The organism is Robiginitalea insularis (genome assembly GCF_052497835.1).
Map to the genome: position 1 here is coordinate 2317035 of NZ_CP199296.1, position 229598 is coordinate 2546632.

The window sequence follows — 229598 nt, forward strand, 5'->3', positions numbered from 1 at the left end:
CCCAATGTCCTGAGGGACCAGCTCTATTTTATCAATACGCTCATCAAATGCCGTCTCTATTGTGGCATTAAAGGATTTGTCCTTGGCCCTAAGGCCATGATAGGCGAGGCGCAGGTATTCATCTGCCAGTACGTTAATATCTGTGGGTTCTTTTTTGCCATCCCCGCTGCGACTGTGTTGCAGCATCCCCCGTACGATCCCGTCGGCCCGCTGCCCATGATGCACTATTTTCTCCAGGTTCTGGATCAGGTCTGCAGTAATGGTTTTTACTTCCTCCATATCACCCCTGGCAAGTTCTTCCTGTAGTTCTTCCAGCAGTTCTTTGCTCACTTCTGAAAAATTATTGACAAAATTCAATGGGTTTTTGATCTCATGGGCGATCCCGGCAGTGAGTTCTCCCAGGCTGGCCATTTTTTCAGACTGAACGAGCTGGTTTTGGGTGGCCTTCAGGTCGGCCAGGGTTTTCTCCAATTGGTTAAAATCCTCGTAGCGCGCATAGGCTACCGAAAACGCATTGGCAAGGGATTGGACCAGCTCCATTTGATCAGTATCCAGCTGAACCTGACTGCCTACATAGAGCATCCCCTGATTAAAAGGCAGCATGTGAAGTACGAGGTGTTCAGGGGCATCCTTCCCGGACTGGTAGCGTTCCTGGTTATCGACCAACCCGTGCTCAGTAAGTTGTCGGGAAAAATCCAGAAATCCCTGCCGGTCCCATTCAGTGCAGAATACTTCCTGCATCTGCCAGCTTTTTACCATCTCGTCAAACACAGGAATAACTCCGAACCCGATTTGCCAGGCAGCCAGGGATTCGCCTTCGGGGTTCGAAAGGAATGAAAGGATTTTTTTTTCTTTTTCATTGACGATAAAGACCCCGCAACGGAAAAACGGCACGCCCAGAGTGGTTAGTTCGTTCCAGACAAGAGGGGTTATGCGTTTTAAGTCTGCTGCCGAACGCATGCTGGAGATCTCCCCCCGAATCCGTTCAATAGAGGCCTGTTTAAGGGCCTCCCCGGCGCGTTCCTCAGCTTTTTGTAAATCCAGGTAACGGGTGTAGGTTTGCCCGAAGACGGTTGCAAAGCGTTCCAGGATACGGATGATTTCGTCTGGCAGTGGAGATTCCGTAAAGGTGAATAAAAACCCGTCTGCGAAAGGAATACTGCGGTGATTCACGATTTCCGGAAGCTTGTCCAGATCGAATTCCGCAGGATAGTCGGGTGCCTCAGTGAGGTTGCGGAAATAGTCTATTAGGTCTTCCCCTTCAAGTTTATATGTAAAAAAAGGATCCGCCTGATCCCAGGCACGTTTCGCTCCCACCAGCAAGGGATGCGTTGTCATATCCAGCGACCCCTTGTGCAGAATGGTTTTGGAAGTCTCCGGGATGGATGCCGTCCAGACTTCCATGAGATCAGACTGGCTTAGGATGCCGATGCCTGCCCGCATGGATTTGTCTAATCCCAGCCCCAGCAGCTCTTCAAAAAAGGTGATAACCGTATTGGCAATGTCATCGGTGTTGTGCATGGCCATTGTCTTGGCCCGAATACGCTCCAGAGCTGCTTCAATCTGGGATTCCCTTGCCTGTGCCTCAGCTTTCTGCAAATCCAGAAAGCGGATGTAGGTTTGTTCGAAAACCTTGGCGATACGCTTGAAAATTTCATAATTTTCGGGATAGGAACAGGTAGATACAAAGACAAAAAAACCATGTAAAAAATAGGCAAAATGATAATACAGGCATTGCGGTAGCTCATTCGGTTTAAAAAATTGCAATTTGCTGTGCACCCCGTGCATATTATCGAAATGTTCCTTTACCTGCTCTCCGCAAATCTTTGTTTCGATTAATTCTTCACCATCCTTCCATCCTTTATACATGAGCCTGGTAAGCGGGTCCTTTTCATGGTCCACAACTATTTTTGGCATCTGCCCTACTGTTGGGTCGCCAATCCAGGCTTCACTTATGGGCTTTTCCGGATTTACTATGTGGATTCCCACTGCAAACACCTTTACTTGTAAACCATCGATTTGTTTGAGTAACAAGGCGTTGAGGTCTGTTAGCTCCTTGCTGTGGTGCATGGCCATAGATCGGGCCCGTACCCGTTCCAGGGCCGCTTCGATCTGGGCTTCCCGTGCTTGTTTTTCAGCTTTTTGAAGATCGAGAAAGCGGGTGTAAGCCTGTTCAAAAACCCTCCCCATACGCTTTAAAACATCGTTGTCCTGTTCTGAGAATGGCTTTCCGTGGTGATTGATGATAAAGATGCTGGTGTGTTTGAAGACGGCACAGGAACGGGTGTATCCGCCGGGTCTGCCCAGAATTTCCTTCTTCTGGGCGGAAGGTGTATTCTTGTAGGGAGGGTTTTTGAAAAGTTCCTCGAAAAAAGCCTTTTTCTCTTTTTGGGTAAAAGATTCAGTGAAAAAACCGGGCCCTTTCTTAATTCCTTTTAGTATTTCCGTGTAAATGGGCATATCTAAAAAGGGAATGTGTACTCTTTCGATATAATCGGCAGCACCTCCGGCGCCCCAACAAAGGAGCTCCCTATCAATGTCTTCGTTTACTGTAATGAAGGCCCCTCCTGATATATCCAGTTGCAGACTCAGGAATTGATCGTAAACGGTTTTGATCACCTCCTGCAATTCGGAACTGTTGTGCATGGCCAGGGAACGCCCCCTTACCTTTTCAAGTGCTGCTTCGATCTGAGCCTCCCGGGCCCGTTCTTCAGCATTCTGCAAATCCAGGAAACGCTGGTAAAGCCTGCTGAACTCAGTGGTAAAGCGCATCAGGATATCAGCCTCTTCGGGTGTGGACTCCCTGATCTGGTTCAAGCCTAAAAAGCCGAATTTACAATAAGCCTGCGTAGTGTACAGGCCGTTGGGGAAGTCCCGGGGAGCTACTTTTTCCCCTTCCGGCAGCTTTGAGAAGATACCGTCGAAGAGCTCCCAGATAGCCTCCAGGCCTTCCGGGGGAAATTCGATGCGTGTTATAGGGTCCGGGTCCTTGTCCGCGGATTTGATGTCATCGGAAATATGCTTCCAGTGCTCGGAGGCATCCAGGGAAATTTTTTCTTCCGCGATAATACGCTCCCCGTTCCGTCCCGTCATCCGATAGGTAAAGGCGTTTTCCTCCGGATGGAGCAGGGTAAGGTGCGTCCAGACCGTATCTACGCCCAGTAAGTTCAATTGCTGGAAGATAACGGAAAGCACTTCTGTGAGCTCGGTGGATTCCTGCATGGCCATCGCCCTGGCCCGTATGCGTTCCATGGAAGCTTCTATTTGTGCTTCCCGAGCCTGGGCTTCTGCTTTCTGCAGGTCCAGAAACCGCACATAGGTTTGCTCAAAAACCTGGCTAAACCGAAATAACAATTCCCGGGTTTCTGCCGAAACCGGCTCCGGAGCGGAAACCAGCAACAAACCGTGTTTAAAATAAGCTGCTGTATGAAACCGTTGGTCCCGCACCAGCTCCGGTTCAAAAGGCAGACCGATCTCCTCCTGTAAATATTTGAGCCATTGCCGCAGCTCTTTTCCTTTTTGCCGGAGCTCAAAGTGTTTTTTGCCTTCTTTCCAGGCCTTATATAATTTGGAGATGGTGGTGGGTTCTTCAATACTCCCCGTAAAAAGTTGGTTTATTTGCTGCCCGCCCTGCTGGGTAGACCACCATTCAATAATCCCTTCATCTTCACGGACAATCCCGATATTCAGGCGTTCCGGGGTAGCCCCAAGCCCCTCAATCTGCTGGAAAAGCTCTGCAGCCACTTCGCTGAGTTCATCACTCCGGTGCATGGCCATGGTACGGGCCCGCACCCGCTCCAGGGCCAGCTGGATTTCAGATTCCCGTGCCTGTGCCTCGGCCTTTTTCAGGTCCATAAATCGGATATACGCCTGTTCGAAAGCCCGGGTAAACCGGATGAGAATGGATTCGGCCTCCCCGCTCAGGGATTCTCCAGAAATAATGGAAAGGTATCCATGGCTGAAATTGAAGCAGTAGAAATAGGTGGGATCCGGGAAGTCGGAGGTCATTTGCCTTATCCGCTCTGATCCCAGGGTGGGCATGGCAAATGACATATGGGCTTTAAGTTCCTGTCCGCCCACCTTCTGGCAAAAGGCCGGTTCCCCTATTTTCCAGGCCTGGTATCTGTCATCCAGTACTTTGTCTCCCCGAAGCGGCAGGAAGTAGCCTTCACCCATGGAACCATCCGTCATGGTAGTCCAACCGGACTGTCGCTGTTCTCCTTCATCAACTTCCACAAAACCGCAATTAAAGAAACCCCGTACCTCCAGTTTATCGAGTTCCTGGAAGAGTACCACCGACAGGTCCAGCAATTCATCACTTTTGTGCATGGCCATAGACCGGGCCCGCACCCGTTCCAGGGCCGCTTCTATCTGGGCTTCCCGGGCCTGGGCTTCTGCCCTTTTTAACTCCAAAAAACGCTGGTAAACCATGCCAAACTCACTGGCAAAACGGCCTACAATAACCTTTTCCTCTTCTGTGGCAGGACGGGTATGGTTCATGCCAATATAGCCAAAGCGGCAGTGGCCCTGTGTAGTAAACAAGCCGTCGGGAAAATCGGATGGATAGATTTTATGCCCTTCCGGAAGTGCAGTCATCACAACATCCATGATTTCCCAGACCGCCGGGAGGATTTCAGGCGGGTATTCAATACAATCCACTGTCTGGTCCCCTCCGTTTTTCCAGTTTTCATAGGAGGCCTTCCAGCTTTCCACCGCTTCAATATCGATGATCTGTTCGGCGAGCACTTTATTGCTGGGGCTGGTCGTGATCCGCAGGCTGAAGGTCTTGTTTTCTTCGTCAAAAAGGGTAAGGTGGGTGAGGGCGGGGTTGATACCCAGAAAATCAAACTGTTCAAAAAGCACGCACAGCACATCCCCCAACTCCTCCGTTCCCTGCATGGCCATGGCCCGGGCACGAATCCGTTCCAAAGCCAGCTGTATTTCGGCTTCCCGCGCCTGAAGCTCGGCCTTCTGCAGGTCCAGGAAGCGGGTATAGGTTTGTTCAAAGACTTTTGCGAAACGTCCTATTATTTCAAGGGATTCCTGTGCAGGGGGCTCATTGGTGGTAATCCCGATACAGCCTTGTGCAAAGAAGACCGAGTTGATATAACGATGTTCTTTTAATTGCGTTTTATCAAATGGGATTCCAACTTCCCGATGCATGTAGCTTATCCATTGCTCCAGCTTTTTTCCGTGCAAATGCTGAACGATATATGGCTTTTTCCCCCAGGCTTCGTAAACTTCCTTTACAACCGGGGACTGGTCTACATGAAACGTAAATTGTTTGTTTACTTCGTAACCCTTTTGATCAGTAACCCAAATATCAAAATTCAGGCCTTCCTTGTTGCCTATAGCGATATTAAACCGCTCCGGGGTATGGACCAGTTTGCTAATCTGTTCAAATAAAACGGCGGCCACTTCACCCAGCTCAGTACTTTTATGCATCGCCATGGTCCGTGCCCGGACCCGTTCCAAAGCAGCCTCGATCTGGGATTCGCGGGCCTGTTTTTCTGCCTTCTCCAAGTCCATAAAGCGGATATAGGCTTGTTCAAAAACCCCGGCAAATCGTTTCAGGATTTCTGCATCCTGTTCCGTGTACGCCTGGTCGGTATAGCGCACTATCTGTATCCCGGAATTTTTTTTAGGGGCAATCAGCGTGGTGAACGCCTCTGAAGACACCATCTTTTTTTTGAGCGCTTTCGGAAATTCCCCATGGGTGAGCAAGCGATCTATGTATTCCTTTTTGACCTTCCCTGAATAGGTCCTTGCGAACAGTTCAGGCCGGTCTCTGAGCATCTTATTGTAATCGCGCTGTACTTTGGTTTCTTCGTTGTAAGGAATACGCAGGGCTTCACCCATTGGTGCCCCGCCAACCCATACATCGTAATCCTGCTTTGCTTCAATTGCCCCGCTCATCCCAACAGCATCCATTTCAATCCCCAGCGCACTTAGCTGCTCGTAAATCGCATTGGCCACCAGTTGCATTTCACTGGTGCTGTGCATGGCCAGGGATTGTGCCCGGACCCTTTCTAGGGCAGCTTCGATTTGTGATTCCCGTGCCTGCTGCTCTGCTTTTTGAATATCCAGAAAACGCGTATAGGCCTGTTCAAAGACCTTGGCAAACCGTTCCATGATGGTTTTATCCTCTTCTGTAGGTTCTTCTACCGTAGTTTTGCTAAGGAAGCCATAGTTGTGGCGCGCCTCGAGGAATTCAAGTCGATTATTCTTGAGCTTTTTCTGTAATATGGTAAAGTAATTTGAATCGGTTATCTGATCGCAAGCCTCCATAAATTGATCCACTTCCGCCATTGTTTTAAGCGACGTATAGGAGAAAGTAGCGCCCGATCTCCAGGATTTAATGGCAGTTTCTTCAAATGGGGCGGTGGGCATCTTAAAATGGGTGGGTTCCTCGTAAATGCCGTCTAATGGCGAGAACCAGATATCAAAATAACCCTCCTCCAAATGAAAAATGTTTATCCAGGCTTGCTCGAAAGGGATATTCAGCTGCTTTAACTCTTCAAAGAGCACCTGTACCACCGACGCGATATCCGCTGTTTTATGCATGGCCATGGACGCAGCCCGGACCCTTTCCAGCGAAGCTTCGATTTGGGCTTCCCGTGCCTGGGCTTCAGCCTTTTGGATATCCAGAAAGCGCTGGTATACCCTGCCAAACTCAGTGGCGAAACGGGTGAGGATATCAATTTCTTCCTCCGTGGGTTTCCGGGTATGGGTATATCCGATATAGCCGAATTTACAGTGCCCCTGCACACTGTAGCCTCCCTCCGGGAAATGCTCGGCCGTTAGGCGTTCTTCTTCGGGCATGGCAGAAAAGGTCTCCTGCATCAGGCTGAACAGCTGGCGGGCGTCCTCCTGCGAATAAAAGAGTAATTCAACATCCTCAGAGTCCCCCCGCTTCCATTTTTCATACAAATCCTGCCAGATTTGCATCCCTTCGATAGCTACTTCCTGCTGGGCCTGAATCCGGTGTCCTGAAGTCCCTGTAGACTGGTAGATGAAGGTATTTTTATCGGGGTTCCACAAGGTCAGCCATACGGTGAGCGGTTTTATCCCCAAAAGATCAAATTGCTGGAAAAGCAGGCTGAGTACTTCGCTTATTTCATCTGAAGACTGCATGGCCATAGAACGGGCCCTGACCCTTTCCAGGGCTGTTTCTATTTCCAATTCCCGCTGTTGGGAAAGTAGTTTGTTTTCATTTTCTGCGAGCAGGTTTTCAGTTTCGCTCAATTGTCCGAGCAATTCCTCCTTTTTTTCAGGGGAAATAGACTTGGAAGCGGATATTACATCCTTAAGTTTATTCAGGTTTGGATTCATGCGAATGGAGCGGTCCTAAATTTAAATCCAACGGATGTTTGCCTGTAATTCATCGGGAATGAAAATTGTGGTGGCTCACCTGAGGTGAAGCTATTCTTGCAGGAAGTTACTAAAAAACCATTGATTGAAACTTAATTTTTAATTCCTGAGGCTCATATAGTTCAGGTACCCTTTTTATATTTGCCCCTTAACCAAGCAAATGACCAGGATATTATTGCTGTCCGATACCCACAGCCACATAGATGAGCGGATACTTACCTATGCAAAGGAAGCTGATGAAATCTGGCATGCCGGGGATATCGGCTCCCTTGAGGTTACCGATGCCCTGCAGCAATTAAATCCACTCAGGGGGGTCTATGGGAATATAGACAATGACAAAATAAGACGGGAATTTCCTTTGGACAACCGCTTCAGCTGCGAGGATGTGGCTGTCTGGATTACGCATATTGGAGGGTATCCGGGGCGCTATCAGAAAAGGGTTCGGGAGGAACTGATCAAAAAGGCACCAAAACTATTTATATGCGGACACTCCCATATCCTGAAAGTACAATATGACAAACGCTTTAATCTCTTACACATGAACCCCGGGGCCTGTGGTATTTCCGGGTTCCACCAAATTCGCACTATGTTGCGTTTTGCGGTTGACGGCAGTGATATCAAGGACCTGGAAGTTATCGAACTAGGGAAAAGGGGGAAGGTCTGAACAGTCCGGAAAGCGAAAAAGATAAGCAGGGGTTAAGTAGAACTTAAGATACACTTAACTTTCCGGCCCGGGGGAAGCCCCCGCCCCCTTACTACAACTTACCCGTTCCCGCTGTAAAAACCAATCAGTTTAGCAAATACCCGCTTCCTTGAAAAAGGCAGGCCAAAGGAGGTCTGATTCATTATCTTTGCACTCCCATACCCAAAGATCTATGCGGTATTTTATGGAATTTTCCTATAACGGGACCAATTATCATGGCTGGCAGCGGCAGCCCAATGCCCTGAGCGTACAACAGGTACTTGAAGAGCGCAGCAGTACCTTGCTGGGTTCCCCTGTAGCCCTTACTGCTGCCGGGCGTACAGATGCCGGGGTGCATGCCCGGAAAATGCTGGCGCATTTTGACCTGGAAGGACCTTTTTCCGAAGACTTTATAGCCCGGCTGAATGCCTTTCTTCCTGCGGATATTGCCGTAAAAAGAGTAGTGCCCGTATCCGATGACGCCCATGCGCGTTTCGATGCGATCAGCCGATCGTATGAATACCACCTGGTGCAGGAGAAAAACCCGTTTGCCCAGGAATCGGCCTGGCATGTTAACCTCCCCCTGGATTTCGATGCCATGAACCGGGCTGCAGCCAGCATGATGACATTTAAAGATTTTAAGGCCTTTTCCAAGGCACATTCGGATGTTAAAACCTATAACTGCGAGATCCGCCGTGCAGAATGGGTAGCCTCCGGGGAGCTGTGGATCTTCCACATCACAGCAGATCGCTTCCTTCGCAATATGGTCCGCGCCATTGTAGGGACCCTGGTAGAGGTGGGGAAAGGCCGTCTGACGGTAGCAGATGTTAAGACTATTATAAAAAGCAGGGATCGGTCCCGGGCGGGGGTTTCTGTACCCGCAAAAGGCCTATATTTGACGGAAATCGTTTATCCGGATCGGATATATCAAAGCAATGGATAAAGACACAGGAAAAGCTTTTGATCTCTTTTTGTTCAGGCGGGTGCTGGCCTACACCAAACCCTATATGCTTACGTTTTACGGAACAGCCCTGGCGGCGATCCTGCTGACGGGTTTTTCGGTTTGGTCGCCTCTGATTCTACGGGATATCATAGACGATGCCATTGCGGGCAAAGACAGGGATTTGCTCTTCAACCTTTCACTGCTGATGCTGGCCGTTTTGGTCGGGCAGGTGGTTTGCCAGTTGCTCTTTACCTACTATGCCAACTGGCTGGGGGAATCTGTTATCAAGGATATGCGGATCAACCTTTTTAAAAAGATGATCGGTTTTCGGATGCAGTATTTCAATAAATCATCCATAGGGGTGCTGGTTACACGTTCAGTGGCCGACCTGCAACGGATAGGGGAGATTTTTTCACAAGGTTTTTTTACCATTGTAGCAGACCTGCTCAAGATGCTGGCAGCATCCTTAATCATGCTGATACTCAACTGGAAACTCGCCCTGATAGTCTTTGCAATCCTTCCGGTTATCCTTTATGCTACCCGTTTGTTCCAGAAAGCGATGAAAGTGGCTTTTACGGAAGTACGGGCCCAGGTTTCGAACCTGAATTCCTTTGTACAGGAACGATTAACGGGGATGAAAATCGTACAGTTGTTTACCCGGGAGGCCATTGAATCTGAAAAATTCAGGAAGATCAATGAAAAGCACCAGAATGCCTGGTTAAAGACAGTCTGGTACAATTCCTTCTTCTTTCCGGTAGCTGAGATTGTAACTTCCATAGCCATCGGACTGGTAGTTTGGTACGGAGGCTTGCAGAATATCGCCAACATCGATCAGGATATAGCGGGAACTATTTTTGCCTTTATCCTTTTTATAGAAATGCTCTTCAGGCCGTTGCGGCAAATCGCAGATAAATTCAATACCCTGCAGATGGGGATGGTAGCTGCGGGCCGGGTATTTAAAATCCTGGATACCGACAGCCGTATAGAGGATACAGGGACCATAGAGGTCGCGCACATGAACGGAGCCATTTCCTTTAAGGACGTGCGTTTTGGTTATGTGGAAGATGAGGAAGTCTTACACGGGATTTCATTTGAGGCGAAGCCAGGGGAAAAAGTGGCCATCGTTGGAGCTACAGGGGCCGGAAAATCCACCATTATTAACCTGTTGAACCGTTTTTACGAAATCCATTCGGGTAGCATCTTTTTGGATGGACATGATTGTAAATCCTACAAACTGGCTTCCCTGCGCAATAATATTGCAGTAGTACTCCAGGATGTCTTTTTGTTTGCAGACACCATTGCCAATAATATTTCCCTGCGTGATCCCAATATAGCCCGGGAAGACATTGAAGAAGCGGCCCGGCAAATTGGCGTCCACGAATTTATATCCAGCCTGCCCGGAGGGTACGAGTACAACGTAAAAGAAAGGGGAAGCATGCTTTCCAGCGGGCAGCGGCAGCTTATTGCCTTTTTAAGGGCCTATATGCGCAACCCCAGTATCCTGGTCCTGGATGAGGCAACCTCTTCAGTGGATACGTATTCCGAACAACTTATCCAACGAGCCAGCGAAAAAGTAACCGAGGGGCGTACTTCCATCATCATCGCTCACCGTCTGGCCACCGTCAAAAAAGCTGATAAGATCCTGGTGATGGAGGCGGGTGAAATTGTGGAAACAGGTACCCATAAATCCCTGCTGGCCAAAAACGGCTATTACAGCAAACTGTACGAGGCCCAATTTATGGCTGAAGAAGTTGCTTAGCGCTATTGCTTTGGCAGAAAATCCTTTATCTCCAAAACCCCGGTCAGGAAAAAAATGATATTCAATACCAGGGACAGCCCAAAATACCCGATTACAAATATGATCCCGTAAATAAAAAAACGCAAAAGCTGCTGCCTGAGTTTCCCTCCGTTAAAACGGGCAAATGCAAAACCCGTGTAGACTACTAGTATTAAAATTCCAAAAAGCGAATAATTCATATAGCTTTCAGGAGATAGCAGCAATAAAATCAGGCTAATTGGAAAAGTAAAAATACTGTACTGTGCCAAAACATAAGTTGCAGCAGTAGTGTACTCGGGCAGGTTAAAATCTTTCTTGTTAAAGACCAGATAGCCTGCCAGGGCCATGATAGGAATGTACAGGATCATAATCAGGGAACTGTATTCCATGGTAACATCCAGTATTTTTCGTCCGGCTTCAGAATCCATCTGCCCACTGAAAAGATCCATCTGAAGTTTGTCTATTTGCTTTTTCATCACAAAGAACAAAATTCCGGAAAGGGCAAAGGAAATGGCCAGGTAGCTCATGGGGTTGACGTACTTCCTGCGGACCCCTTCCACATAAGCCCATAAGACCTGTTGCGGTTTGGTAAAAAGGTCTAAAAAGGTGCGGATAAAGGTGTTGTCCAGGTCGAAGTAATGGTCGTAAAAATCGGAGGTCAGGCCTTTGAAGGTAATTCGTTTCAAAACGATTTTCCCCCCGCAGCCCGGGCAAAAGGCGAAATCTGTTCGCAGGGTGGTATTACAGTTTTTACATTGCATGTTAATTGAGGTCTTTTCGGATCATCCTGCCGAGCTCTTCCATATCCTTGTAGAGTACAAACTCCCCGTTTTTGATATAGGATATCAGGCCGGTTTCCTCGCTTACCACCAGGGCCAGCGCATCCGAACGTTCGGTAATGCCCACTGCCGCGCGGTGCCTTAGCCCGAATCGCTGCGGGATGGAACGCTCCCGGGATACCGGCAGTATTACCCGGGTAGCTACAATGTAATTCCCTTTGATGATGGCCGCTCCATCGTGCAGGGGGCTGTTTTTGTAAAAAATACTTTCGATTATAGGCTGATTTACTTCAATCTCCATGGGGTCGCCCGAGGAGCGGATAAAATCCAGAGAGGTATCCCTTTCGATGACCAGGATGGCCCCTGTTCCGGTTTTACCCATCCGCTCGCAGGCACTCATTACGGCATCCACATCCAGCAGGGTCCCCAGGCCCTCCTGTTTGAGGAATTTAAAGTGTTTGATAAAACGTTTTTTATTCGCAAAGTTCGTGGAGCCGATTACCAGGAGAAATTTTCGAATTTCCTGCTGAAAGACAATGATCAGCGCAATTAAGCCTACCTGCATAAAACCGCCCACCATGCTGCTGGTCATCTGCATATCCAGCAGCTCGGTAAGTTTCCAGAATCCCCAGATGATCACAATCCCGATAAAAATATTGATGGCCACAGTTCCCCTTACCAGGCGGTAGAAGTAAAATAATAACACGGCTACCAGCAGGATGTCTATAAAATCCGTTACCCTGAAATCCAGAAAATTTAAGAAGTCCAATCTGCGCAGCTTTTTGTAAAAGTAGAAAAATTAACAGAACCAGCTTCCATTTACCCTGCATGAAGTTGCTGATGCAGCCGGACGCACTGAACCGCCTCTTTTACGTCGTGGACCCGTAAAATATTGGCACCATTCTGCAGCGCGATCATGTGCAGGGCAGTGGTGCCGTTAAGGGCCTGCCCGGCAGTTATATCAAGGGTTTTGTAAATCATGGATTTCCGGCTGATCCCGGCCAGGATGGGGACCTCCAGGATTTCAAAGGCCCTTAGTTCCCGGAGCAGGACAAAATTTTGTTCCCGGGTCTTGGCAAAACCAAAACCGGGATCGATAATACAATCGGTAATCCCGAGGGCCCGGGCTTCGGACAGGCGCTCTGAAAAATAATAGCGCAGATCGATCAGCAAATTATCGTATTCCGTCTGCCTTGCCATATTTTGAGGCGTTCCCTTCATGTGCATCAGGATATAGGGTATATTCTTGTCAGCTATTAACGGGAGCATCCCGGGATCCCTGAGGCCCCCGCTAATATCATTAACCATCGCGGCCCCGGCCTCGAGGGCCTGCCGGGCAACCTGAGAACGAAAAGTATCTATGGAAATAAGTACTTCCGGGCGAATCTTTACCAGCTTTTCGATTACAGGGAGAACCCGGTCTGCCTCCTCGGATTCCGAAATATCCAAAGCTCCCGGCCGGGAACTGTAGCCGCCTATGTCAATAAAGTCTACCCCTTCCTCCAGCAGGGTCTCAGCCTGTCTGAAAGCCAGGTCCGGAATAGTGTACTGCCCGCCATCGTAGAATGAATCGGGGGTACAGTTCAGAATGCCCATTATTTTGGGGATGCTGAGGTCTATAAGCCTGCCCTTACAACAAATCGTCATAAATCAATACCTTTGGAAGGTTTAATCGGATTGCTCCGAGAAAAAAAGTACTTTTAAGCCCTGTTAAAAGTCGCAGGAAAAGTACATAAATTAAAGCAACCTATGAAGGAAACTTCAAAAGCTTATGATCAGGTAATCGCCCAGTGCCGAAACCTTTTTGGCCGGAAAATGAAGGACTACGGAGCCGCATGGCGCATCCTGAGATTGCCCTCCCTGACAGACCAGATTTTTATCAAAGCCCAGCGGATCCGAAGCCTGCAGGAAAAGCAGGTGCAAAAGGTGGCAGAAGGGCAGGAGGCCGAGTTTATCGGCATCATCAATTATTCTGTGATGGCCCTTATTCAGCTTGAAAAAGGGGTAGTGGAAACACCTGATCTCGATGCAGAAGCAGCTCTGGCACTATTCGATGAACACATTGGCCGGACCAAAGCCCTGATGGAGGCAAAGAATCATGATTACGGGGAAGCCTGGCGGGATATGCGGGTAAGTTCGCTTACCGACCTGATCCTGCAGAAACTGCTTCGCGTAAAACAAATAGAAGACAACCAGGGAAAGACGGAAGTTAGCGAAGGGGTGGATGCCAATTATCAGGACATCATCAATTATGCGGTCTTCGCTATGATCCACCTGGAAGAGAATACCCAACCCGCCATAAAATCCTGATTGCCCATGAAAATCCTCATCTGGTTCCTTCGCCTTTTTGTAGGGATACTTTTTATTATCAGCGGCCTGATCAAATTAAACGACCCGGTCGGTTTTTCCTTTAAGCTGGAGGAATATTTCAGTGCAGCCGTACTGAATATCCCTTTTCTGGAACCCTACGCCCTGGCCATTGCCCTGTTTGTGGTAATCCTGGAAGTAGTACTGGGAGTTGCCCTGCTGGTTGGATTCCGCAGAAGCCTAACCCTGTGGACACTGCTCGGGATGATTGTGTTCTTTACTTTCCTGACTTTCTATTCGGCTTATTTCAATAAGGTAACGGATTGCGGCTGTTTCGGGGACGCTGTTAAACTAACCCCCTGGGAATCCTTTACCAAAGATGTGGTACTACTGGGAGCTATCCTGCTTTTATTCTGGGGTCGTCAACACCTTACTCCTCTGGGTAGCGGGAAGTTCAGGCTGGGCATTACCCTGGCGTCTGTTTTGGCCTGTATCCTTTTTGCAAACCAGGTGCTCAATCATTTGCCATCAATGGATTTCAGGCCGTATCACATTGGTGCCAACATCCCCCGCGGAATGGAAATCCCGGAAGATGCCCCCAAACCGGTTTTTGAATATGACTGGCGCTTTCGTATTAATGGGGAAGAGGAAGTTATTACGACCAATGGGGCCTATCCGGAAGTAGAAGGGGAATTCGTAGGCCTGGACGGGACCCGGGAAATCCAACCCGGTTACGAGCCCCCCATCCATGATTTTACCATTGAGAAAGAGGGAATAGACCTGGCCTCCGGGATCCTGAAGCGAAAAAACCTGCTTATGGTCATTGCCTATGACCTGAACAAAAGCGAACCAAAGGCATTTGAAGACCTCAAAACCATTATAGACTCTGCTACTAGTAAAGGATATTCGGTAATCGGCATGTCTGCCTCTTCTCAGGAACAGACGGAAGCATTAAATCAGCAATACGGCATGTCCTTTCCCTGGTATTTTACGGACCAGACCACCCTGAAGACCATTGTGCGGTCCAACCCGGGGGTGCTGCTCCTGCAGGAAGGGACCATAGTGCAAAAATTGCACTATAACGACCTGGATCAGCTGGAACTCCAAGAACTTCCGGCAGAGGAGCGGTACCTGCAGGCCTTGAAGAAAAACCTTGACAGCATCCTGGAACGGGACCAGTTGTACCGCGGGAACCTCACCCCGGAAAATATGGGTAAACAATATCAGATCGATCAGCAAAACATTGTCTATATCGACTCTATAATCAGTGAATACGGTTATCCCGGCACCAGCTTGGTGGGCCCCAATACGGACCGGGCGGCCTGGTACGTAATCCAGCATTCCGAGCGCATTGATGAATTCCTGCCGCAGATTAAAATAGCAGCCGAAACCGGGGAACTCCCTTTCCGCCTGTATGCCATGATGCTGGACCGATCCCTGATGAACCAAGGGTTGCCACAGCAATACGGCACCCAGGCCATGACCTATTTCTGGAATACCCCGGAAGAAATTAACCTGATCTGGCCAATAGAAGACCATGAAAATGTCAACCAGCGCAGAAAAGCTGCAGGTTTTACCCAGACTATAGAGGAATATGCCGGGGAAATACTGGACGGGGAAGATTACCGTGTTTATACCATGGAAGAACTAAAAGAAATACAAGAACGCCAAAAACAAGCCACACAATGAGAACAAAGATTGTTGCCGGAAACTGGAAAATGAACAAAACGGCCCGGGAGACTGAGATACTGCTGAATGAATTATCCGCTAAATTGCCGGATACGGATGCCGAGGTAATGGTGGCCCCCACCTTTGTCAATCTGGCGGATGCTGTACGCCAACTGGAAAGTTCGGCTATTCAGGTGGTAGCCCAGAATATGCATTTTGCTGACAATGGGGCCTATACAGGGGAAATAGCCGCAGACATGCTGCTGGATATAGAGGTAGATACTGTAATCCTTGGGCATTCCGAAAGAAGGGCTTACTTCCATGAAACGGATGAATTGCTTGCTAAAAAGGTAAAACAGGCCATTGAGAAAAATATGCGGGTCATCTTTTGTTTTGGGGAGGAGCTCAGTGACCGAAAGGCTGGAAAACATTTTGATCTGGTAGCCAAACAATTAAAGAACGGCCTGTTTGATCTTCCCGAGTCTGCCTGGTCGCAAATTGTCCTGGCTTACGAACCTGTATGGGCCATAGGAACGGGGGAGACAGCCAGCCCGGAACAGGCACAGGAAATGCACGCCTATATCCGCAAAATTGTATCAGATGCCTATACAAACGCTATTGCGCAAAAGGTATCCATCCTTTACGGGGGCAGCGTAAAGCCCGGAAATGCGGCCGAAATCTTTTCAAAACCGGATGTAGATGGAGGCCTTATCGGTGGGGCTTCCCTGGTAGGGGATGACTTTATGGCCATTGTTAAAGCCATAGGCTGAGCTGTATGTATATCCGATGTTCCCTGACCCTGAACCCGCCTGATCCGGCTGCTGAGATTTTTATTGCTGCCTTGTCGGAACTGGGATTTGAAAGTTTCGAAGAAACAGACAATGGCCTGAAGGCCTATATTCAGGAGGAACACTGGGATGAAAAGGCTTTTGCAGCCTTGCCTTACCTCAAGCACCCGGACTGGTCTGTGGAATACCAGATAGACAGGGTACCCCTTGAAAACTGGAATGCAGTATGGGAATCCGAATATCAACCCATTACCATTGGGGATCAATGTGTGGTACGGGCTGATTTCCACCCAAAGCCTGACCAATCTGTAGCATATGACCTGGTAATCACCCCAAAAATGAGCTTTGGGACCGGGCATCATCAAACCACCTACCTCATGCTTTCAGCCCTGCTGCAAATGGAAAGCCTTGAAGGAAAAGCAGTTCTGGACATGGGGGCCGGGACCGGTGTTTTGGCCATCCTGGCTGCCAAAAAAGGAGCTTCTCCCGTATTTGCAGTAGATATTGAACCCTGGTGCGTGGAAAACTGCCTTGAAAATGCCCTTGCCAACGAGGTAAAGCTAGCGGAAGTACTACAGGGAGGGGCAGAAAAAATCCAGGATCTTGCCTTTGATATAATCCTGGCGAATATCAATAAAAATATATTGCTGGCTGATCTGCCCAGCTATGCGAAATCACTTAAACCCGGCGGCCTGCTCCTGTTGAGTGGCTTCTACAGTAAAGACATACCCGATCTGGAGCAGACCGCAAATAACTGCGGACTACTAAAGCAGGATACCTCTTTTAAAGAGCAATGGGCCCTTGCTGTTTTTTTAAAGGATACCTGAGAATCCTTTTTCAGAAGCATTGTGTAATAGTATGAATATCTTTGGGTTATAACTTTTTATAAACAAGCTCCACGAGAATAAAATTTTATTATATTCGTAGCAAACCCTCTGTATATGAGTACCAAAGAGCGTTTACTGGAGTCCCTTCAAGTTGAGGAACTGGAAAAGCACCTCAATGAAATAGTCCTCTTTAACGATGAGGTAAATACCTTTGACCATGTGATTCAAACGCTGATCGAGGTATGTGACCACAGTCCGGAACAGGCCGAACAGTGTTCCCTTATTGTGCATCACAATGGGAAATGCACCGTTAAAACAGGAGAGTACGACGACCTGAAGCCGCGCTGTACCCGATTGTTGCAGGCAGGCCTGAGTGCTGAGATCGTTTAGAAGACCATTAGCCTGAATATGCCGTCTGTAGGAGAAATCTTTTGTAATTCTCCGGAATATCTCCAATTTCCTGAGTATCTTCCCAACAACCCTTTCAACTAACGGAATGGGTATAATCGTCTGCCTGTCTCCACTGGCGACAACCGTTTTAAATAGTCATTTATGCCAAATCTCAGAAAGCTGAAACTTAGTTTCAGTCTGCTGCTCATTCTAATGGGCTGCCAGAAAGGGTCCTCAGAAGCCACAGAGGATTTGGCCCCATTAAACCTGGAGGTTTCTGCAAACATAAGTTCGGATGGCTCTGGGCTTGTTACTTTTACGGTCACTGCTCAGAACGCAGAACGTTTTGATTTTTACTTTAGCGACGGAACAACTGCCGTCAGTTACGGAGAACCTGTATTGAAGCAATTTACTACTCCCGGGCGATTCACGTATCAGATCAGGGTGGTTGCTGTTGGTGTGAACGGGCAGTCAATTTCTAAAACCATCCCGGTAACCATAGAAATATCTATGCCCGAACCTCCTTCGGATCCCGAAAATCCTCCTGCCGGAGAAACAGGTGGTTTTGATACTTTGGTGTGGTCAGAAGAGTTTACAGTGCCGGGCCCTCCGGATTCCGCCATCTGGAATTACAACCTGGGAGATGGCTGCCCCAATCTATGTGGCTGGGGTAATGGGGAATCTCAGGTATATACCAGTGATGCTCAAAATGTTGTGGTACAAGAGGGTATTCTCAGGATAAATGCCATCCGAAATGGCAATAGCTTTACTTCAGCTCGAATTACTTCTAAAGGAAAGGCTGAGTTCCGGTACGGGCGGATTGAAATCAGGGCCAAGCTGCCGTCCGGTGGGGGAACCTGGCCGGCATTGTGGATGCTGGGATCGGATATTGATACCAATCCATGGCCGGGCTCCGGGGAAATTGATATAATGGAACATGTTGGTAATAAGCAGGATGTGGTTCAGGGTGCCACCCATGACCCATTGAACTACGGGGGTAATGCCCGCGTAGTCTCTACGGTTGAAGAGGGGGTATCGGAAGATTTTCATGTCTATGGTATCATTTGGGATGAATCTGAAATAACATTTTTCATAGATGATCGCAACTATGGGACCCTGTCGAACGGGAATAACCGTCCTTTCAACAAGCCCTATTACTTTCTGTTGAACATCGCTATGGGCGGTAATCTAGGAGGTGCCATTGATCCGAACTTTACAAGTGCTACTATGGAAGTCGATTACATCAGGGTATATCAATAGCTATTCCCATAAAATTGCTGGATTCTTTCAGAAAATGCTTATTTTTTCACCCGCTTTTAAGGAAGCCTGCCCAGACCAAGGTAGCCACAGTACCAACCCGTAAACCAACCAACCATGCAAACCGAGACTGCAGTAAAGATGAATAAGACCTATACCGTACTGATTAGCCTGATAGTGGCTTTAGGCGGTTTTCTGCTGGGATTTGACAGTGCCGTGATCTCAGGAGCGGTCCGGGGAATTACCGTTTATTTTGAAATGACCGAGTGGATGCTCGGGTTTTCGGTAGGATGTGTCGTTTTTGGCGCAATGGCCGGAAACCTGTTGGCAGGCCCGGTCAGCGACCGTTTTGGAAGAAAAAGTGTACTCATTGTTGTTGCTGCGCTCTTTACGATTTCGGCAACCTGGTCTGCCCTGGCAACGGGTTACGCAGAATTTATAATTGCCCGGATTATCGGAGGGATTGGGATTGGAGGCGCCATCCTCATTGCCCCGGTTTATATCGCTGAAATTGCCCCTCCGAAATTAAGGGGAAGTCTGGTCTCCTTTAACCAGCTGAATATTGTGATCGGGATTTCGGTTGCTTATTTTTCCAATTACTTTCTGGTCAACCTGGGAGAGGACAGCTGGAGGTGGATGCTGGGGGTGGAGGCTATTCCGGCCCTTATTTATTTCCTGGCACTTTTTATTGTTCCTAAAAGCCCGCGCTGGCTGATACAGAAACGCAATAAAGGTGCCCGGGCCCGAGGGATACTGGAAAAAATAGGCGGGCAGCTCTACGCCCAGGCTACAATAGACGAGATTCAGCGCGGGGTGGATAAAAAGGAGCCCAAGGGAAAACTCTCTGATATCCTGAACAGCAAATACGCCACCATCATGATCATTGCGCTGGGAATTGCATTTTTCCAGCAGATTACCGGGATCAATGCTATTTTTTACTACGCCCCAACCATTTTCGAGCAGGCAGGGGGCAGTACGGACTCGTCCTTCCTGCAGGCTATTGTGGTGGGCCTCACCAACCTGGTATTTACCCTGGTAGCCATCTGGCTGATCGACCGCCTGGGGAGAAAGCCCCTGTTGCTATTGGGAACCTCTTGTATGACCATTGCACTGTTGATGGCGACCCTTGCCTTTAATAATGCCACCTACGATTTTAACGAGGCGACCCTGGCCAAAATGAGTAATGAAGAACTGCGTGAAGAACTTACGGACCTTAAAGGAAAGTCTTTTGACGGGCAGGCCGTGCTTTTTGAAGCCGTCAGCAGCCGTCTCAGCCCGGAGCAATTCCTCGATTTCAAGCGAAATGAAATCACCAATTTTATACAAATTAATGCGACCATGGTTTTAATCGCCATCTTGTTGTATGTGGCTTCTTTTGCCATTTCGCTCGGGCCGGTGATGTGGACCCTGATTTCAGAGATATTTCCCAGCAAAATCAAGGGGATTGCTATCTCAGTGGTTGGGTTTTTCAATTCACTGGTGAGCTTTTCCGTTACCCAGGTTTTCCCCTGGGAGCTGTCTAACCTGGGCCCTACCATGACCTTCTTTATCTATGCCGTCTTATCGCTATGCGCCGTGCTTTTTGTCCAGAAATTTGTAATTGAGACCAAGGGCAGGACCCTGGAAGAAGTAGAAGAATTATTAGTCAGAAAATAATACATATGAGTCAGTCAATATACGTATCAAATACAGAGTATCAGCCTAATTCCGCCCCGGTTCAGGGAGAACTTGTCGAAATGGAAGGGGAAACCTTTTACAAGATCAGCAATAGCGATCGGATGCGGCCCTTTTTTATGAGTGTGGTAAGTGACTCCAACCATTGGATGTTTATCTCCAGCAATGGCGGCCTTACCGCGGGGCGAAAAAACAGTGACTTCGCCTTATTTCCGTATTATACGGATGATAAAATAACCGAGTCCGCAGAAATTACAGGTAGTAAAACCATCATCCGCCTGAGCCGGGACCAGAAGGTTTTCCTCTGGGAGCCTTTTTCAGACCATTACAAGGGGATGTACCAGGTAGAGCGAAATCTGTATAAAAATGCTTTTTGTAATAAGATAGTATTCGAGGAAGTCAACAAAGACCTGCAACTAACCTTCAGGTATGAATGGAATTCCAGTAACCTTTACGGTTTTGTCAAGAAGGCTTCTATTGAAAACCATGGAAAAGGAAACGCAGTCATCGAATTGCTGGATGGCCTGCAGAATATTATCCCCTACGGTGTGAATCCGGAAGTCCAGAATTCAAGGAGTAACCTGGTGGATGCCTATAAGAAAAGTGAGCTGGAGGCTAAACAGGGCCTGGGAATCTATGCCCTGAGCGCTATTATTGTGGATAAGGCTGAACCGGCAGAGGCCCTCAAGGCCAATATTGTCTGGTCTCTCGGAATTGAGCAGCCACTTTATTTAATATCCTCCATGCAGCTTGATGCATTCCGAACGGGCCAAATCCTCAGGCAGGAAAGCGACATCCGCGGGGAAAAAGGTGCCTATTTCATCCATTCCCGTATGGAATTGGAAGCAGGAGGAAGAGAACAGTGGATGCTGGTAGCCAACGTAAACCAGGGGCCCACAGATATCGCCCGAATGCTGGATTCCCTTTCTAATCCTTCTGAACTTAAAAAAGAACTGCTGGCAGATATTGACAAGGGTACCGAGCGCCTGGTACATTTAACTGCCTCGGCAGACGGATTACAGTTAACAGCAGACCGCATCCGGACCATGCGTCACTATTCCAACGTGATGTACAATATTATGCGAGGCGGTATTATCGATTCCAACTACCAATTGGAAAAGCGGGATTTCCTGCCCTATCTGAAACAGGCCAATAAGGCTGTATATGAGCAGCAGGTCAGCAAGCTGCAAGCGCTTCCTGAGATATTTGATTTGTTTGCCCTCAGAAAGCTGGCCTCCGGTAGTTCCGATGCTGATTTTATGCGACTGGCCTATGAATACCTCCCCTTAAAATTTAGCCGAAGACATGGAGACCCCAGCCGTCCCTGGAACCGTTTTTCGATCAACACCCAATCTGAAATTGACGGATCAAAAATCCTGGATTACGAAGGGAACTGGCGGGATATTTTCCAGAACTGGGAGGCACTGGCCCACTCGTATCCTGAGTTTATCGACAATATGATCCATAAGTTCCTGAACGCGTCCACTTTTGACGGATATAACCCCTACAGGGTTACCAAATCCGGCATAGACTGGGAGGTGATTGAGCCGGATGATCCCTGGTCTTACATTGGCTATTGGGGAGATCACCAGATTATTTACCTGCTCAAGTTCCTGGAATTTATTGAAGACTACTACCCGGGCCGCTTAATGGACTACTGGGGAGCAGAAATATTTGTTTATGCCAATGTTCCCTACAAGATTAAAACCTATGAGGAGGTACTGCAGAATCCTAAGGATACCATCGATTTTGATCACGAACTGGAAGATGCTATTGTCAAACGAAAGGCTGGTTTGGGTGCAGACGGGGCCCTGATCTGGTCAAAAGATCAGCGTCCTCATCATGTAAACCTGCTAGAAAAATTACTGGCATCCCTGTTGGCCAAAGTATCCAACTTTATCCCGGAAGGCGGGATCTGGCTCAATACCCAACGACCCGAGTGGAATGATGCCAACAATGCCCTGGTGGGCAACGGTGTTTCCATGGTGACGCTTTATTACATGCGCAGGTTCCTGAGTTATTTCAGGGAGATGCTGGATAACTATAAACCGGAATCAGTTCATATTTCCAGCGAGTTAAATGACTTTTTTAACAGTATGTCAGACACCCTGGAATCCCACAAGGGGGTTTTAAAGGGAAAAGTATCCGACAAACAGCGCAAAGCCATTGTGGATGCCCTTGGAAAGGCGGCAAGCAACTATCGCTGGGGTATCTATAAGAATGGTTATTCCGGAGCCAAAGCGGCCGTTTCTTCGGAAAGCCTGATGGGCTTTACCAATACTACCCTGGAATATCTGGACCACACTATAGTGGCCAATGAACGTGCAGATAAGTTGTATCATTCGTATAACCTGATGTCTGTTAAGGGAGACGGTATTCGTATCTCTTACCTGAATGAAATGCTGGAAGGACAGGTTGCGGTGCTCAGTTCGGGTTACCTGCAGCCAGTGGATGCCCTGCAAGTCATGGATGCCTTGCGCAAAAGCGCACTGTACCGGGAAGACCAGTATAGTTATATCCTGTATCCGGATAAAAACCTTCCCCGCTTTGTGGACAAAAATACGGTGCCCGCAAAAGAGGTTAAGGCTTCCGATTTACTCAAAAAATTAGTTGCAGACGGCAACCGGCAGCTGATTGAGCAGGATGTGAACGGGGATTACCACTTTAATGGAAATTTCATCAATGCCGGCTCTGTGAAGGAAACTTTGAAAGGGTTGCCTGACCAATACCAGGATCTTGTGGCCTCCGATAAGGAAAAAGTACTGGATATTTTTGAAGCGGTCTTTGACCACAAATCCTTTACCGGACGTTCGGGTACCTTCTTTGGATATGAAGGACTTGGTTCTATATACTGGCATATGGTGTCAAAACTGCTGCTGGCTGTAGAGGAATGTTGCCTGCAGGCGCTGGACAGTGGGGCTGAAGCTTCAGTTACGAAGAGACTCATTGAACACTACGAACATATCAACAAAGGGATAGGATTTCATAAACCCCCTGCACTCTACGGGGCCTTTCCCACCGATCCTTATTCGCATACCCCTGCCCACAGGGGCGCGCAGCAGCCGGGGATGACCGGGCAGGTCAAGGAAGATATTTTGGCCCGAAGGGAAGAGCTGGGTCTGAGGATTCAGGGGGGATGCCTGCATTTTGGCAAGGGAATTTTCCAGGAAGCCGAATACCTGAAAAATGCTTCTGTATTCAACTATGTTGATTCCGATGGAAAGGAACAACAACTGGATGTTCCGGCGGGATGCCTGGCCTTTACCTATTGCCAGGTTCCGGTTCTCTACTCAAAATCAAACAAGGCTGCTGTGGAACTCCATTTTAATGATGGCTCCGTTAACCGTGTAGAGGGACTCAAGCTGGACACCGCCCAAAGCGATGAAATCTTCAGGAGGACTGGGAAAGTAAAGCAAATAAGGGTATATCTTTAAAAAAGAAGACAAGTAACCCCTTCAGCGGCACAGCGAGTGAAGCTGAAGGGCATTACTGTTTGGTATACACTTCGGCCTGCAAACCGGGAAGGGTTTCCCCAATGGTATTGGTGAGGGTCAGATTGTCTGTATCAATTGACAGTTCGGTGAGAGACACGCCATCTGAGAGCCGCAGCGTATTGTTTTGTAAATCCCAGATTCCCGAACTGTTTCGGGGCAGGTCTTCACAAAAAAACTTAAAAAGCCCACCGGTAATTGTAGTGACAATGACATCATTACCGCTAAAAGACCAGGTGTTATCTTCATTTATCATAAGGGTAGCTGAAATACAGCTAAGTTCATCCAGGATATTATTTGTAGAGGTACCGTCCTCATTAATGTCCTGAGGCGGACTTATCAGCAGAGAGCTCAGGCTCCATGTGCCCGTTACCAGTGCCAGATTTGGGTTGGTTGAAGGCCCGTCATCATTTTTGGAACAGGCCAGGACAAAAATGGCCAACATACAGGCGATCGTTTTTTTCATGGATCTGATTTTAAGAATCTTAGGTCATTTAAAGGTTATGTAAGATAGGGATTTTTAAGTTCTTTTTTACCGGTAAACTTATACGTGATTATCGCTGGCTAGTTTAGTGGTAGCTTTCCGGGGATTGAAAGGGCAGCTGTAACAATATTTCAAATATTACGTCTTTATTATAGTTAGTGAGGGATAAGAATATTTCCTGCAGGCAGTTTTTCTGCCCTTCTGTAACAAGGTTCAAAACAAACTTCTTATAACACCATTCATGGAGTCTGTATATCGCATAACCTTATTATTACTACTTTTTCTTTCAAGCTACTATACCTGCGCCCAGGAAACTGATCCGGACCCTTCCGCACAAATAAAAATCGCCCTGCTCGGAGTCTTCCATTTCGGGGAAACCAGTGATTTGGCCGCTATAAAGGCAGATAGCCTTTTGGGTCAGAAACGGCAGGCTGAAATCCTACAATTGATCCAAAAGCTCAGGGCCTACAACCCGACCAAAATATTACTGGAATACCCAGCGGGACGGGATGATACAATAAACGCTCGCTACGAGCGGTTCCTCAATGGGAACTTCACCCTGCCCGAGAATGAAATTTACCAGCTTGGCTTTCGACTGGCATCCCTTCAGGGCCATGGAAAAGTCTACGGAATTGACTACCGGATGGAGTTGCCCTTTGAGCCGTTAATGCAATATTGCAGGGAATCAGGGAAAGAACAGGAACTGAATGATTTTATAGGCAGCATCCGGGCCTATACAGAACAAGAATCCAGGCTGCTGCAGGGCATGACCCTGAGCGACTATTTTTTAAGGATGAATTCAGATAAGGCAGATATCGCGGCTACCGAAATTTATCTCAGGGATTTATTGGCATTTGGTAATGAGGAGCAGCCCTTGGGCATCAACTTTTCAGCTGCCTGGTATAAGCGCAATTTGACTATCCTGAAGAACATAGCAGACCTCACAAATGCCGGAGACCGTGTGCTGGTTATTATAGGTGCGGCCCACCGTGCTGTACTAAAGGATTATATAAAGGGGCGGTCGGACCTTGATTATGCAGAAATCAGTGCGTTTCTTGCTGATGATTGAACCCTTAATATCAATTTAAACACATGCCGGAATGAACCAAATAACTTCAGAGTAATGAAAAAAAGCCTTATTAGTTTAAACAAACTGGCATTTTTAATGCTAGTGTTGGTTTTATCGGGATGCCGGGAAGAGGCGTCGCCACTAACGGAATCCAAGGTGAAATCCATAGAGGATTATTTCCCCCGGGATCGGGCTGAAGTGTTGGTGGTGGGGTCTTTTCATTTTGATTATCCCGGCCTGGATGCCATGCAAACCCTGGAAGAGGACAAAATAGATGTCCTTAGAGAACCCAAAAAGTCAGAGGTCACAGAATTGGTCGATTATCTGAAAAAATTCAGGCCAAACAAGATTGCCATTGAAGCTTTTCCCGATTGGGGAGCTGTAGCGAAACTTAGAGAATATAAAAATGGGAAGCACCGGGAGAAAAGAGATGAACGCTACCAGCTGGCTATCCGGCTTGCGGCTGAACTGGAAATGGATACCATTTATTCCATTGATGCGCAGGGCTTGTTGAACGACCTCTATGAGATGGACACTACCTATTTCGATGCCCTTGGAAAAGCGTACGATTTCAGAAGTGATGGGCTTTATGATTCGCTTTACACGAAATGGTATGAAGATGACTCCAGGAAAGTAAGCCAAATGCCCCTTATCGACTATTTTTCTGAGATGAACAGCCGCAGATCTCATAAATACGATTATGGATTCTACCTGACCGGCGACTTTAAGCTCGGGGACTACCGGGGCGCAGACATGCTTTCGCTGTACTGGTATAACCGAAACCTGCGAATTTTCAGGAATATCCAGCGAATTACAACCTCCCCCAAAGACCGTATCATGGTTATCTTCGGCAATGGCCATGCAGCTATTCTGAGACAACTCCTGGAGATGTCCCCTGAATTTCATTTTGTCGAATTTGATAGTTTAAAGGAATAGAAACACAATAGGAGCCGACAGCATTATATAAAACGAACATGAAAAATTCATTATATTTCCTATTACTGCTTTTTGGATTGCAGGGATATGCCAGCCCGGCGGACCATATAAAAATGGAACTCCGGTTCAGGGATTCCGTGCTTGAAGTGAAAGCCTGGTATACCACACAGATTCAGGAATCGTCAGATACTGCTGCGTTTTTACTGAACCCTGCTTTCAATATCCTTGAAATCAATAGTGCGAAACTGGACTCTTTTGCCCTGGGCTCCAGGGAAGGGAGGCCATTTCCTTTCTGGAAGCTTCACTTTCGCGATTCCCTTAAACAGGATGAATCCAGGGAAATTTTTTTTCATTACAATTTTGATTTGCGTAAAAACAATCACCTGGATTCGGATTGGATCGAATTGAATGTGGATAAGTTCTGGTTCCCGAAATACGGCGACCTGGACAGGAAACTTACATACGATGTGACCATCCGTGAATTTCCCACTGATTTCGATTTGGTCAGTCATATGGAATCTGAAGTAATCCGTGAGAAGGGTGCAATTCAAATTCGAAGTACCCAACCGATGGACGAAGTCCTAATTCTGGCCGGCAAGCAGATGGAACACCGCCCTTACAGTGATCAAATAACATTTTTTGTGAATCGGGATGTTCCACAGACTGTGATAGAATCTATGGGGGAGAAGGTGAAAAACAGTATAAAGTATCTCAATGAAACTTTCGGAACGCCGGATCCCATCGATTCTTTTAAGGTGGTTATCCGAAATTGTACCAGGGATGAAATTGGCTTTCAGTTTTCCCGGGGTGCCATGATCATTACGGGGACGGACTTTGATGATTACGGGAACCTGTCCCACGAGATCGCCCATTACTGGTGGACCGGGGCTGACTTTATGGAGGAACCCTGGATGAATGAAGCGTTTGCAAATTACTCCATGCTTCTTGTCCTGGAACAGTTCGATAAGGAATCGGCCGAACGCCTGTTGGACCGATATGCCCAACAAGCCAAAGGGGCCGGATCAGTTCGGAGTGCTACGCTTTTTTCCGAAAAGGCGTATCTGACTTATTATGTAAAGGCAACCCTATTGCTCAAACAGTTGGAATCCCGTATTGGAAAAAGTAAATTACAGGAATTGCTGGAATACAGGGTGGCGAAAGGTGTTAAAACCACTGCGGGCTTCCTGGACGCTATTGAAAAGCTGGCAGATAGTGCTGCAAGGGATTATTTTCAAAGCCTCTTACAGGACAAAGGGTAGGCTCCTTTCTGAGCATTGATGACCCATTTTTTCAATTCCTTAAAAAGACAAGAACCACCTTTTTGGGATTGTGGCTTTTGGGGTTCATGCTTTTTTTTAAGTACTTCGTAAAAAATTGTTACATGACCATCTTTGTGGACATGGATGAGGTAATCGCTGATACCTACGGCGAGCACATCCGCAGATACAACCAGAAATTCGGAGCTAATCTGACCCGTGAGCAATGTATGGGAGGGGAGGTCTGGCAGCAGGTCCCGGAACATCGGGATCACCTTTGGCAACACTATTACGAACCCGGATTTTTCAGGAATCTCGAGCCGATTCCTTACAGTCGGGAGGTGCTACAGGCTTTGAGCGGGAAATATGAGGTTTATGTGGCTTCGGCAGCCATGCAGTTTCCCAATTCCCTGATCGAAAAGCATCAGTGGCTGGACGAGCATTTTCCCTTTATTCACTGGCGTAACCGCATCCTTTGCGGAGACAAACATATTTTAAGGGGGGATGTCCTTATTGACGACAGGAGCCACAACCTGCAGGCTTTTCAGGGGCGGAGTATCCTTTTTACCTCTCCTCATAATATCCATACCACTGGGTTCGAAAGGGCGGAAGACTGGCAACAGGTTGGGGACCTGCTCCTGTAAGGCAGGGAACCAAACGGCAGCAAGGAATCTTTCCGGATACTGGGAAGGATAAGATTAAACCGGCTTTAGGCTTACACAACCAATTTTGGTATATATTTAGCCTGGGGAGCCCGGTGCCCCCCTGCCAACCGACCATACATGAAAAATTTCCCGAATGCCTTTATCATCATGCTGGGGGCGATCACCCTGGCATGGGGCCTCACCTTTATTATCCCGCAGGGCACTTTCGAACGCATTACAGACCCTGAAACGGGTATTAGCAGGGTGGTTGACGATTCCTACCGGCTTATTGAGACCGATTCCGTATCGGTAATGGATTTTCTGCTGGCCATCCCGAACGGGCTAATCGGCCGGGCAGATTTAATTGTCCTGATCCTCCTGATAGGGGGTTGTTTTTATGTGATTGAAAAAACAGGGGCCCTGGCACAGGGCCTGGGCAAAATCGTTTCCCTGGTATCGGGGAGGGAAGCAGTAGCGCTTGTTGTAGTTACAGCCATGTTTACAGCGGCCGGGGCAACTATAGGCATGCAGGAAGAAGTAATAGGAATGATGCCGGTCCTCATCTTATTCAGCAGGGCCCTGGGCTACAATACATTTGTGGCAATAGGGGTTAGTTACGGGGCTACTGTTCTGGGCAGCGCTTTCAGCCCTATGAACCCTTTTGCCGTGCTTATTGCCCAGAAGGAGGCAGAACTCCCTTTGCTTTCCGGAAGCGGTTTCCGCTTAGTGGTCCTGTTGATAGCCTTTATAATATATACAGCTTATCTGCTCCGCTATGCCAACAAAAACAGGATAGAGAAGATTGCACTGGATACTCACAATCATAAAATGGATAAAGGAAGTTTCCTTATCCTTAGCCTGCTGGTGGCTACTTTTGGCCTGGTGACATTCGGCCTGCTGCAATGGGATTGGGATATTAATCATTTGTCTGCCTGTTTTTTCTTCCTGGGTCTTACGGCGGGCCTTCTGGGGAAGATGGGTATCAATAAAACCGGGGAAACCTATATTGAAGGCTTTCGGGAGATGATCTTTGCAGGGGTTATTATGGGTTTGGCCTACAGTATTACCCTCATACTTCAAAAAGGAATGGTAATCGACAGTATTATTCAGGGACTTTTTGGTCCGCTTGAAAATTTACCCAGCGGTATTAGCGGAGTGTCTATGTTGCTGGCCCATGCCGTGCTGCACCTGCCTGTACCAAGTTATTCCGGCCAGGCCATTATGACCATGCCCATTCTGGTTCCCTTATCTGACCTGATCGGCCTCTCCCGTCAGGTCTGTGTTCTGGCCTACCAGTACGGGGCCGTACTGATGGACATGGTAGTGCCAACCAACGGTGCCCTGATGGCAGTAATTGCCCTGGGGGGTGTAAGCTATGATAAATGGCTTGGCTTTGTCTGGAAGCCGATTCTGATTCTTATTGGTATTGGGATAGTTGCCATTCTTGTGGCGGCTTATACAGGATTCTGAAAAGCAGCTATTATTTATTTAAGTTTTTCGTTCAAATAAGTTTGTATAGCCGCATCGAGTAGCTTGATTTCTGCTCCCAGTTCCTCCAGATAGATATTATGCGAAAAAAGGTTTTGCTGCATCCCGAAAAGATCCCCGAACAGCTGGCGATCTTTTTTCATACTGATTTCCGCAGCAGATTCAAAGTCCGAGGCTTTTCCGTAATATTTTTGAATGATTTCAGCATTCATCAATTTTGGGGTGATATTGTCAACAAAAATCCGGGTAAGTTGTTTTACCCGTTCCTGGGTCCCATCGTCAAATCCCCGGTCCCTGTAATAGCTGGAAAGCAGGATGCGCAGTGAGTCATCAGTTATAATATCGATACTTTGGGCACCTAACATATTTTCAAAGGCAATCCTGTTGGACTCAAAGACCTGGTATTGTGCCAGTAAGGGCATCCTGGATTCAAAGGTGAGCGCAAAAGCCACTTCGGAACTATCGGAAAAAAACATCTTCAGAGTGGTGTCCAGAACCGAATCCTTTAAGGTATTGAAGGAAAGAACACTTTTTAAAGTTTCCCGGTCCGCCTGAAGGTTACCCTTAATTTCCCTAAGGTACACCAGCTCTTTTTTCTGAAGTTCCCGTTGCGTATTCCAGGTATCTACCTGCAGGGCCAACAGTATCCCGATCATGACCAGTACTACTTCTCCAAGGGCGTAGAAGACATATTTGCGGACAGCCCCGGACCGGAGCAGGCTGTTCCTGATTTTTTTAAAGTATACCAGCATTCAGGTGAAAATAACAAAAAAGATGAAATCATAAGGGTCAAAGGGTGGACCAAGCGTCTACAGGCTATAAGCCTTTTTCAAGTCCTTCCAGTAATTGATCAATCTCCTCCAGGCTGGTGTAATGCAAAAAGGAGATCCGGATGACCCCGGGTTGCCTGGGGATGTCCATATCCATAAGGGGGCGCACCGCATAGAAATCCCCCATCCCCAGCATCAGTTTATGGTCAATGAGGGCTTTGTAAACCTGCTCAACTGGTTTTTTCAGAGGCAGGAAGGACACAATAGGGGCGCGGGTTCCAACCCTGTAACTGCCCAACAGGCGTACATCCTCCCGGGATTTAAAGAAATCCAGCACGGGTTTTAGCAGGCTGCTCTCGTGCTGGTGAAATAGCGTATTGAGCGCTTTGTTCTTTTCGGGTCCTGTAGCTTCTTTTTTAAAGTGGTGGGTGTAAACAGTATCAAAATAATCCAGGATACCCGAAACGGAGGCAATCTGGGCATGGTCCGGCCCGGCGGGGGTAAACATGCTTCGGGTAATCCCCTCCTTAAAGAAGTGGGACTGGTTTTGCATTTTACCCATCAGCGATTTTTTGATAAACATCAGCCCCAGGTGCGGCCCGAAGGTTTTGTAAAGCGAAAAAAGATACACATCTGCCTGTAACTCCTTCAGGTCCGGAAAACCGTGAGGAGCGTACCCAACACCATCAATTACCGTGAGTATTTCCTTTTCACGGGCTCGTTGACAAATTTCCTTAACCGGGTTTACTTCCCCGATAATATTGGAACAATGCGGGAAGGCGAGTAGTCGCGTCCTGGAAGTAATAAGTTGTTCCAGTTGTTCGGGATGTAACAGGCCGGTTTCCGCATCTACATGCCACTCCACCACTTTGATCCCCCTGTCGGCTAATCGGCGCCAGGCACCTGCATTGGCCTCATGGTCCTGGCAGGAAACCACTATTTCATCTCCATCCTGCCACATAGGTCGCATGGCATTGGCCAGTACATATACATTTTGGGTTGTGGAAGGCCCGAAATGGATTTCGCAAGGGTCGGCATTCAGGTATTCGGCCATCCGCTGATAGGAAGTATCCATCTGAGCCCCGGCCTTCTGGGAGGCCGGATACGGATAGTAGGGCTGTACCTTGTTGAGGGTATAAAAATCTGTGAGTTTTTGGATAACCTGCTTGCAGGGGTAGGATCCCCCGGCATTCTCAAAAAAGGCCCATCCGCTCAGGGAAGGCTCTGAAAAGGCTGGAAACTGGGAGCGGATAAAATCCAGGTCGGCTTTCATTAGTTCTATTTTATCAGTTTGATTAATAGGTTTAAATACGGTCTATAAGACAGCAAGGCTGTTACCTGACAAGATAATGATTTCCCATAGATATACGGACTCATAGGCGTCTTACCGAAACGAGTTCAATGGGCGCTTCCCGTCCCCTTAATTGCACTTCGCCAACCGTATTAAAGCTGTGGGTATCAGATTGTGGAAGTGCGTTTGCAAGGGCTTTTGACAGGAGCAGGTCCGTATTAAAATCGTTACAGCTTGCCTGAATCCTGGCGGTTGTATTCAGCACATCCCCGGTAAAAAAGATCTCTTTTTTCAGGGCGCCTATTTCCCCGGTAGTCACTGGCCCGAGGTGCATCCCGGCCTTGAAGGCGGGGAGCAGCCCGTAGTGTTTGGTAAAGTAGGCCTCTTTTGATTTCAGGTGTTGCTTCATTTGATCAAAACACCTGAGGCAATTCTGGTTAGCCAGGCCTTTTGCTTTTTTCCAGCTGATGACCACTTCATCCCCTATGTACTGATACACTTCTCCTTCCCGATTGATAATACTTTCCGACAGACTGTCGTAAAAATCCCGAAGCAATTTAAAATACTGTTCATGCCCCAGCTTTTCTGCGATGGTGGTGGATGATTTCATGTCCAGGAACAAAAAGATGCGGGTTTCTGCTACCGGATTATGATAGCGCCCGCTGAGTAACTTAAGCAAATGGGTATGCCCTATATGGTTGCTCACCTCTGCGTAGAACAGGCTCACCAGCAGGCTGAAAACGATGGATACCATGGTGCTGATAAAGGTCAGGCTAAAAAGAAAATTAACAAGCCGGGCCCGGTTGTCTTCGCTCCAGAAGGGTATCCCCAGTTCAATGCTGGAGGCCAGGGGGAAAAATAGAAGGATGATCCCGAACAGAAACAGAGCATAGAAACCGGTTTTAAAAAGCAGTTTCATCCCCAGGCTTCGGTTTTTAAAAAGGTTCCCTAACCAAAGGATCTCCAGGGCTCCTACCGTAAGCCCTACAAAGGTTACCGCAAGGCTGGCAAAAATAAAAACACTGGGGCTCAGGGTAATCGTTGTTTCCGGATTCAGGTTCTGATTGCCGGTAACGGCAGCCTCCGTAAACAAATTGTACCAGCCCAAAAGCAGCCAGATCAGCCCAAAAGGCAGAATACGGGCCAAGTTTCTTTTAGCTTTAGGGGATAAACTTCTAATCATGAGCTTCGGATAAATCGCAACAAATAAGTACCTTTCTCTTGGAATGAATCAAATAAAAATCAGGCTATTATGCTAAAAATAGGATTAAAAACTAAAAAGTATGCACTCGCAGCCCTGCTCATTGGTTTTACCTTCGTTTTTGCGAAAGGACAGCAGCGCCTGGGCGGGCTGGCGCTCTATACTGTGCGCAATGAAATGGCAAAGGATGCAGAGGGAACGTTAAAAGCTGTGGCTGAGGCCGGATACCGGAATATTGAATCCGCCGGTTACGAAGGTGGATTGTTTTACGGAATGTCCCCGGAGGATTTTAAGTCATTGTTGACAGAATTGAACCTGAACCCGCTTAGCGCCCATCAGGGCAGTGTAACCCTGGAGAATGCAGACCAGATGATGGCCGATGTGAAAGCAGCAGGCTTTGAATATTTTGTTGTGCCCATCCCGCCCATGGGGATGTTTACCTATGATCCAAAAACCAATGCCATGGGGATGACCGGGGGAGCCGAAAAGCTTGCGGAGGTCCTGAATACCCTTGGAAAAAAAGCGTCTGCGGTTGGCCTGAAAATGCTTTACCACAACCATGATTTTGAATTTGTGGAAGATGAAAACGGGGTGGTGGTAATCGATTATTTGCTGCAGAATTGCGATCCGAAATTTGTAAACTTCCAGATGGACCTCTTTTGGGTTACCCGGGCCGGGGCAGACCCTCTCGATTATTTTGAGCGCTACCCGGGCCGCTTTAAAGCCTGGCATGTTAAGGACATGGATAAAGAGGGGCGGTTCGCCCCGGTAGGGAAGGGGACCATCGACTTTGGCAGGATCCTGGAAGCCAAAGAAAAGTCCGGGATGGAATACTATATGGTGGAGCAGGACCGGACTTTTACCATGGAGCCCCTGCAAGCCATTAAGGTGAGCCGTAAGGCCATTGAGGAGATTGGGTTTCAGTAAGTAAAGGTTTAGTCTTTTTTGGGATGCCGATTGTAGATTGCAGGATGGAAGGTTAATTTGAATGTGGGGTGGGGGAGTGGCCCCCCAAATAATAACGAAGAATGAGTTTTGCCTGTTTTTTGTGAAGAACGCTTCTTATCATTCAGACCCTTTTTTTTTTTGCAACCGCTTAATTAATATTCCCATATTTCGATTGCACAAGTTCTTACCTAGTTCTACATTGTTCTACGCTTCAGCATAGTACACCCAAATATGTAAGAGGAAAAATTGTATTTTTAATAGGGTATATCTTCCTCATACATAGTAAATCAAGTAATGAAAGATCCGGAAAATTAAACCTAATCAATGGAGGACAATCAAAGGCTAAGCACGATCGTTTTCGGCGATATAAAAGGGTATACCGCCCTGATGCAGGAAGACGAGGCCAGGGCCATGTCCTTTCTTCAGGTCTTCAAATCCGAATTGGAGGAATGGGTTCCTTCCTTCAGTGGGCAGATTGTACAGTATTTCGGGGACGCCTGCCTGCTTTCTTTTGAAAGTACCAGCCAGGCGGTAAGATGTGTTATTCGGCTTCAGTCTCTTTACCGTGAAAGGCAGCTGCCTGTTCGCTTTGGAATCCACCTTGGCGAGGTAATCTTTACCGAGGACAATGTTTTTGGCGACGGGGTCAATGTCGCCTCCCGGATTGAATCCATGGGAGTTGCGGGAGGTATCCTGGTATCCAAAACGGTAAAGGACCAGTTGGTGAACAAACCTGAATTCTCCCTTAAATCCATGGGGTCTTTCGATTTTAAGAATGTGGAGGAGCCCCTTGAGGTCTTCGCCGTCGCCAATGAGGGAATCGTCGTTCCGAGGAGGGACGAACTGCAGGGAAAGTTTAAACCTCCTGTACCGAAACCGGCAAAATGGACAGTGCTGAAAGCAACAGGCGTCCTCCTGGCTATCATTTTGGCAGTGTGGTATTTCAAACCTGAGGATTCAGTCCTCTCTGAGGAACAGCGCATTAGCAGCCTGGTCGTCCTCCCTTTCGAGAACAAAACCCAGGAGGCTGGACTGGACGCTTTCGGAAATTTGATTTCGGACTGGCTCACCGGACAGCTTATGGAAACCGGGCAGGTCAATATCCTGCGTGCGGAAAACCTTCAGAAGGAATTGGCGGAAGCCGGGATCTCCCCCCTTGATATCCCTGAACGCTTTTCAAACAGTGGGATAGGCATGCTTATAACGGGCCGCTATTACATGGAAGGGGATCAGCTCTACGTACAGCCAAATATTGTCGATACCCGGACAGGATTGGTAGTTTATTCCCCAAAACCGGTTATCGGTCGAGAGGACGGGAAAAGCGACATCCTGGAAGCACTTACCCAGGAAATACTGGGGTTTTGGGAAGTCCGAAATACAGAGCGGTATCGGCAAAAACCGCCGCAGTTTGGCGCCTACAGGGAATACCTTGCTGGAGTAGAAGATTTTAATAAGTATTTTAATGAAGAAATAGATTTGTCGGAGCGCGAAGCGTATCTTCTGAATTCCGAGGTCCATTTCCTGAGGTCAAATGAACTGGACTCAACCTTCCTATCCCCCCTTTTAAAACTTAGTATAACTTATCACAACCTCCAGCGCTATCGCGAAAAGGATTCGATGCACAGGGCCCTTGAAGGCCGGCGCCAAAACTTTACCATATGGGAACAGCATTATTATGACTTCGTACGGGCCAGGTCTTCCCTGGACTGGCTGAGGGCCGGGCAGATTGCCGAAGCCATGTTCCGGATGGACCCCAGTGACGAAGTCTCATTTAGCAGGGCTGAGCAGGGCTATATGAGTGCCAATTATCAACAAAAGGCGATCGATCTTCGACAAAGCTATGATTCCTTGGTCGTTGTGGCGGACACTGATGATCCTCTTCATCCAACCGATTTTGTAGATTTTCCTCTTTTCTTGCTTCGTGAAATGGATTCGGTCTACAACAATTTTCAAAAGTATCCTCTTGTTTTAGAACGTCCATGGAAAAATACTTTATACACCCTGGTCCTGATCCATACCGGGCGATATGAAGAGATTGGGGAAAGGGTCCTTGTCGCACCGGACCAGGGCCTTAACGGGAAGGGTCCGCTTTTGATCAACATTTGCAATACGCTGCTGCTGAAAGGCCAGGACAGCCTGGCCCGGGTTTATGCCGGGCAGTTAAAGGATTATGCTGGAGAGAACAAGGAAGATGGGGAATACCATGTATGGGCGGGAAATGCTGAGATGATCCTGGAGAACTACACGCAGGCGGCGGCCCACCTGGAGTCTTATGTCCAGTCCATAGACCTGGCCGCACCGGGAATGTTTTACAAACAGGACGTGTTGGGGGACTTAGTCGCCTGTTATGCCTATTTGGGGCAAACCGGAAATATAGATCGTACCCGGGAGTTGGTTCCCGAGGGGCCATTAAGGGAAGCTTTAATTGCATATTCCAATGCAAGGGCCCAGGCCATTATGGGTAATGATGACAAGGCTATCGAAATGCTGGCCGCTGCGGTTAGACTGGGATTCCCGTTTCAAGATGAAGGGTTTTATTCCTTTGATCACCATTTCAGGCCTTTATTTGACGACCCAAGGTTCAAAAGTATTGTCGCGCCAAAGGGATAGTCTTTTTCTATTATTCATTAATCGGGGTAGGAGTATGAAGCCCTTCGACTCCGGGGAAATTCAGGTTGGCATCGATTTCATTTTGCGTATAGAGGAAGCGCTGTGGAATATAATGCAAGACCTAATGTTTAAATGTGAGTCTCTATGGGGGTAGTTATTTGGAAAAGAAAAAGTTTGGCCTGGACAGGGAAACAGACCTTTCAAGTTTTTTGAGTTCGATGTAAACATTGGTAAAAATAGATTTCCCAATCTGAAATCCGAAGAATCCAAATCCACAAATGGCTATTAAAAATAGAGAGAGTAGCTAAAGCATGTTTTACATGATTTGATTTTTATGGGTATCTTTTTACTGGGTATTGATAACCGTTAAATCACCAAAGGCTTTCCCCAACTCCTTTATATCATGGTTAAACTCTTCTTTGAAAGCATCCCATTTTTGACTTCCATCCCTGTTGTAGTCTGATAGTTTTTTCTTCAACTGGGCATTCCTTTCCTCTATTTTGGCCAGTTCCTGACGGAATTCATCCCTGTTATCCATGTTTTCTTCGGCAATCTCGAGCTTTATTTCGGCGATCCGCTTTTCATTTGCGGTAATGATTGCGGCAGATTCTTTCTGAAAAACGGCAATGGCATCGGCCAGGTCATCTTGGGCATCCGCAACTTCTTTTTCGGCTTCCTGTACCTTCTCTGCAGAGGTATCCATACTCTTGGCTTCCTCCTTACATCCAATAAGGAGTACGCTGCATACCAGTAAAATGGCAGCCTGGCTTAAAATTTTATTTCTCATGTTCTAGTTTTAGAATTATACGTCAAAGGTCTATCCGAAATACCCTCAAAGGCTTACACAAAGGGCACAATTAGTTACATAATTCACATATTTATCCTGGCAGCCTCGCTTGAGAAGCAAAAGGGTTGTAAAAGGCGTTATAAAGAAGATAATGCATCTGTCGGCTGGGACAGGGAATTAGGCCATACACCCTTAAACCGGGAATTTTGGATCTCTTTCCCTGATTTGGTCCTTGTTGAATTCATACGTTGGAAATGAAGGTGTAATCTGCTTGTGGGATTTTTAGTAACTTAAAGGTCACAATAATGAATCAATAAGCAACTCTCATAGCACCTCCCCGATTTGAAGTACATCTCGATAAACCTTTACCGCAAAATGGTGAATTGCGCTCTGGCCGAGGGAGTCAGTGACAAGGCGTTGAAACAACTGTCTACGCCTCATGATGCACTGGATGGCATTCAGGCGGTCCCGGCCGACCACTTTTTCGAACTCCATGAAATATTAGACAAAGAATTGGGACCCGGTTTTTCCGTTCGGGTCGGGCAGCAAATGAAGATTGAGGATTACGGGGTTTTGGGTCTTTCCTGGCGGACCTGTTCCTGGGCCGGGGAAATCTTCGAACGCAGTGAGCGCTACTTCAAATTGCTTTCCAATACCTATGTCTTTAAAGTTGAGAAAAAAGGAACCTATTCAGTCATACATTTGTTACGGGAACCACACCGGAGGGGTCTGGAGCTTTCCAATGAGGCTACCCTTGCAGCTACTGTTGTTGTATTACAGGCAATGACCGAAACCGATATTTCCCCCACACAGGTTTGCTTTGCTCATAGCCCACCAATGGATTTAAGCAGCTATACCAACGCATTCAGGTGTCCAATACTTTTTAATCAACCCGGTTACTCTATTACTTACCTCACTTCCGACCTGGAAACCCGAACAGCAAAGGCAGACACCAGCATTAATAAATTCCTGATTGAACGTGTGGAGGAAGAAACCCATGGGTTGGTGATTTCGGCCAACCAGGTGGCCATTGATGTTGAGAAACTCGTTCGGGATGCCTTGCCCAGTGGTATTCCCAGTATACACCAGGTCAGTGAACATATGGGGATGAGCAACCGGACACTGGCCAGAAGACTTCGCGAAAATGGGATTACCTTTCGGGACCTTATTCGGAAAACCCAGGAGGGCGTGGCGAGGGACTTATTGCGGAATACCGGACGAAGCATTTCAGAAATTGCCTTCGAAACAGGGTTTTCCGAACAAAGTACTTTCAGCAGGGCTTTTAAGCGCTGGACCGGTTTATCCCCGGTCACCTTCCGGAATTCTTAGGGTTTCCTTCCAATTGGCAGAAACTGCCATAACATTGGCGTAAAGTGCCAAGCAAGCCCTTATAGTTGTCTGTAGTTTTACCAAAAATAAAATCAGGGAACTATGGACTTCTCACTTAAAACAATCATACTTTTTGCTGCTGTTGTGCTCACCGGTCTTTCAGCAGGTTTATTTTATGCCTGGTCGGTATCTGTGATCCCCGGAACCAAAAAATTGGCAGACCTTACCTATCTGGAAACCATGCAATCCATAAACAAGGCCATTTTAAACCCTGGCTTTTTTCTGATTTTTTTCGGAAGCATCATTTTCCTCATTGTGGCTAGTATTTATGAGTTCCATACCGATAAGTTGGTATTTGGGTTGTTGCTGGGGTCGGCTATTACTTATTTGATAGGGACCATCGTCATAACCGGTTTGGGGAACGTCCCCTTAAATGATCAGCTCGACCTATTAAGGCTCGGGGAAATGAGTGCAGACCGTTTGGCTGCATTCAGGGAGTACTACGAATCTAACTGGAATCGATGGCACCTGTACCGGACCATTTTTGCAGTGCTATCCTTCCTGACAACTGTATGCGCCATTCTTGTTCAGATCAAAAAAATAAAACTATAAATAAATCACATTTAAATCATTAGTTATGAAACACAACATTTTAGTTATCGGAGGAACCGGTAAGACGGGCAGCCGCGTAGTGGAACGACTCAATGAATCGGGTCATCATGTCCGAATCGGATCGAGGAATAGTAGCCCTGCTTTTGACTGGGATGACCCATCCACCTATGTGCCTGCCTTAAAAGGAATGGACCGGGCCTATATTGTCTACTATCCGGACCTGGCCGTTCCCGGTGCCAGGGAAGCCATAGAAAAACTGACCGAGGCGGCGCTGAGGGAAGGCCTGGAGAAAGTGGTACTGCTTTCCGGGAAGGGAGAGAAAGAGGCCGAAGCCTGTGAGGAAATCGTAGCAAATTCCGGGCTGAACTATACCCTGGTACGGGCTTCCTGGTTCAACCAGAATTTCAGCGAGGGGGCTTTCCTTGAATTTGTGCTGGCCGGCCAGGTCGCCCTCCCCATGCCAGAGGCGGAGATCCCCTTTGTGGATGCCGATGATATCGCGGATGTTGTTGCCAGGGTACTGGTGGACGATACCTATAATGGACAGACCTTAACGGTAACCGGCCCCCGTAAAATGACCTGGGGGGAAGTAGTGGAAACCATGGCTGCCGGAACCGGCAGGGAGATTAAGTATCTGCCTATTTCGCTGGATGAGTTCAAAGAAGGCATGAAAGCCGCCGGCTTGCCGGACTCCTATGTTTGGTTATTCGGGTATTTATTCAGTGAAGTACTGGGCAACCCGCACAACCAGGAAGTTTCAGCTGATGTGCAGCAGGTATTAGGTCGGAAAGCTACAGACTTTAGAGAATATGTTGAAAAAACGGTTTCAACAGGGGTCTGGAACCAGTCCGTCCAACAGACCCTATAACTTTGTTTTTAAAGCGTAACTTAGGATTTTCATCAAAACACAATAGTTAATTAAATAACATGAACACTTTTTGTAAAGCCTTTCTTCTCTTAATTTTTATGGGATGCATACTCCCTTATCAGGAAGTTAACGCGCAGTATATCTGCAAACCCTGCAATGCATCCTGTGACCTGCTGGCTTTTTCGGAACCGGGCCTTTGTCCCCAATGCGAAATGGGGCTTATAGCCGGTAGCCAGGAAGTTGATGAAGACATTCATTTGAGCAAGGGATCCGGGAATTTTCTGTTTAAAGACAGCCGGGACCCGGCAAAAAGCATCCGTGTATTCTACTATAAACCGAAAAATTTTACGGCAGATTCAGAAATACTGATGGTTATCCCCGGTGCTGGCAGGAACGGGGATGACTACCGGGATTCCTGGATTGAACTATCCGAGAAGTACAGTGTACTGATCCTGTCTCCGTCCTTCAGTGAAATCTTTTACGGTTTTGAGGATTATCACCTGGGAGGGGTTATAAGTAAATCAAATATTATAGGACTCGTAAGCCCCATTGAAGGCACCAACAGGGTCTTAGTGGATGAGGCAAACCTTGAGTTTACAGTGAATCCTGATCCTACTGCCTGGCTCTTCGGTCAGTTTGACCATATCTTTGACACGGCAGTAGCAGCAACGGGAAGCAAGCAGACTACTTATGACCTTTTTGGTCATTCTGCAGGCGGCCATATTCTGCACCGGCTTGCGCTGTTCCACAGCAGCCATAAAATAAACCGTATACTGGCGTCCAATGCCAGTTTCTATACGCTGCCTAATTCTGAATATTCATACCCTTTCGGATTAGCGAAGAGCCCTTTGGAGGGTAAGGATTTAGCTTCTGTATTTGCAAATAAGCTGGTTGTATTTCTGGGCGAGGAGGATAATGCACAGGAAACCGGAGGTACTTTTTTGGTTTCATCAAGCGCAGACGCTCAGGGTAGCCATCGGCTGGAACGCGGAAAATTCTTTTACGAGGAAGCCAAGAAAACAGCGAAGAATCTGGGATTTGATTTTAACTGGAAACTGGTAGTTGTCCCCGGAATAGGGCACAACTATAAAAAAATGGGGGAGGCTGCGGCAAAGTATTTGTACTAAATTGACTGCAGCTTCCCCCATTGTGAAGACTAACATAATTGACAAAAGCTGACCACCCTTGCGGTTCTTTGTCCTATGCTAAACCTTCTTTTATCCGATTAAAGGAGCGATAGCCTTACCTTTTAACGGCTTTGTTTCAGCTCATTGAGAAGGGTTTCAGCCTTTTCCTTTAATAGGTCTTTGGCAATAAGGTCTTCCAATATTTTTTCCGCTTTTTGATTTTCACCTAAAGAACTATAGGTCTGGGCCAGGGCCATTTGAAGGTTTTCATTAAAAAAATAGGGCGAGCTCAGTTCCACCATAGCAATGCCCTTCATCAATTCCTTCTGGTCTTCCTTGGAGGCCAGTATTTTGTAGTACCCCCAAACAGCCATTAATGCCATGTCATAGGACTCGTTGTTCCTTGCCAGTTCCTGTTCTGCCCATGTAATTGATTTCTTGTTGTCCAGAATATCCTGAATGAGGTAAATACTCTTTTCATCTTTATAAAGGGTTCTCTCCACCGGTTCAATACCCAGGGCTTTCACCACTTCTTCGGCAGACCTTGTTGTGGAAAAAGGGTTTTGGCCGGTTATGAATTTACCCGATACGGCTACATTGGAAAGCATAAAATCAGCCTGGCTGAAAACTGCTCCCCTTGCTTCTAATTTATCTTCCAGTTTAAACGGGAATTCTTTCACCCATTTTTTACCAAAGAGCTCTTCCTCAACATTGCAAAACCCGGTAACCTCAATGTCATTGATTATGAAATTGTCACCATCCTTGATATTAACAAAAGCGGCCGGGCCGTGGCATACCGATGAAATTACAGTGCCTTCCCTGCGATATAAAGCCAATATGATGTCCTGTAGGGAAGGGTCGAAAGGCAAATCGAACATGGCGCCTTTGCCTCCGACAACATAAATGGCATCGTAGGCCGAAGGATCCACTGCTGATGTTGAAATGGTATTGTCCAATAAATTCAAAACGTTCTGGTCCTGGAGTACAGCCTGGTTGTATGTCTTTTCTTCATTGAATTGGTCTGCTTCAACTTTTCCTCCCTTCGGACTGGCCACATCTATGTCCAGACTATTTTGCTTAAATATCAGGTAGGCCTGTGAGAACTCATCAAATTCGTATCCCGGCCGTGTCTCCCCTAAATCTTTGCCGTAGCTGCTTACGACCATCAGGATTTTTTTGGAGTTTTTCTCAGTCTGCGAGAGCAGAAAAAGAGGGAAAATGAGTAAAGTGAACAGGGTTGCTTTTTTCATGATGAAATATTAATTGAGTTATGTTTGGGAAGTCGACGAGTCAAAGCAAGGTTTGTTACAAGGTGCCATAATTGACTTGAGACTCAATCAATAGTAGGGACACTATTTAACAATTGAATTCTGCTGATTCTGCCGATGTTCCCACCTGAAAATGCAAACCCTGCACCACCTTAATTGTTGGAATTTGGGATTTGGAATTTGATTTATTGTCAGGAGTACTCGCTACGCTCGTGATCCTGAGGGCGGTCCCTGCTGCAAATACAAAACAAAGTACCTAGCCAACTGCGACTGCAAACTGCCGAAACAGGATTACCTTCCCCCGAAGCGAGCTTTGCTCTGCTTCGGGGTCGGTTTTCCTGGCTACTCCCACCTAAAAATGCAAACCCTGCACCGCCTTAATTGTTGGAATTTGGGATTTGGAATTTGATTTATTGTCAGGAGTACTCGCTACGCTCGTGATCCTGAGGGCGGTCCCTGCTGCAAATACAAAACAAAGTACCTAGCCAACTGCGACTGCAAACTGCCGAAACAGGATTACCTTCCCCCGAAGCGAGCTTTGCTCTGCTTCGGGGTCGGTTTTCCTGGCAATCCCGTAGTCTAAATGAAAAGCTCCCAGCGTGCTGGGTTACTTTTTCTTTCCTTACTTCGGCCTGCAAGCAAGCTTGCGCCTCGTTCGAAAAGAAAAAGCCCGCCTTGCGGGGCGAGCTTTTCATTCTTAAGTGACCACGCCAGGATTCAAACCTGGAACCTTCTGAGCCGTAATCAGATGCGCTATTCAGTTGCGCCACGTGGCCGTTGTGTAATTCCCTTAAAAAGGGATGCAAATATATTTCTTTTTACATTTAGGGCAAAATAACTCCTAGGCTAAATACATGAATTTTAAAAACTATATTCGGGAAGTGCCTGATTTCCCTTCTAAGGGTATTGTTTTCAAAGATATAACTCCATTACTTGAAGATCCTGTTGCTTTCCAAAAGGCAGGGGAGGCCCTGCTTTATTTTACGGATGGGCTGCATATAGACAAGGTAGTAGGAATTGAAAGCCGCGGATTCTTTTTTGCTCCCTTACTGGCGGCTCGTTTGCAGGCGGGGTTTATTCCGGCGCGGAAACCCGGGAAACTGCCACGTCAGACCCGCAAACAGGAGTATGCCCTGGAATACGGGGCGGATACCCTGGAAATCCATGCCGAGAGCATTAGCCCCGGAGATAAAGTCCTGGTTCACGACGATGTGCTTGCCACAGGAGGGACGGCACGGGCCATTTGCGATTTGGTACGTTCCCTGGGGGGGGAAGTGGTACAGTGTAACTTCCTGATTGAACTTACCTTTCTGAACGGTTCTGATAAATTGCCCGGAATCCCGTATCGTTCCCTGATCCAATACTAGTCAAGGGCACGGGTAGTCACGTAGTAGCGCCAGCCAATAAGGGCAAGCTCCAGCTTTGAAGCTTTTGCGAGGTCTTTGTTCCTTTTGGTTAGGGAGGGTAAAACCCATTTATTGAGTTTTGCCAGTGCCTTAAATAGTGCTTTTTGCATGGTGTAAAGATACCATTTCCGGCAAAAGCCACTAAAAGTAGTTCAGCAAAATGAGACCAATATGTTCGCAGTCCTTCCCTATAGAAATACCACCAGGATAGTCAGTAAAAAGTAGAGAATGTATTTTGCCAAAGCGATCATGTCAATTGTAATTTAATGGTTGTAATCAGTGTTTTGTAAAAAATCGAAGTTGAAAGATATCTGCGGAAGGGTATATCTTCCAAAAAAAACGGTATAAATTAATGCAACTGCCTGCGGGTATGTAAGTATAAAAATTAATATGATTTAAATATGTAATACCTAACTCTAGGATAAGGTTACATTAATTAAGATATATCAGTATTTTAATTAGAAAAGTGTAATATTTCTAGAGGCTTTTTGGGCCTGTTTCGGATTTCCTAGAGGAAAAACGAGCTGTTTTTACACTTTTTTGGGCCTTTTCATTTTTTTAAACAAAAAACCAGGCCGCATAAGGCCTGGTTTCCCGGTTTGCAACAGCTTGTTTAAATGCTGCCGGTTAGTTGCCTTTTTTGGTTGTTATTTCGATTACCCCCTCTTTGGCTTTTTTGCCGTATTTCTCTGTAGCTTTATCCCCTTTCCATACATTAATGGTTTTGATTTCGGAGGGGTCCAGTTGGTTCATTTCTTTTCGGGAAGCTTTTTTGCCGTCTATGTAGATCAGCGCTTTCGAATCACTCATCATCCGAACATGGCTTTGTCCCTTGTGCTGGCTTGCATCGTCTGAGTTAGTGATGATGATGATGGTTTCCACATCCTGTTCATCTCCGTCTTTTTTTACCCGGACTTGAATTTTCTTTTTGCCATCCGCTCCTTCCTCCAGGTGCAGGCCGGCATCATCTTCAGAGAGGATCATGATATTATTGTCTGCATCCGTTTCACGCAATTTAATCCTGTGGACTTTGTGTTCGCCATCTTCCCCGTCTGTGGAGATTTCCTTTTTGATCACAAAAACATTCCCGTCGGCGTTTTCCTTTATTTCCTGAATATCCACTTCTTCCCCGTCAACCCAGATCATATCCTTTCCGTTTTCGGATTTGATTTCAATGGTTTTTGTAGTCTTATTTCCAGAACCATCTACCCAGACTGTTGCATTTTTGGAATGTCCGAAATGTTTCATACTGCTGCCACTGCTTTCGGCATTTCCGATAAACATGCTGCCTTTGCTGTCAATCCGTATAATGATGGGCTTGATGGGTTCGTCAGAATCGGCATTATAAGACCCGCTAAAGGTGCTTCCGTTTTCGGCTTCGCCACTGATTTGTATGGAGATGTCGATAATCTCCCTTGCATCATTCCGGACGGTGGTGTAGGACAAATCAATTTTATCCTTGGCCAGGTCCGCCTTCATTTTTTGAAGGTCTTCTTCCGTGCTGTTTTTTGAAATGGTAAACTCAATCACTTTTTCGTTCACATTTTCGAGCAGGTCCGGGGAGGTCTCCAATACATATACTTTTTCCGTATTAAAGGCCATCAGGAATACCGCCAGCAATGGCAGGATCAACAAGTGTTTGAATGCGTGAATGGTTTTGCTTTGATTTTGATGTAACATGACTATTCGTTTTTTGATTAATGAACTGTAAAAGGTGTTAACCAGACTGGGGGTTAACTGATTGCCGGATACCTTTAATAAGGTATACTGGTATTGTTTGATAGAGGAAACCTTCCGGATGGCCTCCGCATCTGCCAGATACTCCAGGTTTTGTTGTATGCTTTTCTGATATAGCCAGCTCAAGGGGTTCAACCATAAGACCATGGTTAAGAGCCGCCCGAAAAGGATGTCCACGGAATGGTATTGCCCGGCATGTGCCCGTTCGTGCTCCAGTATCAATTCCAGTTCCTTTTCATCGTGTTGGTCCGGATTGTAAAAAATATAGCGGAAAAAGGAAAAAGGGGCGGTAGTGTTACGGGTAGCGATATAAACAAAGCCCTGTTGGCGTACCCCTTGCTGGGAACGTATTAGTCTGTAGATTTTCAGCAATTGCCAAAGCAGCATAATCGCGCAGCAAAACAGGCCAATACCGTAGGCAGTTGTCAGCAAGCCTTCCCAGGCAAAACCATTTCCAGCAAGGGTCTGTTGGGCCGTAATTGGCGAGACTTCTGCCTGATTGATCCCGGCCGGGATGATGATTTCTTTTTTTATGGTAATCAGCGGCAAGACCAGTGCAGTGCCCAGGCCGCTCAGCAGGAATACCCGGTTAAGCCTGAAAAGTGTTTCCCGCTTAAGTAAGAGGTGGTAAAAACCCAGAAAAAGGCCTAAAACCACGGATGCTTTCAATAAATACCAGCCAAGTGCTTCCATCTATCTATGATTTTTTTTCGATGAGGTTGATGATTTCCTTTAACTCCTCTACTGAGATCTTTTCCTCTTTTGCAAAGAAGGAAACGAGGTTCTTATAATTGTGGTCAAAATAATCGGCTACCGTTTCCCCAATATACTTTCGCCGGTACTGCTCTTTGCTGATCACAGGGAAATAACGGTGGGTGTTGCCAAAAGCCTCATGCCCCACAAACCCCTTTTCTTCCAGGTTCCGTACCATGGTAGAAAGGGTGTTATAATGTGGTTTTGGCGTTCCCGGGAAAGCATCCAGGAGTTCCCTTACAAAGGCTTTTTCGAGTTTCCAGAGGAGTTGCATTACCTCCTCTTCCTTGTTGGTGAGTTTTTGCATCTACGAATTACTTTGGAACAAACATAACTAAAAAAATAGTTAGACAACTAAAAAAATAGTTAAAAAACTATAAAATTAGTGAATTCAATTAGCCCTTCAGCAGTCTTCCATATCTCATCAGGAATGCTACATTTGCAGAAATAACCAACCATAGAAATAACCAACAATAAATGATCATAGACAGCTTGCTGGTTGCAATTGGTTTGTTCCTGCTTGTTGCCGGAGGAAACTGGCTCTTAAAAGCAGCTGTGGATCTCTCCCTGAGACTGAGCATCCCCAAAATAGTAATCGGGATGACAGTGGTGTCCCTGGCAACATCTGCCCCTGAGCTAATCGTTAGTATTCAGGCTGCCATGGACGGATTTCCTGACCTGGCCCTGGGCAATGTGGTGGGCTCCAATATTGCCAACCTTGGGCTGGTCCTGGCAATCACCCTGCTTTTGGGGAGTGTTGAGGTTCGGAAAAGCTTTTACTTTACAGACTGGCCTATGCTCATGGTTGCCTCCGGAGTATTCTTCTTCTTTATCTTCTTTGATCTGGAATTGCAGCGGCACGAAAGCTTGATCATGCTTGGGTTGTTGTTTTTATTCCTGCTTTATTTATTGCGCTTTCAAAAACCTGCAGTGGTTCAGGAAACCCCCGAATTTTTTACAATATTACCCCTTTATAAAACGGCAATGTTCCTGGGGATTGGAGGGGTGGCTCTCTGGGCGGGGTCTGAGTTCCTGGTAAACGGGGCCGTTGGCCTGGCCGGTGATTTGGGTGTCTCAGACCGGATCATAGGGATAACAATAGTATCGGTAGGGACCAGTATCCCGGAACTGGCGGCATCCGTTGTCGCTATGTTGAAAAAAGAACGGGCTATTTCTGTCGGGAACCTGATTGGGTCCAATATCTTTAACTTGCTGGCAGTTTTGGGGATTACCGTCCTGCTGCAGCCTATCCGCATTGTTGATGAAGCGCTGTTGCATCACGATGTCTTGTGGATGCTGGGAATAGCCTTCCTGATCCTTCCCCTGGTATTCCTGCCCAGGGGGCTGCGCTTGAACTGGAGGGATGGCCTGGTTCTGCTCCTGGTTTACGGTATTTTCCTGTATACCACCTTTAATTAATAGAAAAAGCCCCGCATTGCTGCAGGGCTTTCTTATTTCAAAAGGGCTTGGTAATTAAGCCTCCACTTGAATATCTGCACTTTGTACCGTAGTGATAATACGTGCTGCAACCTTATAAGGGTCTGCGTTGGAAGCGGGGCGCCGGTCTTCCAGCCATCCTTTCCATCCTTTTTCAACAGTCAAAATCGGGATACGGATAGAAGCGCCGCGGTCCGATACACCATAGCTAAAGTCATTGATTGAGGCGGTTTCGTGCAAGCCGGTCAGCCTCTGATCGTTATATTCTCCATATACAGAGATATGCTCTTTGGTTACAGGTCTGAAGGCCTCGCATACCCGCTCATATACCTCTTTAGAACCACAGGTTCTCAGTAATGTATTGGAGAAGTTAGCATGCATTCCACTACCGTTCCAGTCTCCCTTAACAGGTTTTGGATGGTACTCGATATAATAACCGTAGTCTTCAGTCAGGCGGTCCAGCAGGTAGCGGGCAACCCATACCTGGTCTCCGGCATTTTTAGCTCCTTTTGCGAAGATCTGGAATTCCCATTGGCCACAGGCCACTTCCTGGTTAATCCCTTCGAAGTTCAGGCCGGCCTCCAGGCAGTAATCTGCATGCCTTTCCACCAGTTCCCTTCCGTGGGTGTTACGCCCGCCAACGGAACAATAATACATTCCCTGTGGCCCGGGGTATCCACCTACCGGAAAACCGAGGGGTAATTGGGTGTGGGTATCCATTATAAAATACTCCTGCTCGAAACCGAACCAAAAGTCGTTATCAGCATCTCCATCGATAGTAGCCCTTGAGTTGGTTTCGTGAGCGGTACCATCTGCATTGAGAACTTCGGTCATAACCAGGTATCCATTTTCTCTTCCCGGATCCGGGTAAATGGCTACAGGCTTCAGCAAGCAGTCCGAAGAACCTCCTTCGGCTTGCTTGGTTGAACTACCGTCAAAAGACCAGATCGGACAGTCTTCCAGCTTCCCGCTGAAATTGTCTTCAATCTTGGTTTTACTTCTGAGGTTCGCCGTGGGGGTGTATCCGTCCAACCAGATATACTCTAATTTCGCTTTGCTCATAATTCCAAAGTTTAAAATAGTTTATTTTTACGAGCGTCAAAAATATGATTTTTAGATAGCGATGCGTAATATTTTGGGGGTAAATTTTCAAAAATAAAGACATATTTATTAACACCCCCTTTTTTTAAGGGGTATATTATCATTAATTGAATAATTTATAATAATTATGCGAATTGTTTAATTTTACCGCCCACTTTATATCCAAACAAATAATAACCTTATCAATATGACCCTATCATCCGGTAATCCACAACTGCAAAACCCTTCTGAAGCCTCTTATACAAGGCGCTCAGAGATCTTTGCAAAGCACGTCTTTAATGAAGACAGGATGCAACAGTACCTCACTCAGGATGCCTTCAAAAGTGTAAAAGGAGCCATATATGCTGGCTCCAAGATTGACCGCAAAATTGCCGATCAGGTTGCCGAGGCCATGAAGGCATGGGCCATTTCCATGGGGGCCACCCATTATACACACTGGTTTCAGCCCCTTACCGGGGCAACTGCAGAAAAGCACGATGCCTTTTTTGACCTGCTCCCCGATGGTCGGGCTATCGAGAAATTCGGAGGCAATCAATTGGTGCAACAAGAGCCGGATGCTTCCAGTTTCCCCAGCGGGGGGATTCGCAATACCTTTGAAGCCAGGGGGTACACGGCCTGGGATCCTACCTCTCCGGCCTTTATATATGGGAGCACACTTTGTATCCCGACTATATTTGTCTCCTACACAGGGGAGGCACTTGATAACAAGGCGCCGTTACTGCGCGCATTGCATGCCGTTGATGAGGCAGCTACTGCTGTAGCCCGGTATTTCGACAAGAACGTAAACAAGGTAATCGCCACCCTGGGCTGGGAACAGGAATATTTCCTGATCGACAAGGCAGTGGCGCGAACCCGGCCCGATATCCTGATGTCCGGCCGGACCCTGATCGGACAGGCCTCAGCCAAAGGACAGCAACTGGACGATCATTATTTTGGCGTAATCCCGGCAAGAGCCTTCCGATTTATGAAGGATCTGGAAGGGGAATGCATGCTGCTGGGAATCCCGGTAAAAACCCGACACAACGAAGTGGCTCCCAACCAGTTTGAGCTGGCCCCTGTTTTTGAAGAAGCCAACCTGGCCGTAGACCATAACCTGCTGCTGATGGATGTGATGGATAAGGTGGCTGACCGCAATGGATTGATGGTGCTATTTCATGAAAAACCCTTTGCAGGCATCAATGGTTCAGGGAAACACAATAACTGGTCGCTGAGTACCGATACCGGTTCCAACCTGCTGAGTCCGGGGTCTACCCCTATGAAAAACCTGCAGTTCCTGACCTTTTTTGTCAACACCATCATGGCTGTGGATAAATATGAAGAACTGCTGCGCTCCTCTATAGCCTCTGCCAGCAATGATCACCGCCTGGGTGCCAATGAAGCTCCCCCGGCCATTATTTCCATTTTCGTGGGAAAACAGCTGTCAGAAGTATTGGATGAATTGGAAGGGGTCTCCCAGGGAAAACTGTCACCGGAGGAGAAAACCGAGCTCAAGCTCAACGTGGTCGGAAAAATACCGGAAATCCTGCTCGATAATACAGATCGCAACCGTACCTCGCCCTTTGCCTTTACCGGAAATAAATTTGAGATGCGGGGGGTGGGTTCCAGGACCAATTGTGCCAAACCGATGACGGTCCTGAATACTATTGTGGCCAGCCAGCTGATTGCCTTTAAATCTGAGGTGGATACGCTGATACGCAAAAAGAAACTAAAAAAGGATGAAGCCATCTTCAACGTGCTCAGGGAATATATAAAGGCCAGCAAGCGCATTCGTTTTGACGGGGATGGATATAGCGGGCAGTGGGAAGCTGAAGCGGCCCGGAGAAAGCTGAGTAATAATAAAAATACCCCGGCTGCGCTGGAGATACTAACTCAGGAATCATCGCTTGAACTCTTCAAAAATATGGGGGTTCTTACGGAGAAAGAAGTGCGGGCACGCAAAGAGGTGGAACTGGAAACCTACATCCTGCAGACTCAGATCGAAGGGAGGGTCCTCAGTGAGTTGGTCTATAATAAAATAATACCGGCCTGCATTTCATACCAGAACAGCCTCCTGCAGAATATTCACGGCCTGAAGGAGGTATATGGGGCAGCCCATAAAAAGCTGGCAGCGGCCCAGCTTAACATCCTGGAGGCCTGTGCAGAACACCTGCAGCAACTCAAAGAGAAAACCGATGCCATGACGGAGGCGCGCAAAGTTGCCAACGCCACACAGAAGGTGGAGGAAAAGGCCGTGCGCTACTGCGAGTCCGTACTTCCTTATTTCGGGGAGATACGATACCATGCAGACCGTTTGGAGCGCCTCTTGTCCGATGAATGCTGGCCGCTGGCAAAGTACAGAGACCTGCTGTTTATAAAGTAGGTAAAAAATCTCCCGATCTGAAAGGGAAATTCAGGGGTATTTCCGTGGCTTTCCCCTATTTTTGTGACAGATCCTAAAAGTAAAACATGGGCAGCAATGCATCCGAAAGATATCAGCAAAGGGGCGTCTCAGCCACCAAGGAAGATGTTCACAAGGCTATAGCAAATGTGGATAAGGGCCTGTTCCCTAAAGCTTTCTGCAAAATCGTGCCCGATTACCTGGGCGGAGACGATGCCTATTGCATTGTTATGCATGCAGATGGTGCAGGCACAAAATCTTCACTTGCCTATATGTACTGGAAGGAAACGGGAGACCTTTCTGTCTGGAAAGGGATAGCCCAGGATGCCCTGGTAATGAACCTGGATGACCTTTTGTGTGTTGGGGTCACTGATAATATTATGCTGAGTTCTACCATTGGGCGGAACAAGAACAAGATTCCCGGGGAGGTAATTGCAGCAATCATCCAGGGAACGGAAGAACTGCTTACCGATCTGCGGAAATGGGGAGTAAATATACACAGTACAGGTGGGGAAACGGCCGATGTGGGAGACCTGGTCCGGACCATTATTGTTGACTCCACGGTTACAGCCCGGATCCGTCGTGAAAAGGTCATTGACAACAGCCGCATACAGGCAGGGGATGTTATTGTCGGGTTGGCGTCATTCGGGCAGGCAACCTATGAAGACTCTTATAACGGGGGGATGGGCAGCAACGGGCTTACCTCCGCACGCCACGATGTTTTCTCCTCCTACCTGGCTGAAAAATACCCGGAAAGCTATGATCCGGACATCCCATCGGACCTTGTGTATTCCGGCAGTACTTCCCTTTTGGATTCCGTACCGGACGCCCCGCTGGATGCCGGGAAACTGGTGCTTTCACCCACCCGGACGTATGCCCCTGTGGTTCGGAAACTGCTGGATATGTACAGCCCCGAACAAATTCACGGGATGATACATTGCAGTGGCGGGGCTCAGACCAAAATCCTCCATTTCATTGAAGGCCTGCATGTTATCAAAGATAATTTGTTCCCTGTGCCTCCTTTGTTTAAACTGATACAACAGCAGTCCGGGACTTCCTGGCGGGAAATGTACCAGGTTTTCAATTGTGGCCACCGCCTGGAGATCTACCTACCACAGGAACTGGCCCAATCCGTTATCGAGCTGGCAACATCCTTTAATATAGAGGCCCGAATCGTGGGCCGGGTGGAAGCCGCCCCTTCCAAAAAATTGAGTATTTCCGGGCCATACGGCGACTTTAACTATTAAGGCATACGATTTTTTGGGCTTCTGCGTTTTGGGTAAGAGCACATTGCTCTGCTAAAAAGATTCAATATGGAAAGGAAAGCTTTTTTAAGAACCCTGGGGGCAGGAGCCGCTTTTGCCCTGACATTTCCCTGTGTTCAGGGCTGTTCCAAGGATGGTGATGGGGGAGGACAGCCCATCCCCACAGGTATCGATTTTACTGTGGACCTCAGTGGTCCGGATGGGATGGCACTGCAAAATAACGGTGATTTCATCCTCCGCAATGACGTTGTAGTGGTAAGAAACCTGGAAGGAAATTTTGTGGCAGCCAGCCAGATCTGCAGCCATGAGGGGTACGATCAGGTTCGTTTTGTGCAAAGCCAGGGCGGGATCTTCCAGTGTTCTGTGCACGGGTCTCAGTTCGATCAGAACGGCACCCCGCTAAATGCCATCACCCAGAACCCGCTGAAGATTTTCCAGACTTCCCTCAATGGGGACATTCTGCGTATCTTCGAATAAGACCGAAGCTGCTTCCGGTTCTGTATACACCTTCCGTTTCAGGGGGTAGCCCCCTCGTGCACCTACTTTTTTCTGCCTGGCAGGAGCTGGATTTCCGCATAAAAAAATTGTACCTTCGCAGGGAATTCATCCCTATATGCTCGATAAATTAAATATCGTAAAACAACGTTTTGACGAGGTATCCGACCTGATCATACAGCCCGATATTCTAGCCGACCAGAAACGCTATGTACAGCTCAACAAGGAGTACAAAGACCTGCGTCAGCTCATGGATAAACGGGAGACGTATATTCAACTGCAGAACCGTATTGCCGAAGCTGAGGAAATCCTCGCTGATGGCAGTGATGCTGAAATGGTCGAAATGGCTAAAATGCAGCTGGAGGAAGCACGGGAGGCCCTGCCGGCCCTTGAGGAGGAGATCAAATTGATGCTGATCCCCAAGGACCCGGAAGATGCCAAGGATGTGGTTATGGAAATCCGCGCCGGAACCGGGGGTGATGAGGCCAGTATTTTTGCCGGGGACCTTTTCAGGATGTATACCAAATATTGCGAATCCAAAGGCTGGAAGACCAACGTGATCGATTTGAGCGAGGGTACCAGCGGAGGCTTCAAGGAGATACATTTCGAGGTAAGCGGGGAAGATGTTTACGGGACCCTGAAATTCGAAGCCGGGGTACATCGGGTGCAACGCGTGCCGCAGACCGAAACACAGGGGCGCGTACATACCAGTGCCGCTACCGTCATGGTTTTGCCCGAAGCGGAGGAATTCGATGTGCAGATAGATCCCAAGGATGTCCGTATCGATTATTTCTGTTCTTCCGGGCCGGGAGGGCAGTCTGTAAATACCACCTATTCCGCTGTCCGGCTTACCCACGTCCCCACGGGGATTGTGGCCCAGTGCCAGGATGAGAAATCACAGCACAAAAACAAGGATAAGGCCTTTAAGGTACTCCGTTCCCGCCTTTACGATATGGAGCTGGCCAAAAAGCAGGAAGCCGATGCCGCCAAGCGAAATTCCCAGGTGAGCAGCGGAGACCGCTCTGCCAAGATCCGCACCTATAATTATCCACAGGGCCGGGTAACCGACCACCGCATTGGCCTGACTCTGTACGATCTTCAGAATATCATCAATGGGGATATTCAGAAAATCATAGACGAGTTGATGCTGGTGGAAAACACCGAAAAACTAAAGGAGGCCTCCGAGATTTTTTAACCATACATGACCCCTCAAGAACTCGAACAACAAATACGGTCCAAAAAGTCATTCCTGTGTATTGGCCTGGATACGGACCTGGATAAAATCCCCGCATTTCTGCGGGAACAACCCGATCCGCTTTTCGCTTTTAACAAGGCCATTATTGATGCTACCCACCATCTTTGTGTGGCCTATAAGCCCAATACCGCATTTTACGAGGCCTATGGCTCTGAAGGTTGGCGCTCCCTTGAAAAAACCATCGCCTACCTCAATGAAAAGCACCCAGAAATTTTTACAATTGCCGATGCCAAAAGGGGGGATATCGGAAATACTTCCACCCGCTATGCCAAGGCATTCTTTGAGACCATGGATTTTGATGCGCTAACCGTTGCGCCCTATATGGGACGTGATTCGGTGGAGCCCTTTTTGGAATTCGACGGGAAATACACAATACTGCTGGGGCTGACCTCCAATCCTGGAGCTTTTGATTTTCAGACCCGGGAAGATGCCGGGGCCCGCTTGTTCGAGCAGGTGCTGAAAACGGCAAGTAACTACCGGCACTCGGAACGATTGATGTATGTGGTAGGGGCCACCAAGGCAGAATATCTCAGAGACATTCGCAAGATCATCCCTGATGCTTTTTTACTGATCCCCGGGGTGGGGGCACAGGGAGGAAGCCTGGAGGAGGTGTGCAAGTATGGTTTAAATGAGAATATAGGCCTGCTTATCAATTCCTCCCGGGGTATTATTTACGCCTCCGGTGAACGGGACTTCGCTGAAAAAGCGGCACAAAAAGCCAGGGGTCTGCAAACCCAAATGGCAAAAATCCTGGAAAAAGGGGGGGCTTAGGCAATCTCAGCCAGCATCCGCTCTATCTTTCGCGCTTTTGCTTCGAAAAAATCCATGAGTTGCCGGTTGGCCCCGGAAGCTTCCTGGGCTTTTCTGATAAAAAATTGTTGTTGTAACTGCAGGCTTCTGATAGCCTGGTCGCCGCCGGGGATGGGGTTCCGCGCGCCAACTTTGCAATGTTGCTTTTCCATAGACTAGGCTTTTTACAAATATACGTTGAAAATACGCTCACGGATGTTGCAGACACTGTCTATTTAACTAATAATCAGGTAATTTGTCTATTTATTAACATTTTCATTATTCCTTCTTAAAAAGCTTCCTTTTTTCAGAGGCTTGTTTTGAGCCTCCTTGCAACGGGGAGTCTATTTTGACCTGTCAGGCGGGCAGGTTTTCCTATCTTTAAGGAAAGCAACTGATTATGAAAAAAAATAGCGCAGCGGCTCTGCTTTTCGTCATTGGCAGCATCTTCGCAAGTGCCCAGCAACCGCCTGAAACACCTGCCTGTCCCTGTTGCACAGAAAACCACAGGGCTTTTGATTTCTGGATAGGGCAGTGGGAGGTGACATTGGCTAATGGACAACCTGCCGGTACCAATCGCATTGAAAGGTCTCAAAACGGCTGCGTCTTACAGGAATTCTGGAGCAGTGCTGCCCAGGGCTTTACCGGTACCAGCCTGAATTTCTACAATGCAGCCGTTGGTCTGTGGGAGCAATTGTGGGTGGATAGCTCGGGAAATGTTTTAAAACTGCGCGGCAACAGGCAGGGTGATCAGATGATCCTCTCCTCGGAACCCTTTCTGAATGCCCAGGGAGTATCATCTGTTAACCGCATTATCTGGACCCTTAACCAAGACGGAAGCGTCAGGCAACTATGGGAGCTCCTGCAGGATGGAAAAGCAGTTCAGGTAGTCTTTGACGGGCTGTACCGCAAAAAGGAATAAGAGGCTTGCAAAAGGCAACAAAAAAACCCCTGATCTTGCCGGATCAGGGGTTTTAAAACTAACTAACTCAAAAAATACTAACTCAAATAATTTTTTTCAGCCACTCTTATGAGCGGTTTGATGAAAATGCCCTCGTTCTACTTATAACGTTATTATTCAAGGCTTTAGTATGAAGCCAGTCAATCTTTTTTCAGAATAATGGGTTGGAAACTTCCCAAGCACTGCAGACTCAGTTAAAAATGATGGTTTTATTTCCATAAACGCGGGTTTTGCGTTTAAGGTGCAGTTGTACGGCCCGGGCAAGGACAATTTTTTCCAGGTCTTTTCCCCTTTCAATCAAATCGGTTACCCGGTGGCTGTGTGATACGGGTATAACATCCTGTGCGATAATAGGCCCGGCATCCAGCTCTTCCGTAACATAGTGCGAGGTGGCCCCAATGATCTTTACCCCGCGTTCAAAGGCCGCGTGATAAGGTCTGGCTCCTGCAAATGCCGGCAGAAATGAGTGATGAATGTTGATAATCCGATTGGGATAAGCCCCGATGAGTTCAGGACCAATTATCTGCATATAACGCGCCAGCACAATGCAATCTACCTTGTGATCCCTGAGGATCTCAAGTTGCCGGGCTTCTGCGGCTTCGCGTTGCTCCTTTGAGAAAGGTACGTGGTAATAAGGGATGTCAAACTGCCTGGCGATAAGTTCGCAATCCGGGTGATTGCTCAGGATAAAGGGGATATGGGCTTTTAATTCTCCGGCCTCATACCGGCTTAGCAGGTCATAGAGGCAGTGGTTGTATTTGCTGACAAAAAGAGCCATGTTGGGCAGGCTGTCTTCAAAAAAAGCATCCCAGGACATGGAAAACCGTTTTCCGATCTCACTTTCAAAATCCGACAAAAAAGGCCCTCTTCCGGATTCGAAGGTCAGCTGTGCCTCCAGCCGCATAAAGAAGATACCTATCTGTGGCTCTACGTGCTGGTCCAGATAGATAATATTGCCTTTACAACCGTGTATAAAACCCGTAACCTCGCTGATTATCCCGGGCTGATCCCGGCAGTGCATTAAAAGTGTAACAACCACCCTATTATTTTAGTTTAAAATTACGGGATTAGGAATAGAAATGGGAAATACCTTTGTATTTTTGTTGAATTCTAAATGGAGAGACCTGTTTTTTTCATTTTCGCTAAATAAGACTTTTATTATTTTAATATAGATTTTTAGTTGTTCCTCTTTCTATGAAAGCCAAACCTCCTTACAAGCCCCAGCATAAAATACGAATTGTAACGGCCGCTTCCCTGTTTGACGGGCACGATGCTGCAATCAATATCATGAGGCGGATAATACAGGCTACGGGGGTAGAGGTAATACACCTTGGGCACGACCGTTCGGTAGCTGAGGTGGTAGACTGCGCTATTCAGGAAGATGCCAACGCCATTGCGATGACTTCTTATCAGGGCGGGCACAATGAATATTTCAAATACATGCACGACCTGCTGCAGGAAAAAGGGGCAGGGCACATACAGATTTTCGGTGGCGGAGGCGGAGTGATCCTTCCTTCAGAAATCGAGGAGCTGATGGATTACGGCATTACCCGAATTTACTCGCCTGATGATGGCAGGGAGTTGGGACTTCAGGGAATGATCAATGACCTGGTGGCCAGTGCCGATTATGCAGTGGCAGACATTCCTATTTCAGAGCCTGATAAGCTGGCTGAGCAGATGAAGGATAAAAACGCGCCAACCCTTGCCCGGCTCATCAGCCTGGCGGAAAACCGGCACGACGCATTCAGCGAGCTTCAGCCTCACTTTCCAAAACCTAAAAAAACCGCACCTGTGCTGGGGATCACCGGTACCGGAGGGGCCGGAAAAAGCAGCCTGGTAGATGAGCTGGTACGACGGTTTCTGAACGATTTTCCGCAGCGCCGTCTGGGGATTATCTCGGTAGATCCGTCCAAACGCAAAACGGGAGGGGCTCTGCTGGGAGACCGTATCCGGATGAATGCCATACACCACCCAAATGTCTATATGCGTTCCCTGGCTACCCGCCAGTCTAACCTCGCCCTTTCAAAGCATGTAAAGGAGGCGGTTTCGGTTTTACAGGCCTCCGGCTTTGACCTGATTATCCTGGAAACCTCAGGGATCGGGCAATCGGATACGGAGATCCTGGAACATTCAGACCTGTCCCTCTATGTAATGACCCCGGAGTTCGGGGCCGCCACGCAGCTTGAGAAAATCGATATGCTGGACTTTGCAGACCTGGTGGCCATCAACAAATTCGATAAGAGGGGGGCTGCCGATGCCCTGAGGGATGTTAAGAAGCAATACCAGCGCAACCACGGTATTTGGGAGGCCGACCCGGAAGATTTACCCGTTTACGGGACTATCGCTTCCCAGTTTAATGACCCGGGAATGAACCGTCTGTATTCAGCAATTATGCAGGCCCTTGGAGAGAAAGGTCTGGATTGGGCCGATAGCGCTACAATGGAAGTCTCCGGGGATTCCGAGAAGATTTTTATCATCCCTCCGGCCAGGACCCGTTACCTTTCTGAAATTTCGGAAAACAACCGGGCCTATGATGCACAGGCGGAACAACAGGCCCGCATTGCAGAAAAGCTCTATGGTTATTATTTGGCTATCCTGAACCTTTCCGGGCAGGACGCAGAAGCGGGTAAAAAATACCTGAGCAGTTCAGGCCTTGATGGCAAAAACCTGCTTGACAAAACGGGGAATTCAGATGAAAAGGTGTTGCAAACCCTTCTAAAGGCTTTTGAGGCAGAACGCAAAAACCTGAACCCGCATTACTGGGACCTGTTGTTGCAATGGGATGCCCTTAAGGACCAGTATTCAGAAGCAGTTTACAGCTTTCAGGTCAGGGGGAAAGAGGTGCGGATCGACACCCATACGGAATCCCTTTCCCACCTGCAGATTCCCAAAGTTGTCTTGCCGAGATATAGGAGCTGGGGAGACATTCTGCGCTGGAGCTTACAGGAAAATGTACCGGGGCGGTTCCCCTATACAGCAGGCCTGTATCCCTTTAAGCGGACAGGGGAGGACCCTACCCGCATGTTTGCAGGGGAAGGCGGGCCGGAACGCACCAACAGGCGGTTCCACTACCTCAGCCTGGATATGCCTGCCAAGCGGCTTTCCACAGCCTTCGATTCGGTAACCCTTTACGGTCACGATCCGGGCCATCGTCCGGACATTTACGGAAAAATCGGGAATGCTGGGGTATCCATCTGTTGTCTGGATGACGCCAAAAAATTATACAGCGGTTTTGACCTCAGCGACCCGAAAACCTCCGTCAGTATGACCATCAATGGTCCTGCCCCCATGCTGCTGGGTTTTTTCCTGAACGCGGCCATAGACCAGAACTGCGAGAAATATATTCTCAAAGAAGGCTTACAGGCAGAGGTGCAGGAAAAAATCGAAGGCCTGTTCAGGGAACAGGGAATTGAAAAACCGACTTACAAGGGAGAAATCCCGGAAGGGAACAACGGTCTGGGCCTGATGCTGCTGGGCGTAAGCGGAGACCAGGTATTGCCCGAAGCTATTTACAATAAAATAAAGGCAGAGACCCTCCGGCAGGTCAGGGGAACGGTACAGGCAGATATCCTCAAAGAAGACCAGGCGCAGAATACCTGTATTTTCTCAACAGAATTCGCACTGCGGCTGATGGGGGATGTACAGGAGTATTTCATCGAGCAGCAGGTGCGCAACTTCTATTCGGTATCCATTTCCGGCTACCACATAGCCGAGGCGGGAGCCAACCCCATTACTCAGTTGGCCTTTACCCTTTCCAATGGCTTTACCTATGTGGAATATTACCTGAGCCGGGGGATGGATATCAATAAGTTCGGCCCCAACCTTTCCTTCTTTTTCAGCAACGGGATAGACCCGGAATACGCTGTAATCGGAAGGGTGGCCCGAAGGATATGGGCCAAGGCCATGAAAGAAAAATACGGAGCAGACCCCCGGGCGCAAATGCTCAAATACCATATTCAGACTTCAGGCCGCAGCCTGCATGCACAGGAAATCGATTTTAATGATATCCGAACTACCCTGCAGGCCTTGTACGCCATTTACGACAATTGCAATTCCCTGCATACCAACGCCTATGATGAGGCGATTACCACCCCAACCGAAGAGTCGGTAAGGCGGGCAGTGGCTATACAATTGATTATTAACAAAGAATTGGGGCTGGCAAAGAATGAGAACCCCTTACAGGGTTCTTTTATAATTGAAGAGTTAACCGACCTGGTGGAAGAGGCCGTGCTTGCCGAGTTTGACCGCATCACCGAGAGGGGAGGGGTACTGGGTGCTATGGAAACCATGTACCAGCGGGCACGTATACAGGATGAAAGCCTGCACTACGAAACCCTGAAACACTCAGGGGAATACCCTATTATCGGTGTCAATACCTTCCTGAACTCCAAAGGCTCCCCAACCATTTTACCTGCGGAGGTCATCAGGGCTACCGAAGAAGAAAAAAAGGCACAGATAGACACCCTGCAAAGGGTGCACAAACAATACGGAGGCCGTGCAGCGGAATCCCTAAGCCGGCTTAAGGCGGCTGCCGTTGCCAATGAAAATATGTTCGAAGTGCTGATGGAAGTTTGTAAATATTGTTCCCTGGGGCAGATTACCAAGGCCCTTTTTGAGGTAGGCGGACAATACAGACGTAATATGTAGGCCTTAAGTGGGTCTTATTTCTAACCTAAGTCAGATGCTGAGCCCCTTACGCCATTTTTTAAAGGACTGCCGGAAACTTTTAACCTCTCCGCGAAGTAAATCCAGGTATTCTTTTTCCCGAACCCCGTCTTTCTCCAATCCGGTACAATAGGAGCCCAGGTTGCGGATCATCACGTTGATGAAATCAATGCTGCGCTGGCGAATGGCCAGGGAATTAGCGCTTTCTGCTTTTGCAATCTGTTGTGGAATAAGGATAGCATCCGTGAGGATGGCATCGGCAATATGGTCCCTGTGGCTGTGTGATTGTGCCAGGGTAAGCAGGTTCTTATTGTAGCTCACAAAAGAGGCAATTTCCCGGCTGAGGGTGCGCAGGGCAACTGCTTTCCGGTAAACAGGAAGCTTATGTATCCGCTTGTAGGACATTTCTTTTTCTCAATTTTATATAAAATTACCGCATTCTGTCTAAATTTATATTTAGAAATTAAACTTAAAATACTATCTTACCTTACATTATAAGGTTTTAAACGTAAATTGCTTTGGAATTTAAGCTAGATCACTTGCATTGGAGTATCCTGAAGGCCTTGCAGGTAAATGCCCGGGCCTCCCTGGCCGGGATCGGAAGGGCTATCGGCCTTACGCCTCCTGCCGTGGCTGAACGCGTAAAAAGGATGGAGGACCTGGGGTATATAGAAGGATACCGTACAATGGTTTCGCATACCCGGGCCGGGTACCAGCTCAAAGCGATGATTACCTTAAGGGCATTCGTGGGTAAACTTAAACCCTTCCTGGAAAAAGTAAAGAGCTTTGATGAGGTGCTCAATTGTTACAGGATCACCGGAAACGAAAATATTATCATGGAAGTGGTGCTCAAGGACCAGCATCACCTGGAGCAGTTTATAGACCAGCTTATCCAATATGGGGAAACCCGAACACATATTATACTGTCTGAGGTAATAACAGATGCCCCCATTAGACAAATCCGGAAATCCTGAGAAAACAACCCAGCCAAAGGGAAGTTCAGGAAGGTTTGCCATGGGAAGCTGAATAATGTTTAAATTAGAATACAAAATCGAACCCCGAATGTGTTCTGCCCGGAAATTTAATTTTTGGCGGGATTTTTGAAGGGAATTGCATATGAAAAAAATTTACCTGCTCTTCTTTCTGACCCTGATCTGGGTTTCCTCTGCCGGCGCACAGGAAGTTGCTCTAAAAAAAGGAATAGTGATGGATTCCCTGCCGTTTCAGGATTCCGTCGCCACTCAAATTAGGCTGTTTCTTCCGGAGTCTTTTAACCAGCAGCAAAGCTGGCCATTGCTCTTTATTTGTGATGAGGAAGATAAATCCCTGCTCAGTATGCGGTATCTGGCTGAGCTGGCCAATAAAAACGGTTATATCCTGGCCGCTTCCAAAAACCTGCAGGATTCCGCTACCCTTACTGACAAAATATTGGATATAAACAATACCATTTCTTATATAAACGGAATCTTTCCCCTGGATAACCAGCGGATTATTGCCGGGGGTTTTGGGGAGGGCGGGCAGCTGGCTGTCCTTTTGCCCTCTATGCTTAAAAAATTCAAAGGCAGTCTGGCGGTTGCTTCCTTGCTTCCCAATACGCAATTTATGGATTCCAAAGCGCCATACCCTATCGCTTTGTTGATAGGGCTGACCGACTCGAGATATGTAGGCCTGGCCTCGGATAAAGTGCAGCTCCGTAAAATGTACTTCCCTTTTTTTGTGCAATATTTTAACGGCGGGCATCAGTGGCCAGCCCCCGTTCACATCAACAAAGCGCTGCAGTTCTTTACACTCACCGGAATGGCCAAGAAACAAATCCCCCTGGATTTAGCTTATGTACAGTCCCGGTTTGATGACTATCTCGAATACATTGATCAGCTTATTGCCACTGGTGACCTGATTACCGCCATGGAACAGATAGAGGAGGGGATTAATATTTACAGGCTTTTTGAAATAGAGGAACCGCTATGGACGCGCAAGAAAAGGGTTCGTAAAATGTCAGCCTATAAATCCCAGCGCAGGGAGGCCAGTAGCCTGCAGCTAAAGGAATCGCTGATGCGGGAAGATTATCTCTATTACCTGGAAGAAGACCTGGAACGGTTTAACCTGAATAACCTGGGCTGGTGGAATTACCAGATGGGGGTTCTGAGCAAATTCAAGGATAGTGAAAAACTGGCCGAGAAACGCATGGGGGAACGCCTCCAGGATTATGTGAACACCCTTATTAACGAATATATCCGCTTTCACAACGCACAGGAACCGATAGACGACGACTCACTGATCCTGCTTTACATGTTAAAAACCATTACGGAGTCTACGGATTTTGAAGCTTATTTAAGAGTAGTTTCCCTTACCTCAAAATACGAAGATTACGGGACAGCCCTTTTTTACCTGGAAGAGGCCCTCAAAAAAGGTTTCACGGATAAACAAAAACTATACGAGCTGGAACATACCGCCCTGCTCAGGATCAGTCCGGAATTCAACGAACTGGTTTCCAAATATCTGGAAGATGCGCGTTACGACTAGGGAATAAGCATGTGCGGGACACTTTTCAGGTCCCAGTCTATCACCAGGCCTTTGGCCAGATCCTTCGCTATGGCCTCCCCGTAAAGCAACTCACAGAGGTAGAGGGCCGCTTCAAAACTCCGGGCTCCCCCGGCAGAGGTAATGAATTTCCCATCGTGCACAAACCAAACTGAATCAGCCACCTGCAGCTGCGGGAACCGCTGCCGGTAAGTATCCACATCTGCAGGAAACGTAGTACTGACTACCTCATCCAGTAAACCTGCCTGTGCCAGTACAAAGGCCCCGTCACAATGGGAAGTTACAAAGCGCGCGTTTTTGGCAGCCTCCTGTACAAAGCGGATCATGGTACTGTCCTGCAAGTCCGTATCCAGATGGTGTTCGGCACTGGGAACGACCAGGATGTCAATCTCCGGCCAGTTGCCGGATCCATAAACAAAGTCCGGCAAAATTTTAATGCCTTCAAAAGTGCGGACGGGCCCGCTCTCCTTTGCCAGTGTAAAGGGGATCATGGGGGTTATCCCTTCCCGGAAGACGGTGTGCTGAAAAATATCATAAGGGGCGGTAAGTTCTGTGTTATATACCCCGTCCATAATCAGGAATCCCACCTTGTAGTGGGGGCTGTCAGGGAAGCTGAAAGATACGCTTTCAACCTTGTTTGTGGCTTGTTCCCGACAAGCGGCTATCAAAAGGCAACTGCCCAGCAGTAAACACCTAAACGAAACATATTGCTTAAAAAATCTCATAGGATCAAGTTACAAATTATTCCACCTTGGAATTGTTATTTTTGCAGGGGCAGGATAAGCTGCCAATCCGTTTGATTCATTGAATGATGGAAATATGAAATTCCAGGTTAAGGTTTTATTGGCGTTCTGTCTGGCGGCGGGCAGTGTTTTATTCGGTTGCAGGGAAGCCAAGCGCTATCACGACCAGGCCCCGGCTCTGCTCACAGATCAAAAAGACAGTGTTCTTCGCGGAATCCTGGCTTTTCAGGAAGAAACCAATGCCTCTTTCCGGGACCCGGAAACCTCTCCTTTGCCAGACCGCTACCGCAAGAATTTTGAGGGGCTGGACTTTTATAGCCCGGATACCAGCTTCAGGGTATGGGCCCGGCTGGAGCGAAGCCCTTCGGCCCTGCCTTTTGACATGCCCACAACCACCGACCGTAGGGCAGTGGAACGCAAATTCGGAACCCTGTATTTTGAACTTCAGGGACAGCCCTTCACCCTGGAGGTTTATCAGAGCCCCGAGCTGATGCAGGAGCAGGGTTTTGAAGACTACCTCTTTCTGCCCTTTACCGATCAGACCAATGGAGAGACCACGTATGGCGGCGGACGCTACCTGGACCTGCGGGTCCCGGAAGGGGATTCCATCCTGCTGGACTTTAACCGGGCCTATAACCCCTACTGCGTCTACAACCCTAAGTATTCCTGTCCGCTGGTACCCAGAGTAAACCATTTGCCGATCCCAGTCAGGGCAGGCTTGCGGGATTTTAAGCCCTAAACGAAAAGCCCCGGCCAAAAAGGCCGGAGCTTCGCTCAAATTAAACTAAACTTAAAGTGGTCAGGCTTATGCTAAAAGGAGTAGATGGCTGCAATCAGGAAAGATGACAGGTTGTTTGTGGCAAGGCCATCACTATCCAGGAACGGTTCATTGTCATCCATAAAACTATCCAACCTTATTTCAGGCTTGATAATTAAGTTCTCCTTTGTAAAACTTCCGGTTAATGTCAGTCCAAAAACAGGGACATCATCAAGTCCGTCGGCTGTAAAGGCAAAGTATTCACCTCGTAATCCAACGGCAAAATCATCTGAAGTTTTATATTGGGGGTACAGCGCTGCGCCATAAAATCCGAGATCTGTTTCGGAATTATTGTTGTAAGCAGCATTGATACCCATAAAGAAGTCTTCAGTGAGGTCAAATCCTCCGGTGTAATCAATCTCAAAGCCCAAACCACCATTCGACCCGCTGTCATAATACAGGTTCAGGTACTGCCCATAAGCTCCTAACTGCCCACCAAGAGCATACTCTCCGCTAGCGCTAATGTCATTTGTGTCCCAGGGATTGGTTACCGCCAGCATGAGGCTAATGTCATCGGATAAAGTAAAATCTGCTTTTACCCCTAAATGGGAGAAAGGCCCGTTGGAGAATAAGTAAGAAACGCTATAGTTGAAGTTTGCCGCTGGTGAAATTACCTCATAACCTACCCAGGTATTGAAACGGCCAATGGTAAGCGTAGTATTTTCAGAGACATTCCAGTAGGCATAAGCCTGATTGATTATTCCGTTTAAAACGTCATTTTCAAATGTGGCTTCTGTACCCCTGGGGCCAAATACTAAATCAACTACTACACCGGTTGAACCGGCTTCATAAGTACCGATGAGGTTGGCCATACCCAATGCAAAACCAGTTTGGTTCGCAAAAGAGGTTGGTGTTGCTGTTGTAGCTGCTCCGGCATCAGTAAAAGTTGTCCTGAAATAGGCATCAACACTTCCGGATAAGGTAAATGGACTCGGGCTTTCTTCTTCCTGTGCCTGCAGGTTTATTCCAAGGCTAAGGACTATTCCGAAAAGCAAATATTTTGTGTAATTTGTGAAAATAATCGATTTCATAATACAGTGTTTTTAACTCTCTAAATGAGAGTTGGTTAATGATCTACATTGTTGTTGAATTGATTTGTTTTAGCGGAGCGTTCTGCCAAACGCTCCGCTTTTTTATTTAATGCTGGTTCAATCTGAAGTCCGCATAGGCATCCATGCCGTGCTCGTGCAGGTCCAGTCCGTCCAGTTCTTCCTCGCGGTCTACGCGTATTCCAACGGTCTTTTTCAGACTGAAGATGATGATAAAGGCAGTAAGGATACAAAAGAGCCCTGCAGCTCCAACCCCCACCAACTGGTAGAGGAATTGATCCACACCTGCCTTGTCCCCGAAGATCCCTACGGCCAGGGTTCCCCAGATCCCACAGATCAGGTGGACCGTAACAGCACCTACCGGGTCATCCAACCGGATCCGGTCAATGAAAGCTACCCCGCCAACAATAACAGCACCGGCAATCAGACCAATAATCACCGCCTCGTTGGGAGACATCAGGTCTGCGCCTGCCGTTATACCGACCAAGCCGCCCAGGATCCCATTAAGGAACATGGTAAGGTCATAGTTTTTATAAGCCAGAGCCGAAACAACAAAGGCACTAACCCCTCCTGCTGCTGCAGCCAGGCTGGTGGTTACCAGTACAAGGGATGTCAGGGCCGGATCTCCGGAGAGGACAGAGCCCCCGTTAAATCCAAACCATCCAAGCCAGAGGACCAATACCCCTGCTGTTGCCAGCGGGATGTTGTGTCCCGGGATGGCGTTCGGTTTTCCGTCTTCCCCGAATTTCCCGATACGGGCACCCAGCAGGTAGATGGCAACAATAGCTCCCCAACCCCCAACGGAGTGTACCAGGGTAGATCCGGCAAAATCGTAAAAACCTGCCTCATCACCACCCAGGGTTGAGAGGAAGCCGCCACCCCATTGCCAGGATCCGACAATTGGATAGACAAGGCCTACATAAATCAGGGTAAAGACCATAAACGGGCCAATCTTGATCCGTTCTGCAACTGCTCCGGAGACAATAGTGGCTGCTGTTGCGGCAAACATCCCCTGAAAGAGGAAGTCTGTCCAGTAAGTGTATCCCCCGTCTGCGTATTCAGGGGTTAGCCCCGCGGCATCGGTTCCCAGGCCAAAGCCTGCAAAGCCGATGTATCCGTTAAACTCCCCGGGGTACATCAGGTTAAACCCGCCTATATAATACATCAGCAGGCCAACGGTAATAATAAAGATGTTCTTGAAGAGGATATTGATGGTATTCTTTTGTCGCGTCAGTCCGATTTCCAGAAAGGCAAAACCGGTATGCATGAAAAACACCAGGGCGGTGCATACCATCATCCATATATTGTTTGCTGTAAATAATCCTGTATCCATAATATAAAGCTTTTTGTACGTTAGTTAGTTAATTCCGGCTTGCCCGTTCTCTTTGGTTCTGATGCGGTAGGCGTTAATAACGTCGGAGACGAAAATTTTACCATCCCCGACATTTCCGGTGTAGGCCGACTCCAGGAGTGTATTGACCGTACGCTCCAGAAATTCATCCGAAACAACAATGGATAAATACCTTCGCTGAATGTCTGAAGTACTGTATGCAATACCGCGGTATACATGTCCTTGTTTTTCATTGCCAACCCCGGTCACATCCCAGTAGCTGAAAAAGTTAACTTCAATCTGATGCAGGGCTTTTTTTACCTCATCAAATTTCGATTTCCGAATAATAGCTTCCACTTTCTTCATTGGTATAAGTTTTAATTGATCGGGCCAAATATATAGGAATTAAAAAACCCCCTCCTAATATTGAGGGGGTGATGTGGTTATTTTTATGATTCTAATAATCTTACCCCTATTAAATTAGGGGTAGGGCATTTTAAAATAACTTATTTTGGGATATCCTTGAAAATTTATGATATGAACCTTGAAAAGGCTGAATTTTTTAGCGTAAATTCTTACAATTATTGCATAATTGTTAACAAGAGGCCTAAATTGTTCATAAAAATGGAAGGAAATTGCAAAAACGACCTGCCCTATAGCATTCGGGAGATCCATAAGCCTGCCGCTACCGCCACTAATCCAAATGCCAGGCTTGCCAGGGTATATCCTATAAAAGAGAAATAAGCGCCCTCCCGCAGCAGCATCAATTGTTCAAAGCTAAAAGAAGAAAAGGTGGTAAACCCCCCGCAAAAACCGGTGGCGAAAAGGGCTGTCTGCGCAGGACTGAGGCTTTCATTTCGCAGGCTGAGGCCAAACACAAGGCCAATAAGCAGGCATCCTATAATGTTAACGGTAAAAGTTCCCAGGTAAAAATGCGGAAGGAGCGGGTTGAGGTATCGGCTGATGGCATATCTGAGGCCGCTGCCCAATCCGCCACCCAGAATAACCAGTAATAGGTGTTTCATCCGTTAACCACTTAAGTACAGTCTGAGGAATAGAAGCCCCTTTACAGGCCTCATCGGATGTAAACTTAGTAAAAAATCTTAAGGTTATACTGCCTTCTGGTATTTTGAATCTAGACGGTGCAACGAATAGATCTTTCCTTTGAGGGGGGAAGACAAGGAAAGGCTTTTTTTGTTCTTTGCCCTTAATTTAAGGGAAGAACTGAAGACCAGAAGCAGGATGTTTAAAATGATCAGACCCAAAAATATGGCGAAAAATGCAAGCATCGATCTTGTTTGTTTATTAGGTAACGCAAAATTACGCCTTTTGTTATAGTATACGAAGGATTTGTAGGAAATGGTTGTCAGGACCCTGATTTTTGTGGTCTGCGCGTTTTAAGGGCCTATTCTTTGAGTATATACTTAAGAAAGAGCAACAAGGCTATGAAAATGACAAAGAAAAGCAGCACCCATTGCGATCCTTTATATTGCTTTTTGTGCCAGCTGCTGTCCTTTCGGTACATCCTGATCATGACCAGTATAAAAGCCACTATAAAGAGCAGTGCAAAAACGATTTGTCCGGTGGAGAACATCTTGTTACTTTTAGGGCAAAACTAACCTAATTTCCATTGAGAATGAAACGAAAAATTGCTGCTGTTGCTGATTTTCACCGTGCTTTTGGCCTGGGGATCGCTTCTGAGCCCAAAGCCGATCTGGGAACCGATAAAAACCTGTTGCGGTATAAGCTGATGCGTGAAGAAAATGAAGAATATCTGGAAGCAGCCGGGAATAACGACCTGGTAGAAGTTGCGGATGCTTTGGGTGACATGCTTTACATATTATGCGGGACCATCCTGGAACACGGGATGCAGCATAAGATTGAAGAGGTTTTTGAAGAGATACAGCGCTCCAATATGAGCAAATTGGGTGCTGACGGAAACCCGATTTACCGGGAAGACGGGAAAGTCCTGAAAGGCCCCAATTATTTTAAACCAGATATACAGGCTATACTGGAAAGCTAAAAAAAAACCCGCTCTTGGCGGGGCTTTTTATTATTTAACGGCATACCGCCATCCGAATGGATCTTCTGCGCGGTTATATTGAATATCCGTGATGCGTTTTTTGAAATGTGAGGCATAGCTCTCTGGCAGCTCCGGGAGCTCATAGCGCTTGTCTTTATACCCAAAACTGTGGATTGGGGAGACTACTGCAGCCGTCCCGGCCCCGAATAATTCTTTCAGGCTGCCATTTTCTGCCGCTTCCACTAATTCGGAAACCCGAACCTTGCGGACCTCTACCGAAATGCCCTCAGCTTCTGCCAGGCTCAGGATACTTTTGCGGGTTACCCCGTCCAGAATTCGGTCGCTGGTAGGGCTGGTAAGCAGGGTATCCCCGATACGTATAAATATGTTCATGGCTCCGGCTTCTTCAATAAATTCGTGCTTGTGGTCATCGGTCCAGATCACCTGTTGGTAGCCTTCCTTTACGGCCAGCTGGGTAGGATAGAATTGCCCTGCGTAATTACCCCCGGCCTTTGCATAGCCTACACCTCCATTGGCGGCACGGGAATATTTTTCTTCTATTTTGACGCCAATTTTACCCCCAAAGTAGGCTCCGGAAGGACTGGTTGCAATGATAAAGGTATACTCATCTGCAGGGGAGGCGTGAAAGCCTGTCCCGGATGCAAATACGAAAGGACGGATGTAGAGTGAACTGCCTTCTGAGGTTGGGATCCAGTCAGAATCTACTTCCAGCAGCGCCCTGAGGCCTTCCATAAATAGTTCTGCAGGTACTTCCGGGATGGCCAGTCTTTTGGCTGAGGTATTCAACCGCCGCTGGTTCTCCTGAGGACGGAACAGCCAGACTTTTCCCTCGTCATCTTTATAGGCCTTCATCCCTTCAAAAATACTCTGTCCGTAATGGAAGATTTTGGCTGAGGGCTCCAGCGAAAGGGGTTGATAGGGTACTACCCTGGGGTCCTGCCAGCTACCGTCCTTATAATTGGAGACAAACATATGATCGGAAACTTCCTTTCCAAAGGGGAGCTTGTCAAAATTTACACTTTTTATTCGGGAGTGGGGTGTCTTCTCGACACGGATCTGCTTTAAAGATAGGTCCATACATGCGTCATTTAAACCCCTAAAATTACATAAATATTGGCAGTAAATCTTGCTTTTTTAGCAAGAAAATCCGGAGTTTTGCAGATGTAATCGCAACGGTGTCAAACATGAAATATTTTAACATAATCCTTGTAATTTTCTGCATAGTCAGTGCTTGTAAGGAAAAAGAATCTCAGCCTGCAGCGGCTGCGGAAACCGAGAAAGAAACCGCCTATATCGAAGTAGGAGCCCCTTTTTTGGGTATGGAGATACAAAACCAGTCGGAAATCGGGCAGGTATATGATACCCTGGTCGTTTCCGATACCCTTAAAACCGCTTTCAGGGCACAGGTGCTGGAAGTATGTCAGGCGAAGGGCTGCTGGATGCGCCTGCAGCTCCCGGAAGAAGAGACAGTAATGGTCCGCTTTAAGGATTACGGCTTCTTTGTGCCCAAAGACATCGCCGGGAAAACAGTGGAAGTGCAAGGCATTGCCTTTATTTCAGAGGTCTCTGAAGAGGAGCGCCGGCACCTGGCCAAAGACGGGGGTGCCAGCGAGGAGGAAATAGCCGGGATTGAAGGCGCCGAAGCGGCTCCGGGCTTTGAAGCCAGCGGGGTCCGAATCCTGCAATGAAGGTGAAACGCAGGATCGTCAAAACGGCAGATGGATCTGCAACCCTGCAATTGCCGGACTGGCAGGAGCAATACCACTCCATGCACGGAGCCCTGCAGGAAGCCTACCATGTCTTTATTTCCAAGGGTCTGGATTGCTATAAAAATAGTACGGTCCGTATTCTGGAAATGGGATTCGGGACCGGTCTCAATGCGCTGATCAGCTTGCTGGAGGCCCCATCCCGAAAACTGCAGATTTCCTATACGGGCCTGGAGGCCTATCCGGTTACGGAGGCAGAATGGACAGCCCTGGATTACGGGAATGCCCTTCAAAAAAGGGACGCTCCCCAATATTTCAGGGCCCTGCATAAGGCCCCCTGGGAAGAAGTCAGCCAGATTACGCCCTTTTTCGAATTGCATAAGAAACAACAGCGGTTTGAGGATTTTTCATCTACGCCCTGTTTTGACCTGATTTATTTTGACGCTTTTGGTGCGCGGGTGCAGCCCGATCTCTGGACGGAGGAGATCTTCGGTGCCATGTTCGCAGCATTGGTGCCCGGCGGGAGACTGGTTACCTATGCAGCCAAAGGAAGCGTCCGCCGCGCCATGCAGGCGGTCGGCTTTACTGTAGAACGCCTGCCGGGGCCTCCCGGAAAACGGGAAATGTTGCGGGCCACGCGCCCGGACGCCTGAAGACTCCGGGCCATTTGTTAAATCGAAATTAAAGCCCCGGGTTGCCGGGGACAGAACCGGTATCTTTGCAAAAAAATTCCCTTGAAAGTACTTATTTCCGGCGCTACAGGATTGGTAGGAACGGCCCTGACGAAGGCCTTCCGCTCTGAAGGCGTATCCGTTCATTATCTCACTACCCGCAAATCAAAAGTTGAAGCAGACCCGGGTTACCGCGGTTTCTACTGGAACCCTGCCGAAGGGGAGATCGATACGGCCTGTTTTGAAGGTGTTAGTGTGCTGATCAACCTGGCCGGAGCCTCTATTTCCCAGCGCTGGACCGCCAAAAACAAAAAGCGTATTATCGAGAGCCGGACCCAAAGTATAGACACCCTGATAAAGGGATTGCAATCCTATGGGACCTCTGAGCTGGAGTATGTTTTGGGGGCTTCTGCCATCGGTATTTATCCCAGTTCACAGACCGAATACTACACTGAAGCAAATACAGCTGTGGACGATTCCTTTCTGGGGGAGACCGTGAAGCTCTGGGAGGAGCATATGCAAGGTTTTGAGGAACTCGAAATTCCCTACAGTATTGTGCGTATAGGTTTGGTGATGGCCGCAGATGGCGGAGCCCTTCCCCAGATTGCACGACCCGTAAAATTTTATGCCGGTGCCTCCCTGGGCAGCGGGGACCAGTGGCAGTCCTGGATTCATTTGGAAGACCTTACCGCCATGATGGCTTTTCTGGTAGATCAGCGCCTGGAGGGGATCTACAACGCGGTTTCCCCCAACCCGGTATGCAACCGCAAGCTTACCAAAGAAATCGGGGAGGTACTCTCCAAACCCGTTTTCCTTCCCAATATTCCTGTGGGCCTGCTACGGCTTGTGCTGGGGGAAATGGCCTATATCCTGCTGGCCAGCCAGCGTGTCAGCTGCGAAAAGATTCAGATGGAAGGCTTCTCATTTCAGTTTCCCAACATTCATCAGGCCCTGCAGGACCTTTTATGATGCAGGCTGCCGCAGCTTGTATAGATTCCCCTTATTTTTTGTGACATTTTGACATTTTTAAAGAAATGGCAGTACTTTTGCCGTTCTGTGAGCAGCAAAGACTATTAAAGTAAAATCCATGAGCAGGAATAACGATATAGATAATACGGAGGAGATGGCCCCTGAGGCGCAGGCCGGGCAATCCGGTGAATCCGGACAGGACAATTCCGGGGCATCGGAGGAGGGAAATGAGACTGAATCCCTGAGCGAGACGGAACAACTGGAGCAAGCCCTGGCGGCCGAAAAAGATAAATTCCTCAGGTTGTTTGCTGAATTTGAGAACTACAAAAAGCGTACTACCCGAGAACGGATGGAGCTCTTTAAAACTGCCGGGCAGGAAGTAATTACAGCGCTTTTGCCTGTAATGGACGATTTTGACCGCGCCCTGAAAGAACTCAAGCGATCTGAAGACGAAGAACTTTTCCGGGGGGTGGGCCTGATCAGCAACAAGTTCCGCGAGACCCTGAAGAGCAAAGGCCTGGAAGAAATCACCGTAAAGGAGGGAGATACCTTTGATGCGGAACTGCACGAGGCTGTTACCCAGATCCCGGCTCCTAAAAAAAGCCTTAAAGGAAAGGTGATAGATGTAATCGAGAAGGGATTCAAACTGGGAGATCGCATTATCCGTCATCCCAAGGTTGTTGTAGGAAACTAATATTATGAAGCAGGACTATTACGAAGTACTCGGAATTTCCAAAGGGGCTTCCGCAGCTGAAATTAAAAAAGCCTACCGCAAAAAGGCCCTGGAGTATCATCCGGACAAAAACCCGGGCGATGCCAAGGCCGAAGAAATGTTCAAGAAGGCGGCAGAGGCTTACGAGGTGCTGAGCAACCCGGATAAAAAGGCACGTTACGACCAATACGGACATGCAGCCTTTGAAGGCGGTGGTTTTGGCGGTGGTGGCATGAACATGGAAGACATCTTCAGCCAGTTCGGGGATATTTTCGGCAGTGCGTTTGGAGGTGGTTTTGGTGGCTTCGGCGGCTTTGGCGGCGGGCAGCGTCGCGTTAAAGGCAGCAATTTGCGCATCCGCGTAACCCTTAGCCTTGAAGAAGTAGCCCATGGCGTTGAGAAAAAAGTAAAAGTAAAACGGAAGGTTCAGGCCCCGGGGGTAACCTATAAAACCTGTAGCAGTTGCGGCGGAAGCGGGCAGGTAACCAAGATCACCAATACCATCCTGGGCCGGATGCAAACCGCTACAACCTGTAATACCTGTGGCGGGGCAGGGCAGATGCTGGACCATAAACCCAAGGATGCAGATCCGCAGGGGATGCACCTGGAAGAAGAGACAGTTTCCATCAAGATCCCGCCGGGAGTGGAATCGGGCATGCAGCTGAAAGTTTCCGGAAAAGGAAACCAGGCCCCCGGAAACGGGGTACCCGGAGACTTGCTGGTGGCGATTGAAACCAAAGAACACCCTACCCTCAAACGCGAAGGGGACAACCTGCACTACGATTTATACGTTAGCATCCCGGACGCTGTTCTGGGAACTTCCAAGGAGATCGATACCGTTGGAGGCAAGGTGCGTATCAAACTGGAGCCTGGGATGCAATCCGGCAAGATCCTGAGATTGCGAAACAAAGGGATACAAAGCATAAACGGCTACGGAACCGGGGACCTGCTGGTGCATGTAAACGTCTGGACGCCCAAAGAACTCAACAAGGAGCAGCGGGAGTTTTTTGAACGCATGCAGGATGACGACAATTTCAGCCCAAAACCCGAGAAATCAGATAAATCCTTTTTTGAAAAAGTAAAGGATATGTTCTCTTAACGAGAATTCTGATGGTTTTTAAATAAAAAACGTATATTTGAATTAATATTGGGACTCCAATATTAATTTTCTTTTTCATAGCAATTTTTTTCCCATCCTTAATTTTATTAAGGATGGGTTTTTCTTTTCAGGGCCTTTCATTCCCCCAAAGACCTTAAAATTTAGGTCGAATGCCTATCTTTAAATTCCAAAAAAATTGCAATCCATGAGCAGCATTCTCAGTATTGAGGAGGTAAGCAAATCCTTCGGGCCTTTCAAGGCCCTGGACCAGGTATCCCTGGAGATTCCGGCACATACCATATACGGGCTGTTGGGGCCCAACGGGGCCGGAAAGACGACCCTGATCCGCATCATCAACCAGATTACCTATCCGGATTCGGGCCGGGTACTGCTTAACGGAGAACCGCTGCTGCCCGAACATGTGGCACAAATCGGGTACCTGCCCGAAGAGCGGGGGCTTTACAAAAGCATGAAGGTGGGGGAGCAGGCCATGTACCTGGCCCGGCTCAAAGGCCTGTCCAAAACAGAGGCCCGCGCCCAGCTCAAATACTGGTTTGAAAGACTGGAGATCGGGGACTGGTGGAACAAGAAAGTACAGGAGCTCTCCAAGGGGATGGCCCAAAAAATACAGTTTATCGTTACGGTGCTGCACAAACCACGGCTGCTGATCTTCGATGAGCCCTTCAGCGGCTTTGACCCCATTAACGCTGCCCTGATCAAAGACCAGATCCTGGAACTGAAAAAACAGGGGGCTTCCATCATCTTTTCCACCCACCGGATGGAATCGGTGGAAGAACTCTGCGAGCATATTGCCCTGATCCATAAATCGAAGGTAATCCTGGAAGGAAAGCTCTCCGATATCAAAAATGCCTATAAACAACAGCGATTCCGCCTGCGCTGGGTGCCCCGGGAAGCCTTCCGCGACCTGGAGGCCCTTAAGAACGGCTATGCCTTTGAAAACAGCCATTTTGACGAGGATTCAGCCAGCTGGGATTTTACCGTGCAACTGCAGGAAACCGAAAAAGGGAACTTATTGCAACTATTGTCCGAAAAAGGGAGCATACAGTCCTTTCAGGAAGTGATTCCCTCAGCCAATGATATTTTTATACGAACCGTGCAAAAAAAGGAAAGCAATGTCTAAACTCTGGCTGATCATCCAGCGGGAATACCTCGCCAAGGTTCGCAACAAGTCTTTTGTGATAATGACCTTTTTAAGCCCTTTCCTGATCGTGGGCCTTATCGTGCTAATCGCCTACCTCACCCAGATAAACGACAGCGAAAAACGGGTAGTGGCCGTGTTGAATGAAAGCGGCTATTTCCAGCAGGAATTTGAACCCCGGGTAGGGGTATCCTTTGTACAGTTTAAGGATATTTCTCTGGATGAGGCCAAAGACAGCACCCAGGCCATGGGCTTTAGCGGGCTGTTGCACCTGCCACAGGCTGAACCCCTGGAAGAGGTGGCCCGGCGGGCCTTCCTCTATACCAAGGAGGCCCCCAATACCACGGTGCTGGAGAAGATAGAAGGCATACTGGAAGAACCGCTGCGGCAATACCGCCTGCAGCAATTAGGCGTTTCCCCAGAAGAGTATGCCCAGGTTCGCGATACTTATGAAATACAGACGGCTACTTTTTCCGGGCAGGTAAGCGGCAAGGGAATAAACGAATTCAAGGCGATCGTGGGCGGGGCCTTCGGTTACCTGATCATGATGTTTATAATTATTTACGGTGGTTTTGTAATGCGCTCGGTGATAGAAGAAAAAACCAGCCGCATCATTGAGGTAATCATCTCCTCGGTAAAACCTTTCCAGCTGATGCTGGGCAAGATCCTGGGGACCTCCCTGGCTGGCATTACCCAGTTTATCATCTGGATCATCTCCGCCGGGTTCCTGATGGTGCTGGTCTTTCTTTTCCTGGACCTGGACCCGGCCCTGCTGATGGGGAGTGCCAACTTGCCACCCGGTATGGAGGCAGGCCTTGATACGGATAATCTGCCCACGGACGAGACCACCCTCCTGCTGATGGAAGAATTTATCAAGATCCCCATGGCGCTGCTGATCGGCTGCTTTATCATCTATTTTTTGCTGGGGTACCTGATCTACAGCTCCATCTATGCAGCCATAGGGGCCGCCGTAGACAACGAGACCGATACACAACAGTTTATATTTCCCATCATCATGCCGCTGATGCTGGCCATTTACGTAGGCTTCTTTTCGGTATTTTCGAACCCGCACGGGCCTATTGCCGTGGGCTTTTCCATCTTTCCGCTTACCTCACCCATAGTGATGATGATGCGGCTGCCCGGAGGCGTGGGGGAAGGGGGCGTACCCCTCTGGCAACTGCTGGCTTCCATTGCGCTGCTGGCCGTAACCTTTCTGGGGATCGTCTGGGTGGCGGCCAAGATCTACCGCACCGGGATTTTGATGTACGGCAAAAAACCGACCTATAAGGAATTGTACAAATGGTTAAAATACTGATATGTTACAGGAAAGCACGCCCGTTAAGGATTTTATAGAAACCGATGTACTCACGGCCATTAAGGAGTTCCTGAACCTGGGCTTGCACCTGGGGGAAGGGGAGAATTCTATCCATATCACCATCGGGCTGTTGCTGATGCTCTCCGTAGCCTTTGTGGTTACCAGTTTTGTAATGAAGTCCTTGCGTAAACTGCTTACCCGCAAGATGGAACAGGAAGACAAACTGAAATTCATTTCGGTCTTTAAGTACATCCGTTATTTGATCTATGTGATAGTGATCCTGATCACCATGAGTGCAGCCGGGATTGACATTACACTGCTCATCACGGCCTCCGCCGCCTTTTTTGTAGGGGTTGGCCTGGCGCTGCAGGAACTCTTCCAGGACATCATTGCCGGGATAATGATTGTGGTAGACAAGTCCCTCAGGGTAGGCGATATTGTAAAGGTAGATGGCATTGTGGGGAAGGTTTTCGAGATCAAGCTGCGCACCACCCGGGCGCTTACCCGGGACGACAAGGTACTGGTAATCCCCAACCACAAGTTTATCTCGGACGTTATTTTCAATTACACCCAGAACCACCGCACCACCCGGGAATCTGTGAGCGTGGGGGTGGCCTACGGCAGTGATGTGCAACTGGTCACAGAACTTTTGCTCAAAGCGGCCAAACAGGAAAAGGCGGTACTGAAAAGCCCCAAGCCCTTTGTCCTGTTTGACGATTTCGGGGACTCTGCCCTGATCTTTACGCTTAATTTCTTTATAACGGACGCCTTTTCAGAGCTGCGCACCAAGAGTGCGTTGCGCTATTCGATTGATGCGCTGTTCCGGGAGAATGGGGTTACGATTCCGTTTCCTCAGAGGGATGTGCATTTTTATCAGAAACAACCGGTGGTTTTGCGGAATACTTCCGGGGAGTAGGCTTTTTGCCTGAATTCAACTCTTTCTTTTTTCTTCACTTTCTTTTGCTTGTCCAAAAGAAAGTGACAAAGAAAAAGACACTTTCGCAAAGGCGTTTTTGCAGCCTTTGCTGCAAAACCAGAGACGCTCGGCTAAAACGGGTCCAGGGCTTCCCCGTTTCTTAACGCCTCGCATCTCCTACGCTGGTGCGAAAGGCCGCTCAACTTGAAATATTTAACTTTAAACCGGCATACTTTTCCTGTTTCGCTAGAAATCAAGGAGGCCCTGCTTTGGCCTAAGAAAGCCGTTGCCGCAAGGATGCAGCCCTGAGGACTCAACGGCGCGGCGCAGGGGCGACGTAGTATTTCAAGAAACGGAAAATAAGCCTAGCGTTTTTTGGTTCTTTTTTTAGCAATGAAAAAAAGAACATAGAGAAAGAAAAGTTGATTTTTGGAATACAAATTAATCGGGGGCAATTGTTTACTTATAGATTGTCAAGCAAAGAAAATGAAGAGAAAAGAGTAAGCCTAGCATTTTTTGGTTCTTTTTTACTCACTTAGATTTTATTTTTTTTCATAGGAGTTCGTGAATGCTGCGCATTTCATCAATGGAAAAAAGAATAGAAAGAAAAAGAAGTTTAGCACGGAAATAAAGTTTCCAGGCAAGACGATTTGATTCTATTCGATTTGGGCCAGCAAAAGAAAGATGAATAAGAAATGTTGTATTTGGGATAAATGTCACTAATTGTTAACTGGTAATAAAATATGCTTTTGTAGCTAACAAAGCTTAAATTGTATCTTTTAAAATACCAACCATCAACCTTTCATGCTCAAATTCTTCAGAAGCTTAAGACAAAGCCTGCTTGCCGAAAACAAATTCAACAGATACCTGCTGTATGCCGTAGGAGAAATTTTGCTGGTCGTAATCGGGATTCTCATCGCCATCAGCATTGATAACTGGAATCAGGAGCGTATTTTAAAAAATGAAGAACAGGTGGCCCTGCTGAACCTCAAGCAGGATTTCGAATACAACAGGGAGGCCCTCACAAAGAATATTGCTATTACCCAAAAGACAATTGAATCCAATTTACAGGTGCTTAATTATACCGGGGCTAAGCCAAAACCAGAGACGGAGGATGCCTTTAACATTCTGGTCAATGATGTGACGGTTACCTCCGAATTCTTCCCCAAAAACAGCTTTCTGGATGATCTGATGAATTCGGGCAGGCTTCAAATCATCAGGAGTGCCGGGCTCAGGGACAAACTGTCTTCCTGGAAACCCATATTTGACCGCATTAAGGAGGAGGAGCGGCAAACCAAGAGCTATTCGGATCCCCTGTTGGCCTTTATAATTAAGAACGGCAGCTGGCTCAATGCCGATGAGGTTGCTACTTCCGAGACTATCAAAAAATATACCTTCCCCAAGTCCGGGTTCGAGGTAGACAACCGCAACCTGTTGAACTACCTCGAATTTGAAAACATGATTGAGAACCTTGTTATTTATCATGACAGGGTCCTTACCAGTCAAAAAAACGGATTGAAGTTGGTTCAGGAGATCATCGGATTGATCAATAAAGAAATTAGGGATGAATAATGAGAAACCAATTGGTTGATTCGTTGGCCCTCCTGCTTAACCCATACGGCTATTAAAACTAACTCTGACACATGATTGCATTCTTCAGAAACTTAAGGCAAAACCTGCTTGCCGAAAATAAGTTTAGCAAATACCTGCCTTTATACGGCCGGGTCTTGCGGTTTTGAAGCGTAAGCTGTAAAAACGCCTAAGTGCAGGCGTGCTTTCTTTGCTTCGTTTCTTTACAAGAGTAAAGAAATGAAGGGAAATAAATAAGAAAAACCCCTACCTTTAAATTCATGAAACCAAAAAACTACACAGCCATGGGCATTGCCCTGGGTGCCGGCATCGGGGCGGCCCTTGGGGTGGCTACCCGGAACCCGGGCCTGTGGATCAGTCTGGGCCTTGTCCTGGGAATCGCCATTGGGGGAGGCCTGGATCGAAAACGCAAGGCACGGCAGCAAGATGGTTCCGAATCGGACTAATTTTAAAATATGAAATACCTATACGGGAGAGCCCTTATGGCCCTCCTTTTCCTGATCGTTATCCCGGCCGGTGCCCAGCAAACCATTACCTTCAGGGTGGGGTATCAGCCCAACACCCAATACCGTCTCAGTCAGCAGCAGATATCGCGCAATACCATTAATTACATCGCATCCGAGGAAATGCTGGCCCAACTGGAGCAAGGCGGAGTTATCAACCCAACCGTGGTAACAGACTCCACCATAACGGTAAGCCTTACCCGAACCGGGGCGGGAACCCAGGACAACTTTCCCATTGAAATTGAAATGCTGGAATCCTCCAATGCTGCCCTTGGAAAGGGTACCATGTTTTATGGTTTCTCAGAAGGAGGCCAGGCCCGGATCGATTCTATTTCCAATTCGGGGATGGACGAGCAGATGCAGCAATTGATTATGGGCGCTGTGGAATCTATGATGAACCAGATGCAGTTCCCGGAGCAGCAGCTCAGCCCCGGCGAAGGTTTTCAACATGCCGTTCCCTTAAAGCTCCCTATGGGGCCGATAGTCCTGGAAATGGAGATTATCTCCGATTACCTGCTTGAAAAGGTAGAAGCGGGCCTGGCCTATTTTAAGGTAAACCAGCAGCTACAGATGAAAACCGAGGTAGAAGGATATGAAATCAATGCCAGCGGTACCGGTACCGGAAAAGTAACCTACGACGTACAAGAACAATTTTTCCGGGCCTACCATTCTGAAATGCAGATGGAAATGGAGATGCAGCTGGAGACCTTTACCATGGAACTGCAGATGATGAGTATAACCAACCAGCAAACCGAGATCGTTAACAGGCAGTAATAATGAACCCCTTAGGGTGCAGAAAGCTGGGATTTCTGGCACAGTGCTTGTACCTTTGGGACTTTCAAAGCAAAATGTATGGCAAAAATATTGGTGATAGAAGATGAGGCGGCCATCCGGCGCGTTCTTGTAAAAATCCTATCCGAAGAAAGTGATCAGTACCAGCTGGAAGAGGCTGAGAATGGAAGTTCTGGCCTGGACCATATCAAAAAGAACGATTACGACCTGGTACTCTGCGATATCAAAATGCCCAAAATGGATGGGGTGGAAGTGTTGCAGGAAGCCCGTAAGATCAAGCCGGAAATCCCCTTTATCATGATTTCGGGCCATGGCGACCTGGATACGGCCGTACAGACCATGCGCCTGGGAGCTTTCGACTATATTTCCAAACCCCCGGACCTGAACCGGCTGCTGACCACTGTCCGCAATGCCCTGGACCGGAAGGAGCTGGTGGTTGAAAACAAGATACTGAAGAAAAAGGTCAGTAAATCCTTTGAAATGGTAGGGGAAAGCCCTGAGATCAAATCCATACAGGAAATGATCGAAAAAGTGGCCCCCACAGATGCGAGGGTCCTCATCACCGGATCTAATGGTACCGGAAAAGAACTGGTTGCCCACTGGATCCATCAAAAAAGTGCTCGCGCTGCAGGACCCTTTATAGAAGTAAACTGCGCGGCAATCCCTTCTGAGCTGATTGAAAGTGAATTGTTCGGGCATGTCAAAGGGGCTTTTACCTCGGCTGTAAAGGACCGGGCCGGAAAATTTGAAACCGCCAATAACGGCACGTTGTTCCTGGATGAGATTGGAGACATGTCACTTTCTGCCCAGGCCAAGGTATTGCGGGCCCTGCAGGAGAATAAAATCTCCAGGGTAGGCTCAGACAAGGATATCAAGGTAGATGTGCGGGTAGTGGCGGCTACCAACAAGAACCTGCAAAAAGAGATCGAAGAGGGGAAATTCCGCGAAGACTTATACCACCGCCTGGCGGTAATTTTGATCAAGGTACCTTCCCTGAATGACCGCAGGGACGATATCCCCTTGTTGGTTACCCATTTTGCGGGAAAAATAGCCGAAGAACAGGGTATCTCGCCCAAACAATTTTCAAAGAAGGCGCTGGCCAAATTGCAGGACTACAACTGGACCGGAAATATCAGAGAACTGCGCAATGTGGTGGAACGCCTCATTATCCTGGGCGGAAAAGAGGTGTCCGAGGAAGATGTGAAACTTTTTGCTTCCAAATAGTTAACGGGTATCGCAGCTTTGAAGTTGCTGTAAGGCCTGCTCCGTAATTTCTTTAGTTTGCAGGTTGTAATAGCGCTTGGCCGGGCTCAGGTTGGGCTTGAGCAGCTGTCGCTCGCAATGTTCGTAAATCCTTCGGACAAATACCACCGCTTCCACGCAGGGAACCTCATTCACTACTTTTTCAAGGGAGTTCCGGTAATTCTGAAGGGAGCTGTCTATTTTGGCTTCTACCTCCGCCTCATTCAGGCGGGATTTCGTATAATCTTTGGTGTTGAGGGCCAGAACGTCATTGTCATAATCGCTTTTATGCGTTTCTTCGTGTTCCATAAGCGCCTCCATACTGTCCGAAACATTTTCCAGGGCCCGCTTCAGCAGTACCTGTGCCCCATTGAGCGTGCCTGTTTTTGTGGCCATAACCAGATCATTACGGGTCTCTGATATGCTTTTTTGGGCATAGTCACAGCCGCAGGCCTTAAATTGGTCTTTAGACTTATCCAGGGTATTCAGGGCCTTGTATGCGTGGTACTTACTGACCTCCAGATTATCTGCTTTAAGGGCATTCTGGGTGTGGTTCTTTATAAAGCCGATCAGGGAGCCTGCATTGACACAGGCCTGGTTCGGACTGGCCGAAAGGAGCAGAAAAGCCCCCGTAACAGAAATAAAAATTCTGAGAAGTTGCATAACAGTAGGTTTGTATCCTGCTGGCGCAGAACGGGATTTGGTGAAGATAAAGATAGGTCGGGGCCCCGCTGCCCCCCATTTTTTTCGACCAGGGGGCAAACTCTGTGGATTTTCGGTAAGCCCCATCAATATTGTACGGATAAACAGCAATTTTTGGGGGACGAATGCCCTGCGACCGGCCAAATTATTTTATCTTGATCCCATGAAGCAAGTACCCATAGAAGACTACAAGGCCCATTCGGAAATAGTCCTGGATGCCATTCCCACCTACCAGGATTTTGGGATGGAAAAGAAAAAACTCAAGCGGGAATTGGTAACCCTGCGCAAACGACTCGGAAAGTTTCAGGATGTGATGTATGCCCATGGCAAATACGCCGTCCTGGTCTGCCTGCAAGGGATAGATACTGCCGGGAAAGACAGCCTGATCCGGGAAGTATTCAAAGACTTTAACGCCCAGGGGGTAGTGGTACACAGTTTTAAGGTACCCACTGAACTGGAGCGCAAGCACGACTTTTTATGGCGGCACTATATCGCCCTTCCGGCACGGGGGAAATTCGGGATTTTTAATCGCACCCATTACGAAAACGTACTGGTTACCCGGGTACATCCTCAATACATCCTGGGGGAATTCCTGCCGGATGTGCAATCGGTGGATGATATAGACGATGCCTTTTGGGCCCGGCGCTTTGAACAGATCAACCAGTTCGAAAAAACGCTGCACCAGAATGGTACCCTGGTCTTTAAATTCTTCCTGCACCTCTCTGAGGAGGAGCAGCGACAGCGCCTTTTGAGGCGCCTGCGCCTGCGCGAGAAACAGTGGAAATTCTCGGCCAGCGACCTGGAAGAACGCAAATTGTGGGACCAGTACCGTAAATACTACCAGGATGCCATCCGAAAGACCAGTAAGGAGCATGCCCCCTGGTACGTCATCCCGGCAGATAACAAACCTGCTGCCAGGGTAATCGTCGCTTCCATCCTGCTGCAGTCCATGCAACAATACAAAGACATTCGCGAACCTGAGTTATCCAAAGAAATCAAGTCCAACCTGAAAGAGTACCGAAGGCAACTGGAAGCCCAGGCCAAGCAATCCGGTAAATAATTTTATACAATGAATTCCAAACCTAGTTCTTTTTACTACAGATCCTTTTGCATACTTTTTTTCCTGGCCGCCACATTGGCCCTCAATGCCCAGGCCGACGATGCTGCAATGATCCGCAAATTATACGATAAGGCACTGCAGGAAGGCAAGTCCTATGACTGGTTGAATTACCTTTCCAACCAGATAGGGGGCCGGCTGTCCGGTTCGGTACAGGCCCAGCAGGCCATTGATTACACCAGGGCAGAACTGGAAACCCTTGGCCTGGACCGCGTCTGGCTGCAGCCCGTGATGGTTCCCAAGTGGGTGAGGGGTATCCCGGAATTTGCCTATATAGAAAGTACCCCGGGAAATACAAACAATGTTCCTGTTTGCGCCCTGGGGGGGTCGGTAGCTACCCCTCCCGGAGGCCTGAAGGCCGGGGTAGTGGAAGTAAAGGACTTTGAGGAATTAAAACGCCTGGGCAGGAAAGCCATTGAAGGGAAGATCGTCTTTTTCAACCGGCCGATGGACCCGGCAAAGATCAATACTTTTGAAGCGTATTCAGGGGCGGTAAACCAGCGCTCCTCCGGGGCTGTAGAAGCTTCCCAGTACGGTGCGGTTGGCGTAATTGTACGTTCCATGAGCCTCCGCCTCGATGATTACCCGCATACCGGGACCATGCGCTATGGGGAACAGCCGCTCGCTGAGCGTATCCCGGCAGCGGCAATCAGTACCAACGGGGCCGAGCTGCTCAGTACCACCCTGCGACTAAACCCGGACATACAGTTTTACTTTAAACAGAATTGCCGGCAACTGGAGGACGTACAATCCTATAACGTGATCGGCGAGATCCGCGGAAGTGAGTTTCCAGATGAGATCATAGTGGTAGGCGGTCACCTGGATTCCTGGGACCTGGGCGATGGTTCACACGATGACGGGGCAGGATGCGTTCAGAGTATGGAAGTCCTGCGTATTCTGAAAGAAACGGGTTATCGTCCCAAAAGGACGGTGCGGGTTGTACTCTTTATGAATGAGGAAAATGGCCTCAGGGGTGGTCGAAAATATGCAGAGGAAGCCCAGCGCAAAGGGGAAACCCACCACTTTGCCCTGGAGAGCGATTCCGGGGGGTTCAGCCCTAAAGGATTTTCATTTGACTGTTCAGAAGCGCAATTTGCCCGCTTGCTGGAATGGAAACCCCTTTTCGAACCCTATATGGTCTATCATTTTGTACGCGGCGGCAGTGGGGCTGACATCGGACCCCTCAAGTCTCAGGGTCCGGTCCTGGCCGGGCTGCGGCCGGATAGCCAGCGTTACTTTGACTACCACCACGCAGAGAGCGATACCTTTGAGGCCGTAAACCGCAGGGAACTGGAACTGGGCGCAGCGGCCATGGCCAGTATGGTGTATCTGGTAGACCGCTATGGTTTACCGGCCAGTGATACTGGTAAAGGGAAGTAAATGGGGCCGGCAATGGCCCTGCCAAAAGCAATTAAATGCATAACTTTGCCGCCTAAAATGCAAAAACATGAAGGAAGGAGTATACGCAAAATTCAATACAACTAAAGGTGAAATCCTGGTCAAACTGACCCACGATAAAACCCCCGGGACGGTGGGGAATTTCGTGGGCCTGGCCGAAGGAAATTTACCCAATGCCGTCCGGGAGGCCGGGAAACCGTATTATGACGGGCTTAAATTTCACCGGGTCATCCCCGATTTTATGATACAGGGGGGTTGTCCTTCCGGGACAGGAACCGGAGACCCGGGGTATAAATTCGATGATGAGTTCCATCCAGACCTCAAACACAATGAACCGGGGGTGCTGTCCATGGCCAATGCCGGCCCGGGTACCAATGGGAGCCAATTCTTCATCACCCATGTCCCCACTCCCTGGCTGGACCGTAAACATACCGTTTTTGGACATGTAGCCCAGGGGCAGGAGGTAGTAGACTCCATTGCTCAGGGCGATTCCATAGAGTCCCTGGAGATTGTACGTATAGGGGCGGAGGCGGAAGCCTGGGATGCCGTAGGGGCCTTTGAAGACTTTAAAAAATCCAAGGAAGCCCGCCTGCGCGAAGAAAGAAAGGAGATGGAGGCAAAAATGGCTGAAATCTCTGAAGGGTTCGAAACCACTGCCTCAGGCTTGAAATACCTGATCATGGAAGCGGGCAAAGGCCCAAAACCTGCAAAAGGTGACCGGGTATCTGTGCATTATGAAGGCTCTTTGCTGGACGGTACCGTTTTCGACAGTTCCTTTCAGCGAAAAGAACCCATAGAATTCCTGCTTGGGGAAGGACAGGTTATCCCGGGCTGGGATGAAGGAATACAGCTGCTGAGGGTGGGAGATAAGGCCCGCATGCTGATCCCTGCCGAACTGGCCTACGGGGCCAGGGGTGCCGGAGGTGTAATTCCACCTAATGCACCATTGCTGTTTGATGTATCCCTTGAAGGGATTTCCTAAAACTGGATTACAGACATAAAAAAACCCCGGCTACTGCCGGGGTTTAACAAAGAAATCTAATGTGTTGTTAGTCTACGACTTTAACATCTACGGCGTTTAATCCTTTTCTTCCCTGTTGTAGTTCAAATTCTACAACATCACCTTCGCGAATCTCATCAATAAGACCGGAGACGTGTACAAAATGATCGGTGTTTGAACCATCTTCAGTGATAAAACCATAACCTTTGGACTCATTGAAGAATTTAACTGTTCCTGAACTCATAATAAATAAAAATAAAATAATTAATAAGCCGCAAAGGTAGTATTAAATATTGAACATATCCGCTTTTCGGCCATTTATTTGAAATAAATTCCTAAAAATAAAGGAATTAACTCCGGGGATCCGGGGTCATTCGCAGGTAGGGTTTTATTTCTTTCACCCCCTTTGTGAAGATATTTCGCGCCTCCTCTGTTGGGATAGCCGGGCTTACCACTACATCCTCCCCTTCGTTCCAGTTTGCAGGGGTAGCCACCTTATGGTATGCTGTTAGTTGCAGGGAATCAATTACCCTCAGCAATTCAAAGAAATTACGGCCGGTAGAGGCAGGGTAGGTGAGGATCAGTTTTATTTTCCGGTCCGGTCCGATTATAAAAACGGAGCGCACCGTAAGGGTATCGTTGGCTTTGGGATGTATCATATCGTAAAGGTCGGAGACCTTGTGGTCTTCGTCTGCGATGATCGGAAAATTGACCTGGCTGTGCTGGGTTTCCTCAATGTCCTTGATCCATTCCTTATGGGAGGCTGCTCCGTCTACACTCAGGGCCAGCATTTTGACGTTTCGCTTGTCAAATTCCGATTTAAATTTGGCGGCTGTGCCTAATTCAGTGGTACAGACCGGAGTGAAGTCTGCCGGGTGGGAGAAGAATATCCCCCAGCCATCTCCCAGATAATCGTATAAATTTAGCTTTCCTACAGAGCTTTCTGCTGTAAAATCAGGGGCGGTATCGCCCAGTCGTAATGTTGCCATAAGTAATTAATATATAAAGCCTATAAATTTAATAGATTAAAAATAATATCTCTTTGCTTTCTGGTTAAACTTGTATTAAATTTAAAGGGAACAGCGGGCCTGCTCAGAAATTTCCCGAATTATTCGGGTTATGCAGGATTGGATGTAAGAATAGCAAAATATACTAAAGATGAATTCACAAAAACTGGAAGAGCTCAGGTACCCGATCGGGCACTTTGCTGCCCCAGGAACAATCAGCAGGGCAATGCGCAATGACTGGATTGCCGAACTGGAAGCGCTTCCCACACGGGTATCGGACCTGGTTGTCCCTCTCAAAGAAGAACAGCTGGAAACCCCTTACCGACCCGAGGGCTGGACCGTCCGGCAACTGGTGCACCATATTTCCGATAGCCACCACAACAGTTACCTGCGGTTTAAATGGGCCCTTACGGAAGAAAACCCTACTATTAAACCCTATGACGAAAAGGCCTGGGCCGATCTTTTTGATTCCAGGTCTGCCCCTATTGATCTCTCCCTGAAACACCTGGAGGGGGTCCATGCTAAACTGGTATACCTGCTGCGCGGGCTAACGGAGGCGCAATTGCAACGCACCTTTGTTCATCCCGATGGCAATCAGCAGTCTACCCTGGAAGTGAATATCGGGCGTTATGCCTGGCATGGGAACCACCATCTGGCACATATAGAAAATCTTCTGAAACGCCGCGGCTGGCTGGATTAAGCTTTAAAGCTCCTTCAGCATGATCCACATGGGTCTTTCCGCTTCAATGGCTTGCGAAAAAGGGATGCGTGTAGGCCCGAAGATGCGATACCCATTTTGCAGGTAAAATTGCAGGGCCGGTCCTTTCTGCATGGCCTCCAGCCAGATATACGACAGGCCAGCTTCCTGCGCCATTGCCTCAAATGAGGTAAAAAGACGGCTTCCGTATCCCATTCCTGTAGCTGTACGTACCAGGTAGATCTTTTCAATAAACAGGCCGTCGGCTGCACTGAAAGCCTCCAGATTCGTATTGAAAACGAGTTTGCAGATTCCGACTGCTTCAGTGGAAGCCTCTACAATCCAGTTCCTGATACCGGATTCCTGCAATTCGCTGAAAACCTTTTCACGGGTAAAATTATGGGTGAGATAGGGCGTGGTATCCCCTTCCGGCCAGAGATGACGGTAATGGTCGTTGTAGGCACGGGTTCCTGTTTGAATATAGAGTGGTATCCCTGCTGCATCCAGCTCCCTGAGGTTTGGGATAGTTGCGGATCTCATAAATGGATCAGGCGGTTTCCTTCCATTTAATATTGCAGCCAATACTGGGCTTTTGCAGCTCAGGGATCGGCAGCCCGTTCAGCAGGTTTTTCATGGCGGTTTCCAGGTCCTTTCCGCTTACCGGAATACCGTTGCCCGGCCTGGAATCGTCCAGCTGGCCGCGATACACCAATTCCAGTTCGCTGTCAAACAGAAAAAAATCGGGGGTACAGGCGGCGGCGTATGCCCTGGCCACATCCTGACTTTCATCGTATAAATAAGGGAAGGAATATCCTTCTTCCCGGGCGGTTTCTTTCATTTTATCCGGGTGGTCCTGGGGGTAGTTTTCCACATCGTTGCTGGAGATGGCTATAAAGGAAATTCCCTTTGTCTGGTAGGTATTTGCCAGGCCAACCAATACCTTGTTTACATGCTTTACAAAAGGGCAGTGGTTGCAGATAAACATGATTAGCGTACCCTTTTTACCCTGAAGGTCTTCGAGCGTATACGTATTGCCAGTTGAGGTGTCCGGGAGGGTAAAACCCGGGGCCCGGGTTCCCAATGCCAGCATATTACTGGGTGTTCTTGCCATGGGATTGGAATTAAAAGTGTATTACAAAGGTATTAAATAAGTTGCGTATTCATGAGCAGATGCTTATCTTCTGGATAGCATTACCAATTCTAAATAAGTACACTGTTTTGAACCAAAAGCATTCCTATTCTTCGCTATCAGAAGCCATTAAAGATCTGCAGGATCAGGGCTATACCGAAAACCTGAACTTCTGTGATTCCGGCCTGGAGAACAAACGAAAAAGCTGTATCTATCCGGCCGCGGAACTTCATGTAAAGGAGTTTTATCGCTTTGAGGGGAAGACAGATCCCGGAGATAACAGTATTTTGTATGCCATTGAAATTTCAGACGGGCACAAAGGGCTGTTGGTTGATGCCTATGGAGCCTATTCAGGCAGCATCCCCGCGGATATTATTTCCAAGCTTAAAATTGACCGTTGAAACCCGGCCAGATACCTGCAGACATCGATCAGATCCATATCCAGTTTGATTCGGAGGCCCTTTGGATGCTAAACCTGACCCTGGGGCTGGTCATGTTCGGGATTGCACTGGATATCCGCCTGAGCGATTTCAGGCAGTTGATACGGGTACCCAAACCGCTGCTGGTTGGCATTGGCTCCCAGTTTCTTTTATTGCCGGCCCTTACCTTTGGGCTAGTAAACTTTTTTGATCCCCTTCCCAGCTTTGCCCTGGGGATGATCCTGGTCGCCTGCTGCCCGGGCGGCAATGTATCTAATTTTATGACCCACCTGGGGGGTGGTAATACAGCTCTGTCAATAAGCCTTACCGCATTTGCCACACTTTTCGCCGTATTGCTGACCCCTCTGAACCTTCAATTCTGGGGCGGCCTGTATGAGCCGTCTGCAGCACTACTTCAGGCAGTGCGGATAGACATCCTTGAGATGGTTCAACTGGTGGCGCTGCTTCTGGGTATCCCGCTGATGGCTGGGATGGCCGTCCGATACTGGTATCCGGGGCCAGCGGCTTATCTGGCGAAACGTTTTAAATATGGTTCGCTCTTGTTCTTTATTGGTCTTATAGCTTTGGCCTTATACAACAATCGAGCAGTTTTTTGGGATTACGTGGGCCTGGTTTTTATAGTCGTTTTAATACATAATACGATAGCCCTGGGCAGCGGGAACCTACTGGCAAGGCTTTTTCGCCTGGAACCTACAGCTGTTAAAACCATTACCCTGGAAACCGGGATTCAAAATTCAGGCCTGGGGCTTTTACTTATTTTTACATTCTTTGACGGCATGGGGGGAATGGCACTGATAGCTGCATTTTGGGGTATCTGGCACCTGGTGAGCGGGATGCTCCTGGCGGGATACTGGGCCTGGAAACCCAGGAAGAAATCAACTGTAATTCAGGACGGATGATTTATGGCATTTTAAAAATATTGGTCCGTTTTGGATTTTTCTGTTACTACCGGGAAGTGCGCTGGGAAGGCCTTGAACATATCCCGAAAGATAAACCGGTAATGCTCCTGCCCAACCACCAGAATGCGCTGTTGGACCCTCTGTTGTATGCGGCCTATGCGCCCGCAGCACGGCCCTGGTTCCTTACAAGGGCCGATGTTTTTACGCGGCCGTGGCTGAAGCGTTTTTTTAGAATGCTTCATATGATCCCCATTTACCGCTTGAGGGACGGCAGAGACAACCTGAAATACAATGAGGGAATTTTTGATAGCTGTGCGGATCTTTTTCGGGAAAATGCTCAGCTCCTCTTGTTTCCCGAAGCCAATCATAATCTCAGGAGACAGGTACGCCCCCTCAGCAAGGGTTTTACGCGAATCCTGCAGGCTTCCCTGGAAAAATACCCGGATCTGGACATCCAAATTGTCCCGGTGGGGATCAATTACCAGCAGGCGGCTGGTTTTCCGGATAGTGTTTGTTTCCGGTTTGGAAAACAAATTGCTGTTTCGGATTATTTTGCAAACCAGCAAGACGGCCATTGGGTAACCACCCTCAAAGAGACCGTTTTTTCTTCACTTACCCGGCTTACCACCCATATTCCACCTGAGGCAGATTACGAGCAACTTGCAGCCTCTCTGGAAGAGGTGCCAGCCGATTTTCTACAGCCGGATACGGTAAATGATTATATCCTGGATAAACATTCAGAGCTCCCCAGGCGTCAGAACACATGGTCTCGCCTGCATAGAATCCTCCGCCCTTTCTTTACCCTATGGAACCTGCCAGTTTTGCTTGCCTGGAAATGGATCGCAGCCAACAAGGTCTGGGAACCGGAGTTTCTCAGCACGTTTCGGTTTGGCTATGCTTTTCTGGTCTATCCCCTGTATTTTACCATATTGGGCATCGCCCTTTCCTTCTTTGCAGGAACGGGATATGCCCTGGCTGGGGTGCTTCTGCTCTTTCTATTCAACCTCCTTTATGTGAAAACCGGCCAGGCCGCTACATAAATTCTCCGAAAAAGATAGCATTCATCAGTAGTTTATTGGTCCCATACCAAAAAGCTCTGAAATTGGTGTTGTCTGTAAAGAGGATCACCCTCCCGCGACCCGAACGCTGTACTTTAAAGGGGGCGCTTCCGGAAATCAGAGCGGCGTTTTCCTCGGAAATGTAACCGCTCAGCAATGGATTTTGTGTGTACAGTATTGGATTGTCGTATGAATTTTCTTCCGGGTCCAGATAAATATTGGTATTCCGGAACAGGGCAATCCGATCCTGGGTATACCCGTAATTGATGGGGTGCGAAAGGTCCAGTTTCGCCTCAAAAATGGCTCCCCCGGTAACCTGGGCGCCCTGGAAATCCCTTTTTTCCACAAAGCTGATGTCTTTCGCAACAAGGGTGTCTTTCCTGAAATTTAGTTTCAGGAACTCGTTCTTCTCCAACCAGTTGGCCGCATTCCGATACCCGATAAGGGTACCTCCTTCGCGGACCCAGTTTTTCAGTTTGCTGATATTCCCCTCGGAAAGCCCGCCGCTTCCCCAGCCACCGGGAACGATAATATCCGTATAGGAATCCAGGTTTGCACGGCTGAGGTATTCCGTATCGATTTTGGTAAGCTGCATCCCGTAGCGCGTATCGAAGAGGTGCCAGATCTCGCCGGCATCGTAAGAGCGGATTCCGTTCCCTACAATGATTGCCACTTTCTGCCGCTTGAGGGCTTCAAAATCACGGCTTCCCAGATCTATGCCTTCAGTTAGCCCGGTATCTACCCCCAGGATCTCCAGGCCGGATTCTGCCGCGACCTCCTGAAGAAAAGCGTGTAATTCGTCCGTAGCCAGGTTCTGTCCCTGAACGGGAATCATTATGCTTCCGTAATCGTAATCACGCCCGCGAAGGCGGAAGGGCTTGGTAGCTACCTTGGCCCGCAGCCCTTTTTGCAGGATATGGTTGAGTGCTTTAGGGGTGTAGTACTGGTGCCATTCAAAAAGATAGGCATATTTGCTGCTCCGATCTACTGCCCCCTTCATTTCAGGCAGCTTTTCCAATGCCGGGCCTACTGAAGGAAGGCTGCTTAGCTCGTCGTATTCCAGGTTGAAGGCCAGCGGGAAGGTCCAGGCAGAAATATCATAAAACAAACTGTCCGTAAAGGTGGTCCGCTTTTCAAACATGGCCTGGATCAGCCTGGGGTTTTTCTGGTCCATGGGGACCACAAAACTCATGTCCTTTTTGTACTCTTTTCCGTTGTGTTTCCAGTCGGCAGTCAATTGGTGGACCCGGATTTTGTGCCGCTTCAGGATCTCTGCCAGGTGCCATGCCCTGGCCCCGTCTTTAGGGTGCCCGAAAACAATGGCCTTGGTCCGGTTCCGCTTTACCTCTGCCTGAATGTCCCGGTAGTAATCCCGCTGGTAATCCAGTAGTTTGGTCCGCATATTCCAGGCCGCCTCTATTGTAGAGAGGGCTGTGGTGAACTGGTTGCGAATGGTAAAGGGAAAAGTCAGGATACCATTTTCGCTTTCCTGTATGTGTCCTCGGGAGCTCGCCTGTTCAAACAGGATTCCGATACTTCCGTTGACATCCGGAAACGTGGACCCTTTTCCATAATAGTAATCATCGTACCCTTCCTCGGAATAATACAGCGAACCGATCTGATCCAGTGCCCTGGCGTGGTAGGTCCCGATCTCCGCAGTGAGTTCCTGGTTGATTTCCGGGGTGAGCGGATGCACCCTGCTGGGTACCCCGGGCTGGAAAAAGAAAGTGGCATTGGTACCCATTTCATGGTGGTCTGTCAGCACATTGGGCATCCAGTTGTGGAAGGTTTCAATACGCGTACGGCTTTCGGGTAATTGCACCGGCAACCAGTCGCGGTTCAGGTCAAACCAATAGTGGTTGGTGCGACCGCCGGGCCATACCTCATGGTATTCGCGCTCGTTATTATCGGGATTCAGGTTGATGCTCTTATTGGTGTTGGCCCAGTAGGCAAAGCGCTGCAAGCCATCCGGGTTAAAGGAGGGATCCATCAGGATTACCATGTCTTTTAGCATGGCTTCCATTTCAGCTCCCTGGGCTGCGGCCAGGTGGTAGGCATAGGCGAGCCCTGCATTGGCCCCGCTGGGCTCATTGCCATGTATGGAAAAACCCTGGTAAACCACTACCGGCATCTGGTCTATATCGGCAGAGGCGCTTCCGGATTCAGACAGTGACAGATGTTGCCGGCGGATGTCTTCCAGCCGCTGATGGTTTTCGGGCGCCGTAACGGTCAGCAACAAGATGGGCCGGCCTTCAAAGGTCTCTCCCCTGTTGGTCAGTGAAATGCGGTCACTGGCCTTATCCAGTGCATGCATGTACATTACCAGCTTGTCGTGGGTCACGTGCCAGGCACCTACCTCATGGCCGATAATTTCTTCAGGGGTGGGGATTGACGGATCGTAACTGATTCCATCCGGAAGGAAATAAGAAAGCCCGGATTCTTCCTGTGCCAGTGCCGTCAGGCACATAAGCGTTAAAAAAATTAAGGTAAATCGCTTCATAAGTTGCATAGTCAATATTCGTTTTAAGGGTCAGGACCCCGGGGGCCTGTCCGAATGTTGTTGAGGTGGTTTGGTTGTTTGATTGCAGCTGACAGTAAGAAACAATAACGAAAAAAGGCCGCTGTTACAGGGCCTTAAAGAAATGTCTTACTAAAGTTCGTCGAAGTCCAGATCGGTAAAATTACTACCTGTGGATTCTATAGTCCCGTTTTCTGACGGGCTGGTTTTCTTAAAGTCTTTCTGATGCCTTTCGGAAATCACTTCGTGCCCCTTCTCATCGATGATATAATCCATCATTTCCGAGAGGATTTCCCGAAACGATTCAAAGTCTTCCTTGTAAAGGTAGATCTTGTGTTTCTTGTAATGGAAGGAACCATCGTCGTGAGTGAATTTTTTGCTTTCGGTTACCGTAAGGTAATAGTCACCGGCTTTTGTGCTGCGAACATCAAAAAAATAAGTTCTTCTGCCGGCCCGCAATACTTTGGAAAAAATCTCTTCCTGATCCATCAAATCTTTATCACTCATGAGTCCGTAATGTTAAAAGAAGATCGTTTAAGGCTATCAAAAATGTGAAAAAAATGCTGAATCAACAAAAAAAAACTAGTTTTCTTTCTCCGATAGCTGATTGATATAAAGCTCTTTGTAATAGCCTTCCTGACTGATCAGCTGCTCGTGTTTGCCAAACTGGATTATTTTTCCGTTTTCGAGCACCATCACCTTATCCGCATTGATAGCCGAAGAAACCCTGTGGCTTACTATGATGGTTGTTTTGTTTTGGGAAGCCTTTTTCAAATTGGAGAGAATGGTTTCTTCCGTTTCCGTATCTACCGCAGAAAGGCAGTCGTCAAACAGGTAGATTACCGGGTCCTTTAGAAGGGCCCTTGCAATGGAAACACGCTGCTTCTGTCCACCGCTAAGGGTAATTCCCCGTTCGCCCAGAATGGTTTGATAGCCTTTTGCGAAGCTGATTATATTTTCGTGTACCACGGCCATTTTGGCCACGGCTTCTATTTCATCTTCGGTGGCATCCTCTTTCCCGAAGCGGATATTGTTTTCAATGGTATCTGAGAATAAAAAGGCATCCTGCGGGACCGCCCCGATTGCAGATCGCAGGGAATTCAGGTTCAGTTCCTCAATGGGGGTATCATCAACACGGATGGTGCCGGAACTCACATCATACAGGCGGGCAATAAGCTCCAGCACCGTAGATTTCCCGGCCCCGGTCTTCCCCAGTATGGTCATGGTTTCGCCCGGGTTCAGGCTGAAAGATACGCCGGAAAGGGCCTGTATTCCGGTATCCGGGTAGGTGAAACTAACCTGGTCAAATTCAATTTTGCCCACTATCTCGCTGGGGGTTTCCTGTTTGTTCTGGATTTCAGGTTCCTGGTTCAGGAACTCGTTGATCCGTTTTTGGGAAGCTTCAGCACGCTGCACAATGGAAGTGAGCCACCCCACAATGGCCACGGGCCAGGTAAGCATGTTTACATAGATGATGAATTCCAGGATGGTTCCCAAAGTATCTATTTCCCCCTTCAGGTATTGCAGCCCCCCTACGTAGATCACAAAAATATTGCTGACCCCAATCAGCAGTATCATCAGCGGAAAGAACCAGGCATTTACCTTGGCCAAATCCATGCTTTTGTCTTTGCCTTCGTAGGCGAGTTCCCCGGCTTCCTTATTTATGCGGGGTTCCATCACATAGGCCTTGATTACGGAAATCCCGGAAAAGGTTTCCTGTGCAAAGGTTGAGAGGGTAGACAGGTATACCTGTACCCGTGTACTACGCTGGTGGATCACCCGGCTGATCCAGTAGATCAGTACTGAAAGTACCGGCAGGGGCAGCAGTGCATAGAAGGCAATAGTGGGTGCCTTTATAAACATCAACGGTATCAGGCAGACAAAGAGGGTGAGGGTTTGTATCCCATACATTATAGCCGGCCCGGCATACATGCGAACCTGGCTGACATCTTCGCTGATCCGGTTCATCAGGTCGCCGGTGCGGTTGCTTTTGTAAAAATTGAGGCTGAGGCGCTGGTAATGGTCAAAAACCTCATTTTTCAGGTCGTATTCAATATAGCGGGAGACATTGATGATGGTTTGGCGCATCAGGAAGGTGAAAAAGCCCGAAAGCAGAGCCGCCCCAATAATAATCCCGATATACTCCAGCAACTGTTCCCGGGCAAGACTTTCTGTAAGCCCCCCTTCCAGATACTGCTCCACCGTCTCTATGATATTTTTTACATAAGAGGGCATAACCAGCTGGAATACCCTGGCAATGATGGTGATCACTATCCCCATCAGTAATTTAAACCAGTATTTGCGGAAGTATTTATTGAGGTGTTTGAGTTCTTTCATAGGTCTGAGCTGCAGCTGGTCTGGCAGCCTTAGCGACTGCCTTCGCAAATATAGGAGATTGCTTCGGATGGGACTGTTATAATAATTATAAGATGTTTTTGAAAGCAGGATTCAAAATCAATTCCTATTTTTGCCGCGATTCCATAATCGCAAAGTTCTTTACATGCTCACCAGAAGGCACATCAGGATCAAGGTAATGCAATGCATTTACGCCCTTTCTTTATCCAGGGAAGATTCCATGGAGAAACAGCAGAAATTCCTGAACCAGAGTATCGCCCAAACCTTTACCCTCTACCTCTTAATCCTCGGTATCTTCAGGGAACTCCATGACCTGGCTGAATTGCAGTTGCAGCAGTCTTCCCGTAAATACCTGGATAACCCTGACAAAGCAGGGCCTGACGCCCTTGCAAAAAACACCATCCTCAAACAACTTGCCGGCAATTCGCTACTGGACGAAGCCTTTAAAAAACGCAAACTCAAGCAGTGGTATCTCAATGAGGAGTACATTAAAATCCTATTCAGGGAAATACTGGAAAGTGGGCGCTACGCCGAATACCTGCCCGTAGCCGGGGCATATGAACAGGACCGGGACTTTCTGATCGGGATTTTTAAGGAGGTAATTGCCCCCAATTCTAAAGTCTATGATTTCCTGGAAGACGAAGGCATTACCTGGGTAGACGACCTGCCACTTGTCAATACCTTTATCCTCAAACAGCTCAAAAAACTGAAACCCGCCAGTGCCGAACAATTTTTTATGCCCCGATTGTTAAAGAATCAGGAAGACATGGAATTCGGACAGGAGCTTTTAAAGAAAACGCTCTTGCGCTATGAGGAACTTGAGAAGGAGATGGAGGGCAAAACCCCCAACTGGGATAAGGAGCGTATAGCCGATATAGACGGGATCCTGATTAAGATGGCTATCTGTGAGCTTTTGTATTTTCCCTCTATTCCGGAACGGGTTACCATTAATGAATACCTGGAGATCGCAAAAGAGTATTCCACCCCCAAAAGCAGCATCTTTATCAACGGCATACTGGATAAACTGGTGAAAGATTACAAAAAGGAAGGAAAACTTAAAAAGACCGGCCGGGGTTTATTGTAAGTAATTATTCCTTAATTTTGCATGGAATTAAAAAAATAACATCATGAGAAAAGCAACTGTCATTTTAGGTGCCCTGGCCCTTACAGCTTTTATGTCCTGCAAGGAAAAAGCATCTGAAAAGATCGAAGCCACCAATGTGGAGGTAGCCGCAGAACGCGATGAAGCTGCCAAAAACCTGCCGGTAATGAGTTTTGACCGCGCTGAACACGATTTTGGAACCATTGAACAAAACACACCACAGGAAACTTCCTTTGTGTTCACCAATACGGGAAATGCCCCGTTGATCATTACCAATGCAACCGCCAGTTGCGGATGTACCGTTCCTGATTATCCCAAGAATACGCCAATCGCTCCGGGTGAACAAGGAGAGATCAAGGTGAAATTCAACGGCTCAGGGATGAACCAGGTCACCAAAACGGTAACAGTAATGGCCAATACGGCTAAAGGTCAGGAGATGCTGCGCATCAAGGCTTTTGTCAATCCAAAGACCAATACTTCCGCTGCTGTAGGCCCGGTAAGACAACAATAATTTAAATAAGATATTCCTTTATGGAAAACATAGGTCAATTTCTGCCTATGCTGCTGATTTTTGCAGTGGCGTATTTCTTTATGATCAGACCGCAGATCAAGAAACAAAAGGACGAGAAAAAGTTCGCGGCTGCCCTGAAAAAGGGAGATAAAATCATTACCAAGAGTGGCCTTTACGGCAAGGTTGTCGATTTGAATGACAAGGATTTTTCCTGTATAATCGAAACCATGGCGGGACGAATGAAGTTCGACCGCTCAGCCATTTCCATGGAACTCAGCAAAAAGCTGAATACGAGTAAAGACTAGGGCAGTAAAACACTTGCCTGCAAAGAACACCGGTCCAAAGCCGGTGTTTTTTATTTGCAGTGACCGCAGGTTCTAACGGTATTTGTCATTCAATCCCATTGCTGCCTGAATCATGGGAAGTATTTTTTGCAGCCGCCTTGCTTTGGTACCCTCCTGTTTGGCAGATGCTATATATTCGGCATATTCGTTTTGTTTGTAGGGAGTGAGCCCATCAAAAGCTTTTTGCATTTCAGGAGCGGCCTGCAGGGCCCTTTGCAAGCTGTCGGGAATTTCTCTTTTTTTGGCTTTGGCCGGTTTCAGGCCAATGCCTTTTTCTGCATTTGCAATAGCCTCCGCAATGTATTGACGTACCATTTCTTCAGGGATATTCTCAGGCTCGTAAAACTTCCAGTGCCTCATGCCTTTGGTTTTGTCCTGCTGGGCATTTTCCAGTACGGATAGCGGATCGGATAGAAATGCCCCGTCAAAGAACCAAAGCCCAAAGTGATTTTTGAAAGCAAGGATACCCACTATATTCTTGTTTTCCACACAATAAACAGGGGCATTCCATTTAAGATGTTCTTCCATCCCGCCTTCCAGTGCAATTTTCCGTAAACGGGCAATCCCATCTCGGAAGGGTTGTTCCTTTTTAAAATAGGCCTTTAGTCTGGCAGCTTTATCCATTAGTATTGGCAGAAGTCTCAGCTGTAAGTTCGCAAATTTTGACGATAACTTTAACAGCTTTTTCCATACTTTCTACCGGGATGTATTCATATTTCCCGTGGAAATTATGTCCGCCCGCAAAAATATTCGGACAGGGCAGCCCCATATAACTCAGCTGGGACCCATCCGTCCCCCCTCTTATTGGTTTGATTATGGGTTGTACGCCTACCTGCAACATGGCTTCTCTTGCAATTTCAACAATGTGAAATACGGGCATGACCTTTTCACGCATATTGTAATACTGATCGCTGATTTCCACTTCCAGATCGGTATTGTATTTTTTTCGGATTCGGGTGCAGATTTTCGCTAACAGTTCCTTACGGGCCTTAAATTTTTCGGCATCGTGGTCCCTTATAATCAGGGAAGCAACGGCATTTTCAATACTGCCCGATATGTCGTGAACGTGAAAAAACCCCTGCCGGGCCTCTGTCTTTTCAGGGACCTCATCCGGGGGCAAAGAAGCGAGCAGTTCCGTAAGTGCCGAGATGGCATTGATCATTTTATTTTTGGCATAGCCCGGGTGTACGCTCTTCCCTTTTATCTGAATTCGGGCTTTGGCAGCGTTGAAGTTCTCGTATTCCAGTTCCCCCAGCTGGCTGCCGTCAACCGTATAGGCCCAGTCTGCAGCAAAACCCTTAACATCAAAGTGATGCGCACCCCTGCCGATTTCCTCGTCCGGGGTAAAACCGATCCGGATATCGCCATGTGGAATCTCCGGATGGGCAATCAGATACTCCATAGCGGTCATAATTTCTGCGATGCCGGCTTTGTCGTCTGCCCCCAACAAGCTTTTTCCATCCGTGACAATCAGTGTTTGCCCGGTGTATTGTTTTAGTTCCGGGAAATAATCAGGCGAAAGTACAATCCCCTGCCGCTCATCCAGGACAATATCCTTTCCATCGTAATCCGGTACCAGCCGGGGGTTGACTGCTTCGGCAGAAAAGTCTGGGCTGGTATCGAAATGGGAAATAAAGCCTATGGTTGGCACCTTTTTATCAATATTCGAAGGCAGGGTTGCGGTTATATAGGCCCGCTCGTCCAGTTTTACCTGCTCCAGGCCCAATTCCCGGAGTTCCTTTGCCAGTAGCCTTGCGAGGGTCCATTGTTTTTCGGTGCTCGGGGTGCTGGTAGAGTCCGGATTGCTTTGCGTATCGATGGCGACATATTTGAGGAAACGGGAAACCAATGGCTGCATATACTTTTTATTTGATTTTTGAGTTAGCAATTAAACCGCGACAGCCTATCTTGCTGTACAATCAGCTGAATTAAAAAGATGAAGATACTCAAGAAAATCAGTTTTGCATTACTCTTTTTGGGCCTGGGTTGCGCTTTTGGGCAGGAGTGTACCCTGAATATCAGCGGGGCAGATTCCACCAATATAGCCAGTGCTTTTCAACTGAATGAGTCCCAGCTGCAAAAGATGGGGCAATGGCAGCGGGAACTTAGCAGGGAAACGGATCGCCTTATGGAGCAGCTTACGGCACTGATGGAAACGCACCCGAGGGAAACGGAATCCGAACTCGCCGCATTGGGCAGTAAATACGAAGCACTCCGGGCGCAAATCCTTGAGATTACTATTTCCTATGACCGCAGATTACTCGCTATTTTCAACGAACGGCAATACGCCCGCTACCTGGAACTCTGTGAGGCGGTATCCAGGGAACCCCTCGCCCCCTGGAAGGACCCGCAGGAGGCACTGCCCGATCAAAATTAGTCAGTATCAGCCCCGGGAGGTACTACAGAAGTTTGTACTTTTGCCCAAATTCTGGCATCCCTATGTACCGTATTTTCATTCGTCCACTGCTGTTTCTTTTTGACCCTGAAGCCGTGCATCATTTTTCCTTTTGGGTTATCAGTTGGATAAGGAAGCTTGGGCTTTCCCCACTGATCCGCAAAATGTACAGGCTGCAGGACCCCCGTCTGGAGCGGCAAGTCTTTGGGTTGAAATTCCCGAATCCTGTGGGCCTTGCAGCCGGGTTTGACAAGGACGCACGCCTTTTCAGGGAATTATCAGACTTTGGGTTTGGCTTTATTGAAATAGGGACCCTTACCCCCAAGCCACAACCCGGTAACCCCCGAAAACGCTTATTTCGCCTGAAGGCAGACCAGGCCATTATCAACCGGATGGGATTCAACAACAAAGGGGTCCTGGAAGCCGTGGAAAACTTAAAAACAGAACACAAGGTCCTGGTGGGGGGGAATATTGGTAAAAATAAAACCACCCCAAACAAGGAGGCAGCCAAGGATTACCTCATTTGCTTCGAGGTGCTTTTTGAATACGTAGACTACTTTGTGGTAAATGTTAGTTCCCCCAATACCCCCGGGCTTCGGGAGTTGCAGGAGAAAGAACCCCTGACCCAACTCTTGCAAATGCTCAAAAAGGACAATAAACGGCTTGCTGAACAACAGGGAGTTGCGGAAAAACCCATCTTGCTCAAAATAGCCCCGGACCTGACCGATACCCAGCTGCTGGACATTATCGAAATCGTTTCGGAAACCCGCCTGGACGGGGTTATTGCAACCAATACCACCATAGCCCGTGACAACCTCAAATCCGACTATCTTCTTGTGGAACAAACCGGTGGGCTAAGCGGAAAACCCCTGCGAGAGCGGAGTACAGAAGTGATTCGGTTTCTGGTGGAAAAGAGCAATAATGCCTTTCCCGTAATCGGGGTGGGAGGGATCCACAGCCCTGAGGATGCCCTTGAAAAACTACAGGCCGGGGCCAGCCTGGTACAATTATGGACGGGCTTTGTTTACGAGGGGCCGGGGCTGGTAAAGCGAATCAACCGGCGCCTTCTAGAGACCACAGCCAATTAAAGACGCCCGAAGCCTTAATGCTTTGGTTAATAGGTGTTTAATACCTGTTTATTTTGCGCTTATCTGCTACTTAAGGCTATCTTATCAAATTCATTTAAAATAGTGGTAATTTTGAGATCGAATCAAGCTTCAGATGTCAGACACTGTCAATATTGTTGAATGCCCACGGGATGCGATGCAGGGGATCCGGGATTTTATACCCACCCGCGAAAAGGCTCGCTATCTGCAGGCTTTGCTGAATTGCGGCTTTCATACCCTGGATTTCGGAAGCTTTGTTTCACCCAAGGCCATTCCGCAGATGGCGGATACGGCTGAGGTACTTTCCCGGCTCGACCTTTCTGAGACAAATACCCGCTTGCTGGCTATTGTAGCCAATCTGAGGGGCGCTGAAACAGCGGTTGGCTTTGAACAGATAGACTATCTGGGCTATCCTTTCTCCATTTCCGAGAACTTCCAGATGCGTAATACCCATAAGACCATTGCCCAGTCAGTAGAAGTGCTGGGGCAGATACTGGAGCTGGCCCAAAAGCACGATAAGGAAGTGGTCACCTATATTTCAATGGGTTTTGGGAACCCTTACGGAGACCCCTGGGATGTCGAAATTGTGGCAGAATGGACCGAAAAACTGGTGGAGATGGGGGTGAACATCCTTTCCCTGTCCGATACTATTGGCAGTTCAACCCCTGAAGTAATCTCCAAATTATTTTCCGGACTGATCCCCAGGTACCCTGAGGTAACATTCGGGGCACATCTGCATACCACCCCTTCCAGCTGGCATGAGAAAGTAGATGCTGCCTACAGGGCGGGTTGCCGTAGGTTTGACGGGGCCGTACAGGGCTTCGGGGGCTGCCCGATGGCCAAGGACGAGCTTACCGGTAACATGCCCACTGAGAAAATGCTCTCCTACTTTACTGCAAAAAAAGTAGAAACCGGGGTAAAGTGGATGGCTTTTGAGGCAGCTTTTAACAAGGCTTCCGAATTATTTGCCGCCTATGCCTGAAAAAGCAGCACCCGGAACCAGTCCGGGTGCAAACAAAAACACTTAAACAAAATCAATCCAAATTAGTAACGCAGGGAGATACCGGCGTATATTCCAAAGGGATGTCCTGGGCGTAAACCGGCAGGAACCCTGGAGACAGCATAGGTTTCATCCAATAGGTTAATGACATTTGCCGTAAGGCTGATATGCTCGTTATAGTGGTACTTTCCTGCAAAATCGAGGATAAAATTGTTATCCACCAATTCTGAAGCAGGAATGCTTCCCGAACCTGCCTGTGTACGAAATGCTCCGTTATAACGTGCGTTGAAATTCAGTTCAAAATCTTTATGCTCCAGGGCCAGGGTGGCATTCCACTGATGCTTGGACAGATAAGGGAGTTCATCTCCTGCTGTAACCTCTCCCCAGAGGTCGTCACTGCTCCCGAAACTGTTCTGAAATTCGGTATCCGTAAAGGTGTAGGCAAAGGTCACCGGCAAAATAAACTGTTCGCTGTTGGGCAGCAGGTTGTAATTTATGAGCACCTCCAGACCGGCAACATTAACTTCTCCGGCGTTAAATTGATCGAGAGAACCGGTTCCCCCGGTAGCGGCCAGATCGCTTCCCAGCAGGTTGCTGAAATCATTGAAAAAACCGACCAGTTCCCCGCTGAAGCCGCCATAGCTGAAACGACTACCCAGCTCGTAGTTGATGCTCTCTTCCGGAAGCTCTCCTTCCTGGTTGCCCGGGGGAGAGAAGCCCTTGTGAACCCCCCCGAATACAGATACATTCTGGAAGTTGTAATTAAACCCAATACCCGGTATAAAAACATCTACCTGGTTCTCACGGGTACTCAGGTCTGCCCCGCTTCGCCCGGGGTCGTTGCTTCCGAAGTTTTCCCTGGAAAGGGTGATATTCTCATATCGGATCCCCGGGGTAAGGGTCAGGTTGTCGTATTTGAATTTATACATTCCATAGGCGGCAAAGGCCCTGGCGTCACTGATACGGTTAGCGTCTGTACCCGGAACGCCTGCCGTGGTCAGCGATAACTGCCCGTTAAGCATGGCGTAATCATCCAGCCACTGAAAGCGGTCTTCCTCGTCATAGTGGTAACGCAGGCCAACTTCCACATCGTGGAAAGTACGCTCTCCGGTCCAGTGCACATCTAACTTGGTTTGAACCCCTGTAGAATAGTATTCGCGATTATTGTTTTTAAGTGTTAGCGCGTCAGCCCCGCTGTCTGTATTGCCGCTAACTACCTGGTAATAGGCATCAAAACTTTCAGGATCTGCGATAATATCTGCAATCCCGGTCCTTTCCCCATTCAGGGTAAGGTAATCCAGTTTATACCAGTTCCTTTTAAAATTGTTGCGGTAGGCTACGGTTGTAATCCGGAAATAATCACTGAAATCCAAGGTATGACTCAGCATAAACTGGTTGTGTTCCGTGTTCATCTGGTCTTCCTGTGACCCGGCATACCTCCTGAAAGGATTGCTCTCGAAGTCGTCCTGTGTCAGGCCCAAATAGGTTTCGTCTGAGGTTTCGTCCGAATACTGGAACTTAAATTCAAGGGCCTGTGCAATGGACGCCCCGGGACTGGTGTTCACCCGGAATTTTGCCACCAGGTCATTTTTATCAAAGCCGGTGTCCCCTCCGCCGTCGAGTTCTTTGAACCCATTGGAGTTATAGTTCAAATATTCGATGGAATAGCCAAAATTTTTCTGACTGTCCCCCAGTTGTGCGTGGATCCTCCCGGACTGAAAGCTGCCATAGGTAGTATTGACGAAAGCCCTGAAGCGTTCCGGCACCTCTGTACTCACCATATTGATGGCCCCACCTGTAGTATACGGGCCAAACTGCACCTGGCTGCTCCCCTTCAGGACCTCTACCGCCTGCATACGTGCAATGGTCGGGAAATAATAGGCCGCCGGGGCACTGTAGGGTGCGGGGGCGATCAGCACCCCATCTTCCATCAGCGTAATTTTGGAACTTCGCTCCGGGGAAGTTCCCCTTAGGCTGATGTTCGGACGGAGGCCAAAGCCATCTTCTTCATATACGTTGACCCCTGGAACGGCTCTCAGTGTACGGTTAACATCTGTGTAATTAAAGCGCTGGATTTCCTTGGGAGAAATATAATAGGAAGAACCCGTGCGGTTCCGGGCCTCAAATTTACTCCCGAATATAACCTTGGCTTGCAGTACCACCTCATTGAGGCGTACCAGTTTCCCGGTCTGAATCGTGTCCTGCTGGGCGGAGAGGACAAGGGTCATACTAAAGCAAAATATGGATAGGTACCTTTTCATTGGTTTATTTAGACTAATTACAAATAGCTATACTAAAGCAAAAGTACTTCCGGGTTTGGAATTTTCAAAGTTTATTTAGAATAAATATAAATAGAATATCTCTTAGGATTTTGTAATCAGCAGGTTAGGAGGATAAAATTTTCGGAATAAATAATGCAATAATTAAAAGTAGTATATTTGCACGCAATTAATCCTTAATTGCCATGGAAGCCCACCTTTCAAAAATCCTTGGAGAAGGCCTTACTTACGACGATGTACTGCTTGTGCCTGCCTACTCCGAAGTCCTTCCCCGCGAAGTGAACATTCAGACCCAGTTTACGCGTAATATCCGCATTAACATTCCCATTGTATCCGCTGCCATGGATACAGTGACCGAATCCCGCATGGCTATTGCCATTGCCAGGGAAGGGGGTATAGGGGTCCTTCACAAAAACATGAGTATTGAAGGGCAGGCGATGAAGGTGCGCAAGGTGAAGCGGGCGGAAAGCGGGATGATCCTGGATCCGGTAACCCTGCCCTCTACTGCTCTGGTAAGGGATGCAAAGGAAAATATGAGGGAACACAGTATTGGCGGCATCCCCATTGTGGATGATGCCGGTATTCTTATAGGGATAGTCACCAACCGGGACCTGCGTTTCGAAAAAAACAACGAGCGGCCCATCTCAGAGGTAATGACCTCAGAAAACCTGGTGACCGTGAGTGAGGGAACCTCTCTTGAAGAAGCAGAGGATATACTGCAGGAGAATAAAATTGAAAAATTACCGGTTGTTGACAAGAATTATAAACTGGTTGGCCTCATTACCTTCAGAGATATCACCAAACTCACCCAAAAGCCCATTGCGAATAAGGATCAGTATGGACGCCTGCGCGTTGCAGCGGCTATAGGGGTCACTGCTGACGCCACAGATCGTGCTGCAGCCCTTGTTAAGGCCGGAGTGGATGCTGTGGTCATCGATACGGCTCATGGGCATACCCGTGGAGTGGTTGGGATTCTGAAAGCGATTAAAAAGGCCTTTCCGGACCTGGAGGTGATAGTCGGGAATATTGCAACCGCAGAAGCCGCGCGTTACCTGGTAGATGCCGGGGCAGATGCCGTGAAAGTCGGGATTGGTCCGGGCTCCATCTGTACTACCCGGGTGGTTGCCGGGGTCGGGTTTCCCCAATTTTCGGCCGTGCTTGAAGTGGCCGCCGCCATTAAGGGCAGCGGGGTACCTGTAATAGCCGACGGGGGTATCCGCTACACCGGAGACATACCAAAAGCCATTGCCGCCGGAGCGGATTGTGTCATGCTGGGGTCGCTCCTTGCCGGTACTAAAGAATCACCGGGGGAGACCATTATTTATGAAGGGCGAAAATTCAAGTCCTACCGGGGCATGGGATCCGTTGAAGCCATGAAACAGGGGAGTAAAGACCGTTATTTCCAGGACGTGGAGGATGATATTAAAAAATTGGTTCCGGAAGGGATTGTTGGCAGGGTTCCCTATAAAGGGGATCTCTATGAAAGTATCCATCAGTTCGTAGGCGGGCTGCGTGCCGGAATGGGCTACTGCGGCGCCAAGGATATTGAAACCCTGAAGGAAAAAGGAAAATTTGTCAAGATCACCTCAAGCGGGATACATGAGAGCCATCCGCATAACGTGACCATTACCAAGGAATCTCCCAATTACAGTCGATAAAAGCGAGGAGCTTTAAAGTGCCTGAAAGCGCTTATCTGGAGTCCCTTTCGTAGGTCTGCCAGTCGGTATTTTTATAAATGTCTTCGCCGAAGTAGCGCGCAATTTTTATAAAGGCGTCCGGTTTCTGGTACCCGGGAACCGGGGAAAGCATCTTGATGTTTTCATCCAGGAAGATTACGGTAGGGTAACTCAGGCGCCCCTGTAACAAGGCAGCTGCCAGTTCGTGATACCCCCTTCTGCCCGAAGGCACGTAGGTATATGTTTTCCCGTTGAATTCAATGGGCTCTTTTCCTTCGCCATCCATCTTAACCATGTAGAAATTGTCGGTCATATAGGCGGCCACCTCCGGATTTTGAAAGGTATCCATATCCATTCGTTTGCACCAGCCACACCAGTCTGTGTAAACATCTACAAAGATCTTTTTGGGATTTTGGTCTGTTGCAGCCCGGCTTACGGCTTCATCCCAGCTCATCCATTCGATTTGCTGTGCCTGCCCCATGGAGGCGGCCAGGATCATTACAAATACCAGGGCGGTTGTCAGTCTATCTTTCATAGTATTGTGCTAAAGAGACACAGGTCTTCTTTCAATACAAATTTAACGATAAAATCTCCGTTTTATTTTAAGGATGGCCGGGCTTTGGAGGCCGAAAAGAGTTCCTGGGTGTCTGTCTGGTTCCGAATAAGGTCTTCAAAGGTTTCGCGGCTCCTGATCAGATGAGCCTTTCCATCCATCCAGAGTACCTCTGCCGGGCGATACCGGGAGTTGTAGTTACTGGCCATGGTAAAGCAATAAGCTCCGGCATTCCGGAAACAGAGGATGTCTCCTTCGGCTATTTCGTTAATACGGCGGTTGTTCCCGAAGGTATCGGTTTCGCAAATGTAGCCAACCACTGAATAATAACGCTCTTTTCCGTCCGGGTTGGAAAGGTTTTCGATCTGGTGGGACGACCCATAGAGCATGGGCCGGATAAGGTGGTTGAAACCGGAATCCACCCCGGCAAAAACCGTTGAAGTGGTCTGCTTCACCACATTGACCCGCGCCAGAAAAAAACCTGCCTCGCTTACCAGGAATTTTCCGGGTTCAAAGGCCAGGGTTAGGTCCCTACCGTATTCCCGGCAGAATTCATTGAAACGGGAGCCCAGTTTTTCCCCGAGTTCTTCCACATTGGTCTGGATGTCACCCGCTTTATAGGGCACTTTAAAACCGCTTCCAAAATCGATAAAATCCAGGTTGGGGAAGTGTTTTGCCGTTTCAAAAAGGATTTCGGAGGCGTAGAGGAATACGTCAATATCCAGGATGTCGCTCCCGGTATGCATATGAATTCCGTTGATGCGCATTTTTGTCAGTTCTACTATACGCAGCAGATGCGGAATCTGGTGAATACTGATCCCGAATTTAGAATCGATATGGCCAACTGAAATATTGGTGTTGCCCCCGGCCATCACGTGCGGATTGATGCGGATGCATACTGGGATGTCCGGATGTTTACTCCCAAACTGTTCCAGAATGGAGAGGTTGTCTATATTGATGCGGACCCCAAGGCCTGCAGCTTCCTCTATTTCCTCCAGGGAAACACCGTTTGGCGTATAAATGATGTCTTCTGGTCGGAAACCTGCCATCAGGCCCAGCTGCACTTCCTGAATAGAAACCGTATCCAGCCCGCTTCCCAGCTGGTTCATCAACCTCAGGATGCTGATATTGGAAAGCGCTTTTACGGCGTAGTTTAACTGAAGCCTGGGAACAATCTTAAAAGCTTCCGTAAGCCGCTTGTATTGCGATTTGATTTTTTCGGCATCATAGACATATACAGGGGCGCCGTATTCTCCGGCAATTTCCAACAAATCAGTGGCTTTCATGAATCCAAGTTTGCAACAAAGCTAGTTTACTTTGGGTTCTTCCCAAAAAAAGAGGTCAGTATTTTTTAAATTGAAACAAAATGTTACAAATAAAACAAGCTGTCCATCCAAATGATTTGATAGTTTCGTTCCGGCTTTGTAGTTTTAAGGAAAACGATTATGAAGATCCCCCTTTTTCCATTGCGATCTGTATTTTTTCCCGGCGAAACCGTACCCCTGCATATTTTTGAGGAACGCTATAAACAACTTATATCGGATTGCCGAAATGAAGCAGCCACCTTCGGGATTCCGGTTTTTATAGACGATCAATTGTCTTACGGGACCGAAGTGCAGCTCAAGGAGGTGGTTACGACCTATGCCGACGGTTCCATGGATGTGGTTTGCGTGGCGCGACAGGTTTTTAAGATACTCACCTTTGAGCCGCAAATGGGAGAGAAACTCTACGCCGGCGGAGAGGTGGAATTCCTGGATCCCATCAAGGATGCTGAACCAGAACTTACTGATATACTGCTGGAATCCTGCAAGGAGTTATACGAGCTTATGGAAATTCCTTTCGGGCCCATCAAAGAAGAAGTTTTCAACAGCTATACCCTCGCCCATAAAATGGGCCTGTCCTTCAAACAGGAATACCAGTTGTTGCAACTGGCCAGTGAAAAAGTCCGGCTACGCTATCTGATAGACCACCTGCAGGCCACCATTGCCGTTTTAAAACAATTAAACCGAACCCGGGAACTCATCGAAATGAATGGTCATTTCCGGAATTTCGATCCCCTGGACTTTAAAGATTTTAAACTGGAATAAATGCAAAGAGCAAGCATTAGGGGAAATGCTTTCGGTTTCCTATTTTTGCATTCAACTACTGAATGAACCACAGATGAATTTACACGAATATCAGGGAAAGGAAATCCTCGCCAGTTTTGGCGTCCGTATTCAGCGCGGAATTGTTGCGCATAATGCTAAAGAAGCCGTAGATGTAGCCAAGCAGCTTACCCAGGAAACGGGTACCAGCTGGCACGTAATCAAAGCACAGGTACATGCCGGAGGGCGCGGAAAAGGCGGAGGGGTAAAGGTTGCTAAAAACCTCAAAGAGGTTGAAGAGATTGCGGGCAACATTATCGGGATGAACCTGGTAACGCCTCAGACTTCAGCCAAGGGCAAGAAAGTACATCAGGTTTTGGTGGCCGAAGATGTATATTATCCGGGACCCAGTGAGACCAGTGAATTCTATATGTCTGTTCTTTTAAACCGGGCCAAAGGGCGCACCATGATCATGTACTCCACCGAAGGGGGGATGGATATTGAGGAGGTAGCCGATAAAACACCCCACCTGATCTTTACGGAGGAAATAGACCCTGCCACGGGCCTTTTGCCTTTTCAGGCAAGGAAAATAGCCTTTAACCTGGGGCTTTCAGGAACCGCATTTAAGGAAATGACCAAATTTGTAAGTGCCCTGTACCGGGCCTACGAGCAAAGTGATGCCAGCCTGTTTGAGATCAATCCGGTTTTAAAAACTTCCGATGACAAAATCATGGCTGTGGATGCCAAGGTATCCATTGATGACAATGCCTTATACCGAAGGAAGCAATATGCAGAAATGCGGGATTTAAGGGAGGAAAACCCTATCGAAGTTGAAGCGAGGGCTGTTGGGCTGAACTATGTGGACCTGGATGGCAATGTAGGCTGCATGGTAAATGGAGCAGGCCTGGCCATGGCAACGATGGACCTGATTAAAATGGCAGGGGGCGAACCTGCTAACTTTCTTGATGTAGGCGGAACGGCCGATGCCAAAAGGGTAGAGGAAGCTTTCCGGATCATTCTCAAAGACGACAATGTACAGGCAATTCTGATCAATATCTTCGGGGGTATTGTACGATGTGACCGCGTGGCCCAGGGGGTGGTAGACGCCTATCGGAATATGGGGGACGCCATCAAGGTACCCATCATTGTGAGGCTACAGGGCACCAATGCGGAGCTCGCCAAGGAAATACTGGATAACTCTGGTTTGGCCGTGCATTCGGCAGTACAGTTCCAGGAAGCTGCAGACAAGGTAAAGGAAGTTCTTTCCTAGTTTTTAGACCTTATAAAAGTATGTGCCGCACCCCGGGGGGTGCGGTTTTTTTTTGTTTTTAGAATTTCTAGAACGGGAAGGCCCGACCAGGCAGAAATGTTTAAGAAGGCGTATTTTTTGCTAAAAACCACGCGAAAGACCGTTTTTGGCCTAAAAAATTGTTAAAAACTGATCAGACCGTAACATCTCCCAAATTGCCGCGTCTATTTAGAAGAACAACAATTATTCATCAATCATTAAACAATCATCATCATGAAAAAAGCAAGTGTATTATTTGCAGCTGCTGCCCTGTTATTCAGCGGAAGCGTATTGGCTGCCAATCCGGCTACTGTTAACCCTAAAGTAAAAATTTCCGAAGAAATCCATGAACTTCTTCACAACAACTACATTCAGGTAGGAGAGAACGAAGAATTGCACGCATGGGTTCGCATTACGGTAAACAGCGAGAACGAAATTGTAGTGTTGTCAGTAACAACTGATAATGAAGCGATCGAAAGCCTGGTTAAAAACCGCCTGAATTATCACAAATTGGGAAATAGCAGCCTGGAAGAAGGGAAGACCTACAGGGTACCTATCCGTTTTACCAGCTAAAAGGCCACAGGAGCAAGTGAAGACCCGGTTTAAACCGGGTTTTTTTATGCTTTAAAAGGTGATTAGTCGAAAAGACCTGCTAAAACGGGTAGTTGCCCGATAAAACATACGAAAGTTCACGAATCGGAGTTAACATACTAACGCCCTACAAACGGACAGTATGAGCAGCTATAAAGAAAAACTGAGTATTTTATCCGAAATGATTTCCTTTGCGCGCGCAGAGAGAGAAATCAAAGATTCGGAATTCAGTTTTTTACAGGGGGTAGCAGAATTATTAGGGGTATATCAGGAGGATTTTGAAAAACTTTTCAATTCCAAAGTAAAAAAGATAATCCCCAAGTCTCAGCCTGAGCGTATTCTGCAGTTTCACCGCCTGGTTCTGCTGATGAATGTGGACCGTAAACAGGAGATGAACGAGATACGCAAGATCCACGATATTGGCCTTAATATGGGCCTTCCGCCTTCAGCAATCGACCAGGTTTTAGTACTCATGCACCGCTACCCGGACAAAATTGTACCTCCCGAGGTGCTCTTCAATATTTTTAAAGCGCATTACAATTAATCAGGAAAGCAATTATTCCGTTGCTGTCAAAATGACATCAATATTGCTTCTGTATGCGCCAAAACGACAGTATTTTTACTACGGTATACCCTTTGCTCTATAAGAGGTGAAATTGAAGTCTAACCTCTTAAAGCATATACAAATGACAATAGTAAGAAGAAAACCTGCAGTACTTTCTGATATGTGGAATGATTGGTTAACCCCCGATTGGTTTGGCGGTACGAATCAAATGCATAACCTTCCCGCAGTCAATATCAGGGAAGCAGAAAAAGGATTTTACCTGGAATTTGCCATCCCGGGAAAGAAAAAAGAAGATTTTAACGTGGAAATTGACGACAATGTGCTCACCATTTCCATGGAAAATAAGGAAGAACAGGAAGAAACGGATAAAGGATATACCCGCAGAGAATTCAATTACAGCGCCTTTAAAAGAGCATTTACACTACCCGAAACAGTAGATGCCGATAAAATTGAGGCCAAATATGAAAACGGGATCCTGATGTTCAGTCTTCCCAAAAAGAAAGAAGCCCTGCCCAAGCCCAAAAGGCTGATTGAGATAGCAGGCAAATAAAATTATGTTTGGCCCACCTAACGGGCCTCATAATGGTTGGTTTGTTTAGTTGGTTAGTTAGGGAAAGCGCTCCTTTGCGGGAGCGCTTTTTTTATGTTGGCTCCTGCTGCAACACTTTTATTTCGTCCCGTAGCCTGGCAGCCATCATAAAGTCTAATTCCTTGGCCGCCTTTTCCATTGCTTTTCGCTTCTGGCGGATGAGGTCTTCCTTTTGGGCCCCGGTCAGGTATTTCAGGTCGGGTTCCCGGGATTCCTGGGCTTTCTTTTCGAAATGAAATGTAGATACTGAATTTTTACTCAGAACATTGTCCAGGCTTTTGTTGAGGGCTTTTGGGGTGACGTTGTTTTCCTTGTTATAGGCCAGTTGTTTCTCGCGCCGGTAATTGGTTTCGTCAATGGTTCGCTGCATGCTGTCCGTTATGGTGTCAGCATACATAATAGCCTTCCCGTTCAGGTGCCTGGCAGCCCGGCCAACCGTCTGGGTAAGGGAGCGGTTACTTCTCAGAAAGCCCTCTTTGTCGGCATCTATTATGGCAACCAGGGATACCTCCGGGAGGTCCAGGCCTTCGCGAAGGAGGTTAACCCCAACCAGCACATCGAAGATTCCCTTGCGGAGATCCTGCATGATTTCTACCCGCTCCAGGGTATCCACATCCGAATGTATATACCGACAGCGGATGTTAATACGGGTCAGGTACTTTGTCAATTCCTCAGCCATCCGCTTGGTCAAGGTGGTCACCAGGGTGCGTTCATCCAGTTGCACCCGGGTTTGTATCTCTTCCACCAGGTCATCTATCTGATTCTTGCTGGGCCTTACTTCGATCACAGGATCCAGTAAACCAGTCGGGCGGATAACTTGTTCCACATAAATTCCCTGACTTTTTTGCATTTCGTAATCTGCAGGAGTGGCACTAACATAAATAACCTGATTTTGCAGGGCTTCGAACTCTTCAAATTTAAGGGGTCGGTTGTCCATGGCAGCCGGCAGGCGGAAGCCGTAATCCACCAGGTTCTCCTTTCGGGAGCGGTCTCCGCCATACATGGCGTGGACCTGGGGGATGGTCACGTGGCTTTCATCCACCACCATCAGGTAGTCGTCCGGAAAATAATCCAGCAGGCAGAAAGGACGGGTCCCCGGTTCGCGGCCATCCAGGTAACGCGAATAATTTTCGATGCCCGAACAATAGCCCAGTTCCCGGATCATTTCCAGGTCAAAATTGGTGCGTTCCTCCAGGCGCTTCGCTTCCAGTGGCTTCCCGATTTCCCTGAAATAGGCAATTTGCGCCACCAGGTCATCCTGAATCTGATGGATGGCATTCTGCAATACATCCGGGGAAGTCACAAACATATTGGCCGGATAGATATTCAGGTTTTCATAGGTTTCCAGAACCGTGTTGTTAAAAGGGTCAAATGCTTCAATCTCCTCAATTTCATCACCAAAGAAATGAATCCGGAAGGCGTGGTCGGCATAGCTGGGAAAGATATCCACCACATCGCCCCTGACCCTGAAATTCCCATTCCTGAAATCTGCTGTGGTTCGGGAATACAGGCTCTGAACCAGCATGTGCATCAGCTTTGTTCGCGCCAGGACCTGATCCTGGTGAAGATGGATCACATTTTTTTGAAATTCTATAGGATTCCCGATTCCGTAAAGGCAGGATACCGAGGCCACTACCAGTACATCCCGCCTCCCTGATAAGAGGGAGGAGGTAGCACTCAGTCTTAATTTTTCAATATCCTCGTTTATGGACAGGTCTTTTTCAATATAGAGCCCTGAAGTAGGGATATAGGCCTCTGGTTGATAGTAGTCGTAATACGAAACGAAATACTCCACGGCGTTCTCCGGAAAAAACATTTTAAATTCCGAATACAATTGCGCTGCAAGTGTTTTATTGTGCGCCAGTACCAGGGTGGGGCGTTGTACTTCGGAAATCACATTGGCTACAGTAAAGGTCTTTCCCGAGCCCGTTACCCCCAATAGGGTTTGATATTTATCCCCTTCCATGATCCCCCTGGATAATTGGGATATGGCCTGGGGTTGGTCCCCGGTGGGTTTGAATTCAGATACTACCTTAAATTTCATGTGTCAAAAATACAAAACTGTATGCCCTGGTGGTAGCCCCGGTAACGTAAAATATTCAGCGCTTCAGGCTGAAATGCCCGCGTACTTCTGAATTGGAATTGTTTATGGCCCGAAACCAGTAATCGCTGGCAGGCAGGGGCCTTCCGTTCAGGGTACCATCCCATCCGGGCGAAGAAGGATCCAGCTGCGCCAGCAGGTTTCCAAAGCGGTCAAAGATATAGATGGAGCGTATGGGGTTAATCCCGGATTCGGGCAGGATAAATTGCCAGAGATCATTGACCCCATCCCCATTGGGGGTGAAAAATTTTGGAAAGCCCTCAAGGGTAAGGTCAGGCTGTACAAGGGTTTCTGCCGTACCGCAGCCATTTTTGTCCCTTACATAAACCCGGTACGTATCTACGGGTAAATTGTTAAAGCGGTTGCTGTCCTGATAGGGCCCGGCTATATCGTTTAATGCAAATTCATAGTCTCCGCCGCCACTTACATCCACGGTTATGGTGATGACCCCGACCCCTAGGGAGACCTCAGTACCTTCAATTGTTGGGGCCTCAGAAGTCACTACTGTAAATATTTTTGAATTGGAGCACTCCAGGCTTCCCGACGCCCCGGAAACCGTATTGTATACTTCATAACGGTATTCCCCCTGACCTGGAATTAGGAAATCCGCGGTTTCTGCCAGTAAGCGTTCCTGTGTAGGGCTGTCAATGGCATACCAGCGATATCCATCCGCAGCATCGGTTGCAGAAACGATAAAGGAGTCGCTTTCACAGATGCCGACTGAATCCGGAAAACTGACTTCAGGATTGAAATCGACCAGGTTGCCCCCGGCATCGAAATACGGGCCGCAACCCAGGGTAGTCGCAAAGGATTGCTGCGGGCAATTCTGGGCTTCTCCGGCATCATTGAAAGGGACAATACGTATATAATACACCGTATTGGGTTCCAATTGGAAAATGTTTGTCGAATTAGTGGTAAAGACTCCCCCTTCCAGGATATCATTTTCAAAAGGGGAGGTGCCTATAAAGACCCTGTATCCATCGGCTCCCGGGACACTGGTCCATTGAAGCCCGGTTGACAATGGATTATTCAGGGAGTTATCTGCAGGGTTGATCAGGCCGGAGCAACCCGGCAGAGTGGCCAGTGGTCCGGTGGTGAAAACCGCATCGGTACAACCCGTGGCCGATCCGATCGAATTCCGCGGGATAATACGCACATAAATATCTGTTTCAGGGGGTAAATCTGCAGGTGGATTGTATTCCAGGGGGTTACTGATGACAATATTATTTGCTATATCCGTTCCTCCAGGGCTGGTACCAATGGATACCACATACTCCACTGCGGTGGGACTGTAATTCCAGCGGATACCGGAAGATACCGGAACATTGGTTGCCCCGTCTGCGGGGCTGGCCAGATCGGTACATCCCGGAGCGGAAGTTACAGGGGCCGTGGTAAAGGAAAAAGAAGGACAGGTTATATTGGGCTGGTTCAAGAGGAACAGGGATAAGGTTACATGGACTTCTGTGTTTTCAGGTAATCCGAAAGGAGGAGTAAAGCTGGTGGCACTGCCCACAGAAGTAGTATTCACAATATCTGTTGCCCCCGGACTGCTGCCGACACCAATGAGGTAACCGGTAACACCCACCACATCTTCCCAGCTGATGGTGACATCAACGGGAACCCCTGTGCTCCCGGGTAAGGGGAACGCGGGTTCCGGGCATTCCTGCGCAAAGCCGGCCAGGCCGGAAACGAGGCTTGTAAAAAGCAGCAATTTTTTTAACATTTCATATTTCCCGTGCCTGGTAAAATACAAAATTCTCCCCTATTGATGCGTTTCACCCGATAAGAGTAATAGCATTCAGGATCAATGGTTAGGGCTTTCTGCGAAAGTGAGTTTAGAGAGGAAACCCTACAGGTCCCTTTTTTTCAGCAGGGCATAAGACCAGTATACAAAAAGGGCAGTCCAGAACAGGGTGATCAGGAATTCATACCAGTGCACCTGGTAGTTCAGCTCCAGGGTTTCCCCAACCTGTTTGGCAACGGATTGTACGGCATTCAGACGGGTTGCGGGTTCTTTTATCAGATTGGCCATGGATTCGAGGGGGAAGAAATCCTTGATGGCGTTTGCCGTGTCCCAGCTGGTAAATTTCCATCCCAGGATCCCGAAAATAATTTGTTCCAGAATGGCCCAGATAATCAGAAAACCAAGTGCAAAAGCAGAGCGCTTGACCAAAATACCCAGGAAAAGGCAAAAGCTGAAAAACGCAACCAGTTTAACGAAGAAGGCCAGCAGGAATTCCAAATCAGAAAGAATAATAGACAACTCTGTATAGTCCGAGTAAATCAGACCAAGAATCATGGAAACCACTAAGACAAAAATGGTTGAGATCCCGGCAAAACTCAGTACTGTCAGGAACTTTGAGGCGATGAATTCTTTTTTGGAAAGCCCGTCTATCAGATTTTGTTTTATGGTCTTATTGCTGTACTCATTGGACATCATGGAGACGATCACGATAGCCAGGAATAATTTAAAAATGGCTGTCACATACGTATTGAAGTGCCAGATGTAGGGAAAATTGAAAATTCCCTGGTCGGCCAGGTGGAACTCTATGGGTCCGATGTCGAATTTTATGGCCGCTATCAAGGCGATAGAGGTCAGCAAAATAAAATAGGAGAGGATCAGGAATTTACTGGAACGGTTATTCCAGAGTTTTATGAATTCTATTTGAAGCAAGCGTTTCATGTAGTTGTGGATTAACGCTGTTGGGCGTCGTGGTTATTGGTTAGGGTTAAGAATTGCTTTTCCAGGCTTTCCTTGCGTTTAACCAGGTGGGAGAGCACGATCTTATTTTTAAAGCAGGTATCGTTCAGGAAAGCAGCTTCCATGGGCTCTGCCAGATAGGCGATAATCAGCCCATCTTCATTTTTGATATTGACAAAATCATCACTGCTTTTAAGGAATTCCAGGAGTCTTTCCGGGGTTTCGCTTTTCAGCTCAAAGTAGCCGTGGCTTGCCATCATGCCATCCACAGAACCAGAGTAAAGATTGACACCCTTGCGGAGGATGACCACATGCGAACACACCTTTTCCACCTCATCCAGCAAATGTGAGGCCAGCAGTATAGTCGTACCCTGTGCGGCAATTTGTTTGATCAGTTCCCGGATTTGATGGATACCCTGAGGGTCCAGCCCGTTGGTGGGTTCGTCAAGGATCAGGATCTCCGGATCATTCAGCAGGGCAGAAGCTATGGCCAGCCGCTGTTTCATCCCAAGGGAATAGGTCTTGAATTTGCTGTCTTTGCGCTCCCAGAGGCCCACCAGTTCCAATTTTTCCTGAATGCGGGTTTCGGGTACTTCCTTGATCTTACAGACCAGCCTGAGGTTTTGCACCGCAGACATGTAAGGGTAGAAATTGGGCCTTTCAATGATAGCCCCTACTTTTTTAAGCGCCTGGTGGGTTGAGGTATTCCCCCCAAACCAGCTAAAGCTCCCCGAAGTCCGGTTTACAACATTCAGGACAATCCCCAGCGTCGTGGATTTTCCGCTACCGTTCGGGCCTAAAATGCCGTATACATTGCCTTTTTCGATTGTGAAGGAAAGGTCCTTGACAGCTGTCAGATGACCAAATTTTTTGGTGAGGTTGGTTACAGTTAAAATGGTTTTCAAAGAGTATCTATTTAGTGGTGACTCTAGTTAGTTGACGAAGAAATCCGTAATTTGTTACAAACTAATAATAAATCTTCCCATATGGCCCAAGAGCGCCTGATGTCCAAAAAAAAACCTGCTTTCCCGGTATGTAAGGCCCTGGATGCCTATCTGGATCAGTATAACCGCAAAATCGAGATCCCTATTTTTTATGATGACCTCTTGCGTTTTGCAGGCTCTGTGGTGGTATATGACAATGAGGGGGAAGACACCCTCTGGGTTCGGGTATATTATTCCGACTCCGACCGGCTGGAAATAGACCTCAGCCTGAAGCGGGTGTATTCCATCCTGCACTCAGATGGGAGCGACCGCATTTTTCAATACCTCAATGTGGATTTCGTGGACTATTGCACTTTTGGCAATTCAAAACCTTTCCGCATCCGGGTTCGGAACATCCTCAATGACAATTTTACATATTTCTATGTAAAAAAAACGGATGCCTCCAGAATCTATGGGCTGGAGCTGGAGCATATGCTTTCCCCTTACAACCTGAACTTCCTGGTGTACCAAGATACTTTAATTGAAGAGCATATTGCGGGCATTCCGGGGGATGTTTTTATAAAGGATATGCTTCCCGATTGTACAGAATCTGAAAAAGCGCAGCTGGCCAAGGAGTTTGTTAAATTCAATGAGCGCTGTATGATCCGTTTACTCGGGGATATGCGCTCTTACAATTACGTGATTGTACCCGTCCACGATTTTGATCATGTGGTTTACAAAATCCGTGCGATTGATTTTGACCAGCAGTGTTACGAAGGGAAATTAAAGGTGTACCTGCCGCAATTCTTCAAGGAAAACAATACCATGGTGGATCTGGTCAGCAATAAACTCCTGAGCGATTCGGTAGAGCAGTACAAGGTGGAAGAGCGGTCTATAGTGGCCAAACGGATTATCAGTTCCGGAAACCGTATCCGGCGGCTGATACAGATTGCAGTAAAGGATAAAATCTCTGTTCCTGAAAATGTAGACCGGCTGCGGACCGAGATACACGACCTCACCCTGGATGTACATTTTAAGAAGTGTGAAACCATGGGGGAGATCCTGGCGGAGGCCCTGGACTTTGTTAAGCGCAACTACGAAGACGTAAGCATGAAGCAGATCATTGAAAAGCGGATTAAAATATAATCTGCGAACCGTGCTTTCTAAATTCTGACTCTTAACTTTTCTGCTCCCTGTTAAAGTATACCAGGTAGTAATACATCTGTCGTTCTTCGTCCCATCCCTTTTCGACAAATTTTTCGGCAGACTCCGGGTTGATAAAGTCCATTTTGATCTGAATATTGGTATCCAGCTGTATAACGTTTTTAATTTTCTTCCGGGAATCGCTAACTGCCTTATTTGCTATTTGAAAATTGGAAACGTCTTCTATACTGTATTTGGGGCCACGCTCGGTTTTATAGTGCTTGAACTCCGGGATCAGTTCCGGGTTTTCCATCACTTCATTGAGGAACTGGCTCTCTTCAAAGGTGTCATTTTTGGCGAAGTGGTTTACCGCCCGGTTCATAAAAAGGACCTCCTGCTGTTTGTCTTCAGCCGGGAAAACAACATCCTTGGCAAAATTTTGACAGAACTTCAGGTAATTCTTGGTGTAAAAGGTTTCGTCAGTAAGCGGCGCCAGCCCCAGAAATTCCTGCAGCCAGTATTTGGCGTCGTAGCGATTGCTGTCTGAGGAGAGTACTTTGTATCCATTTTCCTTATCCCTGTTGAATATCAGGCAGCCCTTGTCCAGGCGATGCAGGTTTACCCCCTGCTGAATAAGCATGTCCAGGTCGGCCCCTTTTTCCTGAAACTGTAAAAAATCCTGTTTTAACTCACTTTTAAAGATCCCCAGGGCATCCGTCTTCTCATTATCCAGTAAAACGTCCGTAAAATAGGCTACATAGCATTCTCCGCTTTTGATATGCGGGTGATTGGATTGCGAAAACAGGTGGGTGGCAATATCCTTGGAAACCTGGTGCAGGCTGGAAGGTTGTTCAAAAACGCGGCTGGCTGCCTCAAATATGGAATGAAACTCCAGCCCGGCATCGTGTTGAAACCGATAATAGTTTTCCTCTTTTTCCCGGAAAGGCTTAAAGAAAAATTCCTTAAGCAGCCCGCTGATCTCATCATTGAGGCGATAGGGGTTCTCAGATAAAAAGAGGGGTTCTGCACGGTGTTTATTTCCGACCCGATGCAGGGAAACGGCTTCAAGCTGTGTGGCGTAGAGGTTAAGCATATAAAGTTGTGTTTAAATTGGGGTATTTCAGCTGTGGCGGATTAATTCCAGTTTTCGTCAAAATCCATATCGTCATAGCTGCCAAAGGGCTCATCCAGTTCCGGACCTTCATTGGCCTCAAATCTTTTTTCAGGGGGAGATTCAGGTACCTCCCCAAAACTAAAGAGGAGATTGGGATAGCTTCTGCCGTCTTCCTTGGGCGTAATATCTGCCAGCTCAACAAAGAAGGTCCACATATTCAGAAAATCGTATACGTAAAGCAATTTTGGGGAATCCTCATCCATTACATCCGACAGGGTTATCGCCCTCATCAGATGTCCGTCCTCATCTCCTTCTGAAAGGTCGAACAACGGAATCTCTTCGTCCTGAACCCAATTTTCGTCACAGGTGTAAAAGGAAGCCATCTCCTCTCCCAGAAATCCAAAGCTCTGGGTGATTGCGTTGTGCAATTCCTCCAGATTGCTTCCGGCTTCCAGTTCGAGGTCCCGGAAAATATCCTCCTCCGCATCCAGAATAACCCTGATTTTATAAATCATCAACTGTTAATTTTTAAATTCCGGCAAAGTTACAAAGAAATGCGCGTTCTGGCCGCCTGAATCATTTCCAGCAGCAGCTTCCATTGCAGGCCAAACAGTAATGCTGCCATGACCAGGTGAATCGGCTGGCTTCCCCAGGGAAAATCCAGGTAATTCATTGCCACTCCGGTAAAGATGATCATAAACAGTATCCCCAGAAGCGGGTAAATCTTTGGATAACCCAGGTTTCGGGAATAAATCCGATAGGCCACCCAGAGGTGCAATACCAGGACGATGATGGAAAAAGAGCGGTGGACATAGAAGATCATTTCAGGCTCCAATAGCCACAGCTGCTTGTTTTCAGCCCCCAGCAACTCACTTTGTTCGTCCACAAATTGCCGGACCTGTGTTCCCATCAGGATCTGGAAAAGGCTCAGTATAGCAGTGAGGATCCAAAGTCGCAGGGTTTGGGTATCGTTCCGCCTTAACGGATCCTGGGGCTTTAGCTGATGGACAATATAGATCAGAATTGCGACGATTACCAGGGCCATAAACATATGTAGTGTTATTTTCACAGGCTCCAGTACAGAGTAAACTACCGTGGCCCCCAGCCACCCCTGAAAGCCAATAGCGACCAGTGCAATAAGGGAGGAGACAAAGCGGCCTGACTTTTCTTTCCACCAGAAAAGGGAGGAGATAAGCATCAAAAGAATACTCAATCCGGCCAGGGCCCCCAGCAACCGGTTGATATATTCTATCCAGGTATGGGCAGCATTGAATTCTGCATAATCGTGTTTGGTATAGGGCTCCCAATTCTGTGGATTGTACTGTGAACCACTGATAAATTCCTCTTTAGACAGCAATAGTTTTTCCTCAACAATAATGACGGCACCTTCGGGATATTCCTTTTCCGGCTTCCAAAGCAATTCTGCTTCCTCGGTAGGCGGAATAAGGTATCCAAAACATTTGGGCCAGTCCGGGCAACCCATGCCGCTTCCGGTCATGCGTACCACAGCCCCGGCCAGGATGACGAGATAGACCAGGATCAGAGAGGTTCGGGCCAGTGCCGGGAAAGCCATTTTTATTCGGTTTCTCATCGTTTTACTTTTTCTCTTTTGTTGCTTCCGCTGCAGGGGTGAGCCCTATTTCCATTCCTTTTTTCAGCATAAATCTCAATGCAGGCTCTCGTTCATTGGGGATCTCTCCATCCAGGATAGCTTCTTTGATGGCGTCTTTGATTATTCCAATCTCCCGCGAAGGTTTCAGCTTAAAAGCCTTCATTATTTCCTCCCCGCTAACGGGGGGTTGAAAATTGCGGATGTGGTCGCGCTGTTCTACTTCCTTTATTTTTTCCCGCACCAGCTTAAAATTCCGAAGGTACTTTTTCTGCTTTTTCGGATTTTTGGTAGTGATATCGGCTTCGCACAAGGTCATCAGGTCCTCAATGGCCTCCCCTGCATCAAAAATAAGCCGGCGCACTGCCGAATCGGTAACATAGTCATTGGCAAGCACGATTGGGCGGGAACTCATCATAACCAGCTTCTGCACATACTTCAATTTTTCGTTTAAAGGCAGTTTCAGGCGTTTAAAGAGTTTATACACCATCTTGGAACCCACGTATTCATGTCCGTGAAAGGTCCATCCGGCCTTTTTGTCAAATCGCTTGGTAGGCGCTTTGCCAATGTCGTGTAAGAGGGCCGCCCAGCGCAACCACAGATCATCGGTAGCCCTGGAGATATTGTCTACAACTTCCAGGGTGTGCCAGAAATTATCTTTATGACGCTGTCCTTCTATTTCCTCTATTCCTTTCAGGGCTATTAATTCGGGGATGATTAGGTTTAACAGCCCTGTGCGGTGCAACAATTCCAGGCCTACGGACGGCTGGTTTGTTAGTAGTATTTTGTGCAACTCCTCGGTAATCCTTTCGTTGGATACAATCTTTAAACGGTTGCGCTGCCCGGAGATGGCTTCGAGTGAAGCCTTTTCGATTTCAAATTGCAGCTGTGCGGCAAAACGGATGGCCCTGATCATTCGCAGGGGATCGTCTGAGTAGGTTTTACTTGGCTCCAGAGGGGTTCGGATACATTTCCTTTCCAAATCTGCCAGCCCCCCGAAAGGATCGGATAATTTCCCGAAGGAATCCCCCTGAAGCGATAGTGCCAGGGCATTTATGGTAAAGTCGCGCCTGTTCTGGTCATCTTCAAGGCTACCGTCTTCCACCACCGGTTTCCGACTATCCCGGTTATAACTCTCCTTACGGGCGCCCACGAACTCCAGCTGCAGGTCTCCGTGTTTGAGCATGGCAGTTCCAAAATTCCTGAAGACCGTTACTTTGGGTTTTTCAGGTAGTTTTGCAGCAACTGCCTTTGCCAGCCGGATACCGCTGCCCAGGGCCACAACATCAATATCTTTTTTTTGCCCTCTTTTCAAGAAGAAATCCCTGACATAGCCGCCTATTACATAAGCCTGTATGCCTTCTTGGCCAGCTGCCTCCCCTATCAGTTTGAAGATGGGGTTTTCAAGTGCTTCGGTATAGAATTTTTCAGACGGCATACTAAAGAATTCAGGGCTAACCCGGAACCTGGTCCACAGGGTTCTAAATTAACGGTGCAAAGGTACCACTTCGTTCACAGCTGTTAAAATCTGAACTGCGGATTTAAAGCAGTCAGCGTAATTTTATAAGTCGGGGCCGTAGGACGTGATGGCTTTTTGACCATTGAGGGGCGGCAGGTTTAAATAAGACCCAATTATTTTGTTATAGCTATCCGGTTTGAATTCCTGTCTTCCATCACCGGGATAGAAAGTCATCTCGCCGAACACAATGCGTCCCTGCAGATTATAAAAATCTACCCGCACGAAGGGGAAGCCCTTCGCCAGTTTTTCGGCCAGTGCGATCATCTGCTCAAATTTAGGCGGCTTATCTGCGGTTTCGGCAGACAATCCCCCGCTGCCCTTGGTGAAAGGGAGTTTCTTCCAATCGGGATCATAGAATAATTTCTGGTGATCGTTTTCCCTTTCCAGGTCCAGTTGCAGGAATTTTACCTTGCCGTCAAAACAGTAAAACTTGTAATCGCTGATTGTGCTCCTGCCCAGTTCGCTCAAGAATGCCTCTGCTATCAGCTTGGGTTTTACATCCTTGTAAGCCCATTCCAGGCCCCCGCGGTAGTATTGGTTACGGGCCATCCATTTTCGCATCAGATAACGCGCCCGGTGCTTGTTCAGTTTGGATTTATCCTTAACAATGAGGTTAAAATTATATCCGTGGGCCCCTTTAATTACAAATTTTTCAGGCAGCTGATCAAAGTCCACATCGCCCGCCCTGTAGTAAACCTGGTACAATTCATTGAGGTAGGTTTCTCCTATGCGATCTGACACGAATGAGCGCACGGCGTATTTATCCACCAGCTGGTTGAGAATGGGAGGCTTGTAGTGTACTTTCAGCCATTGAATCTTTTCATTAAATTCTCCTGGGTTTGCCAGGTTGAGTTTTTTGCCGGTATAGTACTGGTAATATATTTTTACATACAGCTCCGGGGGAAGGAATTTGAATTTTTTTAGCAGGCCCAGCAGCAGTCTCTTCAAAGTTGGAAATATTAATGGTAGTCTTGCAAAGATAAACTTTTAAGACTTTCTTACTTTTGTCCTTATAATTCTGTTTACCTATGTACGACCCTAAAATTTCTGTTATCATCAGTACCTACAATTCGGAGCGCTGGCTGGAAAAGGTACTCTGGGGTTTTAACTGCCAGATTTTTAAAAATTTTGAGGTGGTGATTGCCGATGACGGGTCCGGACCTGCAACACGGGAACTAATCGAACGGATGCGGGGAGAGGTATTCTTTGATATTATCCACGTTTGGCAGGAAGACGACGGCTTCCAGAAATCCAGGATCCTGAATAAGGCGGTAGTTGCCTGTACAACACCCTACATCATCATGACCGACGGAGACTGTATTCCCCGGAATGATTTTGTGGAAGTACACTATATCAACAAGGAAGAGGGTTATTTTATCTCAGGGGGGTATTATATGCTGCCCATGAATATTTCCCAGCTGATTACCAAAGAAGACATTGAGGCGCAGCGTTGCTTTAATATCCACTGGCTTAAAGAAAAAGGGGTTCCCAAGACTTTTAAAAACAACAAACTGCGCGCCCGTGGCCTGGTTTCAAAAATATTTAATACGCTAACCCCTACCAATGCCAGTTGGAACGGGCACAACAGTTCCGGATGGAAAAAAGATATCCTGAATGTAAACGGCTTTGATGAAAGGATGCAGTATGGCGGGCAGGACCGGGAACTGGGGGAGCGTTTATTTAACTTTGGGATCAAATCCAAGCAGTTGAGGTACAGCGCGGTATGCGTGCACCTGGATCATAAACGCGGATATAAAACTCCGGAATCTATGGAGAAGAATGCGGCTATTCGCCGGGAAACGCGCAAAAACAAGCAGGTCTGGACCTATTACGGCATTACCAAATAGTAGGCAATCTGATTTTTTTGTTCCAGCTTTTTTAATTCCCTGTATCGCTCCAGTACACCCAGGGCGTTCAGATAACAGATGATCATCCCTTTTTTGCCATCCAGGATTCCCAATCTCAGCAAGTAGTGGTTGACGAATTTCCAGCTGGGCTTCACCAACATGTACAGGTAGTTGAAATGGTTCTCTCTGTAAAAGTCCTCTTTGGCTTTCAGGCGGCCGTAGTGCAGCATTTTACTCTTGTAATCCGCATAGGATTTGTAACAGTAATGGATCAGTTTGTTGTTCAGTATTCCTGAACTGCCATTGACCACCAGAGTTTCGTGTACTATTTTCCGATCTGAAAAACGGGCCTTACTTTTTCGGAAAAGCCGGTAATTTTTATCGGTTTGCCATCCACTGAAATTCAGCGGATTTTTCTGAAACATAAATTTGCGGTAAAACCAATAGGCAGCATGCTGCGGGTCATTATTAACCGTATCCAGGATTTCTTTCTGTAATTCGTCAGAAATGACCTCGTCTGCATCCGGGAAAAGAATCCAGTCATGGCTGGCCTGTTTCAGCGCAAAAGACTTTTGAAGTGTGAAGTTTTCAAAGGGGTGCTGAATAACCGTAACGCCTTGCTGTTGTTGCAGGTACTCGAAAGTGCCGTCTGTACTGTATGAATCCACAACAATAATCTCATCAGCGAATCTCAGGGATTCCAGGCATTTTTCGATATACCCGATTTCATTATAAGTGATGACAAGGGCGGAGATACGGGCTTGGTTTTCTGGTTGCATTGTGACTTACTAAAACAAATTGGTAAAATCATAACAAAGAAACGACGAAAAAATTGTTTAAACACGGGATTTTGTGGGATGTTTCTGTAATTTATGAACCCCTTAATAAAGGGGGTAACAGACTGGCATTCCCCTAATTTACGGTAGTCTTTTATCCTGATATGTTAATAATTATCAGGGTTTTGGATATTTTTCGCAATCCTGCTTGCGCGTGTTTAATTTTTGCTAAACAGCTACATTGTACTGCCTCAGGGCGTCGTTCAGGGATGTTTTTTTATCGGTACTTGCCTTTCGCTGCCCGATGATCAGTGCACAGGGGACCTGGTAGGACCCGGCTGGGAACGTTTTGGTATAACTCCCCGGAATGACAACCGAACGCGGAGGAACATATCCCTTGTGCTCCACAGCCTGCTCCCCGCTTACGTCAATGATTTTTGTTGAGGCGGTCAAAACCACATTGGCACCCAATACGGCCTCCTTTCCGACCCTGACACCTTCCACCACTATACAGCGACTTCCGATAAATGCGTTGTCCTCAATGATGACAGGGGATGCCTGCAGGGGTTCCAAAACGCCGCCAATCCCCACCCCGCCGCTGAGGTGAACATTTTTGCCAATTTGGGCACAACTCCCTACGGTAGCCCAGGTATCCACCATAGTTCCCTCGTCCACATAGGCACCTATGTTTACGTAACTCGGCATCATAATGACTCCAGGCGCCAGATAGGCACCGTGCCGGGCCACGGCATGTGGTACTACCCGTACTCCCTTGGCTTCATATCCTTTCTTTAAAGGGATTTTATCGTGATATTCAAATATGCCCGCTTCCAGGGTCTCCATTTTCTGGATTGGAAAATAGAGCACCACTGCTTTTTTGACCCAGCTGTTGATTTCCCAGCCATCCGGCCCCGGAATGGCACAACGGAGTTTTCCCTGATCAATCTGATCGATAACTTCCCGGATAGCGGCCTGGGTTTCAAGGTCCTTTAACAAATCACGGTTATCCCATGCTGCTTCTATACGCTGGCGAACTGCTGTCATTTTAAAAATTTTGCTCAAAGATAAGGGCTGTGAGGGAATTGAAGCCTGATTTTTTCAGCTATAACAATTATTGCCCTATTTTTGCAAAAAATGACGCTTGGGAAGAATTCTGGCCTTTGACTTCGGATATAAACGCACGGGAATTGCGGTAACGGACCATCTTAAAATTATTGCCTCCGGTCTCAGTACGGTCCCTACCGGAGAACTGTTTGATTTTCTGGAGCGCTATCTGAAAGAAGAGGAGGTAGAATTATTTGTAGTGGGAGAACCCAGACAAATGGATAATACCCCTTCGGAAATTGAGGGTGCCATACAGAAATTTATCGGCAAATTGCATAAGCGTTTTCCGGGGATACCGGTAGAACGTCAGGATGAACGATTTACTTCCAAAATGGCTGTAAAAAGTATGATAGCAAGCGGCATGAAAAAGAAAAAAAGAAGGGAAAAGGGGCGAATCGATGAAATTAGCGCCACCCTGATCCTGCAGTCTTTTTTAAGTAAGAAAATTATATGATTTTACCAATTGTAGCTTATGGAGACCCGGTGCTCCGCAAAAAGGCAGATTTGCTAGATTCGGATTATCCCGATCTCAAGCAGTTGATATCCGACATGTGGGAGACCATGTACAATGCAAATGGGGTGGGGCTGGCTGCCCCCCAAATTGGCAGGCCAATCCGTCTGTTCCTGGTAGATACGGAACCCTTTGCAGAAGATGAAGAACTGAGCGAATCAGAAAGAGCAGCACTTAAAGGCTTTAAACGAGTATTTATCAACGCCCGCATGGAATCGGAAACCGGTGAAAAATGGGCGTTTAATGAAGGTTGCCTCAGCATCCCTGATATCCGGGAAGACGTGAGCCGTAAGGATACCATTACCCTCACCTACCAGGACGAGAATTTTGAAGAAAGGACCGAGACCTTTGACGGCTTACTGGCACGGGTAATCCAGCATGAATACGATCATATCGAAGGAATACTCTTTACAGATAAACTTTCCTCCCTCAAGAAACGATTATTAAAAGGAAAACTAGCCAATATTTCAAAGGGAAAAATTGAAGTGGATTACAAAATGCGTTTCCCAGCCATGAAAAAGGGCCGTAATTAAACGGACATATCTGTATGCCCTGCAATTAAGTGATGAAATTTCAGAGAGATTACACGGAAGAAAAAGAAAGTAGCATCTTTGCGCAAAAATTGAAAAAGAGATGAGTTTAGACAAGATTTTGTCAATAGGGGGTAAACCCGGATTATACCGCTTGCTTACCCAGACCAGATCGGGCTTTGTAGCCGAATCCCTGGTAGATGGCCGGAAACTGACAGTAGGTCTCAGCGGGAACGTAAGTGTTCTTTCAGAGATCGCAATCTATACACTGGAAGAGGAGCTCCCCCTCAGGACTGTCTTTGAAAAAATCAAACAGAAGGAAAACGGGAAGAAAACAGAGATCGATCACAAGGCCGAAAAAATTCGCCTGGAGGAATACTTCTTTGAAATTTTGCCGAATTACGATGAAGACAGGGTTTATGCCAGTGATATCAAAAAGATAATACAGTGGTATAATTTACTTATCTCCAAGGGCCTTGATGACTTTTCAGAACCGGAAGCCTCCGGGCCGGATGCGGCAGCCAAAGACCAGGTTTAACGCCAAAAGGGGGTTACCCGTTTAGTCCCCCGTATGCCAGGGGAGCTCCGCTTTGGGCTTTCCCCAGGGGACCCGTGCTGAGGGATAAAACTGGATCTTTTTACGAGTGAGATAGGGTAATTGGGCTGCCAATCGGTTTTTATAGTCTTCCCACTCCCGTAATTCAGGGCGTGTCCAGCCAATCTCGGCATAGCCGATCAGCCTGGGAAAGGCTAAATACTCCAGTTCGGCAATATTGCTGATGGTTTCAGACCAGAGCGGCGCTTCTATCCCAAGTATATTTTCCTGTCCTATTCCAGGGACATAAGACTCCGGATCCCACTTATAAGCAGTATCCACCGGGATATACGCTGCCCAGTGCAGGCCGAAGACCGAAAGGGAATCGTACTGCATATCCAGATAGGCTTTCTTTGCAGGGGAAAATAGTACCTGCATTCCCTGATTCACAGCGAGGCTGGCATTCTCCTCATCTGCCCAGAACTGGGCAATTGCACTGCTGTCGAGTTTTGCTGTGGCCACTTCATCCCAGCCGATTACCTGTTTCCCGTATTTTTTGACAATGGGTGCAACCCTTTCAATAAAATAAACATAATCTGCTTTGCGGGTTGAATGGCTTTCATCCCCCCCAATGTGGAAATAAGGACCCGGGCTCATGGCGGAGATTTCGCGTACGACATCCTCTATAAAAGCGTATACCGTATCCTTGCGGGTGTCAAAAGTGCTGAACCCTACAGCGGTCCCGGTGTAGAGTTGCGGGGTTTTCCCATTACCGTTCAGAAAGGGGTAAGAAACAGAGGCCGCATTGGTATGCCCGGGCATATCCACCTCGGGGACAATAGTTATATGCCTTGCCGCCGCATAAGCCACGATCTCCCGGTATTCTTCCTGGGTATAAAACCCGCCGGGCCCGCCACCTACTTCCGTGCTTCCACCCACTTCTGTAAGCTTTGGCCAGGACTTGATTTCGATTCGCCAGCCCTGGTCATTGGTCAGGCCGAGGTGGAGAACATTCATTTTGTAGTAGGCCATTACATCCAGGTATTTCTTGACATCCTCTACAGAAAAAAAGTGCCTGGCAACGTCCAGCATGCTGCCCCGAAAGGCGTAACGGGGGGCATCTGTGATTTTTCCGCTGGGCAGGGGCCAGATGGGGTAGGGCGCAAGGGTATCATTGGATGTTTCGGGGATGATCTGGCGGAAGGTTTGTACGGCACGGAATGCACCTGCCGCACTTCCGGCATTGACCAACACAGTATCCCTGCTGATATAGAGTTCATAGGCTTCTTCAGCCATTGTCTCAGAAAGGTTTAAATAAACCGCGCGGTGAATTTCAGCTGTATTTGCACCGTTTAACGGTACTTCTAAGCCCGTCTGTTCCTTAATATAATCTGACAGCATGCCAGCAACTTCGTTAAGCCCCGCATCGCCTGCACTGGAGTAAATTGCGGTATGTTGGTCCAGGCCAAATGCGTTTTCCGTGGCAATAACAGTGGCCGGTTTCGGAATAAAGGGAACGGCGGCCAGGTCGGTTTTGGGAAATTCAATTTCGGGGACGCTATTGTCTGCACATTGGCTGAAGATTACCAATAGGGCCAGGCAAAAAAAGCATTGGAAAAGCAGTCGGGAAAATCTCATGGTTTACGGGTATTATTTTGTGTGTTTAAATCAAAAAAGGGTTTAAGGGTTCGGGCCCATATGGTATAGCCTTTCTGGTTCATATGCAGGCCGTCTTCTATAAAAAGGGAGGGATCCAGTTTTTTACCGTTCAGCATCGGGTTCCATACATCAGCAAAATACAGCAGATCATTTTCGATGGTCATTTTTTGCAGCCTTCGGTTGAAACGCCGGTATTTACCCCTAAGCCGCCATCGACTGATACTGGGTTTTGCCGAGATAAGCACCAGGGGGATTCCCGGAAATCGAGCCTGAATTTCCCTTGTAATTTCCTCTAAGGTACTCAGGACCTGCCCGGGGCGTTTTTTTTCAAATAAATCATTATCCCCTTCATAGATAAAAACCTGTTCGGGCTGGTATTTCAGCACCAGTACATCAAGATAGTAAAGCAGGTCTGTAGCCTGGGAACCCCCGAAACCTGTGTTTACGATCTGCTTTTTACTGAAAACACTATCCAGCCCGCTCCAGAGCCGAATACTGGAACTGCCGGTAAAGACTACTGTAGCCTGATCTGGTTTCCAAATGCTGTCGTATTTTTTGGCCAGGTCTTCAATCTCCGTTCTAAATCGCCGGGGGTCCTGAGCATTCAGTTGGAGGCAGAGGGCTGGTACCAAAGCTAAAAAAAGATAGAAGCGGCAACGGGAACCGGAAAGGAAGTTGCCCGGAAGTCCTTTAGGCATCATTCGGAATCGTTTAGTATGTGGACCCTGGACCAGTCGTAAAAACGGGAAATCCATTGGTCGGATGGGAGATTTTGTTTTTTCATGCCGAAGCCATGCCCTCCGGTACTGTACATATGCAGGCCTGCTACCTTGCCTGCTTCCAGCCAGGAACGGTATAAGTCCACGCTTCCCGTAGCCAGGCCAAGGGGATCATCAGAAGCGCAGATAACCAGCATGGGCGGGGCATTCTCTGGGACCGCTTCTACTGGGTAAGCTGTGGTCCAGGCGTAAACGGGTACCACAAAATCCGGGCGGTTAGCAGCCTCGCTTCTATAGGTTACCCCCATGGTAACGGCTCCACCTGCCGAAAACCCCATAAAGCCGATTTTGTCAGGGTCGATGTTGTATTTTTCTGAGTGGGTTCGAACTTGAGAGATGGCATTGAGCCCATCCTGTACGGAAAAGGGCATTACCTTTGTAACCTCTTCCATAATTTTGGCAGGGTTTTGCTGGCTGAGGACCGTTATTTCCTTCACCCCGTCTTCCCCGCTGGGAACCAGGCGATATTTCAGGACAAAAGCCGTAAATCCTTTTTGGTTGAGCCATCTTGCCACATCCCGTCCTTCACTTTCGATGCTAAGCGCATACAGCTCGCCTCCGGGGGGGATCACTACAGCTGCTCCATTATGCTGGTCTGCGGGTGGGTAAAAGACTTCCAAAACGGGTTCCGACACATTCGTTATTACCTGGTTCTGCCAGATGTTTGAAAAATAATCCTTTTCTCCCCCTTCCCAATTTACGCCCGGCACGGGCTCATGGGCAACCGGAATTTGTTCCGTTTGAGCAGATAAGCAGAGCGGTATCAGGAGAAAAAACCCCAAACCTTTAAATCTAGAGATCATAGTAACTGATTTTGATGGAATAGACCGTCAAGTTATTTCAAAGATGGTATTGAAGCAAATTCCAACCACCTGAGTGCCGCCTTCTTTTTACTTCCGAAAGGTACTGAATTTAGGATACTTTTTGCTATTTCTAATAGCTCCGGGCCGACTCTTTTTCAGACTCTTTTGAGGATTCTGGCTCCAAATATTGTTTAAACAGTTGATTTTCAATCGAAAACTGGAGTTTCTCAATATCCGCAAGGCCTTGTCGCCGGTAAAGTACTTCTCCCTCTGGTGAAAGCAGCAGGGTTAAGGGGAGCTCGCCTGCCCAATCCGGATCGAGCTTCTCCATAATTTGATTTTCCAAAGACACCCTGGCAATGTAGTTAGGCACGGCCGCTCCCTTTTGCCTCAGAAACTCTAGTACCGCTTCTTTATGATCCAGTTGGTCAACAGAGAGGGTCACAACCTCGAATTTACCGGAACCGTATTTCCGCTGCAAATTCATATAATTCGGAAATGCTTCGCTGCAGGATTCACACCAGCTGGCCCAGACCGTCAATAACCGTAATCTCCCAGGGGATGAACGCAGGTCTTCAATGGTATTCGGGTCTGCTTCAATCAATTCGATGGGTATCTTTTGCCAGCCCTGCCCAAATTTACCTTTGTTATTTCCAGGATTGCATCCCAGATATAAGAAGCATAAAAGCAGTAAAGGTAATCTTCTGAGCGCCATTTGAAACAGTATTAGCCCTGCAGGAATTAATTATTGACTTTTTTTGCGTAACCAGGTCCCCTGACAAAACGGCCTGGAAAAGCCCCTGTATGTTCCCCGTTAAGGATGACTGCCTGCCCGTTTACAAAAACATGGGTTATCCCTGTAGCGTATTGATGAGGCTTCTCAAAGGTGGCGTGGTCCTGTACTTTTTCAGGATCAAACAGTACCAGGTCTGCGAAATAGCCATTTTTAAGCAGGCCCCGTTTTTTTAGCTTTAGGTTTTCAGCCGGTAACCCGCTCAGCCTTCGTACGGCCTCTTCGAGGGAAATAAGCTTTCGGTCCCTGACGTAATGTGCCAGCAACCTGCTGAAAGACCCGTATGCCCTGGGATGCGTGCTTTGTGCCAGGAAAGCCCCCTCATTTGTGTAGGACCCGGCATCTGAACAAACAGCCATATAGGGTAGCTGCAGTTTTTTCTCAATATTGTCTTCCTTCATAGAGAAATAAACCACCTGAATCCGGCTGTCGTCTTCATAAATCAGGTCGGCAACAGTTTCTGCCGGGCTGATATTCCGCTCTGCTGCCACCCCGGCAAGGGTTTTGCCGATAAGGTCCCTCAGGGCTTTATTTTTAAAACCCACCAGGAGAATATTTTCCGGGGGTACATGGAAGGCAACCTCGGCAATCATCTGTTTTCGCCTGGCCGGATCTGCCATCAGGGCCATAGTGGCCTGGTGGCCACCGTCTTTAGCCCATGCCGGCAGCAGGACATTCAGGCCGGTAGAACTCGCATTGTACATATACATATCAGTAGTAATTTGGAGCCCCTCTTCCCTTGCCTTTTCAATCAGGCTGATGGCGCTGTCCAAAAGGTGCCAATTGGCTTCTCCGGAAGCCTTGAAGTGATAAACTTCAGAACGGATATCTGCATCCCGGGCAATTTGAATGAGTTCTTTTACTGCAAAGAGCAGGCTGTCTTCCTCATTGCGGATATGGGAGATATACATTCCGTCATATTCAGCCGCCACTTTAGCCAGTTCTGTTATTTCCGCTGTCCCGGCATGTCCGCTGGGGACATAGATCAGGGAGGTAGACATACCCACTGCCCCCTCTTCCATGGCCTGCCGGACCAGGGATTTCATTTCATCCATTTATTCCGGACCGGGGGGCCGCTTTTCGTAGCCCATCACATATTTACGAAGCGTCCCGTTTCCAACAAAGGAGGCGACATTGGTAGAAATCCCCTTAGATTCCAAATGCTGCAGATATTCTCCAAGGGTGTTCCAGGGAACTTCGTACTGCAATTCCTGCTGGCCTTCTATCATTTCTGATTTCATTTCCGCATTGAGGGGCCCCATTGAAGTGCCTTCCCCCATTACTTCCAGGGTAACCCCCTGCCGGATATCACTTTGTGAACGCCCGTCCGCTAGCAGGGTCACATTCGCCCAGCTAAGCATGTTGATAAAGCCGGGGGCCAGGTGCAGACCTGCGGCATCCAGCTCCTCTGTGGCCACAGCTTTGCTAAGGTCACCTATAAAGGCAATGGTGTCTGCCTGCACGGCCAGGTCCGCATCATAGGCAGGGTTACCGGTGCCATCCAGGATGCGTGCGTTCCGGATAATCAGGTCATAAGAGGGAGGAGTGCTGCAGCTAACCGTCAGTAGTACGGTAAGCAAAAGGGACAATGCGTATTTGTTCATCTTATCAGGTCGGTTGTTGTCTCTTAAAATTACTGTAAATCCGGCTGGTAACCAAAAAGGGGTATTCGTACATTTGCCGAAATTCCAGGATTATGAACAAGAGGGAAGAACAGCTTAAAGCCTTTGATCGTTTACTGACCATTATGGACGAGCTTAGGGAGCAATGCCCGTGGGACCGGAAACAAACCATGCAATCCCTCAGGCATCTTACCATAGAGGAGACCTATGAGCTGGGAGATGCCATCCTGGAAAACGACCTGGAAGAGGTAAAGAAGGAACTGGGAGACCTGTTGTTACACATCGTATTTTATGCCCGCATAGGATCGGAAACCCGGGATTTTGATATAGCGGATGTAGCCAACGATATCTGTGATAAACTTATTCGCCGTCATCCGCATATTTACGGAGATGTAGCTGTGAGCGGGGAGGCGGAAGTAAAGGCGAACTGGGAAAAGATCAAATTATCAGAGGGTAAGAAAAGTGTTTTGCAGGGCGTTCCTGACAGCTTGCCTGCACTGGTAAAGGCCAACAGGATACAGGAAAAGGTGGCCGGGGTAGGCTTTGATTGGGAGAACCCACAGCAGGTATTGGAGAAGGTTCGTGAGGAGCTTGCTGAAATGGAACAAGAGCAGCAAAACGGGAATTCCGAAGCGCTGGAGGCAGAAATGGGAGATGTGTTTTTTTCCATGGTAAACTATGCGCGTTTTCTGGGAATCAACCCGGAGAACGCACTGGAGCGTACCAATAAAAAATTTATTCAAAGATTTAAATATCTGGAGGCGCAGGCCAAATCCGAAGGGAAAACCCTTTCGGAAATGACCCTTGCCGAAATGGATGTACACTGGGAAGCCGCCAAAAACCTGGAATAGAATGCTTGCATTGCGAATAAGAGGTTTGTCCTGGCAGCTGCGGACCTCATAAACCTTTGTTTTTTGTACAAGGCCTATACCAAAGAATTTCGATACAACATTAAACTGGCATCCCCAGTAATCCTTGGGATGCTTGGGCATACCTTTGTTGCCTTTGCGGATAATATCATGGTGGGCCAGCTGGGGACTGCAGAGCTGGCGGCTGTTTCTTTGGGCAACAGTTTTGTTTTTATCGCCATGTCTTTGGGAATTGGTTTTTCCACGGCCATTACCCCCCTGGTGGCTGAGGCGGATGGGGCAGGGGATACGGAGGTTGGACGATCTGTACTGCGGCACGGCCTGCTGCTGTGTACCCTCCTCGGAATTGCGTTGTTCGGGTTAATACTGCTTTCCAAGCCCCTGATGTACCTGATGGACCAGCCACCGGAAGTGGTTGCTATAGCCGGGCCGTATATCGATTTGGTAGCCTTCTCACTGATTCCGCTGGTTATCTTTCAGGCCCTGAAACAATTCTCTGAGGGACTCTCTCAAACCCGTCATCCCATGTACGCTACAATAGTGGCTAATATCATCAATATCAGCCTGAATTATTTGCTGATATTCGGATCCCTGGGGTTTCCCAAACTGGGAATTGTAGGAGCAGCTATTGGCACCCTGGTGGCGCGGATTGGAATGTGTGCTTTCCTCTGGTTTATCCTGCTCAGGCGACCTGTTTTTAAGCGATATGTGGAAGGGCTGCAGTTCGGGAAAATCCGGAAAAAGATGATGCGGAAAATCATGGACCTGGGCTTCCCCTCAGCGCTCCAGATGTTTTTCGAGGTTGGGATATTTACCGCTGCGGTCTGGATAAGCGGGGTGCTGGGTAAAAACCCCCAGGCAGCCAACCAAATTGCCCTGAACCTGAGCAGTATGACCTTTATGTTCGGGATGGGCCTGGGAGTGGCCGCTATGATTCGGCTAGGGAATCAGAAGGGATTGCGCAATTATCCGGAGCTCAGGCGTATAGCCACCTCCATTTTCTTAATGACAGCACTGCTGGAGGTGCTCTTTGCCCTCCTCTTTTTATTCGGACGCAACTGGCTCCCCACCCTCTACCTGGATGTGAACGATATGGCGAACCGGGCAGACAACCTGGCGGTTATGGGAATGGCGTCGGAATTGTTGCTGATTGCAGCTTTCTTTCAGATATCCGACGGGCTGCAGGTGGTAGTCCTGGGTGCCCTGCGCGGGCTTCAGGATGTAAAAATCCCAACCTGGATTACCTTTATTTCCTACTGGCTGATCGCTTTCCCTGTATGTTATTACCTGGGCCTACACACTTCCCTGAAAAGCATCGGCATCTGGGTTGGGCTGTTAACCGGGCTTACAGCCTCGGCAATAATGTTGTATCTTCGATTTCGTTATATGACCAACCGCTTGCTGTTAAAACAGGCTTAAGCAGTACTTAAGACAGAGTTAAGATGGACTTACCTAAATTTTTGCTGGGGGATAATACGGATTATCCGTCGGCTATCTTTATCATCCATACCGAGTACCCCCGCTTTATTATTAATCTTGAGAATGATGAGGTGGAGTGGCTGGAGGAATTCAGCCCGGAGGACGAAGCGGAATTAGCTGAAGAAACGGAAGGACTTATCAGACAGGCAACCGAATTCTACGATCGGGAAATTGCCAGATACGAGGATTGATATGTGGGATGCGATCATAGAAAAAGATCGGGAATTATTCTTGTACCTGAATAGCCTGGGAACACCCGCCTGGGACGGTTTCTGGCTTTTTCTTTCCGACAAGTGGGCAGCCATCCCCCTCTATCTTTTGCTGTTGGTTATAAGCTTTCGCAGGCTCGGATGGAAAAATACCCTTGTGTTTTTAATATTTATCGCCCTTTTGATAACCGTCTGCGACCAGCTGGCTAATTTTTTTAAATACGGGGTGGCCCGGCTCAGACCCTGCCACGACCCGGACCTTCAATCGGTTTTGCGGCTGGTAAAGGCCAGTTGTGGGGGACGCTATGGGTATTTTTCAGCCCACGCGGCAAATGCCATGGGCCTGGCAACCTTTTTCTGTTTCTTTCTTGGGAAGGCCTGGCGCTGGTTTTGTTCTTTTCTGATTATTTGGGCTCTGGCGGTTGGTTTTAGCCGAATTTATCTCGGGGTGCATTACCCGCTGGATGTTGTGAGTGGTGCCCTGGCAGGTAGCTTTTTCGGCTGGTTGTTCTACAGACTTTATACTTTTGCATCCTTAAAATTCGCGTCATGATCTCTGCTCGCTTTTTTTGGGCCTTTCTCATTGCATTAATTGGCGTATTTATTGCCGGGATCTTTGCAACCCTGATGGAAAATGACTCGGCCCAGTTCGCCGTCATGGCCATGCGAATGGTACAGGAACAGGACTTTCTCAGCCTGTGGAAAGGCACGGAGGAATACCTGGATAAACCCCATATGCATTATTGGCTTGCTGCCATATCTTACAGTTTATTCGGGATAGAGGACTGGGCCTACCGAATCCCTGCAATTCTGGCAACCTTGTTGGGGGCCTATAGCTGCTATGGCCTGGGAGTATTGTTGTATAGCAGGAATGCCGGGAAAATTGCGGCCCTGATTTTTCTCAGTTCGCAGACCATTGTACTTTCCCTGATTGATGTCCGCACAGACGCCGTTTTGACCGGTTTTACCGTCCTGGCTATCTGGAAACTGATGGAATACCTGCGCTACGGTAGACTCATACCGCTGCTTATCGGGGCAGCGGCAACCGGAATAGCTTTCTCAACCAAGGGGCAAATTGCAATCGTGGTAATCGGGCTTCCGCTGATATGTCAGCTGGGCTATACCCGGAATTGGAAGCGCTTGTTTAATCCAAAAATTATCTGGGCGTTGGTTGTTTTTGGGATCGTTATCACCCCCATTCTCTATGCCTATTACCAGCAATTCGACTTACATCCGGAGAAGGTGATCAGAGGGAGGGATAACCGGTCCGGGATCTTCTTTATCCTTTGGGAACAGAGTTTTGAACGCCTTAGCGGAGAAGGGGTTGGAAAGAACAGCTCAGATTACTTCTTCTTTTTCCATACTTTTTTATGGGTGTTCCTGCCCTGGACGCTGATGGGGCTGGCCGCCTACTGGGAACGGGCAAAAATCTTTCTGAAAAGGGCACAAAGCAGGACAGGATCCACAGAGGTGCTCACCCTGGGGGGGATTACTACCATCTTTCTGATCATCAGTTTTGCACAATTCAAATTACCCCATTACCTCAATATTACAATCCCCCTGTTTGCCGTACTTACTGCCGGGTTCCTGGATACGATGGCTGCCTCAGGTCGTGGAAGTTGGTTGCAAAAAGCCTCGTATTTCCAGTTAGGGATTTTTGGGATTGTACTGTTGGCTGTTTCCGTGATCTTTTTCTGGGTATTTCCTTTGAGTGTACTTCTGGCGGTAACTGTGATCGCAGCTGCTGTTGTGCTTTGTGTATGGTTTATCAGAAGCCATAAATCCCCTTTACCCCGCCTGCTGGGTATCAGCCTGCTGGCCAGCATCTTATTAAACAGTATGCTGAATCTGCATTTTTATCCGGAATTGCTAAAGTACCAGGCAGGATCTGAGATGGCCAAGCTGATCGAAAAAAAGAACCTGCAAATCAATACCATCTACAAACTCAATGAAGACCATAGCTGGGCCCTGGACTTCTACTTTGGCAAACCGCTCAAAACGATTTCAGCCGGGGATATTGCGGCTGAGGAAGGGCTGTGGGTCTATGCCACAGATCAGGAACTGGAAAACCTCAGGGAGATGGGATTCGAATTGCAGGAACAGTATTCAGTTAATCAATTCAGGATTAGCAGACTACAAGCCAGGTTTTTAAACCCCGGGACCAGGGAAAAACTGCTTCGAAAGAGGCACCTGCTGCGTCTGACCAAACCCTAAACTTCCTTTTGAGCTACAGTATTCAGGCTTAGTACCGGCTTTTTAAAATGATAGTAGATCCCCAGGAACGAGCATAGGGCGGTTATCAGGAAGAAAACAAGACTGATGGCAATAGCTGTATCCTCCCTTAATTCGAGCCACAGGGCTCCGTAGTAAAAAACGAGCTCCCGGCTGCCTACCCCGCCAATAGTAAAGGGAAGTACTGCAACAATACTGCTGACCAGGAAGACGAACAGATAGGTGGGCAGGCCCTGTTCAAGGCCCAGCGCTGCGAAAATGAAATACACACAGATCAGTTGTGAGAACTGTACCACCGCCGAAAACCCGAGTGACCCCCAGAAAACAGCCTGCAGGTAATTGAAAAATTTATTGTGGACAAGCCAATATACCCCAAGGCTACTGGCCAGTAATAGTATTGCCCATATTTGATACCCTTCCAGCCATGCGGGGGCCAGGAAAAGCAGCAGCGCCCCGCTGTAAAGGAAAAGTAAATACATCCCACTGATGCGGTCGAGCAGCAGTACGGCAACCAGCCGCTTTGTCGGGCTGCCAAAAGTTTTGTGCAGCAGATACCCTTTATAGGCATCCCCTCCGATTCCCCCGGGTAAAAAAAGATTGTAAAACATCCCCAGCAGGTACAGTCTCAGATTGGCATTATGAGTCAGGGGGGTGTTTATCTGATGGAAATACCGGTTCAGCCGAAGGGCTGCTACCCATTTGGAAAGCATAAAGAAAAGAAGGGCGGGCAGGAGCAGAAACAGGTCGCATTGGCGCAAAACCTCCCAAACGGAACGCAGCGGTATCTGGCTGAATACCAGATAAAGGAGTAAAGCACTGAAAATAAATTTTAAGAGGGTAGTCCCTTTTTTATGCAATTTCCCCACCGATCTGGATATTTTTAATACGGTATGGGCGCTTGTTCTGAGATTCGTAATAGGTGCGGATTAGCAATTCCATCACAATTCCGATGGTAAAAAGCTGTATCCCTCCCAGAATGAACATCATCCCGAAAATCAGCAGCGGGCGGGTGCCTATATCCTCATTAAAGCCCAGCTTGACAATTAGCAGATATACATTGATGAGTACTCCCAAAATAATCAGTAAAACCCCGAAGATCCCAAATAAGTGGATGGGCCTTTGGAAATACTTGCGGATAAACAGCAGCAGCATCATATCTGCTATGACCTTGAAAACACGTTCCAGACCATATTTGGAAACCCCTGCATGACGGGCGTGGTGCTTTACCGGCAGCTGTTTGATCTGTGCCCCCTCCAAATGAGCCAGCAAGGTAATAAACCGGTGCATTTCCCCATAGAGGTTGAGGTCTTTGGCAATGGTTTTGGTAAATACTTTCAGGGCGCAGCCGTTATCCTTTATGTCTAATTTTGTGACCCGTCTCACCAGGAAATTGGCAATTTTTGAGGGGATCTTTTTGACCAGTGAATCCCTCCGTTTTTGACGGATCCCGGTAACTACATCGTATTCCCCGCTCAAAGCGTAGGGAAGCATATTGGGTATATCCGAGGGGTCATTTTGCAGATCCCCGTCCATGGTAATGATGTATTCGCCCGAGGCATAATCAATACCGGCCGCCAGTGCCAGGCTCTGCCCGTAATTCTTTTTCAGGGCGATCATATGGATTTTCGGGTCTTTAAGTTCCCGGACCACTTGCCTGGTGCGGTCGGTTGAGAAATCGTCTACATAAACGATCTGGTACTGGTACCCTTTGAGGCTTTTGTGAATTTTTTCCGTTAGCAGCGCAACATTTTCCTCTTCGTTATACAAGGGCACAACAATGGAAAGCAGTTCGTCGGTAATCACATCCATGTAATGGTGCATTGATTTGCTTCCAAAGGTAATTCTTTTTTGTGCAATCCGAAGTTTAGCGGGTATTGCCCTCAGACCTGTAAATCTCCAGTAATTTTGAGGCTCCCTGGAAGGGTGTTATCTGTTGTTCCCGGACCTGGGCCTCTATTTCCGCCAGTAAACCTGCAATTTTGGGATGCGAATAGAAGTCAGCACTGAGTTGCTGTTCTATACGCTGTTTTAGCCAGTTGCGGTTTTGCTCTCTGCGCTTATCCCCGAAAAGACCCGTTTCCTTCGCCTTTTTGACATAATCTGTGATCAGTTCCCATACATCTGCAATCCCGCTGCCTTCCACAGAGGAACACAGCAGCACTTTAGGGACCCAGCCCCCGGGCTTTGGGGGGTAAAGGTGCAGGGCATTTTCAAAGGTTGTACGGGCCAGTTTGGCCTGCGGCAGGTTGGCGCCGTCTGCCTTGTTAATGACAATGGCATCGGCCATTTCCACAATACCCCTTTTGATCCCCTGTAATTCATCTCCTGCCCCTGCAAGTTTGAGCAAAAGGAAAAAATCTACCATGCCGTGCACGGCAACCTCACTTTGACCGACCCCCACCGTTTCCACAAGGATGACATCAAACCCGGCCGCTTCACACAGGATGATGCTCTCTCGTGTTTTTCGGGCCACACCCCCAAGCGAATCTCCCGCAGGGGAGGGGCGAATAAAGGCGTTAGGGGCCCTGCTGAGTTCCTGCATCCTCGTTTTGTCGCCCAGGATACTCCCTTTAGTCAGGCTGCTGCTCGGGTCCACCGCCAGCACGGCCACCCTTTTTCCCTGTTGCAATAATTGTAAGCCCAGGGCCTCTATAAAAGTACTTTTGCCCACCCCGGGCACCCCTGTAATCCCTATGCGGACCGATCGTCTGGCCTGGCTGATGGTCGCCTCGATGATTTTCTGAGCGGCCTCATAATCTGAGCTCAGGGTGCTTTCAACAAGGGTAATGGCCCGTGCCAGGGCTACTGTATCTTTTTCGCGTATTGCTTTGATCAGGGCGGGGATATCGCGCTGTGCCCTTCGGGAATCCCGTATTCGTGCTAATTTGCTTTCCGATGCGGATGGAGGTTTTGCCAAATGTTACAGCTTTAAGGGGACCCGGATCTCCGTCTGGTCCCATTTCAGACTTAAAAAAATGTTTTGATCCCCTTCCTCAAAATCGATAAGGAAGTTTTCAGAAGGTTGCTGACTTACCATAACCGGAACAACCACTTGCAGGAGGTCTGCCTCAGGATTCCGTGTGGTCTCGGAGCCTCCGCTCATAAGGGTAGCCCCCCAGTCCGGAACTTCTTTATTGAAAATGACGGTCCATTGCTTCCGGTCGGGAATAGTCCACAGGGAATAGGTCCCGGCAGGAAGCATATTTCCGGCTATCCGGATCGCTGTACTAGTCTTGAAAGTAGTTGGTTCATTCGCCCCGGTCCTCCATACCTTGCCGTAGGGCACCAGTTTCCCGAAAATGTCCCTTCCTTTCTTTGAAGGGCTGCTGTACTGTACACTGAGCACCGTATCTCCTGATTCATAGGTTGCCGTCTTTTCCGGGCTGTGTTTCTTGGTCTGTTCTTTGAGGTAGGGCATGCCCACAAAGAAAAAGAGCAGCAGAAGGGCCAGGATTATGCCCAGTACCCATTTTAATGTTTTCATCTTACTTTTATTTGGTAGCCCTAATTTAAGGATAACATTCCAGTTGCCGGGGACTAATTTTCCCGATCACGGATTACCCCCTTTATCTGTGGCCTTTAAATCCTTTTAGGGTCGGTCAAAAGTAAAAAGCGATTCATTCAGATACGTATTTCCCGGGAGGAGCACAGCCGACGGGAAGTTTGGATGATTGGGGGCATCCGGGTAATTCTGGGTTTCAAAACAAATTCCTGCAAATGTCTCCGGGGTATACACAATAACCGCCGGCTGATTGGTGTGCACCCGTAATCGAATTCCAGAGATCCCTGAAATAAGTTCTGCGGCTGGTTCTACCCCTTTTTCAAGGATAAAAGGAGTATCCAGTTTTATGTTCCCCAGGGTTTTTCGCCTGCTGAAATCATAAATTCCCGTATTCTCCAGGATGGCTCCCGTAGGGATTAAATCCTCATCCGTTTCCAGCATCCTGCGACTGTTTAAGCACATTTCATAATGTTCAATTCCCGCTTCATCATCAATCTTAAAATACGTATGGTTTGTAAGGTTCAGAACAGTGGGTTGGTCAGAGGTGGCTTTATGCCGGATCAACAAACTGTTCTTTTGCAGGATATACCAGAGGTGGATGCTTACATTGCCGGGAAATCCTTCTTCGAGGTGCGGACTGTGATAGGAAAAATGAATAGAGGGTTCTTCCCCCGCCTGGCTGACGGCTTCTATTTTCCAGTATCTTTTGGCCAGCCCTTTGGTACCCCCGTGCAGAACAATGCCATTTGTATGGTTCATAGGGAAGGAGCTTCCAGATAATTGAAGGGTTTCCCCGCTAATTCTGCCCGCATATCGCCCTACGCAGGCGCCGAGGGAGTATTGGTCTTCCAGATAATCCCGGGGCTGGTCCAGCCCCACCACCAGGTCCTGATTTTTGCCGGCCCCTGTGTGAAACTGCAACGCCTGTAAGACCGCCCCGTAATTCAGGGCTTTTAGCTCTAAATGGCTGTTTTTTATTGTAATTTGTTCCAAGAGGAGCACAAAATATTTATTAAAAATACTCTTTTTTGAAACACTGCATATTTTGTATCGTCCTTAAGATAGCAACTAAAAAATACCAAACTGGAAACTTTGTTTGTACAGTCAGATCTGATCTCACAGTGCAGAAAACATAACCAAAAGGCTCAATTAAAGCTTTATCGCAAGTATGCTGATGGAATGTTTTGTGTGGCCATGCGGTTTTTGAAAAATACTGCAGATGCGGAGGATGTAACCCAGGAAGCCTTTATAAGGGCATTCCAGAAGATCGATCAGTTCCAGGGAGAGGTAAGTTTCGGGGCCTGGCTGAAACGCATAGTGGTAAACCGCTGTATTGATTTTCTGAAAGCCCGGCGCCAGCATTTTGTGGAGCTGGAGGAACACCGGCTGACCATTGCAGAGGAAGATGACTGGACTGTTTCCGAGGGAGTAACCGTGGAACACGTTAAAAACTGTATAGATGAGTTGCCTGAGAAATACCGTTTTGTGGTGCAGCTGTATTTGGTTGAAGGATATGACCATGCAGAAATTTCCCAAATACTGGATATTAATGAAACTACCTGTCGTACCCGTTTGATGCGGGGCAAAGGGTATCTGAAAGAACTATTAAAAAAAGAAAGCCATGTCGCAAGATCTTAGGACCTTATTAAAAGCAGATCGGGAGAAGGAGCATCCAATGCCGGAGGGACATGAGAGCCGCTTCCGAAAAAGACTGCAGAAATCCTTTCCACAAAAGCGCAACAATACTCCTTTCTGGATGGGTATTGCCGCTTCGGTTACCCTTATGCTTGGTTTTGGGATCTGGTACCTCCTACCCACAGCAGAGAAGCCTGTTGAAGATGTTCAGACGGTGGTAGTCCGGGATACCACCCAGACCCCAGCTGCCCTTTCCCTGGGGGATTTATCGCCGGATCTTAAAAAACTGGAACAATATTACACAACCAACATAAACATGGAGCTGGCCAGCCTGGATATTTCCGACGAAAACAGGATGGTTGCGGATGATTTTATAGCCCGGCTCAGGGAACTGGATTCGGAATACAAGTTACTGAGCAAGGAGTTAAATGAAATTGGCCCGAATGAGCAAACCATTTCGGCCATGATCAAGAATTTTCAATACCGTTTGCAATTATTATTAAAACTGAAATCGAAGTTAAACGAATTAAAATCAACAAAAAATGAAACAGTTAACCTCAATAGCGTTTAGTGGCCTGATATTATGTGGTTTGCTCTGCGTGCAACCCGCTATGGCCCAAAATTCAAGGACCTATAAGGAATCCTTTAAAGTGGATAAAGATGCAGTTATTGAACTGAACACCTCTTATGCAGATATCGAATTTGATGCCTGGGATAGAAATGAGGTGGTGGTGGAAGCGGTAATCACATTGGAAGGGGCTTCTGAAGAAGAAGCAAAGAAGTATTTCGAGAAAGCCGGAATCGAAATAATGGGGAACAGTTCAGCTGTTAAAATTAGTACCCTAGGAAATGAAGGCTGGGCCTGGAGGATGGATGCCCCTGATATTGATTTAAGTGAATTGAATATCGAGATTCCCGAAATGCCTGATTTAGCCCCGATGATCAGTGAAATCATGGCTGATCTCCCCGAGATAGCAGCGATGCCCCCCATGCCTCCGATTCCTTACAAGAATTTTGATTATGAGGCGTATCAGAAAGACGGTGAGGCCTATATGAAAAAATGGCAAAAGGAATTTGAAAAAAGCTTTGATAAAAAGTATCGCAAGGAATTGGAAGAATGGTCCAAGGAAATGGAATCCCGTTCAGAGGAGTGGACAGCCCGATGGGAAGAGCGTCATGCGGAACGCCTGAAGCAAATGGAGGAGCAGGCAGAACTGCGTGCGGAGCAGCGGGAAAAAATGGCAGCCGAACGCCAAAAAATGCGTGCAGAGGTGGCTAAGGCCCGGGAAGAAGCGGCCAAGGTCAGGGCCGAGGTGCGTAAAAATGCAAGGGAAGGAGCCGCTGTATTTTATATGCGCGGAGCGGAAGGCAATCAAAATTTTACGATCAAAAAGACGATTAAAATCAAAATGCCCAAAAACACGCCCCTGAAGATGAATGTTCGGCACGGAGAGGTAAAAATGGCCGGAAACACCTTAAATATGCGAGCAAACTTGTCTTATGCAAGTTTGCTTGCTTCGGCACTCGAAGGCGAAAATACCCTTATAGAGGCACGATATTCGCCAATCTCAGTTAAATCCTGGAAGGGAGGGAAGCTCAGTGCCGATTTTTCGGATAATATTACACTGGATGAAGTGGCCCGCCTTGTACTCAATAGCACATCCTCCAATATTGAAATAGACCGGATACAGGGGAAAACCTCCATACAGAACAATCTTGGCTCCCTGAGCATTCATTCGTTATCAGATGATTTCGGGGAACTGGAAGTATCCGTTCAGAATGGGGAATTTTATGGGAAATTGCCGGCTGTAGCCTATGTCATAACCGTGAACAACAAAGCTTCCGAAGTGTTGCTTCCAAAGGGAATTACCTGGGATAATGGAAAAGGGGCTGCAGGATCAGCCAGTAAAGGGTACTTCCTGAAAAAGGGTTCGGGAAATTCCATTGTAATAAACGCCGCTTACAGTCAGGTAAATCTTAACAACTGATTAGTCCTTCAGTAGCAGCGTCCCGAAGATATCCGCATTAATCCACCCCTGGTTTTTATCCGTTCCCGGAACAAAAACCGACCCTATAAAATTTTCCCGTTCCTTACTTCCGTCATTGTCGCAATAAGCCAGGGCAAAGCCAATCTGTTTATCAGCTTTCAGATCTACCGGGCTGTGTTTCCCACCTTCTGTAAAGTTATCCCCGTATAGTGCAACGGCCACTTCCCAACTACTGGTATTCCCCACTTGTTTCCTGGAAGACCTAACGTGTTCATTATACAGGTGTGGCTCCCGGTCCGGGCCCAGGTCTACCACGTTTCCGTCCAAAGCCACATGGTATGCAAAGGCATTGTGGTTGTATTGGTGCAAGCCCCCTGAATTATCTTCATCGACAAAAATTTCAAGGCAATCATCGTCCCACCAGAGTTTCAGGGGGTCCGCATACTGGTCGTAAAGCGTGTCATCCGTAATTTCCACATAGAGATAAAGAGCTTCTTCATCCCATAAGAGCTTGTACCGGCCTGAAAAATCTTCGAAATCATAGGTTTCGCCCAGCCAGTTCTGATCCAGCGTATACCATTGCTGTTCATCCCAGCTGGCTTCCTGGGCACTGCCGTCCAGCACAATTTCCGAACGGCTTTTATTTACAGGGATTATTTGATGATTTTTTTTATGAGACTCCTCTGAGCAGGAGAACAGCATGGGCATGAGCATTGCAGTAAGCAGTATTCTTTTCATGTTTCGATTGTTGTCAGGGCGGCTCCGGATAATAATTTTGGCGCTTCATTTAGCTCCGGAGCTTTTTGAATTCCTGTAAATAAAGATACTTCCTTCTGGGATAAATATTAAAAAATGCGGCCTTTTTACAGGCCGCATTGCTGAAAACTAGTTTTTTTTCACAGGTTCAATGCGCATTTTCCTTCAGGTAATCCTGGAAATTAGCCTTAAACCGGTTAAGCCTCGGAATGGAGACATTTCGGATATACGGATTGTTCGGGTGTTTTTTTTCATAATCCTGATGATAGTCCTCCGCAGGATAAAATTTAGTCAGGGGGCTTACCTCGGTGACTATAGGCCGGTCGTAAACCTTATTATCCCTGAGTGCCTGCATATAGGCCAGGATAATTTTTTGTTCTTCTTCATTTTCGTAAAAGGCGATGGATCGATATTGAGCCCCCTGATCCGGGCCCTGCCGGTTGAGGGTGGTTGGGTCATGAGACCCGAAGAAAACCTGTACCAGTTCAAAAAAGCTGATTTCTTCAGGGTCGTAATATACTACAACTGCCTCGGCATGGCCGGTGCGCCCGTAACTGACCTGTTCGTAAGTAGGATCCTTTTCAGTCCCCCCGGCATATCCGGAAATCACTTCCTTTACACCCTTAACACTTTCAAAGATGGCTTCAACGCACCAGAAACACCCGCTGGCGAAGTAGGCCGTTTCGTATTGCGATAAGTCCTGCTGAGACAAACCTTTTGCGACTTCTGTGTTTTCTGCTATTTGAGGAATTTCGGCTGCTTGATTTTCTTTTTTGGGTCTGGACTGGCAGGATGCCATCAATAGGCATAAACAGCCTGTAATCAATAATTTAAATTCTTTTCTCATGGTTTCTTTTTCTTTTTCGAAAATACAAACTACAGCCCTGCGGGTGCCTTTAAGAAATGTTAATTCTCGGGAACCTCTGTATTTATAATTCCAAAAGTCTCCCGGCAGCCAAAAGTATTTTCGATATTTGAAAACCTTTTATGGAAAAGTCCGGCATCCCTTTACCACTAATGCATATCCCTTTTGAGCGGGAGAAATACCTGCTGGTTGATTTATCTGTATCCAATCCGGATCTGGGGGCTTCTATACGGGACCCGGAGGCCTGTCAGGCCTACCTGGACGAACAACTGCGGCAACACGGTGCCGGGATAGCCTATGGGGGATACCTCGAACAACGCGCACTGTATACTTCATTTACACATTTTAAGGATGACCCTTCAGAAGACCGTAACATCCACCTTGGGGTTGATTTCTGGGCAGCTGCAGGCAGCCCTGTATTGGTTCCGCTCGATGGGCGGGTCCATAGCTGGGCTTATAGACAAAATGCGGGAGATTATGGCCCTGTTATTATCCTGGAGCACGATTCTGGCTCCGGGAAGATGTATGCATTATACGGCCATCTATCCCCAACAGACCTGCAGGGCCTGCATCAGGGCCAGGTCTTTCGTCAGGGACAGGTTTTGGCCCATCTCGGGGATGTTGAGGTTAATGGCGGCTATGCAGCCCACCTGCATTTTCAAATCATTCGGGATCTTGGGTCTTATTCCGGGGACTATCCCGGGGTCTGTACCGCATCCTCACTGGATTTTTACCGGCAGAATTGCCCCGACCCGCTCATTTTTCTAAACTATCAGTAAAAGGTTTAGGGATTAACTGCCGATTTTATCGCTAAGCGGTTTCGGGTATCCGATCCGTTTACCGATGTTTTTTTACCGCTTATCCGTATTCTTGCCAGATACCGAAAAATAAGGGTTTTTCGGCGAAATGCAAGCCGGTGAAACCCTCTGCTACCCGTTTTAATTATAGTAAAAGACCCCAAGTCATGAAAGCTATAATTACCATCGTATTTGTTCTCTTTATCGGAATCGCTGCCCAGGCTCAGAAAGCCCAGGAAGTAAAAGTTGAAACGGTTCAAATGGAAATGGTTGAGATCACCAATATCGATGTTAACAAGAAGCAGATCAGCAGCACTGAGGTAGCCCGCCTGTATCGTCGTCCTAATGCACGTGTAAAAAAGGCGTTGAGCTTTTCTACCAAAAGGGACAGGGGTATCGCTTAAGAAGTCTTGCCGGGTCCGGTTTCCAGTAGCGGCCCCAGCACCTCCCAGACATTGTCAGCCAGAATTCTATGACCTTCCTCGGTAGGGTGGATCCCATCTGCCTGGTTCAATTCGGGGTTCCCGCCAACCCCCTGTAGCAGAAAGGGTATCAATTCCAGTTGATACTCCTCCGCCAGTTCAGGAAAAATTCGGCGAAATTCCGTTGTATATTCCGGCCCCATGTTCGGAGGGAGCTGCATGCCCGCCAGAACGATGCGGGCATCCGGATATTTCTCTCCTACCCTTATAATAATTTCCGAAAGATTTGCCCGGGTTTCCGATAGCGGGATGCCCCTGAGGCCATCGTTAGCCCCCAGTTCAAGAATAAATACGGCTGGCTCCTGCCGAAGCACCCAATCCAGTCGATTTTTACCACTCGCAGTGGTTTCTCCGCTAAGCCCGGCATTGACCACCGTAAATGGATACCCCAATGAATCAAGGCGCTTCTGAATGACTCCCGGAAAAGCCTGGTTCGGATCAAGTCCCAGACCTGCTGTTAGGGAATCCCCGAAAAAGAGGATCGTTTGCCCACTGGCCGAAGTGGCAACCTTTTCTTCTGGTGTTGGATCGGCCTGAGGCGTTGCTTTTTTATCCGTGTCCCCGCAACTGAGCAGCAGGCACGTCAGGCATAAAAAAATATAACGAAACTTTAAGATTTCCGGCATGATTCCAAAACGGGTTTTTGATTAGTATTCCGTATTTTCAGCGCTTTTGCGAGATGAAAGATACAGACATGTCAAATATATTAAACGTTTACCAGCTGGAGAAAAGCTACAACAGTGGCGGCAGGCCGCTTAAAGTCCTTCAGGATATCTCCTTTTCGGTACCGGAAGGAACCAGTTTTGCAATTGTAGGGCCCTCAGGGAGTGGGAAAACCACCTTGCTGGGGCTTTGTGCGGGATTGGATACTCCGGATTCAGGTAGTATTGAACTCTGTGGAGAAAAGATTGAAATGTTGTCGGAAGACCAGCGGGCAACACTCAGAAATCAGCAGGTCGGGTTTATTTTTCAGAATTTTCAGCTGCTCCAGACCCTTTCGGCGCTGGAAAACGTCTGTGTCCCCCTGGAGTTACAGGGAGTCCGCAATGCCCTTCCCGTGGCAAAAGAACTCCTTGAAAAAGTAGGGCTGTCCGATCGTGGGCATCACTACCCCAGCCAATTGTCCGGTGGAGAACAGCAACGGGTAGCCCTTGCCAGGGCATTTGCCAATCGCCCAAAGATCTTGTTCGCAGATGAACCCACCGGAAATTTAGATGACCATACGGGGCAAAAGGTGGAAAACTTACTGTTTGACCTGAATAAGGAGGCCGGGACCACTCTTGTAATCGTATCCCACGATTTGGAGCTGGCCCGAAAATGCGACCGTATCCTGCAGCTTAAGGGGGGTAAGATTGTTGTGGAATCTTCAGCCGTTACAGGATGATGGATACTGCCGGGGGTAACAACAGGGCTGGGACGGGCTGGCTTTTAAAAATGGCATGGCGCGATGGAAAAGCCAGTACACGCAGGCTTTTCCTCTTTATGAGTGCCATTGTCCTGGGGATTGCGGCACTGGTCGCCATCCAGAATTTCGGGATAACCCTGGAGGAAACCATTGCAGGGCAATCCAAGGAATTGATGGGGGCCGATTTTTTAATCGATATGGATGCCCTTCCCGGGGAGGAAACCACGGAATTGATCAGGCAAAGTGACAGTGTTGCTGTGGCCTCGGCAAGGGAAGCCAGTTTTGTTTCCATGGCTTCATTCCAGCAAAAGCCCGGGACCAAACTGGTGCGGGTACGAGCCATGGAGGGTAATTACCCCTTTTATGGGGAGCTGCTGACGAATCCTTCCGAAGCGGCATCCGGCTATCAGCAAAATGGAATGGCCCTGGTGGATGCATCCCTGATGCTCCAATTTAATCTGCAGCCTGGAGATTCCATAAAACTGGGGAACCGTGTCTTCCATATAGGGGGGAGTATCCTTGAAGCCCCGGGTAACACGGCAGTTACTACCTCCGTAGCCCCGGCAGTGTGGATCCCTTACAGTCAGCTGGACGCTACCGGGCTTATCCAGACGGGCAGTAGGGTAGGCTATAATTTTTACTTCAAGGCACCTGCTGGTTTTGATCTCGAAGCACATTACAATTTGATGGACCCGGAGCTGGACATCAACGGAGCGGATATGGACCTGCATACCGATACCAGCCAGCGACTCGGGCGCCGCTTCAACAATGTTGGGCGCTTCCTGAAACTGGTTGCCTTTATTGCCCTCTTACTGGGCTGTCTGGGGATTGCCAGTTCGGTACACATCTATATGAAGGAAAAAAGGCAATTCCTGGCTATTTTGAAATGCCTGGGGGCCTCCCGAAAACAGAGTTTCCTTATTTTCCTTATTCAGATCATAGGTATTGGCTTACTAGGGGGTATTTTGGGGACATCTATCGGCTTGTTGCTGCAGCAGGTATTTCCTTTGTTTATTCAGGACTTTTTGCCGGTTGACCTGGAATGGGCAACCCACTGGACCCCTGTACTGCTCGGACTCAGCCTGGGCGTATTTATGTCTGTGCTTTTTGGTTTGCTTCCCTTACTGGGCAGCTGGTTTGTAAGCCCCCTGGCCGTACTCAGGATTCAGGAAGGGAGCCCGGCGATTTCAAAACGGCTGAAAACGCTTGTTTTTGCTTTAATTCTTTTGGGTATATGGCTGGTTGCCAACCAAATCCTGGGGCGACCGCTTCGGGCCCTGGGATTTGTTGCCGGACTCGCCTTTACCTTTGCCATTCTGGCCCTGATCGCCTGGGGTCTGATGCGGCTCATCCGAAGGTATTTCCCAAATTCCTGGAACTTTGAGGCAAGACAGGGGCTGCGGAACCTTTTCCGACCCAATAATCAGACCCTGGTGCTAATTCTGGCCATTGGAATCGGAAGCTTTTTGATAAGCACCCTGTATTTTACACAGGATATGCTGCTGGCCCGGGCGAAACTGGAAGATGAAACCCCTGCAGCCAACCTTATTTTGTTGGACGTGCAGGCCGGACAGGAACAACAATTGGCTTCTCAAATAAAGCCTAAGGGATTCCCGGTGCTTGAAAATATCCCGATTGTGACCATGCGCCTCGAGAAAATTAAGGATCGCACGGTTGAGGACCTCCGAAAGGATACCACCGCTACCGTAAATGGCTGGATTTTGAATCACGAATTCCGGACTACCTACAGGGATTCTCTGATAGGATCCGAAACACTGCTGTCTGGCGAATGGGTTCCACAATTCAAAAACCAAACAGGGCCGGTTCCTATTTCCCTTTCTTCCAATGTGGCACAGGATGCCGAAGTAGTAGTTGGGGATACTTTGTTGTTTAACGTACAGGGCGTGCAGATGGAAACCGTTGTTGGGAGTATCCGTGAAGTAGACTGGGGCCGCTTACAACTGAATTTCTCTATTGTGTTTCCGACCGGGGTGCTGGAGGCAGCTCCCCGTTTCCATGTTTTGACGACCTACGCAGAAGATGCCGGGCGTTCTGCTGCCCTGCAACAGGAACTGGTACGTGATTATCCGAACATTTCGGTCCTGGATATCCGGCAGCTGCTGGAGGTAGTCGGGGATATCCTTGATAAAATTGGCTGGATTATCCGTTTTATGGCCTTTTTCAGTATTCTTACCGGGCTGATTGTGCTGCTTGGGGCCGTCCGTACCAGCAAGGTACAGCGGATCAGGGAAAGCGTTTTGTTGCGCACCCTGGGGGCCCGAACAGGCCAGATCCTTAAAATTACTGCTTTGGAGTACCTGTTCCTGGGGGCAATTGGAAGTGTAATGGGCTCCCTGCTCGCTTTGGGGGCTACACAATTACTGGCTTACGGGGTCTTTGAAATGAGTTTTGTCCCTTCCTGGATACCCTTCTTGGTAGTGGTTCCGGGCATTAGCCTGTTGGTGTTGGGGATAGGACTGTTCAACAGCCGGCCGGTTTTAAACAGCCCTCCCTTGCAGGTACTCCGGCGCGAAGGCCTCTAGGGCATTCATTAATTTTTCCTTGTCCCCGGGGTGGATAATGCCCAAATTCAGTTTAAGTTTCTGTTCCGGGGTTTGCAGGATCAAATCCCAGGCAAAGGTTTTTAAAGTGGTTAATTGCCTCAGGTCAATACTTTTTTTCCAAAAGCCGTGTTCGGTGAGTGTGTCTGACTCCAGGCTTGCATAGGGAAGGAACCGGTACCAGAGGAAACCCCCGACATAAGCTAAACCTATTAACAACCAGCTGTAATCCAACCAAAACCAGTATTCTTCAAGAATTATGTTTACAATTCCAAGAGTTGTAAAGAAGAGTGCCTGTATACCCGATATGATTTGTAGTCGTTTTGAGTACCGTACAATAAGCTTCTTCATATGAAGTGTAATAATCACTTAAATCTAAGAAAAAAGTGGATTAAGGGGATACAATCAGGATGGGGAACTGCCGGTTTACCAGGGCCGTCTCCTCCGGATTCAGTTCCATGAAGGTTTTATTAAACCGGCTTCGGGCGTAATTGTTACGTACCGTAGTAATTGAAAGTGCAATTTCATCTTTCAGGCGTATGAGCTCACTATACTTTACATCTGATTCCACTTCCAGAACGTAAACGGCATCCTTCTGAAACTGCAGGATATGGGCACTGATAGTTTCCTTAAGTTGTTCCCAGCTGTATATGTTATCATTAACAACAAGTTGTTGTTCCTCGTTGAGGTATATCCTTAAAACATTTGCCCCGGAGCTCTGTAGTCCTCCAGCCGCCTGTAACTGGGCAAGGCTCGGAAGCTCGAGGCTAACCTCCGTTGCCGACATATCTATGATATAGTAGGTAAAGAGCCTGTAGTAGGGAAGTTCAAAGTCTGTAACACTTAAAACTTCCAACAAACTTGCTGCTTCCACTGAGGCGCTCGCTTCCTGTTGTAATAAATTATTTTTGGTAATCGCAAAGCGATATAATGTACTTTCCTCATTTGCAGAGAGTAGTTTGCTTTGCATATCCCGGCAATCCAGATAGATCAGTGAATCTTTATCCAATAGCAGGAACCTTCGGCCAAAGTTGCGCTCTACAGGTCGGATTATGCGCTGTCCTGAGGCAATCTGCTGCAATAACCCCCGGTAATCCGTTGCTGAATTGGTTTCCAGCAGGCCTTCTTCTATAAGTTCTCCCTCAAAGCTGAGCATCAGGCTGTCCAGGCTGAGCCCCGCATTCGGATAGGCACCCCGGATGCACTCAAAAAGTTTATCCTCTGGCCGGGATTCCTGGGCCAGGCCCATACCGCTAAATAACAGCAGGGAAATAAGGCAGAGAAACAAGCCGGATAAACGGTATCCCGTTGTAGTAAAGGGTAATTTCTTCATAGCCCTGTCAAGATACGTATTTTTGGCAAGTAATATTAGCCGGGAATGAACCGTCCAGCATTCATACTATAAATTCCAGATGGTCCTGAAGGGTTGATTTGTTTAAAAATGAGCACTTTAGCCAAAATACACACCCTTTAACCCAAATCTTGCAGTCTTTGTAAGGGGTCTCCTATATTAGCAAGGCGTTATTTGAATTATACCCAAATAGTGCCTCTAAAAACCTAATCTTATGATGTTGATAATCATTGCACTTTCGGGAATAAGTACTTTACTTTATCTGTCTGTTCGAAAACTTAAGCCTGTTCGCGTGCGCTCTGGAAACAGAAGGATTAAATAAGGCTTTCAATCAAATAAAAAAGGCTCCGTAAGGGGCCTTTTTTATTGGGTTTTCAGAACAGAATTATCCCTAATCTCTACCGGGTTGTTTTAATTCAAAATTTTCCTTCGCTTTGGCAGCTGCCACTTGCTTTTTTACATCCTCAAGCAATGCCTTGGCATCGTAAACAATACCGTCCTTTATAGTATAGGTAACGCCCCCAACCCGGACCACTTCATTGTTTTCGGTCAGTTTGATGGCACCTGTACCGTAAAGGGCCTTAAAGTTTTCAAGGGGGTTTTCCGAAACGATTACCATATCGGCAAGTTTCCCAACGGTCACTGTCCCGATATCGGCATCCATCCCCAGGGCTTCTGCCCCGTTTAAGGTAGCCGCCCTGATTATTTCAAGCGGGTGAAACCCGGCTTCCCGCAGTAACTCCATCTCCCGGATATAGGCAAAACCGTATAGTTGGTAAATAAACCCTGAATCAGACCCAACCGTGACCCGCCCGCCCCGGTTTTTATATTCATTTATAAAGGTCATCCACAGGCGGTAATTTCGCTTCCAGGCCACTTCCTGTTCCGTTCCCCAATAGTGCCAGTATGAGCCATGTGAAACTTTGCTGGGTGCGTAAAAACGCCAGAGGGAAGGCAGCGTATATTCTTCATGCCATTCTGCCCTGCGCGCACGGTGAAGATCCCGGCTGGCTTCATAAATATTGAAGGTGGGATCCAGGGTAAAATCCAGCTCCAGCAATTCATCCATCACCGCGTTCCAGTGAGCGGAGTAGGGGGCAGCCGCCTGCTCCCACAATTTACCGGCTTCTTCAAAACGATGCTGTTCATTGTTGTAATTGTAGTCCAAAGGGTAATTCTGTACGGTTTTGTCCTCAAAGAGAGCCTCTGGTAAGCCATACCAGTGTTCCATACTGGTAAGGCCGGCACGGGCCGAATGCAGCACGTTCCAGCGGGCCACATCCATTTGGGCATGGTGGCAGGCCGATCGCAACCCCAGCTTTTTATTCTCATCCAGGGCTGCAGCCATGATTTCGGGAGCAGCTCCGAAAAACTTGACGCCGTCCGCACCTTTTTTAGCATTGGCCCTGACCCATTCCCGGGCCTGTTCGGGCGTGCTGATAGGGCCATTACTTCCCTGACCGAAACCGGTATAAGCCAGAATCCTGGGGGCGATAATACGGTTAGCCGCGCTTTTTCTTTTTAAATCCAGGGTAAAATCTACCCCCCTGCCGCTGGGTTCCCTTACGGTTGTGATCCCATGTCCCATCCATAGTTTGAAAACGTAGTCGGGTTCAGCACCCTGGGCAGTACCCCCGATATGCCCGTGCATATCTACAAATCCCGGGAGGACATACATGCCCTCGGCATTTATTTCCTTTCCTCCGGCTTGTAACTGTGGTCGGTTAGCAGGGTCTATGGCAACCCCGGGATACCCAACAACCTTTACCTGACGAATCCTGTTGTTTTCAACTACAATATCCACAGGACCGATGGGCGGGGCACCATTCCCGTTTATGAGCATGGCACCCCTTATGACCAGTTGTTCAAATGGGCCTTCTGATAAAGAATTCTGGGCGCTTAAGGCGAAGGTTGCACCTATAAAGGCGGTTAAAATAAATATGCTGATTTTTTTCATGCTTGGTTGATCTTTTATACTGGATTATCTGAGGTTTATTCGGGAACACGAATATGATTCCCGAGAAACAGCGCGTTTAAAAAAAGGCGGTTTGTACCATACCAGGACCCCCTGAAATTGGGGTTATCGGCAAAGAGAATTACCCTGCCACTGCCCAGTTTGCTGACCAGGAGAGAGGCAGCTCCTTTCAGGAACTCAGTTTTATTTTTTTCAGTTAAAAACCCGTCTATATGAGGGTTTTCAGTATACTGCGCCACCGTTGAATAGGGGTTCTTACTGGGTTCTAACCACACCTCATTGTTCTTGTAGACTGGAATTTTCGCATTGCCATAACCAAAAGCCAGGGGGTGAGTGGGATCGAGATCTACTTCCAGAATAACCCCCCCAACACTTTCTTTGCCAATATTTTCCGGGGCATCCACATAGGGAAGTCGCTCAGTTATCGCAGTACTGTCATTTTCGGCTTTACGGCGCTTTTCGCTTACCCATTCCTTGTCGATAACATAGGAAGCCGCCCCGGCTATGGTTACCAGGGTATTTCCCGCTGCTACCCAGTCTTTGATACGCTGTTGCTGGCTATCAGTCAGGCGATACCGGCCACTGACCATTACCAGGGTATTGTATTTCTTCAGGTCGATGCGGTCAAAATCCCTTAAGGGGAGCTTTGTGATCGGCATATGTACCCGGGTATCCAGCAGATGCCAGACCTCCCCGGCCTCGTAGGAACGAACACCTTCCCCTATCAGCATGGCCGCCTTGGGTTGTTCCATGGGCTGTATATAGCGGCTGCCCAGATCTACACCTTTGAGGTGATAGCCCGATTGCACGGCATAAACGGGTACCTGAAATTGAGTCTGGGCTGCGGAAAGCTTTTTGTATATCTCTGAAGGTGATTTTTCCTGCGGGCCCACGGCAATAACCATACTACCATAATCAAAGCTTTTTTCCACCCCATTTACCCGGGTGGTGAAGGGTTTAAAGGCTGTCGCAACAACAATTCCGTCTTTTTGCAGCTGATAGGCAAGGGCTATGGAATTGTAGTCATTGCCGTCAATAATATAGGCATAGTCGGACTGCTGTACCGGGGATACCGGGAAAAGCCCTTCTGTACTCGTAACAGCCTCCCCACGATTCAAGCTGCGCAGTGGCCGGTAGTCAATATTGTAGAAATTGGCAACTGACCAGGCCGAGGCATCATAGAAGACACTGTCCCTGTATTGATTATAGGTTTCAAAGAAAGTTTGAACCATACGGTATTGAGGTTGACGGGTTGGGATCACGAAGGCGTCCGGACCATCCTTATAAACCTCAATGCGATGGATGAGTAGTTTATCCAGGAAAGCCTTCATCCTGTTTTTATCCTGTTTTTCTTCTATACGATACCCCTGTATTCTGGAGGCGGAGGCCTTGGAGAGGGCGGATTTGAAGAAATCCTGTTGGTATTTCCTAAGCAGGTTTTTATTCTCCACTGCGGCTTTTACCGTTGCCATCCCGGAGACCAGCTGGTTCCGGATCGTAAAGGGAAAATCGATGGTTCCGTAAGCGGTTTTCTGAGAATGTCCGCGGGAACTGGCCTGTTCAAAAAGCAAGCCCAACCCTCCCTGTAAGTCGGGATAGGAGGAACCGTATCCCGGATAGGTTCCATCGAATACCTCTTTTGTAAAGTAGAGGGAACCAATGCTGTCCAGGGCACTGGCGAAATAGGTTCCAAAAAGTTCATTCAGGTCTTCGTAATTTTCTTTGGGCATGATGGGATCCAAAGAACCATTGGCCTTCATAGGTTCAAAAAAGTGGGTGCTCTGCGTTCCCATTTCGTGAAAATCCGTAACCACATTGGGATACCAGGTATGGTACCAGTTCAATTTGCCCCGGCTCTCGGGGTTGATGGCCAGAAGCCAGTCCCGGTTTAGGTCAAACCAGTAATGGTTTGTACGCCCCCCGGGGAAATACTCATTGTGTTCTGCATCCTGCGGATCCGAAACCAGGGGGTTGGCCCGGTAGGAATTGGCCCATTGGGTATGCCGGTCCCTTCCATCCGGATTGATGGTCGGATCCAGGAATATAACGGCCTCGTTGCGGTAACGTACAATTTGCGGGTTTTGAGAAGCCAGGAGGATATAAGCAGTCAGCATGGCCGCCTCTGAGCTGGAAGGTTCATTTCCGTGTACATTGTAACCCAGGTTGATGAAGGCTGGCAGGCTTTCATCCACAGCAGGGCTTACCGCCGGGTCTACATAGCTCAGGTGGCGCTGCTTAAGGGATTCCAGGTTCTGAAGGTTGTTAGCCGAACTAATGCGCAGGATAACCAGCTTGCGTTTTTCATGGGTCTCCCCGTATACTTCAATTTCGGCGCGGTCTGAAGCGGCAGCCAGCGTTTGCAGGTAATGCACAATACGATCATGGCGGGTGTGGTACGATCCTATCCCGTACCCCAGAAAATCTTCCGGAGAAGGAATGTCCGGGTCAAAAGGTTCGTATTGTTTGAGAAAATAATCCTGTGAATAACAAATGGAAATGCTCAGCAGGAGCAGATAAAAAAACAGCTTGCGCATGGGTTGGAATTTCTATTAAGAATGAATTCTAAATATAAGAATAATTGGCAGATACTTTGAGGCCTTTAGCACCGGAAATGGTACCCGGTTCAGCTCAGGGTATGAAGCGGATTCTGATTGGTTTCCTGGAATCGGATGATGTAGTAGGTCCCCTTTTTGGATAAATCCCTGATGACGCTGCCTTTGAGCTGGCGGCTGAGGTTGTGTATCAGTTTTAACCCAAGGGATTTTGTGGTCTTGTGATCGATATTCTCGGGGAATCCGATCCCGTTGTCACCGATTCTTAAAATGTATTCACTGGCATCTTCCTTTTCCAGTACAATACTGATCTCCCCTTCATCCTGATCCTTAAAGCCGTATTTCAGGGCATTGGTAACCGCTTCATTGATAAGCAGCCCGAGCGGGATAGCCGTATCGATACCAAGTTCAATCTGTGGAATATCGATATTCAGTTTAATTTTGCTTTCAGGTCCTTTAATGGATTTGATCAGGTATTCCCCCAATTCTTCCACGTAGGATCGATATTGAATTTTTGAGAGGTCTTCCCGCATATAGAGCATTTCATGGACCATGGCCATTGAAACTACCCGGTTCTGGCTGCTCCTGATCAGATTCCGTGTGGTTTGATCTTCAATTTCACGGCCCTGCATCCTCAAAAGGCTGGAAACGGTCTGAAGGTTATTTTTTACCCGGTGGTGCACCTCTTTCAAAAGCATTTCTTTTTCCTGAAGGCGCTGTTCCACTTCTCCCTTTACGTGATAAAGTCTATGGTGGGTGCTGAGCAGGTAGCGACCATAACCTGCGCCCATCATCAGAACGACCAATAATAGGATCATCAGGGCAAAGGGCTCCTCAGATGGCCCGGGAATTACAGATTCCGGCAAGCCGTAGCTGCTCTTCTGCAGGATAAATAGCAAAAGGGCTACTGCAATGCTTACCCCGAGGTAGATTCTGCCATAGGTCCGTGTACTTACATAGCCCGTAAAGACCAATAATGCCAATATAAAGAGGAAAGGGCTGCTGATTCCACCACTGTAAAGGGTTATGGTCAGGGTTCCAACCAGCGCCATAACAGAACTGATGTGGTAGGCAATATCCAGGTTTTGATGGAAGCGAAACAACAGTATGTTCAGCCCATTTAATATGGCGAATGCTGAAAGCACCCAGGGAATAATTTCCCGGATATTCAACAGGAAAAAACAGAGCAACCCTAATATCAGGGCAGAGAGAGAGGCTAGGCTACTGAGTTTAAAGAATAGGGCAGATTTATCTCTAAGCCGTTCCTGATGCTTCAGTTTCTTTTTCATCTTAATGAAAATCGGCTTTTCGGACATATGCAAATACTCTGTTTAAACGGGTTGTATCCTTAGCTGACGTAAATCTACTTATATTTTTTTGATATGCTTCAAAATCGGGATAGGAAGGAAGTATCTGCAAAAAAAAAGATCCCGCTAGAGGGATCTTTTTAAACGCTTTGGAGTCTTAATCTTCAATTAGCACCCACTCGCCTTTAGCAATAAGGGGTTCTGCCTGCTTGAACTTTAAGGTTTTATTCTCACCGGACATCACATTTTTAATGGTGACCCGTTCGTTTCGCCCAATTTTTGGTTTTTCACGTGTGATGGTTTCCGTAACCTGAGGACGCTGTCCCTGATGCTGCCCTGCGGCACGGTTCTGGGCGGCCAGTTCATCGCTGTTCGGAATTTCTTCCTTAGAAGTGCGTAACTTTTCCTTAGGCCTGCGTACCTGCCGGGCTTCCTGTATCTCCTGAGTATTCCCGCTGGGCAGTTCTCCCTTGAACAGGAAGGAGACCACTTCTTTATTTACTTTTTCGATCATGCCCTTAAACAACTCAAAAGCTTCGAATTTATAAATCAAAAGAGGGTCTTTCTGCTCGTGGACAGCTAATTGCACCGACTGCTTTAACTCATCCATTTTGCGCAGGTGGGTCTTCCAGGCCTCGTCTATGATGGCCAGCGTAATGTTTTTTTCAAAATCAGTAACCAGCTGCTTTCCGTTGCTTTCATACGCATCTTTTAGATTGGTTACCACGTTCAGGGTTTTAATACCGTCTGTAAAAGGGACTACAATACGCTCGAAATTATTGGCATTATCCTCGTAGACCTTTTTGATTACGGGATAGGCAGTTGCAGCGGATCGCTGCATTTTGTCCTGATAATGGGTATAGATCTCGGCATAAATTTTCTGAGCGATCTCCTGGAAACTCATTTTGCCAAAGGCCCCTTCTTCAATTGGTGAGGTTATGGAGAAGAATTTGATGAGTTCGAATTCAAAATTCTTGTAATCGCCAGCCATTTTGTTGGTCTCTGCAATTACCTCACAGGTATCGTAAATCATATTGGCGATATCTACCTTGAGGCGGTCTCCCTGAAGTGCATGCCGTCTGCGCTTGTAAACCACTTCCCGCTGCGCGTTCATTACATCGTCGTATTCCAGAAGGCGCTTTCGTATCCCAAAGTTGTTTTCCTCAACCTTTTTCTGGGCCCGTTCTATGGATTTGGTCATCATGGAGTGCTGAATCACCTCCCCTTCTTTTAACCCCATCCGGTCCATCATCTTAGCCACGCGTTCCGAACCAAATAATCGCATCAGGTTGTCTTCCAGGGAAACATAAAATTGCGAACTTCCCGGATCTCCCTGCCGTCCGGATCGACCTCTTAGCTGTCGGTCTACCCTTCGGGAATCGTGTCTTTCGGTACCGATAATAGCCAATCCTCCTGCTTTCTTAACCTCCTCGGTCAGCTTGATATCCGTACCCCTACCGGCCATATTGGTCGCTATAGTTATAACCCCCGGCTTTCCAGCCTCTGCAACAATGTCTGCCTCCTTTTTATGCAGTTTTGCATTAAGCACATTATGGGGCATTTTGCGGATATTGAGCATCCTGGAGAGTAACTCCGAAATCTCAACCGAAGTGGTTCCGATCAAAACAGGTCTGCCCGCATTGGAAAGCTCCGTTACCTCGTCAATAATGGCATTGTATTTTTCGCGTTTGGTCTTATAGATGAGGTCATGGCGGTCGTCTCTGGCGATGGGGCGGTTGGTAGGGATTTCCACTACATCCAGTTTGTAGATTTCCCAGAATTCCCCCGCCTCCGTTACAGCCGTTCCTGTCATCCCGGAAAGCTTCCGGTACATCCTGAAATAATTCTGAAGCGTAACCGTGGCAAAAGTCTGGGTCATAGCTTCGATCTTTACACTTTCCTTGGCCTCTATAGCTTGGTGCAGGCCGTCTGAATAGCGACGTCCTTCCATGATCCGTCCGGTCTGCTCATCCACTATCATTACCTTGTTGTCTATAACCACATATTCCACATCTTTTTCAAAGAGGGCATAGGCTTTTAACAATTGTGTCATGGTATGGATGCGCTCGCTTTTGACCGCAAAGTCTTTGAAGAGCTCTTCCTTGAGTTCGGCCTCTTCTTCTATTTCCAGGTTTTGGTTCTCGATTTTGGCGATTTCTGTCCCGATATCGGGCATAACGAAGAAATCTTTCTGCTGATCGTCTGAAATGTACTGTATTCCCTTGTCTGTCAGTTCAATCTGGTTGTTTTTCTCATCTATTACAAACAACAACTCGGCATCAACAGTCGGCATTTCCCGATTGTTGTCCTGCATATAGAAGTTTTCAGTCTTTTGAAGGAGCTGTTTGATTCCCTCTTCACTGAGAAACTTTATAAGGGCCTTGTTTTTGGGTAACCCGCGGTGAACCCTGAGCAGAAGCAGACCACCTTCTTTGGTATCTCCCTCGGATATTTTCTTTTTGGCCTCAGCCAGGACGCCGGTGAGATAGCGCTGCTGTTTTTGGACCAGTTCTGAAACCTTGGGTTTGAGCTCGTTGAATTCGTGGCGATCTCCTTCCGGGACCGGTCCTGAAATAATCAGCGGTGTCCGGGCATCGTCTATCAGTACGGAATCCACCTCATCCACAATGGCGTAGTTATGGGGTCGCTGTACAAGGTCCCCGGGGGTATGGGCCATATTGTCCCTGAGGTAGTCAAAGCCAAATTCATTATTGGTTCCGTAAGTAATGTCTGCATTGTAGGCAGTCCTGCGGCCTTCAGAATTGGGCTGGTGTTTGTCAATACAATCTACAGAGAGCCCGTGGAATTCAAAGATGGGTCCCATCCATGCGCTGTCCCTCTTGGCCAGGTAATCGTTAACCGTTACCAAATGCACGCCTTTGCCCGCAAGGGCGTTGAGGTACACAGGCAGTGTAGCTACCAGCGTCTTTCCTTCCCCGGTCTGCATCTCTGCAATTTTACCCTGGTGCATCGCAATTCCCCCAATAAGCTGAACATCGTAATGAACCATGTCCCAGGTCACTTCCTTTCCGGCAGCATCCCATGAGTTGCTCCAGAGGGCATATTGGTCATCCAGCTGCACATAATCCCTGTTTCCGGAGAGGAAACGGTCAAATTCTGAGGCAGTTACCTTAAGCGTTTCATTGGCTACAAATCTTTTGGCGGTCTCCTTTACAACGGCAAACGCCTCAGGAAGAATCTCTTCCAGGATTTTTTCGGTTTTTTCATAGGCCTGTTCCTCCAGCTGGTCGATCTGCGCATAAAGCTCTTCATTCTGGTCTATGTCGTCAGATTCCTGGACCTGTTTTTTCAGTTCGCTTATCTGTGCCTGAATTTCCTGAATCCCTTCCTGAATCTGCTCCTTAAAGGCTACCGTTTTTTGGCGGAGCTCATCGTGGCTGAGCTTTTCGAGGGAAGCTTCAAAGGTTTTAATTTGCGTTACTATAGGTTGTAATTCCTTAACATCTTTCTTGGCCTTATCTCCGACGAAAGCCTTAAGGACGGTATTTATAAAACTCATAACTGCTAGTATATTTTTGGTGCCGTTCCCCGGAAGTTATTCTGAAAACAGCCGCCGTGGTAATAATGGCGTTTTTGTGCGAAACGTCGTTGATGGTACTCAAAAGGCGTTCCAATTTCATCAACACCCCCGCCTAACCTGACAGGGCTGTCAAAATTACATAAAAAAAAAGCCTCTGATGAGACTTTTTAGGTTATTTAGAGGCTTTTAATATTCATCCTCGTTCCAGAGGTAATCTTCTTCCGTGGGATAATCCGGCCAGATCTCTTCGATGGATTCATAAATTTCACCTCCTTCTTCTTCCATGGACTGAAGGTTCTCCACAACCTCGAGCGGAGCCCCGGTGCGGATGGCGTAATCAATTAACTCATCTTTGGTGGCGGGCCATGGAGCATCGCTCAGGTAGGAGGCCAATTCTAATGTCCAGTACATCGTAATTCGCGTGTTTTATAATTTTTGCAAAAATAATTTTTAAACCTAAACCGCCAAGAAATTAGACGGTTATTTACCAGAATAAATCAAAAAATCCGGATTAAGCAAAAATAGAACGAAGAAATTGTGAAATTATTCCTGTTTGCGGTCCGGAATCCATTTTATTTCATCCGCATCGCACTCCTTTGCCAATTTTCGGGAAAGGACAAACAAATAGTCAGATAATCGGTTCAGGTATGCCAGGACCAATGCATCTACCGGGCTTTGTTCCTGTAAAAGGGTAGTCATTCGTTCGGCCCTTCTGCAAACGGTCCGGGCAATATGACAGTATGACACAACAGTGTTTCCGCCGGGGAGTACGAAATGTGTCATAGGGGGTAACTCCAGGTCCAGAGTGTCCATCTCTTTTTCCAGGAATTCAATATCGGCAGACTGGATTTTAGGAATGTTCAGGCGTTCTTTCCCTTTTTTGTCTGTCGCCTTTTCGGGATCAGTGGCAAGCATGGCCCCGGCTGTAAAGAGACGGTCCTGTATCCCCATCAGGACCTTTTTGTGCCGGGCCTCAATGGGCTGATCCCGGATAAGCCCCAGCCAGGAGTTCAATTCGTCTACAGTCCCGTAACTCTGGATACGGATATGGTGTTTGGGAACCCGGGTTCCGCCGAACAAAGCGGTAGTTCCTTGGTCCCCTGTTTTTGTGTAAATTTTCATAGCAAAGTAAAAAATTGTTCAGACCGGCTATTGATCCGACCGGGAATTGTCCCGATCTTCCCTGCGGTCCCTCAGACGCCTTCCTTCCATAAATGACCTGGATTTTCTCTGGCGCCCCTGTCTTTTGTTATACATGGCAATCAGGAAATACACGGCCAGCAGCCCTCCCAGAATGTAGAATATAACATTGTTCATAACGGCCTTAAAATTACTCCTTTAAATCCGGATTTTAAAATGCTCCCGGGCCTGTTCCTTCCTGAAAAATATGAGGCCCGCGCTATACCCCTCGAGAATCACAGAGACACCTGCCAGCCCACAGGCCTGCTTCCAAAAGGCGAAATCCGGCTTTTTTCGATCCAGCTTGCCGACAAAAACAACACTGTTGTTATGCCAGAAATGCTTCCGGCCCAGCATTTGCAGAAAGTTTTGCGAAGGCCGATCAAAAATATACAGGTCATAAGGTGGCGGGCCTTCTTCCAGCTGAGCCCTCTTTTGAACAAGCCATTTAAAGGATTCGACTGCTTCAGGCGGGTACCCAACTTTTTTTATGGGGAGGTAATCTGTGATGGCCAGGAGGAGTCTTTTTTGGACAGGATATTTTTGTAAATACTTCTTATACAGGGCTTTGTCCAAAAAATTATAGACAAAAGGAGAATGGATTCCATGGCGGTTTTTGGATTGAAGCCAAAATAGAATTCGGTTTAACATGGGTAATCTGCTTTATTCTCCTTCTGCAATGGCAGCCAGTTCGAACCAGCGTTCCGTTTTGGATTCCAGTTTCGATACAATTTCAGAAAGCTCCCTAGACAATTCATTGAGCGTTTCCCCTTCAAGCTCGGGATCTGAAAAAAGCCCCGTTATGGTCGCTTTGCGCGCTTCCAGACCGGCAATGGCTTCTTCGAGTTTTTTGAATTCCTGTTGTTCAGAATAATTGAGTTTCCGGGATTTCTCGTTCCTTTTTTCGCTCTGGTCCGTCCGTGGTGTTGTCCTGGGTTGTTTTTCCTCTTCTGTTTTTGCGAAATCGCGATAGTCCGAATAATTACCAGGAAAGTCCTGAATATTCCCCTTTCCGTCAAAAACCAGAAGATGGTCCGTGATTTTATCCATAAAATAGCGGTCGTGGGATACGATCAGAAGGGTCCCCGGATAATCCAGCAAAAAGTTTTCCAGTACATTCAGGCTCAGGATATCCAGGTCGTTTGTGGGCTCGTCCAGTATAAGAAAGTTGGGATTCTGTATGAGAACCGTACAGAGGAAAAGTCTTTTTTGCTCTCCCCCGCTGAGTTTTTCCACAAAATCGTACTGCTTTTTCCGATCGAAAAGAAAGCGTTCCAGCAGCTGCTGGGCGGATATCTGCCGACCCTGTTTCAGGGGTATATAGTCACCATAATCCCGGATCACATCAATGACTTTACGCCCGCTTTTAATATCCAGCCCTGCCTGGGTGTAGTATCCTATCTGTAGGGTCTCTCCGTGTACCACCTTTCCGCTGTCTGCAGGTATTGCCCCGGTCAGGATATTCAGAAAAGTGGTCTTCCCTGTTCCGTTTTTCCCTATCAGCCCCACCCGCTCACCTCTTTTGAAGGTATAGGTGAAGGGCTCAAATAGTAATTTGTCTCCATAGGATTTGGAGATTTTGTGCAGCTCCACCACTTTGGTACCCAGGCGTTGCATGTTGATTTCCAGTTCCATTTGGTGAGACTTACGCCGGTTTAGTGCCCTTTCCCTTATCTCATCAAAATCACTGATCCTGGATTTGGATTTGGTAGTCCGCGCCTTGGGTTGCCGGCGCATCCATTCCAATTCCTTCTTGTATAAAGCCTTTGTTTTTTGTGCATTAACTGCTTCCAGGGTGGAGCGGGCTTCTTTTTCTCGCAGATAATAAGCGTAATTTCCTTTGTAGGTGTACAGCTGCCCGTCTTCCAGTTCCAGTATCTCATTGCAGACCCGGTCGAGGAAATACCGGTCATGGGTAACCATAAAAAGACTGCCGTTGTGTGCTGCAAAATACGATTCCAGCCATTCGATCATCTCCAGGTCCAGGTGGTTTGTCGGTTCGTCCAGTATGAGCAGTTCGGGGTCGTCAATAAGCGCATGGGCGAGGGCCAGGCGCCTGCGCTGCCCCCCGGACAAGGTGGCAACTTTAAGGCTTTGGTCGTTTAATTGCAGCCTGGACAGGATTTGAGTGAAACGGGTTTCCAGGTCCCAGGCATTGGCTCGTTCCATTGCTTCAAAAGCCCGCTGGTAGCCTTTTTGATCTTCAGGTTTTGTAAGGGCTTCCTCATATCTGGCAATGATACCGATTACCTCATTTTCAGAACTAAAAAGCGTTTCCCCAACGGTCAGACCGGGGTCCAGTTCCGGCTGTTGCTCCAAATACGCCATTTTGAGCCCTTTGCGGAAACTGAGCCTGCCCGAGTCTGCCTGGTCTTTTCCTGCCAGTATATTCAATAGGGTGGTTTTCCCTGTCCCGTTCCTGGCGATCAATGCAATCTTCTGACCCTGATTGATCCCGAAAGACAAATCGGTAAAGAGGTTTCGTTCCCCAAAACTCTTAGAAAGATTTTCAGCACTCAGCAGGTTCACAGGCGGGGGTTAAAATGGCAGATCAAAAAGACATACCTCAGGCCAAGGCAGCCCCATAATACACCGATTATCGGGGCAAACTCCTGTATACCCGCAATCCAGAGAATGATGGCAATTCCTAAAAAGGCCAGTAAGAGACATAAATAGGGCATAAGATATTTTGACGATGGCGACTTCTGTATCAGCAGAGAAGCGAAAATGAGATTAACAGGAAAGGCCCACAGGATATTGGCATTCCACTGTGTGGAGGTATGATCCGTAAAAAACCACAAAAACGCGATAACCAGGCCGCACAAACCACTAAAGCTGAAGAGCAGGAAGTCAAACCAGCGGTTTCTTGTATCATTCCTGTAATCTATCAGCGTAAAGGCCATGGTAAAGAGTAACAAAATTAGCAGCCAGAAAAGTGGGGTTACCGTAAAATATGTATCGACATTCGGGTTATTAAAATCTAAAATAAGGCGCTCCCGCTGAACCAGTGGTTTGCCATCCAAACTTGCTTCCTGCATCTGGCTGTAAACAAATTCAGGCAGGAATATAAATTCCTCCGGACGGGCCTGGCGGTCTATTACAGCACCAAGGGCCAGGTCAATACCGAAGCTCGACCAGCTGTTCCGCCTCAGGTTCATTTGTATCAGGTCCCTGAAACTTCGGTCAGTTTTTGCAAATGTATACTCATATCCCAGTTCAGGACCGAGTACTGTTTTGAGAACCTCTGGAATTTTGGTCGCGCAGTTCTCAAAAAGGAAATCGTATTTGTAATAGCGGTTTTCAGGGCGGTGGTTTTCCTGCAGGAACCTAAAAAGACTGTTGCGCTGTTCCGCATCCAGGTCCAGTATTTGCTCCCGTACCCAACGGTTTTCAAGCTGATAGGTATACAGGAAATTTTCAAAGCGCTGCAAACTTAACGCATACAGGAGTTTGCCGCGGGCAAACTTCAGGTAGAAATTGGGCGTATCAAAATCAAAAGTACCGTAATTGAATACCCAGTCTATATGCTGGGCCGGATCCTGCACCCGGAAGGCGCTGTGGCCAAAAGAGGCATAGAGGTCTTCTCCGGGGCCGCAACTCAGGACGCTTATTTTAGCTTCCGGCCCCAGCGAGATTTCCTGAGTCTGAACCGTAGCTGGGATCCCCAGGAATAAAAAGAATATAAGGCAGTAACTAAGTTTCATCTGGCAGCATTCATGGGTCATGGGGGAATCAAACCGGGACAAATATCCAAATATTTTACCAAAAGCCAATCCTGTTGCTGCAAAGCAGTTTATTAATCCGGCTTTGGATTGCAGGAATTATTCTATTTTTACTCAAACCGATACAAGTATGAGATTCATCCCCAATGCTATAACCCTTCTGAACCTCTTCTTCGGGTCCCTGGCAGCGATATTTGCAGTTTTGAACCATTTGGAATGGGCGGCCCTTTGTTTTATGGCCGGAGTCATCTGTGATTTTTTGGATGGTTTACTTGCCCGTAAGCTGAATGTTCAGTCCGAGCTGGGGGTGCAGCTCGATTCATTGGCTGATATGGTGACCAGCGGCCTGGTTCCGGGCCTTGTGATGTGCCAGCTGCTCGGTATGGCTATGGATGGAGGCTGGAATTCCGAAAGTTTCTTTGTGACTGCTTTTGAGGGAGACCAATGGCTGGAAAACTGGATTCCATTTTCAGGCCTGCTTATTACCCTGGCATCGGGTTTCAGGCTGGCCAAATTCAACATAGATGAAAACCAGGTCAGTTCCTTTACCGGATTACCTACCCCGGCCAATGCCCTTTGGATCCTCTCGCTGCCACTAATTTTGTATTACAACGGCAGTGAATTCACCAATGAGGTGATTCTGAATCCGTGGGTACTATTGATCCTGACCCTTCTGAGTTCCTATCTGCTCAATTCCAGTTTACAGTTGTTTGCTCTTAAATTTAAAAATACCAGCTTTAAGGAGAATGGGGTGAAGTACATTTTTCTGATAATCAGTGCAGTATTACTGCTGACCCTACAGTTTCTTGCTGTTCCCTTAATAATTGCATGCTATGTTGTTATGTCCTTATTGCAGGGGCGCAAAGCAGATTGAAAGGGGAGGTGGCAGGAAATCCCGTGTAGCCGCCTTAAAATTGCAATTTCTTTTTTCGCAGTTCGAAGTTTTGCCCAAGGTATACTTTCCGGACCATTTCATCTTCTGCCAATTCTTCAGGCACACCGGATTTCAGGATACCACCCTCAAACATCAGGTAAGATCGCTCTGTAATGGCGAGGGTTTCCTGCACGTTGTGATCCGTTATCAGGATACCGATGTTCTTGTTCCGCAATTGTCCGACAATGCGCTGTATGTCTTCCACAGCAACCGGGTCTACCCCGGCAAAGGGTTCATCCAACAGAATAAATTTGGGGTCAGTTGCCAGAGCCCTGGCGATTTCGGTTCGCCTTCTTTCGCCTCCTGAGAGGAGGTCACCCCTGTTTTTACGGATATGGGTGATCCCGAACTCCTCCAGCAGGCTCTCCATACGCATATGTTGCTCTTTCTTGCTGAGAGAGGTAAGTTGCAAAACACTCAGGATATTTTTCTCTACACTTAGTTTGCGGAACACGGATGCCTCCTGGGCCAGGTAGCCAATCCCGTACTGTGCCCGCTTGTACATGGGGAAGCGTGTTATTTCGGTCTGGTCCAGGAAAATTTTACCTCCGTTGGGCTTAATAAGGCCTACAATCATATAAAAGGAAGTGGTTTTTCCGGCTCCGTTTGGCCCCAGTAAACCTACTATTTCCCCCTGGTTCACCTCCAGGGAAATCCCCTTGACGACCTTGCGGCCCCTGTAGGATTTCATTATGTTTTCCGCTCGAAGTTTCATGGACATAAGGTCAAAACTAGCAATTTTGCCCGGCAGGCGAAAGCAATTGAGATTTATTTAACCCTTCTCTTCCAGGGCTTCCCAGAATTCATGGGCTCTCCTGAGATGGGGAATTACAATGGTTCCGCCTACCAGGGTTGCGATCCCAAGGGTTTCCATTACTTCCTCCCTGCTGGCTCCTGATTCGTAAAGGGCCTGCAGGTGGTACTTCACACAGTCGTCGCAGCGGAGGACTGCCGATGCTACCAGTCCTAAGAACTCTTTGGTTTTCTTATCCAGTACTGCAGGGGCATAGGCGTTGGTATCCAGATTAAAAATGCGCTTGACGAGCTTGTTGTTCTCTGCCAGCAGCTTTTCGTTCATCCGCGAACGATAGGCGTTGAATTCATCAACTTGATTGGGCATTCTTTTTCGTTTTTTTAGCTTCTCGTTTCAAAACAACAGAAGAGATATAGATACTTACCTGGTAGAGTATCAAGACAGGCACGGCAACGATAATCTGGCTGGCCACATCCGGGGGGGTAATGATGGCCGAGAGGATCAGTACCAGCACCAGGGCTATTTTTCGATATTTTTTGAGAATCTCAGGCGTTACCAGACCCACTCTGGTAAAAAAGTAAATGATGATAGGAAGTTCAAACATAATACCACAGGCAATAACGGATGCCCTGACGGTAGAGATAAAAGAACTGATGTCAATCTCGTTTAACACCTCTTTACTTACCTGATACGTCCCCAGGAAATTAATGGACAAGGGGGCTACAACGTAATAGCCGAATAAGACCCCGATAAAGAAAAGTAAAGATGCTATCAGGATAAACCCTCTCGAATTCCTGCGCTCCTTCTCATAGAGGCCGGGACTGATAAATTTCCACAACTCGTACAATACGTAAGGGAAACCAACAATAAAACCAGCCCAGATGGAAGTCCATATGTGCGCGGAAAACTGCCCGGCCATGGTTCGGTTTTGAATGGTAAAAGGAAGGGATTCAGCGCAGAAGGCGGATTCGAATCCTAACCAGGTAGCAATCCTGCAGAAGAGGCGGTAAGTGGGGAAATCCATTTTCTTGGGGCCGAAAATGACCGTATCGAAAATAAAATCCTTCATCAGAAAGGCGACAATTCCGATAAGCACTATAGCCAGCGTAGAACGGATTAAATGCCAGCGAAGCTCCTCCAGGTGGTCCAGGAAGGACATTTCATTGGGGTCCTTGGTTTGTTTCGCCATCAGAGAATACCTTCTTTTATGAGATTATGGATATGTACGACGCCTTTGTACCGGCCTCCGTCCACCGCCAGCAGTTGGGAGATATCGTGCTGCTGCATTGTGTCCAGCGCTTTTACGGCAAGGGTATCCACTCCGATCGTTTTGGGGTTGGCACTCATAATATCCTTCGCTACCAATCCACTGATATTGTCATGCTTATTGAGCATTCTCCGGATATCCCCATCGGTAATTATCCCGGCGAGCATATCGCCGTCAAGCACCGCTGTTACCCCCAGCATTTTCTCTGAAATTTCAACTATAGCATCTTTTACAGGGGTTTGCAGCCCAACCCGGGGAACCTGGTTCTGGGGAATGATATCGCTGATGCGCAGATAGAGCCTTTTTCCCAGTGTGCCTCCCGGGTGGAAGCGTGCAAAATCACTGCTGCTGAACCCTCTTAGTTTCAAAAGGCAAATGGCAAGTGCATCTCCCATTACTAACTGGGCAGTAGTACTGGTGGTAGGGGCAAGGTTATTTGGACAGGCTTCCTTCTCTACATAGGTGTTCAGTACGTAATCAGACTGCTGAGCCAGATAGGATTCGGGGTTTCCGGTCATGCCAATAAGTGCATTGGCCCCTTTTTTAAGTAAGGGTACCAGCAGTTTTATCTCTGGGGTATTTCCACTTTTGGAAATGCAGATTACCACGTCATTGCGCTGTATGGTTCCCAGGTCTCCGTGGATGGCATCCGCTGCATGCATAAAAATGGCCGGAGTGCCCGTAGAGTTGAGTGTTGCCACAATTTTTGAAGCAATGATGGCGCTTTTTCCTATCCCACTGATCACAACCCGGCCTTCCGCTTTCAGAATGCAGTTTACAGCTTCTGAAAATTGGAGGTCAATAAGGCTTGCCAGGTGGTGAATGGCATTGCCCTCGGCGGTAATCGTTTCGCGGGCTATGTCGAGTATCGCTTTGCTGTCCTTCAAGGTTTTGCAAGAATTAACAAAGGTGTTTCGGTTTCCTTAAAATGTGCTTAAAAAGGGACCTACTTCTAAAACTTTGTTTTATATTTAAGAAAACAAAATTACGCAAACTTATTAGAAAGCATCTAATCTATCTGCATTTCAAATTTCGCAATCAAATTACTCGTTTTACAACTTACCATTTTATTTGATCGGGGAAGTCGCCCTTTATAGCGGGTGTCGCACAGGAATAAAGTATTGAGGCATGACTTTGAATGAAATTGATCTTAAGGCATCACTAAAAAAGTATTTTGGTTTTTCCCAGTTTAAGGGTCTTCAGGAAGACGTTATTGAAAAAATAATTCAGGGAGAAGATACTTTTGTTATAATGCCTACCGGAGGCGGGAAATCACTTTGTTATCAACTTCCCGCTCTTATCAAGGACGGAACAGCTATAGTTGTTTCCCCTTTAATTGCACTGATGAAAAATCAGGTTGATGCTATCCGTGGCGTATCGGCCAGGGCAGGCATTGCACATGTGCTGAATTCATCCCTCTCCAAGGCAGAGGTCCGGCAGGTGATGCAGGATATAGAAGATGGGGTTACCAAATTACTTTATGTAGCTCCGGAATCCCTTACCAAGGAAGATTATATCGATTTCCTGAAAGGGGTGGAACTGTCATTTGTGGCCATTGACGAGGCTCATTGCATATCCGAATGGGGCCATGACTTCAGGCCGGAATACCGCAACCTGCGGAGTATTATCAACCGCCTGGGAGACAACATCCCGCTGATTGCCCTTACGGCTACCGCAACGCCCAAAGTGCAGGAAGACATCCTTAAGAACCTCGGGATGCCCGATGCTCATGTCTTTAAGGCATCTTTTAACAGGCCCAACCTGTATTACGAGGTCCGGCCCAAAACCAAGGACGTGGATGCAGATATCATTCGCTTTGTTAAAAAAAATGCGGGCAAGTCCGGGATTATCTATTGCCTGAGCCGAAAACGAGTGGAAGAACTGGCACAGGTACTACAGGTAAACGGTGTAAGTGCGGTTCCCTATCATGCCGGATTTGATGCAAAAACCCGTTCCAAATACCAGGATATGTTTCTGATGGAGGAGGTAGACGTGGTAGTAGCCACTATTGCCTTTGGTATGGGAATAGATAAACCGGATGTGCGTTATGTGATCCACCACGATATTCCTAAAAGCATTGAGAGTTATTATCAGGAAACCGGCAGGGCCGGAAGGGATGGGGGAGAGGGGCACTGCCTGGCCTTTTATTCCTACAAGGACATTGAAAAGCTCGAAAAATTTATGGCCGGAAAGCCCGTGGCCGAACAAGAGATTGGGAATGCCCTTTTACAGGAAATCGTGGCTTATGCCGAAACTTCCATTTCCAGGCGTAAGTTTATCCTCCATTATTTTGGTGAGGAATTTGATGAAGTAAATGGGGAGGGGGCGGATATGGATGACAATGTCCGTAACCCCAAAGAAAAGGAAGAAGCCAGGGACAACGTCGTAAAGCTTATTAAAGCGGTAAAAGAGACCAAGGAAAAATTTAAGGCAAAGGAAATTGTCAAAACCCTTATAGGCGCTACAAATGCCCTGATTGCTTCACACAAAACTGAAAAAAAGGATATTTTCGGCTCCGGGGCGGACCGGGATAAGGCCTATTGGATGGCATTGATCCGACAGGTGCTCGTAGCCGGCCTGCTCCACAAGGAAATTGAACAATACGGAATACTGCACCTTACCGAAAAAGGGGAAGCCTTCTTGAAAAATCCGGAGTCCTTTATGATGACCAAGGACCACGTGTATTCTGCTGCCGCTGATGCAAGCCCGGTTGCCGGCAACCGATCCGCCGGGGCAGCTTCCGATAGTACGCTGCTGAAATTATTGAAAGACCTGAGAAAGAAAGAGGCCCATAAACTGGAAGTCCCGCCCTATGTGATATTTCAGGACCCATCTCTGGAAGATATGGCACTGAAGTACCCTGTAAACCAGGAGGAATTGATCAATGTTTATGGGGTGGGTGAAGGCAAGGCCAGAAAATACGGAAAACCCTTTCTCGATCTGATTGCCACTTATGTAGCAGAAAATGACATCACCCGTCCGGATGACCTGGTGGTGAAAAGCACCGGGGCAAATTCGGGCTTAAAATTATATATCATTCAGAATGTGGATCGGAAATTACCCCTGGATGACATCGCCGCGGCTAAAGGACTTGAGATTCCCGAGTTGGTCAAAGAAATGGAGCAAATCGTTTTTAGCGGTACCAAGCTGGATCTGGGGTATTGGATAGACGAAATCCTGGATGAAGACCAGCAACATGAAATACACGAGTATTTTCTGGAAGCCGAAACAGACAATATAGAAGCAGCAATGACTGAATTCGACGGGGAATACGAAGATGACGAACTACGGCTGTACCGGCTTAAATTTATGAGCGAAGTGGCAAATTAAAAAAACCCGGCCTAAGAGCCGGGCTTTTTATCCTTTACCGAATTTCAGACGATACCATTGCAATAATGACCCCAAAATAGATGATGGCGAGCACCAGCATTACCAGGGATAAGCCAAGGCCTACGTAAGAGAGTACCTTGGATGTTTTTACATTTTCAATCCCGCCGTAGAGTTCCGGATTTTCATTATAGGCAATTTCAGCTTTTTTTGCGCTCGAAAGCCCTATGATGCTGAAAATAGCAGCAAAAGGCCCGCAACAAACCAGGGCTCCTACTATAGAGATAATTCCCATGGTCATGGCCGTGCTGGCTCCGGGTAATGGTTGTTGACTCATCTGTTAGTTTTGTTTTGGATTTAACCGCCCCATTGTTCACTTATTTCCTGAACTTTTTCCATATAGGCATCCCATCCACCCATTTGCTGGATGTTGTAAACACTCAGAAGGAAATATAGTATACCTATTACCATTCCGATAATCGCAATGATCTTGGCGGTTTTCAATTGGTTGTAATTTGAATATTTCTCGGGATCTTCTATATAGGTCTTTTCGTCCTTTCTGAGCAGGAAAAAGGCAATGGCAGCCAATAGTGTACCGGGTAATCCGGCAAAACAACAGCACAGGAAGGATAAGATTGCCAGAACCAGTGAAAGGGTAACGTTGGGTAATTTTTGTTGTTCCATGTATGATTATTTAGTGCAATAAATTTAATACAAAATTAGTCAGGATAAAGATGACCGTAACTGAAGCAAGGCTGATAATGATTTTGGAAGCATTCCGGATTTCTCTGAACTGGTTGACTAACAGGAATGAAAATAATAAGATCATCGGAAACAGCCCGGGGTACATTTTAAAAGATGCAACCAGGTCTCCTTTCAGTAAAAAAAGGACAGCTCTCTGAAATCCACATCCGGGACATTCCAGGCCAAATAATTGTTTACTCATACAGGGGAGCATGTACCCCTCTATCCCTAAATATATCTGGCTGATCAGATCGAACATTTCACTTGGTTCACAGTCGGAAAATTACTATTATTTTTGAGCAATGAAAATAAAACAACCTATTTATTTGGGGTTTACACTGCTGGGTGCCACTTGCCTTATTGCCGGGCCTTCGCTGGTCCGGAAAGAATTCGGCCTGGCAATCGGCTTTGTGCTGCTTATGTTCGGGCTGTACGGGATATCGCGCTCACAGGATACCGGCAAGGCAGAAGACACAGACAAATCGAATGGAAATGAATCCACTTAAAAAGGGAGACCGGGTACAGCTTCTGGATGAAGATCTGGGAGGAAGGGTATTGGAGGTTAGCCCTGACGGGCAGGTCCGCATAGAAACTCCTGAAGGGTTTGAACTGGAGCTGCCTGCAAATGAGGTTGTTTTACTCCCGGAGAACCCACATTTTCCTACAGGAACCGTGGATGCTGCATTCGTTGAAAAGACTGCGAAAGATCGGGCAGAGAGAAAAAAAAGAAATCCGGGGGGCAGCCGAAAATCTATTCCTGTATTGGAGGTAGACCTGCATCTGGAAAAATTATTGCCCCGTGGAAAACAACTCTCAGAATACGAAGCCCTGGATTTTCAACTCGATACAGCTGAACAGCAACTTGCCTTTGCCATGAGAAAGCGGATTCAGCGGGTAGTCTTTATTCACGGATTGGGGGAGGGGGTGCTGAAGGCCGAATTACACACCCGCCTGAGGCGATATGAAGGTCTTACAATAAAGGAAGCCGATTATCGGAATTACGGGAGTGGCGCAACCGAAGTTTATATTCCCCAGCGCTTGATGCTCTAGTCTTCTACAGTAATGATTTGCCCGAAATCTTCCAGGGCCAGATTGGTAAGTCTTTCTCCGGCAGCATTTACAAAAGAGACCCCTTCCAGGCTGATGGTATGTTCAAATTGAGTAGTATCGCTTGGATTTTGTATGGTGCTGATCAGCACATTTCCCTCGGCAGCGGATATTTCTTCGATCACAACCGGATCGACAGGGGGAACGTCATCACAAAAATACCCACTGTCCACAGTGCCCGAGAAAGCTCGGTATCGCAGCTGAGACTGCGACGGAATAGCACTGCTGATGGTGTTTTCGGATGGGACATTCTGCAACAGGCCGCTTTGCAATTCCAGAATGAGCGCCTCACGGTCGTTGAGTTTAAAGAAAACCTGGGTGGCAGTGGTAAGGCTTCCGCAATACTGGATGGAAGCAGTGTTAAAATCCAGGGTTTCGATTTGCAGGTCCCCGCTGGAACAGTTTAGCATGCTAACGGCAAAAACAAGCAGTACTCCCTTTTTCATAATTCCAAAGATACTGGATTAGGCAGCTAATATCCCAAACGTTTTGCTGCAATTTTATTTGAATCTCATTTGAAACGGTTATTTTTGAAAACGCAAAAAAAGCAGATCATGCATAAAGTATACTTGGACAATGCAGCCACCACTCCGCTCAGGGAGGAGGTGATCGAGAGTATGCACCAGGCACTTTGCGAATGCTACGGCAATCCCTCATCAACCCATGCCTTTGGCAGAACTGCCAAGACCGGAATCGAAAAGGCCCGTAAAAGTATCGCTGCAGAGCTTGGGGCCCAGCCCAGCGAGATCATCTTTACCTCCGGAGGCACGGAGGCTGATAATATGATCCTTCGCTCAGCAGTGCGAGACCTGGGCATACAAACCCTGATTACCTCAAAAATTGAGCACCATGCGGTACTGCATACGGCTGAGGCCCTGGTTGGGGAATACGGCATTGAATTGAGGTTTGTTGAATTGGACGGTTCGGGAAATCCGAAAATGGAACACCTGCAAAACCTGCTCACTGCGGATAGTTCAAATAAGTTGGTTAGCCTGATGCATGTCAACAATGAGATCGGCAACATGATCGACTTAATAAAAATCGGTAATCTGTGCCGGGAGTCCGGGGCTTTATTTCATTCTGATACAGTACAGTCCATCGGGCATTTTCCCTGGGATGTACAACAGGTACCGGTAGATTTCCTTACCGCTGCGGCCCATAAATTTCACGGCCCGAAAGGAATTGGTTTTGCCTTTATCCGAAAGAATACAGGCTTGAAGCCGCTTATTTTGGGAGGTTCCCAGGAAAGGGGGTTTCGTGCGGGCACAGAGCCCTATCACAACGTTATTGGGATGGAAACCGCCTTCAGGACCGCCTACAAGGATCTGGCCAAAGAGCGCGAATACGTACAACAGTTAAAGGACTACTTTATAGAGAAATTGACTTCAAGTCTCCCCGGCGTTGCTTTCAATGGCCTGTCTGCTGATCCTGAAAAAAGCACATACACCCTGGTCAACGTTCGCCTGCCCTTTACCGAAGCTCAGGGGCAAATGCTGCTATTCCACCTGGATCTTAAGGGAATAGCCTGTTCTAAAGGGAGTGCCTGCCAGTCCGGCAGTAATATGGGCTCTCATGTTCTAAACGAAATACTGGATGAAGAGGCGCTGAAACAACCCTCCATCCGATTCTCGTTTTCGCACTGCAATACCCGGGAGGAACTGGATTACGTAATTGAGGTGTTGCAGGAATTTGCCGCTGCCTGAATCAGCTTCTGTCCCTGCGGCTTTCTTTGTCGTATGGAAATCTCCTGGCCGCTTTCTTCATCATCTTATCGATCAGGTCATCTGTATTCTTTCCTGATTTCTTGGTGATTTCCTGCTCGTATTTCCAGAGGAGCTTTCCGGAATCCCCATCGCTTATTTTGATCCCGATCCTGCCGTAATCAGCATCACCCAGGATATAATCCATGAAACTGAAATCTTCAGAAAGCCCTTCCGAAAGCAATACGTTTATATCTAAATTGCCACTGATGATTCCGTCAACATTCAAGACGGAAGCCAGTTCCCTGATGGTGTACCGGTCTATATTGTTATAAGAAATATTTTTTTTGGCCAAAAGGGCGTTGGTGTCCTCGCTGTTCTGAAAGGCTACTGTAAACTTTTTACGCTTTTTCCCTCTTCCAAAATAAGTCTCCAGGGCGTTTTGTACAGCATAACCTTCCTTTTCCTCCAGCACTTTCAATTCCTTTCCTGAAATCCCGTTGTCCAGGTCCAGATGTACAAAGAATGGAATAATCGCCAGCGTTCTATGATTCTTGCTGAGCTGGTCAAAGCGGTTGCTTTGAAAGATGTCTTTCTGGGCACTCAATCCGCATAGGGTAAACAGGGCAAACAGAAAAAAAAGCTTTTTCATGCGTTTCAATTCACTCATTATATTCTCAAAAGCAGTAGTTCTCCTTTTATTGAGAAATTCGGCTGTGCAAAAATACGCAAAAAAAAGGCTTGGTTAAAGGGGGTAATTACCCGGCTATCTCCGGTAAAAATTTGCTGTGAATACACTTGAGTTCCCAACATTATCTGTTACTTCTACCTGTAGTCTGCACTGGCGTTCGTTCAGAATTTGATCGTCAAAATTATAAGTGATTGTACTGGTTTTTGGCTCGTATTCCATCAGGATCCATTTGCCATTTAGGGTTGCGCTATAGCTTTCAATACCGCTGAGGTCATCGGAAATCTTCAGGCTGAGGTAACGGTAATTGGTAAGCCATTGATTTTCCTTAAAGTTTTTTGAGGAAATTTTTGGCGGTACAGTATCCTGGGCCAGAACAAAACTGCCCAATTCCCTGCTGCGAATATTAAACGTATTCCCCCGCTTATAGGTTCGCTCGTATTCCAATCTGTTATTTCTGCCAAGCCTGGCTACAAAAAGTCTTCTTCTGTCCTCGGGAGTGTAATTGGAAACGTCATAGGTGATCGTAAAATTTCGGTGTGCCGGAACGGAAGGATTGTGAAGGTGCAGCGTATCGCCCGAATGGGAGAGCTGCAGGTAGAAGTTCTCATAAAAGGTATCGGCCGGAAAATAGACCCGGGCACTACCCGCACTGAAACTATGCGGCTTGGAAGCTAAAATGAAATTGGGGGTGATGGAATCTTTCGGACTGATCAGTACGGCTTGTTTCCGGCCCTCAACCGGAATGCGGACCAGGGTGCGATTCCCGGCCACATCGCTCAGCTCAAGTTCCACCTGATAGCTTAACCCGGGCCGAATAGCTATTTCACCATTGTTCTGAAAAGCTTCGAATAAACTCAATTTATTGCCGGCCGCCCGGAAGCATTTTTGAATCCGGTCCCGGTATTGGTAATAATGGGGGTAATCGATAAGCGTATTGATCAGGCGTGTTTCCCCGAAAGAAAATTTATCGAAATCGATTCGGGTATAGGTTTTCCCATTTACCCTTTGTTCAATGCGGAACACCCCATTTTTGTTGGCCGCCATATCCTGACGGTCAAATGCCACCACTCCGAATCCTATGTTGCCGTCTGCATAAACGGGGTCGGCCAGGTAACTGCCATCTGCCTGCCTTTTGAGCGGAATCTCAATTTTTTCCGCGCTTTGATTCACCTGTGAATTTTCGGATAATGGATAAGCGTAGACTTTCTCCAGTACAGGATTGGTGGCATCCCTCACTTCAAAGTTGTAGAGCAGTGGGTTGGTAGGCTTCTCATCCAGGCTGCTGCGTACTTCAAAATGCAGGTGTGGCCCGGAAGATCCTCCGGTATTCCCGCTGTAGGCGATCACACTCCCCTTGGCAACTTTTAAGGTGCCGTATTCAGGGAAGGCCTCTACCTCATACGATTGTTTGGAATATTGCAGCGTCTTAACATATTCATCTATTTCAGGACTGAATTTTTGCAAATGGGCATATACGGAGGTATAGCCGTTCGGATGTGAAATATATAAGGCCTTGCCATACCCCCAATGACTGACCTTGACCCTGCTTACAGTGCCTTCAGCAATCGCATATATGGGCAGCCCCTGACGCTGCTGGGTTTTTATGTCTATTCCGGAATGAAAATGGTTTGATCGCAACTCCCCGAAGGTTCCTGCGAGAATCAGGGGGATGTCCAGGGGAGGGGCAAAATCGCTATCAGAGCCCGCATATTGGGCTTTCATACCCGATACTGAGAGCATCATTAAACAGCATAAAATTCTTTTCATAGACGGCTAGTTAATGCGAAATTAAACATTCAGGATGCAATTCTAAAACACAAAGGCTGCAATTTCCACTGGAATGAGGAGTTCATCCCAGTTGTACCGGGCTGCCGGGGAACATAATTGTTTAATTAACGAAAAACTATTGCGAAGTCGCCCGGGGAATCTTAACTTTGTGTAAATACATTGAAGAAAGCCAATGAGTGAATTGGTCGAAATTGTAGACTCATTAGAAAACAAGATCAGTAAACTGTTGCATAAACTGGAATTGACCCAGCGCAGCAGGGAAGACCTGAAAAAGGAATTCGATCAGCTTAATAAAGCCTATGAGGACGCCCAAAGAACTGCAGCTGAATGGGAGGAGAAATACAATTCCCTGAAAATGGCTAATTCAATGTTGGGCAGTGAAACGAATAAAACAGAAGCCAAGCTCAAAATAAACGCACTAATCAGAGAAATAGATCATTGTATCGTACAATTATCTGAGTAATGCAAACGTTCAAATATGCAGGAGAAGCTGAAAATAAAGCTTTCAATAGCTGACAGGGTGTACCCGCTAACCATTGACCCCGCTCAGGAAGAGGGGCTCAGGAAGGCAGCAAAGAACATCGAACAGCTTGCCAAAAAATTTGAACAGAACTATGCCGTTCGCGATAAACAGGATGTACTGGCCATGTGCGCCTTACAGTTTGCATCCAAGGTAGAGCAGGGGGGCATAGAACAAAAAGAAGACACACAGGAAGTAACAGAGCGCTTAAAATCACTCGATGCCCTGGTAGCTTCTAAACTGAGCATGCACTAAGTTCTTTTACATAGCAAAAACAATACTGCCCACATTGGTATTTATTTTTGACAAACTCAACATTAATTTAATTAAAAAGGGTGAGTTTAAGTTGTAAAAGCAAGCCTTCCAGAAAGGATCCTTGAGCAATTTGTTAGCCCTAAACCTGTTTTTTGGAGTTTGTACAAAACTTCACCAATGTGGGTTTTTTTTTGAATTTTCTACCTGAAATCAGGGCATTATGCCCTTGCTATGCATGAAGCAACTCGTATTCATTGCCTGAACAGGCAAACTAAAAAGAACTACAAATGGACACTACAACGGGAATAATCGCTTTGGTCATAGGCCTGGGGATTGGTTTTATTATAGCCAAAATCCTGGAAAAAGGGAAAGCATCCAAAACTATTGATGCAGCCAAAAAAGAGGCTGCTTCTATTCTCAAAGGAGCAAATGCTGAAGCTGAGAATATCAAAAAGGACAAAATTTTTCAGGCAAAGGAAAAGTTTCTTGAACTAAAGGCCGAACACGAAAAGGTCATTATCAACAAGGATAAAAAAATTGCCGAAGCGGAGAAACGAACCCGGGATAAAGAATCACAGGTTAGCAGCGAGCTGGCACGGACCAAAAAAATAAATGAGCAGCTTGAGTCCAAGGCCAGAGAACTGGACAAGAAAAGGGAATTCTTTGAGCGAAAACAAGGGGAGTTGGAGAAATTGCACAACAGCCAGGTGCAACAGCTGGAAGTAATTTCCGGCCTCTCTGCAGAAGATGCCAAGACCCAGCTTTTAGAATCGCTTAAAGAGACTGCCAAAACAGATGCTATGGCCTTTCTTCAGACAACTATTGAAGAGGCCAAAATGACGGCTGAGCAAGAGGCAAAGAAAATAATCGTCAACACCATTCAGCGAATCGGGACCGAGGAAGCGGTTGAAAACTGTGTTTCGGTTTTTAACCTGGAATCAGATGATGTTAAGGGCCGGATTATCGGCCGGGAAGGTCGGAATATCCGGGCCCTGGAAGCAGCAACCGGAGTCGAGATTATTGTTGATGATACCCCGGAAGCCATCATTCTTTCCTGCTTTGATTCGGTACGCCGGGAAGTAGCCCGCTTATCCCTTCATAAATTGGTCACGGACGGGCGAATCCACCCGGCCAGGATTGAAGAAGTAGTACGGAAAACCGAAAAACAAATAGAACAGGAGATCGTAGAGGTTGGGAAACGAACCGTTATAGATCTGGGAATACACGGATTGCATCCCGAACTGATCCGGGTGGTCGGGCGCATGAAGTACCGCTCTTCATACGGACAAAACCTCCTGCAACATTCCAGGGAAGTGGCCAAGCTTTGCGGTGTGATGGCTTCAGAATTGGGGCTGAACCCTAAACTGGCCAAGCGGGCCGGTTTGCTTCACGATATTGGAAAGGTTCCCAATACGGAGGCCGAAATGGAGACCCCGCATGCCATACTCGGAATGCAATGGGCTGAGAAATACGGAGAGAAACCGGAAGTATGCAACGCAATCGGGGCCCATCATGACGAAGTTGAAATGACTACCCTGATTTCGCCTGTAGTTCAGGTTTGTGATGCGATCAGCGGAGCCCGGCCCGGGGCCAGAAGGCAGGTACTGGATTCCTATATCCAGCGATTAAAGGACCTTGAGGAAATCGCTTTTGGTTTTGGAGGGGTTCAAAAGGCCTATGCCATACAGGCCGGAAGGGAACTACGCGTAATAGTTGAAAGTGAGAAGGTAAGCGATGAAAAAGCTGCCCAATTGTCTTTTGAAATTTCTCAGAAAATACAAACTGATATGACTTATCCCGGACAGGTGAAGGTAACCGTTATTCGGGAAACCCGGTCGGTTAACGTGGCGAAGTAGTATTTGTACCGTCCCAGTCCTGAAAAGGTTTATTGCTGTCCCAGTTCATACTGATAGACAGCCCTGCCCAATGCCGCCAGGAAAGGCAAACCTGTTTCGTCATACTCGTATTGGTCATCATTAAAAATGCCATTGGAATTCACCAGGATGGTCGCTGTGAGCATAAATTCTACGCCATTTTCGTCATCAGTGATATAAGCGCAATCCGTTAATGTGCCATAGGCAAACCCCACTTTATTGTAAATAGAGATATGATCGGGGATGCGATCTTCCGTATCTCCATAGATAAAAAATTTGCAGTAACCGTCCTGGTACATTACCGGATCATAACCGGCTTTGCGAGGGATGATTTTCATACTGTTTAAAAGGAATTCGCGCTGATCCGGACTAAGACGGAACCTTTCATTTTCCGGAAAGGTTTCCGGGAAGATAACCCTTTTCATCAGTCCGGATAGTGAAGTAACCGGCAGGTAGTTTTTCAGACCAAAATCAAAGGGTGCCATATAAAGGGAATCTTCCCTGTAATAGCCCCGTCCTTTTAAGACCCCGGAAATTTCCAGGGGCACAGGCGGATGGTTCACAATCGGTTTGGACTGCACCGTGGTGCTGTCATTCAGATATAATATAAGGGGGCGTGTGCTCACATCATCGCTATGGTATCCCAACCTGTGAGAGATCCTGGCTGGCCGCACCTGGAGGCTCCCCAGGCGCTCATTGATGGCATCCTGTCCCAAAAACTCCAGTAATCTGTTGTTCGCGTGATTATCGCTTATAGCGAAGACCTTTACAATATCATCTGCAAAACTGTTTTCCACACTATCGCCCTCGATATAAAAGCGGGTATTCCGATCCAGGCTATCCATGGTGCCTAATTTTTCCAGTGCCAGTACGGCAATCGGAAATTTAACAGTGGAGGCGGGATAGAAATACGCCTCAGTATCAACCCTGAAGTCATAATCTTTAAAGCGAACAGTTCCGCCCTCCCTCAGTATCCGGGTATAGCGAATCTGAACTTCGTACAGGCCTGGATCTTTCATGACCTTACGGATGGCCGGATCCCTGGAATTCAGAATTTCCTTTAGCGGGTCCTTTTCCCGGCTCGCAGAGAGGCAGCTGGTCAGGCAGCAGCCTGTCAAAAGCAGGGCAATGGTTTTAATAAAGTTCATAATTTTTTCATTATACATACTCGCCGCGATGCGGTTTAAGGGAATCCCGTATTTCGGCCAGTTCGGTTTCCAATATTACCATATAGGCCAGGCTGTGAATATCACTCACGTCTTTAGATCCAATTTCCAATGGGCCTGGTTGCAGCGGATATTCCCTTAAGTGATTACAGTAGTGCCTGGCCGTTTGGGAAGCAGCGGGTCCCCTGAAATCCCAAATGACCCTTATTTTTTTTTGCATATTTATTGGCTTAAAGACCCGCAACAGACTGACCGGATTCCGCAAAGTTTTTAAAATCCTTCAGATAGGCCATAGATTGTTTTTTAAATGCCCCCGGCATCAGCAGGGCCATGAGTTTCATTGCTAAACCCGAAAAGGTGAATTCGGTTTCGGATACCCATTTGCAGCTGTTTTTATCGAGTTCCAAAAAGTAGTTTTTTTGAAGGTTATGTACCCCTTTGGCGTCATAAGTTACGTGGAATTCATCGGGCAAATCTTTTTTGATGATCGTCTCTACCATGGTAATTTTTCGTTTTCCCATCTGATATTCCAATTCCATCTGGGAGCCTTCCGCTTCGGGTGGACCTGAAATATGCTCATAGCGCAGAAGTCCTTTTTGCCAGTGTTTCATATTCTCAGGCTTGTCCAGAATTTCCAGCATGCGTTCCCTGGGAAGATGGATTGTAATTTCGCAGCTGTACTTCATTGGGTGTCTGTTTACTCTTCAAGGTACTAAAAAATTGGGACAGGATGCCTGATAAAAATGTGTTAATCCATCCGAACTTTACTTGTTCCCCGGGGGGTATTTATTACTTTTGCCGGATGCGCCTTGTAAAAATCGGAACGCTGAAATTCTTACTGGCGGGTACTTGCTTGCTGGCCGGGCTGCTCTGTATTTCCTGCGATTCCTTCGGGAAGAAGCAGCCTGAAAGGGAGGTTGTAGCCAGGGTAGGGGAAGAATACCTGTACCTGGACGATATTTCAGGATTATTTGCGGATAACCTCAGTGCAGAAGACAGTATTGCGCTGGCCTCCAACCTGATTACCAAATGGGCCACCCAGCGCCTCTTACTCTCCAGGGCCAAATTCAATCTTTCCGAGGATAAAATAGCAGAATTTGAATCCCTGATTTCGGATTATCGAGCAGATCTTTATACTCGGGCCTACAAAGAAGCCCTGGTAGCACAGTCAGAAGATACGCTTATTCTGGACAGTGAACTCAATGAATTTTACGAAAAGGAAAGAGTTAATTTTCGGCTGCAGGAAAAAATTGTGCAATTGCGATTTATTGAGCTACCCCTGCAATTTTTGAATCGTGAGGAGGTTACTGAAAGATTGCGGCGTTTTAACGAAAACGATCTGCGCTTTCTCGACTCGGTTGGGGTACAATTCCGCAAACTGCACTTTAACGATTCACTGTGGGTCCCTGTTTCGAGAATTATGGATGAAATTCCGCCACTTACGGCGGAGAATGAGAGCGATAACTTAAAAAAATCACAATTTATAGAGCTGGAGGATGGTTCAGGGGTATATTTGATTAAGGTGACAGACGTACTGGGAGTCAATGAGATTGCCCCGCTTTCTTATATAGAACCCAGGCTTAGGCAGGTTTTGCTGAACAGGAGAAAGATGAAGTATCTTCGGGAGCTGGAATCAGATCTGATCAATGAAGCTATACGAAGGAATGAATTTGAAATTTATGATAATGCACAAGAAAATACTATTACAAATTAGCCTGTTTGCCCTGACTGCAGGTCTTAGCGCACAGGTACAGGACTCCGTTCCCCAGACAGAAGAAACCGCCGTTGAAACTCCGGTTTCGCCAGATGATCTGGCAGACAGCAAACCGGCCGGTGCTACTCAGCGCATTAAACTGGATGGGATTGCATCAGTGGTTGGTGATTATGTGATTCTTGAATCGGATGTGGAAAAGACCCTCATCGATTTGAGAAACCAGGGGGCCACAACCCAGGACATTGATCGTTGCGGTTTACTGGGGAAGCTTATGGAAGACCGGCTTTATGCCCATCAGGCCGTTCAGGACAGTATTCTGGTTTCGGATGATGAGGTGAACAGCTCCAGTGATCAGTACCTCCAGGAATTTGTGCAACGTCTCGGATCAATGGAAAAAGTACTTGCATTTTACAAAAAGGAATCGGTAGAAGACCTGAGGGATGAGCTTTACAAGATTAATAAGCTGCAGATGCTTTCCCAGCGAATGCAGCAGGAAGTGGTAGGGGAGATTCAGGTAACTCCGGAAGAGGTCCGGCAGTTCTTTAATAGCATTCCGGAAGACCAGCGTCCGGTCTTTGGCGCCGAACTGGAAATTGCCCAAATAGTCAAAAGACCTGTGATCCCTGAAGAGGAGAAGCAAAAGGTAATTGACCAGCTCAATGAAATCAAGGCAGATGTGGAAGATAATGATGCCAATTTCAGGGTTAAGGCCATTCTTTATTCTCAGGACCCGGGCTCAAAATCACGAGGGGGGTTTTACAGTATGACCCGTCAAACCAACTTTGTAAAGGAGTTTAAGGATGTCGCTTTCAGTCTGCAGGAGGGAGAGATTTCCGAGCCTTTCGAGACAGATTTTGGCTATCATATCATTTATATTGAAAAAATCCGCGGGCAGGAGCTGGATTTACGGCATATCCTTATCCAGCCGGAGGTGCCCCAGGAAGCACTGGACAATGCGCGTAAGGAACTGGATACCATCCGAAAGCAGGTGATGGAAGGGAAGTATACTTTTGCCGAGGCGGCCCGTAACTTTTCGGATGAAAAAGAGACCAAATTTGATGGGGGCGTATTGCGTAACCCCAGCGATTATGGGTCTCGTTTTGAACTGACCAAAATGGATCCCACCCTGTACAACCAGGTCAGGAACCTGAAGGATAATGAAATATCCAACCCCATACTGGAAGAAGACCCCAGGGGTGGCCCGGCCAGTTATAAAATCCTGATGGTCACAAACCGGTATGACGAACACGAAGCTGACTTTGCAAGGGATTATATGAAAATCCAGGAACTGGCGCTACGGGATAAACAGTTTAAAGCCATCAGGGAATGGATGAAAACGCATATTGAAGAAACATATATAAGCGTTAATGGGGCGTTCCGCGATTGTAATTTCGCCAATAACTGGTTAAAAAAATAGGATGTCGGACGTTCAGGCTGTAGAGAAGTTAGTTGCCAGGCACCAGGCGCTGAAAAAAGAAATCGCAAAAGTAATTGTCGGTCAGGAGGCCGTAATTGATCAGATACTCTGGTCCATATACACCGGGGGGCATTCTTTGCTGATTGGGGTACCCGGACTGGCAAAAACGCTGATGGTTAATACAATTGCCCAAACCCTCGGTTTGGATTTTAAACGGATACAGTTTACTCCGGACCTGATGCCCAGCGATATTCTGGGAAGCGAAGTGCTTGACCAGAACCGCAATTTCGTGTTTATTAAAGGTCCTGTATTCGCCAATATTGTGTTGGCAGATGAAATAAACAGGACCCCTCCCAAAACACAGGCAGCCCTTTTGGAAGCTATGCAGGAAAGGGCGGTTACCATTACGGGGAAGCAGTATAAGCTAAAGGCACCTTATTTTGTACTGGCAACACAGAATCCGATTGAGCAGGAAGGTACTTACCCCCTTCCGGAAGCGCAGTTAGACCGTTTTATGTTCGCCATTGAACTTACGTATCCCAGTGTGGAAGAAGAGATCGATGTGGTCAAGAAGACCACGGACGACCGGGAAACGGAGCTCGAGACCCTTTTCAGTGCCGAAGAAATACTCGAAGTACAACACCTCATTCGTCGCATTCCCGTTCCGGATAATGTAGTTCGTTATGCTGTTGAACTGGTTCATAAAACACGACCCGGGGAGGCAGGCGCCATAGATTTGGTAAACCAGTACCTGGATTGGGGTGCCGGTCCAAGAGCCTCTCAAAACCTGATCCTGGCAGCTAAGGCCCACGCGGCCGTAGACGGAAGGTTTTCTCCGGATATTGCTGATGTGCAGGCTGTTGCCATGGGAATATTGCGCCACAGGATCCTCAGGAATTACAAGGCTGAAGCCGAGGGGATCTCTGATGAGGATATTATATCAAAGTTACTTTGAATCGGGCAGGGCAGCGCCCTGACACCCTTTCAGACCTGATCTTCTTTGCCAATTCCGCTTTCAGCTCTTCAAACATCCTCAAAAGGTGTATATTGGCTGCTGTAATTATTTTAATTCCCTCTGCTTTTTAGTATTTTTGGGCAACAATTTTAATAGATAAACCTTATAAACAATGGCATTCGATATAGACATGATCAAAAAGGTCTACGCTACCATGCCGGAGCGGGTAGATAAAGCCCGGGAGCTGGTAGGCAGACCTCTGACCCTTTCTGAGAAAATTCTCTATTCCCACCTTTGGGATGGCAACCCTGATAAGGTTTTCCGAAGGGGTAAGGATTATGTTGATTTCGCGCCTGACCGGGTAGCCTGCCAGGATGCCACAGCACAGATGGCGCTGTTGCAGTTTATGCATGCGGGGAAACCCAAAGTGGCTGTTCCCACTACGGTACATTGTGATCACCTGATACAGGCAAAGGTAGGGGCAGACGCCGATTTGAAAAGAGCCAATCAAACCAGTAACGAGGTCTTTGACTTCCTCGAATCTGTTTCCAATAAATACGGAATAGGGTTCTGGAGCCCCGGGGCGGGGATTATTCACCAGGTGGTACTGGAGAACTATGCCTTCCCTGGTGGGATGATGATCGGAACCGATTCGCACACCGTAAACGCGGGTGGTCTCGGGATGGTCGCTATTGGTGTTGGGGGTGCCGATGCCGTTGATGTAATGGCCGGAATGCCCTGGGAACTCAAGTTTCCAAAGCTCATAGGAGTTAAGCTCAAAGGGAGTTTGTCTGGCTGGACGGCACCAAAGGATGTAATCCTGAAGGTGGCTGATATACTTACTGTAAAAGGGGGTACAGGGGCCATTATAGAGTACTTCGGACCCGGGGCAACCTCTATGTCCTGTACCGGGAAAGGGACTATCTGCAATATGGGTGCAGAGGTGGGTGCCACCACTTCCACCTTTGGTTATGACGCTTCTATGGATCGCTACCTTCGGGCTACCGACCGTTCGGATGTGGCAGATGCAGCTAATAAAGTGGCGGATTATCTTACGGCTGACCCCGAAGTATACGAAAGTCCCGATACCTATTTCGATCAGGTAATCGAAATTGATCTTTCAACCCTGGAACCTCATTTAAACGGCCCTTTCACACCAGACCTGGCGACCCCTATCTCCAAGATGAGCGAGGCCGCCCGTGAAAATGACTGGCCTTTAAAAGTGGAATACGGCCTGATCGGATCCTGCACCAACTCCAGCTATGAAGATATTTCCCGTGCGGCTTCTTTGGCTCAGCAGGTCTCGGATAAAAAACTAAAGACGAAATCAAACTTTACTATAACCCCTGGATCTGAGCAAGTGCGGTATACCATAGAACGGGACGGCTTTATCGATACCTTCAACAATATTGGGGCAACCGTTTTTGCAAATGCCTGCGGCCCGTGTATCGGGATGTGGGATCGCTATGGGGATAAAGCTACCGATGGTCCCAGAAATACGATCGTTCACTCCTTTAACCGCAATTTTGCCAAGCGTGCAGACGGGAATCCGAATACGCTCGCATTTGTGGGTTCACCTGAACTGGTAACAGCCATTGCAATAGCCGGTAGGCTTGATTTCAACCCAATTACAGACACTCTGATCAATGAGGAAGGCGAAGAAGTCCGATTGGATGAACCCAGGGGCTATGAACTGCCACCGAAAGGCTTTGCAGTTGAGGAATCAGGTTATGTAGCCCCCAAAGAAGATGGCAGTAGTGTGGAAGTAAAGGTCGCCAAGGATTCAGAGCGCCTGCAATTGCTTGATCCCTTTGAGCCCATCTCAGATGAAAGCCTGCAGGGTATGAAATTGCTGATCAAGGCCTTCGGGAAATGTACTACAGACCACATATCTATGGCAGGGCCCTGGTTACGCTTCAGGGGACACCTGGATAATATTGCAAACAATACCCTGATTGGAGCCGTGAACGCATTCAACAAGAAAACCAACTTTGTAAAGAGCCAGCTAAGCGGCGAATACGGCGGCGTACCGGATACACAACGCGCTTACAAAGCCAAGGGTATAAAAACCATTGTAGTGGGAGACCACAATTACGGTGAGGGTTCCTCGAGGGAGCACGCTGCCATGCAACCACGTCACCTTGGGGTTGCAGCGGTACTTGTTAAATCTTTTGCCCGTATCCATGAAACCAACCTCAAAAAGCAGGGGATGCTGGCACTTACCTTTGCCGACGAATCGGATTATGACCTGATACAGGAGGATGACACCTTCAATTTTACGGATATAGCTGATTTCCAAGCTGATAAGCCCCTTACAATAGAGGTGGTTCACGCCGATGGAAGCAAAGATTACATAAAGGCTAACCATACCTATAATGCCACTCAGATCGGGTGGTTCCGGGAAGGTTCCGCACTGAATGTGATTAAAAAAGAAAACGCTTCCTAAGTAAGGGCTAACTCCCTGGAAAATACCAGATGAAAATACGCAGGAAGACGGTTATCAACATTGCGATCATCCTCTTTGTGTTGTCATTTTTTGTGACACCACTGGGGCATCATTCCAAGATTTGGCTGATGCAGGTATTCTCATTCAGCCCGGAAGTAACAGAAGAGGCAGACCGCGAGCAGATCACTGACTACGACTGGACACTGAAGGACGCCAACTGGAATTTTTTTAATTTCGAACGCTCTGAGGGAAATGTGGTGTTTATCAATTTCTGGGCTTCCTGGAGACTTCCCAGCCTCCCAGAACTCAAAGGGATACAGAAGCTTTACGATACTTATGGAGACCAGGTTGATTTTTACATCATAACAGATGAGGAACGGGAGCCTGTTGAAACCTTTATGGAAGAATACGGGTTTACCTTTCCGATAACGTATCTGATTATAGGGAATCGCAGTCCGGTGGATACTTCAGATCCGCCCCGATCTTATATAATAGACCGGGAGGGCTACGTTGTGGTAGATCAGGAGGGCATAGCCGACTGGAATTCTGCAAGGGTTCACGAATTACTGGACGCGTTACTCGAGGAGTAATTCGGGTCAGAAACGGGTTTTGTCTATGGGTTCAGTAAGTACAATCAGCTTTTTTCGTTTTAAAGGGGCAGGAAGGAAATTCTGGGCTTTAAAGCAGATGCAGTTCGCCAAACCCATACTGAACAAGGTGAGCGGTCTGGTGTTTTACAAATTGCTGGGTACGGGAAAACAGGGGTTCAGTACCTCTCCTGACTGGGAGGTTTTTTCCCTTTTACAGCATTGGGAGAGCCTCGGGGAGGCCGAAAATTTCTTTGGGCAGCACCAGTGGTTACAAAAATACAGAGACCGTTCTGATGAAAACTGGACCCTTTTTATGCGCCCGCTTCGCTCCAAAGGCCTCTGGAATGGTCAGAATCCCTTTGATTCCAAAACCACAGAAGCAACTTCTATTCCGATGCTGGCGGTAATCACGCGAGCGACTATCAAACGGAAATATTTAAGGAAGTTCTGGAATTCGGTCCCGGCTTCCCGGGAAACCCTGGAGCAGCGCGAGGGCCTGTTGTATACCAAGGGAATTGGCGAAACCCCCTTTATCCATATGGCCACTTTCAGTCTTTGGAAAGATTTGCAGAGCATGATGGATTTCGCGTATTCTGCTGACGGACATCAGGAGGCTATCAGGCGTACCCGTGAATTGGGCTGGTACAGCGAAGAAATGTTTGCCAGGTTTCAGCCTTTTAAAATGCTGGGGAACTGGTCTGATTGCAAGGGGATGGAGCTGCTCCGGCAAGAACTCAGTACCGAAAAAACATAGCGATAAAAAAAACAAACTGGGCCAAAAGCAATTGTGCTGAAAAACGGGAGTTTCCAGCCTGCCCGGTCTTCTGAAAGATACCCTGTAACAAAAATGCCAGCAGGAACCAGCAGACATAATTCCACAACGGGGCAGTTCCCCCATTAAACTCCCAATAGTCGAAATGCGGCGCTGCCGCCTCCATAAAAAAATCCAGCAACAGCATCAGCAAGGCTCCCGCCAGCATTTGCAGTTTCCTGTTCTGAAGCCAGCGACGGCTGAGGCTTCCCGTTATAAAGGTCAGCAATGCCCAGTTGAGGCCAATCAAAAGGGGTACTTCAAAAATTTTGGGCCCGAGGTTTTCCCCATAGGCGTAGGCTCCAAAAAGCCATCCGGTGTGTACGCCTACCCATTCGGCTGCAATGCCCAGAAAGCCGCAAAGCAGGAACAGCAGCCAGGCTTTCTTTCCTGAAAGGGGATAGATCCAGATAAAGAGCAAGCCGCTTAGAAAGAGGTTCAGTGGCGTTTTGGAAATAAACCAGTCTTCGTATCCCAGATAAATTCCTATGAGCCCGCTAAGATGAAAGAGCCAAACCAGGAATACCCCTATTGTGGTCCTGTAGGTTGGTAAAAGTGCTTTCGGTTCTCTCATTCTGCAAATGGAATCGTTTCACTTACAATCTTAGCCGAATACAGACAAAGCGGGATGCCCCCTCCCGGGTGCACAGAACCGCCCGTAAAGTAAAGGTTGGCAAGTCTGGAGCTGAAATTGGGATGTCTGAGAAAGGCTGCAAAACGGTTGTTACTGGCCGCCCCATACAGCGCTCCCCTGTAAGAACTCGTTTTCTCGGCAATCCCACTGGGGGTGAGCAGTTCCTCTACCTCGATCAACTTTTCGATATCTGTGTTAAGGACTCTGTTGATTTTTGCAATGATATTGCTGCGGCATTTGCTGATAAGCGCATCCCAGTCCTGTCCGTAATCGCCTGGTGCATTAACCATTACAAACCAGTTTTCACATCCTTCAGGAGCATCTTCCGGGCTTTCCTTGCTGGTAATATTCAAGTAGACCGTAGGGTCCTCAAAAAGGCTTTTTTCGTTAAAGATACAGTTGAATTCGGCCTGATAATCTGAACTAAACAGTATGTTATGCAGGTCGAGTTGGGGAAAGGATTTCCGGATTCCCCAATAGAAAATCAAGGCAGAGCTGGAGCGCTCCTGTTTCAGTGTCCTTTCGGGGGCTTTTTCTCCGGGCAGCAATTTTCTATAGGTAGGGTAAATATCCATGTTGGAAACGACCAGGTCAAAAGTGTAACTTCCCTTGGACGTTTGAATGCCACAGGCAGAACCGCTGCTGGTAAGAATCTGCTCAACCCCTTCCTGAAAATGAAAGCGGACCCCTTCTGCCTTTCCCAGTTCGAAAAGGCTCCTGGTAATTTCATGCATCCCACCCCTTGGATAATAGGTACCCAGCTGCATCTCAAGATGCGGGATCATAGACATAATCCCTGGAGTCTGGTAGGGGCTGGACCCATTGTAGGTTGCATAGCGGTTGAACAACTGCACCAGCTTCTCATTTTTAAAAGCCTGTTTATTTGCGCTATCCAGACTCTTAAATATCCCCAGGCCCGCCATGGCTGTTGCTGCACGGAAGGTTTGGGAATTCAGGTAGGTTTGGATTTTATGCAGGGATTTTTCAAGGAATAAGGGTGCGGTAAGTTCATACTTTCGCCGGTTGCGATCCAGATATCCCCTCAATGCCTCCCCGGGTTCACCAAAAACATCTGAAGCTGCAGCAATAAATGCTTCCGGCTCAGCAGGGGCCTGAAACCTTGTTCCGTCTTCCCAGAAATAATGGCAAAGGACTTTCTTGCGGTGGTAGCTGAAATAATTTTTTGGGTCTTTCCCGAAAAGCTCGAAGAGTTCATCCACCAGTTGTGGCATCGTAAAAAGAGACGGTCCCATGTCAAAGCGGTACCCTTTAAATCGCTCGGCATGTAATTTCCCTCCCGGATAGGAATTCTGTTCAAAAACACTGACTTCATAGCCCTTGGCCCTGAGACGGATAGCCGTGGCAAGCCCTCCGATCCCGGCACCTACAATGCATGCTTTGGCCATGCCTGATTATTTCTTAAAATATTTGAAGGGAACAAAGAGCATCCCGAAGCATTCACCTTCTTCTTTTCCAAGGTGTTTATGGTGTATTTTATGCGCCCTGCGTACACCTCTGGCGTACCAGTTATTGGCATTTCGGAACAGTTTAAAACGCTGGTGGATGAAAATGTCATGAACCAGAAAATAGGCAATCCCGTAGGCCAGGATTCCCAGGCCAATGGGGTATCCCTGCCAGAAGGAAGTTTCAGAGGCTACCATAATAAAGGACATGCTCACGATTGCGTAGAAAATGAAAAAAGCATCGTTGCGCTCAAACCATGAGTCGTGATCTTTGCGGTGATGGTCTTTGTGCAGGCTCCATAAAAAACCATGCATGATGTATTTATGGGTGAACCACGCCATAAATTCCATAACGCAGAAGGCTGACAAAAAAATTCCAATCCAGTAAATCACTTGCATCTTATACCAAATTTAATCGATAGCGAACATAAGAGCGGGCCAGTAACCCAACTTTTTGATAATTCGGCACTCTCACCCGGGCATTTTTTATTTCTACGGAGGGTAATCTTTGCAGCTTGTGCAGCAATTTCGAATAGTAACGATAGGCCATATAGACCCCGAACTTTGATTCCCCCGGCAATTTCAGTATTCCCTGATACCCTTTTCGGAAATCTGCTTGAATCTCCTCCACTATGCTTGCTTTTGAGACCTCGTCCAGTTCCAGCAGGTTCGTATTCGGGAAATAGGAACGGTCCAGCCCGTCGTAATCTGCTTTCAGGTCCCTCAGGAAATTAACTTTCTGAAATGCTGATCCCAATGCCATGGCTTCCTCCCTGAGTTCCTCATAACGGGCTTTGTCCCCTTTTACAAATACGCAAAGGCACATCAGGCCTACAACATCCGCAGAACCATAGATATATTCCTTGTACTCTTCTTCTGTGCGATAGACTTTTTTGTGAAGGTCCATGCGCATGCTTTTCATAAAAGCGGCAACCAGGTGGTGCGGGATATTGTATTTATGATAGGTTTCCTGAAAGGCATTCAAAATGGGATTCAGGCTTATCCCCTGTTTTAGCGCCAGCTCCAGATCTTCCTCGAAGCGATCGAACAACTCTTTTTTATCGTAATTGTGGAAGGAATCCACAATTTCATCAGCAAAGCGCACAAACCCGTATATATTGTAGATTTCCTGCCGTATACTTCTGGCCAGCATTTTGGTCGCCAGGGAAAAGGAGGTGCTGTAACGCCGGGTAACCAGCTTACTGCATCCGTGGGAAACCGTATCGAATAATGATTTCATGCCCTTCTGCTAATCGTTTTGTTGTATTAGTTCAGAGACCAGCTTGCCTGAGATCAGGGATGGTGGGACTCCGGGCCCCGGAACGGTTAATTGTCCCGTAAAATAAAGGTCCTTAACTTTTTTACTTTCCAGCCCTGGTCTTAAAAACGCTGTTTGCCTCAGGGTATTGGCCATTCCATAGGCATTTCCCTTATAGCTGTTATATCGTTCAACAAAATCCTTCACACAGAAAGCTTCCTTAAATATAATATTATTTCTCACTTCCTGGCCGGTCCGCAATTCAAATCGATCCATAATAATATCAAAATACTTTTCCCGGAGCTCGGTGCTGTCTTCCAAACCCGGTGCCAGTGGCATCAGGAAAAAACCGGTTTCCTTGCCGCCTGGTGCCATCTCCGTATCAGTAACAGACGGGAAATTGGCATAAAAGAGGGGGTCCCTGGGCCATTCGGGCCGGTCGTAAATGGCTACGGCGTGCTGTTCGAAATTTGTGTCGAAGAATAAATTGTGATGCCGGATATTTTTGAGCTTCTTATCAAAGCCGATATAAAAGAGGAGGGAAGAAGGGGCAAATGTCCTATTTTCCCAATAGGATTCCGAATATTGTCGGAAATCAGCAGGAAGCAGGCTCTCGGTATGATGGTAGTCTGCCCCGCTGATGATCAGGTCGGCATTTACCGTTTTGCCATTAATCTGCAACCCACAGGCCTTGCTTTTATCCAATCGAATTTCCGAAACCTCGGCATTGGTGTGAAAAGTTACCCCCAGGGAGCTGCCCAAAGCCTTCATGGCTTCTACAATTTTATACATTCCTCCTCTTGGATGCCAGGTACCCAGGCCGAAATCGGCATAATTCATAAAACTGTAAAATGAAGGGGTATTGGATGGCTTGGCCCCGAGGAATAAGACCGGGAATTCCAGAATGGAGATGAGTTTGGGGTTTTTGAATTGCTTGCGGACATCCCGGCTGATAGTACTGAAAAATTGTCCGACGCGCGTCATTGTTTCCAAAGAAACCAACTCCAGCGGGGATTTCCCCGGTTTGTAAACCATTTTATTTATGGCAATGTCGTAGTTTTCAGCCGCTTTGGATATAAATTTTCGAAGCGGTGCAGCGCTGCCGGGTTCAATGCGCTCAAATTCCCTGCATATGGCATCCATGGAACTCCCAATGGTAACCACTTCATCTTCAAAAAAGATCTGGTAAGCAGGATCCAGCTGGTCCAGGGTGTAGTAATCGGAACTGCTTTTTCCGAAATCCGAAAAGAATTTTTCAAAGATATCGGGCATCCAGTACCAGCTTGGGCCCATATCAAAGGTAAATCCCTCTCGTTTTAATTGTGAGGCCCGGCCCCCCAACTGGCTGTTTTTCTCGTATACGTCTACACTGTATCCGGCCTTGGCAAGGTAACATGCAGCCGACAGGGAGGAAAAGCCCGATCCGATAATTGCCGCTTTCTTTTTCATTCCTTTGGAGATTAGTATTGAGAAAGCATTACAGTGCGCTCAGCAAGTGTTCAATAGAACTGAAGCCACTGATGTTTTCAGGCAGCGTTAACTCTGCGAGGTGTTCGGTCTGCCGGCCCAGTATCCAGAGGTGGCTTTCGCTGTCCTGCTGCAGATTTTCTTTAAAATCAGATAAATATTTGGCCAGATCCGGTTTGGTCGGGGTTACAGTGAAATAGGATACAAAATGAGGGTCGTCATAGTATTTTTTCAGGTCTACCAGGCTTTCCAGGGGAATGGTCTGCCCCAGGTAAATGGTTTTATAACCCCTTAACACCAATTCATAGTTCACGAAGAGCAAGCCAATTTCATGTATTTCATTTTCCGGGAGGAAAAGGATGAAAACCTTATCGGTTCGGGTGGGTTCAAGAGATTGTAGCTTTTCAGTGCTGGTGGAAATTTTTTGTTTGATCAGGTGCGTAATAAAGTGCTCATGAGCCGGGCCAATGGTGTCGGTTTGCCACAGAAGCCCAAGTTCGTGCAGCAGGGGCATAAACACTTCCCAGAAAATTTCTCTGAAAGATTTCTCTGCTAAAAGACCTGCATACGTTTTCTGGAAAAGGGACTGGTCAAAATTTACCATGGCCAGCTTAAAGGCATTGATGGCGTGGCTTTTAACGGAATTTTGCGCGACTACTTCCCGAACCTGCTGAGCCAGTTCGTCCTCCGGGATGCTCGCTATTTTCGATATTTTATAACCATTGTTGTAAAGCAGCGTAATATTGAGCAGTTTCTGGAGGCTTTCAAGGCTGTAGGTCCTGATATTTGTTGAGGTTCGTTCCGGCGCAAAAAGCCCGTAGCGTTTTTCCCAGATCCTGATTGTATGTGCCTTGATTCCTGAAAGATTTTCAAGATCTCGTATCCCAAATGATTTTTTAACGCTGTTCATTTTTTTCACCTAAAGCTTAAACAAAAATATTAAATTTAATGCAGTTAAGGCTACATGAATCGTTAAAATTGAGCAAAATTAGGCAGGTCACATTTTTTGGACCTTATTTTTAGAGGGTTTGCTATTTAATCAGCGATATAAGGCTAAACAATTAAAACCGTCTTTCCGGTTCAAAAGGTTTAATATCCATAGAAGTTGGTTTTCCGCTTATCAGTTCGGTTATCAGCTTACCGGTAATAGGGCCCAGACTCCATCCCATCATAGCATGCCCTGTGGCCAGGCAAAGGTTTTTCCAGTTAGAAACCCTTCCGATATAGGGAAGTCCATCCGGGCTAACGGGTCTCAATCCACAGGCAGCCTGTTCCAGTTCTTCCTCCTGAACGGAAAGACCTTCGTAATAGCTCTCTACTGCCGAGGCAATAGCCTTTACCCGGTTTTTTCGGATTTTGTGGTTAATCCCTGAAAATTCCATCGTTCCCGCCAAACGGGTAAACCCGTCCATAGGGGTTATGGCAACTTTGGAGTCCATCAGGATAGCCGGAATTTTTACAGGGGTATTCCGACTTATATCAATTCGATACCCCTTTCCTGCCTCCAGCAGCAGATTCAACCCCAGTTTTTGGCTCAACAAAGGGCTCCAGGCCCCGGCTGCGAGCACTACTTCGTCTGCCTCGAAAATACCCTGGTTACTCTTTATGCGGGCTATCCTGCCATTTTCAGCCTCAAATCCTTCCACAAGGGTTCCGGTATGGATGGCGATCCCTTTTTTTTGCAAATAGGCCAGCATTCGCTGCATTATTTGCCCCGGGGTTGTATGGGCATCGCAGGCGTAATGGACCGCACCCTGAATATCCTCTTTCAGGCCGGGCTGCAGGCTTAGGAGTTCTTCCCGGCTGAGGGCCCGGGCTTCAAGGCCTAAATCCAACACTCTTTGCATTACTTTTTTTTCGGCTTCACCAAGCTGCGCAGACTTGTAAAGCATAAGCAGGCCCGATTTTTCGAGCTGAAATTCCCCCAAGTCACTACTCTCAAGAAGCTGCTGGTAAAGCGCTTTGCTCAATGTGTTGATCTCGGCAATAACAGGGATGGCCTGCTGCACCCTGGAAGGACGCGCCGAACGGTTAAAACTCCAGGCCCATCTCAGAAAATTAGAATCCAGCCGTGGCTTCATGTAGAATGGGCTGCTGCTGTCAAACATCCATTTAACGGCTTTGGCCATCATCCCGGGAGCAGCAAGGGGGATAATGTGGCTGGGGGTGAGGTAGCCTGCATTTACAAAAGATGCTCCGGCTGTAATTTCGCCCTTATCCAGCACGGTAACTTCAAACCCTTCTTTTTGGAGGTAATAGGCGCTGCTAAGGCCCATAATACCCCCTCCTATCACAACAATTTTCTTGCTCATACCTTCTTTGAAAAGACCTCGCTAAGTTACCTAATCCGGTTGAAATCTGATTTTCGTATCTCAAGAAAAACAAAAAAAATCCTGCATTCTGAGCAACGGGATTTGCACGCATTACTAAAGTGCGTTCATTTTATGCGGTGCTCTATTGCGGCCCCGCCTGAAAATTCGGCCGAACAATCAGTAAAAGGTCCGGTGGACCTTTTACAGTGAGGCGCGAGACGATGCGGCTGGCGATTCGATGCAACCTGCCATTTCCCTCAGGATGTCTTTACAAAAATAAATTTTTGACGGTTCCCCTAAAAAACAAAACCCCGCTCTTGCGAGCGAGGTTTACGCTTTAAGTGCCCACGACTGGAGTCGAACCAGCACGTCCATAAGAACACTACCCCCTCAAGGTAGCGCGTCTACCAATTCCGCCACGTGGGCTTGAATAAGCGGCACAAATATAACCCGCTTTTTCCAACTCAAACAAAACTTAAGGAAGAAAATAATTCCGAAGCGCTAAAATTGGCCGGCCCTGATAAAGATCATCCCAAAAAACACCTGGGTTCACTACCTTGTCAAACAAGTAAAACCACATGCTAACTCGGCTTTTACCCTGGTTTATAATCCTCGCTTTGCTCGCGGAGGTTCTCGGAACAATAGGAGGTTTTGGCTCTTCAGTTTTTTTTGTTCCCCTGGCGAGTTACTATCTCGATTTTCAATCCGTTTTAGGGGTGACAGCCCTTTTTCACTTATCCAGCAACATCACTAAAATCTCCTTCTTTTCGAAGGGTTTTAACCGAAGCCTGATCCTTAATTTAGGGATACCCGCCGTTTTGTTTGTGTCCCTGGGTGCTTTTCTGAGCCGTTACGCCAATCCCATTTACCTGAGTATTGCTTTGGGGATTTTCCTAACCCTTTTCAGTCTGGTTTTCATCATCAAGAAGGGATTGCAAATAAGTCCTAACAGAACGAACGCCATTTCCGGCGGCGCCCTGTCCGGCATCCTGGCAGGGCTGCTGGGAACGGGAGGGGCTATCAGGGGTGCCACTATGGCAGCGTTTAAATTACCCAAGGAACAATTTATTGCCACTTCTGCGGCAATAGACCTGGGGATAGATTTCAGCCGGTCAATTGTATATGCCTACAACGGGTATATCCACAAACACGACTTGTACCTGATTCCTATTCTGATAGTGGTCAGTATCGCCGGGACCTATATTGGGAAGCTGATCCTGAATAAAATCAGCCAGGATCAATTTAGAAAATTTGTATTGTTTTTATTACTTTTTATAGGCGTTTTGACCCTCCTGGTGCACGGTCTGGGAATACCGATATTTCCGGTTCATTCCGGATAGAACCCCGTCAGGGATAAATCGCCGATTATATCTTTAAGTCTTTGCAAAGATGGAATTTATAGATTATTACAAAATACTTGGGCTGGATAAAAATGCGACTGAGAAGCAGATCAAAAGCGCATACCGCAAGCTCGCCAGAAAGTACCATCCAGACCTTAATCCGAACGACGAAGGCGCTAAACAAAAGTTCCAACAGGTCAATGAGGCCAATGAGGTGTTAAGCGATCCTGAAAAACGGAAAAAATACGATCAGTACGGGAAAGACTGGGAACATGCTGAAGCCTTCGAACAAGCGCGAAAGGCCCGTGCAGATTCCGGGGGTCATGGCAGGCGCTATACCTATTCTACGGGAGGAGAAGGCGAATTTTCCGATTTCTTTGAATCCATGTTCGGGGGCTTTGGGGCAGGACGCAGCCGAAGGTCTCAGCAGGGTTTTAAGGGTCAGGATTTTAACGCCAGTTTGCAATTGAGCTTAAAGGATGTTTATCGCACACATAAACGAACCTTAACTATTGGAGACAAGAATATCCGTATTACCATTCCGGCAGGGATAGAAGATGGTCAGACGATCAAAATTAAGGGATATGGCGGCCCGGGGATAAACGGAGGGCCTAAAGGGGACCTTTACCTCACCTTTGATATTGTAAATAACACTGAATTCCGGAGGGATGGGGCCAACCTGTATAAGACGATACGCTTACCCCTTACCACAGCTGTTCTGGGAGGGGAATTCACCGCAGACAGTTTTGATGGAAAAGTGAAATTAAAAGTGAAACCCCTGACGCAGAACAATACCCGGGTAAAACTAAAAGGCAAAGGTTTTCCAATTTACAAACAGGAAGGATCCTTTGGAGACCTGATCATCACCTACGATGTTCAATTGCCTGATACGCTGAATGCAGAACAGAAAAGCCTGTTTGAGGCATTAAAAAAATCGAATTTATAAGCAAGATGGAAAGAGATAAATACATCCGAATCGTTGATTTTTGTAAAGGACACGGGCTGGAAACCCGGTTTCTGTATGAGTTGCAGGAATTCGAATTGATATCCATTCAGAATATGGAAAAGGAAGAGGTATTCCACAGGAGGGAACTGCGGCGGCTGGAGCGATTGCTGCGCCTGCACCGGGACCTGCATATTAACCCACAGGGTCTTCAGGCCGTAGATCATTTATTGAACCGCGTACAACAGCTGGAAGAAGAGGTACTGCAACTCAGAAGAGCCCTGAAGCGCTACGGAACCTAAACAAGACTACTCGTTTCCACGGATAATTCTCCCGTCTTCCAGTTCCAGGATACGGTCGGTCCGACTCGCAAAATCTTCATCGTGGGTAACGACAAGGAGCGAAAGACCGGCTTCCTGCTGTAATTGCTTTAATATCTGAAAGACATTTTCTGAATTGTAGCTGTCCAGGTTCCCCGTGGGCTCATCTCCCATAAGGATCAGCGGGTTATTGATCAAAGACCGCGCAATGGCTACCCGCTGTTTTTCCCCGCCGGAAATCCGGGAAGCCCTTTTTTCCGCCAGTTTCTCAATATGCAGCATTTTTAATTTTTCCAGGGCATCCTGACGGATCTCCTCCGGGCTTTTCAACCCCAGTTTAAGGGCCGGGAGCATGACATTGTCAAGCACACTGAATTCGCCCAGCAGGTAATGGAACTGGAATACAAACCCAATATGGGTATTGCGCAGGCGGGCCAGGTAATCCTTATGCTTTCCGCTGATAAGTTCCTCCTGTAAATAAAGTGAGCCTTCATAATCCGTATCCATGGTAGAGAGGATATACAGCAAGGTCGATTTTCCGGAACCTGATTTCCCCATGATACTCATGAATTCACCTGTTTTCAATTGAAAATTAATATCCTTGAGCACGTGAAATTTCACCGGCTTGTAGAAGTACTTATCGATATTTCTTGCGCTCATTACCGTTTTCATCAGCATGATTTAATTACCCCTTATGATCTGAACGGGATCGATCTTTTTGGCCCGGGCCGAAGGCAAATATCCGGCTATAAAAGTCGATAGTAATGCAAAGGTGATTCCGATCAGGTAATACCAGGGGCTTTTGTTTACCGGAAAGGTGGTTATGGTGGGCAGAGCTTCCGTTTCAAAAGGGATGGTGTCGATCAGCAAAGTGAGTAACCAACCGATAAGCAAACCCAACAAACCACCCGCCAAACCTATCAACAACGCCTGGCTCATAAATATATTCTGTACATCCCTTCCCGAAAAGCCGGTTGCCTTTAAAATGGCGATGTCGTTCATCTTTTCATAGATCAGCATATTGAGAATGTTGTAGATGCCAAAGCCTGCCACAATCAGCAGGGTTATTGAAACCGCATAGGTAATCAGGTTTCGGATACTGGTGCCGGTTTCGAATTGTGCATTGGCTTCCTGAATGTCCCTGGCCTTGATCCGGAACTGCCTTTCCAGTTCCCGTGCCATGGGTACGGCCTCTTCAATTTTATTCAGCTTAATGTTGATGTCTGTCAGGTAGTTGGATGGTTTCCCCAGGATTTGCTGTACGGTTTTCAGCTTGGCATAGCTTTGCGAATTATCGATTTCTGCAATACCACTCTGATAGAGGCCAACGATCTTTAAAGGGAAGGTGGCGCCTTCAGTTGTACTAACCTGTAAACGGTCTCCGGGAGCCAGGGACATTTTTTGGGCCAGGCCCATCCCCAGAATAATCCCATTATCTGAATTCTCCAGGGCTTGCGCAGAACCATCTACAATATAATCCCCGATATTGGAGAGCCGTTCTTCTTCCAGGATATCTACCCCCATTAGTACTCCGCCCAGATCCAGGGAACCGGAAAGATAAAATATTTGGGCCCGCAGCTGCGGACTGGCGCCATAAACCCGGGGATCATTTTTAAGGTAGTCCAGGATGGGCAGAGCATTGTGTATTTTTTGCTGCCCCTGTTTGGGACGGACCGACCGAAGGTCCAGCAAATCGTCTGTATAGGCGGCTATTCTCTCAAGGGGTTGCCGCTTAGTAGGCTGCACTTCGTTGTATAAATGGATATGGGGGGTTTGATTCAGGATAAGGTCATCCAGCATGTGATTGAGCCCGGTCATAAAACTGACCAGGGTAATATAGGCCCCTATCCCGAAAGTTACCCCAAGTGCCGCGGTAACGGTAGATTTTAGTTTGGTCAGCAAATGCGTTCTGGCAATGCTCAGGATAAGTTTCCACTGTTTCATTGTTCAGGTTTAAGCAGGGCTGTTTCCATATTTATACCCGAAAGGACTTCAACCCACTCCAGGGTTTCAATCCCCAGCTCCAGCTCTTTAATTCCATCTTCGGTACGTACGCTGTGTCCATCCAGCAGATAATTTTTCGGGATTACCATAGCCTGCCGCCGCTCAGAAACGATAATGTTTGCTTCCCCTGAAAGGCCGGGATACAGTGTGGCCGGAGCTGTCAGAAACCTCGCTTCCACAGTGAAGGTTTGGTTTCTTTCATTTTTTTGTGGATATATTTTTGAAACGGCTGCTTCAAAAACCTTTTCCCCAAAGGCATCCAGGGTAAGAGCCACTCGCTGTCCGGTACGGATTTCAACTACGTCCACTTCGTCAACCAGCATGCTGATTATAAAAATATCGGGGCTTCCCAGCATGGCCAGGGGCTCATTGGGCAGCACCAGTTCTCCGGGTTCCTTATAAAGGGCGTAGACCGTAGCATTGATGGTGCTTCGCACCGTAAACTCCTGCTCATTCACAAGAGAGGCTTCGTAATTATTTCGCGCCTGTATCCTTGCGGATTCCAGTTCATTCCTCATTCTTTCCAATTCCGTTTGTAGTTGGAGTAAATTGTTTCGGGATCGCTCATAGGCCAGGAGGCGGTTTTCAAGTTGGGTACGGGAGCCTATTTGTTGGGACCAGAGTTTTTTTTGACGTTCATAGTTAAGGGAGTCGTCTTGAAAACCTAATTCTGCCGTTCGGATTTGAGCCCTTAGATTATTCAACGGGGAGGACTCTCCAAGGTATTTTTCTTCTGCCAGTTCTAAGGCGATCCGGGCATTTTCCGTTTGGATTCTGGGGGTCTTGTCGGTGATCTGCAAAAGGGGGGTGCCAGGATGAACCAAATCCCCTTCGCCTACCAGGTTTTTTTCGAGAATACCACTTACAGCAGCGTGTACGCGGTACATACTATCGGGCTGTACGGTTGCAGAGGCATATACAGAAGCCGTAATATCTCTTTTTTCAGGATATACGGCCGGGTCACCCGTTCCACAAGCAACCAACCCAAATATCACCAGAAATCCGGTATATTTTCCTAACCTCCGATTTATTACCATGGGTACCTCATTTGTATTTTGGAAAGTTACACCAACTGCCTCCGTTCTTTTATGATAAATCTCATTTAGCATTTGGCCCTTCTGAAATACCTTTATTTTCAGTTATAAAATATCAAGGGTATGCAGAAGGCCTTCAAAATAACAGGGCGCATTGTTTTGTCAATTGCCATTATTTGGGGATTGCTTACCCTGTGGGTACAGCAATTGCGTTCCGGGCAGACCTGGGAATTTCCGGCAGAAAATCCAAAGGGAGCCGTACTGGTCGTATTCAATCCGGACCCGATTTACAATCTGGACCAACAGCTGGCACTGGCCTATGCAAGTACAGCTCAGCAGCAGGGCTGGGCCAGTTCAGTGGCAACTTTAGCTGCTGCGGACACTATTAATCCGGGCCGTTTTGACCTTTTCGTATTTTTTGCAAATACCTACAATTGGAGTCCCGACCGTCCGACCAAACAATTTATCATGGCAGCCGACTGGCTGGCAGGCCGGTCCGTTGTTCCTGTGATCCTGGGCAGTGGTTCCACAGCGCGTTCGGGAAGGGTACTGAGGGAACTATTGCAGCAACAAGGCGCCAACATCGTCCAGACCACAGATTTTTGGCTGATGCGGCCGAATGATGAGGCCCGGACAGATCTCGGTAACGTTGCAGTGGCAAAATTAAAGACGGCTGAACTCGCCCGGGAGAGCCTCTCCAGAATGGAATAGCTATTGGAATTACCCAAATATGACGATTATCATATTTTCAGGTATGATAAAAAATTACTTTGCCCGCTAAACACTATATAGATGCTGAGTAACCCCCTTGTCATTATAAGGCGAATTGACAGAACCTGGCTCATTTTAAGGGGCCTGGGGCTTGTTTACCTCTGGTTTGGATTTTTAAAATTCTTTCCGGGTCTTAGCCCGGCTGAAGAATTGGCCGGGGCTACTATTTCACAACTGACTCTGGGCCTGATGGATGCGCCAACGGGCTTGTTCCTGCTGGCGTTTTGGGAAACGGTGGTTGGATTGCTATTACTTACGGGTCTTTTTAAAAGAATTGCCCTGCATGCAGCCACTGTCCATATTTGCTGTACTTTCCTTCCTCTGATCTTCTTCCCGCAATGGTGCTTTACGCAAATCCCATTTGGCCTTACACTGGTGGGTCAGTATATCATAAAAAATGTCGTTTTTCTGGGAATCATGTTGCTGCTACTGCGCTGGGATCGGATCCGTTAGGCCTGATAGATGCCTATATATATTGCCTCAGGGTAGTCAGTAATTGATCTTTGGGTAGTACCCCGGCTTGCCTCCAAAGGGCTGTTCCCTCTTTAAATAAGATCATGGTTGGAACTCCTCTGACCTGAAAACGACCTGCAATGGAGTCATTTTTGTCTATATCTATTTTGACGATCTTGACTGCATCTCCCAGCTCCTCTTTTACCTGTTTCAAGATAGGAGTCAGTACTTTGCAGGGGGCACACCAATCTGCGTAAAAGTCAATTAATACAGGAATTTCAGATTGAATAATTTTATTAAATGAACCTTTCATAATTACAGGTATTACACTTACAAAAGTACGGTGGACCAAACCAAACAGTATATGATGTATATCATGAATCGAGCGGGTTGGATTGGCTAATTTTAAGGATAAAGCTGTAAGATATTACAATGAACCTGCGAATTGCCATCCCGACAGATTATTCAGATAATGCACTCAAGGCAGCGCGTTACGCCATAGACTTGTTCAGGGAAGATCAATGTACCTTTTTTTTAGTGCACACTTATACCCCGGCAGTTTACCGGGCCGAGTACCTGCTTTCAAGCCCAGGAAACCTGGGTTTGGGTGATATTTACAAACAGCGCGAACTGGACCGTCTGGAAGCCCTTAAAAAAGAGCTGAAAGAAATATCCGGGGATGCAGACCACCGGTATTTCTGCCATGCTGCTTTTAATACCCTGGCCGATGAAATGGAGGAAATGGCAGAAAAGGAAGCCCTGGATTTAATTGTAATGGGCACACAGGGGGCTACCGGAGCCAGGGAAATCCTTTTCGGCTCCCACTCCGTACAGGTTGTGCATAAGGCCAGTTGTCCGGTACTGCTAATTCCGGAACAGGCAAAAGTAGCAGCCCTGCAGAACATCCTGTTTCCAACCGATTATTCTCAGGACTTTGAAAACCTGAAGCTAAAAGTACTATTTCGTACCCTGTCCGGGGCCGGCAGGAAGCTCTTTGTACTGCATACTTATGATCCGGCCGATTCGGAAACCAGGCGAACTGAAGGGAAAAAACAACTTCAAAAACTGTTAGAAGGCTTGTCTTTTCAAATCTCCGAAGAAGGGCAGCAACCGATTATTGAAGCTATTAACCAATTTGCTGTCAGGACCCCTGTTCAGCTGCTGGTAATGGTTCGCAATACACATACTTTTCTTGAAAACCTCCTGGTTACCCCGGTAATAGACGTGATCGGGTTTCATTCAAAAATCCCTTTTATGGTATTACCCCCGGCCCAAAAAACACTGACTGAAACAAAAAGAACGGAAGCTTAATTAAAATATAAAGATCATGAAAGTAACAGGTGTGTGGATAGATAAAAAACAAGCACAGGTTGTAAACTGGGACGGAGAAAAGAGCAATTCCCTCAGCCTGGATTCAGAAGTTGAATTTTTTAACCCCAAAGGTGGTTCCCGCTCCAAAACCAAATGGGGCCCGCAGGAAGTGGTTCAGGATAGTCGTTATCTGGAAAGGGAAAAACACCAACTCAGACAATACTTTGAAAATTTACACGAAGCTCTTGAAGGATCTGAGGCAATTGTGCTGTACGGCCCTGCAGGAACCAATCGAAAATTTAAAAAGTGGCTGGATGAGGCGGATCCTTCCATGGCTGCAAAAGTGAAATTGGTGATGCCCGCAGACAAAATGAGTTTGAATCAACTTAAAGCCAAAGTCCGGGATTACTTTTCTGAGTCTCCCGCAGCGGGCACATGAAAAATACGGGTAAAAAAGCACCCTTGCTAATTGTCAAATCTTCAGGGGAACCAGTTCCCTTTTCCGCTGAAAAATTGAAAAAGTCGCTCCAGCACAGCGGGGCTGAGCCGGGTGTGGTTGCAGCCATTACGGACCAGCTTACAAAGGAGTCCTTCGAAGGGATGACAACACGGGAGATTTACAACCGTGCCTTTGCATTACTAAAAAAATACAAGAAATCCTGTGCTTCCCGCTACAAGCTAAAACGGGCTATTTATGAATTGGGGCCTACTGGTTTTCCTTTTGAGAAGTTTATTAGCGCACTCCTGAATTTATCGGGTTATCGCGCCCGGACCAATGTGGTTTACGGGGGCTCCTGTATTCCCCACGAAGTAGATGTTGAAGCCGTAAATGGGACAGCAGTCACCCTTATCGAGTGTAAGTTTCATTCGGATGAAGGCCGTAAGTGCAATGTTAAAGTTCCCCTGTATATAGATTCCCGCTACCGGGATATTCTCAAAAATACTGCGGATAACCCTAACAGGGAATTTACTCCGGGCTGGGTAGTGACCAATACCCGTTTTACATCAGATGCCCTGGAATACGGCAAATGTGCCGGCCTGTATCTCCTGAGCTGGAATTATCCTGAAAAAGACAGTCTGAAAGCCCGGATCGATCGTTATTACCTTTATCCGATTACGGTGAGTATGTTACTCAGTTCCAGGGAAAAGGACTTTTTACTTGCCAGGGATGTCGTACTGGGAAAGGAATTGCTAAAACATCCGCATTACCTGGATCATCTGGGTGTTTCTGACTCCAGGAAAAGACGGATTCTGAGTGAATTTCAACAGCTTTGTAATCCTTTCAGGCCATGAACAAGCTGAAACTCAATTTCTGGGGAGCCGCAGGGCAGGTAACCGGATCAAAATTCCTGCTGGAAACGGATACGGAAAAGGTGCTTATTGACTGTGGGATATTTCAGGGTCTGAAAACCGTAAGACAATTAAACTGGAGCGAATGGCCAATAGCTCCTGCAACTATAGATGCCGTACTCCTCACACACGGGCACCTGGATCATGTAGGAATGTTACCCTGCCTTGTCAGGGATGGTTTCAGGGGGCCGGTTTTTGGAACACCACCCACTCTGGAAATAGCCCGGATCGTGTTGGAGGACAGTGCCAAAATTCATGAAGAAGAGGCAAAAAGGGCTTCAGAAGAAGGGTACAGCCGGCATAAAAATCCCTTACCCCTGTATACAACTTCCGATGTTCAGGCCAGCCTTCAGCGGTTTCATCCTCTTGAAACCAGTACATGGAAGACTTTTGGCAGCCTTCAGTTCCGATTCCGAAAGGTCGGTCATATTCTGGGGGCTACTTTTATCGAAATGGATGCAGGGGGTAAGCGATTCGTTTTTTCGGGAGATGTGGGCCGTCCTGCAGACGCTCTCCTTGAGGATCCCGAGAGACCTGAGAGCGCCGATGTACTGATTCTGGAGAGCACCTACGGTAATAAACTGCATCCGGATGAGGATACAGAGGAAATACTGGCCCGAATAATCCGGGAGACCATAAGGGAAAGCGGTACCTGTATAATCCCGAGCTTTGCGGTTGAACGCCTGCAAACGCTCATGTATCTGATATGGAGATTAATCCGTAAAAATCGAATTCCTCCGCTGCAAGTTTACATAGACAGCCCCATGGGCCATAACGTCCTGAAACTATTTGAAAAATATCCCGACTGGCACCGTTTGCAAAGCGGGGAATTCAAAACCATAACGGCTGCAATGAACATTGTCAGCCATTACGGAGAAACCTGGGAGGCTGTTGATGATTCACGACCGAAAGTAGTGGTAGCCGGTAGCGGGATGCTCAGCGGCGGAAGGGTCCTCACCTATCTTAGTAAATACCTTCAGCGTTCGGCTACGCGGGTAATCCTAGTGGGGTTCCAGGCAGAAGGGACCAGGGGGCGTAACCTGCAGGAAGGAGCACACGAATTGAAGATCTTTGGCAAGTATGTTCCGGTTGCTGCAAGGATACACCTGTTAGAAACCCTTTCGGCCCATGCAGACCAGGGGGAATTGCTTTGGTGGACGGCCCTGCTGGAGCGCCCGCCTAAACAAATATTTCTGGTGCACGGAGAGCCCACGGCTACCGAGGCTCTGCGCATAAAGCTTAAGATGGAGCGTAACTGGAACAGTTCTATTCCTGAGTTGTTTCAAACAGTCACAATCCTACCCTAGAAGGCAACTGACCTTTATCATTTCCGCTGAATTGAAAAACAGTTATTTTATGTAATTAAAAATCATCAATCATGTACAATCCTATACACATACCCGGAATAACTGCTACTTCCGACGAGCAGAATGTTTTCCGCCTAACGGCCATGGAAAATGATTTGAGATTTACAAACAAATTACTGTGCTCCTGCAAATTTCCCTCAGATGCACCCAACCTTTTTGAGCGATTGGAACTCTTTAAAAACCGCGGGGTCGAACTGATGGGAGAACTCAAAAAACTGCAAATGGAGGGCAGTAATGACCTGAAATTATTCGAGCGCAATTTCTGGATCTGGAAATCGGAGATCTGGGAATATCTGGCTGATAAAATCTGAATGAATAATTTTTGGTACCTTGTAGGAACAAGGAAGCTAAATAAACTGCATGAAGCGTTACCTGCTTATGGGATTCTCAATACTCAGTATATTGTTGGGATGTTCTTCTGTTCGATTACACAAAACGTATCGCAATCCTGATATAGTACTGTTTCACGCCAATAAATTACTGGTAGTTGGGATGACCTCTGAGGTTTGTCTGCGCGATGCCTTTGAATCTTCGCTGCAACTGGAATTTTCAAAAAGGGGCATAGAAACCATGAAGAGTATTGACCTCTTTGATGTGGATTTTACCAGTTCAAGGCGTTCCCGTGAGGAATTGGCAAGGGTGGAAGAACAGTTACTGGAGAAGGATTTTGATGCCATCCTGTTTACCAAGGTTGTGGATGCCCAAACCGAGACCATGCTTCGTCAGAATACTGACGAACAGGGGACTTCCTTTAAAAGTTTCAGTGAAGATTACCTGGCGCACCAGGGGATTTACCTGGACCCGGAATCCTACGAAAAAACGACCAAATATCTGACGGAGACTTCCCTTTATTGTATTTGTGTGGGTAAAGATATTGACCTGGTCTGGAGGAGCTATTACGAAATCAATAATCCAGGCAGTTCTGATCGGGTGGTAAAGGATTATGTGAAAATCGTATTGGAACAAATGCAGGAGGAGGAACTGATCATCGGTGCTACACAATTATCTTCACAATAAAGGACTAATAGTCCTTGCAGCCCCTTCGGCAAGTTTATGAGACCAGGGGCGTTGCCTGAATACTTCAAATTCCAGCTGCTCACTTTTTTCGCAATCCCTCAGGAAAATTTCACTCAGGTGGCCTGCCGTATTGCGATTGTAGATCACTGCATTTACCTCGTAATTATGCTGGAAACTCCTGTCATCCACATTGGCGGTACCAATGGTAGCCAATTTGTTGTCTACCGTGATGATCTTACTGTGCAAAAAGCCCTCCGGGTATAAATAGATTTTTACACCTGCTTTTAAAAAGCGCTGAAAATAAGACTGCACACACCAGCTAACCAGGGTTGAATCTGCCTTGGCAGACACCATAAGCCTTACATCCACCCCGCTTAATGCAGCGGTCTGCAGCGCAATCTGTATAGCATGGCTCGGAATGATATACGGGTTGGTTATATAGACGTGTTTGCGGGCACTGTTAATAAGGGAGAAATACAATTGTTCCATCAATGGAAAATCATCATCGGGTCCGGTGGCTAGCACCTGCAGTTTAACCTTGCCTTTTTCAGGGATTTGCAGCGGAGCGATGGCTTCAATACTCTGCTGGCTAACCAGGTTCCAGTCTTGTACAAAGACGCAGTTGAGATGATGGGCACCCTGTCCGCAGATTTTCAAATGCATATCGTGCCAGGTGCCCAGAGCAGTGTCCCCTTTCAGGTATTTATCAGATACATTGATCCCCCCGGTAAAAGCAGTGTGCCCGTCTACCACAATGATTTTGCGATGATTCCTGTAATTGAGGGAGCTGATAAATTTCCCCAGGCGAAAGGGAAAAAAGGAGTAAACCTCCACCCCTGTTTCCTTTAATTTCCTGAGATATTTTTTGCTCAGGGAGTAACTCCCTATATTATCATATATAAGCCTGATGCTTACTCCTGCGGCCTTTTTCGTGCAGAAAAGTTCCAATAAACGGTCAGCCAGCTCTCCTTCTTCAAAAATGTAATACTGCAGATGAATGTATTTTTCACTCTTTTGCAAAGCCTCAAAGATGCTGGAAAAGGTTTCCTCCCCATTCCGCAGGAGTTTTATATTGTTATTTGCGCTTACAGGGAAGCCGGTATGTTTGGAGATCAGCCTTGAAATTTGCCTGGAACGGTTACTGAGGCCGCTGAGGTCTTCATCACCTTGGGAAACTTCAGGTTTATTAAGAGCAATGGAATAGAGCTTTTGTTTTCTGCGGTTTCTCCCGAGTAGCAGGTATAATATAATGCCTCCTACCGGGATGGTGAAGATGGCTAACAGCCAAGCCAATGTCTTCGAGGGTCTGACACCATTCAGCAGGAGGCTGATGACAATTGATATTGCCACCAAGATATATAAGGTAATTAAGGTCGGTATCAACACGATACAATACTATTTCCCCATAAGTTACAGTAATTTAAAATTAACAGGGATACTATAGGGAACCCTTACGGGTCTTTTTCGTTGCTGGCCGGGTATCATTTTAGGCAAAGAGGCGATAATCCTTTTGGCCTCTTTTTCCAGCAGCAGGTCTGGCCCGCGGGTTTTGATTTCTGTCACGTATCCGTCGGTACCAATAACAAACTGTACAAAAACACGACCCTGAATACCCAGTTCTTCGGCTGTTTTAGGGTAATTGAAATTTTTGATAATATGTTCCTGCATTTTTTCCTGGAAACAAGCTCTTTGTTCTGCTTTGGAAACAGATTCGCAACCCGGGAAAATCGGTACTGTTTCGATGATGGCAAAGGGAACTGTAATTTCCTCTTCTTCCTCCTCTACGTCAATATCAGAGGCATTCAGGTCTACATCGTCAACAACTGTTTCCTGGCTGATCTCTGTACTCTCTATCACCGTTTCTTCTATTTCCTCGGTATCTTCAATCACTTCAATGACTTCCGGAGCAGCAGGCGGGGGTGGGGGCGGTGCAGTGCGGATCGTTTCGGTTACCGGGACGTCTTCATCCAGGTTATCGCCAACCACTAATTGTACAATGTCTTCCTGGTTGTCTTCGTAAGATTTGTATTCCAACGCCCTCCACGTCAGGAATAGTACTAGGGTGAGGCCCATTACAAAATAGAGCCCGCTGTTTCTGTTCAAGTCTGCCTTGGGATTCTTCTTTACTTGCATGGCTATTAATTTTGGCTGTTAATAATAGCTTCAAATTACCCCAATTGCCTGAGGATAAAAATGATAAAAGTCAGTTGTGATCCTACGGGTTCCGGGCCGGAACAGGGAAGTTATTGCTTGAATTTAAGCAAATATTCATACAATATAATTTATATTTAGAGTGAAAAACATAATCATATTTTATGAATTACACGCTCAACCAACTGAACATCTTTTACACCATTGCACAAAAACAGAGCATAACACGGGCTGCGGAAGAGCTGCATTTAACCCAGCCAGCTGTTTCCATCCAGTTGAAAAATTTTCAGGATCAGTTCTCCATTCCCCTCACAGAGGTAGTGGGGCGTAAACTTTTTATCACAGACTTTGGACGGGAAATTGCCAGGGCGGCAGAGGAGATCCTGAACCAGGTAGAGGCCATTAATTACAAGACCCATGCCTATGAGGGCCAGATTGCAGGTCGTTTGAAGATCAGCACCGTTTCAACTGCCAAATATGTTATGCCTTACTTCCTCACGGATTTCATGGATGCCAACCCGGCTGTAGACCTCAGTGTGGATGTAACCAACAAGGCCAAGGTAATCAAGAGCCTGGAGCAGAATGAGCTGGATTTTGCGATGGTATCGGTTCTCCCGGACCACCTTAAAATAAACCGGGTGGAATTAATGCAAAACAAACTTTTTCTGGTAGGGGGCAGCAATCGGGAGTTGCCGGCCCAGTATCCGAAGGGGAAGATCTTTCAGGAGCAACCCCTGATTTATAGGGAGAGTGGTTCCGCTACCCGGAACGCTATGGAAACCTTTATGCGCTCCAAAGGCTTTACCAACTCCAAAAAATTGGTACTCACCAGTAATGAAGCGTTAAAACAAGCCATTGTGGCCGGATTGGGATATTCCATAATGCCTTTGATCGGCTTGAAAAATGAATTGAAAAACAAAGATTTGGAGATAATCCCTTACCGGGGTCTTCCCATCATTACCCATTGGAACCTGATCTGGCTGCAGTCCAAAAAATTATCGCCTACAGCTGAAGCCTTTCTGGAATATATTAAAGCCGATAAGGACCGTATTATAGAGGAACGCTTTTCCTGGTTTGAGAATTATTGAACAGGGTATACTATCGGCTCAGCTCAGGTGCTTTTTAAAGAATTCAATGGTGCGCTTCCAGGCCAGCTCAGCGGCTGCCTCGTCGTAGCGGGGAGTGGAAGTATTGTGGAATCCGTGGTTTACATCCGGATAAACAAAGGCCTGGTATTCTTTTCCGGCTGCCTTCAGGGCCTTTTCATAATCCGGCCAGCCTGCATTCACTCGCTCATCCAACCCTGCGTATTGTAACATGAGCGGGGCATTTATTTTGTCGATATCCTCTTTGGGCTGACTGCCATAAAACGGAACCGCAGCGGCCAGATCGGGTATTCTAACGGCCATCATATTGGAGATCCAGCCCCCGAAACAAAACCCTACCACCCCAATTTTACCATTGCACTCCTCCCGTCCTTTCAGGTATTCATAGGCCGCTATAAAATCTTCCAGCATTTCATTGCGGTCGCGCTGTCTTTGCATGGCCCGCCCCTCATCGTCATTTCCGGGATACCCTCCCAGGGGGCTCAGGGCATCCGGAGCAAGGGTGATAAAGCCCGCAAGGGCTGCACGCCTTGCTGTATCTTCAACATAGGGGTTAAGGCCGCGGTTTTCATGCACTACCACAATCCCGCCCAGTTTTTCGGAGATCGCTTTAGGCTTGGAGAGCAACCCTCTGATTTCACCCCCGCCTTTTGGTGAGTTATAGCTTATAAACCCTGAATCTAGCTCCGGGTCATCGGGCGGTACCAACAGGGTGTCTTTGTAATTGGGCATCAGGAAGCTCATCAGGGAGGCAACCGTAACCCCGCCAACCGCATAGAGCGAAAGTTTTTCTATAAATTCACGCCGTTGCAGCTTATTATGGGCGTATTTGTCATAGAGGTCAAATACCTCCTGGCGGATGTCTTCTTTGCGTAGTGGTTTCATGGTTTGCAGCTTACAGTTTATTTAAAGCAAGGGTTCAGGTCGTTTCTGCAGCTAACAGAAAGAGGCACTTTTCAAGATACAAAAATTTTGGTCCGAACGCGGGCCATATTTTAATCCGAATGTCTACCCCGGAATCACTCCTGATACAGATTCAGGCAGCCGGTGTCCAGTGGTGCCTGCGGGCTGCTCAGAAAAGTACTTACCACACTGTCCTTGCACTGCTGATTCCCGCTGCCATGGCCTCCTTCATCCAGGATTAACAGCTGTCCGTCAGACAAGTGTTCCATGAAGAGGTGTCCGTTTTTGGGTGGGGTTACCGGGTCATAACGGTTAACGAAGATAAGGGTGGGAATATCCGAATCCCCGAAAACGCGATCTTTAATGGGCAAGCGCGCCTCGTGCCAGGACATACCGGCCTGATAAAAGGCGTCGAAGAACCCCAGCTTAACCGGGATCAAAGGGTAATTGGCATAGGCGGCTTCAATCTTTTCGGCATCGTTATCCTCATTGAATTGTTCAAAACGTTCTACCGAAAGCAACATAGTCAGGTTGAGCCCTCCGGTAAGGGCGTATTCAAATTGCAGCACTTCCTGCAGTACATCGCCCTGCCCACTGAGGAAGGCCTGAATGAGTTCCGGGGCTTTTTCGCGTGCATTGCCCTGGTATAAAAGCCGCCGGAGCAAATAGATCCCATCCTGGGCATTGATGGTAACCTCTAAGGAATCATTGAAGGTTAGCTGTAAGGGATTATCCTCAAGCCGTTCAATGGCCCGGAAGTAATCCTGTTTCAGCCTGGGATAGGCTGTTGAACATTCCTCCTGATTTTCGCAATACTCAAAAATACGCGATAAAGCCAGGGAGTAGCTGTAAAGACGGTCCATCAGGAAGTCTCCGCTCAGGGGGGAAGGGGAATCCAGGACAGCAGCATGAATATATTCCGGGAACATATCCTGTACCACCCGCGCAATCCGGGTTCCATAAGAACCCCCCATCAGGCTGTATTTTTCATATCCGAGTTTTTTGAAAAGCATCCCCACATCCCGGGCATTTTGCAGGCTGTTGTAATATTCCGGGTGGATATTTTTATCGGCGCACTGCTTCTTGTAATCGTCCAGCATTTCCCGGGTGAGTTGCAGTTCCTGCTGCTCATCCGCATCTGCTGCCAAAATCTCAAAGGCAGCAAAGGACATGTCGGGCATGGCGGAAGAATAGCCGATACCCCTTTGGTCAAAAAAGATCACATCCCGTTTTTCCCTCCAGGAGAGATTACTCGCAAATTCGAGCATGTCAGGGTCAAGGGTATTGCCTCCGGGGCCTCCAGAGAAATAAACAACAGGATACTCATTAGAACTGCTGTCTTTTGCCTTTAAAATGAGATAGGATATTTTGATTTTGATACCCTCGGGCTCATCATGGTTTTCCGGCACCCATAATGCCCCGGCTTTAAACCCTTCGGGCAGTTCTGACCAGTCTTCGTGTACAGGAGCCGTGGCTATTTCCGTTTGTTGTGTCCTGCACCCCCAAATTAATCCTCCCATGAGGAAGATCATTGCAAAAAATAATCGATTCATAGTTCGTTGTTTATCGGTTTAGTGGGCTGGAACGGTCTTAAATATTGTCGGCTCAGCAATTGCCATTCCCGCTACCCTTAAAGTTAAGAAGAAAGGGGCAAAATAATGGGGATTTTTACAAACAGTGAGCTAAAATCAGGAAAAGTCCATTCAGCAAAACTTGGTTATCTTAGACCTGATACAAACCAACCTTATCCATTTGTTATGAATTCCAGAATATTCCCCGTCACTGTGCTGCTCTTATTCGGTCTGTTGCTCTCTGCACAAAGCCCCGACAGCACTTTTGAAGAACTTAAATTTCGTTTTATAGGGCCAGAGGGCAACCGGGCCATTGCCATAGCCGGGGTAGCGGGAAACCCAATGATCAATTATATCGGGGCTGCTTCGGGCGGACTTTGGAAAACCACTGATGGCGGGATCAACTGGGACCCCATATTTGATGAGCAGGATGTTTCCTCCGTGGCCTCCCTGGCCATTGCTGCCAGCCAGCCGGAACAGGTTTGGGTGGGCACCGGCGAGACTTTTGTTATCCGGCCTGCCCACGCCATGGGAGACGGGATCTATAAGTCTGAGGACTCCGGTAAGACCTGGAAGCATATGGGCCTTGAAAAAACGGGACGGATCGGGAGGATTATTGTGCATCCCGAAAACCCGGATATCGTATATGCGGCGGCACTTGGGCATACCTACGGCCCACAGCAGGAACGCGGGGTATTCAAAACGATCGATGGGGGTAAGAACTGGGAACGCATCCTGTTTATCGATGAGAATACCGGGGCCGCCGAGTTAGCCCTGGACCCCACCAACCCGGACCGGCTTATGGCGGCCATGTGGTCTGTCCACATCAATACCTGGGGTCTGCGCAGTGGTGGTCCCGGAAGCGGGATATACCGCAGCACAGATGCTGGAAAAAGCTGGGAAGCCCTGTCTGCCTATGGACTGCCGGGAGGTGAAGGGCAGGAGGTTGGAAAAACTGCCGTGGCTATTGCACCTTCAGATCCGGATATAGTATATGCCCTCTTTGAAATAGACAGCCCGGCCCTTTACCGCTCGGAGGATTTTGGGAACAGCTGGACCCTGCAAACAAGGAATCATGATATCGCCGAGCGGGCACCCTATTATACCCGTATGGCGGTGTCACCCGGAGACCCCGATGAACTGTATTTTGCCAGTGTGAAATTCAGTATTTCCAAAGATGGGGGGAAAACGATTAAGGGAGGATATAAAGCCGGAGGGGATAACCATGATATCTGGCTGGACCCCACCAATCCGGACCGGATGATGGTAGCCCACGACGGCTGCGCCAGTATTACCCTGAACCATGGAGAGAGTTTCCAGCGGGTGGTGCTGCCCATAGCCCAAATGTACCATGTGGCCACAGACGATCAGATCCCCTATAATGTCTATGGAAACCGGCAGGACGGCTATTCCTACAAGGGCCCGAGCAACAGCCTGCAGGGTTATATCCCCCTGGGATTATGGACGGGGGTAGGGGGCTGTGAAAGCGGCTTTGCCCAACCGGATCCCTTTGACAATGATATAGTCTGGTCGGGATGTTATGACGGAGGATTGCAGCGATACAATACGAAAACTGGTCATGTCCGGGACGTCAGGGTCTGGCCGGAAGCCGGATATGGCTGGGAACCCGGTAAACTGAGATACCGCTGGCACTGGAATTTTCCCCTGGCTTTTTCCCCCCATAAGCCGCACCGGGTTTATGCGGGCAGTCAGTTTGTCCATCAAAGTGATGACGGGGGCCAGAGCTGGCAGCAGATCAGCCCGGACCTTACCCTGAACGACAAAACGCACCAGCAAAATTCGGGAGGTGTGGCCATCGATAACCTGATGACCTTTGACGGATCGGTACTGTTCAGCATTGCCGAATCCCCCCTGGAACCCGGGCTTATCTGGACCGGGAGCAATGACGGGCAGGTACAGCTCACCCGGGACGGCGGTGCAAACTGGTTCAATGTTACCGAAAATATCCCGGACCTGCCGTCCTGGGGGACCATCGCGAATATTGAACCTTCACGTTTCAAAAAGGGTACGGCCTACATCAGTGTTGATTTGCACCAAATGGCAGATTTTGACGCCTATGTCTATAAAACGGAAGATTACGGGCAAAACTGGAAGCTTATAAGCGGGGATATTCCCGCCTCTGTGCACAGTTTTGTACATGTGGTACGGGAAGACCCCAAACGGGAAGGGATGTTGTGGGTGGGCACCGATAATGGCCTCTATTTTTCCGTGGATGACGGAAGAAAGTGGATTAGATTGCGGAACAACCTGCCGCCGGCACCGGTTTACTGGCTGGATATTCAGGAACGCTTCGACGACCTGGTTGTGGGAACCTACGGAAGGGGATACTACATCCTGGATAATATAGCCCCCATCCGTGAGTACGATCTGGATGCGGTGGGGAAGGATGCCCACCTGTTCAGCCTGCGACCTGCTTATCGATTTATAAACCGCCAAAGCATCAAAACGGATGGCCCCAGCCTGAATTCCGGCCAAAACCCGGCCTATGGGGCAGATATCCATTACTTTCTCAGGGCCAGTACCCGGCAGCAAGTACAAGTTCAGATTCTAAATGCAAATAAGGAACTCATCCGTACCCTGGAAGCCAGTAACAAAGAAGGTATCCATCGTGTGGTCTGGGACCTGCGATATGAACCCACCTACAAGCCCAGGCTCCAAACGACTCCCCCCGGCAGGCCATGGGTCCAGCTTAACGGAGAAGGATGGCGCCCGCTGGTTACCTGGGATCTCGATCTGATGCGCGGGCAATATGGCCCCAGGGTTGTACCGGACACCTATACCGTAAAACTAATTGTGGGTGACAAAGAATATACCCGGGAACTGGTTGTAAAAAAAGACCCCGTTTCTGAGGGCAGCCTGGAGGAAATAAAGGAACAGGTGGCTTTTTCCCTGGAATTGCGGGATGCTATCAACCAGTCTGTTACCATGATCAACCAGATTGAAAGCATTCGGGCAGAATTGTCCGAAATCATTCCAAGGCTTAAACAAGCCGAAGATCTTGAAAAGGCGTCCAGGTTGCGGGAGATGGCCGTCAGTATTGCGGCAAGCCTGTACGATATTCACCTGACCGGAGCCCGGGAAGATGCTTTCCGATCTCCCATGAAACTATATGGCCGCCTGAGTGCCCTGGCCAGCGATATTACCGGTTTTGGGGCCGATTTTAAGCCTACGGACCAGCAGCGGGAGGTTTACAGCATCTTCAACCGGCGCCTTGAAGCGGTAAACCAGAAATTCAAAACCTTTATGGAGGTTGAGGTTGATCAGCTCAATACCCGTCTGAAGAAATCCGAATTGCAGCTGTTAAAGGGAAAGCGAATCAAATCATGAAGCAGGGTGCAGCTAAACCCTAACAGGGGCTTTACGGGATAATAAGGACTTAAGTTTCGTATATCCCTTCATTAATATTAACATAAATATAACATATATTATCTCTATGAGTCACAACAGGTTACTATTCATGTTAAAATAGCACATATATTGGCCAATATACATCTTTTCGATCCGGTCCGTTCTTAGCACTTTTGTAGTGCAATTTTTAAAAAACTGCAACTATGAGTAAAAGAACATTTTATCCAACGACATTTCATACGAATCCCTTTGCCTATCAACAACACTTTATTGCATTTGCATTGGTAGATGAATGGGAGAGGAGCGGCAACGCCAAGCCCCTGCAATTAACTAATAAAACGGCCAGGGAACTGGAAGTTGCAAAAATGCACCTGCAGCTTTCCAAAGTAACCGCTATCGATACCGCCGGAGCGGAACATATCATAAAGGATTTTCCTTCTTATGTGGAACTCCATCCAAAAGGTATGGATACGGAATTCTTTGTCAGGCAAAAAGCAATTTTATCAGTTGAAAAAGGAAGCTATACCGGTTTCAGGTTTTACCTGGCGGACGGGGAAAACAGTTTTGTTTATTCCGATCGGTCCCGGGAAACCTTATCCGGAATTAAGCATATCGATTTTGAATTGAATTCAGAACTGAAAATCGAGACCGATGCAGACCGCGAGGTATTGATGCACTTCGACTTTAAACCCTTTAGCCTGGGGAGCATTTTTCACCCCTTAAAAAAATTGTTTAAAAGACCGAGTCGGGGTAGTGGCAAACTTGCTGGTGTTTTAGCAAACTAAAATTTATTTATTCCAATCATTTAAAGGCATCCTGAAGGATGCCTTTTTTATTGATTAGACGCTTGTATTTGATTACTCTGTATGCTTTTTCGGCTTTATTTCTTCAAAAAAGAAATCATCATTGGGGACGTCAAATGAGAAACCGGTTACTTCCATCATATTGTTGGTCTCAATTTGAATGGTCCCGAAACTGAACCAGGCCTGCGGGTGGTCCCAGTTGAGCTTCCAGACATCGTAATGCCAGTGGGTCAGAGTAGCCGATAGCAGGGGAGAGTGGGAAAACTCCAGCTTTAGCTCATTATCTTTTTGTACAATACGCAGTTCCCCGTACAAATCAGAATGATAGCGGCCCGTAAAGGCATCCGGCGAAATGCTGGGTCGGGTGTTTTCCACCCGGCTGGCGATGCGCTCTGCAATGCGGGTATCCTCGCTGATGCGCCTGTTGGCAGCTGCCAGGTAATCAGCAGACCAGTCTTTATCGCTTTCTGTATCCAGGAAGGTGTCAAGGGCGTAATAGGTAGCAGCCATAATCGGGCTTTTTGGCCCGTTGGTCAGGACAACCACCCAGAGTTTTTCATCCGGTATCAGCGTAACTGCAGTTATCATCCCGTCATATCCCCCGGTATGACCAACCTTCAGGCGTCCTTTGTAATCACTGAGCCCCCAGCCCAGGCCATAGCCATTAAAATGCCTGTCGAAGTCATTTTCAGAGGTGTGATCTACCATATGGTTGTTATGGGGAGTCCAGACTATGTTCCTCGTGTGTTTACTGAGCAGGGTGTCCGTCCCGATGATTCCGTTATTCAGATTGAAGATCATCCATTTGGAAAGGTCAGAGACTGATGAAATCAACCCCCCGGTTGCAGCTACATTGTCCCAGCTGGTCCAGGGGATAGGATAGTTTTCACCATCCCGGAGGGCGTGGGGGGTTGCAAAATTACCCGCCTCGTCCAATTGCTCAACAGAATAGAGCGTCCGATCCATCCCCAATGGCTCTAAAATGCGTTCCTTTACATTTTCACCCCAACTCTTTCCCGTTACTTTTTCGATGATCGCCCCTGCCGTGATGAACATCAGGTTGGAATAGCCATATCCCGCACGGAATTCATAAGCTTTGGGAACGTATTTGATATGCTGTATGATCTCAGGGGCGGGCAGTTCCGATTTGTACCAGATATTGTCCCCGCTAAAGGTTCCCAGGCCCACCCTATGGCTGAGGATGTCCCGTATGCTGGCATGTTCGCTTTCCCAGCCGCCGTAGAGCTCGAAGTAGGGGAGGTACTTCCGTACCGGGTCGTTCCAATCCATTTTTCCTTCCTGTACGAGCATCCCGATGATGGCTGAGGTAAAGGCCTTGGAATTGGAGGCAATGGCATAGAGGGTGTTTTCATCCGGTTTCTGGTTTTGGCCAACTTCCAGCACCCCATAATTGCCGGTAAACACCAATTCCCCGTCCTTTACGATCCCGATGGAGGCACTGGGGATTTCCCAATCGGTTACCATTTTGCTGAAATAGGCATCCAGCTCCTGCAAATTGACATTTTCAGGGTTTTGAGCAATAGAAATAGCGGTAGAAAGACAAAGAAGGAGTGCAAACAGGTTGGTTTTCATTTGGCAGTTTACTAGGTGAAAGGAAATTTGGAATTCGATAACTAAAGATAGCGATTTCTGGTTTGAGGCAGGATTTTTTAATGGGATATGGCGTATTTCAAAAAGGCTTTTGAGGGATTCTTCCGATGGTCGTGCAGTATCCTTCAAATTGATATTCAATAATGACCTGCAGGAATTATTTTTTTAATAAATTCCGTCAGTTATTAATAAACTGCGGTATTAGGTGATCATCAGAATATCGCTTCATTATACTTAATGAAGAATAGGGCTTATAAGCGATGTTTATAAAAACATCGGGGCCTGCTAAAAATATTAAAATGGATTACACTGCAAATACGGATCGATACAAGCTGATGGACTATAGGCGCTGTGGTAACAGTGGGTTACTGCTACCTGAATTTTCACTGGGTCTGTGGCATAATTTTGGTTTTAACGATAACTATGAAAATGCCCGGGCCATAGTGCTAAATGCCTTCGATGCTGGCATAACGCATTTTGATTTGGCGAATAACTACGGGCCACCACCAGGCTCAGCTGAATCTACTTTTGGTAAGATATTTAACTCGGATCTGGTGAACCACAGAGATGAAATAATAATCAGCACTAAGGCGGGGTGGAAGATGTGGGATGGGCCCTACGGGGATTATGGCTCCAAGAAATATTTGGTATCCAGTTTAGACCAAAGCCTGAAGCGAATGGGCATTGATTATGTGGATATTTTTTATCATCACCGTCCTGATCCGGACACGCCTTTGGAGGAAACTGTCGGGGCATTGGATTTAATGGTTCGGCAGGGAAAAGCACTTTATGTAGGTATTTCCAGTTATGATGTTGAGGAAACAAAAGGAGCCCTCAAAATGTTTGATGAGCTTGGGACGCCCTGTTTGATTCATCAGCCCCGGTATTCCATGTTTGACAGAACAATCGAAGATGGACTCCTGGAGCTTCTTGGAAGGCGTGGGGTGGGTTGTATTGTTTTTTCACCGTTGGCACAGGGCCTATTGACCGATAAGTATCTCAATGGTATTCCTGAAACTTCCCGTGCGGCATCTGGCCGTGGCAATGGCGCATTGGAAGCTGATCAGATCACTGCTGAAAAAATCGAAATTGGGCGCAAACTAAATGAGCTCGCAAATAAAAGAGGACAATCTCTGGCTCAGATGGCCCTTGCATGGACAAAGCGAGACCCCCGTGTTACTTCTGTTTTATTGGGTGTTAGTCGTCCTGAGCAATTGAGCGATTCGTTGGAGGCACTGAAAAAGCCTCATTTTGAGGAAAATGAGATTTCGGAAATAGAAAGGATACTGGCCGGGTAGGTTTACGGGATTGCGCCAAAAGGTTAATCCTGTATTTTTTTAATTTCATGTATCATTTCTTTTGCCACAATAGCCGAAGAGGGTAGAAACATGGTAGTTACGATTCTCTTGTCAATTACCACGTCGTGTTTATCAGCCAAGTCACTTTTGGTCTGGAAAATGGCTCCATTCTCTCTTAATTGATCCTCCAGCATTACAGGTAATAAAGTTCCTTCCTTTGCCCAACTTTTAGTGACCTCGGTCGAATTCGGAAATCCGGTTACTTTTTTATCCTTCACCATAAATTCCCCATTACTGAGTCTTACATTGGCAAAGGCACCAGGACCATGCCCGCAACCTCCTACAACTCCCTCATTTTCATAAATTTGAGCTATGATAGACAGTAAGCTTTTGTTATAGGCAACATCAAACAAAGGTCCATAGCCACCACCTATAAAAACGGCCTTGTAATCTTTATGATCTACTAAATCGGGAGTTAATGAATTTTCAACTTTTTCATTAAAATTTTCATACTTTATGGCATAACTACTTATTCCGACAGGATCCATTGAGAATGGTACTTTTCCTCCTGTAGGCGAAACAAAATCCACTTTATAACCGTGAGAAACAAAAATGTGGTAGGGGGGTGCTACCTCCCAAAGATTGTTCCCTGCAAAGTTTTTTTCAGGGTTTCCCATGTCCTCTGTATTTGAAACTATAATCAGTATTCTTCCCTTTACATTTTCGCTATTGTTACATGAGATGAAAATCAATAATATGAATAATGCTAAGAATCCCTTTTTCATTTGTTTGATTGAATTTTAGATGCCACAATTAACGATAGTCCTATATCCAAATACAAGGATATTCATTACCTGATTAGATATGACAATGATTAGAAAAAGTATTTGTATGACGTATTTTCTATTTAATTTCTTCCTTAATGAACTAATTCTCGAGTATCCAGCGAGCAATCTCATTTAGAAAATTATTGACAAATTTCTTTTCAAGGCTTGCATATTCATCCCTGATCCCGGTTGTTGCCTTTTCAAAAAAATGATTGGCCTCATCAAAGGTTATAAAATGATACGCTGTTCCTGATTTGAGGAGTGCGTTTTCCATCCTGTCTTTATTCTGATGTATGGGTACTTGAAAATCCAAACCTCCAAACAAACCCAATACAGGAACTTTCAGTTGCTCATAATCATTTGAAGGGTCATAGTAAAGAAAAGATGTCAGCGAGGGCAAGTCATAGATTATTTTAAATTCATCAGCTTTGGCAGTGGCCTCTCGCCTTATTTTTTCAATATCTGTCACTCCTTCTGCCGAATCCATTTCAATTAATATGGATTCAGTTGTTTGTCTGAATAAATGGTACGCTTTATCAATGTTCTCATTATCCTCAATAGCTCTCATCAATTTGTTGTGGGCCGAAACATCGGCTTCTATTAATGATTTAGAAATATCGGACTGATTGTATTCCTGCCTGACTTGATATAGAACCACCTCAATTAGAGGTACCGCCGGCACCCCCATTAAAACTACTTTTTTAACAGATTCATTTCCTGCCGCAACTTTCGCAGCAAGAATTCCACCCTGACTATGGCCAAACAATATAAAATCTTTGAATGAATGGTCTTCTGTGGATTTAAAGTATTCTATTATATTTTCCAAATCCCTGGAATGGTCTTCGATTGTGCTATTCACAAAATCGCCGGTACTTGTTCCTACGCCTCTGTCATCATAACGGAAAGACGCGACCCCTTGTGAAGCCAAATGTTCGCTAATTATTTTAAAAATTTTAAAATCATACAAGGTCTCGTCCCGGTCCTGGGGTCCACTCCCGGAGCTTAGAATAACTAATGCCTTAGAAGTTGGTTTTGAGGGGATGAGTAACGTGCCACCTATACTGACATCATCTGTTTTGATGATTAAGTCTATATCGATCGACTTATTGTCGTCACTATTGATTTTGTTTTGTGGAAAGACAAAACCAACTGAGATAAAACAAATTCCCGCTATTAAAATTCTATTTATTTGCATTCTATTTTATTTAAACCATTTCCCTGTTACAATACGTTGCTTTCTTAAAATCCCTGATGTTCATAGAAATGATAGGAACCTCTGGAAACATCACCTTTAGTATTTCTACAATTTGCTGTGAACAGTCTATTACAAAATGTGGCATACGTTTCACTTTTTCATAATTGTAATCTCTTAAAATCCCTATAGGATTCTGTAGTTCCTCTGATAAGTATGTATAGGGTTAACCCAACTTCCCCCAGAGCAGCAGCAACCCCAACAATCAAAGCCGTATAACCCTCATAACCTGGAAAATTAAAATTTCCGAATGATTCAATGAGATAACCTGTGGCTGCTCCAAGGAATAATCCTCCAAACACCCTTGGAAACACATTGGACCTGAAAATTAGTATCGCGAGTAATAGGCAGTGTACTCCAAAAAAACTTCCTGCAATGAGATAGCCATAATGGTGGGCTTCCATAAAGTAGGCGCTTATTTGCTGTATTTGTGATGTATTAAATGAATTTGAAAAGCTTCCGTTTTCCAGAACCTTTAAAGCCATGTAATGATTTAGCAAATTCAAACTTCCGATGGCCGGATGCGCTATAAGCCGGAATGCCGAAGACACCATCGCCAGGGTCTTATCGAACGGTTTAAATATCTTGTATAACAGTATTGCTATTACAGCATCTAAAAGAAAAGCAATTAAGTCTGTTGTTAACCCGAATTGAAAAAGTCCTTTATTGTGGAGTATATTAGTTGCTGTTTTCACAGTGTTTTCTGGCACAATAAGGGTTCCCCTGACATATCCCTGGCTAAATCCTGCAAATAGGATTACGAATAGATAAAGCAATCCCGTAAGGCGTATAAATTTTATACTCGCTAATGCTTTTGTACTTTCCATTTCTTTGAGTCTTTTGTCGTCAGTTTTCTTCTTCAATTAGTATTTCAGATCCTTCTTCTAATAGATTTTTTACTGTTTTGAATAGGATAATAAACACGAACGGATGACACTTTTGTTACATCATATGTTTTTACATACAATTACAAAATGCAGCTGGTTTCTTTATGATATAATTGTTGTTTGAAATTTGTGAACTTTGGAATGAATGTCTTCTTTTAAAATTTCATCCTTGATTTTTCCGTTGGTGAAATTTTCGTAGAAAGAAGGCAATGAAAATGTATCTGTAATGCTGGCTCCCATAAAAGGGAAGTAAGCACTTGCAGATTGTAAAACGGATGCACCGCCTCTGCCTCCTGGTGAGGTGGCCATTAACAGGACAGGTTTTTCCCTCCAGACCTTCATGTTTGCACGAGATAACCAGTCTATGGTATTTTTAAATACCGAAGTATAGGACCCATTATGTTCTGCGAGAGATACCACAAAACCATCGGCAGTATTAAATAACTCGTCCAGTCTTTTTATGGCAGTCGGTATACCATTTTCAGCTTCAAAATCAACGCTATAAATGGGCAGGACATAATCATTTAAGTCAATTGACATAACTTCTATATTTTCTATTAAACCAGTGGCATAGCTTATCAAAGTTTTATTGATAGATTTTTGACTGTTGCTTCCTGCAATTGCGATTATTTTTTTCATGATTACTGTTTTTTAGAGATTAAACGATCTATAGAGAATTTGCCACTCCCATTGACAACTAGGCTTAATGCAAGTCCGATGACCAACAGCGAGTATTCGTATCCCTCACCTGCCTGATTTCCGAACCAGTTCATAAAAAAACCATGCTCCAACTGGGTGGTATAAATGATTCCTATGAACATCCCTGCTAGGGATAAGGCCCAGAACCTGCTCAGGAATCCAAGGATTAGTGAAATTGATCCAAAGAACTCAATCATTATTACGGAGAAGGCTACAAAACCTGGCAAACCCATTTGAGCTGTGAAAAAATCCATGGTGCCGGAATATCCATAGCCTCCAAAAAGGCCCAGGAGTTTTTGTGCTCCATGAGGGAATAATACCAAACCAAGTGATAATCTTGCAATGCTAAACCCAATATTCGGATCTGTCTTCAAAAGTGTTTTTACTGAAATTTTCATACTGTTTAAGATTTAAAATTGATTATAAAGTTTTGCGGTAATAAAAACCGAAAGATGATTTTTCAACGGGATTTGGGCCATATTGGTCCAGATCCACCCCAATACCTAACTGATGTCCTTTAAAGGATACCCCTGCCCGTAATTGCTGAAAGCTTCTTGAATGTTTTTTAAAATTGTCCCAAACAGTCAGGAACTGCCCATTGAGCCAAATGGCAACTCTCTTATTAATAGGAGTACGGAACTGTACCTGGGCAAAGGTTTCGGCGTAACCTCTTTTTGTTCGATGGTAGTGACCCACTGTGGGTATTACCACAACCAAAAGCCTGGAACTCTTTACGGCTAATTTTGCCGAGAAGCGCTCTGAATAGCCAGCTACACTGTTGTAATACAGTGACGGGCCAACTGAAATATGCTTATTGAGATTCCAGAATAAAGTGGGTTGGATACCTACCTCATCGAATTCCTCATTTTCCTTTTCATTGAATTTTTGGAAAAAGGCCAGGGTTGCACTATTGAGGGTTCTTTTTTCGTTAATTGGATAACTTGCATATAGCGTAAAATCAGTTTTATTAAATCCCGAAAACAGTTCTACTTGCGTGAATTGCGCATTTAATGTATTCGCAAAGCCGAGAATTAAGACGGTTGTGATTGTTACTATA

The 229598-nt window shown here is 47.4% G+C and carries 221 protein-coding genes, 2 tRNA genes and 1 other RNA gene (2 of these 224 cut by a window edge); 113 read left to right on the forward strand and 111 right to left on the reverse strand.

What is annotated here, in order from left to right:
* Positions 1 to 7332: the 5' portion of a sensor histidine kinase gene (locus ACT6NV_RS10450; RefSeq protein ID WP_445384394.1), read on the reverse strand. The gene continues 345 nt to the left of window position 1, outside the view; the window shows 7332 of its 7677 coding nt (coding positions 1-7332); the start codon lies at positions 7330 to 7332; its stop codon lies beyond the left edge, outside the window.
* Between the two features lie 199 nt (positions 7333 to 7531).
* Between ACT6NV_RS10450 and ACT6NV_RS10455 the strand changes: the two genes are divergently transcribed.
* The 3 genes from ACT6NV_RS10455 to ACT6NV_RS10465 all read left to right on the forward strand — a co-directional run bounded on the left by ACT6NV_RS10455 (position 7532) and on the right by ACT6NV_RS10465 (position 10755).
* A complete protein-coding gene (locus tag ACT6NV_RS10455; RefSeq protein WP_445384395.1) occupies positions 7532 to 8035 on the forward strand; it encodes a metallophosphoesterase family protein in 504 nt (167 codons plus the stop codon).
* 211 nt (positions 8036 to 8246) lie between these two features.
* Positions 8247 to 8996: a tRNA pseudouridine(38-40) synthase TruA gene (gene truA / locus ACT6NV_RS10460; protein ID WP_445384396.1), complete on the forward strand. Its 750-nt coding sequence runs from the start codon at positions 8247 to 8249 to the stop codon at positions 8994 to 8996.
* A complete protein-coding gene (locus tag ACT6NV_RS10465; RefSeq protein ID WP_445384397.1) occupies positions 8989 to 10755 on the forward strand; it encodes an ABC transporter ATP-binding protein in 1767 nt (588 codons plus the stop codon). Before truA ends, ACT6NV_RS10465 begins: the two co-directional genes overlap by 8 nt.
* Positions 10756 to 10757: 2 nt before the next feature.
* On the opposite strand, the gene ACT6NV_RS10470 is transcribed toward ACT6NV_RS10465, so the two are convergent.
* Genes ACT6NV_RS10470 through folP form a run of 3 tightly spaced genes read right to left on the reverse strand, consistent with a single transcriptional unit; the run spans position 10758 to position 13199 of the window.
* The gene (locus tag ACT6NV_RS10470) at positions 10758 to 11534 is read right to left on the reverse strand and encodes a DUF3667 domain-containing protein (RefSeq protein ID WP_445384398.1); all 777 of its coding nucleotides are present in this window, start codon (positions 11532 to 11534) and stop codon (positions 10758 to 10760) included.
* A 1-nt stretch (position 11535) separates the two neighbouring features.
* Entirely contained in the window at positions 11536 to 12321 is a 786-nt protein-coding gene (locus tag ACT6NV_RS10475; protein ID WP_445384399.1) for a diadenylate cyclase, read from the reverse strand.
* A gap of 50 nt (positions 12322 to 12371) precedes the next feature.
* On the reverse strand, positions 12372 to 13199 hold the full coding sequence (folP, locus tag ACT6NV_RS10480) for a dihydropteroate synthase (protein WP_445384400.1): 828 nt from the start codon (positions 13197 to 13199) through the stop codon (positions 12372 to 12374).
* 102 nt (positions 13200 to 13301) lie between these two features.
* Here folP and ACT6NV_RS10485 point away from each other — a divergent pair, with 102 nt between their 5' ends.
* The 8 genes from ACT6NV_RS10485 to ACT6NV_RS10520 all read left to right on the forward strand — a co-directional run bounded on the left by ACT6NV_RS10485 (position 13302) and on the right by ACT6NV_RS10520 (position 23897).
* Positions 13302 to 13862 (forward strand): DUF1599 domain-containing protein, encoded by a 561-nt coding sequence (locus ACT6NV_RS10485; RefSeq protein ID WP_445384401.1) that lies wholly within the window; start codon positions 13302 to 13304, stop codon positions 13860 to 13862.
* Positions 13863 to 13868: 6 nt separating this feature from the next.
* Positions 13869 to 15548, forward strand: a complete 1680-nt coding sequence (locus ACT6NV_RS10490; protein ID WP_445384402.1) for a BT_3928 family protein — start codon at positions 13869 to 13871, stop codon at positions 15546 to 15548.
* Complete coding sequence (gene tpiA / locus ACT6NV_RS10495) at positions 15545 to 16297, forward strand: triose-phosphate isomerase (RefSeq protein WP_445384403.1); 753 nt, start codon at positions 15545 to 15547, stop codon at positions 16295 to 16297. Before ACT6NV_RS10490 ends, tpiA begins: the two co-directional genes overlap by 4 nt.
* Before the next feature lie 5 nt (positions 16298 to 16302).
* Positions 16303 to 17142: a 50S ribosomal protein L11 methyltransferase gene (gene prmA, locus ACT6NV_RS10500; protein ID WP_445384404.1), complete on the forward strand. Its 840-nt coding sequence runs from the start codon at positions 16303 to 16305 to the stop codon at positions 17140 to 17142.
* 114 nt (positions 17143 to 17256) lie between these two features.
* On the forward strand, positions 17257 to 17532 hold the full coding sequence (locus ACT6NV_RS10505) for an ATP-dependent Clp protease adaptor ClpS (RefSeq protein ID WP_445384405.1): 276 nt from the start codon (positions 17257 to 17259) through the stop codon (positions 17530 to 17532).
* A 162-nt stretch (positions 17533 to 17694) separates the two neighbouring features.
* Complete coding sequence (locus ACT6NV_RS10510) at positions 17695 to 18792, forward strand: glycoside hydrolase family 16 protein (protein WP_445384406.1); 1098 nt, start codon at positions 17695 to 17697, stop codon at positions 18790 to 18792.
* 114 nt (positions 18793 to 18906) lie between these two features.
* Complete coding sequence (locus tag ACT6NV_RS10515; protein ID WP_445384407.1) at positions 18907 to 20445, forward strand: sugar porter family MFS transporter; 1539 nt, start codon at positions 18907 to 18909, stop codon at positions 20443 to 20445.
* Between the two features lie 5 nt (positions 20446 to 20450).
* Entirely contained in the window at positions 20451 to 23897 is a 3447-nt protein-coding gene (locus ACT6NV_RS10520; RefSeq protein ID WP_445384408.1) for a hypothetical protein, read from the forward strand.
* A gap of 52 nt (positions 23898 to 23949) precedes the next feature.
* Here the strand turns inward: ACT6NV_RS10520 and ACT6NV_RS10525 are convergent, their stop codons facing one another.
* Entirely contained in the window at positions 23950 to 24420 is a 471-nt protein-coding gene (locus ACT6NV_RS10525) for a hypothetical protein (protein WP_445384409.1), read from the reverse strand.
* Between the two features lie 259 nt (positions 24421 to 24679).
* Here ACT6NV_RS10525 and ACT6NV_RS10530 point away from each other — a divergent pair, with 259 nt between their 5' ends.
* From ACT6NV_RS10530 to ACT6NV_RS10550, 5 genes are all read left to right on the forward strand, one after another.
* The gene (locus ACT6NV_RS10530) at positions 24680 to 25507 is read left to right on the forward strand and encodes a DUF5694 domain-containing protein (protein ID WP_445384410.1); all 828 of its coding nucleotides are present in this window, start codon (positions 24680 to 24682) and stop codon (positions 25505 to 25507) included.
* Positions 25508 to 25603: 96 nt separating this feature from the next.
* The gene (locus ACT6NV_RS10535) at positions 25604 to 26443 is read left to right on the forward strand and encodes a DUF5694 domain-containing protein (protein ID WP_445384411.1); all 840 of its coding nucleotides are present in this window, start codon (positions 25604 to 25606) and stop codon (positions 26441 to 26443) included.
* Positions 26444 to 26481: 38 nt separating this feature from the next.
* Positions 26482 to 27702, forward strand: a complete 1221-nt coding sequence (locus ACT6NV_RS10540) for a hypothetical protein (RefSeq protein WP_445384412.1) — start codon at positions 26482 to 26484, stop codon at positions 27700 to 27702.
* A gap of 122 nt (positions 27703 to 27824) precedes the next feature.
* Entirely contained in the window at positions 27825 to 28343 is a 519-nt protein-coding gene (locus ACT6NV_RS10545) for a 5' nucleotidase, NT5C type (RefSeq protein WP_445384413.1), read from the forward strand.
* Positions 28344 to 28481: 138 nt separating this feature from the next.
* Positions 28482 to 29813 carry a YfcC family protein gene (locus tag ACT6NV_RS10550; RefSeq protein ID WP_445384414.1) on the forward strand — a complete coding sequence of 444 codons (1332 nt, stop codon included), beginning with the start codon at positions 28482 to 28484 and terminating at the stop codon, positions 29811 to 29813.
* A 14-nt stretch (positions 29814 to 29827) separates the two neighbouring features.
* On the opposite strand, the gene ACT6NV_RS10555 is transcribed toward ACT6NV_RS10550, so the two are convergent.
* The 3 genes from ACT6NV_RS10555 to ACT6NV_RS10565 form a co-directional block, all read right to left on the reverse strand.
* Positions 29828 to 30583, reverse strand: coding sequence for a DUF6090 family protein (locus ACT6NV_RS10555; RefSeq protein WP_445384415.1), 756 nt, complete (start codon positions 30581 to 30583; stop codon positions 29828 to 29830).
* 64 nt (positions 30584 to 30647) lie between these two features.
* Positions 30648 to 31874, reverse strand: a complete 1227-nt coding sequence (locus tag ACT6NV_RS10560; RefSeq protein WP_445384416.1) for an aminotransferase class V-fold PLP-dependent enzyme — start codon at positions 31872 to 31874, stop codon at positions 30648 to 30650.
* A gap of 100 nt (positions 31875 to 31974) precedes the next feature.
* Positions 31975 to 33039: an adenylate/guanylate cyclase domain-containing protein gene (locus ACT6NV_RS10565; RefSeq protein WP_445384417.1), complete on the reverse strand. Its 1065-nt coding sequence runs from the start codon at positions 33037 to 33039 to the stop codon at positions 31975 to 31977.
* Positions 33040 to 33144: 105 nt separating this feature from the next.
* Between ACT6NV_RS10565 and ACT6NV_RS10570 the strand changes: the two genes are divergently transcribed.
* Complete coding sequence (locus ACT6NV_RS10570) at positions 33145 to 34020, forward strand: sugar phosphate isomerase/epimerase family protein (protein ID WP_445384418.1); 876 nt, start codon at positions 33145 to 33147, stop codon at positions 34018 to 34020.
* A gap of 345 nt (positions 34021 to 34365) precedes the next feature.
* Entirely contained in the window at positions 34366 to 36651 is a 2286-nt protein-coding gene (locus ACT6NV_RS10575) for an adenylate/guanylate cyclase domain-containing protein (RefSeq protein ID WP_445384419.1), read from the forward strand.
* A gap of 346 nt (positions 36652 to 36997) precedes the next feature.
* On the opposite strand, the gene ACT6NV_RS10580 is transcribed toward ACT6NV_RS10575, so the two are convergent.
* Complete coding sequence (locus tag ACT6NV_RS10580) at positions 36998 to 37438, reverse strand: hypothetical protein (RefSeq protein WP_445384420.1); 441 nt, start codon at positions 37436 to 37438, stop codon at positions 36998 to 37000.
* A gap of 342 nt (positions 37439 to 37780) precedes the next feature.
* Here ACT6NV_RS10580 and ACT6NV_RS10585 point away from each other — a divergent pair, with 342 nt between their 5' ends.
* From ACT6NV_RS10585 to ACT6NV_RS10600, 4 genes are all read left to right on the forward strand, one after another.
* Positions 37781 to 38767, forward strand: a complete 987-nt coding sequence (locus ACT6NV_RS10585; protein ID WP_445384421.1) for an AraC family transcriptional regulator ligand-binding domain-containing protein — start codon at positions 37781 to 37783, stop codon at positions 38765 to 38767.
* A 102-nt stretch (positions 38768 to 38869) separates the two neighbouring features.
* Positions 38870 to 39379, forward strand: a complete 510-nt coding sequence (locus ACT6NV_RS10590) for an anthrone oxygenase family protein (protein ID WP_445384422.1) — start codon at positions 38870 to 38872, stop codon at positions 39377 to 39379.
* A gap of 25 nt (positions 39380 to 39404) precedes the next feature.
* Positions 39405 to 40247 (forward strand): NmrA family NAD(P)-binding protein, encoded by an 843-nt coding sequence (locus ACT6NV_RS10595; protein WP_445384423.1) that lies wholly within the window; start codon positions 39405 to 39407, stop codon positions 40245 to 40247.
* A 59-nt stretch (positions 40248 to 40306) separates the two neighbouring features.
* Positions 40307 to 41374 carry a hypothetical protein gene (locus tag ACT6NV_RS10600; RefSeq protein ID WP_445384424.1) on the forward strand — a complete coding sequence of 356 codons (1068 nt, stop codon included), beginning with the start codon at positions 40307 to 40309 and terminating at the stop codon, positions 41372 to 41374.
* 122 nt (positions 41375 to 41496) lie between these two features.
* Here the strand turns inward: ACT6NV_RS10600 and ACT6NV_RS10605 are convergent, their stop codons facing one another.
* Both ACT6NV_RS10605 and ACT6NV_RS10610 read right to left on the reverse strand, forming a co-directional pair.
* Positions 41497 to 42624 carry a type 1 glutamine amidotransferase domain-containing protein gene (locus ACT6NV_RS10605; RefSeq protein ID WP_445384425.1) on the reverse strand — a complete coding sequence of 376 codons (1128 nt, stop codon included), beginning with the start codon at positions 42622 to 42624 and terminating at the stop codon, positions 41497 to 41499.
* A 720-nt stretch (positions 42625 to 43344) separates the two neighbouring features.
* Positions 43345 to 43418: transfer RNA gene (locus tag ACT6NV_RS10610), tRNA-Arg, on the reverse strand.
* A gap of 78 nt (positions 43419 to 43496) precedes the next feature.
* Between ACT6NV_RS10610 and ACT6NV_RS10615 the strand changes: the two genes are divergently transcribed.
* Positions 43497 to 44009: an adenine phosphoribosyltransferase gene (locus ACT6NV_RS10615; RefSeq protein ID WP_445384426.1), complete on the forward strand. Its 513-nt coding sequence runs from the start codon at positions 43497 to 43499 to the stop codon at positions 44007 to 44009.
* Here the strand turns inward: ACT6NV_RS10615 and ACT6NV_RS10620 are convergent.
* The 3 genes from ACT6NV_RS10620 to ACT6NV_RS10630 form a co-directional block, all read right to left on the reverse strand.
* Positions 44006 to 44158, reverse strand: a complete 153-nt coding sequence (locus tag ACT6NV_RS10620) for an SsrA-binding protein (RefSeq protein WP_445384427.1) — start codon at positions 44156 to 44158, stop codon at positions 44006 to 44008. The genes ACT6NV_RS10615 and ACT6NV_RS10620 overlap by 4 nt on opposite strands.
* Positions 44159 to 44675: 517 nt before the next feature.
* Positions 44676 to 46478: a M56 family metallopeptidase gene (locus ACT6NV_RS10625; RefSeq protein WP_445384428.1), complete on the reverse strand. Its 1803-nt coding sequence runs from the start codon at positions 46476 to 46478 to the stop codon at positions 44676 to 44678.
* A 4-nt stretch (positions 46479 to 46482) separates the two neighbouring features.
* Entirely contained in the window at positions 46483 to 46845 is a 363-nt protein-coding gene (locus tag ACT6NV_RS10630) for a BlaI/MecI/CopY family transcriptional regulator (RefSeq protein WP_445384429.1), read from the reverse strand.
* A 170-nt stretch (positions 46846 to 47015) separates the two neighbouring features.
* On the opposite strand from ACT6NV_RS10630, the gene ACT6NV_RS10635 reads away from it, so the two are divergent.
* Positions 47016 to 47957, forward strand: a complete 942-nt coding sequence (locus ACT6NV_RS10635) for a calcium/sodium antiporter (RefSeq protein WP_445384430.1) — start codon at positions 47016 to 47018, stop codon at positions 47955 to 47957.
* A gap of 54 nt (positions 47958 to 48011) precedes the next feature.
* Here the strand turns inward: ACT6NV_RS10635 and ACT6NV_RS10640 are convergent, their stop codons facing one another.
* Positions 48012 to 49037, reverse strand: coding sequence for a glutamine synthetase beta-grasp domain-containing protein (locus ACT6NV_RS10640; RefSeq protein WP_445384431.1), 1026 nt, complete (start codon positions 49035 to 49037; stop codon positions 48012 to 48014).
* A 226-nt stretch (positions 49038 to 49263) separates the two neighbouring features.
* Between ACT6NV_RS10640 and ACT6NV_RS10645 the strand changes: the two genes are divergently transcribed.
* The 5 genes from ACT6NV_RS10645 to pyrF all read left to right on the forward strand — a co-directional run bounded on the left by ACT6NV_RS10645 (position 49264) and on the right by pyrF (position 55239).
* Entirely contained in the window at positions 49264 to 51435 is a 2172-nt protein-coding gene (locus ACT6NV_RS10645) for a glutamine synthetase III family protein (RefSeq protein ID WP_445384432.1), read from the forward strand.
* An 86-nt stretch (positions 51436 to 51521) separates the two neighbouring features.
* Entirely contained in the window at positions 51522 to 52700 is a 1179-nt protein-coding gene (locus ACT6NV_RS10650) for an AIR synthase related protein (RefSeq protein ID WP_445384433.1), read from the forward strand.
* A gap of 66 nt (positions 52701 to 52766) precedes the next feature.
* The gene (locus ACT6NV_RS10655; protein ID WP_445384434.1) at positions 52767 to 53195 is read left to right on the forward strand and encodes a QcrA and Rieske domain-containing protein; all 429 of its coding nucleotides are present in this window, start codon (positions 52767 to 52769) and stop codon (positions 53193 to 53195) included.
* A gap of 136 nt (positions 53196 to 53331) precedes the next feature.
* Positions 53332 to 54408 carry a peptide chain release factor 1 gene (prfA, locus tag ACT6NV_RS10660; protein ID WP_445384435.1) on the forward strand — a complete coding sequence of 359 codons (1077 nt, stop codon included), beginning with the start codon at positions 53332 to 53334 and terminating at the stop codon, positions 54406 to 54408.
* A gap of 6 nt (positions 54409 to 54414) precedes the next feature.
* Positions 54415 to 55239 carry an orotidine-5'-phosphate decarboxylase gene (gene pyrF / locus ACT6NV_RS10665; RefSeq protein ID WP_445384436.1) on the forward strand — a complete coding sequence of 275 codons (825 nt, stop codon included), beginning with the start codon at positions 54415 to 54417 and terminating at the stop codon, positions 55237 to 55239.
* Here the strand turns inward: pyrF and ACT6NV_RS10670 are convergent.
* Complete coding sequence (locus ACT6NV_RS10670) at positions 55236 to 55430, reverse strand: hypothetical protein (protein ID WP_445384437.1); 195 nt, start codon at positions 55428 to 55430, stop codon at positions 55236 to 55238. The two genes, pyrF and ACT6NV_RS10670, sit on opposite strands and share 4 nt — an antisense overlap.
* A 227-nt stretch (positions 55431 to 55657) precedes the next feature.
* Between ACT6NV_RS10670 and ACT6NV_RS10675 the strand changes: the two genes are divergently transcribed.
* Positions 55658 to 56179 carry a hypothetical protein gene (locus tag ACT6NV_RS10675; RefSeq protein WP_445384438.1) on the forward strand — a complete coding sequence of 174 codons (522 nt, stop codon included), beginning with the start codon at positions 55658 to 55660 and terminating at the stop codon, positions 56177 to 56179.
* Positions 56180 to 56408: 229 nt separating this feature from the next.
* On the opposite strand, the gene purU is transcribed toward ACT6NV_RS10675, so the two are convergent.
* Positions 56409 to 57257 carry a formyltetrahydrofolate deformylase gene (purU, locus tag ACT6NV_RS10680; protein ID WP_445384439.1) on the reverse strand — a complete coding sequence of 283 codons (849 nt, stop codon included), beginning with the start codon at positions 57255 to 57257 and terminating at the stop codon, positions 56409 to 56411.
* 155 nt (positions 57258 to 57412) lie between these two features.
* On the opposite strand from purU, the gene ACT6NV_RS10685 reads away from it, so the two are divergent.
* Positions 57413 to 60865 (forward strand): methylmalonyl-CoA mutase family protein, encoded by a 3453-nt coding sequence (locus tag ACT6NV_RS10685; protein ID WP_445384440.1) that lies wholly within the window; start codon positions 57413 to 57415, stop codon positions 60863 to 60865.
* A 30-nt stretch (positions 60866 to 60895) separates the two neighbouring features.
* Here ACT6NV_RS10685 and ACT6NV_RS10690 read toward each other — a convergent pair whose 3' ends face one another.
* A complete protein-coding gene (locus ACT6NV_RS10690) occupies positions 60896 to 61288 on the reverse strand; it encodes a hypothetical protein (protein WP_445384441.1) in 393 nt (130 codons plus the stop codon).
* Positions 61289 to 61401: 113 nt separating this feature from the next.
* Here ACT6NV_RS10690 and ACT6NV_RS10695 point away from each other — a divergent pair, with 113 nt between their 5' ends.
* Both ACT6NV_RS10695 and ACT6NV_RS10700 read left to right on the forward strand, forming a co-directional pair.
* The gene (locus ACT6NV_RS10695; RefSeq protein WP_445384442.1) at positions 61402 to 61857 is read left to right on the forward strand and encodes an Lrp/AsnC family transcriptional regulator; all 456 of its coding nucleotides are present in this window, start codon (positions 61402 to 61404) and stop codon (positions 61855 to 61857) included.
* A gap of 142 nt (positions 61858 to 61999) precedes the next feature.
* Positions 62000 to 63406 carry an alpha/beta hydrolase gene (locus ACT6NV_RS10700; RefSeq protein ID WP_445384443.1) on the forward strand — a complete coding sequence of 469 codons (1407 nt, stop codon included), beginning with the start codon at positions 62000 to 62002 and terminating at the stop codon, positions 63404 to 63406.
* On the opposite strand, the gene ACT6NV_RS10705 is transcribed toward ACT6NV_RS10700, so the two are convergent.
* Positions 63403 to 64149: a DJ-1/PfpI family protein gene (locus ACT6NV_RS10705; protein ID WP_445384444.1), complete on the reverse strand. Its 747-nt coding sequence runs from the start codon at positions 64147 to 64149 to the stop codon at positions 63403 to 63405. The genes ACT6NV_RS10700 and ACT6NV_RS10705 overlap by 4 nt on opposite strands.
* Positions 64150 to 64243: 94 nt before the next feature.
* Between ACT6NV_RS10705 and ACT6NV_RS10710 the strand changes: the two genes are divergently transcribed.
* On the forward strand, positions 64244 to 64906 hold the full coding sequence (locus ACT6NV_RS10710) for a DUF1684 domain-containing protein (RefSeq protein WP_445384445.1): 663 nt from the start codon (positions 64244 to 64246) through the stop codon (positions 64904 to 64906).
* A gap of 71 nt (positions 64907 to 64977) precedes the next feature.
* Here the strand turns inward: ACT6NV_RS10710 and ACT6NV_RS10715 are convergent, their stop codons facing one another.
* From ACT6NV_RS10715 to ACT6NV_RS10735, 5 genes are all read right to left on the reverse strand, one after another.
* Entirely contained in the window at positions 64978 to 66015 is a 1038-nt protein-coding gene (locus tag ACT6NV_RS10715; RefSeq protein WP_445384446.1) for an outer membrane beta-barrel protein, read from the reverse strand.
* 106 nt (positions 66016 to 66121) lie between these two features.
* Positions 66122 to 67366 (reverse strand): ammonium transporter, encoded by a 1245-nt coding sequence (locus ACT6NV_RS10720; RefSeq protein ID WP_445384447.1) that lies wholly within the window; start codon positions 67364 to 67366, stop codon positions 66122 to 66124.
* 24 nt (positions 67367 to 67390) lie between these two features.
* Positions 67391 to 67729, reverse strand: a complete 339-nt coding sequence (locus ACT6NV_RS10725; RefSeq protein ID WP_445384448.1) for a P-II family nitrogen regulator — start codon at positions 67727 to 67729, stop codon at positions 67391 to 67393.
* A 287-nt stretch (positions 67730 to 68016) separates the two neighbouring features.
* Positions 68017 to 68388, reverse strand: coding sequence for a fluoride efflux transporter CrcB (crcB, locus tag ACT6NV_RS10730; protein ID WP_445384449.1), 372 nt, complete (start codon positions 68386 to 68388; stop codon positions 68017 to 68019).
* A gap of 380 nt (positions 68389 to 68768) precedes the next feature.
* On the reverse strand, positions 68769 to 68957 hold the full coding sequence (locus ACT6NV_RS10735) for a hypothetical protein (RefSeq protein ID WP_445384450.1): 189 nt from the start codon (positions 68955 to 68957) through the stop codon (positions 68769 to 68771).
* Between the two features lie 42 nt (positions 68958 to 68999).
* Here ACT6NV_RS10735 and ACT6NV_RS10740 point away from each other — a divergent pair, with 42 nt between their 5' ends.
* Positions 69000 to 69386, forward strand: coding sequence for a hypothetical protein (locus tag ACT6NV_RS10740; protein WP_445384451.1), 387 nt, complete (start codon positions 69000 to 69002; stop codon positions 69384 to 69386).
* Positions 69387 to 69416: 30 nt separating this feature from the next.
* Here the strand turns inward: ACT6NV_RS10740 and ACT6NV_RS10745 are convergent, their stop codons facing one another.
* Entirely contained in the window at positions 69417 to 70484 is a 1068-nt protein-coding gene (locus ACT6NV_RS10745) for a branched-chain amino acid aminotransferase (RefSeq protein WP_445384452.1), read from the reverse strand.
* A gap of 107 nt (positions 70485 to 70591) precedes the next feature.
* Between ACT6NV_RS10745 and ACT6NV_RS10750 the strand changes: the two genes are divergently transcribed.
* From ACT6NV_RS10750 to ACT6NV_RS10805, 12 genes are all read left to right on the forward strand, one after another.
* Entirely contained in the window at positions 70592 to 71095 is a 504-nt protein-coding gene (locus ACT6NV_RS10750) for a DUF4920 domain-containing protein (RefSeq protein WP_445384453.1), read from the forward strand.
* 2 nt (positions 71096 to 71097) lie between these two features.
* Positions 71098 to 71766 (forward strand): tRNA (5-methylaminomethyl-2-thiouridine)(34)-methyltransferase MnmD, encoded by a 669-nt coding sequence (mnmD, locus tag ACT6NV_RS10755; protein WP_445384454.1) that lies wholly within the window; start codon positions 71098 to 71100, stop codon positions 71764 to 71766.
* Positions 71767 to 71847: 81 nt separating this feature from the next.
* Positions 71848 to 72753, forward strand: coding sequence for a TIGR01777 family oxidoreductase (locus ACT6NV_RS10760; RefSeq protein WP_445384455.1), 906 nt, complete (start codon positions 71848 to 71850; stop codon positions 72751 to 72753).
* Positions 72754 to 72871: 118 nt separating this feature from the next.
* Positions 72872 to 73447 carry a nucleotide exchange factor GrpE gene (locus tag ACT6NV_RS10765; protein WP_445384456.1) on the forward strand — a complete coding sequence of 192 codons (576 nt, stop codon included), beginning with the start codon at positions 72872 to 72874 and terminating at the stop codon, positions 73445 to 73447.
* A 4-nt stretch (positions 73448 to 73451) separates the two neighbouring features.
* On the forward strand, positions 73452 to 74564 hold the full coding sequence (gene dnaJ, locus ACT6NV_RS10770; protein WP_445384457.1) for a molecular chaperone DnaJ: 1113 nt from the start codon (positions 73452 to 73454) through the stop codon (positions 74562 to 74564).
* Between the two features lie 205 nt (positions 74565 to 74769).
* Positions 74770 to 75705 (forward strand): ABC transporter ATP-binding protein, encoded by a 936-nt coding sequence (locus tag ACT6NV_RS10775; RefSeq protein WP_445384458.1) that lies wholly within the window; start codon positions 74770 to 74772, stop codon positions 75703 to 75705.
* The gene (locus tag ACT6NV_RS10780) at positions 75698 to 77038 is read left to right on the forward strand and encodes an ABC transporter permease (protein WP_445384459.1); all 1341 of its coding nucleotides are present in this window, start codon (positions 75698 to 75700) and stop codon (positions 77036 to 77038) included. The genes ACT6NV_RS10775 and ACT6NV_RS10780 overlap by 8 nt, the downstream gene beginning before the upstream one ends.
* Before the next feature lies 1 nt (position 77039).
* Entirely contained in the window at positions 77040 to 77954 is a 915-nt protein-coding gene (locus ACT6NV_RS10785; RefSeq protein ID WP_445384460.1) for a mechanosensitive ion channel family protein, read from the forward strand.
* An 804-nt stretch (positions 77955 to 78758) separates the two neighbouring features.
* Positions 78759 to 79526 carry a DUF6090 family protein gene (locus ACT6NV_RS10790; protein ID WP_445384461.1) on the forward strand — a complete coding sequence of 256 codons (768 nt, stop codon included), beginning with the start codon at positions 78759 to 78761 and terminating at the stop codon, positions 79524 to 79526.
* 278 nt (positions 79527 to 79804) lie between these two features.
* Entirely contained in the window at positions 79805 to 79990 is a 186-nt protein-coding gene (locus ACT6NV_RS10795; RefSeq protein WP_445384462.1) for a hypothetical protein, read from the forward strand.
* A 9-nt stretch (positions 79991 to 79999) separates the two neighbouring features.
* The gene (locus ACT6NV_RS10800) at positions 80000 to 80821 is read left to right on the forward strand and encodes a hypothetical protein (protein WP_445384463.1); all 822 of its coding nucleotides are present in this window, start codon (positions 80000 to 80002) and stop codon (positions 80819 to 80821) included.
* Between the two features lie 78 nt (positions 80822 to 80899).
* On the forward strand, positions 80900 to 82063 hold the full coding sequence (locus ACT6NV_RS10805) for a sigma-54-dependent transcriptional regulator (protein WP_445384464.1): 1164 nt from the start codon (positions 80900 to 80902) through the stop codon (positions 82061 to 82063).
* On the opposite strand, the gene ACT6NV_RS10810 is transcribed toward ACT6NV_RS10805, so the two are convergent.
* Positions 82064 to 82744, reverse strand: a complete 681-nt coding sequence (locus tag ACT6NV_RS10810) for a hypothetical protein (RefSeq protein ID WP_445384465.1) — start codon at positions 82742 to 82744, stop codon at positions 82064 to 82066.
* A gap of 202 nt (positions 82745 to 82946) precedes the next feature.
* Here ACT6NV_RS10810 and ACT6NV_RS10815 point away from each other — a divergent pair, with 202 nt between their 5' ends.
* The 3 genes from ACT6NV_RS10815 to ACT6NV_RS10825 all read left to right on the forward strand — a co-directional run bounded on the left by ACT6NV_RS10815 (position 82947) and on the right by ACT6NV_RS10825 (position 86280).
* The gene (locus ACT6NV_RS10815; RefSeq protein WP_445384466.1) at positions 82947 to 83843 is read left to right on the forward strand and encodes a PPK2 family polyphosphate kinase; all 897 of its coding nucleotides are present in this window, start codon (positions 82947 to 82949) and stop codon (positions 83841 to 83843) included.
* A 9-nt stretch (positions 83844 to 83852) separates the two neighbouring features.
* The gene (locus tag ACT6NV_RS10820; RefSeq protein WP_445384467.1) at positions 83853 to 85280 is read left to right on the forward strand and encodes a M20/M25/M40 family metallo-hydrolase; all 1428 of its coding nucleotides are present in this window, start codon (positions 83853 to 83855) and stop codon (positions 85278 to 85280) included.
* Between the two features lie 67 nt (positions 85281 to 85347).
* The gene (locus ACT6NV_RS10825) at positions 85348 to 86280 is read left to right on the forward strand and encodes a peptidylprolyl isomerase (RefSeq protein WP_445384468.1); all 933 of its coding nucleotides are present in this window, start codon (positions 85348 to 85350) and stop codon (positions 86278 to 86280) included.
* 67 nt (positions 86281 to 86347) lie between these two features.
* Here ACT6NV_RS10825 and ACT6NV_RS10830 read toward each other — a convergent pair whose 3' ends face one another.
* Together ACT6NV_RS10830 and ACT6NV_RS10835 are read right to left on the reverse strand one after the other, a co-directional pair.
* Positions 86348 to 86542, reverse strand: a complete 195-nt coding sequence (locus ACT6NV_RS10830) for a cold-shock protein (protein ID WP_445381632.1) — start codon at positions 86540 to 86542, stop codon at positions 86348 to 86350.
* A 106-nt stretch (positions 86543 to 86648) separates the two neighbouring features.
* On the reverse strand, positions 86649 to 87287 hold the full coding sequence (locus ACT6NV_RS10835; RefSeq protein ID WP_445384469.1) for a peroxiredoxin: 639 nt from the start codon (positions 87285 to 87287) through the stop codon (positions 86649 to 86651).
* A 169-nt stretch (positions 87288 to 87456) separates the two neighbouring features.
* On the opposite strand from ACT6NV_RS10835, the gene ACT6NV_RS10840 reads away from it, so the two are divergent.
* On the forward strand, positions 87457 to 88005 hold the full coding sequence (locus ACT6NV_RS10840; RefSeq protein ID WP_445384470.1) for a YfiT family bacillithiol transferase: 549 nt from the start codon (positions 87457 to 87459) through the stop codon (positions 88003 to 88005).
* Between the two features lie 3 nt (positions 88006 to 88008).
* On the opposite strand, the gene ACT6NV_RS10845 is transcribed toward ACT6NV_RS10840, so the two are convergent.
* Entirely contained in the window at positions 88009 to 88542 is a 534-nt protein-coding gene (locus ACT6NV_RS10845; RefSeq protein WP_445384471.1) for a GNAT family N-acetyltransferase, read from the reverse strand.
* Positions 88543 to 88549: 7 nt separating this feature from the next.
* Positions 88550 to 89113: a thioredoxin family protein gene (locus ACT6NV_RS10850; protein WP_445384472.1), complete on the reverse strand. Its 564-nt coding sequence runs from the start codon at positions 89111 to 89113 to the stop codon at positions 88550 to 88552.
* A 107-nt stretch (positions 89114 to 89220) separates the two neighbouring features.
* Between ACT6NV_RS10850 and ACT6NV_RS10855 the strand changes: the two genes are divergently transcribed.
* From ACT6NV_RS10855 to ACT6NV_RS10865, 3 genes are read left to right on the forward strand one after another with little or no spacing between them, the layout of a single operon-like run.
* Positions 89221 to 89532, forward strand: a complete 312-nt coding sequence (locus ACT6NV_RS10855; protein WP_445384473.1) for a phosphoribosylpyrophosphate synthetase — start codon at positions 89221 to 89223, stop codon at positions 89530 to 89532.
* Complete coding sequence (locus tag ACT6NV_RS10860) at positions 89529 to 90470, forward strand: bile acid:sodium symporter family protein (protein WP_445384474.1); 942 nt, start codon at positions 89529 to 89531, stop codon at positions 90468 to 90470. Before ACT6NV_RS10855 ends, ACT6NV_RS10860 begins: the two co-directional genes overlap by 4 nt.
* On the forward strand, positions 90377 to 91510 hold the full coding sequence (locus tag ACT6NV_RS10865) for a 1-acyl-sn-glycerol-3-phosphate acyltransferase (RefSeq protein ID WP_445384475.1): 1134 nt from the start codon (positions 90377 to 90379) through the stop codon (positions 91508 to 91510). Before ACT6NV_RS10860 ends, ACT6NV_RS10865 begins: the two co-directional genes overlap by 94 nt.
* On the opposite strand, the gene ACT6NV_RS10870 is transcribed toward ACT6NV_RS10865, so the two are convergent.
* The 3 genes from ACT6NV_RS10870 to ACT6NV_RS10880 all read right to left on the reverse strand — a co-directional run bounded on the left by ACT6NV_RS10870 (position 91503) and on the right by ACT6NV_RS10880 (position 96383).
* Entirely contained in the window at positions 91503 to 94028 is a 2526-nt protein-coding gene (locus tag ACT6NV_RS10870) for a M14 family zinc carboxypeptidase (RefSeq protein ID WP_445384476.1), read from the reverse strand. The genes ACT6NV_RS10865 and ACT6NV_RS10870 overlap by 8 nt on opposite strands.
* Positions 94029 to 94178: 150 nt before the next feature.
* Positions 94179 to 94553, reverse strand: a complete 375-nt coding sequence (locus ACT6NV_RS10875; RefSeq protein WP_445381640.1) for a PUR family DNA/RNA-binding protein — start codon at positions 94551 to 94553, stop codon at positions 94179 to 94181.
* Between the two features lie 75 nt (positions 94554 to 94628).
* Positions 94629 to 96383 (reverse strand): ABC transporter ATP-binding protein, encoded by a 1755-nt coding sequence (locus ACT6NV_RS10880; RefSeq protein ID WP_445384477.1) that lies wholly within the window; start codon positions 96381 to 96383, stop codon positions 94629 to 94631.
* A 163-nt stretch (positions 96384 to 96546) separates the two neighbouring features.
* On the opposite strand from ACT6NV_RS10880, the gene nusB reads away from it, so the two are divergent.
* Genes nusB through yajC form a run of 3 tightly spaced genes read left to right on the forward strand, consistent with a single transcriptional unit; the run spans position 96547 to position 98319 of the window.
* Positions 96547 to 97485, forward strand: coding sequence for a transcription antitermination factor NusB (gene nusB, locus ACT6NV_RS10885; RefSeq protein ID WP_445384478.1), 939 nt, complete (start codon positions 96547 to 96549; stop codon positions 97483 to 97485).
* A gap of 43 nt (positions 97486 to 97528) precedes the next feature.
* Positions 97529 to 98014: a DUF1573 domain-containing protein gene (locus tag ACT6NV_RS10890; RefSeq protein WP_445384479.1), complete on the forward strand. Its 486-nt coding sequence runs from the start codon at positions 97529 to 97531 to the stop codon at positions 98012 to 98014.
* A gap of 20 nt (positions 98015 to 98034) precedes the next feature.
* Entirely contained in the window at positions 98035 to 98319 is a 285-nt protein-coding gene (gene yajC / locus ACT6NV_RS10895; protein ID WP_445384480.1) for a preprotein translocase subunit YajC, read from the forward strand.
* 72 nt (positions 98320 to 98391) lie between these two features.
* Here yajC and ACT6NV_RS10900 read toward each other — a convergent pair whose 3' ends face one another.
* Positions 98392 to 98982 carry a YdeI/OmpD-associated family protein gene (locus ACT6NV_RS10900; RefSeq protein ID WP_445384481.1) on the reverse strand — a complete coding sequence of 197 codons (591 nt, stop codon included), beginning with the start codon at positions 98980 to 98982 and terminating at the stop codon, positions 98392 to 98394.
* Complete coding sequence (pepT, locus tag ACT6NV_RS10905) at positions 98975 to 100216, reverse strand: peptidase T (protein WP_445384482.1); 1242 nt, start codon at positions 100214 to 100216, stop codon at positions 98975 to 98977. The genes ACT6NV_RS10900 and pepT overlap by 8 nt, the downstream gene beginning before the upstream one ends.
* Positions 100217 to 100294: 78 nt before the next feature.
* Here pepT and ACT6NV_RS10910 point away from each other — a divergent pair, with 78 nt between their 5' ends.
* The 3 genes from ACT6NV_RS10910 to ACT6NV_RS10920 all read left to right on the forward strand — a co-directional run bounded on the left by ACT6NV_RS10910 (position 100295) and on the right by ACT6NV_RS10920 (position 102841).
* Positions 100295 to 100735 carry a hypothetical protein gene (locus ACT6NV_RS10910; RefSeq protein WP_445384483.1) on the forward strand — a complete coding sequence of 147 codons (441 nt, stop codon included), beginning with the start codon at positions 100295 to 100297 and terminating at the stop codon, positions 100733 to 100735.
* A 62-nt stretch (positions 100736 to 100797) separates the two neighbouring features.
* On the forward strand, positions 100798 to 101841 hold the full coding sequence (locus tag ACT6NV_RS10915) for a quinone-dependent dihydroorotate dehydrogenase (protein ID WP_445384484.1): 1044 nt from the start codon (positions 100798 to 100800) through the stop codon (positions 101839 to 101841).
* A gap of 133 nt (positions 101842 to 101974) precedes the next feature.
* Complete coding sequence (locus tag ACT6NV_RS10920) at positions 101975 to 102841, forward strand: hydroxymethylglutaryl-CoA lyase (RefSeq protein ID WP_445384485.1); 867 nt, start codon at positions 101975 to 101977, stop codon at positions 102839 to 102841.
* Between the two features lie 62 nt (positions 102842 to 102903).
* Here ACT6NV_RS10920 and ACT6NV_RS10925 read toward each other — a convergent pair whose 3' ends face one another.
* Positions 102904 to 105120 carry a TonB-dependent receptor family protein gene (locus ACT6NV_RS10925; RefSeq protein ID WP_445384486.1) on the reverse strand — a complete coding sequence of 739 codons (2217 nt, stop codon included), beginning with the start codon at positions 105118 to 105120 and terminating at the stop codon, positions 102904 to 102906.
* Positions 105121 to 105323: 203 nt separating this feature from the next.
* Between ACT6NV_RS10925 and guaB the strand changes: the two genes are divergently transcribed.
* Complete coding sequence (gene guaB / locus ACT6NV_RS10930; protein WP_445384487.1) at positions 105324 to 106796, forward strand: IMP dehydrogenase; 1473 nt, start codon at positions 105324 to 105326, stop codon at positions 106794 to 106796.
* Between the two features lie 31 nt (positions 106797 to 106827).
* Here the strand turns inward: guaB and ACT6NV_RS10935 are convergent, their stop codons facing one another.
* Entirely contained in the window at positions 106828 to 107349 is a 522-nt protein-coding gene (locus ACT6NV_RS10935; RefSeq protein WP_445384488.1) for a thioredoxin family protein, read from the reverse strand.
* Positions 107350 to 107411: 62 nt separating this feature from the next.
* Complete coding sequence (gene lysA, locus ACT6NV_RS10940) at positions 107412 to 108653, reverse strand: diaminopimelate decarboxylase (RefSeq protein WP_445384489.1); 1242 nt, start codon at positions 108651 to 108653, stop codon at positions 107412 to 107414.
* 159 nt (positions 108654 to 108812) lie between these two features.
* Here lysA and ACT6NV_RS10945 point away from each other — a divergent pair, with 159 nt between their 5' ends.
* The 5 genes from ACT6NV_RS10945 to ACT6NV_RS10965 all read left to right on the forward strand — a co-directional run bounded on the left by ACT6NV_RS10945 (position 108813) and on the right by ACT6NV_RS10965 (position 112445).
* Positions 108813 to 109454 (forward strand): LON peptidase substrate-binding domain-containing protein, encoded by a 642-nt coding sequence (locus tag ACT6NV_RS10945; protein WP_445384490.1) that lies wholly within the window; start codon positions 108813 to 108815, stop codon positions 109452 to 109454.
* A 25-nt stretch (positions 109455 to 109479) separates the two neighbouring features.
* Positions 109480 to 110721, forward strand: coding sequence for an ADP-forming succinate--CoA ligase subunit beta (gene sucC / locus ACT6NV_RS10950; protein ID WP_445384491.1), 1242 nt, complete (start codon positions 109480 to 109482; stop codon positions 110719 to 110721).
* A 252-nt stretch (positions 110722 to 110973) separates the two neighbouring features.
* Complete coding sequence (locus ACT6NV_RS10955; protein WP_445384492.1) at positions 110974 to 111312, forward strand: hypothetical protein; 339 nt, start codon at positions 110974 to 110976, stop codon at positions 111310 to 111312.
* 160 nt (positions 111313 to 111472) lie between these two features.
* Entirely contained in the window at positions 111473 to 111874 is a 402-nt protein-coding gene (locus tag ACT6NV_RS10960; RefSeq protein WP_445384493.1) for a TerB family tellurite resistance protein, read from the forward strand.
* 142 nt (positions 111875 to 112016) lie between these two features.
* Complete coding sequence (locus ACT6NV_RS10965; RefSeq protein WP_445384494.1) at positions 112017 to 112445, forward strand: Hsp20/alpha crystallin family protein; 429 nt, start codon at positions 112017 to 112019, stop codon at positions 112443 to 112445.
* A 91-nt stretch (positions 112446 to 112536) separates the two neighbouring features.
* On the opposite strand, the gene uvrB is transcribed toward ACT6NV_RS10965, so the two are convergent.
* The 4 genes from uvrB to ACT6NV_RS10985 form a co-directional block, all read right to left on the reverse strand.
* Complete coding sequence (gene uvrB, locus ACT6NV_RS10970) at positions 112537 to 114528, reverse strand: excinuclease ABC subunit UvrB (RefSeq protein ID WP_445384495.1); 1992 nt, start codon at positions 114526 to 114528, stop codon at positions 112537 to 112539.
* 55 nt (positions 114529 to 114583) lie between these two features.
* Positions 114584 to 116308, reverse strand: coding sequence for a T9SS type B sorting domain-containing protein (locus ACT6NV_RS10975; protein ID WP_445384496.1), 1725 nt, complete (start codon positions 116306 to 116308; stop codon positions 114584 to 114586).
* A 126-nt stretch (positions 116309 to 116434) separates the two neighbouring features.
* Positions 116435 to 117268, reverse strand: a complete 834-nt coding sequence (locus tag ACT6NV_RS10980; protein ID WP_445384497.1) for an ABC transporter permease — start codon at positions 117266 to 117268, stop codon at positions 116435 to 116437.
* 11 nt (positions 117269 to 117279) lie between these two features.
* Positions 117280 to 118191, reverse strand: coding sequence for an ABC transporter ATP-binding protein (locus ACT6NV_RS10985; protein WP_445384498.1), 912 nt, complete (start codon positions 118189 to 118191; stop codon positions 117280 to 117282).
* A gap of 81 nt (positions 118192 to 118272) precedes the next feature.
* On the opposite strand from ACT6NV_RS10985, the gene ACT6NV_RS10990 reads away from it, so the two are divergent.
* Positions 118273 to 119355, forward strand: a complete 1083-nt coding sequence (locus ACT6NV_RS10990; protein WP_445384499.1) for a hypothetical protein — start codon at positions 118273 to 118275, stop codon at positions 119353 to 119355.
* A gap of 31 nt (positions 119356 to 119386) precedes the next feature.
* Here ACT6NV_RS10990 and ACT6NV_RS10995 read toward each other — a convergent pair whose 3' ends face one another.
* From ACT6NV_RS10995 to ACT6NV_RS11015, 5 genes are all read right to left on the reverse strand, one after another.
* On the reverse strand, positions 119387 to 120445 hold the full coding sequence (locus tag ACT6NV_RS10995) for a nucleoid-associated protein (RefSeq protein WP_445381665.1): 1059 nt from the start codon (positions 120443 to 120445) through the stop codon (positions 119387 to 119389).
* Positions 120446 to 120486: 41 nt separating this feature from the next.
* Complete coding sequence (locus tag ACT6NV_RS11000; protein WP_445384500.1) at positions 120487 to 120981, reverse strand: IS1096 element passenger TnpR family protein; 495 nt, start codon at positions 120979 to 120981, stop codon at positions 120487 to 120489.
* 29 nt (positions 120982 to 121010) lie between these two features.
* Positions 121011 to 122057, reverse strand: a complete 1047-nt coding sequence (locus ACT6NV_RS11005) for a COX15/CtaA family protein (RefSeq protein WP_445384501.1) — start codon at positions 122055 to 122057, stop codon at positions 121011 to 121013.
* Between the two features lie 4 nt (positions 122058 to 122061).
* Positions 122062 to 123513 carry a CCA tRNA nucleotidyltransferase gene (locus ACT6NV_RS11010; protein WP_445384502.1) on the reverse strand — a complete coding sequence of 484 codons (1452 nt, stop codon included), beginning with the start codon at positions 123511 to 123513 and terminating at the stop codon, positions 122062 to 122064.
* 123 nt (positions 123514 to 123636) lie between these two features.
* Positions 123637 to 124542, reverse strand: a complete 906-nt coding sequence (locus ACT6NV_RS11015) for an ATP-grasp fold amidoligase family protein (protein ID WP_445384503.1) — start codon at positions 124540 to 124542, stop codon at positions 123637 to 123639.
* 80 nt (positions 124543 to 124622) lie between these two features.
* Here ACT6NV_RS11015 and ACT6NV_RS11020 point away from each other — a divergent pair, with 80 nt between their 5' ends.
* The gene (locus tag ACT6NV_RS11020) at positions 124623 to 125441 is read left to right on the forward strand and encodes a glycosyltransferase family 2 protein (protein WP_445384504.1); all 819 of its coding nucleotides are present in this window, start codon (positions 124623 to 124625) and stop codon (positions 125439 to 125441) included.
* On the opposite strand, the gene ACT6NV_RS11025 is transcribed toward ACT6NV_RS11020, so the two are convergent.
* Together ACT6NV_RS11025 and ACT6NV_RS11030 are read right to left on the reverse strand one after the other, a co-directional pair.
* A complete protein-coding gene (locus ACT6NV_RS11025; RefSeq protein WP_445384505.1) occupies positions 125423 to 126220 on the reverse strand; it encodes a glycosyltransferase family 2 protein in 798 nt (265 codons plus the stop codon). The genes ACT6NV_RS11020 and ACT6NV_RS11025 overlap by 19 nt on opposite strands.
* 225 nt (positions 126221 to 126445) lie before the next feature.
* The gene (locus ACT6NV_RS11030) at positions 126446 to 127261 is read right to left on the reverse strand and encodes a 2,3,4,5-tetrahydropyridine-2,6-dicarboxylate N-succinyltransferase (protein ID WP_445384506.1); all 816 of its coding nucleotides are present in this window, start codon (positions 127259 to 127261) and stop codon (positions 126446 to 126448) included.
* Between the two features lie 97 nt (positions 127262 to 127358).
* Here ACT6NV_RS11030 and ruvX point away from each other — a divergent pair, with 97 nt between their 5' ends.
* The 3 genes from ruvX to ACT6NV_RS11045 all read left to right on the forward strand — a co-directional run bounded on the left by ruvX (position 127359) and on the right by ACT6NV_RS11045 (position 128900).
* Positions 127359 to 127775 carry a Holliday junction resolvase RuvX gene (ruvX, locus tag ACT6NV_RS11035; RefSeq protein ID WP_445384507.1) on the forward strand — a complete coding sequence of 139 codons (417 nt, stop codon included), beginning with the start codon at positions 127359 to 127361 and terminating at the stop codon, positions 127773 to 127775.
* Complete coding sequence (gene def, locus ACT6NV_RS11040) at positions 127772 to 128365, forward strand: peptide deformylase (protein ID WP_445384508.1); 594 nt, start codon at positions 127772 to 127774, stop codon at positions 128363 to 128365. Before ruvX ends, def begins: the two co-directional genes overlap by 4 nt.
* A gap of 100 nt (positions 128366 to 128465) precedes the next feature.
* Complete coding sequence (locus ACT6NV_RS11045; protein ID WP_445384509.1) at positions 128466 to 128900, forward strand: DUF5606 family protein; 435 nt, start codon at positions 128466 to 128468, stop codon at positions 128898 to 128900.
* A gap of 21 nt (positions 128901 to 128921) precedes the next feature.
* Here ACT6NV_RS11045 and ACT6NV_RS11050 read toward each other — a convergent pair whose 3' ends face one another.
* The 6 genes from ACT6NV_RS11050 to ACT6NV_RS11075 all read right to left on the reverse strand — a co-directional run bounded on the left by ACT6NV_RS11050 (position 128922) and on the right by ACT6NV_RS11075 (position 134535).
* Positions 128922 to 130535 (reverse strand): family 20 glycosylhydrolase, encoded by a 1614-nt coding sequence (locus tag ACT6NV_RS11050; protein WP_445384510.1) that lies wholly within the window; start codon positions 130533 to 130535, stop codon positions 128922 to 128924.
* Positions 130532 to 131257, reverse strand: coding sequence for a GDSL-type esterase/lipase family protein (locus ACT6NV_RS11055; protein ID WP_445384511.1), 726 nt, complete (start codon positions 131255 to 131257; stop codon positions 130532 to 130534). Before ACT6NV_RS11055 ends, ACT6NV_RS11050 begins: the two co-directional genes overlap by 4 nt.
* Positions 131254 to 132138: an alpha/beta hydrolase gene (locus ACT6NV_RS11060; protein ID WP_445384512.1), complete on the reverse strand. Its 885-nt coding sequence runs from the start codon at positions 132136 to 132138 to the stop codon at positions 131254 to 131256. Before ACT6NV_RS11060 ends, ACT6NV_RS11055 begins: the two co-directional genes overlap by 4 nt.
* A gap of 130 nt (positions 132139 to 132268) precedes the next feature.
* A complete protein-coding gene (locus ACT6NV_RS11065; RefSeq protein ID WP_445384513.1) occupies positions 132269 to 132853 on the reverse strand; it encodes a TlpA family protein disulfide reductase in 585 nt (194 codons plus the stop codon).
* A gap of 26 nt (positions 132854 to 132879) precedes the next feature.
* Positions 132880 to 133977, reverse strand: a complete 1098-nt coding sequence (locus ACT6NV_RS11070) for an N-acyl-D-amino-acid deacylase family protein (protein ID WP_445384514.1) — start codon at positions 133975 to 133977, stop codon at positions 132880 to 132882.
* A gap of 9 nt (positions 133978 to 133986) precedes the next feature.
* Positions 133987 to 134535, reverse strand: a complete 549-nt coding sequence (locus ACT6NV_RS11075; RefSeq protein WP_445384515.1) for a hypothetical protein — start codon at positions 134533 to 134535, stop codon at positions 133987 to 133989.
* Positions 134536 to 134627: 92 nt separating this feature from the next.
* Here ACT6NV_RS11075 and mazG point away from each other — a divergent pair, with 92 nt between their 5' ends.
* The 5 genes from mazG (at position 134628) to ACT6NV_RS11100 (ending at position 139324) form a co-directional block, all read left to right on the forward strand.
* Positions 134628 to 135404 (forward strand): nucleoside triphosphate pyrophosphohydrolase, encoded by a 777-nt coding sequence (mazG, locus tag ACT6NV_RS11080; RefSeq protein WP_445384516.1) that lies wholly within the window; start codon positions 134628 to 134630, stop codon positions 135402 to 135404.
* Between the two features lie 63 nt (positions 135405 to 135467).
* The gene (locus ACT6NV_RS11085) at positions 135468 to 136841 is read left to right on the forward strand and encodes an MATE family efflux transporter (protein ID WP_445384517.1); all 1374 of its coding nucleotides are present in this window, start codon (positions 135468 to 135470) and stop codon (positions 136839 to 136841) included.
* Positions 136842 to 136864: 23 nt separating this feature from the next.
* The gene (locus ACT6NV_RS11090; RefSeq protein WP_445381686.1) at positions 136865 to 137092 is read left to right on the forward strand and encodes a hypothetical protein; all 228 of its coding nucleotides are present in this window, start codon (positions 136865 to 136867) and stop codon (positions 137090 to 137092) included.
* Between the two features lies 1 nt (position 137093).
* Entirely contained in the window at positions 137094 to 137663 is a 570-nt protein-coding gene (locus tag ACT6NV_RS11095) for a phosphatase PAP2 family protein (protein WP_445384518.1), read from the forward strand.
* The gene (locus ACT6NV_RS11100; protein ID WP_445384519.1) at positions 137660 to 139324 is read left to right on the forward strand and encodes an ArnT family glycosyltransferase; all 1665 of its coding nucleotides are present in this window, start codon (positions 137660 to 137662) and stop codon (positions 139322 to 139324) included. Before ACT6NV_RS11095 ends, ACT6NV_RS11100 begins: the two co-directional genes overlap by 4 nt.
* On the opposite strand, the gene ACT6NV_RS11105 is transcribed toward ACT6NV_RS11100, so the two are convergent.
* From ACT6NV_RS11105 to ACT6NV_RS11125, 5 genes are all read right to left on the reverse strand, one after another.
* A complete protein-coding gene (locus ACT6NV_RS11105; protein ID WP_445384520.1) occupies positions 139321 to 140208 on the reverse strand; it encodes a lysylphosphatidylglycerol synthase transmembrane domain-containing protein in 888 nt (295 codons plus the stop codon). The genes ACT6NV_RS11100 and ACT6NV_RS11105 overlap by 4 nt on opposite strands.
* The gene (locus ACT6NV_RS11110) at positions 140192 to 141151 is read right to left on the reverse strand and encodes a glycosyltransferase family 2 protein (RefSeq protein WP_445384521.1); all 960 of its coding nucleotides are present in this window, start codon (positions 141149 to 141151) and stop codon (positions 140192 to 140194) included. The genes ACT6NV_RS11105 and ACT6NV_RS11110 overlap by 17 nt, the downstream gene beginning before the upstream one ends.
* Before the next feature lie 55 nt (positions 141152 to 141206).
* The gene (gene meaB, locus ACT6NV_RS11115) at positions 141207 to 142259 is read right to left on the reverse strand and encodes a methylmalonyl Co-A mutase-associated GTPase MeaB (protein WP_445384522.1); all 1053 of its coding nucleotides are present in this window, start codon (positions 142257 to 142259) and stop codon (positions 141207 to 141209) included.
* A 3-nt stretch (positions 142260 to 142262) separates the two neighbouring features.
* On the reverse strand, positions 142263 to 142826 hold the full coding sequence (locus ACT6NV_RS11120) for a DUF2911 domain-containing protein (protein ID WP_445384523.1): 564 nt from the start codon (positions 142824 to 142826) through the stop codon (positions 142263 to 142265).
* Between the two features lie 105 nt (positions 142827 to 142931).
* Positions 142932 to 143846 carry an aldose epimerase family protein gene (locus ACT6NV_RS11125; RefSeq protein WP_445384524.1) on the reverse strand — a complete coding sequence of 305 codons (915 nt, stop codon included), beginning with the start codon at positions 143844 to 143846 and terminating at the stop codon, positions 142932 to 142934.
* Between the two features lie 90 nt (positions 143847 to 143936).
* Between ACT6NV_RS11125 and ACT6NV_RS11130 the strand changes: the two genes are divergently transcribed.
* From ACT6NV_RS11130 to ACT6NV_RS11140, 3 genes are read left to right on the forward strand one after another with little or no spacing between them, the layout of a single operon-like run.
* On the forward strand, positions 143937 to 144482 hold the full coding sequence (locus tag ACT6NV_RS11130) for an RNA polymerase sigma factor (RefSeq protein ID WP_445384525.1): 546 nt from the start codon (positions 143937 to 143939) through the stop codon (positions 144480 to 144482).
* Complete coding sequence (locus ACT6NV_RS11135) at positions 144466 to 145050, forward strand: hypothetical protein (protein ID WP_445384526.1); 585 nt, start codon at positions 144466 to 144468, stop codon at positions 145048 to 145050. Before ACT6NV_RS11130 ends, ACT6NV_RS11135 begins: the two co-directional genes overlap by 17 nt.
* Positions 145022 to 146467: a DUF4097 family beta strand repeat-containing protein gene (locus ACT6NV_RS11140; RefSeq protein ID WP_445384527.1), complete on the forward strand. Its 1446-nt coding sequence runs from the start codon at positions 145022 to 145024 to the stop codon at positions 146465 to 146467. Before ACT6NV_RS11135 ends, ACT6NV_RS11140 begins: the two co-directional genes overlap by 29 nt.
* On the opposite strand, the gene ACT6NV_RS11145 is transcribed toward ACT6NV_RS11140, so the two are convergent.
* Both ACT6NV_RS11145 and msrA read right to left on the reverse strand, forming a co-directional pair.
* A complete protein-coding gene (locus ACT6NV_RS11145; RefSeq protein WP_445384528.1) occupies positions 146468 to 147205 on the reverse strand; it encodes a sugar-binding protein in 738 nt (245 codons plus the stop codon).
* A 166-nt stretch (positions 147206 to 147371) separates the two neighbouring features.
* Positions 147372 to 148070, reverse strand: a complete 699-nt coding sequence (msrA, locus tag ACT6NV_RS11150) for a peptide-methionine (S)-S-oxide reductase MsrA (protein WP_445384529.1) — start codon at positions 148068 to 148070, stop codon at positions 147372 to 147374.
* 140 nt (positions 148071 to 148210) lie between these two features.
* Between msrA and ACT6NV_RS11155 the strand changes: the two genes are divergently transcribed.
* Positions 148211 to 148867 (forward strand): peptidoglycan DD-metalloendopeptidase family protein, encoded by a 657-nt coding sequence (locus ACT6NV_RS11155; RefSeq protein ID WP_445384530.1) that lies wholly within the window; start codon positions 148211 to 148213, stop codon positions 148865 to 148867.
* Positions 148868 to 149052: 185 nt separating this feature from the next.
* Complete coding sequence (locus ACT6NV_RS11160) at positions 149053 to 149289, forward strand: hypothetical protein (RefSeq protein ID WP_445384531.1); 237 nt, start codon at positions 149053 to 149055, stop codon at positions 149287 to 149289.
* Here the strand turns inward: ACT6NV_RS11160 and ACT6NV_RS11165 are convergent.
* Positions 149286 to 149993, reverse strand: a complete 708-nt coding sequence (locus ACT6NV_RS11165) for an arylesterase (protein ID WP_445384532.1) — start codon at positions 149991 to 149993, stop codon at positions 149286 to 149288. The two genes, ACT6NV_RS11160 and ACT6NV_RS11165, sit on opposite strands and share 4 nt — an antisense overlap.
* Positions 149994 to 150061: 68 nt before the next feature.
* On the opposite strand from ACT6NV_RS11165, the gene ACT6NV_RS11170 reads away from it, so the two are divergent.
* Both ACT6NV_RS11170 and ACT6NV_RS11175 read left to right on the forward strand, forming a co-directional pair.
* The gene (locus ACT6NV_RS11170) at positions 150062 to 150751 is read left to right on the forward strand and encodes an ABC transporter ATP-binding protein (RefSeq protein ID WP_445384533.1); all 690 of its coding nucleotides are present in this window, start codon (positions 150062 to 150064) and stop codon (positions 150749 to 150751) included.
* Positions 150751 to 153315, forward strand: coding sequence for an ABC transporter permease (locus ACT6NV_RS11175; RefSeq protein ID WP_445386690.1), 2565 nt, complete (start codon positions 150751 to 150753; stop codon positions 153313 to 153315). The genes ACT6NV_RS11170 and ACT6NV_RS11175 overlap by 1 nt, the downstream gene beginning before the upstream one ends.
* Here ACT6NV_RS11175 and ACT6NV_RS11180 read toward each other — a convergent pair.
* The 12 genes from ACT6NV_RS11180 to ACT6NV_RS11235 form a co-directional block, all read right to left on the reverse strand.
* Positions 153271 to 153684 carry a hypothetical protein gene (locus tag ACT6NV_RS11180; protein ID WP_445384534.1) on the reverse strand — a complete coding sequence of 138 codons (414 nt, stop codon included), beginning with the start codon at positions 153682 to 153684 and terminating at the stop codon, positions 153271 to 153273. The two genes, ACT6NV_RS11175 and ACT6NV_RS11180, sit on opposite strands and share 45 nt — an antisense overlap.
* Before the next feature lie 40 nt (positions 153685 to 153724).
* Positions 153725 to 154666 (reverse strand): ExbD/TolR family protein, encoded by a 942-nt coding sequence (locus ACT6NV_RS11185; protein ID WP_445384535.1) that lies wholly within the window; start codon positions 154664 to 154666, stop codon positions 153725 to 153727.
* Positions 154667 to 155075: 409 nt separating this feature from the next.
* Positions 155076 to 156641 (reverse strand): amidohydrolase family protein, encoded by a 1566-nt coding sequence (locus ACT6NV_RS11190; protein ID WP_445384536.1) that lies wholly within the window; start codon positions 156639 to 156641, stop codon positions 155076 to 155078.
* Between the two features lie 35 nt (positions 156642 to 156676).
* The gene (locus ACT6NV_RS11195) at positions 156677 to 159193 is read right to left on the reverse strand and encodes a M14 family zinc carboxypeptidase (RefSeq protein ID WP_445384537.1); all 2517 of its coding nucleotides are present in this window, start codon (positions 159191 to 159193) and stop codon (positions 156677 to 156679) included.
* Between the two features lie 89 nt (positions 159194 to 159282).
* Entirely contained in the window at positions 159283 to 160500 is a 1218-nt protein-coding gene (locus ACT6NV_RS11200; RefSeq protein WP_445384538.1) for a sensor histidine kinase, read from the reverse strand.
* A 175-nt stretch (positions 160501 to 160675) separates the two neighbouring features.
* A complete protein-coding gene (gene secA, locus ACT6NV_RS11205) occupies positions 160676 to 164038 on the reverse strand; it encodes a preprotein translocase subunit SecA (RefSeq protein WP_445384539.1) in 3363 nt (1120 codons plus the stop codon).
* A gap of 207 nt (positions 164039 to 164245) precedes the next feature.
* Positions 164246 to 164470, reverse strand: coding sequence for a DUF2795 domain-containing protein (locus ACT6NV_RS11210; protein ID WP_013551418.1), 225 nt, complete (start codon positions 164468 to 164470; stop codon positions 164246 to 164248).
* 132 nt (positions 164471 to 164602) lie between these two features.
* Positions 164603 to 165181: a cob(I)yrinic acid a,c-diamide adenosyltransferase gene (locus ACT6NV_RS11215; RefSeq protein ID WP_445384540.1), complete on the reverse strand. Its 579-nt coding sequence runs from the start codon at positions 165179 to 165181 to the stop codon at positions 164603 to 164605.
* A gap of 27 nt (positions 165182 to 165208) precedes the next feature.
* Positions 165209 to 165376, reverse strand: a complete 168-nt coding sequence (locus tag ACT6NV_RS11220) for a hypothetical protein (protein WP_445384541.1) — start codon at positions 165374 to 165376, stop codon at positions 165209 to 165211.
* A 21-nt stretch (positions 165377 to 165397) separates the two neighbouring features.
* Positions 165398 to 165889: a hypothetical protein gene (locus tag ACT6NV_RS11225; protein WP_445384542.1), complete on the reverse strand. Its 492-nt coding sequence runs from the start codon at positions 165887 to 165889 to the stop codon at positions 165398 to 165400.
* A 12-nt stretch (positions 165890 to 165901) separates the two neighbouring features.
* Positions 165902 to 167767, reverse strand: a complete 1866-nt coding sequence (locus ACT6NV_RS11230) for an ABC-F family ATP-binding cassette domain-containing protein (RefSeq protein WP_445384543.1) — start codon at positions 167765 to 167767, stop codon at positions 165902 to 165904.
* Entirely contained in the window at positions 167764 to 168942 is a 1179-nt protein-coding gene (locus ACT6NV_RS11235; RefSeq protein WP_445384544.1) for a lipoprotein N-acyltransferase Lnb domain-containing protein, read from the reverse strand. The genes ACT6NV_RS11230 and ACT6NV_RS11235 overlap by 4 nt, the downstream gene beginning before the upstream one ends.
* Before the next feature lie 148 nt (positions 168943 to 169090).
* On the opposite strand from ACT6NV_RS11235, the gene ACT6NV_RS11240 reads away from it, so the two are divergent.
* Positions 169091 to 169834 (forward strand): CDP-alcohol phosphatidyltransferase family protein, encoded by a 744-nt coding sequence (locus ACT6NV_RS11240; RefSeq protein ID WP_445384545.1) that lies wholly within the window; start codon positions 169091 to 169093, stop codon positions 169832 to 169834.
* A 34-nt stretch (positions 169835 to 169868) separates the two neighbouring features.
* Here the strand turns inward: ACT6NV_RS11240 and lptB are convergent, their stop codons facing one another.
* From lptB to ACT6NV_RS11260, 4 genes are read right to left on the reverse strand one after another with little or no spacing between them, the layout of a single operon-like run.
* On the reverse strand, positions 169869 to 170609 hold the full coding sequence (gene lptB, locus ACT6NV_RS11245) for an LPS export ABC transporter ATP-binding protein (protein WP_445384546.1): 741 nt from the start codon (positions 170607 to 170609) through the stop codon (positions 169869 to 169871).
* 57 nt (positions 170610 to 170666) lie between these two features.
* Positions 170667 to 171014, reverse strand: a complete 348-nt coding sequence (locus tag ACT6NV_RS11250; RefSeq protein WP_445381717.1) for a carboxymuconolactone decarboxylase family protein — start codon at positions 171012 to 171014, stop codon at positions 170667 to 170669.
* Positions 170998 to 171837 carry a twin-arginine translocase subunit TatC gene (gene tatC / locus ACT6NV_RS11255; protein ID WP_445384547.1) on the reverse strand — a complete coding sequence of 280 codons (840 nt, stop codon included), beginning with the start codon at positions 171835 to 171837 and terminating at the stop codon, positions 170998 to 171000. The genes ACT6NV_RS11250 and tatC overlap by 17 nt, the downstream gene beginning before the upstream one ends.
* The gene (locus ACT6NV_RS11260; RefSeq protein ID WP_445384548.1) at positions 171837 to 172802 is read right to left on the reverse strand and encodes a KpsF/GutQ family sugar-phosphate isomerase; all 966 of its coding nucleotides are present in this window, start codon (positions 172800 to 172802) and stop codon (positions 171837 to 171839) included. The genes tatC and ACT6NV_RS11260 overlap by 1 nt, the downstream gene beginning before the upstream one ends.
* Before the next feature lie 241 nt (positions 172803 to 173043).
* Here ACT6NV_RS11260 and recQ point away from each other — a divergent pair, with 241 nt between their 5' ends.
* Entirely contained in the window at positions 173044 to 175245 is a 2202-nt protein-coding gene (recQ, locus tag ACT6NV_RS11265) for a DNA helicase RecQ (protein ID WP_445384549.1), read from the forward strand.
* 34 nt (positions 175246 to 175279) lie between these two features.
* Here recQ and ACT6NV_RS11270 read toward each other — a convergent pair whose 3' ends face one another.
* The 3 genes from ACT6NV_RS11270 to ACT6NV_RS11280 are packed head-to-tail and all read right to left on the reverse strand — an operon-like array spanning position 175280 to position 176245.
* Positions 175280 to 175579 carry a CCC motif membrane protein gene (locus ACT6NV_RS11270; protein WP_445384550.1) on the reverse strand — a complete coding sequence of 100 codons (300 nt, stop codon included), beginning with the start codon at positions 175577 to 175579 and terminating at the stop codon, positions 175280 to 175282.
* A 20-nt stretch (positions 175580 to 175599) separates the two neighbouring features.
* Positions 175600 to 175926 (reverse strand): CCC motif membrane protein, encoded by a 327-nt coding sequence (locus tag ACT6NV_RS11275; protein WP_445384551.1) that lies wholly within the window; start codon positions 175924 to 175926, stop codon positions 175600 to 175602.
* Positions 175927 to 175936: 10 nt separating this feature from the next.
* A complete protein-coding gene (locus ACT6NV_RS11280) occupies positions 175937 to 176245 on the reverse strand; it encodes a DUF2752 domain-containing protein (RefSeq protein ID WP_445384552.1) in 309 nt (102 codons plus the stop codon).
* Between the two features lie 43 nt (positions 176246 to 176288).
* Here ACT6NV_RS11280 and ACT6NV_RS11285 point away from each other — a divergent pair, with 43 nt between their 5' ends.
* Together ACT6NV_RS11285 and ACT6NV_RS11290 are read left to right on the forward strand one after the other, a co-directional pair.
* On the forward strand, positions 176289 to 176492 hold the full coding sequence (locus ACT6NV_RS11285) for a hypothetical protein (protein WP_445384553.1): 204 nt from the start codon (positions 176289 to 176291) through the stop codon (positions 176490 to 176492).
* Positions 176479 to 177036 (forward strand): Smr/MutS family protein, encoded by a 558-nt coding sequence (locus tag ACT6NV_RS11290; protein WP_445384554.1) that lies wholly within the window; start codon positions 176479 to 176481, stop codon positions 177034 to 177036. The genes ACT6NV_RS11285 and ACT6NV_RS11290 overlap by 14 nt, the downstream gene beginning before the upstream one ends.
* Here ACT6NV_RS11290 and ACT6NV_RS11295 read toward each other — a convergent pair.
* The gene (locus ACT6NV_RS11295) at positions 177033 to 177539 is read right to left on the reverse strand and encodes a hypothetical protein (protein ID WP_445384555.1); all 507 of its coding nucleotides are present in this window, start codon (positions 177537 to 177539) and stop codon (positions 177033 to 177035) included. The two genes, ACT6NV_RS11290 and ACT6NV_RS11295, sit on opposite strands and share 4 nt — an antisense overlap.
* A 108-nt stretch (positions 177540 to 177647) precedes the next feature.
* Here ACT6NV_RS11295 and ACT6NV_RS11300 point away from each other — a divergent pair, with 108 nt between their 5' ends.
* Positions 177648 to 178796 (forward strand): cysteine desulfurase family protein, encoded by a 1149-nt coding sequence (locus tag ACT6NV_RS11300; RefSeq protein ID WP_445384556.1) that lies wholly within the window; start codon positions 177648 to 177650, stop codon positions 178794 to 178796.
* A gap of 1 nt (position 178797) precedes the next feature.
* On the opposite strand, the gene ACT6NV_RS11305 is transcribed toward ACT6NV_RS11300, so the two are convergent.
* Both ACT6NV_RS11305 and ACT6NV_RS11310 read right to left on the reverse strand, forming a co-directional pair.
* Entirely contained in the window at positions 178798 to 179445 is a 648-nt protein-coding gene (locus ACT6NV_RS11305; RefSeq protein WP_445384557.1) for a hypothetical protein, read from the reverse strand.
* A gap of 114 nt (positions 179446 to 179559) precedes the next feature.
* Complete coding sequence (locus ACT6NV_RS11310; RefSeq protein WP_445384558.1) at positions 179560 to 181251, reverse strand: M23 family metallopeptidase; 1692 nt, start codon at positions 181249 to 181251, stop codon at positions 179560 to 179562.
* A gap of 193 nt (positions 181252 to 181444) precedes the next feature.
* On the opposite strand from ACT6NV_RS11310, the gene ACT6NV_RS11315 reads away from it, so the two are divergent.
* From ACT6NV_RS11315 to rny, 4 genes are all read left to right on the forward strand, one after another.
* Positions 181445 to 181735: a hypothetical protein gene (locus ACT6NV_RS11315; protein ID WP_445384559.1), complete on the forward strand. Its 291-nt coding sequence runs from the start codon at positions 181445 to 181447 to the stop codon at positions 181733 to 181735.
* Between the two features lie 15 nt (positions 181736 to 181750).
* Positions 181751 to 182047, forward strand: coding sequence for a cell division protein ZapA (locus ACT6NV_RS11320; protein ID WP_445384560.1), 297 nt, complete (start codon positions 181751 to 181753; stop codon positions 182045 to 182047).
* Positions 182048 to 182101: 54 nt separating this feature from the next.
* Positions 182102 to 182208: non-coding RNA, 6S RNA (gene ssrS, locus ACT6NV_RS11325), on the forward strand.
* 126 nt (positions 182209 to 182334) lie between these two features.
* Complete coding sequence (gene rny, locus ACT6NV_RS11330; RefSeq protein WP_445384561.1) at positions 182335 to 183903, forward strand: ribonuclease Y; 1569 nt, start codon at positions 182335 to 182337, stop codon at positions 183901 to 183903.
* A 29-nt stretch (positions 183904 to 183932) separates the two neighbouring features.
* On the opposite strand, the gene ACT6NV_RS11335 is transcribed toward rny, so the two are convergent.
* Genes ACT6NV_RS11335 through ACT6NV_RS11345 form a run of 3 tightly spaced genes read right to left on the reverse strand, consistent with a single transcriptional unit; the run spans position 183933 to position 185773 of the window.
* Positions 183933 to 185069: a serine hydrolase gene (locus ACT6NV_RS11335; protein ID WP_445384562.1), complete on the reverse strand. Its 1137-nt coding sequence runs from the start codon at positions 185067 to 185069 to the stop codon at positions 183933 to 183935.
* Between the two features lie 10 nt (positions 185070 to 185079).
* The gene (locus ACT6NV_RS11340; RefSeq protein WP_445384563.1) at positions 185080 to 185307 is read right to left on the reverse strand and encodes a hypothetical protein; all 228 of its coding nucleotides are present in this window, start codon (positions 185305 to 185307) and stop codon (positions 185080 to 185082) included.
* 10 nt (positions 185308 to 185317) lie between these two features.
* Positions 185318 to 185773 carry an SRPBCC family protein gene (locus ACT6NV_RS11345; RefSeq protein ID WP_445384564.1) on the reverse strand — a complete coding sequence of 152 codons (456 nt, stop codon included), beginning with the start codon at positions 185771 to 185773 and terminating at the stop codon, positions 185318 to 185320.
* 116 nt (positions 185774 to 185889) lie between these two features.
* Here ACT6NV_RS11345 and ACT6NV_RS11350 point away from each other — a divergent pair, with 116 nt between their 5' ends.
* From ACT6NV_RS11350 to ACT6NV_RS11375, 6 genes are all read left to right on the forward strand, one after another.
* Positions 185890 to 186801, forward strand: a complete 912-nt coding sequence (locus tag ACT6NV_RS11350) for a peptidyl-prolyl cis-trans isomerase (RefSeq protein WP_445384565.1) — start codon at positions 185890 to 185892, stop codon at positions 186799 to 186801.
* Positions 186773 to 188218, forward strand: coding sequence for a peptidylprolyl isomerase (locus ACT6NV_RS11355; protein WP_445384566.1), 1446 nt, complete (start codon positions 186773 to 186775; stop codon positions 188216 to 188218). The genes ACT6NV_RS11350 and ACT6NV_RS11355 overlap by 29 nt, the downstream gene beginning before the upstream one ends.
* A 1-nt stretch (position 188219) precedes the next feature.
* A complete protein-coding gene (locus tag ACT6NV_RS11360; protein WP_445384567.1) occupies positions 188220 to 189173 on the forward strand; it encodes an AAA family ATPase in 954 nt (317 codons plus the stop codon).
* Positions 189174 to 189345: 172 nt separating this feature from the next.
* Positions 189346 to 191619 carry an aconitate hydratase gene (locus ACT6NV_RS11365; protein WP_445384568.1) on the forward strand — a complete coding sequence of 758 codons (2274 nt, stop codon included), beginning with the start codon at positions 189346 to 189348 and terminating at the stop codon, positions 191617 to 191619.
* A gap of 29 nt (positions 191620 to 191648) precedes the next feature.
* Positions 191649 to 192209, forward strand: coding sequence for a TlpA family protein disulfide reductase (locus ACT6NV_RS11370; protein ID WP_445384569.1), 561 nt, complete (start codon positions 191649 to 191651; stop codon positions 192207 to 192209).
* Positions 192210 to 192234: 25 nt separating this feature from the next.
* Positions 192235 to 192963, forward strand: a complete 729-nt coding sequence (locus ACT6NV_RS11375; protein ID WP_445384570.1) for a DUF3291 domain-containing protein — start codon at positions 192235 to 192237, stop codon at positions 192961 to 192963.
* Here the strand turns inward: ACT6NV_RS11375 and ACT6NV_RS11380 are convergent.
* The 8 genes from ACT6NV_RS11380 to ACT6NV_RS11415 all read right to left on the reverse strand — a co-directional run bounded on the left by ACT6NV_RS11380 (position 192944) and on the right by ACT6NV_RS11415 (position 200580).
* A complete protein-coding gene (locus tag ACT6NV_RS11380; RefSeq protein WP_445384571.1) occupies positions 192944 to 193594 on the reverse strand; it encodes a carotenoid biosynthesis protein in 651 nt (216 codons plus the stop codon). The two genes, ACT6NV_RS11375 and ACT6NV_RS11380, sit on opposite strands and share 20 nt — an antisense overlap.
* Positions 193591 to 195060 (reverse strand): 1-hydroxycarotenoid 3,4-desaturase CrtD, encoded by a 1470-nt coding sequence (gene crtD / locus ACT6NV_RS11385; RefSeq protein WP_445384572.1) that lies wholly within the window; start codon positions 195058 to 195060, stop codon positions 193591 to 193593. Before crtD ends, ACT6NV_RS11380 begins: the two co-directional genes overlap by 4 nt.
* A 6-nt stretch (positions 195061 to 195066) precedes the next feature.
* Complete coding sequence (locus ACT6NV_RS11390; protein WP_445384573.1) at positions 195067 to 195516, reverse strand: sterol desaturase family protein; 450 nt, start codon at positions 195514 to 195516, stop codon at positions 195067 to 195069.
* Between the two features lies 1 nt (position 195517).
* Positions 195518 to 196357 carry a phytoene/squalene synthase family protein gene (locus tag ACT6NV_RS11395; RefSeq protein WP_445384574.1) on the reverse strand — a complete coding sequence of 280 codons (840 nt, stop codon included), beginning with the start codon at positions 196355 to 196357 and terminating at the stop codon, positions 195518 to 195520.
* 9 nt (positions 196358 to 196366) lie between these two features.
* A complete protein-coding gene (locus tag ACT6NV_RS11400; protein WP_445384575.1) occupies positions 196367 to 197824 on the reverse strand; it encodes a phytoene desaturase family protein in 1458 nt (485 codons plus the stop codon).
* A gap of 28 nt (positions 197825 to 197852) precedes the next feature.
* Positions 197853 to 198752: a MerR family transcriptional regulator gene (locus tag ACT6NV_RS11405; RefSeq protein WP_445384576.1), complete on the reverse strand. Its 900-nt coding sequence runs from the start codon at positions 198750 to 198752 to the stop codon at positions 197853 to 197855.
* 151 nt (positions 198753 to 198903) lie between these two features.
* The gene (locus ACT6NV_RS11410) at positions 198904 to 200154 is read right to left on the reverse strand and encodes an NAD(P)/FAD-dependent oxidoreductase (RefSeq protein WP_445384577.1); all 1251 of its coding nucleotides are present in this window, start codon (positions 200152 to 200154) and stop codon (positions 198904 to 198906) included.
* 342 nt (positions 200155 to 200496) lie between these two features.
* A tRNA-Leu gene (locus ACT6NV_RS11415) sits at positions 200497 to 200580 on the reverse strand.
* A 152-nt stretch (positions 200581 to 200732) separates the two neighbouring features.
* On the opposite strand from ACT6NV_RS11415, the gene ACT6NV_RS11420 reads away from it, so the two are divergent.
* Genes ACT6NV_RS11420 through ACT6NV_RS11430 form a run of 3 tightly spaced genes read left to right on the forward strand, consistent with a single transcriptional unit; the run spans position 200733 to position 202739 of the window.
* Entirely contained in the window at positions 200733 to 201494 is a 762-nt protein-coding gene (locus tag ACT6NV_RS11420; RefSeq protein WP_445384578.1) for a sulfite exporter TauE/SafE family protein, read from the forward strand.
* A 49-nt stretch (positions 201495 to 201543) separates the two neighbouring features.
* Positions 201544 to 202440 carry a DnaJ C-terminal domain-containing protein gene (locus tag ACT6NV_RS11425; RefSeq protein ID WP_445384579.1) on the forward strand — a complete coding sequence of 299 codons (897 nt, stop codon included), beginning with the start codon at positions 201544 to 201546 and terminating at the stop codon, positions 202438 to 202440.
* 5 nt (positions 202441 to 202445) lie between these two features.
* Positions 202446 to 202739 (forward strand): chaperone modulator CbpM, encoded by a 294-nt coding sequence (locus ACT6NV_RS11430; RefSeq protein ID WP_445384580.1) that lies wholly within the window; start codon positions 202446 to 202448, stop codon positions 202737 to 202739.
* Between the two features lie 6 nt (positions 202740 to 202745).
* Here ACT6NV_RS11430 and ACT6NV_RS11435 read toward each other — a convergent pair whose 3' ends face one another.
* The 3 genes from ACT6NV_RS11435 to ACT6NV_RS11445 are packed head-to-tail and all read right to left on the reverse strand — an operon-like array spanning position 202746 to position 205798.
* On the reverse strand, positions 202746 to 203429 hold the full coding sequence (locus ACT6NV_RS11435; RefSeq protein WP_445384581.1) for an ABC transporter ATP-binding protein: 684 nt from the start codon (positions 203427 to 203429) through the stop codon (positions 202746 to 202748).
* Positions 203430 to 203438: 9 nt separating this feature from the next.
* Positions 203439 to 204701: an ABC transporter permease gene (locus ACT6NV_RS11440; protein ID WP_445384582.1), complete on the reverse strand. Its 1263-nt coding sequence runs from the start codon at positions 204699 to 204701 to the stop codon at positions 203439 to 203441.
* Positions 204698 to 205798 (reverse strand): efflux RND transporter periplasmic adaptor subunit, encoded by a 1101-nt coding sequence (locus ACT6NV_RS11445; RefSeq protein ID WP_445384583.1) that lies wholly within the window; start codon positions 205796 to 205798, stop codon positions 204698 to 204700. Before ACT6NV_RS11445 ends, ACT6NV_RS11440 begins: the two co-directional genes overlap by 4 nt.
* Positions 205799 to 205918: 120 nt before the next feature.
* Here ACT6NV_RS11445 and ACT6NV_RS11450 point away from each other — a divergent pair, with 120 nt between their 5' ends.
* Together ACT6NV_RS11450 and ACT6NV_RS11455 are read left to right on the forward strand one after the other, a co-directional pair.
* Entirely contained in the window at positions 205919 to 206506 is a 588-nt protein-coding gene (locus ACT6NV_RS11450; protein WP_445384584.1) for a hypothetical protein, read from the forward strand.
* 81 nt (positions 206507 to 206587) lie between these two features.
* Positions 206588 to 207019, forward strand: a complete 432-nt coding sequence (locus ACT6NV_RS11455) for a doxx family protein (protein WP_445384585.1) — start codon at positions 206588 to 206590, stop codon at positions 207017 to 207019.
* Between the two features lie 13 nt (positions 207020 to 207032).
* On the opposite strand, the gene trxA is transcribed toward ACT6NV_RS11455, so the two are convergent.
* On the reverse strand, positions 207033 to 207332 hold the full coding sequence (trxA, locus tag ACT6NV_RS11460; protein ID WP_445384586.1) for a thioredoxin: 300 nt from the start codon (positions 207330 to 207332) through the stop codon (positions 207033 to 207035).
* 119 nt (positions 207333 to 207451) lie between these two features.
* Between trxA and ACT6NV_RS11465 the strand changes: the two genes are divergently transcribed.
* From ACT6NV_RS11465 to ACT6NV_RS11490, 6 genes are all read left to right on the forward strand, one after another.
* Positions 207452 to 208330, forward strand: a complete 879-nt coding sequence (locus ACT6NV_RS11465; RefSeq protein WP_445384587.1) for a universal stress protein — start codon at positions 207452 to 207454, stop codon at positions 208328 to 208330.
* Positions 208331 to 208346: 16 nt separating this feature from the next.
* The gene (locus ACT6NV_RS11470) at positions 208347 to 208769 is read left to right on the forward strand and encodes a hypothetical protein (protein WP_445384588.1); all 423 of its coding nucleotides are present in this window, start codon (positions 208347 to 208349) and stop codon (positions 208767 to 208769) included.
* Positions 208770 to 208843: 74 nt separating this feature from the next.
* Complete coding sequence (locus ACT6NV_RS11475) at positions 208844 to 209623, forward strand: ATPase (RefSeq protein WP_445384589.1); 780 nt, start codon at positions 208844 to 208846, stop codon at positions 209621 to 209623.
* Complete coding sequence (locus tag ACT6NV_RS11480) at positions 209620 to 210987, forward strand: MBL fold metallo-hydrolase RNA specificity domain-containing protein (RefSeq protein ID WP_445384590.1); 1368 nt, start codon at positions 209620 to 209622, stop codon at positions 210985 to 210987. Before ACT6NV_RS11475 ends, ACT6NV_RS11480 begins: the two co-directional genes overlap by 4 nt.
* A 71-nt stretch (positions 210988 to 211058) precedes the next feature.
* A complete protein-coding gene (locus ACT6NV_RS11485) occupies positions 211059 to 211358 on the forward strand; it encodes a hypothetical protein (RefSeq protein WP_445384591.1) in 300 nt (99 codons plus the stop codon).
* Between the two features lie 49 nt (positions 211359 to 211407).
* Positions 211408 to 212064 carry a hypothetical protein gene (locus ACT6NV_RS11490; RefSeq protein WP_445384592.1) on the forward strand — a complete coding sequence of 219 codons (657 nt, stop codon included), beginning with the start codon at positions 211408 to 211410 and terminating at the stop codon, positions 212062 to 212064.
* Here ACT6NV_RS11490 and cls read toward each other — a convergent pair.
* Both cls and ACT6NV_RS11500 read right to left on the reverse strand, forming a co-directional pair.
* The gene (gene cls / locus ACT6NV_RS11495) at positions 212056 to 213450 is read right to left on the reverse strand and encodes a cardiolipin synthase (RefSeq protein ID WP_445384593.1); all 1395 of its coding nucleotides are present in this window, start codon (positions 213448 to 213450) and stop codon (positions 212056 to 212058) included. The two genes, ACT6NV_RS11490 and cls, sit on opposite strands and share 9 nt — an antisense overlap.
* A gap of 24 nt (positions 213451 to 213474) precedes the next feature.
* On the reverse strand, positions 213475 to 214197 hold the full coding sequence (locus ACT6NV_RS11500; protein ID WP_445384594.1) for an energy transducer TonB: 723 nt from the start codon (positions 214195 to 214197) through the stop codon (positions 213475 to 213477).
* Positions 214198 to 214379: 182 nt separating this feature from the next.
* On the opposite strand from ACT6NV_RS11500, the gene ACT6NV_RS11505 reads away from it, so the two are divergent.
* On the forward strand, positions 214380 to 215303 hold the full coding sequence (locus tag ACT6NV_RS11505) for a LysR family transcriptional regulator (RefSeq protein ID WP_445384595.1): 924 nt from the start codon (positions 214380 to 214382) through the stop codon (positions 215301 to 215303).
* A gap of 18 nt (positions 215304 to 215321) precedes the next feature.
* Here the strand turns inward: ACT6NV_RS11505 and ACT6NV_RS11510 are convergent, their stop codons facing one another.
* Together ACT6NV_RS11510 and ACT6NV_RS11515 are read right to left on the reverse strand one after the other, a co-directional pair.
* A complete protein-coding gene (locus ACT6NV_RS11510) occupies positions 215322 to 216206 on the reverse strand; it encodes a dienelactone hydrolase family protein (protein ID WP_445384596.1) in 885 nt (294 codons plus the stop codon).
* Positions 216207 to 216340: 134 nt separating this feature from the next.
* Positions 216341 to 217777, reverse strand: coding sequence for an alpha/beta fold hydrolase (locus ACT6NV_RS11515; RefSeq protein ID WP_445384597.1), 1437 nt, complete (start codon positions 217775 to 217777; stop codon positions 216341 to 216343).
* 204 nt (positions 217778 to 217981) lie between these two features.
* On the opposite strand from ACT6NV_RS11515, the gene ACT6NV_RS11520 reads away from it, so the two are divergent.
* Together ACT6NV_RS11520 and ACT6NV_RS11525 are read left to right on the forward strand one after the other, a co-directional pair.
* The gene (locus tag ACT6NV_RS11520) at positions 217982 to 221143 is read left to right on the forward strand and encodes a glycosyl hydrolase (protein ID WP_445384598.1); all 3162 of its coding nucleotides are present in this window, start codon (positions 217982 to 217984) and stop codon (positions 221141 to 221143) included.
* A gap of 224 nt (positions 221144 to 221367) precedes the next feature.
* The gene (locus ACT6NV_RS11525) at positions 221368 to 221949 is read left to right on the forward strand and encodes a hypothetical protein (protein WP_445384599.1); all 582 of its coding nucleotides are present in this window, start codon (positions 221368 to 221370) and stop codon (positions 221947 to 221949) included.
* A 72-nt stretch (positions 221950 to 222021) separates the two neighbouring features.
* On the opposite strand, the gene ACT6NV_RS11530 is transcribed toward ACT6NV_RS11525, so the two are convergent.
* Positions 222022 to 223560: a serine hydrolase gene (locus tag ACT6NV_RS11530; RefSeq protein WP_445384600.1), complete on the reverse strand. Its 1539-nt coding sequence runs from the start codon at positions 223558 to 223560 to the stop codon at positions 222022 to 222024.
* 317 nt (positions 223561 to 223877) lie between these two features.
* Here ACT6NV_RS11530 and ACT6NV_RS11535 point away from each other — a divergent pair, with 317 nt between their 5' ends.
* Complete coding sequence (locus ACT6NV_RS11535; protein ID WP_445384601.1) at positions 223878 to 224876, forward strand: aldo/keto reductase; 999 nt, start codon at positions 223878 to 223880, stop codon at positions 224874 to 224876.
* Between the two features lie 23 nt (positions 224877 to 224899).
* On the opposite strand, the gene ACT6NV_RS11540 is transcribed toward ACT6NV_RS11535, so the two are convergent.
* The 6 genes from ACT6NV_RS11540 to ACT6NV_RS11565 form a co-directional block, all read right to left on the reverse strand.
* Positions 224900 to 225661: a type 1 glutamine amidotransferase domain-containing protein gene (locus ACT6NV_RS11540; protein ID WP_445384602.1), complete on the reverse strand. Its 762-nt coding sequence runs from the start codon at positions 225659 to 225661 to the stop codon at positions 224900 to 224902.
* 142 nt (positions 225662 to 225803) lie between these two features.
* Positions 225804 to 226898, reverse strand: coding sequence for an alpha/beta hydrolase family protein (locus ACT6NV_RS11545; RefSeq protein WP_445384603.1), 1095 nt, complete (start codon positions 226896 to 226898; stop codon positions 225804 to 225806).
* A gap of 158 nt (positions 226899 to 227056) precedes the next feature.
* Positions 227057 to 227818: a DUF4386 domain-containing protein gene (locus tag ACT6NV_RS11550; RefSeq protein ID WP_445384604.1), complete on the reverse strand. Its 762-nt coding sequence runs from the start codon at positions 227816 to 227818 to the stop codon at positions 227057 to 227059.
* Between the two features lie 126 nt (positions 227819 to 227944).
* Positions 227945 to 228481, reverse strand: a complete 537-nt coding sequence (locus tag ACT6NV_RS11555) for an NADPH-dependent FMN reductase (protein ID WP_445384605.1) — start codon at positions 228479 to 228481, stop codon at positions 227945 to 227947.
* Positions 228482 to 228483: 2 nt separating this feature from the next.
* A complete protein-coding gene (locus tag ACT6NV_RS11560; RefSeq protein WP_445384606.1) occupies positions 228484 to 228939 on the reverse strand; it encodes a DoxX family protein in 456 nt (151 codons plus the stop codon).
* Positions 228940 to 228961: 22 nt separating this feature from the next.
* On the reverse strand, positions 228962 to 229598 hold the 3' portion of the coding sequence (locus ACT6NV_RS11565; protein WP_445384607.1) for a hypothetical protein. The gene runs 8 nt beyond the window's last position; only the last 637 of its 645 coding nucleotides appear in the window; the start codon falls outside the window, past its right edge; the stop codon is at positions 228962 to 228964.

Coding starts and splice junctions, on each gene's coding strand:
- ACT6NV_RS11005 (WP_445384501.1), bottom strand. CDS start 122,057: ATGAGAAACCGAATAAAAATGGCTTTCCCGGCACTGGCCCGAACCTCT.
- ACT6NV_RS11240 (WP_445384545.1), top strand. CDS start 169,091: ATGAGATTCATCCCCAATGCTATAACCCTTCTGAACCTCTTCTTCGGG.
- ACT6NV_RS11170 (WP_445384533.1), top strand. CDS start 150,062: ATGTCAAATATATTAAACGTTTACCAGCTGGAGAAAAGCTACAACAGT.
- ACT6NV_RS10710 (WP_445384445.1), top strand. CDS start 64,244: ATGAAATTCCAGGTTAAGGTTTTATTGGCGTTCTGTCTGGCGGCGGGC.
- ACT6NV_RS11045 (WP_445384509.1), top strand. CDS start 128,466: ATGAGTTTAGACAAGATTTTGTCAATAGGGGGTAAACCCGGATTATAC.
- ACT6NV_RS10700 (WP_445384443.1), top strand. CDS start 62,000: ATGAAAAAAATTTACCTGCTCTTCTTTCTGACCCTGATCTGGGTTTCC.
- ACT6NV_RS11215 (WP_445384540.1), bottom strand. CDS start 165,181: ATGAAAATTTACACAAAAACAGGGGACCAAGGAACTACCGCTTTGTTC.
- yajC (WP_445384480.1), top strand. CDS start 98,035: ATGGAAAACATAGGTCAATTTCTGCCTATGCTGCTGATTTTTGCAGTG.
- ACT6NV_RS11360 (WP_445384567.1), top strand. CDS start 188,220: ATGTCGGACGTTCAGGCTGTAGAGAAGTTAGTTGCCAGGCACCAGGCG.
- ACT6NV_RS10780 (WP_445384459.1), top strand. CDS start 75,698: ATGTCTAAACTCTGGCTGATCATCCAGCGGGAATACCTCGCCAAGGTT.
- ACT6NV_RS10670 (WP_445384437.1), bottom strand. CDS start 55,430: ATGGAAAAGCAACATTGCAAAGTTGGCGCGCGGAACCCCATCCCCGGC.
- ACT6NV_RS11010 (WP_445384502.1), bottom strand. CDS start 123,513: ATGCCGTCTGAAAAATTCTATACCGAAGCACTTGAAAACCCCATCTTC.
- ACT6NV_RS11430 (WP_445384580.1), top strand. CDS start 202,446: ATGGAAAGAGATAAATACATCCGAATCGTTGATTTTTGTAAAGGACAC.
- ACT6NV_RS11515 (WP_445384597.1), bottom strand. CDS start 217,777: ATGAATCGATTATTTTTTGCAATGATCTTCCTCATGGGAGGATTAATT.
- ACT6NV_RS11280 (WP_445384552.1), bottom strand. CDS start 176,245: ATGTTCGATCTGATCAGCCAGATATATTTAGGGATAGAGGGGTACATG.
- ACT6NV_RS10830 (WP_445381632.1), bottom strand. CDS start 86,542: ATGAGTTCAGGAACAGTTAAATTCTTCAATGAGTCCAAAGGTTATGGT.
- ACT6NV_RS10715 (WP_445384446.1), bottom strand. CDS start 66,015: ATGAAATCGATTATTTTCACAAATTACACAAAATATTTGCTTTTCGGA.
- ACT6NV_RS10530 (WP_445384410.1), top strand. CDS start 24,680: ATGGAGTCTGTATATCGCATAACCTTATTATTACTACTTTTTCTTTCA.
- ACT6NV_RS11350 (WP_445384565.1), top strand. CDS start 185,890: ATGCGCCTTGTAAAAATCGGAACGCTGAAATTCTTACTGGCGGGTACT.
- ACT6NV_RS10875 (WP_445381640.1), bottom strand. CDS start 94,553: ATGAGTGATAAAGATTTGATGGATCAGGAAGAGATTTTTTCCAAAGTA.
- ACT6NV_RS11555 (WP_445384605.1), bottom strand. CDS start 228,481: ATGAAAAAAATAATCGCAATTGCAGGAAGCAACAGTCAAAAATCTATC.
- ACT6NV_RS11275 (WP_445384551.1), bottom strand. CDS start 175,926: ATGGAACAACAAAAATTACCCAACGTTACCCTTTCACTGGTTCTGGCA.
- ACT6NV_RS10640 (WP_445384431.1), bottom strand. CDS start 49,037: ATGAGCAAAGCGAAATTAGAGTATATCTGGTTGGACGGATACACCCCC.
- ACT6NV_RS10825 (WP_445384468.1), top strand. CDS start 85,348: ATGAAGGAAGGAGTATACGCAAAATTCAATACAACTAAAGGTGAAATC.
- ACT6NV_RS10965 (WP_445384494.1), top strand. CDS start 112,017: ATGACAATAGTAAGAAGAAAACCTGCAGTACTTTCTGATATGTGGAAT.
- ACT6NV_RS10960 (WP_445384493.1), top strand. CDS start 111,473: ATGAGCAGCTATAAAGAAAAACTGAGTATTTTATCCGAAATGATTTCC.
- crtD (WP_445384572.1), bottom strand. CDS start 195,060: ATGGCCAAAGCATGCATTGTAGGTGCCGGGATCGGAGGGCTTGCCACG.
- ACT6NV_RS11305 (WP_445384557.1), bottom strand. CDS start 179,445: ATGAAAAAGCTTTTTTTTCTGTTTGCCCTGTTTACCCTATGCGGATTG.
- ACT6NV_RS11030 (WP_445384506.1), bottom strand. CDS start 127,261: ATGACAGCAGTTCGCCAGCGTATAGAAGCAGCATGGGATAACCGTGAT.
- ACT6NV_RS10920 (WP_445384485.1), top strand. CDS start 101,975: ATGTCAGACACTGTCAATATTGTTGAATGCCCACGGGATGCGATGCAG.
- ACT6NV_RS10735 (WP_445384450.1), bottom strand. CDS start 68,957: ATGTTCTCCACCGGACAAATCGTTTTTGCACTGCTCTTTATAGTGGCT.
- ACT6NV_RS10555 (WP_445384415.1), bottom strand. CDS start 30,583: ATGCTGGTATACTTTAAAAAAATCAGGAACAGCCTGCTCCGGTCCGGG.
- ACT6NV_RS11335 (WP_445384562.1), bottom strand. CDS start 185,069: ATGAACTTTATTAAAACCATTGCCCTGCTTTTGACAGGCTGCTGCCTG.
- ACT6NV_RS10820 (WP_445384467.1), top strand. CDS start 83,853: ATGAATTCCAAACCTAGTTCTTTTTACTACAGATCCTTTTGCATACTT.
- ACT6NV_RS10815 (WP_445384466.1), top strand. CDS start 82,947: ATGAAGCAAGTACCCATAGAAGACTACAAGGCCCATTCGGAAATAGTC.
- ACT6NV_RS10725 (WP_445384448.1), bottom strand. CDS start 67,729: ATGAAGAAAGTGGAAGCTATTATTCGGAAATCGAAATTTGATGAGGTA.
- ACT6NV_RS11210 (WP_013551418.1), bottom strand. CDS start 164,470: ATGTACTGGACATTAGAATTGGCCTCCTACCTGAGCGATGCTCCATGG.
- ACT6NV_RS11135 (WP_445384526.1), top strand. CDS start 144,466: ATGTCGCAAGATCTTAGGACCTTATTAAAAGCAGATCGGGAGAAGGAG.
- ACT6NV_RS11380 (WP_445384571.1), bottom strand. CDS start 193,594: ATGAGAGAACCGAAAGCACTTTTACCAACCTACAGGACCACAATAGGG.
- pepT (WP_445384482.1), bottom strand. CDS start 100,216: ATGCAGCCATTGGTTTCCCGTTTCCTCAAATATGTCGCCATCGATACG.
- ACT6NV_RS10580 (WP_445384420.1), bottom strand. CDS start 37,438: ATGAGAAATAAAATTTTAAGCCAGGCTGCCATTTTACTGGTATGCAGC.
- ACT6NV_RS11075 (WP_445384515.1), bottom strand. CDS start 134,535: ATGAACAAATACGCATTGTCCCTTTTGCTTACCGTACTACTGACGGTT.
- ACT6NV_RS11145 (WP_445384528.1), bottom strand. CDS start 147,205: ATGAAAAGAATACTGCTTACTGCAATGCTCATGCCCATGCTGTTCTCC.
- ACT6NV_RS10900 (WP_445384481.1), bottom strand. CDS start 98,982: ATGGATAAAGCTGCCAGACTAAAGGCCTATTTTAAAAAGGAACAACCC.
- ACT6NV_RS11025 (WP_445384505.1), bottom strand. CDS start 126,220: ATGCAACCAGAAAACCAAGCCCGTATCTCCGCCCTTGTCATCACTTAT.
- ACT6NV_RS10455 (WP_445384395.1), top strand. CDS start 7,532: ATGACCAGGATATTATTGCTGTCCGATACCCACAGCCACATAGATGAG.
- folP (WP_445384400.1), bottom strand. CDS start 13,199: ATGACGATTTGTTGTAAGGGCAGGCTTATAGACCTCAGCATCCCCAAA.
- ACT6NV_RS11500 (WP_445384594.1), bottom strand. CDS start 214,197: ATGCAAGTAAAGAAGAATCCCAAGGCAGACTTGAACAGAAACAGCGGG.
- ACT6NV_RS11270 (WP_445384550.1), bottom strand. CDS start 175,579: ATGAGTCAACAACCATTACCCGGAGCCAGCACGGCCATGACCATGGGA.
- ACT6NV_RS11060 (WP_445384512.1), bottom strand. CDS start 132,138: ATGATCTCTAGATTTAAAGGTTTGGGGTTTTTTCTCCTGATACCGCTC.
- ACT6NV_RS10545 (WP_445384413.1), top strand. CDS start 27,825: ATGACCATCTTTGTGGACATGGATGAGGTAATCGCTGATACCTACGGC.
- ACT6NV_RS11155 (WP_445384530.1), top strand. CDS start 148,211: ATGGAAAAGTCCGGCATCCCTTTACCACTAATGCATATCCCTTTTGAG.
- ACT6NV_RS10910 (WP_445384483.1), top strand. CDS start 100,295: ATGAAGATACTCAAGAAAATCAGTTTTGCATTACTCTTTTTGGGCCTG.
- ACT6NV_RS10750 (WP_445384453.1), top strand. CDS start 70,592: ATGAAATATTTTAACATAATCCTTGTAATTTTCTGCATAGTCAGTGCT.
- guaB (WP_445384487.1), top strand. CDS start 105,324: ATGGAAGCCCACCTTTCAAAAATCCTTGGAGAAGGCCTTACTTACGAC.
- lptB (WP_445384546.1), bottom strand. CDS start 170,609: ATGAAACTTCGAGCGGAAAACATAATGAAATCCTACAGGGGCCGCAAG.
- ACT6NV_RS11435 (WP_445384581.1), bottom strand. CDS start 203,429: ATGAAAACGGTAATGAGCGCAAGAAATATCGATAAGTACTTCTACAAG.
- ACT6NV_RS11530 (WP_445384600.1), bottom strand. CDS start 223,560: ATGAAAACCAACCTGTTTGCACTCCTTCTTTGTCTTTCTACCGCTATT.
- ACT6NV_RS11410 (WP_445384577.1), bottom strand. CDS start 200,154: ATGAGCAAGAAAATTGTTGTGATAGGAGGGGGTATTATGGGCCTTAGC.
- ACT6NV_RS11065 (WP_445384513.1), bottom strand. CDS start 132,853: ATGGCGCTCAGAAGATTACCTTTACTGCTTTTATGCTTCTTATATCTG.
- ACT6NV_RS11140 (WP_445384527.1), top strand. CDS start 145,022: ATGAAACAGTTAACCTCAATAGCGTTTAGTGGCCTGATATTATGTGGT.
- ACT6NV_RS11405 (WP_445384576.1), bottom strand. CDS start 198,752: ATGAACAGCGTTAAAAAATCATTTGGGATACGAGATCTTGAAAATCTT.
- ACT6NV_RS11465 (WP_445384587.1), top strand. CDS start 207,452: ATGAACCTGCGAATTGCCATCCCGACAGATTATTCAGATAATGCACTC.
- lysA (WP_445384489.1), bottom strand. CDS start 108,653: ATGAAAGCCACTGATTTGTTGGAAATTGCCGGAGAATACGGCGCCCCT.
- ACT6NV_RS11315 (WP_445384559.1), top strand. CDS start 181,445: ATGAGTGAATTGGTCGAAATTGTAGACTCATTAGAAAACAAGATCAGT.
- ACT6NV_RS11225 (WP_445384542.1), bottom strand. CDS start 165,889: ATGTTAAACCGAATTCTATTTTGGCTTCAATCCAAAAACCGCCATGGA.
- ACT6NV_RS11520 (WP_445384598.1), top strand. CDS start 217,982: ATGAATTCCAGAATATTCCCCGTCACTGTGCTGCTCTTATTCGGTCTG.
- ACT6NV_RS10635 (WP_445384430.1), top strand. CDS start 47,016: ATGATCATAGACAGCTTGCTGGTTGCAATTGGTTTGTTCCTGCTTGTT.
- ACT6NV_RS10675 (WP_445384438.1), top strand. CDS start 55,658: ATGAAAAAAAATAGCGCAGCGGCTCTGCTTTTCGTCATTGGCAGCATC.
- dnaJ (WP_445384457.1), top strand. CDS start 73,452: ATGAAGCAGGACTATTACGAAGTACTCGGAATTTCCAAAGGGGCTTCC.
- rny (WP_445384561.1), top strand. CDS start 182,335: ATGGACACTACAACGGGAATAATCGCTTTGGTCATAGGCCTGGGGATT.
- ACT6NV_RS10615 (WP_445384426.1), top strand. CDS start 43,497: ATGAATTTTAAAAACTATATTCGGGAAGTGCCTGATTTCCCTTCTAAG.
- ACT6NV_RS11220 (WP_445384541.1), bottom strand. CDS start 165,376: ATGAACAATGTTATATTCTACATTCTGGGAGGGCTGCTGGCCGTGTAT.
- ACT6NV_RS10790 (WP_445384461.1), top strand. CDS start 78,759: ATGCTCAAATTCTTCAGAAGCTTAAGACAAAGCCTGCTTGCCGAAAAC.
- ACT6NV_RS11095 (WP_445384518.1), top strand. CDS start 137,094: ATGTGGGATGCGATCATAGAAAAAGATCGGGAATTATTCTTGTACCTG.
- ACT6NV_RS11470 (WP_445384588.1), top strand. CDS start 208,347: ATGAAAGTAACAGGTGTGTGGATAGATAAAAAACAAGCACAGGTTGTA.
- ACT6NV_RS11560 (WP_445384606.1), bottom strand. CDS start 228,939: ATGAAAATTTCAGTAAAAACACTTTTGAAGACAGATCCGAATATTGGG.
- ACT6NV_RS11345 (WP_445384564.1), bottom strand. CDS start 185,773: ATGAAGTACAGCTGCGAAATTACAATCCATCTTCCCAGGGAACGCATG.
- ACT6NV_RS11100 (WP_445384519.1), top strand. CDS start 137,660: ATGATCTCTGCTCGCTTTTTTTGGGCCTTTCTCATTGCATTAATTGGC.
- ACT6NV_RS10465 (WP_445384397.1), top strand. CDS start 8,989: ATGGATAAAGACACAGGAAAAGCTTTTGATCTCTTTTTGTTCAGGCGG.
- ACT6NV_RS10485 (WP_445384401.1), top strand. CDS start 13,302: ATGAAGGAAACTTCAAAAGCTTATGATCAGGTAATCGCCCAGTGCCGA.
- ACT6NV_RS11485 (WP_445384591.1), top strand. CDS start 211,059: ATGTACAATCCTATACACATACCCGGAATAACTGCTACTTCCGACGAG.
- ACT6NV_RS10955 (WP_445384492.1), top strand. CDS start 110,974: ATGAAAAAAGCAAGTGTATTATTTGCAGCTGCTGCCCTGTTATTCAGC.
- ACT6NV_RS11400 (WP_445384575.1), bottom strand. CDS start 197,824: ATGAAAAAGAAAGCGGCAATTATCGGATCGGGCTTTTCCTCCCTGTCG.
- ACT6NV_RS11480 (WP_445384590.1), top strand. CDS start 209,620: ATGAACAAGCTGAAACTCAATTTCTGGGGAGCCGCAGGGCAGGTAACC.
- ACT6NV_RS11050 (WP_445384510.1), bottom strand. CDS start 130,535: ATGAGATTTTCCCGACTGCTTTTCCAATGCTTTTTTTGCCTGGCCCTA.
- ACT6NV_RS10740 (WP_445384451.1), top strand. CDS start 69,000: ATGAAACGAAAAATTGCTGCTGTTGCTGATTTTCACCGTGCTTTTGGC.
- ACT6NV_RS10550 (WP_445384414.1), top strand. CDS start 28,482: ATGAAAAATTTCCCGAATGCCTTTATCATCATGCTGGGGGCGATCACC.
- ACT6NV_RS11505 (WP_445384595.1), top strand. CDS start 214,380: ATGAATTACACGCTCAACCAACTGAACATCTTTTACACCATTGCACAA.
- ACT6NV_RS11490 (WP_445384592.1), top strand. CDS start 211,408: ATGAAGCGTTACCTGCTTATGGGATTCTCAATACTCAGTATATTGTTG.
- ACT6NV_RS10685 (WP_445384440.1), top strand. CDS start 57,413: ATGAAAGCCAAACCTCCTTACAAGCCCCAGCATAAAATACGAATTGTA.
- ACT6NV_RS11160 (WP_445384531.1), top strand. CDS start 149,053: ATGAAAGCTATAATTACCATCGTATTTGTTCTCTTTATCGGAATCGCT.
- ACT6NV_RS10870 (WP_445384476.1), bottom strand. CDS start 94,028: ATGAAGCGATTTACCTTAATTTTTTTAACGCTTATGTGCCTGACGGCA.
- mazG (WP_445384516.1), top strand. CDS start 134,628: ATGAACAAGAGGGAAGAACAGCTTAAAGCCTTTGATCGTTTACTGACC.
- ACT6NV_RS11340 (WP_445384563.1), bottom strand. CDS start 185,307: ATGCAAAAAAAAATAAGGGTCATTTGGGATTTCAGGGGACCCGCTGCT.
- ACT6NV_RS10975 (WP_445384496.1), bottom strand. CDS start 116,308: ATGTTAAAAAAATTGCTGCTTTTTACAAGCCTCGTTTCCGGCCTGGCC.
- ACT6NV_RS11510 (WP_445384596.1), bottom strand. CDS start 216,206: ATGAAACCACTACGCAAAGAAGACATCCGCCAGGAGGTATTTGACCTC.
- nusB (WP_445384478.1), top strand. CDS start 96,547: ATGCTCACCAGAAGGCACATCAGGATCAAGGTAATGCAATGCATTTAC.
- ACT6NV_RS11000 (WP_445384500.1), bottom strand. CDS start 120,981: ATGATTTATAAAATCAGGGTTATTCTGGATGCGGAGGAGGATATTTTC.
- tatC (WP_445384547.1), bottom strand. CDS start 171,837: ATGGCGAAACAAACCAAGGACCCCAATGAAATGTCCTTCCTGGACCAC.
- ACT6NV_RS10510 (WP_445384406.1), top strand. CDS start 17,695: ATGCCAAATCTCAGAAAGCTGAAACTTAGTTTCAGTCTGCTGCTCATT.
- ACT6NV_RS10575 (WP_445384419.1), top strand. CDS start 34,366: ATGGAGGACAATCAAAGGCTAAGCACGATCGTTTTCGGCGATATAAAA.
- ACT6NV_RS10840 (WP_445384470.1), top strand. CDS start 87,457: ATGAATTCACAAAAACTGGAAGAGCTCAGGTACCCGATCGGGCACTTT.
- ACT6NV_RS10890 (WP_445384479.1), top strand. CDS start 97,529: ATGAGAAAAGCAACTGTCATTTTAGGTGCCCTGGCCCTTACAGCTTTT.
- prmA (WP_445384404.1), top strand. CDS start 16,303: ATGTATATCCGATGTTCCCTGACCCTGAACCCGCCTGATCCGGCTGCT.
- ACT6NV_RS10630 (WP_445384429.1), bottom strand. CDS start 46,845: ATGCAAAAACTCACCAACAAGGAAGAGGAGGTAATGCAACTCCTCTGG.
- ACT6NV_RS11195 (WP_445384537.1), bottom strand. CDS start 159,193: ATGCGCAAGCTGTTTTTTTATCTGCTCCTGCTGAGCATTTCCATTTGT.
- ACT6NV_RS10690 (WP_445384441.1), bottom strand. CDS start 61,288: ATGTCCTACAAGCGGATACATAAGCTTCCTGTTTACCGGAAAGCAGTT.
- ACT6NV_RS10655 (WP_445384434.1), top strand. CDS start 52,767: ATGGAAAGGAAAGCTTTTTTAAGAACCCTGGGGGCAGGAGCCGCTTTT.
- ACT6NV_RS11320 (WP_445384560.1), top strand. CDS start 181,751: ATGCAGGAGAAGCTGAAAATAAAGCTTTCAATAGCTGACAGGGTGTAC.
- ACT6NV_RS10590 (WP_445384422.1), top strand. CDS start 38,870: ATGGACTTCTCACTTAAAACAATCATACTTTTTGCTGCTGTTGTGCTC.
- ACT6NV_RS10470 (WP_445384398.1), bottom strand. CDS start 11,534: ATGCAATGTAAAAACTGTAATACCACCCTGCGAACAGATTTCGCCTTT.
- ACT6NV_RS11090 (WP_445381686.1), top strand. CDS start 136,865: ATGGACTTACCTAAATTTTTGCTGGGGGATAATACGGATTATCCGTCG.
- ACT6NV_RS10785 (WP_445384460.1), top strand. CDS start 77,040: ATGTTACAGGAAAGCACGCCCGTTAAGGATTTTATAGAAACCGATGTA.
- ACT6NV_RS10800 (WP_445384463.1), top strand. CDS start 80,000: ATGAAATACCTATACGGGAGAGCCCTTATGGCCCTCCTTTTCCTGATC.
- ACT6NV_RS10805 (WP_445384464.1), top strand. CDS start 80,900: ATGGCAAAAATATTGGTGATAGAAGATGAGGCGGCCATCCGGCGCGTT.
- ACT6NV_RS11290 (WP_445384554.1), top strand. CDS start 176,479: ATGAATCCACTTAAAAAGGGAGACCGGGTACAGCTTCTGGATGAAGAT.
- ACT6NV_RS10720 (WP_445384447.1), bottom strand. CDS start 67,366: ATGGATACAGGATTATTTACAGCAAACAATATATGGATGATGGTATGC.
- ACT6NV_RS11420 (WP_445384578.1), top strand. CDS start 200,733: ATGCTAACTCGGCTTTTACCCTGGTTTATAATCCTCGCTTTGCTCGCG.
- ACT6NV_RS11355 (WP_445384566.1), top strand. CDS start 186,773: ATGCACAAGAAAATACTATTACAAATTAGCCTGTTTGCCCTGACTGCA.
- ACT6NV_RS11165 (WP_445384532.1), bottom strand. CDS start 149,993: ATGCCGGAAATCTTAAAGTTTCGTTATATTTTTTTATGCCTGACGTGC.
- ACT6NV_RS10810 (WP_445384465.1), bottom strand. CDS start 82,744: ATGCAACTTCTCAGAATTTTTATTTCTGTTACGGGGGCTTTTCTGCTC.
- ACT6NV_RS11525 (WP_445384599.1), top strand. CDS start 221,368: ATGAGTAAAAGAACATTTTATCCAACGACATTTCATACGAATCCCTTT.
- ACT6NV_RS11440 (WP_445384582.1), bottom strand. CDS start 204,701: ATGAAACAGTGGAAACTTATCCTGAGCATTGCCAGAACGCATTTGCTG.
- ACT6NV_RS11390 (WP_445384573.1), bottom strand. CDS start 195,516: ATGCAAGTGATTTACTGGATTGGAATTTTTTTGTCAGCCTTCTGCGTT.
- ACT6NV_RS10520 (WP_445384408.1), top strand. CDS start 20,451: ATGAGTCAGTCAATATACGTATCAAATACAGAGTATCAGCCTAATTCC.
- tpiA (WP_445384403.1), top strand. CDS start 15,545: ATGAGAACAAAGATTGTTGCCGGAAACTGGAAAATGAACAAAACGGCC.
- prfA (WP_445384435.1), top strand. CDS start 53,332: ATGCTCGATAAATTAAATATCGTAAAACAACGTTTTGACGAGGTATCC.
- recQ (WP_445384549.1), top strand. CDS start 173,044: ATGACTTTGAATGAAATTGATCTTAAGGCATCACTAAAAAAGTATTTT.
- ACT6NV_RS11055 (WP_445384511.1), bottom strand. CDS start 131,257: ATGATGCCTAAAGGACTTCCGGGCAACTTCCTTTCCGGTTCCCGTTGC.
- ACT6NV_RS10945 (WP_445384490.1), top strand. CDS start 108,813: ATGAAGATCCCCCTTTTTCCATTGCGATCTGTATTTTTTCCCGGCGAA.
- ACT6NV_RS10620 (WP_445384427.1), bottom strand. CDS start 44,158: ATGCAAAAAGCACTATTTAAGGCACTGGCAAAACTCAATAAATGGGTT.
- ACT6NV_RS10915 (WP_445384484.1), top strand. CDS start 100,798: ATGTACCGTATTTTCATTCGTCCACTGCTGTTTCTTTTTGACCCTGAA.
- ACT6NV_RS11535 (WP_445384601.1), top strand. CDS start 223,878: ATGGATTACACTGCAAATACGGATCGATACAAGCTGATGGACTATAGG.
- sucC (WP_445384491.1), top strand. CDS start 109,480: ATGCTTTCGGTTTCCTATTTTTGCATTCAACTACTGAATGAACCACAG.
- ACT6NV_RS11310 (WP_445384558.1), bottom strand. CDS start 181,251: ATGAAAAGAATTTTATGCTGTTTAATGATGCTCTCAGTATCGGGTATG.
- ACT6NV_RS11445 (WP_445384583.1), bottom strand. CDS start 205,798: ATGGTAATAAATCGGAGGTTAGGAAAATATACCGGATTTCTGGTGATA.
- ACT6NV_RS10745 (WP_445384452.1), bottom strand. CDS start 70,484: ATGGACCTATCTTTAAAGCAGATCCGTGTCGAGAAGACACCCCACTCC.
- ACT6NV_RS10600 (WP_445384424.1), top strand. CDS start 40,307: ATGAACACTTTTTGTAAAGCCTTTCTTCTCTTAATTTTTATGGGATGC.
- ACT6NV_RS11020 (WP_445384504.1), top strand. CDS start 124,623: ATGTACGACCCTAAAATTTCTGTTATCATCAGTACCTACAATTCGGAG.
- ACT6NV_RS10995 (WP_445381665.1), bottom strand. CDS start 120,445: ATGCTTAACCTCTACGCCACACAGCTTGAAGCCGTTTCCCTGCATCGG.
- ACT6NV_RS11300 (WP_445384556.1), top strand. CDS start 177,648: ATGCATAAAGTATACTTGGACAATGCAGCCACCACTCCGCTCAGGGAG.
- ACT6NV_RS11370 (WP_445384569.1), top strand. CDS start 191,649: ATGAAAATACGCAGGAAGACGGTTATCAACATTGCGATCATCCTCTTT.
- ACT6NV_RS10595 (WP_445384423.1), top strand. CDS start 39,405: ATGAAACACAACATTTTAGTTATCGGAGGAACCGGTAAGACGGGCAGC.
- ACT6NV_RS11070 (WP_445384514.1), bottom strand. CDS start 133,977: ATGAAATCCCTGGTCCGGCAGGCCATGGAAGAGGGGGCAGTGGGTATG.
- ACT6NV_RS11395 (WP_445384574.1), bottom strand. CDS start 196,357: ATGAAATCATTATTCGATACGGTTTCCCACGGATGCAGTAAGCTGGTT.
- ACT6NV_RS10765 (WP_445384456.1), top strand. CDS start 72,872: ATGAGCAGGAATAACGATATAGATAATACGGAGGAGATGGCCCCTGAG.
- ACT6NV_RS10845 (WP_445384471.1), bottom strand. CDS start 88,542: ATGAGATCCGCAACTATCCCAAACCTCAGGGAGCTGGATGCAGCAGGG.
- ACT6NV_RS11235 (WP_445384544.1), bottom strand. CDS start 168,942: ATGAAACTTAGTTACTGCCTTATATTCTTTTTATTCCTGGGGATCCCA.
- ACT6NV_RS11110 (WP_445384521.1), bottom strand. CDS start 141,151: ATGGATGTGATTACCGACGAACTGCTTTCCATTGTTGTGCCCTTGTAT.
- secA (WP_445384539.1), bottom strand. CDS start 164,038: ATGAGTTTTATAAATACCGTCCTTAAGGCTTTCGTCGGAGATAAGGCC.
- ACT6NV_RS11180 (WP_445384534.1), bottom strand. CDS start 153,684: ATGAAGAAGCTTATTGTACGGTACTCAAAACGACTACAAATCATATCG.
- ACT6NV_RS11285 (WP_445384553.1), top strand. CDS start 176,289: ATGAAAATAAAACAACCTATTTATTTGGGGTTTACACTGCTGGGTGCC.
- ACT6NV_RS10650 (WP_445384433.1), top strand. CDS start 51,522: ATGGGCAGCAATGCATCCGAAAGATATCAGCAAAGGGGCGTCTCAGCC.
- ACT6NV_RS10490 (WP_445384402.1), top strand. CDS start 13,869: ATGAAAATCCTCATCTGGTTCCTTCGCCTTTTTGTAGGGATACTTTTT.
- uvrB (WP_445384495.1), bottom strand. CDS start 114,528: ATGAAATTTAAGGTAGTATCTGAATTCAAACCCACCGGGGACCAACCC.
- ACT6NV_RS11250 (WP_445381717.1), bottom strand. CDS start 171,014: ATGCCCAATCAAGTTGATGAATTCAACGCCTATCGTTCGCGGATGAAC.
- truA (WP_445384396.1), top strand. CDS start 8,247: ATGCGGTATTTTATGGAATTTTCCTATAACGGGACCAATTATCATGGC.
- ACT6NV_RS10795 (WP_445384462.1), top strand. CDS start 79,805: ATGAAACCAAAAAACTACACAGCCATGGGCATTGCCCTGGGTGCCGGC.
- ACT6NV_RS10625 (WP_445384428.1), bottom strand. CDS start 46,478: ATGGAAGCACTTGGCTGGTATTTATTGAAAGCATCCGTGGTTTTAGGC.
- ACT6NV_RS10505 (WP_445384405.1), top strand. CDS start 17,257: ATGAGTACCAAAGAGCGTTTACTGGAGTCCCTTCAAGTTGAGGAACTG.
- ACT6NV_RS11425 (WP_445384579.1), top strand. CDS start 201,544: ATGGAATTTATAGATTATTACAAAATACTTGGGCTGGATAAAAATGCG.
- ACT6NV_RS10560 (WP_445384416.1), bottom strand. CDS start 31,874: ATGAAAGCCGACCTGGATTTTATCCGCTCCCAGTTTCCAGCCTTTTCA.
- ACT6NV_RS10880 (WP_445384477.1), bottom strand. CDS start 96,383: ATGAAAGAACTCAAACACCTCAATAAATACTTCCGCAAATACTGGTTT.
- ACT6NV_RS10925 (WP_445384486.1), bottom strand. CDS start 105,120: ATGAAAAGGTACCTATCCATATTTTGCTTTAGTATGACCCTTGTCCTC.
- ACT6NV_RS10525 (WP_445384409.1), bottom strand. CDS start 24,420: ATGAAAAAAACGATCGCCTGTATGTTGGCCATTTTTGTCCTGGCCTGT.
- ACT6NV_RS10990 (WP_445384499.1), top strand. CDS start 118,273: ATGGCCCAAGAGCGCCTGATGTCCAAAAAAAAACCTGCTTTCCCGGTA.
- ACT6NV_RS11185 (WP_445384535.1), bottom strand. CDS start 154,666: ATGAAGAAATTACCCTTTACTACAACGGGATACCGTTTATCCGGCTTG.
- ACT6NV_RS10705 (WP_445384444.1), bottom strand. CDS start 64,149: ATGAGATTTTTTAAGCAATATGTTTCGTTTAGGTGTTTACTGCTGGGC.
- msrA (WP_445384529.1), bottom strand. CDS start 148,070: ATGAGAAAAGAATTTAAATTATTGATTACAGGCTGTTTATGCCTATTG.
- trxA (WP_445384586.1), bottom strand. CDS start 207,332: ATGAAAGGTTCATTTAATAAAATTATTCAATCTGAAATTCCTGTATTA.
- ACT6NV_RS11120 (WP_445384523.1), bottom strand. CDS start 142,826: ATGAAAACATTAAAATGGGTACTGGGCATAATCCTGGCCCTTCTGCTG.
- ACT6NV_RS11175 (WP_445386690.1), top strand. CDS start 150,751: ATGGATACTGCCGGGGGTAACAACAGGGCTGGGACGGGCTGGCTTTTA.
- ACT6NV_RS11540 (WP_445384602.1), bottom strand. CDS start 225,661: ATGAAAAAGGGATTCTTAGCATTATTCATATTATTGATTTTCATCTCA.
- ACT6NV_RS10775 (WP_445384458.1), top strand. CDS start 74,770: ATGAGCAGCATTCTCAGTATTGAGGAGGTAAGCAAATCCTTCGGGCCT.
- ACT6NV_RS11455 (WP_445384585.1), top strand. CDS start 206,588: ATGCTGAGTAACCCCCTTGTCATTATAAGGCGAATTGACAGAACCTGG.
- ACT6NV_RS10570 (WP_445384418.1), top strand. CDS start 33,145: ATGCTAAAAATAGGATTAAAAACTAAAAAGTATGCACTCGCAGCCCTG.
- ACT6NV_RS10835 (WP_445384469.1), bottom strand. CDS start 87,287: ATGGCAACATTACGACTGGGCGATACCGCCCCTGATTTTACAGCAGAA.
- def (WP_445384508.1), top strand. CDS start 127,772: ATGATTTTACCAATTGTAGCTTATGGAGACCCGGTGCTCCGCAAAAAG.
- pyrF (WP_445384436.1), top strand. CDS start 54,415: ATGACCCCTCAAGAACTCGAACAACAAATACGGTCCAAAAAGTCATTC.
- ACT6NV_RS10535 (WP_445384411.1), top strand. CDS start 25,604: ATGCTAGTGTTGGTTTTATCGGGATGCCGGGAAGAGGCGTCGCCACTA.
- ACT6NV_RS11450 (WP_445384584.1), top strand. CDS start 205,919: ATGCAGAAGGCCTTCAAAATAACAGGGCGCATTGTTTTGTCAATTGCC.
- ACT6NV_RS10605 (WP_445384425.1), bottom strand. CDS start 42,624: ATGAAAAAAGCAACCCTGTTCACTTTACTCATTTTCCCTCTTTTTCTG.
- ACT6NV_RS10935 (WP_445384488.1), bottom strand. CDS start 107,349: ATGAAAGATAGACTGACAACCGCCCTGGTATTTGTAATGATCCTGGCC.
- ACT6NV_RS10515 (WP_445384407.1), top strand. CDS start 18,907: ATGCAAACCGAGACTGCAGTAAAGATGAATAAGACCTATACCGTACTG.
- ACT6NV_RS11365 (WP_445384568.1), top strand. CDS start 189,346: ATGGCATTCGATATAGACATGATCAAAAAGGTCTACGCTACCATGCCG.
- ACT6NV_RS10850 (WP_445384472.1), bottom strand. CDS start 89,113: ATGGCAAGAACACCCAGTAATATGCTGGCATTGGGAACCCGGGCCCCG.
- crcB (WP_445384449.1), bottom strand. CDS start 68,388: ATGAAACACCTATTACTGGTTATTCTGGGTGGCGGATTGGGCAGCGGC.
- ACT6NV_RS11545 (WP_445384603.1), bottom strand. CDS start 226,898: ATGCAAATAAATAGAATTTTAATAGCGGGAATTTGTTTTATCTCAGTT.
- ACT6NV_RS11295 (WP_445384555.1), bottom strand. CDS start 177,539: ATGAAAAAGGGAGTACTGCTTGTTTTTGCCGTTAGCATGCTAAACTGT.
- ACT6NV_RS10540 (WP_445384412.1), top strand. CDS start 26,482: ATGAAAAATTCATTATATTTCCTATTACTGCTTTTTGGATTGCAGGGA.
- ACT6NV_RS11375 (WP_445384570.1), top strand. CDS start 192,235: ATGGGTTCAGTAAGTACAATCAGCTTTTTTCGTTTTAAAGGGGCAGGA.
- ACT6NV_RS10645 (WP_445384432.1), top strand. CDS start 49,264: ATGACCCTATCATCCGGTAATCCACAACTGCAAAACCCTTCTGAAGCC.
- ACT6NV_RS11190 (WP_445384536.1), bottom strand. CDS start 156,641: ATGAAAAAAATCAGCATATTTATTTTAACCGCCTTTATAGGTGCAACC.
- ACT6NV_RS10980 (WP_445384497.1), bottom strand. CDS start 117,268: ATGAAACGCTTGCTTCAAATAGAATTCATAAAACTCTGGAATAACCGT.
- ACT6NV_RS11200 (WP_445384538.1), bottom strand. CDS start 160,500: ATGAAAAAGAAACTGAAGCATCAGGAACGGCTTAGAGATAAATCTGCC.